The following is a 206104-nucleotide window of genomic DNA, read 5'->3' on the forward strand; positions in this document are numbered from 1 at the left end:
CCGCCCGCTGCTATTGGCTGTGTTCCTTGATGGCTCGGTCTAAAGTGTTTGGAATCTTTTTTTGGATTACCCATTCTATCGCCTCCTTCTCTTATCATGGATAAAAAAGAGGAAATTCATGAATGCCAGTTTTTGAAATAGTTATGAAAAAAGAGCCAGCACCTTGAATGGACCTTCATGGCACTGACTCTTTTTAAGCAAAGACTATTCAGCCTTTTGCATATGTTTTTTTTCAAGACGTTCTTCAAGTCTTTCCATTTGTTTAACGTCCATCAATATTTCCCTTTTATTTTCTTTAATTAATTCTTCAAATGTCCTTTTTCTTTTTTTCATGCTTTTCACCTACTTATTTTTAATATACAATTCAGCATTGCCAAATTAACGTAAAATTATGACTATATGGTTTCCATCCCTTTAATTGTCATAATTATCAGATTTTTAACCTGATAAAAATTCCATATCTCCGCTCTCTATACTTTAACCCTTTTTTCATAAACTTTAACTATTATTTTTTAAATTTTTTGATTTTTCTATTAAAATTTGACAACTTTGTTAACATACAATAAAAACGGAACCTCATAAGGTTCCGTCTTGTAATAAAAAACGTTCCTTTTTTTCAGAAATCGTCTGTCGCCTAGTAACATGCCGGGTTTTGGGCAGAAGTGTGTCGCAAATCACTTCAAACTTCATAAGATTACCCTACTGCATACTATTTATATTTCGTTCCATATCTTTTAATGTCATGGCCGAAATTACCTTATTCCTGATAATGCCTTTTTTGTCGATGAAGTAAGTTGTCGGTATGCTAAGAATTTTGTAGCGCTCATTCACTGGATTTTTTGCACTTTGACTATCCAGCGGTATGGTAAAAGTAATTCCATTATCCTCCACAAATGCTTGTACATCATTTTCAGGGTCAATATTGACTGCAAGTACGACGACATCATCACCCGCTTGTTGTGTGTATTTCTCCATATCCGGCATTTCCTTCTTGCAAGGCGGGCACCACGTTGCCCAAAAATTGAGCATTACCTTTTTGCCCTCATAATCCGATAATTCAACTTGTTTACCATCCAAAGTTTTCAGGGAGAAGTTCGGTGCTTTAGCTCCAATTTTCAATCCGCCCAAAGCATCTTTTTCGTCATTTCCCTTCGATTCATTATCCATCGCCTGCACGATCGCTACAGTAATAAGTGATAGTAAGGCCACCGAAGCAATAATTTTTTTAAGCATACTCGTCCTCCTAGTCCCATTACAATAAAAATATTAGTCCATTTCCAGAATTAGAACAACTTCCCTATTCCATCTTAACAATAAAAGGGTATGCGGAAAAGTGCAATTCCTATAAATCATATCATGATATCTCATTGTTTCATAAACCTGACACAAAAAAAGCGGTAAACCTATAATAGGTTTACCGCTTCCTAAAAGCTGAAATTAGCCTTTTAATTTATTACGTAATACCATTTGAAGGATACCACCGTGACGGTAGTAGTCGATTTCGATTTCGGAATCGAAACGAACAAGTACATCAAATTCTTTTACGTTTCCAGCTTCATCAGTAGCTGTAACTTTTACGATATCACGCGGTTTAACCGTTTCGTCGATTTTAACTGCGATGGCTTCTTTACCAGTCAATCCAAGCGTTTCAGCGTTTTCGCCTTCTTTGAATTGAAGTGGAAGAACACCCATTAATGCAAGGTTAGAACGGTGAATACGTTCAAAGCTTTCAGCGATGACTGTTTTGATGCCAAGAAGGTTAGTACCTTTCGCAGCCCAGTCACGAGAGCTTCCCATACCATAGTCTTTACCAGCGATTACTGCAAGACCTGTTCCATCAGCTTTGTATTTCATACAAGCATCATAGATAGCCATTACATCGCCTGTTGGCCAGTAAGTAGTGTAACCACCTTCTGTACCTGGAGCAACTTGGTTACGGATACGGATGTTTGCGAATGTTCCTCGCATCATCGCTTCATGGTTACCACGACGAGAACCGTAAGAGTTAAAGTCACGCGGTTTCACACCGTTTTCACGAAGATAGATACCAGCTGGTGTATCTTTACCGATTGCACCTGCAGGGGAAATGTGGTCAGTTGTTACTGAGTCACCGAATTTACCAACTACACGCAAGCCGGAAAGTGGGTTAACTGAACCCGGTTCTGGTGATAATCCTTCAAAGAATGGAGGATTTTGAATGTAAGTCGATTTAGAATCGAATGCATAAATCGCTTCGTTGCTTGTTTGGATTTCATTCCAACGTTTGTTATCGTTGAATACTGTTTCGTATTCTTTACGGAATAATTCCGGTGTAACTGTCGCTTTAACAGCAGCGTTAACTTCTTCTTGTGATGGCCAGATATCAGCAAGATATACATCGTTACCATCTTTGTCTTTACCAAGAGAATCATTGTTAAGATCGAAGTCCACAGTTCCAGCAAGGGCATAAGCTACAACCAAAGTAGGTGAAGCAAGATAGTTTGCTTTCACTAGTGGGTGAATACGACCTTCAAAGTTACGGTTACCAGAAAGTACTGAAGTTACTAGTAGATCAGCTTCAGCAACAGCTGCTTCGATTTCGTCAGCCAATGGACCTGAGTTACCGATACATGTTGTACAGCCGTAACCAACTACGTTGAATCCTAATTGATCAAGGTATGGTTGAAGGCCTGCATCACGAAGGTAACCAGTAACAACTTTAGAACCTGGTGCCAATGATGTTTTTACATAATCCGGAACAGTCAAGCCTTTTTCAACTGCTTTTTTAGCAATAAGACCCGCCCCAAGCATTACGTACGGGTTAGAAGTGTTCGTACAGCTCGTGATTGCTGCAATTGCAATCGCACCTGTTTTCATTACCGTTTCTTTGCCATCGGCAAATTTAACAGTTACTTCTTTATCCAATTCAGAATTATCCATGCCAAAACCTTGGTTGCCCATAGGTGCATTGATCGCGTCATGGAAAGATTTTTTCATTTGAGAAAGTGGAATCAAATCTTGCGGGCGTTTAGGGCCTGAAAGGTTTGGTTCAATTGCTGAAAGGTCGATTTCCACAACATCATTGTATGCTGGATCTTCGTTTTCAGGAGAGTAGAACAAACCATTTTCTTTGCAGTATGATTCAACCACTTTAATTTGTTTTTCATCACGGCCTGTTAAGCGCATGTAATCGATCGCTTCTGCATCAACAGGGAAGAAACCAACTGTAGCACCGTATTCAGGAGCCATGTTAGCGATTGTTGCACGGTCAGCAAGTGGAAGGTATCCTACTCCTGGGCCGTAGAACTCAACGAATTTACCAACTACGCCGTGTGCACGAAGAACTTGCGTTACTTTCAATGCAAGGTCAGTAGCTGTTGTACCTTTAGGAAGTTGGCCAGTCAGTTTAACACCAACGACTTTTGGAACTGGGAAGTAAGAAGGCTGTCCAAGCATGCCTGCTTCTGCTTCGATACCGCCGACACCCCAACCAAGAACACCAATACCGTTGATCATTGTAGTATGTGAATCTGTACCAAAAACAGAATCAGGGAATACTTCGAAGTCACCGTTTGGAGTTTCAACAGCATGAACCACGTTCGCAAGGTACTCTAGGTTAACTTGGTGAACGATACCAGTTGCCGGTGGAACTGCACGATAGTTGTTGAATGATTTTTGAGCCCAGCTAAGGAACTGGTAACGCTCTGCATTACGTTCGAATTCAAGATCCATATTGGCATCTAGGGAATCCATTGTACCTGCTTTATCAACTTGTACAGAGTGGTCAATTACAAGGTCAACCGGGATTTCCGGGTTGATTTTGTCAGGATCTCCACCAAGTGCCGCGAAAGCATTACGTAAAGAAGCTAAATCAACAACAACTGGAACACCAGTGAAATCTTGTAGGATTACACGTGAAGGCTTGAACGGAACATCTATATCTTGTTGCTCGCTTGTTCCCCATTTAGCAAGGTTCGCAACGTGTTCTTTTGTGATTACTCTTCCGTCTACTTGGCGAAGGACCGCTTCAAGTAATACTTTAATGGAATATGGAAGGCGTGATACTTGGCCATCCCCTGCTTTTTCAATAGCGTCTAGGCTGTAGTAGTTGTAGCGTTGCCCATCAATTTCAAAGGACTTACGCGCTTGGTATACGTCATTTTTCGTCATGAATATTACCCCCTATTAAACTGTCAGAACGTATTCTGCACATGAAAGTAAAACCTGGTTCACTGAAACCATGTTTACTATAAATATAAGTAAAAAAGTTAGTTTGTCGAATTTTCTCTCTCTTCTCCCACCCTAACTCTTCCTTCAACTTAATACTAATATAGAAATGAGTATAAGTAAATAACAAGAAAGTTATTGTTTTTGATAAGTTTCTCTTATCGAAAAAAATCCCCCACATATTAAAGTGCATTTAAGAAGCTGCATTTTCTTGAAAATACCCCAATTTGCGGCCTGATAAATTATTCCAGCAAAACATATTGACACTTCATACATAATCATTCGACATTATCGCATTCTATGGGTGGAGGTGTCGAAATGACAAAACAAAAGGCAAATCATGTTATACCAGGTATGAATGCAGCAAAAGCGCAAGGTAATGGGGCCGGATACAATGATGAACTGGGAAATGAACCGCCATTATCGGAAATGCAAAGGCAGAACAATAAAAAAAGAAAGAAAAACCAATGATTCCCATTATTTCTAGGCTTTAAATAGGATAGGCTTTTTGAAATGGCAGATGTCCTGCATTTTTCAAAAAGCCTATTCCTTTCTAAAATCGATTAACGCACAAGTAAAACGCGCAAAACTTACGAGTAAAGCGCTCATGACACCTGTAACTCAATAGTCCTCAGAATTGACCTCATTGACGATTGCCTGGATATCCTGTTCGAATTTTTTCAATTGTTCTTTCTGATGTTCGGAAGCGGTGACTAAAGCAGATTGTATTTGTTGATAGGCCTCGTTCACTTCCTGCTTCACATGTTTCAATTCCGTTCCGTAATTCGGTGCGTTTTTCTCAATGGATGAGTATACATCAAATACTTGTTGATAACTTTGCTGGGCTTCTTGAAAAGACCTTCGCTTATCTTGTTTATCCTGCATTTGGATTCAGCTCCTTAAATATGGTGTCCATCCATAGCATGTACGAGGTTTGCAAATATATGTATGTGAATAAAATTTCACGGACTGATTATCTTAAGAGATAGGAGGGATCGAACATGAACAAAAACGATGGTAAAGATATGCGAAAAAATGCTCCTAAAGGAAATAACCCAGGTCAACCAGCACCATTAAGCGGTTCTCATAAGGTGAAAAACAGGCAGCACTCCCGTCAGAAGCATAATAGCAGTCATGATATGTAAGCTGTTCAAATAATCGTTCCATAACAAAGCGGTGCCGCCCCAAAAAGGCAGACACCGCTTTCGTTTTTATATTGTTGAAGCAAATAAGTCACATTGGAAAATGTTCGATACCTTCCTATTATAAGGGCATCTTTTTTTTGGCGTTTAAACGCGAATTGCAAGTCGGTGCCATTCCACTTCAGCCAAAATAACGATGATATAACGTTTTTGCTTCTGCAATATCTTTTGTTCCATGAATCAACGCCCGCCCGTCTTTAAAAACGACCAACCGATGGGTTCCGATGGTAAATGAAAGTAAATAAGGATTCCTGTCGATCTTACCACCTTGTGCGATAAGATTATTTTCAAGTTCCACTAAGTCTCTTTCAACCTTCATTGCCGGCCGGATTTGGACAGAATCCCTTCCGCATAAAACGGCGGTCTTTGTTCGATTTGAATAAGAAAGGTGGGGATACGTTCGATTTGGCCCACATGACAAACAAGTATCCTTTTTTAATTTCGCTACATTTATAGATGAATGTTCATTTTTCCAAAGATCAAATGAAACGATTTTGTTTCTCAGCGATTCGTGATCTTCGACAAGGATTTTTAAAGCTTCCGCCATTTGATGGGCAACGACCGTTTGAACGGCAGGGCTGATGATTCCCGCCGTATCACAAGTCAGTCCTCCAATCGGTACCGTTTCCAGCAAACAATTCAAACACGGAGTCTCCTCTGGGATCACCGTGTAACTTATCCCATAACTCCCTACACAGGCACCGTAAATCCAGGGGATTTTATATTTTTGTGCAGTATCGTTAATAAGCATCCTTGTATCGAAATTATCAGTGGCATCCAATATCAAATCCACGCCTTCAATAAGCTTCGCCAATTCATCAACCGAAACATCCGCCACATGTGATTTTACGATTGCATCCGAATTTAGCGCATTCAGGCGATTCTTCGCTGCCACTGCTTTCGGTATTCTTTTTTGTGCATCCTCTTCACAATAAAGCTGTTGTCTTTGAAGGTTGCTCCACTCTACATAATCCCTGTCAACAATCGTGAGTTTCCCAATTCCGGCTCGTACAAGGCCTTCCGCAGATCCCGTACCGAGAGCACCCGCTCCAATCACCAAAACGTGTTTTTTGCGAATTTTCATTTGCCCTTCTTCCCCAATAGGACCAAAAAGTTCTTGACGTGAATAACGCTCATTCATCCAATGCTCAATCCTTCAACTGGGCTGCTTGCAATCGCGTAATCATTTTTTTCGATTCTTCCTGCTTCATACCCCAATCGCCCTGCCTCAATGGCAAGTTTCATTGCTCTCGCCATTTTGACTGGATCTTTCGCCCCGGAAACAGCAGTGTTAAGTAATACGCCATCCGCCCCTAATTCCATGGCGATTGCTGCATCAGAGGGTGTTCCGATCCCTGCATCAACAATTACCGGCACCTCTGATTGTTCCATGATGAACCGTAAGTTCAGTGGGTTTATAATGCCTTGACCAGAGCCAATTGGTGAAGCTCCGGGCATGATTGCATGGCACCCCACTTCTTCCAGGCGTTTAGCGAGCAAGACATCATCCGAAGTATAAGGTAATACGGTGAATCCCAGTTTCACTAATTCTTCAGCAGCTTTCAATGTTTCAATCGGGTCAGGCAGCAGTGTTTTTTGACAGCCAATGACTTCAACCTTAATCATGTCACACAAGCCAGATGCTTTTGCAAGCTGGGCAATGCGCACTGCTTCTTTGGCTGTTTTAGCTCCTGCCGTATTGGGAAGGAGTGTGTATTTCTTCAAATCAAGCTTTTCCAAAAAATTGGGCTGACTGGCTTCAAAAATGTTCATTCTCCGGACCGCGAACGTTAATATTTCCGTCTCCGAAACCTCCACAGATTGTTTTTGAACATCGAAATTCGGATATTTCCCAGTACCTAATAATAATCTTGAAGAAAATTCATATGAACCAATCTTTAACATTTCATCCGCCTCCTACAAAATGTACAATCTCTACCTTGTCTCCATTTGACAAAAGTGTTTCACTTAGACTTTCTTTTGCTAATATTTCATCATTCAATTCAACGATCACTACTTTTTGATGTAGATTAAAGTGTTGTAAAAGCCCTGTAACTGTTGATTCTTCAGCAGGAATCCGTATTTTTTCCCCGTTAATAATCAATTCCAATTCATCCACCTCCATCATGAAAAAAGGGGCTGTATCGAACGGTCCAATCGAAAAGGGGACCATTCGGGATTTGCCTTCCTTTCCAAAATATCCGCTATAAGTACACCTGTAATTGGAGAAAGCAAGATGCCATTCCTATAGTGCCCCGTTGCAATGAAAAGTCCTTTGCATGCCGGATGTTCACCAAAGTACGGTAAGCCGTCCCCAGTTTGGGGGCGTATACCTGCCCATGTCTTTTCCAATTCGGTTCCTTTAATCGCCGGAAGCAATTGTGTTGCTCTTTCTATTAACGTAGAAATCCCCTCAAGACTTACCTTTTGATCGAAAGTGTTCGCTTTAACCGTTGCCCCGACAATGATTCTTCCGCCAACTTTGGGCACAAGATAGCAGCCATGTGAGAAAATTGTCTTTTCAAGCAATGGACGATCGGTCAGGACGGAAAAGCACTCTCCCTTTACTGGATAACTGTCGAGTATGATCCCTGATTTTTCTAGGAGGAAAGCACTCCAAGCGCCACCTGCCACGATGACATTTTCACTTGAAAATCTACCTATGTCCGTGACAACTCCCGTTACACATCCGTTTTCCGTAACCAAATCGGAGACATGAACAAATTCCTTTATATCCACACCAAGGGCAGCTGCAGATTCAGTAAAAGCGAGCGACAGTCTCGTGGCTGAAACTTGTCCATCATTCGGAATGAACATGGCTCCTTTAATCTCATCCGATAAAAGCGGTTCCGTTTTCCTTATTTCGGCAGTCGATAGCCATTCAGCCTCAAATCCGGCATTTTGCTGGACTCTGATCATGTTCTTCAACTCGGCTACTTGATCACTCGATAGCGCCACCTTAAACATGCCCTTGTTCACTAATTCGATGTCTATTCCACTTATGTCTTTTAATTCTTCCGCCAGTGCAGGAAACATCGCCCTGCTTCGACTTGCCAATGTAAAAAGGGGATTATCAGGATCTAACTCGGATTGTGCTCCTAACATCCCAGCTGCAGCACTGGATGCTTTACTGGCAAGTCTGTCTTTTTCCAATAAAAGAACCTTTTTTCCTCGCTTGGCTAATTGAAAGGCAATGGATCCACCTATTACTCCTCCCCCAACAATGATTGCATCATATATGGAATTCATATTATGTCTCCTTTCCCAAAGACTTCGCATATTCTTTAACGGCTTCAATCGGATTTTCAGCTTCAAGCACACCTGACATGACCGCAATTCCGTGTGCCCCCGCATCCAGCACGTCTTGGCAATTGAAAGGAGTTATTCCTCCTATCGCAATTATCGGAAGATCGACATTTCTTGTGATTGCATGAAGCTCCTCAACTCCCCTAGGAGGAAGGCCAATTTTTGAAGCCGTTTCAAAAACATGTCCATAAATCGCGTAATCGGCCCCTTTGCTGAATGCGGCTTTCGCTTCATCCATGGAATGGATCGAACAGCCAACATTCATCCCTGGAAAAGCTCCTTTTACGACTTCTGCATCTAAACTATGAAAAGCCAATTGCACACCAAATACTTTGTGTACCCAGGCTACATCCACCCGGTCATTAATGATGATCTTAGAAAGCGGAATCTTATTATCATGTAATAGCCTCACTGCTCGATAGAGTTCCGAAGCACTCCTATGCTTTTCCCTTAGATAAAAGAAATCAACATGTTCCTGAATGTTTGAAGCGATTTCCACAAACTTTTCAATTGGCTGTTTCCCAGTGGAAATTATATGCAATTCATGTGCATTCATACTAGAACCCCCAACTAGTAAAGTTACAATCTCATAAAAATCAAATAGATACTAACGGGAATTGAATCGATAGGTAAAAGCCGGCCAACAGCAGGATGATAAAATACAGAATGAAACCATGGTCCATTTTTGAAAAACCAAATTCATAATAGTATGTTCGATCCCGAGTGTCTGTAAATCGCTTTGCCTCCATCGCCACCGCGATTCGGTGAGCACGTCTGATGCTTCCGGATAACAATGGGATGGAATAGGCTTTCATTTTAAAATAGACCGACCTTATCCCTTTTCCTCTTTCGAAACCGCGTACCTTCATCGCGTTTCGTATCGTTTGGAACTCCTCCATCATGATGGGAATCAGCCTTAATGCCGCCATGAAACTATAGGCATATTTCGGTTTAAGCTTAACTTGCTGCATTAACGAATAAAACAAGTTCACTGGTCTCGTCGTTAAGGAAAAAGTTAAACCAAGCGCCGCAAAGAATAAAGCTCGAAAGCCTACCAGTAATCCCCTCATGAAACTTTCTTCCGTAATCGATATGAGGCCCCACTCAAACCAAAGCGTCTCACCTTGCCCGAATAATATCATTGCAGAAGAGGTGGATATAAAAATGAAACAAAAGGGAATCGACAAAAGCAGGATGCGTTTTATCGAATGCCCGGTAAAAAACAAAAATAATATCAATACTCCAATGGTGATGTTCATCATATAATTCAGGTCATGAATGAATAACGCCACGATGCATAATACAATCAGTACACCAAGTTTAAGGCTTGGATTAATTCCATGGAGCCATGTTTCTGCGTTTGAAACATTCATCTACATGACACTCCTTTTAACTTTGGTCTCGACAAATCCGGCTTGCGCGATGTTTTTATCACTTATTACGTTTCCGCCCTTAACCGTCCAGATCCTGGTTGCAAAGTTTTTTGAAATATGTTCGTCATGAGTTACCATGATCACGGTTATTCCGCGCCTTCGATATTCCTCGAACCATTCCAATAATGCAAAGGTATTTTTCGAATCTTGGCCAAATGTCGGCTCATCCAGGAGAATTATTTTTTTGTCGATTACGATTGATGCTGCTACGCTTAAGCGACGCTTTTGACCCATTGATAATTGAAACGGATGTTTATCCCGATGTGCCTCAAGGCGGAACACTTTAAGCAATGAGCGGACTCTCTCATCTATTTCTTGTTGCGGCCTTTTATCAATACGCAATGAATAAGCAATCTCTTCATATACAGTATTTGCAACGAACTGAAACTCGGGATTTTGAAAGACAAACGTCATATGATCCGTTGGATTTTTCACCATTTTAATGGGGTTCCCCAATAATTCATACGTACCTTTCGTTTTTATGAACTGCATCAATGCATGCAAAAGTGTACTCTTGCCCGCGCCATTTTCTCCCCTGATCACAATCCATTCTCCTGAATGGACCTTCAGCTCTTCAACCTTGATTTTTTCCTCTTTATTCCGAAAACCGCTAAATCCTTGCACATCCAAAAGGGGTAAACAATCTGTAAATTGGTGTTCCCTAGTGGGTGCATACTTCTGTATATATTCATCCCAAACACCAGGGAACCAAATTCCATGTTCTCTCATTTCATTTTTATATAGGGAAAGAATGGTGTCTCTTGGACCATCAGCTATGATTTGACCGTCATCGTTTAAAAGCACGATTCGTTCGATGAATTCTAAAACATGGTCAATTTTATGTTCGACGATAATAACCGTTTTGTCTTTTCCGACTTCCTTCAACAAGTCCCAGATTTCTTTCGTTCCTTCCGGATCAAGCATGGCCGTCGGTTCATCTAAAAATAGCACTTCTGGTTCAAGGGCCAATACTGAAGCGATTGCCAGACGCTGTTTCATCCCGCCTGATAATGTTTCTATACTTGTATGCCCTAGGTTCAATCCTACATTACGGATTTGATTTTCAATTTTCTCTTTCATTTCTTCTTTAGGGACGGAAAGATTCTCAAGGACAAAGGCAATTTCCTCATCGGCAAATGGCATGCAAAACTGGCTATCAGGGTCTTGAAAAACATACCCCCATGAAGAAGGGCATTTCAATTTTTCCGCTTTCATCGGTACTTCGATGGAATTCGGAATCAATCCGCTTAACACTTGCAACAGAGTGGACTTACCACATCCTGATGGTCCCAACAATAGCACTTTTTCTCCTTGATCAAACGTTAATGATAGGTCCTTGAATATCAAAGATTCATCACCGGGATATTTCATTCTTAACTTTTCAACAGAAACGATTGGTTCCATGGCCCTCAACCTCTACTTTTGATCCAGTTCTGCATAATCTTTATTGGAAACCGGACGCACAAGATTTGTTACTCCTGTTGCTTCCAGGACTTTAACTAGATAATAAGCGGTCACACCTGCAAAGAATATGGAACCCACAAACCTCGTTATCATGAATAACGATAGATTCCAAGTTGAAAGCGCACCTATTTCCCCGTATGCAAAATCCATGATAACTGATGCCAGGCAGGAAGCTATCGCAGCTAAAACGGCCACCTGCATATTGAATTTTTTATATTTAAAAGTCATGAACACCAGTTCCGCGAACAAACCTTGGACCACCCCATATAACAGTACGGTCAGCCCCCATGGTGAACCAAGGAAGAACTCCCCGGAAGCTGCAGCTATCTCCGCCAAAAGTGCCACACCCGGTTTCCGTAAAATTAAGAAGGCGACGGGGCCAGCTATAAACCACATTCCATAAATAAGTTGATCCAGATGTAATCCTAACGGTTTAACGGAATAATAAATCGAACCCCAAAGGATATAAACGATTCCAAATGCTACCGCAATCACGATCGTGACCAATATGTCCGTTAATTTCAATCCTTTTTTCATTATTTCATTCTCCTTTTATACTTCTAATGTTTCCTTATGAACGGGCCATGTCTCTAAACGATAAGCCATTTCCCAAAATGAGTATTCATATTGGCTGCTGAGAATAAAATGCTCTTTCATTCTCGCCTTATCTTCTTCAGTTACTTTTTCAGCAATCTCATCCAGCCTCGCAATTTGTTCTTCCACCAAAGTGCGGAACCACTCTCCTCCGTAAGCCGCTATCCACTCTTGATAAATCGGCTCTTCGGGCATGCACTCTTGCAGCTTTTCACCTATCTCATAATACAGCCAGTAACACGGCAAGATAGCTGCAATAACATCTCCTAAATGTCCCGAATAAGCCGCACGATACATATGGGAAGTATAAGCATAGGCAGTCGGGGCAGGCTTGAAATTTTCCCGTTCTTCTTTTGTGATCCCTAATCTCTCGGAAAAATTCTCATGAAGCTTCAACTCCGCTTCATATGTTCCTTGTGCATGGCCGGCAAGCCTGCTTGTTGTATGTAAATCTGTAGCTTTGACTGCCCCTAAGGCTTGAACTCTAGCAAAATGAGATAAATAATAGGCATCTTGCATGACATAGAAACGGAAACACTCCAATGGCAATGTGCCATCTCCTATTCCTGCAACGAACGGATGATTAAAACTAGCTTCCCAAATGTGATCAACTTCCTTACGGATTTCCTCTGAAAACTTCATGTCCATTACCTCCAAATTGTATTTTTTCAATGAACGTTTCGGAAAAAACACTTATCACCCCTTTTTTTGCAAACAAAAAACCACTTTCTTAAACGTAAAGAAAGTGGTTGTACTTGAAATAATACAGAAATGTATAGTTCCAGACCCCACTTCCCTACGCTGGTATAAACCAGATCAGGTTCTAAGGGTCTTAAAGTCATACTTCAATCTCAGCTTTTGTGGGTAAAAAATCAACTTTTACCTATAAAGCACCCCTAGTGGTACAAATTGTATATTAAATTCATTTGCCTTTATATTAACACGATAAATCCAATTGTCAAACGTATTAGAAAAGTTTTCTTGATTTAGGGTTACTAAACTTTCAATCTTCCATATCCTCATTTCCCGTAGCCTTCAAAGAATTTGATCAAAGAGAGCTCAGTTAGTAGTTTACTCGTGAGTTTTACCGGTTTACTCGTGAATTCTGCTGTTTTACTCGTGAGTTTTACCGGTTTACTCGTGAATTTTGCCGGTTTACTCGTGAATTCAGCTGGTTTACTCGTGAATTCAGCTGTATCAGGTAAGAAGATAGGCTTGACTTCAAAGGCTATGCAGGAGGTTCTGGGAGTGGATGAACCGGATTATGGACATTTACTTGATACGATGAATATAGAAAATGACGGCTGCATTTCGAGTTTACGGTTAATCCAGCCAAAAGTGGAGGCAGAAGTAGCTTTCATATTAAGGAAAGATTTACATGTCCCCAATATTACGGTTGATGATGTAATCGAGGCCACTGATTATGTGGTTGCTTCGATCGAAGTGGTTGATAGCGAATAATTTATTTTTAATTGTGAACTATCAAAAGATCTCCCCGAAGAAATGACTTTCATTACCGCATTATCAAAATCAGTGTTAAACTATCCATGTTCATTCATATTTCCAGCTTAATTAATAACGGCCTTTTTTTGTTCTTGACTTGAATAGATGAAAGTGGTGAGGAAAGTTTCAATTTTGCGTTCCTTTAGAAAGTTCTACCAGTTAATTGTGGATATTCCTTTAAAAAAGAGTGTGGTTTTGAATTACCGCTACGAGGTAAAAGCTGTAATCGGAACAGGAAGCTACGGTATTGTTTATCGTTGCAATGATTTGAAAAAGAATGAAAATATAGTGATCAAACAGCTCCGGAAAAGTAAACGCCGCAGCAAAAAAGAGCTGAAACAGTTTGAAAATGAAATTTCCATATTACGAATGTTAAACCACAGAAATATCCCTAAATTTCACGAGAAATTTTCGCAGGATGGAAATGTTTATTTTGTGATGGATTTCATAGAAGGGAATAATTTAGAAGACCATATTTTCTCGAATCAATTAACGTTCAATGAGAAAGAGTCTCTATATTTTCTATATAAGCTGGTCGATTTAGTATGTTATCTACATGAGCATGACATTTTCCATCAAGATTTACGTATACCGAATATTTTACTTAAGAACCATCAGCCCATTTTGATAGACTTTGGTTTGTCCAAGATAATAAATTCGGACAACCTCGCTAAAGAATCCATTTTGCAGCTGAAAAGGCAGGATTTCTACGACTTGGGGGAAATACTTCTATATGTACTTTATACGACGTACGCTTCCAAAAGTAAAAAAGCACTTCCTTGGACAGAAGAGCTTTCTTTAGAAAAAGAAACTGTGCATATACTGAAAAGGTTATTAAGCATCCAAGAACCTTATTCAGATATTAAAGATATCTCAATGGACCTGCAGGCTGTATTGAAGTCAAAGAATTGGAATTAGCTGCTGCTGCCCCGCCCTTTTCTCTTGTAGCGGTCACTTCCACTCATGGGATACCTTTTGTACCCCCGGCTGCTGCTGCTGCTGCCTCGGCGATAATGCCCATGTCTTCGCTCACTGCTGCCTTGGGAAAGCTGTTTGATTTTTTTCATTATTTTCTTCAACATTTCTTTCACCTCTTTTATTTTGGTTTTAAAGCCTGTTATTCATTTAGCCTAACATAGTCACAGTATAAACCTTATTAATAAGTACTATAATTTTTTTTCATTTGTGTTACAGTCCATTACTGCTGCATGGATTCAGCTTTTTTCATTGTTGGTCATGGGAACGCCCTAATCCCTTCCATTTATGAAACGCCAAATGGCTCTTACAACATACGAGTAGAGACAAAGTCGATTTATTATCTTTTCCATTTCTGAGTTACATTCGGTATATATTATCTGTTTTTCGAATCAGTCAGTAAACAAAAAACCTGGCGCATATTTCATCGCCAGGTTTTTTTCTTCGTTCACCTTTTATTTTACAGCTTCTTTTAATTCCTTACCTGCTTTAAAAGCAGGTACTTTACTAGCTGCAATTTGTATTTCTTCGCCAGTTTGCGGGTTTCTTCCTGTACGGGCAGCACGGTCACGCACTTCAAATGTACCAAAACCAACTAGTTGGATTTTTTCATCTTTAGCAAGTGTAGCCGTGATTGTTTCAAACAATGCATCCACTACTTTTTTTGCTTCGTCTTTTGTCAGTTCAGCTTGTGCTGCAACACTGCTCACTAATTCTGTTTTATTCATATGAACACCTCATCCTTTTATTTTGCATAAAATATGTAGAGAAGACAACATAACATATCTTGTATGCCTCTGTCACTTATTATGGCTAAATAAAAGGAATTGCAGCTCAAAATTGATCTTTCTTGCAGATAAAAGGGACTTGATCAACATACTAGGCACGATCTGACTCTTGTTCAACTTTCTGCAGTTTCGAGCTGCAACCATTGATAGATAGTATCCATATCAATATTTTCTTCCAGATGGGAAGCCAAGAGGTTATACGCTTCCTCCCTGCGCTCCGAGTCGCTTTGAACGTTTTCCTTCACTTCATCCAACCCCTTGTTCCGTCGAATTTGGTTAACCAGTAATCTAGTGAACAAGCGATTATGGAATATTCCATGGAGATATGTTCCCATAACTTGGTTGTCATTGGAAATGGCCCCATCCTCTCTTCCATCCTTCAATAATAGAAAGGGCCTTACTTGTGACTTCAATGTCGTTCTGCCTAAATGTATTTCGAAACCGTTAAGATTCATTTGACTTTCCATTATCCCAGCAGAAAGGACACCTTCCATTTGTACCGTCTTCTTTTCTGCTTGAAAGACGGTTTCCACCGGAAGAAGCGAAAGCCCTTCTGCGTTCTCACCATCACCCTCGATAGCATCAGGATCGAAAAGTTCAGTCCCTAGCATTTGAAAACCGCCGCATATGCCGAAGATTTTCGTTCCTTGTTTCCGCCGTTCATCGATGGCCCGATCAAATCCCATACGTTTCAACCACTCTAAGTCTTCCATCGTGTTTTTTGTACCCGGCAAAATTAGCAGATCGGGATTACCTAACTCATGGACACTGCCAACAAGTCGGACACCTACTCCGGGTTCATCGAAAAAAGGATCCACATCTGTAAAATTGGAGATCCGCGGAAATCTCAGGACGGCTACATCGATCGGAAACTCAGCCTTTTTAGGTTTTTTAAAACGTAAGGAAGAGAGGGCAAGTGAATCTTCCGCTTCAATATTCACGTCTAGATAAGGCAGCACCCCGAGGACCGGAATCCCGGTTTCCTTTTCCACCCATTCAATGCCATCGTCCAACAATTCACGCATGCCACGAAATTTATTGATGATGATCCCCTTTACACTATCTCGTTCTTCTTGATCCAATAAGGCAAGTGTCCCGATAATGGACGCAAATACTCCACCACGATCAATATCGGCCACTAAAATGACAGCCGCATCCGTGAGTTTAGCCATTCGCATATTTGCAATATCCCGGTCCTTAAGGTTAATTTCAGCAGGACTTCCTGCCCCTTCGAGTACTATGATGTCATATTCATCTTGTAGTTTTTCCACCGATTTACGGATGATGGGCATGGCTTCCTGGACAAATTGGGACCGATAGCTTTTTGCATTCATATCAAGAAAATGTTTTCCGTGAACGATCACTTCCGAAACCATATCCTGCTTTGGTTTCAGTAAAATCGGATTCATATCAGTCGTTGCCGTTATCCGTGCCGCTTCCGCCTGCACTCCCTGAGCCCGTCCGATTTCACCGCCATCCAAGGTTACATAAGAATTCAATGCCATGTTTTGTGATTTGAAAGGGACGACACGTAATCCTTTATTGGAAAATACCCGGCAAAACGCCGTACAAATCAAACTTTTCCCTACATCGGATGACGTCCCTTGTATCATGATGGATCGTGCCTTCATTACGCTCACCCCCTAAAACTCTAACCCTTTTACAGCACCGATACCCTCGTCATAATAATGCTTGGTCGCCTCAATCGATGAAACCAAATCCGCCATTTCCATAAGCTCTGGCTTGGCGTCCCTGCCGGTAATGACTATATGCATATGGGCGGGACGATTTCGTATTGCATCGATGACTTCAGCCAATGGCAAGACATCATCAATCGGGAATTTGGAAATGGCTAAAGCATTGTTCAGCTCATCCAAAACAAGTAAATCAATGCCCGGATCAGCAAGGGCCAGTTTCGCCTTTTCCCAAGCTAACGCCAATGCATTGCGATGCTCTTCCGGGGTTTTGGTCCATGTGAAACCAATACCTAGCTGTTCCATTTTAACTCCTAATTTTCCCAATGCCAATGCTTCCCCATATGTACGCTCTGGAGATTTTATGAACTGAAGGTATTTGACATTCATTCCTCTGCCGATTGCCCTTAAAGTCACCCCTAATGAGGCAGTCGTCTTCCCTTTCCCGTTTCCCGTATAAATAAGCATTAATCCTCTGCGTGCCACTCACTCACCTACCCTCATAGCCAAACTGTTTTTTCTATGTATGAAGTCCTTTTAGTAGCAGGAACCGGTTGATCTCCTTTAGGGTATCCGACAAAAATGGTGCCGATCACTTTTTTGTTATCCGGTGAACCGATAAATTCGTGCAGGCGTTCATCCCTGACAAGACCCACTCCTCTAGTGCGCCACACGAATCCAAGACCTAGCTCTTTTGCGGCAAGCCACATCGAATGGACAGCGCAACAAGACGCGAATACATTGTCTTCGGATGAATCTGGATCATCCGGCAAAATATCAGAAGTCACGACAATGATGAGCGGTGTCGTCTTAACAACTTCCAGTGAACTTTCAATCAATTTTGGTTTGGTAGGGAAGCGCTCATGCAGATACCTTTCTGCCAATCTTTCATACCGGTGCTTCGCTTCTCCCTTGATTACATAAAAACTCCAAGGTTCACGCAATCGGTCGTTAGGGGCATAAGTAGCCGCTTCCAATAACTGCCTGATTTTTTGATCTTCCACTTCTTTTTCTTCGTAATTCCTTATCGCCCGGCGTTCCTTCAATTCTTGAATGATGGACATTCCAATTCATTCCCTTCCATATTGGACTTTGATTCAATCACTCTTTCAAACCATTGGATTTTTTCTCTTAATTGGACGACATCCCCTACTAGAAAGATTGACGGATTTTGAATTTCTTCTTTTACAGCCTTCGAAGAAATCGAACTCAAAGTACCGGTGATTGTCCTTTGTTTATCTGTCGTGCCCCATTCGATGACGGCCACTGGCGTTTTACCATCCCTGCCATGCTCCATCAATTTTTCACAGATGAACGGCATATTACCAATTCCCATATAAAAGGCAATGGTATCGATGCCTTGAGCCAACGCCTGCCAATTCAGGTTATCCTGCCCCTTGTAATCACGGCCATGGCCTGTCACAATGGCATAACTTGAGGCATGTTCACGGTGGGTTACCGGGATGCCCGCATAAGCCGGTGCTGCGATTCCTGCTGTGATTCCTGGGACGATATCATATTCAATCCCGTTAGCAGCCAGTATCTCCGCTTCCTCACCGCCACGCCCGAAGACAAATGGATCTCCACCCTTCAGACGGGTGACGTTTTTCCCCTGTAAGGCTTTCTCCACTAAAAGTTCATGTATTTCATTTTGAATGAGATGATGTTTCCCTGGTGATTTCCCGCAATACACCAGTTCTGCATCTTCTTTTGCATAGTTTAATAGTTCTGGATTGACAAGCCTGTCATATGCAATGACATCCGCCTTTTGAATACATTCCAGTCCATATACCGTAATCAATTTCGGATCTCCGGGACCCGCACCGACCAGATGAACTTTTCCCGGTTTCATGCTCGCGCCTCCTCTTAAGCTTCAAAAAATACCTTTTACTAGTTGATAGTTTCATGGGCAGATCTGTTTTTTTGTTTTAAGCAAGCATCGATCCAGTTCTTTGCAAGTGTTGGATTGGAAGCAAAATGAAAGTGGGTATACCCAGCAACAAGGTTGTCCAATACACACCCCTCTTGTTTCGAACCGAATCTGCCTTTGGCTTCATAAGCATGTGTAAGATCAGCATCCGCTTCAAATGTCGAGTAGTGGAATTCATGACCTTTTGCCTGCTCCATTTCGTTGATCAAAAAATTGCCTGGAGTTCCTGTTATTTCACGATACCCAAGTGCTGCAAGCTTTTTCTGCATTTTAATCCTGCCCGGTATCATTCCGGCCATCTGATGCGTTTCTCCGGAAGTCGTTTCAATCGATTTGCTCAAAAACATGAAACCGCCACATTCCGCAAGAGTCGGCATCCCCTTTTCTATGGTGCTTCTGATGGATTTGATAGCATCCACGTTACCGGAAAGTTCAGCTGCAAATTCCTCAGGAAACCCCCCTCCAAGGTATAAACCATCAGCATCCAATGGTACTTCATCCCCGTTTAATGGAGAAAAATACTTGATGTTCGCCCCATATGCTTCAAGCAGCTCAAGGTTTTCCTGATAATAAAAATTGAAGGCTGCATCTTTTGCGACGGCAATGCACACTTCACTTTCATTTTTGGGTTGAAAAATATTTGAGTTTCCACTGGTAACGGGATTTGTCTTGGACAAACGGTACAACTGATCGATATCAATCGTTTCCATGACCAATTGTGCAAGCTTATCGAAAAACGGATTTAGTTCCCCGCGTTCAATCGCAGGAATTAAACCTAAATGACGGCTTGGAATATCAATATCCAATTCCCGCTTCATATATCCCAGCACCGGTACATCGCATTCTTGCTCAATTGCTGATTTGACGATTTTGTAATGGCCTACACTTCCCACTTGATTGGCAATGACCCCAATGATGTTAGGACCCGTCGAAAAGTCCTGAAATCCCTTTACGATGGCAGCTGCACTCCGAGCCATGCTGGCACAATTGACTACCAACAGGACAGGGCTTTGCGTGATGATGCTGATTTCGGCCGTCGATCCTGTATTGGCTAACGGACTTTTGCCATCGAAGAAGCCCATGACCCCTTCGATGATCGATATATCAGCTCCGGTACCTGCTTTGTTAAGAATTTCCCGGACAGTGTCATGTTCGAACATCCAACTGTCAAGATTGCGTGAAAACCTTCCTGTAACTGCAGTATGATAAGTAGGATCAATATAGTCAGGACCACATTTGAACCCTTGAACGGTATAGCCTTTCTTCTGGAGGGCTGCCATGATTCCGATGGTCAATGTCGTTTTTCCGACCCCGCTTCCGGTACCCGCAATTACCAGTCTTCTATCATTCATATTTCTTCTCCCTCCTTAAAAAGGAATGACCCCAACTGAAATGGTTACGTTCCCCGATTTTTTCTTAACAAGCTCCAATTGTTCAGCATTGGTATAAATCCTCACAGCCGGTTCACTCACACCATATGCACCCGTGTATTTAAATACTGTATCCGATGGCGCCTCGATTTTGGCTTGATTAAGCTCTTCGGGTTCATAATGCACGAATTCCCAGCCATATTTTTCAACTACTTCAATCAAGCCGATTTCGTCTTTCTTTAAGGAAATTGTACAAATCGCTTTAACGCTTTTTATTGAAAATGATAATTCGGCTAGTGTTTCTGTAATCACCTGCTCAATTTCAGCAGCCGCCGTTCCCCTATTGCACCCGATACCGAGAGCGATGACCTTTGGACGATATACGATTCCATTTTCAAGGATCCTCTTTTCCGACTGCTTAAGCATGCGGTGAGTCACAACCAGAGCAGCTTGCGGCTTTGCTTGAAGCGCTTCTTCAATGGATGGGTATACGATAATTCGTTCAGGTAAAGCCGTATCATAATGCCACCAGTTCCGTTCACCTGATTCCTGTACAACGGCAACATGCTCTTCATTTACAACGGACGCACTTACTGGCGTCAATTTTTCTGCTGAATCCCAAATCCAGCCGAAGCGCTGGCCGAATAAGTCGACAGGAATCGTTTTTTGTACATCCGAAGCCGTCGTGATTATGGCTCTTGCGTCAAGCGCTGCAGCCACTTCCTTTGTCAGTTCATTTGCCCCTCCCAGATGCCCTGAAAGAACACTGATAACATTTTCCCCTTTATCATCAATGACTACGACACCTGGATCCGTTTTCTTATCCTTCAAAATTGGTGCAATCATCCTGACTACTGCCCCGAGAGAAATAATTAGTATGATTCCTTTATATTCATTGAACAAAGCTGGCAATAGCATACGGACACTGCCCGAAAAAAGCTGTATCTGTTTATGCTCTTCGTCCCCTTTTTCAAACTTGCTCATGTAATATAGATCGGAATTCGAAAAAACGGTATGTAATTTTCGTGCCAGCTCGACACCATGCTTTGTAATCGCTACGATCGCATAAGTATGGGACCGTTTAATGGGAGCAAGTTCCGCTTCTTTCAATTCAATGATCATGGTTTAACACCTTTTCTGAAACCGTGGGTAAAACTCGCATCATATAGTTTGGAACGGTATTCATCTTTATCATGGATGTCAGGGTCCAAAGCCCATCCAGCCAAAATCATCGCGTGCTTGCGGATACCGTTTTGACGCATGGCATCATCTAAGTTCACTAATGTGGTACGGACAATTTTTTGGTCCGGCCATGTTGCCCGTTGAATGACTGCGACCGGTGTTTCATCCTTCCAACCTGCTTCCTGAAGTTCTTTAACGATTTTTTTTGTCAAGGTCGCACTCAAGAAAAGGGCAATCGTACAATGATGACTAGCCAAATCACGTAATTTTTCAAATTCAGGAACAGGTGTTCGTCCTTCAGCCCTCGTTAATATGAGTGTCTGGGTTAAATCAGGGATAGTCAGTTCTGCTCCTATTGCTGCTGCTGAGGCGAATACCGAACTCACTCCAGGGATCACCTCATAACCAATACCCTCTTTCTTCAATAGGACAATTTGTTCCATGATTGCACCGTACATGGCAGGATCCCCTGTATGGATTCTGGCAACCATCTTTCCTTCTTTAACACGATCGACCATGATGCCAACAATTTCTTCCAAATGCATTCCAGCCGTTTTTAGCACCTCAGCATCGGGTTTTGCCTTAGCAATCAATTCTTCATTCACTAATGAATCCGTATATAAAATCACATCGGCCGTTTGGAGAATGTTCAATCCTTTTACAGTAATCAAATCCGGATCACCCGGGCCGGCCCCTACAATATATATCTTCATTTTCTCACCACCATCAATGTTAAGTATTCTAGTTCAAGTCCTTCCAATTCACTCACTTTCCAAATCACTTCTTCATCGGAAGTGACTTTGGTTACAACCGAGGCCTTTTCAAGTAAGTCCAAATCTTTTAAAACGGAAATCATTAAATCGATGACCTTTGCCACTTTGATGAACACCACGGCATCATGATCTTCGATCGCCTTCTTCATCGCTTCATAATCATCCCTTGCAGGAACTATCGCAACATGATCATCACCATCAGCCAAAGCGATGCCCAGCCTTGACGCTGATCCATTAAAGGAAGAAATGCCCGGGACCGTCTTGATTTCGACTTCAGGATGCAACTCCTGCATCAATTTCATCATATGTATGAACGTACTATATAAAAGCGGGTCGCCTTCCGTAACGAAAGCTACATCTTTTCCTTCATTTAATTTTTGCCAAACCTTTTCAACCGTTCCATTCCATTCCCGATCCAAGATGGCTTGATCTTTCGTCATCGGAAAAACAAGGCCCAGCATCTCCTTCTCTTCAGGACGAATGTAAACTTCAACAATGCGATGGGCGTAGCTTTTACTCCCTTTTCTTTTTTTTGGATACGCAATGACCGGAGATTCCTGAATCACGCGAAATGCCTTTACTGTAATTAGCTCTGGATCGCCCGGGCCCACGCCAAGGCCATATAATGTACCAAGATTACTCATTCATGTCTTCCTTTCGTTGTGCAGTAATGATATAAACCGGATTAAGAGGTACAAATCTGTTCATTCCCAATATTGGCTTACTTCTGGAGATTTGCGCATTCATGATGGAAGTGTGAAAACCAGCTTCAGCAAATGCCTCATTAGCCCGGTAAAGATTCTCGATCGTCGCAGCATTCAGAACGATCCTGCCGCCAACTTTAAGCCGTTTGCAGCAAGTATTGATCAGCTCTGCCATTTCGCCGCCGGTCCCGCCAATGAAGATTGCATCAGGATCCGGAAAAGTTTCCAATCCCTGCGGGGCTTTTCCATGAATCGCCGTTATATCGGTACGGAATTTACGTTGGTTTTGATAACAGTTTTCTAAATCAGGCTCATTTTTTTCAATTGCGAAGATTTGGCCTTCGGATGCAAGCTTGGCCGCTTCAATTGCCATTGAGCCCGTACACGTCCCAACATCCCAAACTATGCTGTTTTTCCTTAGCTTCAACGCATGCAGACTCAATACTCGAATTTCCTTTTTGGTTATGAGGCCTTTGTCCGGCTTACGCTGCGAAAATTCTTCATCCTCTATCCCCAAGGACCAGCTTGGACCTTCTGATTTTCTTTTCAAAATGACGACATTCAAGGGAGAGAATTCCCGCTCCGTCATTTCATCTAGTTCATACCAGCCAGATTCTTCGGCTTCTCCTTGAAGGTTTTCAGCCACAAATGCCCGGTATTCAGTCATTCCGAATGAAAGGAGATATTTAGCCAGTTGATTAGGACTATTTTCACTGTCTGTAAGTAAGGCTACTTTCGCTTTCCCATCAATTCTTTGGGCCAGCCCTTTCATGCTGCGGCCATGAATGCTGACGAGAAAGGCATCTTGCCAGCTTTCCCCCATTTTTGCGAAAGCAAGCTGAATCGAACTGAAATATGGGTAAACCTCCATGTTGATTTTGCTGGAAAGATAGCCTCCCATTCCATAAAACAGTGGGTCACCGGAAGCTAAGACAACCGTTGGACGAGTTTCATCCTGCAGTTGCTCCACGACCTTTTTCAAGCCGCCCTTTATGACAATCTTCTTGCCAGAATAGTTCGGAAAGAAGGATAAGATCCGTTCACCTCCGACCAGTACTTCACTTTCTTCTATCCATTGGGCATATTGAGGCAGTAAGCTTTCCTGACCGTTATCCCCTATCCCAATTAATTTAATCGATTGACTCAATTCCAACAGCCCTTCCCAGTAATTGTCCTTTCAACGAATAAATCGCCGTTTCCATTTCAATGCCGCCCTTCACCTGGTTAATGGCAGAGTGACAGCAGGATTCACATAGTTTATTAAAAAAGTCAAAGTTATTAATGGCTGACATCATATCCCCGACTTGTGACGCTGTGTTTGCATTCTTGATTTCAAGAACAAGATCATCTTCAGCTCCGACGCTTTGGGCTATTTCCGATAGAAAACCAAAGTCGACCGGGGCACTTTTTGAATGCACCATCATCACACCTTGGGCTACTTTGGAGAATTTTCCCATCATGCCGACCAGTGATACCTTTTTAATTCCCTGCCTCTTACACTGCTTAAGTGAGAAGCCCACAAAATCACCCATTTCAATAAAGGCTTCCTCAGGTAAGTCTGGAAGAAGGCCCATTGCATACTTTTCACTGCGCCCGCCAGTCGTTAAGACTAGATGCTCACACCCACTCGCTTTGGCGACACTGATAGCCTGGACGATACTTGCCATATAGGCGGAACTGGAAAAAGGGACGACAGTGCCCCTTGTTCCCAAAATGGAAATGCCTCCCACAATCCCCAAGCGGCCATTTAATGTCTTTTTCGCTATTTCTTCACCTGCGGGTACGGAGATGACGACTTTCACTCCTCTATTGATCTTAAATTCTTCCAATGTTTGCTGCACAGTGGTTAAAATCATTTTGCGCGGTACAGGATTAATAGCCGCTTCCCCTACAGGAACGGGAAGCCCGGGTTTGGTCACACGACCAACTCCGGTCCCTCCATCCAAGATAATCCCAGGTGCATCGGACCAGCTGACAGTAGAGATAATATGGGCCAGATGTGTGGCATCGGGATCATCTCCGGCATCTTTAACCGTTTCTGCACTAACCGCATTTTCCGATATTTCATATTTCTCAATAGTGAAAGTGGCATCTCGGCCGATGGGCAAGGAAATCGTTGCCTCCTCTAGTGCATCCCCCGTGATCAATGCAGTCAATGCCGCTTTGGTCACGGCTGTCGAACATGCTCCCGTCGTATATCCATGACGCATTTGTGAGGGGTCTTTTTTCACTTTCTTTTCCATGTTTTTTAACTATCAGCTAAAAGGGAAATCGCGTTCAATGCGGCAACAGTGACAGTACTTCCACCTTTTCGACCAATATTCGTAATGAATGGAACTTCTGTGATCTTAGCGAGTTCCTCTTTCGATTCTGCTGCAGAAACAAACCCAACAGGCATTCCAATGATTAAGTCCGGTTTTGCAATCCCTTCTTTAATAAGGCGAATGAGCTCAAGTAAAGCGGTAGGTGCATTGCCAATGGCATAAATGCCCCCTTCATTTTCCTTTACAGCTTTTTGCATCGAAATGATTGCCCTTGTCGTATTCAAACGTTTTGCTTCGACCATCACATCCGGATCTGAAATATAGCAATGAACGTCCCCGCCGTGTTTTTGAAATCTTTTTTTGCCTGTACCGCTCTCGATCATTTGCACATCAGCAATGACATGCCTTCCTTTGCGAATGGCTTCCACACCAGCTTGAATGGCATTTGGATGGATGATGACACTTCTTCCCAATTCAAAATCCGCTGAAGCATGAATGACCCTGCGGACGATCTTCCATTCATCTTCAGAAAAATCATGATTGCCCATTTCTTCAGCAATGATTGAAAAACTATAATCATATATTTTGTCAGGGTCTACCGTTAGCGGTTTAAAATCCGTTTTAAAATCCATCTTGCATTCCTCCTATTTTCCTTTTAATTGATTATTCAACTCGGCAATGACATGTTCAAAACTGGAATGAACATTCTGATAGTCGACATCCGGTCGAGATATCATGATCGTCTCTATTCCACATTCCAACGCGGCTTCCAATTTCTCATCAACCGCACCGACCTTGCCGCTTTCTTTCGTTATCATCAATGTGACCCCATACTGTTCATATAGAGCTTTATTTAATTCTTTGGAAAATGGCCCTTGAATCGCAACGATATTTTTTTGTTCAATGCCCAGCTGCGCACATTTTTCCATATTGTCCATGCGTGGCAGCATTCTCGCTATGACTCTGGTATTCTCGAGCCCCACCAATTCTTTTGCAAACACGGCTAGGGTTTTACTTCCGGTCGTGAGCATGATGACTCCCCGTTTTTCTGCGGCAAGCTTGGCAGCTTCCTCATAATCACGGACAACTATCAATTTATCATTCTGAAACCGTTGACTTTCACGCTCATAACGAATATAAGGAACATTTGCTATCTTTGCTCCGTTAAGGGCGTTTTTGGATGCTTCTTCGGCAAATGGGTGACTTGCATCGACTACAGCCTGAAAACCTTTTGCAGAGATCAAAGATGTCATATCTTCTGCAGATAATCGGCCAATCCGGGTGGATATCCCTGCATCCTGCAAACTCTTGGCAGCCGATTCGGTTACAACAGTTGCCAAAACCTTGTACCCCACATGCTGCATCTCAATCGCTAATTCCCTTGCATCACTTGTACCCGCCAAGAACAAAATCATTTTGATGTCCCCACCGCTTGCCCATCATGATCGTGGTGATGGTCGTGGTCGTGATTGTGATCATGGTGATGATCATGGTCGTGGTCGTGATTGTGATGATGGTGAGCATGTCCATGTACCTCGACATGTTTACGATAGTTTTCCAAATCACGCGCCCCGCTTGATTTGCCTTCACTGGCTTCAATTACTCGTTCTTGCAGAATGTTCTGTAAGGTTGGATGATATCCAAAGTACTTTGCCAATATGAATTCTCGATCATGATATTGCTCTTGATAGCCTTTCAGCATTTCCTCCATTCTTTCCATCAACACCCCAGTGAAGAGGAAATATGGCAGCATCACAATTTTTTTTGCCCCTAATCGGATGCATCGTTCAATACCTTCATCCACGTGTGGGTCCGTTACACCCATGAAGGCTGTTTCGACCCATTTAACGCTTAATTTTTCCCATAATAATCGTGAAATTTTATATATATCACTATTGGCATCAGCATCACTGCCACCTCGGCCAATTAGCAATATCGCTGTCTCAGAATGTTCAGAGGTCGTATCGAATCCCGCTTCCTCAAGACGGTCTGTCAGGATCGTCAATACATCATGGTGGACCCCGATCGTTTGGCCATATGTGAATTTCACTTCTGGATACTTGGTTTTCCCATCCTCTATTTCAGCTGGGATATGTAACTTCGAATGTCCTGCATGCAACAAAATGATCGGTATGACGATAACTTCAGTAGCCCCTCGTTTTACACAATTATCAATTCCTTTGGATATATTCGGTGCCGCAAATTCCAAGAAGCACGTTTCCACTAGGAAACGCCCGTCCATTGCCGGAATCATATTTTCAATAAAATGACGGACTTCTTCATTTCCCGAAGCCAACCGGCTTCCGTGTCCTACGAACAAAACTGCTTTCATTTACTTTCCCCCTCTTGATTAGTCTTCACAAGGCGCAGGCTCTATGTTTATTTTGGGAGCGATGTCCTGATAAGAAAAATTCTGTATCTTTTTCGAACGTTTGAAGTATTTAAAAAGCCGCTCATTTGGATGGGCATTTTGCTTATACTCGCCGACAATGTCCGTGATCAGTTCTACAAGCTGTTCCGGTTCAATGCCTTCCGCTACCGGCTGACCCGGATGGGCTGTTCTTCCAACCGGTTTAGCTCCAAGAAATAAGTCGAACTTCCCTTTTCGGAAGACAATCCCGATATCATCCATCACAGCACTATAACAAGCCATCCCACACCCATTAAAACCGATGTTCAGTTCCTTGGGCATGCTCATTCCGCCAAGCACCCGGTGTATTTCGTCCGCATAAGGAATGGATTCCGCTTTTTCACCATCACAGAAATCACAGGCTTTTAATGTCAGTACATCCCCAATCGGCGACAAAAGAAAGTTAGCTGATTGCAATTTCCCTGTAATGACTTCCGGATCCATTGTCGGGATCTTTAAGACGATTTTATGATTTGGTGTATATTCCATCGTTCCCTTTTCCCCGACAACTTCCGCAAGTGTCATCATTTGTTTGGGAGTGAATTGTTTATTCGCCACACCTGGACTAACGGCAAGTTCAAATACCGACTCCATTTTTTGCTGAACAATCGTCTGAATGGATTGCTTAACGGCTTGACCCTTGACTCTTGACAGAGCCTCCATTGCCATTTCAAAGGAAGCTGGCTTCTTTTCTGGTGCTTTTGTAAGTAATCCAACTCCTCCAGCGGACTCGGTTAAGGCTTCTTGATCTAATGCCCACGGTTCCGCTTCTTTTTGCAGTCGCTGATGCGGCTTCAATGTTTGCTTTTCCGAATTCAGCGTATATTTTCTCTGATAGCCTCTTGGTGTGATGATTTTGTCATCATATAAAAAGGTGGATGAATTACCGATAATGACGGTTGTCAACATTCCAATATCGTGATTCAACATATCCTGCAAATTGGTTATGACAATATCCTGCCTATCGCGATAAGCACTTTTCACCAACCCGACAGGTGTATCCGGCGAGCGGTAGCGAAGGAGAATCTTCTGTGTTTCAACAATTTGCCGGGTCCGCCTGCCGCTGCGCGGATTATAAAGTGCAATGACAAAGTCTGCCATTGCAGCTGCTTCAACCCTTTTAGCGATCAGTTCCCAAGGAGTTAAATGATCACTGAGGCTGATCGTACACGAATCGTGCATGACGGGCGCCCCAAGTAAAGACGCACATGAGTTGATTGCTGAGATGCCAGGAATGACTTCAATGCCCACTCCAGTTTCTTCTTTCCAGCCTTTTTCAATCAATACTTCATAAACCAACCCTGCCATTCCGTAAACTCCGGCATCCCCACTGGAAATCACCGCCACTTTCTTTCCCAGCTCCGCTTGTTTCACTGCTTCCTGTGCACGTGATACCTCTTCAGTCATCCCCGTACTAATGATCGTTTGATCTGTTAGCAGTCCCTGAATGAGTTCAACATAAGTTTTATAACCAATGATGTAGTCACTTTCTTGAAGGGCTTCGACGGCACGTTTGGTAATGTGTTCAAAATTCCCGGGCCCAAACCCCACGACGAATAATTTACCGTTTGTACTCATTAAGACATCTCCTTTTACGCTTTGTTCTTTGAAATACCCGTATGAGCAGGAAAATCCGGATTAGGGGTCATTTCCCCGTCATTGTACTGATAGATCATCTGTGGAACAAACTCACCCTCATCGATATTACTGACGATCTGCCGACCGAAATCAGGCGTTTCCACTCGATACCAGTTTCCTTGGGGATAGGCAATCACAACGCAGGCATCCTTACATCTTCCGTTACAGCGTGTCCTCGTTGTATGGATTTTCAGATCCAGCCCTTTTGAAGCAATTTCATCGCGAATCGCTTGGGTTACTTCTTCCCCGCCCTTTTTCATGCAGCTGCTCCCATTACAAATCAACAGATGCGTATTTGTACCCGTCAAGTTCCAAGTAGTCATCTTCTTCCTCCTGAGTTCAGGGAAAAGGCAAAATAAAAAACCTTAACATAAGAGTCAAGGTTTTAGAAAAACTATATGAATGAGGAGCCAAAGGCAAGCATGCCAAATCCTCCCAAAATCGTCATAGTCCTTCTACCTTTCCCTCCGAAAAGTATCATGCAATTTTAAAAGCAGGTTTCCTGGCTTACGCTTCATTTTACTTTGTCCCTTCCCGGCATAATGCCAGTGGCTATCGACAATTTCATCAGCGATTACAGTAGCGGGGGCTGCATCGGATTTTCACCGATTTCCCTATTATCCCTTGCTTATTCACACAAGGGCACTTTTAAAATGAAATATTTGGTTTTATTATACATTTCCAACTAACTTAATCTATCATATAACAACTTTGTCAAAATTCAATAGTTTATTCCGACTGTTTAGAAAAGTTTAAACGTGTAAAACCAGTTACAATCCTTTCCTCGCAACAAATTTCGGCCTCCAAAAAAAGATAGTGTAGCTGGAATTATTTCTTTATGGTACACTATACGAGAATTTTCTAAATAATTACATAAGTTTCATGGTGTTGAATTTCTCGGAATTCAGCTTAAAAGGGAAGCCGGTGAAAATCCGGAGCGGTCCCGCCACTGTAAAGGGAAGTTCCATTACGTTAACTTTAATCCACTGTCAAATGAGATGGGAAGGATGTAATGGGATGATGAACCAAAGCCAGGAGACCTGCCATGAAGCGTGAAACTGTTTCAGCCTACGAGGATGGGCGTGCGGATCAGGCAAAATGGCCCATGGTTGGTTCATGCTGCAAAATTCCTGTTCATTACGCACTTCTTTCCTTTGAGAGAAGTGCTTTTTAGTTTGGGCGCCGCTTTTCTTCTCAAGATTGATCAGAACAATTAAAAGTGTTGAAAGGAGAAAGAATGAAAAGAACCAATTGGAAAATTATTTATTTTGTCATTTTACTGCTTTTTGTCCCGAAACGGGCATTGGCCATGCATATCATGGAGGGCTTTTTACCCATAGAATGGGCTATATTCTGGTGGGCCGTGACGCTTCCATTTTTAATCTTGGGTTACCGGTCCATTAGGTCCAAAGTAAGGGAAAACCCAGAAACAAAAATGATACTTGGCCTATCGGGCGCATTTGTATTTATATTATCGGCCCTAAAGATTCCTTCCGTTACGGGAAGTTCTTCGCACCCTACCGGAGTTGGTTTAGGTTCCATACTATTCGGACCGTTGGCCATGAGTGTGGTCGGCTCCATCGTTCTGTTATTTCAAGCTGTTTTACTGGCACACGGAGGATTGACGACATTAGGGGCCAATGCATTCTCCATGGCCGTTTGCGGACCCTTCATTGCTTACTTTGTCTTCAAGGGCGCAACTAAATTGGGATGGTCTTTTTCACTTGCCGTATTCTTGGCAGCTGCTTTTGGGGATTTGGGCACCTATGTGGTAACTTCTGTTCAACTTGCTCTTGCTTTCCCTTCCGAGGTAGGAGGATTCATGGCCTCTTTCAGTAAATTTGCAGGAATTTTTGCCCTGACCCAAATTCCCTTGGCCATCAGTGAGGGGTTATTGACAGTCGTCGTAATGAATTTCTTGAAAAAATACAATCTAGGCGAATTGAAATTGCTACGAGTTTTATCTAAGGAGGCCCGTTAAAATGAAAAAAAGTTTACTGCTGCTTTTCCTGGTTGTCATTCTTGCAACCTTACCGTTAATCACCCAACAAGGAACGGAATTTGGCGGTGCCGACGGCGAAGCTGAGGAAGCCATCACTAAGATCCATCCGGAATACAAGCCATGGTTCAACAGTATTTGGGAGCCGCCAGGTGCAGAAACCGAAAGTTTATTATTTGCGCTTCAAGCTGCAATCGGAGCCGGTTTCATTGGATACTTCATTGGTGTGATGAGACAAAGGAATAAGCAAACCAAACAAGAATTGGCCGAAAAATCGAAGCATGTTACTCATTGATAAATATGCCTATTTCAATGGGCTGAAGGATGTACATCCGTTGGAAAAGATGGTTTTTGCACTCTCTCTTTTGCTGTTTTCGTTAACGGTAAGGGATATGGCCGTTTCGCTCATCACTTTTACGGTGATGAGCGCTTTAATCATTTTCGCGGCAAAAATCCCGCTTTCTTATTATCTTAAATTACTTCTATTACCGGGATTTTTTATACTATCAGGAACCATTACCATCCTTTTTTCTTTCACTAGTAAATTCACTTCGATTTCGAATACATGGTGGTCTTGGAAGATCGGGAATTGGCAAATATTCATCAGCGATGACAGCTTTGGTACGGTGGCAAATTTGATCACTGTCGTATTCTGCAGCATCAGCTGTTTATATTTCCTTACCTTAACTACACCCATTACCGTCATCCTATCCGTGCTGCGAAAACTTAAAGTGCCTTCGTTATTGGTCGATTTAATAGAATTGACCTATCGATTCATCTTTATTTTTTTAGATACGGCTTTGGCCATTCACCAATCACAAGCTTCACGGCTGGGGTATGGTTCGTTTAGGAAAGGCATTCGATCTCTCGGATTACTAATTTCATCATTATTTTTAGGAGTATTGCAGCGCTCTGGACAGTTGACGATGGCCATGAACGCAAGAGGCTATCAGGAGAACCTTTCCTATATCGAGGATACTTACACCTATTCCTCACGCAATTGGCTGATCGCGATTGTCATACTAGGAAGCTTAATCCTAATTAATGGATATTTGTAAATTGGAGGCAACCCAACAATGGACGAGCATATTTTTCATATAGAAGGCCTCACCCATCAATTCGCAGATGGAACCTTCGCTTTAAAAGGACTTTCGCTAACGATCCAACAAGGTAAAAAAATTGCATTATTAGGCAATAATGGTGCTGGCAAATCGACTTTATTCCTCCATTTAAATGGTCTATTACAACCTACTGCAGGAAAGATCAGATTTAAGGGCAAGAAAATGAAATATGACCGGAAAGCATTATTATCATTACGAAAGCAAGTCGGTATCGTTTTTCAAGATCCCGACTCTCAGCTCTTTTCCGCTAATGTACAACAGGATATATCGTTTGGACCAATGAATTTAGGATGGGATAGAAATGCAGTCCAGGAGAAAGTAAATTGGGCAATGGCTGAAACGGAAGTAACCGAACTAAAAGATAGACCTACCCATTTTTTGAGCCTTGGGCAAAAAAAACGGGTCGCCATCGCAGGGGTACTTGCCATGGAGCCCGATGTCTGGCTCCTTGACGAGCCTACCGCTGGATTGGATCCTTATTTCTCAAGACAGATCATGAATCTGCTGGACAGTATCCACCACCCTGACAAAACGATAATCCTCTCAACCCATGATGTTAATTTTGCTTACCAATGGGCTGACGAAATCGTGGTCATGAACGATGGTAAGGTCATATACCAAGGGGACCCTGTTTCCGTTTTCCATGATGAAGACGTTTTGCTGCAGGCACATCTGGAGAAACCGTGGGTTTTTGAAATGTTTCAAGCCCTTCTTCAATCAAGGAATCTTGCAGAAAGGGACCTTTTCCCAAGAACGAAGGAAGAATTGCTTCAAAACTTGGAAATAGAAAAAATTTATTAATTAAGATCCCCTAGCTTCCGTTTCATCTTTCCAGAAGCTAGGGGACCCGATATATCTTTAAAATATCAGCGATATTCCTTGTTCAAAAACAAAAACCTCAGTATTACTTTTCTTCCTTTTCTTTTGTAATCTCAATATCTCTTCCGTTTGCATCATCAATGACTGCCTTTATCTCGCCTTCCGCATAAGTATCCGAGACTTGTTCGTGGGTTCGAGCCAGTCCAGAAGATAAAGGATCTTCCCGTTTATAATCGCTGACATCATATATTCTCCCGGCAACTTCTGAAGATTCATTTTTTGATTGCTTCCTATCCATTTGTTTCACTCCTAGTTTTTAAATTATCATTGCAGTATTAAAGACATAAGGTATTTTGTGTAAAAAACGAAGCAATATTCAATAATGATGAAAAAAGGAGGGAAAAGACGAAAAAAGCTTACAAGTAAAATCCCCTTTCAAGGACTTACTTGTAAGCTTAATGAGAACTTAGGCTTCCTTTTTCCCATCCACATTATCGGATGGGTCACCCCAACATTCCACATTCTTCAAGCCTTTAATATTGTTCACATGGAAAACTGGATTTTTCCCACTTTTCTTTTGCTTTTGATAATCCGCCAGTGCAGCAAAAGCAATCTTTCCAAGTAATGCTATGGCGATCAGGTTGATAATGGCCATAAGGGCCATAAGCATGTCAGCCAGTCCCCAAACAAAATCCAGTGAGGCAAGCGAACCGAATATCACCATTCCTACGACTGCAACGCGATAGATGTTTAACCAAACCTTATTTTCATTGATGAAGCCGATGTTCGACTCTCCATAATAATAGTTACCGACAATGGAACTAAAGGCGAATAACAGGACGATAATGGCAAGGAAAATACCTGCCCAAGATCCCAATGCCGTTCCGAGGGCATTTTGGGTAAGGACGATACCGTCCGTTTCCTTCGATGTATAAAGACCGGAAAACAAAATGATGAAGGCTGTCGAGCTGCAAATGATGAGCGTATCGACAAAAACACCTAGAGACTGAATGAGTCCTTGTTTGACGGGATGACTGACATCAGCCGTCGCACCAGCATTTGGTGCACTACCCATCCCGGCTTCATTTGAAAATAGGCCGCGCTTGATTCCCTGCATCATGGCAGCTCCCAGTACTCCGCCAGCCACTTCTTTTATTCCATCGAATGCACTTTCAAAGATCAAAGCAAAAACGCCAGGTAACTCGGTAATGTTCATGATGATGATAATCAACGCCACTATCACATAGGCTCCTGCCATGATCGGAACGATGACTTCAGAGACTTTTGCAACCATTTTGATTCCGCCAAAAATGATGACAGCCGTGACCATAGCCAAGATGAGAGCCGTAACCCACTTTTCAATCCCAAACGATTCGTTGAATGCGCTCGTAATCGTATTGGCTTGTACCGAGTTGAAGGCCAGTCCAAATGTAAGCGAAATCAATACGGCGAAAGTGATGCCCATCCACCGGGCATTCAATGCCTTTTCCATATAATACGCAGGACCTCCGCGAAATGCATCCCCATCCTTGACCTTATAGATTTGAGCAAGTGTACTTTCTATGAATGCGGAAGCAGACCCGATCAGGGCTATTAACCACATCCAGAAGACGGCTCCAGGTCCGCCCGTCGTGATCGCGATGGCAACACCCGCAAGGTTACCCGTTCCTACCCGCGATGCCGTGCTTATGCAAAATGCCTGAAAGGATGTAACACCTTTTTTATCCGCAGCAGCCCCTTCTCCCAAAAGCCTGAACATTTCCCCTACCATTCTGAATTGGACAAACTTCGTGCGGACGGTAAAATAAAGACCCAATCCCACCAGCATGATGATCAATATGGAAGACCATAACACATCATTTGTCTCACTAATAAATTTTTCTAACATCTCCATTAAACCAAACCCCTCTACTTAACTCTAATTATTATTATAAAAACTTATACAACTATAATTTATTTCCCGGTTCATTGGGGAGATAAACAAATAAAACCCATAAAAAAAGGAAATCCCACACTGAATCTCCAATACAATAATATATTATATCCTAACACACAATTTTTTTCATTCATGAATTGGTGGAATCAATCGAAAAATATAATATTTCAGTATTATTTCCTTTTGATCATAATCTTTCTCCTCTCGTCATTTAACATTCACTGCTCCGTAAATTATACTCATATTCCAAAAAAGCCTCACACGTCCTGATACCAGGTTAACGTGCGAGGCTTATTTATTTTGCATTCATCTGCTCTATCTTATTTTTGCTATAAGTCTCAATTTTGCTAGATGGTTAGAATACCTTGTGAAAACATCTTTCTTAATTCTTTTTTATCTATTTTTCCAATCGGCGTTAATGGGAACTTATCAAGAAAATAGGCAATTTTAGGAACCATATATTTAGAGGTCCTTTGTTTGCAGAAATCAATTAATTCCTCACTAGTACAGCTCAATCCTTCATGCAATGCTATCACGACACACACTACTTCTCCCCAATCTGGATGGGGAACGCCAATGCATGCGCTTAATGCAACAGAAGGGTGCTGGTTCACCACTCGCTCCACTTCTGAAGAATATACGTTCATCCCGCCTGTAATGATCATATCTTTCTTCCTATCTACAATATACAGGTAACCGCTTTCATCCCATTTACCAATATCCCCCGTGTAGAACCAGCCATCACGGATGTATTCACGGGTAAGATCCGGTTTTTGATAATATCCAACCATCATGGCTGGGGACTTTACGATGATTTCTCCAAACTCGGTTGGTTTTACATCATTTCCATTCTCATCAATCAGTCGAACTTCGGTAAGAATGCACGGTTTTCCACAGCTTTTCAAAACTTCCGGATTATTATGATAAGCCCATACATGAGCGCTCTTCGATAGTCTTGAAATGACAATATTACATTCTGTCATGCCGTATTGCTGGCGCATGATAGGCCCGAATACTTCAAAAGCTTCTTTTAGGCGCTTCTGTGAAATAGGTGACGCACCGTAGAAGATATTGCGCATGGAGCTCATATCATATTCCATCTTCTTGGTTTGATCAAGAAGCCTGTATAACATGGTCGGTACCATGAATGTCGTCGTAATTTTGTGTTCCTTTATCGCCTGTATGAATGCTGCAGCGTCGAATGAGCCCATCACATAAACATGGACGCCCGAAACAAGGGATCTCCAGAGTAGTGAACCGGCTGAATGCACAATGGGCGTACTTAGCAATACCCGGTCCCGGTCGTCCAGCGGGTCTTCGATAGCTGCAGAAAGTATCGCGGCGCCGAGTCCCTTCTGGGAGTGCATGACGCCTTTGGGTGTACCCGTTGTCCCGCCTGTATAGGACAGAAGGGCAATGTCATCTTCTTCAGCTATTGGCAAGTCTAAATTATTTATTTCACCAGGCCATTTAAACAGTTCAAACTCCTCCGGATAATTACTATTAAAGCCAGGGAGCCCAATGACATGGACATCCTCCTTCTTCATTTCTTCCAAATACTCTAAGAAGGTGTCAAAGTGTGTCTGTGTAGCAATTATGACCACTTCTGGTTTTGCTTCCTTTAAAATGAATTGTATTTCTAGTTTTCCGAGTTTTTCACTTAATGGCACCAAGGTAGCCCCGCATTGCTGGACGGCCAGACCAAACATCACACTTTCCAAACTGTTTGGAATGATGGTCGCTATGCGGACGCCCCTTCCTGCACCTAAACGCAGTAAATAAGAAGTGATAAGTTCTGTTTTCTTCCATAACTCGTCGTAGGTTATCGTTTCTCCGTTTGGCAACAAGGTAATAGCCGGCAGGTCGCCGAATCGTTTCATTCCTTTATTCATCAGTGACTGAAATGTCAACTTATGCAGCATGAATTTTTTCCTCCCCCGAAAAAGTTTTCACCCTTTTAATAGTGCTTTGGCAATTGTATTTTTTTGAATCTCTGAGGTTCCGCTCAGAATCCGATACATCCGGGCACTCCTGTACATTTTTTCTACTGGATGCCCTTTTACCAAGCCTTTGGAGCCAAAGATTTGGATGGCCTTGTCAGCCACACGGCTATTGACCTCTGAAGCAAACAGCTTGGCCATGGACGTACCGGCCCGATCCTCTTTTCCTTGATCAATTTTATCAACCACATCATAAACCATGCATTTTGCTGCATAGATTTCCGTCGCCATATCTGCGAGCATATGCTGAATTGCCTGGAAGTCACCGATGGGCCGGCCATACTGGACTCGCGTTTTGGCATGTTCAATAGATAAATCGAGAAGGTGTTGAGCCATTCCGATAAAGCCGGCGGCATGGGAAGCGCGATTTGTATTTATTCTTTTCAATCCGAGCAGCAACCCTTTTCCTGGTTCCCCGATTATATTGGCGGCAGGCACCCGACATTGATTGAAATTCAATTCTGCATGTATCCGTTCTCCTGATAAGGGAACTTGAATGTCTCCTAGTTCAAACCCTGGATGTTGTGGTGTTTTTTTATCAACTAGGAAAGCAGTGATCCTTTCTTTTTCTCCTTTCCGGGATTCTTTCGCTATGACAATGGCGAAATCAGCATAGGGGGCCGCACTGATAAAATGTTTCTTTCCGCTTAATATATAATCATTTCCGTCTTTAACGGCTGTTGTTTCGATAGCGAATGCATCCGACCCGGCATTTGGTTCTGTAAGGGCAAAGCAGCAACTCACTTCTCCCGTCACAACGGGCATCACATATTTTTCTATTTGCTCCGGTGTAAAACTTTCCAACATCTGACCAATTCTTAGCGGCCCGCCAATCTCCCCTATAACCTGCCCCCATAAAACCGCTCCGGAACGTGCCAATTCTTCCTTGAACATGCATAATCCTTTTAAGCTTACTTCTTGTCCGCCATATTTTTCAGGGAGGTTAATTCCGTAAAAGCCCAATTCCCTGGATCTTTTCCTTGCCCATTTTATGGCTTCCATCGGAATATCCTCTTCAGCGTTCAAGCCATGCTCCTGTTCATATGGAAGCAATTCATTTTGGATGAAATCCTGCAACTTTGTTTGAAGCACCTCTAATTTCTCTTCCTGGGTCGTAACCATATGTTTCCCCTTTCGATTTTTATTTTCGTCTTACTTTTTAAATATTTGAAATGTTATAAAATCAATTTTAAATGTAAATAATATTTAAGTAAAATAAGGATATATGATATAAATATAAAAAATATTGATGTAAATAAAAAAATATTAGTTCCCTATCATCATAGGAAACTAATATTTAAGAGTGGTGTAGAATTCGAGACATTTTATAAACTCCCTGGCAGCTTTTGAAAAGTACTGCTTCTTAGAGCAAACGTAACCGAATTCCATTGTATTATTTTCCATCTCCACCAAAGGAATGGCCACAAGCTCCCCGCTTAGGAAATAGGGGTCGCTGTTAACTCCAATATCATAAGAAAAGGCAATCGCTAATCCCTCAGCGACGGTTTTTTTGATGATCTCTGTATTATTTGTGAAAAACAAAATATTCATCTCACCGTAATGATCAAAAAAACCTTTAATGAACGACTTCATTCTTGGTCCATTGTAAATGACCAAATTTTGGTCCATAAGCTCTCGTGGGGTTATGCTTTTACGGTTAACTAAAGGTGAGTTCTTACTGACCATCACAATCACTTTTGCTTCCATCAAAGGTTGGAATTCCAACTCAATTTCTTTTGGTTTAACCTTTGGGATATTCAATAGCCCGATGTCTATCTTACCATTCCGTACTTCTTCGGTTATCTCTTGTCCCCCTTTTTCTTCAATGACAATTTTCACCTTGGGATACTTCTTCTTAAATAAGGCCAAGGATTTAGGCAAAACCGTTAGAAATAAACCTTGTGTTGATGAAAGGCGCAACTCTTTTTCCATCGTATCTGAATGTATTTGGGCACTGTCTCTTATTTCTTCCAATTTGCTTAATACTTCAAGAGCTTTCTGGATGATTTCCTTTCCGTCTTCTGTAGGTATGGTTCCTAACCTTGACCTCTTGAAGATTTTTATACCTAATTCCTTCTCCAAACTCGTAATGGCCATACTGATTCCAGATTGAGAGATATGGAGGCTTTCTGAAGCCGTGGAAATCGAGTTAACCTCGGCTACCTTAATGATATATTCCAATTGTTCAATATTCATGGTTTATTCTCCTTCTAGCCTATTACTACTATCATACCTCGAACAGAAAGCCCTTTCAATTTTAGAGAAGTGGAATCAGAATACCCCAAGCTTTATCCTCAAAAGCAGAATCCAGTTTTATACAATGGTAGATGTTTTTTCGTATTCTTTAGCGGGTTGTGCCTGATTATTTTTAATAGATACGGCAACAATCGTTCCCAATAACGCTATTATCACCAAAAACAGGAAAGCGGCATTATAGGAGCCATTAAACAGACTGATAATCAAACCGAGGGCTAAAGGAGAAACAGCACCTGCAATTTGACCGGCGAAAGTTACGAGTCCGGAGGCAGAGCCCGTTAGTTCCTTTGGTGAGTATTTTATGATGATCGTATATAGAACGGTTCCAAAGAAAGACAGTGCTACGGAGTTGAGGGTGAGATATGTGATGATAAGTCCTATAGACGTGGCGTTAGACATTAAAAAAAGAAAAATTGCCGATAATAAAGCGCCTGCAGCGGCAAGATACTTCTCCCGGTTAGCCATATGTTTATCCAGAAGCCACCCGCTTACATTAAACATCAAGAAACCAAAAATATAAGGGATTGCCAATAAACCTCCGGCGGCTATTAAATCCACTCCTTTTTCTTTAACCAAATATATAGGCATCCAAGTGATCAGACCATAGTTGATAATATTTGATATAAACTTGAATGTTATGAGTTTCCAAATATTCTCGATTTTAAATAACAGTTTCAGAGCAACCTTTTTTTGTTTCGGTTTGTCTTTTTTAACCTCTTGATTTCCTTGAGGCTTGAGAATGAACCAAATTCCGAAAGAAGCCAATATCCCTAGAATTCCGGAAATGGTAAACATGCCCCGCCAACCGAATGCCACCACCATTGAAGCAGCAAGTGCAGTACCTAATATCCCGCCAATATTTTGGGCAGATAGGAAAAACGAATTTGCCCGGCCCCGTTCTTCTTCCGGGAAGTTATCTCTTATAGTGGACATACTGGCAGGATAGAAAGGCCCTTCACCTAACCCGAACAGAAAACGAATGAATAATAAAGACATGAATGACCAAGCAAACCCAGTCATTACAGTGAACAAGGACCAACTAAACAAAGAAACAGTAACCATGACCCTGGCGCCATACTTATCGGTCATCCATCCACCAAGCGGTTGCATGAGTGAGTAGCTAACAAAAAATATACTAATTAAAATACCTGTCTGGGACGTATTGAGATGAAACTCATCTGCAATAGGGATAATTCCGACATTTATGGCAACGCGATCAAAAAAACTTAAGATCATTCCAACAAATAAAAGGCCGCTAATCATTATTTTTCGTTTCTTACTTCCATATAACTGCATTCCCCATCACTCCATTTTTTCATATTTTCACAAAACCTCGGTCGCACAGGAAGCGCTTACAATCCCCTTCGAATTACAAAACTTGAAATTTTCTTTTGACGGTTATTGACTTTTGTTCTGTAACTATTAGGAGCGTTTTATAAAAAATTAAAAACGAAACAGGATGCCTTCAGGATTAATTAATACATTCAAACCCACGAGACTGCTAAGTAGACTCGTGGGTAACCGATCCATCCTTGTTTCAGAATATGAAGTGTTTGATTATCACGGAGTTACGATATTAACCTTAGGTTGGAATTGATCCAGCAAAGTCAGGAAATCTTCAAACTGTTTTATATCACCGGAAATGGCAACTTTACCGGCTGCTTCCATTTTGGATAAATCTTCACGTCCCAGAGCAATCTGATAGAAGGTTATTCTATCTAATGTTAATGCTGCATCAGGGTTGGACGCCATTTTCCCTTTTTTGAAGTTCAATACAGAATTATTCAAATCGATCGTGTAATTGGTTTTCGAATCTGTAAATGTCAAATTGAAAGTCATATTTTTATTTTCCGCTTTCATTCCGTTTAATTTAATGGACAAGAATTTCAGGAAATCATCCATTGGCATATTGAGCAGCGTATCGAGATTCATCATTCCGCCACTTCCCTTTGAGTCTGCCACACCATTCCTTAACTCGTCTGCGCCGGTAAGATAGAAATTACGCCACACAGAAGATTCAGCTGTGTATCCTAATTGCTCATAAGCTTTAGCCAGTAAATTTTTTGCTTCTGTATTTTTGGGGTTGGCCATGACGACATGCTTTAAGACTTGAGCCACCCAGCGATATTCCCCTCTTTGATAATCAAGTTTTGCCTGTTTAATGACCTTCTTTTCCCCACCCATATACTGTACATATTTAGCGCCCGATTCCTCTTGTGGTAATGGATCCAAGTCGGATGGATTACCGTTGAAATATCCTAAATAAAAGTTGTACACCGCCTTAACGTTATGTTTCAATGTTCCGTAATACCCCCGATTGGCCCAGACTTTATCCAACTTTTCAGGAAGCTTTAACTTTTCCGCGATTTCGTCAGGTGTGAGACCTAAATTAGCTAATCGTATAGTTTGGTCATGAATATATTTGTACAAATCACGCTGACTCTCCAATTGCTCCAAAACATCGTCCCTTCCCCATATGGGCCATGTATGGGCTGTAACCATAGCATCTATATCCTCGTTTCCAAACAGATCAACTGTTTCATCAAGTGCTTTCACCCATTTTAGGGTATCTCTGGTTTTAGCTCCCCTTAATGTATAAATATTATGTAACGTGTGTCCGGTGTTTTCCGCTACCACTAAAGTTTTGTAATCATTGATATAATAATGCATTTCAGATGGAGCTTCCGAATCCGGTGTCAATAAAAATTTAAATGTAATTCCGTCTATTTCCACCGTTTGAATATCATCCTTCACTTCCATTGTTGGAGGTAAATAGCTAAAAGTTCCGTTACTTAGTCCTGGGCCAATACCAGAAGTAACAAATCCCCTTTCACTTGCGGGCAAGAGATTTCCAAACATATAACCTGCACGGCGAGACATTATATTGCCTAAAAGAATGTTTTCACTTAGCGCTTCATCGTTAAAACCTGCCGGGACAATAATCGGCACTTTAGCTGGATTTTCAGCATATTGAGCAATGCCTTTCATACCACCAAAGTGATCCGCATGACTATGACTAATGACAATTGCACTTACTGGGGATTTATGCCGATGTTCAAAATAAAGCTCCATGGCTGCTTTGGCCGTTTCAATAGTAGAAAGTGTATCCAAAACTATTAATCCTGTTTTTCCTTCCACAATGGTAAGCACTGATAAATCCTGGCCCCGAACTTGATAAACGCCATCCACCACTTTAAATAAGCCTGTTATATTTTGTAACTGAGCCTGCCTCCACAAGCTTGGGTTTACAGTAAAGCTTGCCGGCTGATCTTCTTTGATGAATGAATATCGATTACTATCCCATACCACGTCACCTTTTGAATTTTTAATAGGATTCATATTCAAAGGCGCTATAAATCCTTTATGTGCATTCTTGAAATCTTCCTTGTCTGTAAAATTCAATTGTTCATAAAAAGCCTTATTTGCTGAGATTGTTGCATCTGTTGCCGGTATCGGCTTATCTGAAGCAGCATTTGTAACAGAAGAACCTGCCAGTAAAACAAAAACAATGGGAACGGTTACAATTCCTTTAATAAAAGATATTTTGGACATTTCATACCCCTTTCAAAGTAGATATCTTGTATCTATTCCGAATGTCGAAGTCGTTTTTTTGGATTTTTTTGAATAATATGAATTTATTTTATAATTAATTTGCCATTAAGTATATTTCCTATTTCTAATAGTAACTTCAATTTCATTTATATAAAGGCAATGTTAAATTCTAATATTGATATTTGACCATAAGAAAACCGCCTTGGTGAAAAGGCGGTTCAGACTGTAGACAAACTTGATGAAAATCGAGTTTGTCTACAGTTTTTTTTGGCTTGTACAAATTTGGACGTTGATTGGAACGTAGGGCACTCGCTTTCCGCGGGGGGTCCGGGAGCCTCCTCGGCGCACTTGCGCCTGTGGGGTCTCCCTTTAACTCGCTATTCCCGCAGGAGTCTCGTACCTTCCGTTCCAATCAACTATGTTTAAAATTTTAGATGGAACTCCTTTTGCCTACAGCCTTTTTTGTTTTAAAATAGAACTATTAAAACTTAAGGTGATGAGGATGCTTTCGAAACAAGATTCTATTCAGCGAGATCAACTTGAAATGATTACTTTAGATCAACTGGTGCCTGCGAATCATTTAGTTCGTAAAATTGAGGCTTCCATTCAAAGTCCTACATATCCGTTAATCATTCATTTTTCGACATTATATCTGGGGCATTTTTTAATGGCTTTTGAAGCGCGTCCACAATGGCTGCGATGATACTTGTTGCTAAAATACCCATTAGACATAATGATGTAGGACCCGCTGCATCATCACTACCTGTGACTTTAGCAAGCACCCTTAAGCTTACTATTCCTAAGAAAATGAGGAAAATGACTGTAAAAGCACTTTTCTTTATAATCTTCAAAGATTTAAGGGATAATTCAGAGAAAGCATTGTTCTTTTCGATGTAGGTTAATAGTTTATATGCTTGATACAACGCAACAGAAAACGCAATACAGAATCCGTATGCACATACTAAAAAGGGGATTAGGAAGTAAGCCGTATCTGGATGTACCCTTGCATCTCTAACGGCTATCTCAGGCAACCAGATACACAAAGCAAGCACTGCAATTCCAGCCAGAAAAATAATTACCTTTAAGAAAGTGGTTGAACCTCGTTTAACATGCATTTAAAACACCTCACCTATTTAATGACAACTTGATTTTAGCATATTATTTATCGTATAACAGTAAATTTATATTGTTTTTATTTATATTATTATTGTTATTGAAATATCTTTTTAATTTTAACAAAAATAAAAAGCACTTCTCATTACAAAGAAATGCTCTTACTTTAAAATGTTAAATTTACAACTTGTTCAACAAAACTGCCCGTTTAGATTTATGTGGTCTTCTGGTGCACTGAAGAGGCGTGTTTGTGAGATCGTTGAAGGTTTGATGGCAGGCTTTACAGCGGTAACGCTGCTGTTTCACCTTTCCAGCACATGTTTTAATAACGTATTTACCAAATCGCACAACAAAATGGCTATCGCAATGTGGACAGACAAGAATAGCTTTATGCTTTTGTACCTGGATTTCATCAATTGCACGAATAGGAGCCGACATCGGTTTCGTTCGAGACTGCAAGCAATATACAAGTTGCTGTTTCATTTAATGCATTGGCGAGCTTCTTTATTTCCTTTAACTCCACGCTATACCATCTCCGAACCATCATTATATCTTTTATTATGCCCATTAATCCCTTTGTTTGTCTAACCGAAGACTGAACAACAAAAGACAAAATGCCCCTCCCGATAGAGAAGAGCTTTTATAATCAATGCAGTATATTCAATTTACCATGACTTTTGCTTGCTGCCGGGGCTACGCCGTTAACCACGAAACTGAAAACGCTGCCAATTGTAAGTGTGAACAAAGGCAGCGTCCCATCCTTATTGAAGAAAATCAACAAATTTAGACACTCCTATTTTATTAAAACGCTTGTTTTTCCTGACTAGCCATAAATTTCTTGCCATATTTATTCTGTATATATCCACTTCCCGCAAAAAGCCTTGCTCCAATTCTCTGGCCACTGTCAACCTTGGCAAAATGCTGATTCCAAGTCCAGCTTCAACCGCACTTTTTATCGCTTGTGTACTGCCAATCTCCATGTAGCTTTCAATTTTTTCTAAAATCCCATGCTCCCTTAGCATATTTTCTACGATAAGCCGTGTTCCGGAAATGGATTCACGCCAAATCATCCTTTCATTTCCCAATTCCTCTAGCTGTATTTCTTTTCTGTCTTTCCATGGGTGGTCGGATGGACATACCAATATCAATTCGTCTTCAGCGAACTTGTCTACAATAAAATCGGTGTTTTCTACAAGTCCTTCCACCAAGGCCAAATCAATGACATCGTTTGAAAGATCCTCCAAAACCCGGGGCGTATTTTTTATCGTCAATGTCACTTTTATTTCTGGCTGTTGTTTTTTGAATCTCCCAAGCAAGCTAGGCAACAAATACTCGCCGATAGTCAAGGAAGCCCCTACTATGAGATTTGCATTGTATTTCCCCGTCGATTGCTGAATCACTTCTTTTGAATGGTTGAAGTCATTTACTATGGCTTTAGCAAAAGGGTATAACAGCTTTCCTGCTTCTGTAACTCTCAGCCTTCCTTCCTCACGGTCGAATAACAAAGTATTATAATAATTTTCCAGTTGATGGATCTGCCGTGTTACAGCGGGCTGAGATAAGAAACTTAACCTCGCTGCCTGGCTTATACTTCCTTCATCCACCACTAAACAAAACATTTTCAGATTTTCCAATTTCAAGGAAACGACCTCCATGTTTTTAGATAGTTTATTAAAATGATAGCATCTTTATGTAAATGGTGAAATGAAAATAGGGAAATAGATTCTAAGGCTATTCAATTATTGGCGGCATTCTTTATAAAACGGATGAATCTTCTGGGTATAACGTTTTGTTATACCCGATGATTTTGTTGCAATTTACCCAGCCCTTTTTCTTTGATATGTTAATGATAAGAATTAAACAAAGCATGCAAAGGAAGTGACCGATGTCAATGAAAGGACAATGGAAAACTCTATTCCAATTATTTTGGACCTTTTTTAAAATAGCACCTGTCACATTCGGAGGCGGGTTTGCGATGATCCCTTTAATCGAAAATGAAGTGGTGGAAAAGAGAAAGTGGATGAAAAGCGAAGAAGTTACGGATGTTTTTGCTTTATCTCAGTCCGTACCGGGAGCTGTCGCCATTAACTCCGCCACCTTTATCGGCCATCGAATTGCCGGAATGAAGGGGGCAATGGCAGCCATGATCGGTGTTTCATTACCTACCTTTTTAATTGTTCTGCTCCTGGGCATTGTGTATTTTTTCATTCAGGATAATCCGAAGATAGAATCTGCTTTCATATCGATCAGAGCTTCCATAGTAGCCATCATCGCCTATGCGGCTATCAAGATAGGAAAAACGGCAGTTGTAGACAAATCAACTTTCTGTATTTTAATAGCAGGAATTCCCGTCCTCTTATTTCTTCACCCTGTGATGGTTATAATAGCAGGAGCTCTAGCGGGTATTGTGACCATCTCCATTAAGAGAAAATTAGGTTACGATGTCAAGATGGACAAAAAAGATAGGAAAACAGAAGAAAATGATTTCGAACCTTTCATGGGTGCTGGCATATAGGTAAATCAAAAAAGGATCTAACTAATTTTTAAGAAAGCATGTGATGGAATGATGGAATTGTGGGAGTTGTTTAGCACCTTCTTTATTATCGGCTTTGTATCTTTCGGAGGCGGATACGCCATGATTCCCGTAATAGAATCGGAAGTCTCACAGCATGGATGGATGACAACGCAGGAATTCACCGATATAATCGCCATTTCCGGGATGTCCCCAGGACCTGTCACCGCCAATAGTGCCATTCTCGTTGGCTATTCGACTGCTGGGTTAGCAGGAGCCATATCATCTGCTCTAGGAATCTTGCTTCCTGCCATTATATTCGTAACCGTTATAGCCACATTTTTCAGCAAATTGAATCATTATCCAGTTGTTCAATCCATGTTTTATGGATTAAGACCGATTGTCACTAGTTTGATCATCTTTGCAGCGATCAGTTTAGCACTTTCCAATCATATGATAGCCGTGAACTTTTCATGGCATACGATAAGCTTACTACTCGTTTTTGGTTTATCGTTATTTGCCTTAATGAAATTACGCTGGCATCCAGCCTATGTAATTATTCTTTCTGGTTTAGTTGGTGTTGTCCTCTATTCATGACAGGTGTCGCACACAAAACCATCATTAATTTGGACAGGAATTAAGCAGAAAAATTGAAGAATGATTGATACTGTATAAGTGCGAGAAAGCTATATTAAGTTTATGTATTTACCAACAAAAAACACCCTGAATCCAATGATTCAGGGTGTTCAGACTGTAGACAAACTCAATGAAATTTAAGGGGTTTGTACAATTTGAACATTGATTTCCCCTCCAGGCACTCGCTTTCCGCGGGCGGTCCGCCCTCGGCGCGTTTACGCCTGCGGGGTCTCCCCTGGACTCGCTTTTCCCGCAGGAGTCTCGTACACCCGCTCCAATCAACTTTGTTTTAACTTTTAGTTCTTCGATCCATCATTTCCCGGCTGAAACCGTGGAAAACCAATCAGGATGGCAATGACGCCACAAAGTCCAATCAGGATTGGGTAATATGAATACGGCAAGATGCTTAACGGAGAAATCTTTGCTACCCCTGCTGCAACAAGCAGTTGTGCTCCATATGGGATCAACCCTTGGATACAACATGCAAAAATGTCAAGGACGCTCGCCGATTTCCGCGGATCAATCCCATACTTTTCAGCAATATTTTTGGCAAGTGGCCCGGCAATGATAATCGAAATCGTGTTATTTGCCGTTGAAAGGTTCGTTAAACCAACAAGCCCCGCAATGCTGAATTCCGCCCCTTTTTTCGATTTGCTATTTCGTGTCACTAGGTGGAGTAGATAATCGATGCCACCATTATGTTTGATTACGGCTACCATACCTGCAATTAAAATGGCAAGGAAGGAGATTTCATACATTCCTGCCATTCCTTCTCCGACTTTTTGAATGACACCCAACGGTTGATAACTACCATCAGTCAAGCCGATGATTCCGGCAAATACGATTCCGATGGAAAGGACCAAGAACACATTGACTCCTGCCAATGCAGTGACCAATACGCAAAGATACGGAAGAATCTTCACCCAATCATAAGACTGTTGGGAAATGTCAGCTTGTTCACCCATCGTTAAAATTCCTAGGATGGCACAAGTGATGATGGCTGCAGGTAAAACGATGAAAAAATTCACTTTAAACTTATCCTTCATTTTCGTTCCCTGAGTTCGGACTGCAGCAATTGTCGTATCTGAAATGAATGAAAGGTTATCCCCAAACATCGCACCACCAATAACGGCCGCCATTGAAAGGGCAAGCGAAATATCTGTTTGCTCACTAATCCCTACCCCGATAGGTGCCAGGGCAACAATCGTTCCCATGCTTGTCCCCATGGATAGTGAAATGAAACAAGCGATGATGAAAATTCCTATCATTAATAGATTTTGCGGGAAAAGCGCCAAGGCAAGATTCACAGTTGATTCAACCGCCCCCATGCCATTCGCAACTTTCGAAAAAGCGCCGGCCAAAAGGAAGATGATAACCATTAACATGATATTAGCGTCACCGGCACCTTTACAGAAGATATCAACTTTTTGATTGAATGTCTCTTTCCGATTCATCGCCAATGCAGCTGCCGATGCAATTGAAATCGCTACAATCACCGGAAATGAATAAAAATCTTTAGTGATGATTCCGGACCCAATAAATAAAATTAAAAATACGACAAATGGGATCAATGCCCATGGATTCCCTTTATTGTTTGCACTCATGATGTACACCTCTTTTTATTTTTCCCGCGACATGTGTCACAGCTCTTATTCTATTAACAGTTTTCGCAAATAACCCCAATTTGAACCTACCTGATTTTCCAGTCATGGAGCTGTAGCAAAAAACTGGCATAAAAAAGACCCCTTCTTTTTAACAACAAGAAGAGGTCTTTTAATTTATAAAAAACACCCTCCTTATCTTTCAGGCGAAAATCAGCCTGCTGGATTTGGCACAGCACTCCATTTAAGTCCGCTGCCGAGACATCTTCGGGCCAGTCCCTCCGTCTCTCTTGATAAGAAGATTACATTATATAATTATTTTAAAATTACGATGCCTTCCAGAAAAGTGCCACGCTGAAAACTTGCCTGAGTTCGTGACATCAAAAGTCGTTTTGAAAAGCAAATATAACAGTACAGCATTTTGTCTATTTTCGCAAGGGTTAATTTTAAAGTGTTTCACATGCACTCCTTACTGTTTATAAAGAGAACTAAGTTGATTGGAGCGGGTGTGCGAGACTTCTGCGGGAAAAGCGAGTTCCTGGAGACAACGTTCAAATTGTACAAACCAAAAAAAAATGCAGACAAACTCGATTTTCATCGAGTTGTCTACATTCTGAGAGGTCTAATTACCTCAGCAAATTTGTTGGATTAGGTTAGGTGAATTATTTTTAGTCGAGTTCACATCTGTCGATACTTCAAATGCTTCCATCTGTTCCGAATCGAATGACTTTAAATACTGTTGCAAATATGCAGTATCATTAATGGAAGGATTTAACCAATCTTTTTCATCTTCTGATTTTAGGATGACAGGCATGCGATCATGAATGCTGGTCATTAGCTCATTAGGCACAGTTGTTATAACGGAGCACGAATAGATGCTGATGCCTTCAGGAGATTTCCAGGATTCCCAGAGACCGGCCATTCCAAATGGAGCATGATTCTTCAGTTTTATACGCATCGGTATTTTTCTTTCTGGTGTCTTCTTCCATTCATAAAAAGAGTCAGCGATTATCAAGCATCTCTTCTTCTTATACGCATTCCTGAAGCTTGCTTTCTCAGCAATGGTTTCCGCTCTGGCATTGATCATTTTGTAGCCCGCTTTTTCGTCTTTTGCCCAGAAAGGAATGAGTCCCCACCGAAGATATCCAAGCCGATTCCTTACCCCGTCATTAATGACGGCGAGCACGGATTGGGAGGGAGCAATATTGTAGCTGAATTGGTATTCCTCATCAAATGACCCTTGAATATTAAACCGTTCTTTTATTTCTTCTATGTCAGTGAAAAGAGTGAAACGTCCACACATAATATCGCCACCGTATTAAGATTTATTACAGTGTATCAAATGGAATGGGCAGGCACAAATCAGCGTTCTAAAATCCTGATATCAGTAAATGGTTGATTAAATAATTCGCTGGAAATCAAAAGAGTGCCAAGGACTTCTCTTTCATCTTCAGCTTTAATGATTTCCGACAAAATTAAGGTACTGCCATTCCTGACCGTTACTTTATATTCATTCATGGAATCCCTCCTCAAAAGGCTAGATGGTTGTTATTATAAACCAAAAACCCACAAGTATCAGTATTGAACTTAGCAGAGGCATGGAAAATCCACATGCCTTTATACTTTAAATGGTTAGTTGAACGAAGCAATGCCAAGGACCATGAATCCTTGTGAAGGAGGCGCAAAAAACTGTCCATGAATGATTCATGGACAGTCTGGGCGCTTTAAAGGTTTTTCGCTTCAATACTCAAGATAACATTAAGGAAAGCCCCAACAGTCGATACGAAAAGAAACGCTCTTTCTGAAAAGATCGAATTGGAGTTGCCGCCATCCCATGTCCATTATTTAAAATGAAGCAAAACCTCATTTATTAAATGCCCCGCCAATGTAACGGTCTTATTATTTTCGTCCAATGAAGGGTTCACTTCGGAGATATCAAATGAGAGGATCTTTTCATTCGATACGATATGCCTAATAATGGCACGGACCAATTTTGGATCCAGTCCAAACGGCGATGGTGCACTTACCCCAGGTGCGTAGGCTGAATCAATAACATCCGTACATAATGTAAGCATGATATAGTCATTTTCCTTAGCGAATTCATTTATCCTCCGCTTCGTTTCATCCATTTCGTATAATGACAAATCTTCTTCCAATATGTAGTCGACCTTACTCCTCTCTGCAGTTTCAAAAAGTGCCTTCGTATTCCCCTGCTTCTGAATTCCGACACATAAATAGCCACAACTTTGATCTTCGTCCAAAATCTGCTTAAACATCGTGCCAGATGAAGTTTCTTTTTCATAAGGTCTCATATCAAAGTGAGCGTCAATATTAATAATCCCTAGTCTAGCTTTTGGTCCAATGGATTTCCTAATCCCAAGATAATGGCCATACAGGGTTTCGTGACCTCCCCCAAGTATGATAGGAATCGCTTTACTCTCCAAAATCCGGGCAACAGCTGATCCCAGTTGAGATTGGGCGGCTTCCATCTCTGTACTTTCACATATTACATCGCCAGCATCCACCAGCTCGGTTTGGGAAGGTAAATGACAAGGTAATTTTGCCAACGATTGCCTAATATGATCAGGACCCTCGGCAGCACCAACCCTGCCTTTATTCCTTCTGACGCCTTCATCACATTTAAAGCCAATCAGTCCAAAAGTTCGTGATGCATTGGAAGAGGTGGCTAATTCCGAAATGGGTGCCAAGCGCACTCTTTGGTGGTATCTGAAGCTGTCCAGGTCAGTTTGGGAATCAATTCTTCCATTCCAATATTTTAAAGTCGGGTGAGTATACATAATTTCTCCTTTATTTTAAAAATTCCGAAATATCTTTCTTAAAAATTATAAAGGAGATAATGTATAATTACCAATACAAAAATTTAATATTTCTATAGAAGCTATAGCCGCTTTCAGCGTACATTTATGATATTGACAGATATATCTGTTGGAGAATATCTTCCTCGTATCCGTTTGACATTGCTGCTCAAGCCAGTAGATTTAGCAAGAGAATATCGACTTTGCCTATAAATAAAATCCACAAAAGCCCAATTTCTCGGTGTTGTAAGCGAGAAATTGGGCTTTGGCATCATATAAAAGCGACCTTTAACAGAAGGCCCGACCTCAAGTTGATCTTATTAAACTTTAGTATCATTTAATTACTGCCCCCTTATATGACCTAGTGACAGGGGGCTTAGCTTTGCCAAAAACCGCAAAGCATCATGATTTCAATGATTCTCCTAATTCGAATGCTCTTCTTTATGATTGAAATGTAAAGAATTATAGTATTTCTATATAACCTTCTGTTCCATTTACTCGAATACGTTGCCCATCTTTTATCAGCTTGGTGGCATTTACCACACCGACAACGGCAGGTAAGCCATATTCTCGTGCGATGACTGCTCCATGGGTCATCAGCCCGCCAACTTCGGTGACGAGTCCTTTTATGGATACAAATAATGGTGTCCAGCTAGGATCGGTGAAGGTTGTAACCAGTATATCTCCATCTTCTAGATCTGCATCTTCCATGTTTAAGATGACGCGTGCTCTGCCCTCTATCATTCCGGAAGAAACCGGTAGACCTACAATAGCTTCGGCCATGAGATTGTCTCGTTTATACCCCCCTACAATGATTTCACCATCAGACGTGATAACACGTGGTGGAGTAAGTTTTTCATATAATCTGTACTCGTCTTTTCGTTTGCTGATCATCTGGTAATCTAGTTTATTTGTGCGTACGACTTCATGAAGTTCTTCAAAAGTGAGATAATATATATCTTCTTTTTCATGAATAACGTTGGCTTGTACGAGTTGTTCGGCTTCCTTGAGTAAAGCCTGCTTATAAACGAAGTAGCGGTTAACCATGCCGTATTTTGGATATTCCCGATAACCGATGAAATTCCGGATTAGACTGATCATTCGTTTTGTTTCTTTGGCTTTTTGTTCACCATCCGGTAATTGCTTCAATCGATCTAATATCTCTAGTTCTTTTTTCAAAGCTTCCTGTCGCCCTTGCTCAAATTTCAGATTGCTAGCATTAGGCTCAAAGTTTTTGATATTACTAAGTATCACGGGGACAAGTGCAGTTGGTTTTTCGCTCCAACGAGTTTTAGTAATATCGATTTCTCCAGCACATCGCATTCCGTATTTGCCGAGATAATCATAGATAGCATCCTGAGTTTCCTGACCACCATCAAACTTAACTAGTTCATCCATAAAATTATCATCTTTTACTTGTTGTAAATAATCAATTACTTTTGGATAAGGACGTATCACATCTGCAACATCCATTAGGGCCAGACCCATTTCTGAAGTTATATTGTTTGGTACAGATTGAGAAAGCGTGTCGGCTGCGTTTTTTTCACCTAACCACTTATTCATTTTTTCATTGATCCATAATGATGCATCTATAGCAGCCATAAACACAGCTGAACTTTGTGGGTCAAATAAAATCTTCTTTAATATCTGGATATCTTCCAGAATGAAATCAAATAACTCCGAACCTGATTTCGTTTGGATGTTTTGTTTTAATTCTTCTATCGATGTTTGACTACGTTTAATCAAATCAGAAACGATTGTCGGGTCGTTTTCAATTTGTGCCCTAGAATCCGCAGACGGCACACTTTTATTGCTTTTACCGGAACTCTGTTCTTGCTTATCATTTGGTACAGATTTTATGAAATCCCCTCGCTCTATTATGTTAATGAGTGCGTCTTTCATGAGCGGGTCGTGTTGTCCCATGGCCTCTACTAACATTTTTCTGCTTTCAGGTGAAGCCACCATATGTGTGACATCAACAAACAACCTTCCGCCAGCTATACGCATGGGTGCAGGAGTCGTTAACAGCCAAAAAGATAATCCCAATGGTTTCATGGCGTCAGTCATCATTTGTTGATGACCGACAGATACATAAACGTGATTCTCTTGATCATTCGCTTCTGGGATGGGGTATAAAGTAGTGATTGGACGGCTCTGGACAATATAAAATGTATCATCAACCAAACACCATTCGATATCTTGCGGACAGCCAAAATGCGCTTCAAGCCTTCTGCCGATCCTTTCAAGCCCCAACACTTGCTCATCTGACAGGGTCGATAAAACCTGCTGCCCCGGTTCAATTTCCTTTTCCATCGTTCCGCCTTCTTTTCGTGCATATATAGCCAACTTTTTGGCAGAAATCTTCTTCTCCACAATCCTACCTTCTTGCACTTTATAATTGTCCGCAGACACTAAGCCAGAGACAAGTGCCTCACCCAGCCCAAAGCTAGCATCGATCGAAAGCACCTTGCGGTTTGAGGAAACTGGATCAGCTGTAAATAGTATTCCGGAAGCCTGTGGAAAAATCATCCTTTGAATAACAACAGACAGATAAACCTTGCGATGGTCAAATCCGTTTTGCATTCGGTAAATCACAGCACGATCAGTAAATAGTGAAGCCCAGCACTTACTAATATGTTGTAAAATTGCATCTTTTCCTTTGATGTTTAGATAAGTATCCTGTTGACCTGCAAAGGAGGCAAATGGAAGATCTTCGGCTGTAGCGCTAGAACGAACAGCATATGCATGCTCGAAGCCAAAAGTTAAGAGACATCGGTCGATATCTTCTTCGATCCCCTTGTCGATCTCGATTCCCTCAATCAGATCACGAATCTTCCTGCTAATTTCACTTATTCTTTTTCGTTCGTCCACTTTTTGTACTGCAAGCTGATCGAGTAATTGATGAAGCTCATCATTTTCCCCAATGACTCTTTTAAATGCCTCAGTAGTAACACAAAATCCTTCTGGTACAAGAATTCCATCAATCCTCGAGCATTCGCCCAAATTCACCCCTTTGCCACCGACCACCATTTGTTTCGTTTTATCGATCTCCCGAAAATCCAGTACATATGGTTTCATTTATTCCCCTCCCATTGAATCATATGGCAAAAATTGTTCATGTGATCAACCAATCACGCTGTCCAGTCGTTCTTGGTCCAAGCGAAGTTCCATGTTCATACCAAACACTCCTTTTAAAAAAGGGATTGACTGAAAAGGATTTTATGTTGTATAATTATAATAGGGTATAATTTATACAAAATATAAAATTGGCGTATCTATATAAATCTATCACAGTTTCTCATATTTTTCAATGTATTTCCATGACCACAATTGTAGTAAATGCAAAGTCAGAAAACCCCATTTTACAAGGCAACTCACTCAAATGATATTCAATCATTTAGTGCAGCGTCAGAGGAAATACGGATTTACAACCTTAATAAACTCCAATAGTAAAAAGCCCGATTTCTTAGTATTAAGAAATCGGGCTTTTTTAGATACTCCATTAAAGCGTCCGAGCATTAATGATTATTTTTAAAATTTTAACCTTCCCAAATAATTGTACTTAAACGACTTTACAAAGAAGGATGTCTTCTGGATTTAGATTCAAGAATGGTTTTAATTGACAGTAAACATCCATGAAACACCAAATTTATCCTTCAATGAACCGTGAAGTTTTGCAAAGAATGTTTCATGAAGATCCATATGTATAGATCCCTCTTCTTTTAATATGTTCCATGCCTTTCTAGCTTGTTCCTCCGAGTTAAGCTCCACACTTACAACCACTTTGTCACTATCATTCAATTCACGGTTTGAATCAGAACCCATTATAATTCCATCTTCTGTTAATCTTAATTGTGAGTAAAGAACAAGGTCTTTATCACTCTCTTCAACAGGAAAGTCTGGGCTTGATGGGATTTCACTATATTTTTGCATAGCAATAAGTTCCCCGCCAAATGCCTCGATATACAGTTTGAAAGCCTCTTCACATTCTCTGTTAAACATTAAATATGGTTTAATCATTTTCATTCTCCTTTGAATCAAGATTGGATTCCTTAATAATAACCGGTACCAAGATTATTATCGTTACAAGCATACACGAACATTAGTTCTGTTTTCAAATAAAAACTTCTGATCGTTCTTTTATAATAAAACTTAAACCTATATCATTATGAACAAAGATAGCATTGTTATATTCTCGACGTACAGCATGGTAAACGCCGAGCATGGAGGTAAAACAATACTTACGGTGATTGGGGCACCTGTATCCCCAACCGAGGGGGAAATGAAAACTTACGAGGAGTCGCAGGAAATGGTTCAGGAGGGCTTTTCAGGAACCTTCGTTCAACTGGCTGACTACCTCTCTACTATTTCATATGACTAAAAAACAACCCCAGACCTCTCTTTACATAGAGAATTCCGGGGTTGTCAAATTTAGGTTCATTTAGTATTCAAGTTCCCGAGCAGACTTAGAAAGGCAATCAATTCGTGACACTGCCATCTTCGTCCGGATCTTCAATATCCGCCGGATCTTTTTCCAATAGTGCCTCTTTGTCTTTTTCGTTCCATTTTGTTTTATACCCTAATGATTTCGCTACTCCTAACACAGGTAGATACGATTTTTTATCTGGTTTAAATGTTTCTAAATCCCCTGTTTGGATTACACCCAAACCTAGTAGCAATTTATCTGATTGGATATAGGGTTTTTCATCAATCAGTTTCATTTGATCAGCTGTATAAGGATAAACGGCTCCATTCACTTTTAAGGTAAACGGTCCCTTTTTTTCTTCTTTTATTTCTTTCGGCTTTTTCGATTTATGGGAAACATCATACACACCTTGAACAGTTCCTTCTCTCGTATTATCGGCTCCTCCATACATTTTTCCCTTTTCATAATCATAAATAACTGCTTGCACATTTCCGATATGTTGCGGTTTTTCTTCATAAACATGGCCTTTAGCCATTAACTCAAGCCTTGTATTTTGTTCAATTCCCGGTTCCCATCTTACTGTCGGATAACCAGCAGAATAAATACGTGGCGCATATATGGCATCTTGAATGAGCATTTTATGATCAAGCACGTTCATGATCGTTTCAGATACCGATGCGATTATCGTCGCTCCTCCTGGTGAACCAATGGCCATGAAGGGATTTCCATCTTTTAATACGAAGGTCGGGGACATACTGCTTCTTGGTCTTTTTCCTGGTTCCACCTGGTTAACTCCACCCGGTGTGGCATCAAAATCCGTCATTTCATTATTTAGCATGAACCCATAATCCGGTACCATGATACCAGATCCGAATACTTGCTCGATTGTAGTCGTATAAGCAACCATATTTCCCCACTTATCCATTACAGAAAAGTGAGTCGTTTGTCCGATTGGGGTTTTCTCTTCTTTTACCATCTTCATTGCAGTGGGTTCTTTGCCCTCATACTTCCATGGATCACCTGCTTTGACATCAGCTGTTGATCTATTTGGATTGATGAGTTTTCTTCTTTCTTTAATATAATCTTCATCTAATAGTCCTTCTGTTGGTACATCATAAAAATCTTCATCCGCCATATAGGCAGCGCGATCGGCAAAAGCAAGATGCATGGCTTCCGTGAGATAATGAAGATACTCAGGTGAGTTGGCCCCCATCTTTTGCACATCGTATCCTTCCATAAGCTCCAGGATTTGCAGAACAGTCAAACTGCCTGAGCTTGGTGAAGCTGCCCCTACCACTTCAAAACCCCTATATTCCGATTTAATCGGCTCTCTTTCCTTCACTTCATAGTTTTCCAAATCCTCAGTTGTCATCGTTCCTTCACGCTTTTGAACTTCCTTGGTAAGTGCTTCCCCGATTTCACCTTTATAAAAAACGTCAGAACCTTGTTTTTTTATTAACTTAAGAGTCTTTGCCAGATCTGGCTGAACGAGGGTGTCTCCTTCTTCCAACGGCTTTCCGTCTGGTACAAAAACTTTTGCAGCCGATTGGTTATTTTTAAGCTTTGTTACATTTTCATCGATATATTGTGCTGTTGCCCAATTGACTTTTACCCCTTCTTCAGCTTGTTTAATGGCCGGGCCTATGACTTGTGATAATTTCAATGTTCCATATTTCTCAAGAGAAGTCTCCACCCCCATAAGAGTCCCAGGAACTGCAACCGCTTTCCCGGATGTATGCCGCTTACTAAAAGGAATAGGTTTTCCCTTTTCATCTAAAAAAAGTTTAGGCGTAACATTTTGAGGTGCCATTTCGCGATTTTCGATCATCGTTATTTTATTTTCCTTTTTATTATAAATCATGATAAAACCACCGCCGCCGATTCCAGACATCATTGGTTCAACCACATTTAACGATAATTGAATGGCTGCCGCTGCATCGACTGCATTTCCGCCTTGTTTTAGTATCTCTATACCCGCTTCAGCTGCTAACGGATGAGAAACTGATACGATTCCATTTGTAAAACCCTTTCCCATTGACCCATCCACTCCAGGAACACTTGCAAAAGCCGGTGTGATCATACAAAAGAAACTGAAAGTAACTAAAATAAAACTTTTTAAAAATTTCATGAATTAGTCTCCTTTCAAAATAAAACAAATTGGGTTTTATCATAAGGCAAGTGGATATACGAGCAGAATTCTCTTGTAGGAATATGCTGGTTGTCTCGATAAAAAACAGTAAGCACATTCCCATTTTCGTTGCATTCTCAATGATGCTTCACTTCAAAAAATCACCCCCCCGAATGGTTAAGCTCTACCCTTTACTTCCGGATTGATATTCGCAGGGTCAACTTTTCTCAATACTTTGGTTATTTTCCAAGATCTTGGAGCTGTCGTGATTGTCATTTTTCCAAAGATATTGTAAAGCCAGCAACACGATAAAAGCGGATATCCCAATGATGTCCGATACCGTTTCAGGGTAGATCAATAGTAAACCTACGATTACGGCGAGGACTCTTTCTAACCAGTTCATTCCCCTCATCCAGTAACCTATGACACCCGCCCCAATTGCAATCATACCTGCCATTGCAGTAAGTACTACCCACGCAACCTCCATCCATGTTGTATCGATCATTAGCATTTGCGGGGAGAGAACAAAAATATATGGAATGATGAATGCAGCGATGGCAAGTTTCGATGACTCAATCCCCGTTTTTATAGGCTCGCCTCCCGCTACCCCTGCCGCTGCAAATGCCGCTAAAGCCACTGGAGGAGTTATATCTGCTATAATGCCAAAATAGAAAACGAATAAATGTGCAGATAAATCGGGAACACCAAGCAAAATTATCGCAGGCGCTGCAATCGTCGAGGTTATTACATAATTGGCAGTCGTAGGTGAACCCATACCTAATATAAGTGCCGCTACCATAGTTAGCATCAGTGTTGGAATCAAATATCCACCAGATAAATCAATCAAGCCATTAGCCAGCTTAAGTCCTAGCCCAGTTTTCGTGACGATACCGACAATAATGCCCGCTGCTGCTGTTGCAGCGGCCACTGCAAGAGCTGTTCGGGCTCCATCCACCAATGCATAGATGATATCGATGAATTTCATGCGGACATCCTTGTTTATGAAACCTACAAGAACCGAGATGGCAATGGAATATAGCGCTGCATGTGTAACCGTGATATTCATCATGAGCAATAAAATAATGGCAAGGATCGGTATTAGTAAATAAAGCTTGCCGAACACTTCCTTTTTACTTGGCATCTCTTCTTGCGTTAACCCTCGCAGTCCAAGTCGTTTCGCTTCAAAGTGGGTCATGATCCAAATTCCTGAAAAATAAAGGATAGCTGGAATCGCAGCCGCCTTTGCTATATCCCAATACGTAATTCCATTCCCAATGAACTCAACCATTAAGAATGCCGCTGCCCCCATTACCGGAGGCATCAATTGCCCGCCTGTTGAAGCAGCCGCCTCCACTGCCCCGGCAAATTCCTTCTTATATCCAAGATTTTTCATCATAGGTATCGTAAATGCTCCTGATGTGACAACATTAGCCACAGAGCTTCCGCTAATCGTTCCTTGAAGAGCACTTGAAAAAATCGCAACCTTTGCAGGTCCCCCTATCCTTCTGCCGGCAATGGCGGTAGAGAGATCATTAAAGTATTGACCGACGCCTGTTCGCACCAGAAATGATCCAAACAGTAAAAATAGGAAGATGAATGTCGATGACACCGCTAACGGAGTACCCAAAATGCCCTCTGTCGAGAAGAACATCGTTTGCACCAGACGCTCCAGAGTCAAACCGCGATGAGCAAGGAATCCTGGCATATACTGTCCAAAAATCCCATAGAAAATGAATAATATAGCAATGACCATGATAGGAAGACCAACTGCACGCCTGGTTGCTTCCAAAACCAGCAGAATGGCCATAAAACCGACTGCAAAATCCAATACGCCTAAACGCCCTACATTCATGACGATACCTTCGAAAAATAAGGGCCAATATGCACCTACCCCAATACTAAGGATTGCTAATATGATATCGTACCAGGCAATTTGAAACTTTCCTTTTTCACGCTTCTTCCGGTTTGCTGGAAATAGTAAAAATATTAAGGAGAGTGCAAACCCTAAATGTATCGTCCGTTGGATTTGTGCTGTAAAAACACCAAATATGGCAGTATATAATTGGAATAGCGAAAAAGCTAGGAGTCCAAAAAACGCAATGTGGCCCAAGACACCAGTTAATTTCCTTGTCCCGGCTTCTGGATCATATTTTTCCAATAACTCCTGCTGCTCTGCTTCGGTTAAATATTTGATTTTTTCATTATCAGCCACTAATCTTCACTCCCTTCAACTGTTCCCACAATGAAATTCTTTCCGATGAAATCCTGACCCATGTCCCTGGTTTCATGAAGTCTGCCAATGTGTATGTTTTTTCATCATATATTAATCGATGATTGGCTTTAACTTGTCCCACCCGTAAGTCTATAAATGTGAAAGTGCGTTGCATATTTTTTATGAAGTAGGTACCGTCTTTTACTTCAAACACTTCCTCACCCTCTGCATTGGAAGGCATACCGACTGCAAAATCATCATAGGCAAGTTCGGTTTGTTCGATTTGCTTATCCGATAACCTATATGATTCCAAAACATCTGTGAGGTGGATGGAGTGTGTATATTTAATCTTGAATTCTTTTTCTTTTTTCAAAGGAAAGTATGCGACTAATTCCCCTTGGTCCTCGAAGGAAAAGGCTATTACATGCTTATAAGGAAAAAAGAGTAAAAAAGCGATGAGCAAAGGTATACCAAAAGCCATGAATTTCTTGAATATCATAGGTACCCCTTTCACAAGCAGTGTCCCATTTAGAAAAAAATGAAGCCGATAGGCCACATAAAGCGAGCTACCGACCCAATTGCATTACTTGGAAACACCTTTTTCTTTAAAGTATTTTGCCGCTCCAGGATGCACTTCCATATCCCCTAATCCTTCAAGTGCAGTTTCTGCTGTAAGGAACTTGCCTTTTGCATGTGTGATTTGATCTGTGTTTTCATATACAGCTTTAGTCATTTCATAAACTAAATCTTCATCAAGATCCTTAGTGACCACTAACATCGCTTTAACAGCAACTGTTTTCACCTCGGATTTGATTTTGTACGTACCACTAGGAATTGTATCTTCAGCATAGTATGGGTACTTTTTAACCAATGCTTGAATTTTGTCCTCTGCAATAGGCAGGACCATGATATCATTTTGGACGGACAGCGCCTCGACTGCACCAGTTGGCGTGCCTGCCGTAATGAAAGCTGCGTCAATATTGCCTGCTTGGATTCCTTCGGTCGACTCATCAAACGATAGATTTTGACCTTTAATATCTTTTTCAGACAAACCATGAATCTCCAGGATTTGCATGGCATTGATGTAAGCACCAGAACCCGGAGCACCTACCGATACCTTTTTACCCTTTAAATCCTCGATTGATTTAATTCCGCTTTTTGCTGTCGTTACAACTTGAACCGTTTCAGGATATAGAGAACTGATCGCTTGTATATTGTCTATGGGTTTCCCGTCAAACATTTCTTTTCCTTCCAGTGCGTATGCGGCGATATCCGTTTGCGAAAAGGCGATTTCAGCCTCTCCGACCCTTAACGTTTCCATGTTTTCGGCTGATGCGCCAGATGTCTGAGGTGTTATATTCGCTTTTGTTTTATCGGAAATGATTTTTCCAATTTGTCCTCCAAGCGGATAGTATGTACCTCCCGTTCCACCAGTCAACAGGCTCAAGTTTTGGTTACCGCCGCCTGAGGCACCTTCATTACTGTCTTTACAAGCCGTGATAATACCGGTGACCGTCAAAATCATGACCAATAAAAAGCACTTATGAAATTTTTTCATAAAAATCCCCCCTCATGTTTATTCATCATCTGCAAAAGATGATAATGTTATTATTCTACCGACCGACTCACTTTCCCTTTTTTTACAAAATTAGACACATCACCCATAAGAACTAGTAATACATTAATAAGTTTTATAGAAATTAAATCACCAAGCTTAAATATGTACAAAAACCTATAAAAAACAAGGGAAATCCGCTATTAAATAGTAATATTTTACCGTTTATTACCTATTCTTCCTTTCTTTAAGGATAATATTGACTCTTCCATTTTAGAAATATATTATTGTTATAAACTTATAAGTAGATGTTATAAAATTACAGCTTTTATTTGAGAGGGAATTTTCTTAACCTTGTATTTTCAAATCCAATTGAAGTGGGTGATTGTTTGAATTACCTATCCCTCCGCTATTTCATAGAGGTTTCTAACCATCTTAGTTTCAGTGAGGCTTCCAAAACCCTGCATATATCCCAGCCCGGACTTAGCCAACAGATTTTATCCCTCGAAAAACAATTAGGCTTTAAATTATTGAATCGAACGACAAGAAAAATTACATTGACGGAAGAAGGAGAATACATCTATAAAAAGCTTGCGCCTTCCTTTGAAGATATCGAGAAAACAGTGAATTACATAGTTGAAAACAAAACCATCCCCAAGCCTAAACTGAAGATTGCTACCGTACCCTCTGCAGCTAGTATATATATCCCAAAGTTATTGAAAAAGATTGTGGGGCAATATCCGGAAACAGAGTTTTACGTGCATGAAACAACATCTTCAAGAGCAGTAAAACTCGTAAACCAACAAAATTATCACATCGGTTTCATCCGAACGCCCATTCACAGTGACATCATCGCCAATGAAGGATTAAGCATGATTGAATTCATGAAGTTCCCTTTACAATTAGTCGTCTCCATGGATCATCCACTAGCCCAAAAAGAGGCCATACATTTATACGAAGCAAAAGACGAACCTTTTATCCATTATGATGCCGTTCAAGCGCATTCCCTTCAATTCCTTTTGGAAAAGGCTTGTCTGACGGCTGGATTTTCACCTAAAGAATTATGTAAAGGCTCTGAATTACTGACGATTGCCAATCTAATATCCAATAACTTAGGCGTAGCCCTCATGCCGGAAGATATGGTGAGTTTGTTGGGAAAAAGCCAAGTAAAAGCCTTGAACATCGATAACTTGGAATTAACCAGTTCGATATCGGCAGTATGGAAAAACACGGATGCCTCCATTCTGACTAAGCATATTTTGAAAACGTTAGAAAATGATGATGATTTTAACAATATGTAAGATTCTTGGTTGGGTAATTGCTGCGAAGCGAGGTAATTATAGTAAAATGCATGAAACTTATCGGCGTTAAAAAGCCCCATTTCTCTTATATGACACCGAGAAACGGGGCTAATAATATAGGATCATTTCACCTTTTAAACTTCTTAATGGCGATGGGGCGTTCCCCCTTATATAACTTATGAAAACCTTATCTAAGAACCCTTGTGCTTATTTGATCCGTATTTCCTGTAACTTTTATAAAGCTTAATATAATGAAAAATCGCTATAGGGGCGTTACTTAAACCAATCTAAAAAGTCGAATTCCTAACCGTGGAGGAATTCGACTTTTAATTTTAACAGTATCCATCACTTTTATCTCAGGGACCCAGCCTATGTAATTTAGTCTTCAGAAAAGTCTTGTTGTTAGAAAGAGGTCATCCAAATAATGAAGTACTATGCAGCGGCTGAACTTTCGCCAAAGGATCAATATAGGCTTTGGCATTATTAACTGCCGTAGGACCTTCACCGAATCCGGAAGCAATTAATTTAACCTTTCCATCATACGTACAAATATCCCCGGCTGCGTATATGCCTGAAATATTTGTTTCTTGCTTGGAATTAACGATAATTGCATTTTTATTGATGTTTAGACCCCATTCTTTAATCGCTCCCAGAGAAGAGACAAAGCCGTAATTAATAATTAAATCATCTACGTCAACCACTTCTTTTTGTTGAGTCTTAGTGTGTTCTAAAACTATTTGCGTAATGTGATCTGTTCCTACCAATTCGGAGGGAATATAAGGTGTTTTGACCTCAACAGAGGAATTCACTAACTTTTCTACACTATGCTCATGGGCACGGAATTTATCTCTTCTGTGTATCAATGTTACCTTTTCAGCAATCGGCTCTAACATAAGGGCCCAATCAACAGCAGAATCCCCACCGCCCAGAATCGCCACTTTTCTTCCTTTAAATCGATTCATATCATTCACGAAATAATGCAAATTCTTATCCTCGAACTGCGTTGAATCTTCCAATTCTAGTTTACGAGGCTGAAAGGCTCCATTTCCAGCAGTAATGATCACTGATTTAGAGAAATGAGTATCGAGGTTTGTAGTGATCTTAAATGTTCCGTCTGCTTGCTTTTCCATTTGTTCAACTGCTTCTTCAAGACAAATTGTTGGTTCGAATACTTTCATTTGTTCTATTAAATTTTCTATCAATTCCTGCGCCCTTACTTTTGGAAAACCAGCTATATCATAAATGAATTTTTCGGGATAAAGAGCCGAAAGCTGTCCACCCAGTTGAGGAAGACTTTCGAGGATTTTCACCTTCGCTTGCCTCATTCCGCCATAGAATGCAGTAAACAAGCCAACTGGGCCGCCGCCAATAATAGTTATGTCATAGACCTTCTTTTCTTCTGTCAATGCAATCACTCCTTGTTCTTCTAGGTTGGTTGTTCATACTGAACATGATTTACTGGTTGTAAGGGATAAACTTGTATGTTTCCACAAGTAATTCTTCCTTTTCCTTTGTTTCAGAAATGATGGATAAAAGCAATTGAATATCCACCCTTTCAAAGACAATCTGGATATGTCACCACATTAAAAATCTATAAAGCTACTGGTCACAAACGCACCTGAAATTATTATTCAAATTTATTAGGGTTACCATCAAAGGATGTTTGAGCCACTTTTATAGAATCTGTTGGACATCCTTCTGAAGCATCTATCATATCTTCCTCGAGTTCATCAGGTATAATCGCTGCCCCAACATTATTATCCAATATAACGAACGCAATCCCTTCTTCATCATAATCATAAATATCCGGAGCTGAAGCACCACAAGCTCCGCAAGCAATACACGTTTCTTTATCAACGATTGTGTAATTAGCCATTTTTCCTATTCATTCCTCTCTCTAATCTAGGCCTGGTTTTACTAAAGTATTTGTAGAAGCCTTTTCCTACTCAGTTCCTTTCAAAAATTCCAAAATGCTCGAATTAAACTTCCTTGGATTTTCCTGGTAACACAAATGACCGCCATCTGGAATAATCACTAGCCGGGAGTTTATTAGCTTTTCATGAATGGCTTCTGATTCCTTAATGGGAGTTACAGTATCCAACTCACCACAAATCACAAGAACAGGAACAGCTATATGAGATAACATACTCATTTGATTTAGATGATAAAGTGAATATGCTACCGAACGATATCCTGCGGGTCTTATCTGTGTCATAATCTCTTTGACTCGTGTATGGACATTTTCTGAAGCATGGGGAGATAGCAGTGCTTGTATCCTCTTTTCCGCTATCTCCTTAGTAGAAAGGTTTTCAATTGAAAATAATCGATTTTTCAATTTCGTCTCGTTCTCTTCTGGTGATAGAGCAGCAGCCCCCCTTGTCGAATCTGCTAATATGAGTTTATTAACCTTATTAGGGTACAGGCTACAGTACTCTATCGCAATTGCCGCTCCCATTGAATGGCCGAGAAGATGAATTTTTTCCAGCTTTAGCTGATCTAGCATGCCGTTCAGAATACGTGCGAACTCTTTAAAGTGTCTATATTCTTCTGCTGGATCTGAGCTTTTCCCATAACCCGGAGCATCCCATGCGATTACTGTATAATGCTCCTTTAATTCCTGGATTTGTTCCTTCCATGACTGTGAATTATTGCTCATACCATGTAATAATATTAGAGGTTCTCCATTACCTTCTATTTCATAATGAATGCTTAAATCTTCTACTTTTACGAATGGCATACGATCAGTCCCCTTAGTCTCTAACTCTTAAAGCCCCCAAACTTGATATAACTTTCTTAAATTAGAGAATGATTTACTATTTTTATATTTTGCTTGAAAACCCTATAAAGAAAGTGCTTCCTTTCCCGTCTTACAATTCAGCTAACGTATTCAAATCCTCTCCAGCTTAGCCAAGGCCCCGCACTGACAATCCGCCGTCGCTGGAAATGACTTCACCGGTGATTGCTCGTGATTCGTCAGAAGCTAACAGTACATATGCCGCAACGTGATCTTCCGGCATCTGGGCAAGTTGAAGAATATTCCGTTTTTTAATGCTGCTTGCTTTCGTATCATTATCGACGATTTTCACAAATGGACGCAGCGGTGGAATCACCGTGAGTGCTGTCAATGTACCCCCTGGGGCTACGGCATTTACCCGGATGGAAGGCGATAGTTCGAACGCAAGCTGGCGCATCAATCCAATTTGGGCGTGTTTGCTCGCTGTATACCAAACACCGCCGCCATCTGGATAAAAACTTGCACCGGACACGGTAAAAATAATATTGCCATTCGTTTTTTTCAGTTCTTCAAGAGCAGCTTTAGCTCCGAAAAAAGAGCCTTTTACGTTAATATTGAATAGAAAATCATACGCTTCGGAAAGCGCCTCGGGAGTCACATCGGCAAATTTGGCAAATCCATCGAACACGCCTGCATTCGCAACGAAGACATCTAACTTTCCGAATTGCTCAACAGTAGCTTGGACCGCTTGCTCATTGTCTTCGTATTTGCTTACATCTCCCTGATAAGTAAGGATGTTTTCACCAAATTCTCCTTTCATTTTCGCTAATGTCTCTTTAGAGCGGCCGATAATGCTCACTTTTGCTCCTTCTTGTATAAAACGGCGTGTGACAGCTTCTCCTATTCCAGAAGCTCCCCCTGTAATCAAAACGACTTTATCTTTTAAGGCCATGCCCATTGTCTCCACCCCTTCTGATATCTTTCAAACATAATGAACGGTTATCCAAAGATCGGTTACAGTTCAAATATACGGTCTTGTAGCGAGGACATAACCCCAATAAATGTTTTATATATAAAACTATGTTTTTTTATATAAACAATTCTAAAATGTAATCGCTTCATTGTCAATGTAAGCTGTAAAAAAAACTGAAACCATCGTTCGGGAATATGTGCCTTGTACTATATCAAGCTGTGTCATCCTTATTCCTGTGTACACGTCAATGAGTATTCAAGATTTATTGTGGTTCTCAGTAAGAATCTAGCGTCCCTTCTTACTGAGAGACCCTTTCTAAAAAACGTATGATATTACTTTTTTTGCTCTCTATAAAGTTACTTTGTTTCCTGTTGTATTACTTAGGTGATTTTCGGCAACTTCTTGTTTAATCATAAACAAGTACGCGACAAACCCCAGAGTGGCTGCTACTATCAGCATGGCAATGGAGGGACCAAAATCACCGCCAGACATATCGCGGCTCCACCCCATGATATAGCTTGAAAATCCACCCATAATATTCGTGAATCCCATTAAACCGGCCGCGCGTCCCGCTGTTTCAGGTGTTGAAAATTTGATGATGAAGAAATTGGTTAGATGAAACATTCCTCCCTGAGTTCCCATAGCGAGCCCCATTGAAACCCCGGCCATAATGGGACTAGGTGCTAGGACCGCGATTGTCAAAAATACAGCTGTTAGTATGAAAAGAATCGTCGCAAGCAAGCTCGGGCGTTTCGTTTTGTCCGCCAGAAATCCGCCAGCCAGGACAAATCCTAGCGCGAATAGCCATGATAATGAGGTAATCCCAGTCATTGCATCTCTTTCAAAGCCTTTGGCCTCCACGAGATAGGTAGGAAGCCAAATACTGATTCCAAAGAACAGAAAGGACGACATCAAATTGCCAAACCAGACAATCCAATAACGATAATCCTTTGCAAAGAATTGCTTCAACTGCACATCATGCGCTTCGTCCTTTTGGCGAATATAGGAGATTTCCTCTTTACTCATGCGTGGATGTTCTTCTGGCGTATTACGAGCTAAATACAGGAACATTGGAATATTTATAAACAAGTTAAAGGCGGCGAGAGCAAAGAACGCGGCCTGCCAATGAAATGTTGAAATAATGAGGATGAGCATAACGGTACCCACTGCCGGGCCAAGGTAGTTTCCAGTAATCCAGAATGACTGTGCCCTGCCAAGCTCTCTTTTATTAAACCAATTCGATATGAATTTACCCGATATCGGGATCATCATGCCTTCCCCGATTCCGAGGATGACCCTACTAATTAAAAACATTTCGTATGAAGTGGACAGTCCTCCCATGACCATTGTCGCAGTCCATACCAGTAAACCTAAAACCGCTGTTTTCCGCGCCCCTAACTTGTCGATAATAACACCCCAAAAAATGTTGGAACAGGAGTATGAAATCATGAATATAAAGGAGATCAAGCCAATTTTCGCATTTTTATCCGGGCCAGTCAGACCAAGATCACTTAAAAATCCCGGATCGGTTTGGATAACAGAGATACCTACTTTATCAATCTGACCGAAAAACCAGAAGAAAAAAATAGGAATCGCAATGTACAACCATCTTTTTTGACCTTGTAACATGTTATTTCCCCCTTATAATAGGCTCGTTTGAATGCGCTTTCATGAATTTCGATACAAAATGGCTATCATGCTATCAAACTTCACCAACTCCCCCTTTCAATAGATAGCAGCAACTTTTGTTTCATATAAAAAACATCGTTACCGATATTTAATGTTATATTGAATTTTCTTAATAGTCAATAATATTCCGAATAATATTTTTCAACAGAAAAAATAAGTTTTATATACAAAACTAAATAAGGTATAGTTTCGATGAAAACAACCCGTAACAATTCCTTACCCATCTATCACATAAAACCGGCTAACGTTTCTGCAAATCCTCGTACCTTAGGTAATGCAACTCCATAATTATTTGAAACATCATGATCTGCAGCAATAAAATGTCCATTATGTGACTGAAGCGCTTTTAAGTCTAGTTCCGTTCAAGTGAAGAGTTTTAACCGGGAATAGTTTGAAGATATTCTGTCCTTCACCCCAACTTATGCTGCAGCTTGAGGTGAATAAGGCATACAATTCGTGAACCGCCAACCAACGTTCCTTAGATAGGTAAACTCAAAATTGAAGAATGATTCTTCTTCCGCTCATTCGGTTGTCGTCTTCCTTTTATAACGATTCTTTATAAATATATAAAAATTAACTATTTTTATTATTTATCATTCAATGTTAGCATTTTGTTATAAGTTATTTGAAAGGATGATAGATGAATGACTATCCAATATTCTGAATTCGCAGTATTCGGGCTCGGTCCCATTGGAATTGAAATTCTACGCAGTGCTTATCAAACGAATCCTCAATCTATTATCGGTGTTGTCGATATTGACCCCGATAAGGTAGGGAAGGATATTGGCTTCCTGATCGATGAAAAGGAAACGAACAAGTGTGTAGTTCCCCATATCCAGGAAGTAAATACTGAAGCTGACCACCCTATCGCCCTACATGCAACCGGTTCCAATGCACAACAAGTATGGCCCCAAATCAAAGAGCTGCTAGATCACGGTTTTTCAGTGGTTTCCACCTGTGAACAGCTTTCCTTCCCTTGGCATCGCTACCCTTTACTTTCAAAGGAAATGGATGATTATGCTAAAGCAAAAGGACTTAGTGTCATCGGGACCGGAATCAATCCAGGGTATATCATGGATACTATGGCCATTTCTTTTACAACAGTATTGACCACTGTTAACCAAATTAAGGTCATCCGTAAAGTTGATGTTTCGAAAAGGCGCCTCCCTTTACAAAAAAAGGTCGGAATCGGGATGACCAGAGAAGAGTTTGAATTTTTGGCCCAACGGAATGAAATTGGGCATGTAGGTCTTGAGGAGTCTGTAAGGTTAATCGCTTATGGGCTGAATTGGAAACTTTCAAATGTTATCAATACCATTGAACCAACGATTGCAAGCGAAAATATGACCGTTCCGCTAACTACCTTGAAACGAGGGGATGTTATGGGGCTCCATCAAATTTCCACAGGCAAGACTGTGGACGGAAAGGAAATTTCCTTGGATTTAACGATGTCTGCAGGTATTAAACAGGAAGATGAAATCGTTATTGAGGGGAACGAAACCCAAAGGTTGATTGTTCCAAACGGCATTTTTGGAGATACTGCAACCGCAGCAATGATCATCAATACCGCTAAGCAAATTGATGCACTCCGTAAACCAGGTTTACTTACAATGGCTGACATCGGGGTGCCAAGAAATTTAAATCAATCACACTTTGTGCGTATTTAATGGCTGACTAACAATCTTGCGATAAAGTATTACGATATAGGAAAAGGTGAACCCCTAATAGTTCACCTTTCAGACTGTAGACAAACTCGATGAAAATCGAGTTTGTCTATTTTTATGGCCTTTACAATTTAGACGTTGATTGGAACGTAGGGCACTCGCTTTCCGCGGGCGGTCGGGGAGCCTCCTCGGCTTTCGCCTGCGGGGTCTCCCCTAGACGCGCTTTTCCCGCAGGAGTCTCGTACCTTCCGTTCCAATCAACTTTGTCTTACCTTTTAGATAGAACACTTTTGCCTGGAGTCATTTTTGTTTTAAAATTGAAGTATTAAAACTTGAGGTGATGAGGATGCTTTCTAAACATGATTCTATTCAGCGAGATCAACTTGAAATGATTACTTTAGATTAACTGGTGCCACCGAACCATTTGGTTCGTAAAATGGAGGCTGCCATTGACTTCACTTTCATTTATGACTTGGTGAAAGATATGTACTCAGAGGTAGGACGCCCAAGTATTGATCCAGTTATTTTAGTTAAACTGACTTTCATTCAATATACCTTCGGTATTCGTTCCACGCGGCCGCAGACCGTAACGGTTTTGTATTGGGAACGATTGTAACACCTGGAAATATACATGACAGTCAGATCTTAGAGCCACTAGTTGAACAAGTGATTGAGAAAGTTGGAAAACCTATATATGCAAAACGTAAAGAAACGATTGAGCGTGTATTCGCAGATGCAAAAGAAAAGCATGGTATGCTTTGGACTACTTTAAGGGGACTTAAAAAATTGTCGATGCAGGCGATGCTTACTTTCGCTGCCATTAATTTAAAGAAGATGGCCAATTGGACATGGCGAGGTCCAAAAATGGCCTAACATAGTGGGCTCGTAGAGCCCCAATCTCTTAACTTTAGGCGAAAATTCAAAGGGGATTTCAAAAGGGGTTCAGAATTTTTTAATTCCGAACCCCTTTTGTCTACAAACTGAAAGGTGAACCCCTAATGGTTCACCTTTTCGTTTTGGTTCAGCTGGGCATGCCAACATGACAAAAAACCACCATGAGCGGTGGCTATACTTCCTATATGTAGAATGCAGGAATCGACTATCTTAAATAAGTTATCTTATTTCAGAAAAATATATTCCGAAAATGAAATGATTTTTCTATTTTCATTAATGTGTTCGAGAACCAAGTTTCACGGAAATGGATTTGGCAGCTTTCGTTACTTTGTCAATCAATTCAGGCAAGCGATCTTCCTGAAATCTTGCTTCTATCCCAGCGACACTAATACCGGCTACTATTTCACCTTTACCATTGAGTATCGGTGCACTCACCGCTTTTGTATAATCCTCCAGTTCTGATGAAGTTATCGTGTACCCATTTGATCTCGCTTCATCCATTGCATGACGGAGTTTAGTTTTATCCGTAATCGTTCCCATGGCGATTGGTTTTAATTGGATGTTTTCCAAATAATTTTCACGCTCTTCTTCTGGCAAAAACGCTAGGATGATTCGAGAATCGCCAGCGTACAATGGCGAACGCCTTCCAATGGATGTATAAAGTCGAACAGGCTGCAGGGTGTCCACCTTTTCAATATACATCGCTTCATCCTTATCCCTTACAATTAAATTCACTGCTTCTTCAACATCATCCCTTAGGTCTTTCATGATTGGATAGGCGATTGACCTGATATCCAAACGCTCCCCTACCAGTTGACCAAACTGCAGGAATATCAATCCGAGTGAATAGCGGCCATCGCCGTCCTTTGCCAAAAACCCCATTTCCTCCAAAGATCCCACCATACGGTGTAACGACGTTTTCGGCAAATTGGAAAGTTCCATCATTTCATTAAAGGTCAGTTTTGGATGATTTATGAAAAGGGTTAGGATTTGCATGGATTTCACGACCGTTTTGTTATGTGCCTGCATACAATGTCTCCTTTCATGATACATGTTTTCCTTAACTATCATTCTATTATAAAACATGGAAGAAAGGATGTAATGAAAATAACCGTATTGATTGTTTTTCGAAATGCTCTGTCTGTATTCTCAATTGATTTACCGGCATTTTTTTAAATTTGATCGAATCATTTTATCATCCCGAAGCCCATGGAACGAGTAATAATGTGAAATGCTGAAGCGAGTAGCGGATTAAGTTACTTGATCATTTCGAAAATCCATCCACTACAAAGGCATTTTCAATATTACTTTTGTCCCTTTCCCTTCACGAGAATGAAGGATAAGGTTTCCGCCGCAAACTCTGGCTCTTTCCTCCATACTGAATAATCCTACTCCACGGTTAACTTTTTCTATATCAAAGCCCTTTCCTTTATCTTCTATTTCTACACGAACTTCTTCCTCTATTTCCTGAATCGTCACGGTTGCTTCTTCGGTATAGGCATATTTCCTAATATTTGTTAATGCCTCTTGAATAATACGGTAAATGGTAATTTCCTTGTTTGCATCCAGACGGCAATTCAAATAGCATTCAAAATGGACCTTGATATGATGATGCTCTAAAAATTGCCCTACTAAAGAACGAATGGCAGGGAACAGCCCAAGATCATCAAGTACCGAAGGCCTTAATTCCCAGGATAGATGCCGGAGTGATTCGATAATTTCGGTCGCTTCATCTTGCATTTGATCTAACAGGGGATGATCCATTTCTGTCTGCAGTCTGTTAATCGTTATGAGGTGGCTGTATAAGTTTTGTCCGATATCATCATGAAGCTCTCGGGAAATGCGTTTTCTTTCTTCCTCCTGCACATCAATGATTTTACCGGTCATTTTCTGAATTTCTTCTTCCGCAAGCTTACGCTGGGTCACTTCATAACGAATCGCTAAATATTGATAAGGTTTCTGGAACTCATCAAGAAATGGAACGATTGTCGTATCTACCCAATAATAAGTATTATCCTTGGTCTTATTTTTAATCTCGCCTTTCCATACTTCACCTGATGATATTGTTTTCCAAAGATTGTTGAAAAACTCTTTCGAATGAAATCCCGAGTTAATGATTCGATGATCCTGTCCGATCAGCTCTTCTTTTGAAAACTTTGAAATCCGGCAAAATTGATCATTGACATATTTAATCGTCCCTCTTTGATCGGTTATTGCTACAATCGAGGAAGCATCCAAAGCAAATTGGAAATCGGCCATTTTATTTACGAATTTCCCCAATTCCTCTAAAACTTGTTTATATTCGGTAATTTCCTTGCGAATTGCCAGGTATTTATATGGGTCCCCTTTTTCATTTAAGAAAGGGACAATTGTGGTATCGACCCAATAATGAGTTCCATCCTTCGCTTTATTCTTGATTTCACCCCGCCAAACTCTTCCTGATGAAATTGTCCGCCAAAGCTCTTGCATAAATTCCTTTGAATGATAACCTGAATTAATAATTCGGTGGTCCTTCCCGATAAGCTCTGTCGCTGAATATTTGGATACCTCACAAAATTTCTTATTAAAGTTTATTATCTTGCCCTTTACATCAGTGAATGCAACAATCGTTGATTCATCAAGTGCATAAATTAAATCAACCAGTTCATTGATCGGATAGGATTGCTGCTGGTTAATCCGTGATTGGTCTTTCACTTTATGGACTACAATTAAGTAATAAAGCTCTTTCGCAAGCTGAAAGGAGTTCACCCTGAAAAAAAGCGAAAAAGCATGACCATCCCGGTGGATCCCCAACTGGTGGATAATCTCCCCTCCCCCGCTGTGTTGCAGGTTTGCCCCTGGTATAAGATTCAGAAGCTTTTCCCCGTTCAATTCATGATGTTCATAACCAAAGTGGTCATATACCTGTTGATTCGCAAAAGAGATGACTCCAAATTCATTGACAAGGATTGTCGCATCGCTGGATCCAGGCGTAACCCCTTTTTCCATTTCCAAATGTTTATTCAAGTCCATACATAATCCTCCTTGTTGCCATGTTAAATTAAGCTGTTCAATTCCTTTTCCAGTTTTTTCGCTGCATCAAGGATCTTATGCTGGTCACTTTCAGAAATGGGCTGAACTGTCCGTTTACCTACTAATAATACCCCTTTGGGAACACCTTTAAATTGAATCGGAACCGCGAAGGCGCAACGGAGATTTTCCGCAAGCATGATGGGATAATCTAAAGCTTTGCCGTGGATATTATTGGGGAAACCCTCAATCTTCATCGGCGTCCCCGTTGATATGACCCTGCCTGCAATTCCTTTTCCATATCGAACAGTTATCCTTTTGTACTTATCATTTCTGTTGCCGGCGGCATAATGCCAGCTTATATCAGGACCTTTTCTGTTTTGTAAGGCAAGTCCTACAAAATCACCGTTCATTTCATCTAATACATATTCACACGCTTTTTTAAATGGTTGTTCCTCTTTCGATTTACTGTCCAAGTTAAATTCCATACCCTAATAACCCCTTTTTTAAAGCGAATGCAACAAGTTCATGCCTTGTTTTCATCTTGAGCTTTTCCATTAGGTTTCCTTTATGGCTTTCAACCGTTTTCACGCTTATGACAAGCTGTCCGGCAATTTCTTTATTGGAAAACCCTTTCGCAATCAACGTAAGCACCTCTTTTTCACGGTCAGACAACAGATTGATAGAATCAGCGGTTCCCTGCTTCACACTGCCTAAATATTCTTCCATTACCCTTTTTGTTGCAGATGGATGGAGGTAAGCATTTCCGTTTGATAAAGATCGGATGGCTACCAATAGTTCTTCATGGGGTGCACTTTTTAAAATACAGCCTGAAGCCCCGGCTTGAATGGTTCTGAACAAATATTCATCATCATCATGCATGGTAAGTATCAATATGGCTACCTCGGGCATGAGTTTCTTCAGTTCTGAAGTAGCCGATAAGCCATCTTTTCCATGTGGCATGCTTAAATCCATGACTACCACATTAGGCTGAAGCTCCAGTGCTCGTTGTATTCCTTCATTCCCCTCTGAAGCTTCCCCAATGACTTCCATATCTGGATGATTGTTTAGTAGCATCTTTAAGCCCATTCTTACAACGGCGTGATCATCGCAAAGCAAAATTTTTATCAAAGCAGCTCCCCCTAGCTTTGTTCGTGTTTGTATCGTTATATGAAACAACAAGGGGGATTGCACAATTCGCAAACCCCTTGTTTAGCATTTTAATATAATGGCAGAGAAATCTCTATAGAAGTCCCATGATCTACTTTTGAAAAAATGGTACAATTCCCGCCAATCAAATGCATTCTTTCACACATGGCAGCAAGCCCGCTTAGCTTATTCATGGCGGCTTCAACCTCAAATCCTTTCCCTGAATCTTTTATCATGATTAATAACATGCTTTTTTCCCATTTGAATAGTATACTTGCTTTTGTTGTATCAGCATACCTTGCTATATTCACCAATGCTTCTTGGCAGACCCTGAAAAGTGTAATGCTATCTCTATCAGAGATTTGCGATTCATTTCCCAGATTCTCCATCTCAACCTCAATACCATAGGTTGAGGTGTATATTTTCATGTAGCTTTTAATAGCTGAAATAAGCCCAAAAGTCGTAAGGGTAGGAGGATGCAATTCTACAGCCAAAAGCCTGATTTCTTGAATTGCCTTCTCCAATAGCTGTTTCATATCACCTGCATAAATTCTCATTGCAGGCTGTTCGATTGCCGTTTCAATGAGCTGCATTCCGGAAAAGAGACTGGAAAGGGACTGCCCCACACCTTCATGAAGCTCCATCGCAATTCTTTTAATCTCTTCTTCATGTGTTTGTATGATATAAGAACTGATGTTGTTTTTAAGTGGCTGAGTATTCATTCCCACCCTCCTTTTTCAATTGTCGCTGATTATTGGCCATTCAAAATGCGGCATGCTCCCCCAATTACACTTCCGGCAGAGTGGTGAGAAAGCTGACGTATATCTTTTTTCCCACCTGAAACCTAGCATTAGAACTTCTAGTTCTTGAAAACTCCAATTCAGCCTTCAAATCAATCATTTAATGCGCCAGTTCATTTTATGCTTTTTTCACTCTATGACTTGAAATGTCACTAAACATACCTGCATATTGAACGACATCCCCCGCATCATTCTTTATCGAACTAATGGTCAGCCATTGCAGATATTGCTGTCCATCCTTTCGGCTATTCCAGATTTCACCTTGCCAAAATCCATTTATCTCAATGGATTTCCACAAATCCTCATAAAAAGTTCGAGACTGTTTACCCGACTTAAGTATACTAGGGTTCTTACCAATTACTTCATTTTCCTGATAACCCGTAATACTGCAAAACGACGGGTTTACTGAAATGATCTTACCGGTGGTATCGGTAATTAGAATCCCTTCTATTGTATGATCGATCACTTCTTTGGCAAGCCCCATTTTGCCTTGGAAATACATCCAAACAACTAAAATCAAACTTGCAAGGGCAACTTCCGACAACGCCATGAACCCGATTGCATAATGTCCTGTGATATTGAATAACAAGGATAAAATTAATGGCGGAAAAAAACCTCCCAAACCGCCCATAGCGGAAACGATCCCATTCACAATACCAGCCTGCTTTTGGAAATACATCGGCACCAGTTTAAAAATAACACCATTTCCCATTCCGGCACATAGGGCAATACTCAAACAGCCAATAGTGTACCAGCCAATTGATGGAGCAAAGGATAGGATCATCGCTGAAACTGTATACACTCCAAAAACGAACATGAGCAAAATGAGGGAATGAAAACGATCTGCAAGCCATCCGCCAATTGGTCTCATAAGGGTAGCAAGAACAATAAAGCCTGCTGTCCTTAGACCAGCATCAACCTTATCCAATCCAAAGTTAGCTACAAGAAAATTTGGCAGATAGATAGTAAATGCAACAAAAGAACCGAATGTTATAAAGTAAAATAAACTTAGCAGCCATAGTTTTTCATTTTTGTAGACACTCTTCACTTGTTCTAAAAGCGGTGTTTTTACTTTCAGCTCTTTTTTATCCCCTAACAGAAAGTTACCTGCAATAAAGACCGCCAAGATCACAAGATAAAGCTGTACAGTTGTTGACCAACCAAAATTCTCAGCTACAACGGGTGCTGCAAATGCCGATACTGCCGTGCCCAGGTTTCCTGCACCGTAAATTCCATTTATAAAGCCATGACGTTCCTTTGGATAATACTTAGGTAAAGAGGTTACTCCAACAGAGAATACGGCTCCTCCAATACCAAGGAAAAGTCCTCCAATCAACAAATCGACAAGGGAATCGGCAATGCTGATATAATAAACAGGGAACAATAGTAACATAAAGCTAATCAGAAAAATTTTCCTGGCTCCGAACTGATTGGCGTAAAAGCCAAGGGGGATACGAAGTACAGATCCCAAAATGACAGGAACGGCTGTCACCAGGGCAAGCTGACTCTCCGGTATAGCAATATCTTCTTTAATAAAGGGCATCAGGGAAGAAATTAATACCCATACCATAAATCCGACTATTAAATTTAAAGTCTGTAATGGAAGCTGTATTTTCTTAATCATTCTGATCACTCTCTCTTCTAATTACATATTGTAAACCCGTGTTTGCGTCAAAAGCTGACCACTCATTTTTATTTCGAACCATATTGCATGTCAGGGGAACAGCGAAAAAATTCAGGTGATCAAAATAAATGCGTAGATGGGTCATGTCAGGACAAATCTCCACCTTATCTATCGTTTTAGTAACAAAAGGCGCTTTATCCTGCCCATCATCATCCAAGATTGCCACTCTGGCTTTTTCCGAGACTAATGATTGTAAACCGTCCAAATTAATGTGTCCCACATGTATTGCACCCTCTCTTTGCACTGTATACATTCATTTGAAAACCCTGCAAATAATCCCAGAATGTATCTTCTGCATGATTCTCGATAAATTCAATTGTTTCCACTACAGACTCCCAATTGCTCATTCCCTTTACTTCGGCAACTACAATATCGGCCCCATCTATTGACTTTTCATCTAAATACCAGTTAAGACGGACATCTTTAAAAAGGTCTGAAAGGAGCTTATCGATTTCAGCAGCAAAATTTCCAGTTGCTTCTTTTACAAAACAAAAATCAAAGTATGTTTCACTGTTCATTTGATTCACGCCTTTTCGTTTTTTTATAAGTAAATAACGCTAAGGGAAACACCACTATGTTTAATCCCCCAAATATTAATACATTTATATAATTTTCATAATAAAATTGGTGAACCATAAATTGGGTAAATACAATATTCATCATCAAGAAAGCACAAAGCAACGCGACACCGATGTACTTAAACTTCATAACGCTTCACCCTTACAGCGTATACTGCGCCATTTTCAACTTTCACTTGAATTTCAGGCAGGGGCCTCCTTGGAGGTCCGGCAGTTGGAGCACCTGTTTCAACATCAAATTTCCCATGATGGCAAGGACAGATCATTTCACCTTCTTCTTTCACCCAAAATACCGGGCAACGAAGATGTGTGCATGCATTTTGGTATGCTACGTATTTCGTTTCAGACAATCTGATCAAAATGGCATCATCATGATCCCCTGGAAATTTAAACTCCACTGCGTCACCAATTGGAAGTCCGCTTACATTAGTTATTTTTTTGTGAGGATACTCCTTTTCCCCAAGACCCATCAATTCTTTAGCCGCAATCGCTCCCCAAGGAAGGGATGAAATCGCGAATACTCCTGCAGCTCCCACTAGTGTTTTCATGAACCCTCGTCTGTCGAGCTTTCTTTCATTATCCCGTTCAATATTATGGGTGTAATTATCTTCATTAAAGGGGATTTTATTATTTTTATCCGACGGCATATAAATCCCTCCTAAAATAGCTTTTCAATTCCTTGTAAAATACCAGGCAAATTTACCTTAACGTTCGTTTCACTTTCAAGATAAGGCAGGCTACTCACCCATTTTCCATTATCTAGATTAAATTGTTTTTTTCTATTTCCAATTTCCTCATCGGTGAGCCACTGAAGTGTGTTGGATGGACAAACACTTGCACACATTGGCGGGATACCGTTTTTTGTCCGGTCAATACATAAATCGCATTTATACATTAAGTTTTGCTCTGTATCAAATTTTGGTATTCCATACGGACAAGCGATCGTACAGTTTTGGCAGCCAATACATTTTTCAACTAGAGCTGATAAGACGGCCCCTGTCTCATGTATTTGGATTGCCTGGGCAGGACAACTTCTTGCACAGGCCGGATTCACACAATGGAGGCACATAAGAGGCATCGTCTGCCGATTGACCAGAGGGTTTACATCATAAACGTAGTTCCTGTTCCGCTCTTCATGACCTCCGCATTGTGTACAAGCAGCAAGGCATGACCGGCATCCTATGCAGTTTTCAAGTTCTAAATAGAGCCTCTTTTTCATTTATTGCACCTTCTTTATTTCGACTTTTTCCATTTGAGCCGCACAGACCTTAAACTCCGGCATACGGGATATTGGGTCAAGCGCTGCAATCGTTAATAGGTTGATAGATTGCTCGTGCCCAAAGTGGTATGGAACAAATACAGTGTCCTTACGAATTGCCTCTGTAATTTTCACTTTATAGATTGCCTCGCCTCTCCGGGTGTACAGGCGGACCTTATCCTCATGGTCCATATTGTATTTTTTTGCTGTTTCCGGATGCACTTCGACGTATGGCTCCGGGCACATATCACGCAGAAACTGGATTCTTCTCGTCTGGTTTCCAGATAAGTAGTGGTAAACGACACGACCGGTTGTTAAACGAAGTGGATATTTTTCATCTGGCTCTTCAGCAGGGGGACGGTAAGGAAGCGCACAAATTTTCGCTTTCCCGTCTGCGTGATAGAATTTTTTATCCAGGAACATATGCGGCGTTCCCTTATCATTTTCATCCTTACAAGGCCAAAAAACTCCGTCCTGTTTGTCGATCTTATCCCATGTAGCACCATAATAATCGGCATTTCCACCTTTACTGGCCAGTCTGAATTCATCTGCCACATCTTTTGCCGTTTTCAAATGGGAAAAGTATTTTCCTCTTCCAAGACGTTCTGCAAGTTCTACTTGTATTTGCCAGTCGGGCTTAGATTCACCGATTGGTTCTTGTGCCTTATTTATCTTAATAATTCTTCCTTCAAGGTTAGTAACTGTTCCTTCATCTTCTGACCACGTTACAGATGGCAGGATCACATCCGCAAACTCGGCTGATTCAGAAAGATAGAAATCCGAACACACCATAAAATCAAGATTTTTCATCGAAGTTCTGACGAAATTCAGATTCGGCGCAGATACTGCAGGATTAGAACATAGCAGATACAGTCCGCGAATCGTTTTTTGTTCCATCAACTCAAACATTTCATATGCAGATACACCCGGCTGGGGCATTTCTTCAGGAGTGATATTCCATACTTTACAAACTTCTGCTACATGTTCAGGGTTTGTAATTTTACGGTATCCTGGCAATAAATCGGCTTTCTGGCCATGCTCCCGTCCCCCTTGCCCGTTTCCTTGACCGGTGAATGTCGCTACACCAGACTTTGGCCGTCCGATTTTACCTGTCACAAGCGCCAAGTTTGTATATCCAGATACATTGTCAACTCCCTTATGCTGCTGTTCGATTCCACGTGCGAACATGACAACGGCATTTGGTGATTTCCCATAAATTTCCGCTGCACGAATGATTTTTTTCGATGCCACACCTGTAAGCTCACTCGTATATTCCGGTGTAAATTCTTTTACAAGTTCTTTTGTTTCTTCAAACCCGTTCGTATGATTATTAATGAATTCTTCGTCTGCATAACCGTTTTGAATTAATAGATTTAAGATTCCATTAGCAAGGGCAAGATCCGTTCCCGGTTTCAAGTCAAGATGAACATCTGCTCTTCTCGCAATAGGAGTTTCACGGGGATCTGCCACGATAATGTACCCTCCTCTTTCTTGTACGTTCCAAACACGGAACATAGAAGTTGGATGGCATTCTGCTGTGTTGCTTCCTGCAATAAATAAGCAATCTGTTTCATGAATATCAGTCCAAGGTAATGTTGAACCTCTATCAACTCCAAAAGAACGAAGGAATCCCCCGGCTGCACTCGACATGCAAAATCGGCCATTATAATCAATGTAGCGAGTTCCAAGAGCCACACGTGCAAATTTCCCTGTTAAATAGCATTTTTCATTTGTCATTGATACCCCGCTGAAAACGGATAATGAATCTTTTCCATATTTAACTTGAAGTTCCCTGAACTTATTTGCGATTAAATCATACGCCTCATTCCAGCTTGCTTCACGGAAACCTTCCTTTGTTCCCTTTAATGAAGCATCATCACGAATAAGCGGTTTTAAAATACGATCATCATGATTCGTCTGCTGGTAAGCTGTAACCCCTTTTGGACACATTTTCCCTACGGTTACAGGCCAGTCATAACGGGGTTCAACCCCAATGATTTTATTCGTCGCTACATTTACCCTTAAATTCATTCCGCATTGCATTCCGCAATAAGCACAATGGGTTTTGACCAATGTTTCATTCGGGTGTACCACATTACTTTCTGCTTTAAAAAACTTATCCTTTTGCATCCTGGTTTGCCTCCTTAACTTTTACTTCATGGATGGGGAACCCGGAAAATTGGGCAATCCTGTATTTTCTTCGACAAGGAAGGCACATTTCAGCGAGATGGTGGCCTTCTTTCGCTTGGAATTCTATATCATTCCTGCCGAGTACCTCTATTACATCTTTTGATTGTTCTGTTGAAACAAACTCATTACCGCATACTTTGCATCCTTTCATGGATTGTTCCGCATAATGTTCTCTGTAATTTCTTGCAAATACACTCATTGGGCGGAAAGGTATGTGCGCAAGTTTTCCAAACGGAAGATAAATCAATGTAATGATGACTGACCATTGGTGAATCAGTGACATGGCCGGCTGTCCTGCACCATGCATAAAAATGTTCATGAACGTTAGTGCCAATCCTGTAACGCTGACCAATAACAGCATGAATAATGGAAGGAAGTCATACATGAATTGTTGCTCTGCCCTTGCCTGCATATTTTTCAAACGACGATAAATGGCCATGCATACTCCGGAAATGACCATCACTGCTGTTATGTTCAGTGCGTTATATGATAACTTCGCAATGAGCCCATCAGCTGGCACTGTCATTACTTGGATCCCCATTGCGATGATGTTGTAGTAACCGTTCTCGTCCATTGTGAAGTACATCCATCCAAATACTAGAGGAAAGGTCACGAAGCAGGAAAGAATGCAGCCCCAGCCCATAAGAACGTGCTGAGTCCATCGGTAAATTCCCCTGTTCCAGATGAAATTGTATGTTGCTAAATGTTCAACTGTTGTTTTGGGCGTTGATCTTCTTAAGAGAATTTTGATTCCTTTTTTTATAAAAACCTTTGTTGGCGGCCTTTCCCCCCAAGCGATAAATCTGTAAAAGAACCCCCCAATAAAAATAAACGTCCCCACCATATAGCCATAAAGGTTTAAATCCACGTGTGTAAACATTCTCGTACCTATAAACGATAAGAATACAAGTCCGCAAACTGCTAGAAACATAGACTTTGCAAAATGTGATGCAAAAGCATCATCAATCGATTTTCCTGTTTTTTGATTTACGGCGACTTTTGCCTGCATTATTATTCCTCCTCATTACAAACAATTACCATACCCTTATTGTAAGATCTTGTCTGATTGTTCGATATCGGGGAACTTCCCCATCCTTTTGGAAAAATCCCCTTAACTTTTGAAAATAAACAGAAATTCAGACGTCAGAATGGTGATTAGTCCGTATTTCCTTCACTCTAATTTCATAACTTCTTATTTGGGATTGGGGTAATAATGTAAATAAGTATGTATAAGGATGTTGGGTTTCAAGATTCTTTGGAGAAAAAATGCATGTCAACTTCTCCTCTCTTTCGAATTGCAAACCGGTTTTGGAAGACATTATTGGACATAGTGGAAGAAAGGGACCTTCTTTATCATGAACTTTGTTTAATGAAACAAAAAAGAAAGCACTCTTTAAGAGTACTTTCTCCAGTTTGCAGACAAAAGGTCAACGGTAATCCATATGTGTTTCAGCTTCTTCAATCGTTTTACACATAGAACGAATACCTAAGGTATAATGAATGAAAAATAACAGGATCAATAATTGGGCGTCCTACCTCTGAATGAATACATATCTTTCACCAAGTCTGAAAGTGAAGTCAAGGAAGCCTCCATTTTACCAACCAAATGGTTCGGTGGCACCAGTTGATCTAAAGTAATCATTTCAAGTTGATCTCGCTGAATAGAATCATGATTAGAAAGCATCCTCATCACCTCAAGTTTTAATAAACCTATTTTAAAACAAAAAAGACTCTAGGCAAAAGTGTTCTATCTAAAAGGTAAAACAAAATTGATTGGAGCGGGTGTTCGTGACTCCAGCGGGAAAAGCGTGTCCAGGGAGACCCCGCAGGCGAAAGCCGAGAAGGCTCCCGGACCGCCCGCGGAAAGCGAGCCTTACGTTCCAATCAACGTCAAATTGTACAAGCTATAAAAAAATGTAGACAAACTCGATTTTCATCGAGTTTGTCTACATTCTGAATAAAGCACCCTTTAAGAGTACTTTCTCATCTTTTGCGTTAATTGTAGAAGCATTATATATCCAGCCATTTTTTCAAGGCCAATGAAATTGAAACTTGCAATTCCTTCAATTGCCGTTCTTTTTGAAGGAACAGCCGTTCAGCCTCCTTTAAATTCACCCGTGAGAACTGAATCGATTCCCCTGGTTTAACCTGAGCGATAATTGGTAAATCCGCCGTAATCACCTGAGCTATCTTAGGATATCCGCCCGTTGTTTGGCTATCTGAAAGGAGGATGATCGGATTTCCATCTGGCGGAACCTGAACGGACCCATTTGTAACCGCTTCAGATAATAACTCTCCATTATCCTTTAATTTCAGTGCAGGGCCCGATATTCTATATCCCATGCGGTCGGATTGATTGGAAACTTTAAATAACCTCTCTACAAAACTATCTTTACTTGTATCTGTGAAATATTCATATTGGCTTCCATCGATGAAACGGATGAGAGGTTTTCCTCCTGGCATGAACTCCTTCTCATTGACAAACCACTTTGGGAAGGAAAATGAACCTTTGAACGTTCGATCATCAAGATTCTTCGAAGGTTCATTAAACTCCAAGACATCGCCAGCCTTTAATGCCCTCCCCATATAGCCGCCAATCCCAGCCCTTAGATATGTGCTTTTACTCTCCATAATTTCAGGAATAGCAAAGCCTCCCGCTACAGTTAAGTACGCCCTGCAACCTGATTTACACCCTTCAAATCGAAGAATCGATCCATTTTTCACAAGAATGGGCTTCCACATCGGTACCACCTTATTATCAAGTGTAGGTGATAAATTTCCACCTGTTATTGAAATCAGGCAATTTTTCTCTACTTTAATGGTCGGACCCATTAATGTAATTTCCAAGGCCGCTTCTCCTTCTTCATTGCCAACCAACATATTGGCAATTCGTAAAGAATGTGCATCCATCGCCCCGCTTACAATCACCCCATGTTGCTTGAATCCTTTTCTTCCAAGATCCTGTATACTGGTCAATAATCCCGGTTTGATTACGCGCAGGCTCACTGTATCCCCTCCTTAAGAATCATTTCTTTATATTCTTGATCCGTAATCGGGTGGAACTTCACAATGTCCCCTGCTTGTAATAGACTTGGAGGATTTACATTCGGTAAAAATAGTTTGGTTGGCGTTTGTCCGATCAATTGCCATCCACCAGGCGTTGATATGGGATATACTCCCGTTTGCATACCGGCGATCCCTACTGCCCCTGCCGGAATGGTCATTCGGGGAGAGGAACGCCTAGGTGTCGCGATGTTCTCCGAAAGTCCGCCAAGAAACGGGAAACCCGGTGCGAACCCGATCATATAAGCCAAATATTCACCGGTTGAATGAATATGAATGACTTCATCAGTAGTCAAATCATTATAGCGTGCAACATATTCCAAATCGGGTCCATATTCATACCCATAGCACACGGGGATGGTAACCGTTCGATGTATCAGTTTCTTATCTTCTTTTAAATCCTGTAATTTCATTTCCAAGATGGAACGGACCACTTCAAAGGGAGATATGGTTTCATTACCATTGCTTTTATTTTGTTCCTTATAAATAACCAGTGGATCATAAAAAACCGTCAAATTGGTATAAGCCGGTACACATTCTATAAACCCCGCAAAAGGTTCATCTTCCAGCAAATCCTTTAACAATTTTATTTTTTTGTGAACGCTGTATTCCATTCCATTCCCGAATGTTATCACGATTGCGGAATCGCCTAATGGAGAAAGTGTACATGCAGTTTTTTTCAAAAGCTTTTCCGGCATAGGAATCATCTCTTTCTGTCAGTTATAAAACTCCTAATTTTTCATCACGAATGTCCGTTATGAACATATATCCAGGTGCATGCGTGATCATGATCTCCGGTTTAGTTTCCATAGCAATGGATTGAGGTGTTACACCACATGCCCAAAATACTGGGACTTCCCCTTCACGAATCGTTACTGGATCACCAAAATCCGGATGCTGAATGCTGGAAACACCAATCGCTTCAGGGTCGCCAATATGGATTGGAGCGCCATGAACGGCCGGAAAACGCGATGTCACTTGAGCTGCCCTCACCACATCCTTTTGTGGAATCGGCCTCATGCTAGCCACCATTTTCCCATGAAAAATCCCTGCATCAATACAAGGGATATTGGTTTTATACATTGGTACATTGCATCCCTCTTCAATATGACGAATCGATATATCATTGTTTAAAAGGGCGTGTTCGAATGTAAAGCTGCACCCAATTAAAAATCCAACCATATCCTCTTCCCAGTAGTTTGAGATATCCGTTACTTCTTCCACTAATTCTCCATATTTATATACCCTATATTTCGGAATATCGGTGCGAATATCCCCAGACTTTGCTGCAAATGCGGGAATGGCTGAACCAATTTCCGTAACATCCAGCAATGGACAGGATTTAGGGTTACGCTGACAAAATAATAAGAAATCAAAAGCATGCTCTTTTTTTAAGATGGCTAAGTTCGCTTGTGCATAACCGTTAGCCATGCCAGCAGTCGGCTTTATCAATTCGTTGTTTCGAATCATTGAACGCAACTCAGCCGGGGTAGCTTGAGAAAGGTCGATCATTAGTATTCATCTCCTATTACGAAGTGGAAGAAAGTGACAAACCGGCACGCCATTTCCACCTATTTTTATTGGATTTTCATTCATTGATCATTAAAAAAGTGCTGGCAGTTGTTTCATTAATGTATATACGCCCATCAACGCCATGATGACAACCACGAATACACCGGAAATCGTTAACCATAAAGGATGCTTATAATCACCCACGATATTTTTCTTATATGCGGCAATTAACAATGTTCCAAGAGCAATTGGTAAGATGAGTCCATTAATGGCTCCAACTATAAGCAATACTTTAACCGGTTGGCCAATCAATAGAAAGCAAATGGTCGATACGGCTATAAAGCCAATGATTATCCAGTTTGCCTTCTTATTTATCTTTTCGCTGAAAGTTCTGATAAATGAAACCGAAGTATATGCCGCTCCAACAACAGACGTGATCGCTGCTGCCCACATGACAATACCGAAGATTTTATATCCTATATTACCCGCAGCGAGTTGAAAAACGGATGCTGCAGGGTTATCCGGATTAATTTGTAATCCTTTCGATACAACACCCAGTACTGCCAGAAATAAGGCAACGCGCATGACAGTCGTTATCAAGATCCCCATTACCGAGCTCTTCGTGACCTGAGGTAACGAGTCAACGCCCTTCACGCCTGCATCCAATAGACGATGGCCACCCGCAAAAGTGATGTAGCCGCCAACAGATCCGCCCACTAATGTTACGATGGCAATAATATCGATTTTATCAGGGGCAAAGGTCTTCACTACCGCTTCCCCTACAGGAGGAGAGGTTGTCCATGCAACGTAAATCATCAAACAAATCATGAAAAATCCAGCGATTTGCGTAAAACGGTCCATCGCTTTCCCTGCTTCTTTCACTACAAAAATCAGTACGGCGATGACTGCGCTTATTGCCGCCCCCGTAGTTGGGGATATTCCCGTCATCGCATTCAGACCTAATCCGGCTCCTGCGATATTTCCAATGTTAAATGCCAGCCCGCCCAGGACGATCAGTGCTGCCAGTACATAACCCAGCCCAGGAAGGACCATGTTTGCAATCTCTTGACCCCGTTTTTCGGATACAGCAATAATGCGCCATACATTTGTTTGGGCAAATATATCAAGAATGACCGAAATAAGGATAACGAAACCGAAACTTGCCGCAAGGCTTTGGGTATAAACGGTCGTTTGCATTAAAAAACCTGGTCCTATTGCCGATGTTGCCATTAGGAATGCTGCACCTAACAATAAAGTGCGGTTCGTTTTTGGCTTAGTCAAATTCTTTTTCTGTGCTGTTGTATTTTTGTTTGGCTCCAATGGAATCTGCCCCCTGATTGTTTAGTTTTTTTTCAAGAAAAAGACTTGACTTTTATTTCAGATAATTGCAAAGATTCCCTAACATGCCGTGCAAAGGATAAAGCATGTGCCCCGTCCCCGTGAATACAAATGGTATCTGCTTTTAAAGCCACATCTGAGCCTTGCTGGGACAGTACCTTCCCTTCCTTCACCATGCGAATGACTTGGGCAACGGCAACATCATCGTTTTCAATCAGTGCGTCCTTTTCCAATCGGGAAGTCAATGAACCATCATGTTGGTAGGTGCGATCGGCAAATACTTCACTCCCTGTTTGCAATCCGATAGCCTGTCCGGCGCGTATTAATTCACTGCCCGACAAACCAAATAAGATAAGCTCGGGATTCACTTTATATACCGCTTCGGCAATGGCCATGGATAACTCTTTGTTCTTTGCGGCCATATTGTACAAAGCCCCATGCGGTTTCACATGCTGCATACTTCCGCCTTCGGATTGCAGGAAGCCATTTAATGCCCCAATTTGGTAGACGACAATATCATAAGCTTCCTGTGGTGAAATATTCATATTGCGTCTGCCAAATCCTATTAAATCCTGTAAACCTGGGTGGGCTCCGATTTTGACTTCTTTCCCTAAAGCAAGCTGAACCGTTTTTCTCATGACTGTAGGATCACCAGCGTGGAATCCACAAGCTACATTGACAGATGTTACATAATCTAAAATCTCTTGATCATTCCCCATCCGGTAAGCGCCAAAACTTTCTCCTAAATCACAATTCAAATCAACCGTGTTCATACTACCCACTCCTTTAATAACGGAAATTTTAGTAAACCATAAAATGCAAGTACTTTTTCAATCATTCAAATGCGCATGTTCCGAAATTCGGAACACCAGTTTCATATTTCGGAATATTCTCATTCTAGCATATTTTAATTATTTCGACAATATTTTGTTAGAAAACCTAACATTACAGTTTGATAAAAAAAGCCGTTGTTTCCTTTGAAAGGAAGCAACGGCCATGATTACAGCTTTTAAGTTTGGAATCTATTAATTCAAAATCGGTTAATCGAAAACAATGAAATATCTTCCTTGGTCGTACCGGAGATAATCAAGTCACTCAAAATTTTCCCCATGACACTGCTGAATTTAAAACCGTGTCCAGAGAAACCTGCCGCTATAGCAATATGTGGATAATAAGGATGTTTATCCACTATAAAATGCTCATCAGGGGTCATGGTATAGATGCAAGTTTTCCCATATTTCATTTTTTGATCAGCAGGCATATATTGCCCTAAAAACCTCATCAAATCACCCTCATCCTCAGCCAATTCACCAAAACCCTCGATACAGCCATCAGGATTGATCCGCTGTCCTCCATCATGTCTCCCTATTTTCAATCCAGAACCATTTATACTAGGAAAGCCATAGTATGTACCAACTGAAGTATCAAAAGTAAAAGCCGGAAAATCATTATGATTATATAATTTTTCATTTGCATGAAACCAGGCAAATGTTTTTCTGATGGGTTCCAGCGGGAGATTCAAATCTAACATCGCCAATATTTTCGGTGCCCACGCCCCAACTGCAACCACTAAAGATTCCGAGTGGAATGTCTGTTCATCCGTTTTAACCGTGACCCCGTTACCATGGGCAACTACCTTCTTTACTTCACTGTTTACAATGATGTCGGCACCATGGGATTTCGCAAGTTGTTGATACGCGTTTATGCATTCTTCACTTTTCAACACGCCAGAAGTCGATTCATAGCACCCAATGTAGTCTTCCGGCAATGTTATTCCTGGCCACCTATCATGAATTTCATGGTAATCCAATATGTTCATAGGTAAACCATATTCCTTTGATCCTGCTTTCACTTGTTTAATGAAAGTGGAATTTTGGCTTCCAGCATTCAGGACCCCCGTCGGAAGAAATAATTGTTGACCCGAAATTCTTTCCAATTCCCCCCAAAGCTTTTGTGATTTAAGTGCCAAAGAAACATACTCCCTGCCTTCACCATAAGCATGCCTAATAATTCTTGTTTCCCCGTGATGGCTCCCCTTATTATGAGGAGGGGCAAAGGAATCCAATAATAATACTTTTTGTCCATTTTTTGATAGATAATAACCTGAAGACATTCCCATGGATCCAGCTCCAATTACAATTACATCATAATGCATCTTTCATCCCTCCTCCTTTAAATATGGTCCTTCATTTTAAAAAAAGGAAGCCATTTTACCTTATAATATAAAGTAAAACAGCTTCCACATGGTTTTAGAACTCTATTTCCCCGATCGCCATTTCAACGAGCTTCACTATTTCCCCTTCATGAATTTGCCTATAAATCGCTTCAATGTCAGGATGAAAAAAGCGATCTTCTTCAACCATCGGGACTTCGCTCCGAACTAAATGATATACATCCTCCGTAACCGGTGACGGTTTCAAAGGTAGATGAAAATCCATTGCTTGCGTTGCCGTCATCAGTTCAATGGCTAATATATATTCAAGTTTCTTTGAAATCCGATATGCTTTCCTCGAAGCAAAATAGGCAAAACTTATCACGTCTTCTTGATTTGCACATGTAGGGATATTATCTATTGTAGCTGGATGCGAAAGCACCCTGATTTCATTTAATAGCCCGGCAGCTGTATATTGCGGAATCATGTAGCCGCTATTCAAACCTGGATTAACCACTAAGAAATTAGGTAATTCACTAAGGTGATGGTTTACAAGGCGATCTATTCTGCGTTCTGTTATTTTTGCTAAGTTTGCTAACGCTATGGATATCGCATCCGCATAAATCCCAACAAATGAACCATCAAAATTCCCAGCCATCAGGCCAATTCCATCGTCCTCTTCAGGAAAAATCAGAGGATTGTCACTTACAGAGTTCATTTCATTCTCGATTGATACAGCAGCGTCTTTCAATACTCTTTTTATGGCTCCATGGACTTGTGGAATGCATCGTAAGCTAAGTGCATCTTGTAATCTATGTTCCTTGTATGTATCAATGATTTGGCTGCCTTCAAGAATCCTTGATACATTTCTGGCTGTCTTAGCCTGTTCCTCATGTTTTTTCAATGAGTGGGGACGAGGATCAAATGCTTTTATAGTACCCTTCAGCACTTCTAAGGACATGGCTCCCGTAATGTCAGCGGTTTTCGCCGCCTGAATGCTATTATATAAAGCCAGGACAGCCATCGCGGTGACGGAAGTAGTCCCGCTTGTAAGTGCCAATCCTTCTTTAGCACCTAACGTAACAGGTGCTAATCCCGCTTTCCTTAAAGCTTCCATGCCAGGTATGAGCTCATCTTCATACCATGCTTTCCCTTCACCTATCACCACTAAGGCCATGTGAGCTTCTGGGGAAAGATACCCCACTGACCCATCACCTGGAACAAATGGAATGATATCGTGATTTAATAGTGAAGCAATTAGATTTAATACCTGTAAACGAACTCCTGAATACCCTTGGCCTAAATTCACTAGTATCATCAACTGAATGGCCCTTACGACTTCTTTTTCAAGAGTTTCCCCAACAGAAACGGCATGTGAACGAACAATATTCCGTTGAAGGGTTTCTGCGTCCTTTGGAGAAATCACCTCGGTCATATTACTGCCAAAACCCGTAGTTACACCATAAATCAATCGATTTTCATCTAAAAACTTGTCTATTAAGCTACGTGATTTATTCACCCTATCACAATATGTTTGTGTAAAGGAAACCATCGCCCCATATCTTGCAACCGCAATTACTTCTTCGATTGAGATTTCACCATCACCTAATACAACCTCTTTAATATCCTTCGGTTGTAAACAATCGGCAGTTGTCATCCTTATACATCTCCTCTCCTATGACTTATCAAGAAGGAGAAAAAAGTTTTGGCCCTTCTCATTTATTTACTGGAAGTTATCTTAAGTTATTTTTTCATTTTTTGTAAAGGGAATTTCGGTTCCTTTCGGAGAATTCTCCGTTTCTAGCAATGGGTCACTTGCTTCATGTAATGAAAGATTCTTCGTTTCAGGTGCCCAGGCTATCGATACGATCAAGCCCACCAGCAGAATGGCTGCCATTCCTGCCATTGAGGCACTTAATCCGAATGAACTTAAAGAAACAGGCAGCAGAAATGTTCCAATCGCAGAACCAATCCGACTAATTGCCGTAACCATACCTATTCCCGAGCCACGGATTTCAGTTGGAAAAAGCTCTGCTGGGTATACTAGTGTAAGGTTCGATGCTGCTGACATGAAAAAAGTAAAGATCAAGAAGGCTACCAACATTAAGAATTGAGAACCATTGTGTAAGAAGCTGAGTGAAAACAATGAAACAGTAAGTATCGTGAAGGCCCCGATGGTAAATCCTCTACGAGAAAATTTTGCTAGCAGCCAAAGACCAATAATTGCCCCAACAAGCAAGAATAGATTTAACATGGTATCGGCAAAAAAGTTCTGTTCAAACCCCATTGTACTAAGGATGGAAGGCAGGAAAGTATAAATGGCAAAGTATGGAATAACAAGAGTCAATTTGAATATTCCACCAAAAGCCAACCGCTTACGAAGCCTTTTACTGAAAAGCCCACGAAACCCCAGAGTCTTTTGATTTTCTGTGCCGGTCTCCGTTTCTCCCATTTCAACGTTCGCTCCAAGGTGTTTTTTTACAATTTGGCGAGCTTCTTCGACACGCCCCATGCTGACAAGCCACCTTGGTGATTCAGGCGTTCCTATTCTTAAGATTAAAACCACAATTGCCGGAATGGCTGCGCTGACAAGCATCCAACGCCATGAGTCTGAACCAACCTGGCCCAAGTAATGACCAACAAAGTTTGATGCAACATATCCAAGCGTCCACACTACGTTTATAGACGCGAGGAGCGAGGAGCGATACTTTTTGGGAGAAAACTCGGCAAGCAAAGTCGTACCTACAGCGTAATCCCCTCCAAGTCCAAAACCAATAAGCAACCGTAAAATAAAAAGCTCTTCTGGGCTGCTAACAAAAAATTGTAAAATGGTAGCTACCGTGATGAGTAAAAAGTTTACGAGAAAGATTTTCTGTCGGCCTACACGGTCAGAAAGTCTTCCAAGTATTAAAGATCCCGCAAACAGACCGATTAAAGCAGAGCTGCCGATCAGCCCTGTCCACAATGAATTCATATTCATCTGAGGCCCGAATACTGTCAGGGCCATCGCAATGATCCCTAGAGAATAGCCATCACAAAAGCTGGAACCGAATGTGAGTCCTGCAATTCGAAAATGAAACCTATTAAACGGGGCATCGTCAATCGTGAATTTTTGTTCTTTCAAAGAATCTCCTCCATTTTTTGATTTATCAGATATATTGATTCAAAAAAAACACTAGAACTGTAACACGCCGTGAGTGGCGAAGAAATTGAATGGAACGATTAAGCTTAATACTATAAAAAAATTGAGCAAAGAATATTATGAAATATACTCTTTTTTTAAACTATATCAAATCATTCTACCTTTTAATTTCTATCTAATATATGAAAATATAGTTTAAGATTCAATCAATTGTTTATCATTGAAATAAATGACTTCACTAAGGATTTTACAACCTTCCATTACCTCAAATTTATCCCTTGCTTCCTTTTCTGTGCTAAACTCATACATTTTTATGCCATTTTTCGAATGGATAGTGATTATCCACATAAAATTCCCTCCACATGGAAGATTCATTTCCACGAATTCCTTAAAATACTTTCATTAAATCTCACTGTAAAGTGGTAAAGTGTTTAATGCTGAAAATGCGTAGGATGATAAATTTCATCCTACTTCAGCACCATTACATTTGTTAATACTTCCAAAAGCCCATTCCATCCCCTGAATTTTTCAGCGGATGGAATGGGTAGACATTGATTGAGAATACTGATTTTTAAAGGCTCGTAAGGCTTTTGGTATCAGTCTTCACTTTATCATTCACTACTTGCACACCATTTTTCCATACAGACTTAACATGATTGACCCCAAATAAATATTGCAACTCCTGATAGTTTTCAACATTCCATAAAACGACATCCGCTTGTTTTCCGACTTCAAGGGATCCGACCCTTTCTTGCCTGTTGATTGCACAAGCAGCATTGTATGTCGCCGCCGTAAGAGCTTCTGCAGGGGTAAGCCTCATCGAAATGCATGCCAGATTCATGACAAGCGGCATGGATGTCGTCGGTGAAGATCCAGGATTGCAATCGGTCGAAATGGCAACAGCCACACCTTCATCAACCATTCGTCGTCCAGGGGCCGCTTCTTCCCGTAAATACAAGGCGGTGGCTGGAAGCAAGCAAGCAATCGTACCTGACTTCGCCATGGCGGTAATCCCCTCATCGGAAGCTTTTAACAAATGCTCAGCTGAAATGGCTCCTATCTTCGCAGCTAATTCAGCTCCACCGTATGGCTCAATTTCATCAGCATGAATTTTAGGGATCAAGCCGTATTTTTTCCCCGCCTTTAAAATCCGCTCTGATTGTTCAGGGGTAAAAACCCCCTTTTCACAAAAGACATCATTGAATTCTGCAAGCTTTTCTTCAGAGACGATTGGAAGCATATCATTAATCAGATGATCGACAAATTCATCCTCGCGGCCTTTATAATCCTTTGGAACCGCATGGGCTCCCATAAAAGTAGGAACCAGATCAATCGGATGCTCTTCCTGTAGCTTCTTCATCACCCGCAATTGCTTTAATTCGGTTTCCAAATTCATTCCATAGCCGCTTTTACCTTCTACTGTAGTCACGCCATGGGCGAGAAACGAATCAAGTCGTCGCGTGGTTTGCTCCATCAATTCTTCTTCACTTGCTTCCCTTGTCATGCGGGTGGTAGCATGAATGCCCCCACCTGCGTTCATAATATCCATATATGTTGCGCCTTCAAGTCGCATTTCAAATTCACGTTCCCGACTCCCGCCATATACAACATGCGTATGTGGATCAACAAGCCCTGGTGTCACCAAATGGCCAGTTGCATCAAAGACTTCAGCTTCATGCATTCTATCAGCATAGAGTTTTTCCAATTCCTTGGTTGTCCCGACAGCTTGGATCAACCCTGATTCCATCCATATACTTCCATCCTCTATCAAACCAAGCTCCGACATTGCCTCTTTGGAACGCGGACCTTTCCTTTCAGAGGTAAGGGTAGCAAGTTGAGTGGCATGTTTTATCCAAATTGGCTTTGTCATTTTTTATCAATTCCTTTACCAAGCATCGGGATATTAATACCTCTTTCACGGGCTGTTTCCTCTGCAAGTTCATATCCTGCATCAACATGGCGCACAACGCCCATCCCAGGGTCCGTTGTCAGCACTCGCTCAATCCTGGCTGCTGCTTCTTCGGTTCCGTCTGCCACAATTACCACGCCAGCATGCATGGAGTATCCCATTCCTACGCCGCCACCATGATGTACGGATACCCAGGTTGCACCTCCCACTGCGTTCACCATTGCATTTAAGATCGGCCAGTCAGCCACTACATCCGATCCATCCTTCATGGCTTCCGTTTCACGATTCGGAGAAGCGACAGATCCTGAATCCAAATGGTCACGTCCAATCACGATTGGTGCCTTCAATTCACCGCTTGCAACCATATCATTAAGGATTTTACCAAAACGGGCGCGCTCCCCATAACCAAGCCAGCAAATACGGGAAGGAAGACCTTGGAACTGGATTTTGTCTTGAGCCATTCTAATCCAGTTACATAAATGCTCATTATCAGCGAATTCACGTAAAATGGCTTGGTCTGTTTTATAAATATCTTCTGGATCACCAGATAAAGCGACCCAACGGAATGGACCTTTACCCTCACAGAATTGTGGACGGATATAAGCTGGAACGAAGCCCGGGAAGTCAAAAGCATTCTCTACCCCTTCATCTTTCGCAACTTGACGGATATTGTTGCCATAATCAAACGTCACAGCTCCTTTTTCCATCATTTCAAGCATCGCCCTTACATGTTTGGCCATTGAAGCTTTAGAGAGTTTAATATACTCTTCTGGATTTGCATTCCGTAATTCTGCAGCCTCCACCATTGACAGGCCTGAAGGGGTATATCCATTTAGCGGATCATGGGCCGAAGTTTGATCCGTCAAGACATCAGGAATGAAGTTCCTTGCGATCATTTCCGGAAGAATATCTGAAGCATTCCCAATCAAACCAATCGATAATGCTTCCCCTGCAAGTTTAGCTTCATTCGCTAAACGAATGGCTTCATCCAATGAATCCGTTTTCACATCGGTATAACGAGTCTCAATCCTCCTGTCAATTCTTGTCTCATCTACATCGATCCCGATACAGACTCCACCGTTCATCGTAACTGCCAGCGGCTGTGCCCCTCCCATTCCGCCTAAACCTGCCGTTAGAGTGATGGTGCCTTTTAACGAGTTATTAAAATGTTGTTTTGCAAGCTCGGCAAAGGTCTCGTATGTACCTTGTACGATCCCTTGAGATCCGATATATATCCAGCTGCCTGCTGTCATCTGCCCATACATCATCAATCCCTTTTTATCAAGTTCATGGAATGTTTCCCAGTTCGCGTATGCAGGGACGATATTTGAATTTGCAAGCAGGACACGTGGTGCATCCGAATGCGTTTTAAAAATGGCCACCGGTTTCCCTGATTGGACAAGTAAAGTTTCATCTTCTTCAAGCTCTTTTAGTGATTTGACGATTGCATCAAAGCATTCCCAGTTACGAGCTGCTTTCCCAATCCCTCCGTATACCACCAAATCTTCTGGACGTTCAGCAACTTCAGGATCCAAATTATTCATAAGCATTCTAAGCACTGCTTCTTGTTGCCATCCTTTAGTATGCAATTCTGTTCCAGTATATCGGATAACCTTATTTGTAATCGTGTTCATTTTCATTTCCCCCTTGTTTTTGTTATATATTCATTCTATAAGAAAAATTCAGAATAATTAATTATAGTTTAATGATTATTTTATAATTTATTTTACTTTTTTGTAGTTAACTTTATTATTTTATGAATAATTTCAATAATTACATTGTTATGAAATAAATAAAAAAGGACGATTCATTTATTGAATCGCCCTTTTTCAGACTGTAGACACACTATAACTTTGATTTCCTCTCCAGGCACTCGCTTTCCGCGGGCGGTCCGCCCTCGGCGCCTTTGCGCCTGTGGGGTCTCCCCTGGACTCGCTTTTCCCGCAGGAGTCTCGTACCCTCCGTTCCAATCAACTTGTTTTAACATTTAGATATAACCCTTTTGCCTAAAGTCTTCATTGTTTTAATATAGCATTAATAAAACTTGAAGTGATGAGGATGCTTTCTTAACATGATTCTTTTTAATAAGGTCAACTGGAATTTTTTAATTCGAACCCCTTTTGTCTACAAACTGAAAGGACGATTCATTTATTGAATCGTCCTTTTTCAGACTGTAGACAAACTTTAACTTTGATTTCCTCTCCAGGCACTCCCTTTCCGCGGGCGGTCCGCCCTCGGCGCCTTTGCGCCTGCAGGGTCTCCCTGGACTCGCTTTTCCCGCAGGAGTCTCGAACACCCGCTCCAATCAACTTGTTTTAACATTTAGATATAACCCTTTTGCCTAAAGTCTTCATTGTTTTAATATAGCATTAATAAAACTTGAAGTGATGAGGATGCTTTCTTAACATGATTCTTTTTAATAAGGTCAACTGGAATTTTTTAATCCGAATCCCTTTTGTCTACAAACTGAAAGGACGATTCATTTATTGAATCGTCCTTTTTATAAGCCAGACCGATATGCTGATGGTGTACAACCTTCAAGCAATTTGAATTTGGCATTGAAATAAGTTTGATGTGAATAGCCGGCTAATTGTGAGATTTCCTCTAATGATAAATCCGTTTCCTTTAATAAACGTTTAGCTTCCCTAATTCGAACTTGATGCAGCGTATTTCGAAAAGACTCGCCGGATTCAGCCGCAAAACGACGGCTGAGTGTGCTTTTATTGATACGCAGAGTATCTGCACAACTCGCTAGATTCCACTGGGCGTCCCAATAGTTGGACTCGATCAGCTCCCTTGCTTTTTCGCTAAGTGTGCGTGCCCCTTCCTGTAATTGTCCATGATCCTGCAGAAGCATATGGGTGGTGAACGCATGCAGCTCTTTTACTATTTGATGGATGACAGGTTTATGTACAATTTGCTGAAATACATCATAGTATATTGCTTCCAGGGAAGCATTTTGCAAGTTGTATGATTTCATATGCCTACGAATTTGTGCGAGTACACTTGTAAGGCGGATACGAACGATTTCCGGGTCGGGGTATGGTCGATCAAAAGTAAGGAATTCACGCTCAATCCAGTTCCTGATGGCTTTCGCATCCCGCCTTTCGAGCATTTCTATCCAAAGTCTTTGTTCAAGAGGAGTGAGGAATGGGTCCATCTCTTGAGGCGAAGTCTGTTGACTTTCGGCTAAAATGATATCATATCCATCGAAAAAGATTTGTCTCGTAAATTCACGTGTTTGCTGATACATCCTTTTTAAAGACTCATCTGAAGTTGCCGCCTTTATTATGATGGCAAGGGGCTCATCCATTCTTTCTTTCCAATGGGCAAGGAAGGCCTGATACTCTTCCTTATATATCTCCATTTCCTTTGTTTCCTGGACACATAAAATAAAATCCGATAAAGCGAAGATTTGATTCTTCCCAGTAAAAGAATATCGTTGCAGTTCATCATAAACTAATGGAAGGGTCTTGTTATCAGGTGTCAAGAAAGCGACCATGGTTATTCGGCTTTCATGCTTCCGGTCAGTCAAGAAGAAATCTGGATACCCAATATCCAGAGCATTCTCATCATCCATGGTGTTTGACGAGATATGACTTGGACCATTTCTCAATTGAAAACGTAATTGTTGGATATGTTTTACCAAATCTGCCGAAGAAAAAGGACGGAATAAAACATCTTCAGCACGAAAACGTAAGGCTCGATAAGCGGTTTGAAAGATTCGCTCAGATGAAATCCCTAACCATCGAATTCCCCTTCGCTTTAACGAAACACCCATCGCTTCACTTTCATCCGTCCAAATATCCATATCCAAAATAACGAATTCAGGTTGCTGATTGCGTATGCCCTTTTCGAATTCTTCAATCGTTTTCCATAAGTTCAGTCTAACTCCCGTTAGGTGGGACTCCACGATCCAACGAATTCCTTGAGCCTCAATCTCATCTTTTGCCACCAAATGAATTTCCACATCATCACCTCATTTCTGCTGTTATTCCCCTAATGAATAATATGAAGTCAGCACATGAATAGAAAAGGGATCCCTGATCTTTTCGAAAGCACTTTCATCTCATATCCATTCTAATCCCGCCGAAATCTACAAACAAGTCTTATTAGGCAGAACCTGCGATTTAGATTAAGCTTTGACATGCTCAACTGGTATTTTCACTCCATATATATGTGTGCTTAAATAAAAAAAGAAACATCGTGGAAACGCTGTGATTTCCAATGATGTTTCTTTTTTAATCACTTTTAATCTTCCATACATTTAGAACCTCTATAATCGATTAATATTGACTTCAACTTCTTTACCTATGTTTTCATCTGAAGCATCCGACAATTTTAATGATAATAGGGTGATGACACCTATTATAAGTAATCCAGATAAAATAAACATTCCTTGAGTAAAGGCAACAGTTCCGAGAATCATCGGTCCTACAAAACCGCCTAAAGCCGCAAATGAATTAACTATGGCTATTCCAACTGGGGCAGTGGACTCAGTGAAGAAAAATGTCATATAGGCAAAGAAACATCCACTGAACCCGTATAACCCGAAAGATGTAATCGTTAACATAAGCACCATCATAAAAACACTATTTGAAAAGCCGCACCCGATAAATCCGACAACCGCTATCATAAGGCAAACTAGCAAATGTGTTTTATGTTCATTGGTCCGATCTGAATTCCAGCCTACAAACATAACTGCAGGTATACCGACTAACGATGGAATCATCGCTAACCAGCCTATTTCTAAATTAGTTGTTGCGTTTTCCGATAAAGATTTTATGATGGTTGGCATCCAGAATGACAATCCATAGATGGATGTGTATCCTGCAAAATAAAAAAGAGCCAACTTCCAGATTTTCGAATCTTTCAGCATATCAAGCTTCGTGACTTTATTTATTTTCGAGCTAACTTTTCTTTCCGCTCTCAATTCGCCTTCTAACCAATCACTTTCTTCCTTTGATAACCATTTAGCGTTAGACGGTCTATTAGTTAAATAGAAAACAACAACAATTCCTATAATAATGGCCGGAATGCCTTCAAGAATGAACATCCATCTCCACCCTGCCATACCGAACCAGGAAATATTGTCAAGAATCCATGTCGACACAGGCGCACCAATCAATCCGCCAATCGGTAGGGCTAAGAGCAAAACCGCTGTTGCCCGTCCTCTTTCGCGGGCCCTGAACCAATAAGTTAAATACAAAATTATACCTGGGAAAAAACCAGCTTCAGCAACACCTAATAAAAAACGGAGAATATATAAATGCATCGTTGTTTGGGCAAATCCTGTTAATATTACCACAAGCCCCCACGAAATCATTATACGGGCAATCCATATCCGAGCTCCCACTTTATGCATGATCATGTTGCTAGGGACTTCAAAAAAGAAATAGCCGATGAAGAAAATACCAGAAAGCAATCCAAAAACTTCAGCGGATAAAGCTAATTCTGCATTCATTTGTAAAGCAGCATAGCCTAAATTGACCCTGTCCAAGTAAGCAATGATATAAAGGAGCAAGATAAATGGAAGAATGCGTTTCATCGTCTTACTGATCGTTCGTTTCTCTATTTCACCACTGGAATGATTCAAGATTATTTCCTCCCTTTTCATGCTACTATTTCCCAAAAAAGTTTACCGTACAACTCTTTTCCAGCTTCCCGACACTCTGGTTCATTCCTAGCTCTCAATTTATCCTGAAAACCACCACCCTCTATTTACATATACTGAATCCAACAATATTATAAATACAATCCATATACTCAGGGCTAAAGAGGAATTAGGCTTTCTGTAAGACAGTAACCGATTGTATAGAAATCCTTGAAAAACCTCCTATTTAAACTCAATTAACCTTCTCCATACTTGACCCCGAAGATTTGTAAGCGCTTTCCAAATGCACGAAAACCATTTAAGATAGCGTTGTGATTATTCATGATCTACGTTAGATTAAATAGACCAGCAATCATTTAACTAGACTGTAGTCTGATATTAAACTATATAGGAATATTCTGTCAATTATCATTTGGAGGTTTTTTATGATTGAACCCAGAAAGAAACAACTTAGGGGAGAAAAGACTCGTGAAAAAATTTTACAAATATCTCTAAAGCTATTCAGCGAAAAAGGTTACGATAAAGTTACCGTTGACGAAATCGTGAAAAAAAGCGGCACATCAAAAGGGTCATTTTACCAACACTTTTCAGCGAAATCGGACATTTTTTTAGTGAGATTCATAGAAGTCGATGATTACTATCGCGAAGTCTTCCGTTCGTTCCCAGTCGATATGGTCGCTACCGAGAAATTGTTTATTTTCATTCGCAGATTGATGCGTTTTCTGGAAGTAGAAATGGGCAAAGATTTAATGAAAGTGATTTACAGTTCCGCTTTAGATTCGAAAGAAAATACTTACTTTTTAAATTCAAACCGCTCACTCTTCAAAATCATTCGTTCATTAATTGAAGAGGCGAAAGAACAAAACGACATTGGCACTGACCAATCAGTTAACGAAATTTCACAACTTATCATCCAAAGCCTGATGGGAATCATCTATCATTGGGGATTAAACAACTCAGAACAAAGCTTGGAATCACTATCCATACCGCTAACCAAAACAATCATTAATGGGCTTAAAACCAAGAACTAAAACATAAATCAAAAGATTCATTTCTAAAAATCTGACATTTAATTCAATATTAACCCGAATCTTACTGAATGGTCAGGGAAACTCCATTAATATAAAAGGTTCATACATTTTCTTTATTTCAATTAAGTGTCAAACAAAGTAAACGAGGAGTAGAATTCCAGCTATCATGAAACGATTTTTATTTATCACCCTATATGCACTATTATTTGGATTATCGCTGCAGGCTTTTAATTTCAAGCTTGACCACCCTATTGCCAAAGATATAAGCCGTCTGATGCCAGTTAAAATGAAAGTGATAAAGGCAGAAGATAGTGAAGAAGAAATCAAAAAGGTCGTTTTGGATGCCGAAAAAAACGATGATCCCATTTCCATTGCCGGAATGCAGCATAGCCAAGGAGGGCAGACATTATATCCAAACGGGATTCTGCTCGATATGAAGAACTATGATAAAATACTTGATTTGGATGTAAAAGAAAAACGCATTACGGTCCAAAGCGGTGCAACCTGGGCTGCTCTTCAGGAATACATCAACCCATATGGGCTTGCACTGAAGGTCAGTCAATCTCAAAACATTTTTACCATTGGCGGTTCTTTGAGCGTTAATGTCCATGGCCGGGATATCCGTCATCATGCCTTGATAGAAACCGTGGAATCTTTTAGATTGCTTGACGCAAAAGGACAAATCCTAACAGTGAGCCGCAAAGATAATCCGGAGCTCTTCCATACGGTTATTGGCGGGTATGGATTGTTTGGAGTCATACTCGATGTAACACTCCACCTTACCGATGACGAACTTTATAACATTAAAACTAAATCACTTCATTATGATGAATATACGTCGTACTTTAAAAGAGAAGTTCTTCAAAACAATGATGTTAAAATGCATCTTGCAAGAATATCTGTTGCTCCTGGCTCCTATTTGGATGAAATGTATGTAACGGATTATTATAGGGCAAATGACCAAACAAGGCTATCTGACTACAATACTCTCAAACGGGAAACGATCATTGCCTTGCCTAAATTCTTTCTTGGCCTCTCACGTTTTAATGACTGGGGTAAAAATAGGTTTTGGGAAACTCAAAAAGCCTACACGGCCAATATTGATGACAACTTGGTATCGAGGAATAATGTGATGCGGTCGGATTCAGCATTCATGGATTACAGCAACCCCACCAAAACTGAAGTGCTGCAAGAATACTTCGTTCCGATTGATCAATTTGCTGATTATATCGATGACTTAAGAAGAACCTTATCTGATGAGAAAGATTTTAATTTATTAAATATCACAATTCGTTATGTGGAACATAATGATGAATCACTCATGTCCTATGCCAAGGATGATATGTTCGCTTTAGTGATGCTCATCAATCAAGGGACAGATGACGAAAGCAAGGATAATACAGGAAGGGTCATCCGTAACATGATCGATGTGACGCTTGACCATAACGGCAGCTACTATCTGCCCTATTATGGGTATCCAACCAAGACACAATTATTTGAAGCGTATCCGCGTACTGAGGAATTCTTTCGATTAAAGAAGAAATATGATCCTGATAATCGCTTCATGAATCTTTTCTATGAGGAGTATCATCCATGAATTATAAACGTTTTGTTTTTTACCAAGGCACTGTTGGAATGGCTGCCAGCATGATTTTCCCCTTTTATATATTGCTAATCAAAAATGTAGGCACCAGTTATTCGCAATTCGGGTGGGCATATGGAATATTCTCATTGACTGCAGCGCTTAGCTATCCTTTAATCGGAAAATTTACTGACAAAACAGGTGACAAAGCCTTTCTCCTTATCTATTCATGGGGAATGGCACTTATCCTGCTTGCCTTTCCTCTCGCATATGAAATTTGGCATGTCTATCTCCTGCAAATCATTATGGGAGTACTTGGGGCAGTACAAAGAAACACTGAAAAAACGGTACTGGCAAGATATGTAACGAAGAAAACCGCGGGTGCGGAAATCGGGAAATACCATGTTTGGACATCCGTCGGTGCTGCAGTTGCGGTGATTGCAACTGGATATTTAGTCGACTTTTTAACGATCGGCAGCATCTTTTACATAGCCTCCCTTATGTTTGCCTGGAGTGGATTTATTATAATGAAGATGGAGAAAAATACATCACAATCTAATGCAGAAAAACTAAAAATATAAGCATATATTACTGGTTATAGCCAATAAATCAGTTACCTCTTTTAAAAGAAAAGCATCTGCATTAACCTCAGCAGATGCTTCTTTTACCATATATTCATTTGCTGATCAAAAAACTAAAAATGATTTTACAAAAAATATTAAACCTGCTGCCCATTTTTCAATTTGATAATTATTTTTTCGTCTAAAAAAACTAATGACATCATTATTATAGCCATTCCAATCAATTGATGAATGGACAACGCTTCATGTAAAAAGAAAAACCCTAAAATCATTCCGATGACTGGCACTATATAATTACTATATGAAGTAAATAATGCGCCTTCTTGCCGAATCAGCCTGTTAAATAATGCATAAACAACCCCTGCATGGAAAATGCCTAAAATCGCTAAGTAGATGGATTGAGATCGTGCTATATCCAATTTGAAAGATTGCTCAAACAAAAGGGACATGGGTATGAGCAATGCACTGGCAATCAGTAATACATTTCTCATATGAATGACGGAAGAACCCTCGTTTAATTTCTCCATGAAAATCAATGATAATCCAAAACTCATAGCAGCCAATATCATGAGGATGTTCCCTTGAATACTGTTAGAAAGGTCTTGGATTCCTTGTGTCGGCCAGGAAAGGAAGACAATACCTGCAAATCCGAATAGGATACTTGTAATCTGCGGCCTTGTGCTTTTTCTTTTGAAAAATGCTAATAAAAAAAGGATGGTAAAGATGGGAACCATTCCAATCAGCACCGCTGCGATGCTGCTAGGCACCGATTTCTGGCCTTGTGCAATAAAAACGAATGGGAGTACAACCTCGAAAAAAGCAATGATAATATACCATTTATAATAACCCCTGGGTACTTTTCGCTCTTCTTTTGATAAAAACAAACCAAAGAAGAGTAAACAGATACCGCCGATACATGCTTTGATGGCTGATAATGTAATAACCCCAACATTTTCTATGACTAATGCAATAAAGAAAAATTGAGATCCCCATATACCACTAATCAAGAGTAACAATACATATTTATTCATTACTTTACCTCCCTTTTCAGCAATGGGTCGGCAAAAGTCTTACTATTATGCTTGGATTGAATTCCACCAAAATAATTCGTGCCGATTACCCCAGCAAGAATGATCATTGCACCTATTACATGATAATAATGAACCGATTCATGTAAGAAAATCACCCCTGCCATTATCGTAATCAATGTCGCTAAATTACTAAAAACGCTCATTTTAGATGCTGGTAATATAGATAATGAATAGTTTGATAAAAAAGCAGTAAGCAAAGACGATAATACCCCAAGATATACGATTGAAATGAGGAATGCACTACTTGTGAAGGGTATTAAAAAGCTGCTGATGGAATGGTTAATTATATGGTTAATGACGGCCAAACTATTAAAGGTCACAAAACCAAAGAAAGTCATCACATAAGTTAACGTAAATAGTGAATATTGCTTTGTTACCTTCCTCGCTATCACATTATAAAGAGCGGCAGCAATCGAGGATAATAAGATCAGGATCGTTCCTTTCAAACTGTTAGCCGCATGTTGCAAGTCATTCATGACAAAGATAAAGATAACCCCCATAACAGATAAACAAAGAAAAAATTTCTGAGCTCTACCTGCGTATTCTTTCAAAAATAATGAAGCTGATATTAACGTAAAAATTGGTATGGTCGCTTGGATAATACCCGCTTCTGAAGATGAGGTATAAATGAGACCAAACACTTGAAAAATAAAGAATAAAATTGGATAAAGGAACACCAACGGAAGAATTTTCACAGTATCCTTTGCGCTCATTTTCACTGATGTCCTCCTTAATAGCTTAAAAATTATGGCGATCAACAAAGCCATCGTAAATCGATGTGCCAATGTATCTAGCGGACTAGCTTCCATTAATGATATTTTTGTAAAGATAAATGAAAATCCAATAATAATGGCATATAGTATCGCTGCAAAATAGGCTTTTTTATTTTCTGTCATATTGAGTAATCCTCCTTTTCAACACCCGGCCGGTTGTTAGTATCGTATTAAAAGTTCCAGTACGATACAATACAAATAAGGAGCATCTGTAACGGTACAGTTTTTAGGAGGTATTCATGCTAAAATACGTAGCTTTGTTTAATGAATTTGAATTTCTCATCCAGAATGGACGGCTCAAAGCGGGCTTTAAACTCCCGTCAATTCGTCAATTAAGCGATCAACATCAATGTAGTAAAAGTACAGTCTTGAAAGCCCTGCAAGAATTGGAAAAGAGGCATTTAATCTACGCCGTTCCTAAAAGCGGATATTATGTCGTACAAAAGGAATTTGATGGTAAAAGCGAACCCACAACGGACATCGACTTTGTTACCTCCGCTCCCGCTTGGCATCAATTTCCGTATCATGACTTTCAACATTGCATTAACAAAGCCATCGATACCTATCAGCAAGAATTGTTTATCTATGGCACTCCAAAAGGACTGCCCTCTTTAATTAAAGTGATACAAAAACAATTAGAGCAGTATCAGGTTTTCGCAAAAGAAGAACAGATTTTCATTACTTCTGGCGTGCAGCAAGCACTTTCCTTATTAACGTTAATCCCCTTTCCAAATGAACGTACTCATATACTTGTTGAGCAGCCTAGTTATCATCTATTTGTGGAGCAATTGAAAGCGTACAAGATTTCCGTGCTAGGAATCGAACGAACTGCAGAAGGTATTGATTTAGGGGAGTTAGAACGGATATTTAGTGATCAGGAAATTAAATTCTTTTATACGATGCCACGTTTTCATAATCCGTTAGGGACTTCTTACTCTAAAATGGAAAGAGTGGAGATACTAAAACTTGCAGTGAAGTATGGTGTCTATATTGTAGAAGATGATTATTTAGCAGATTTCGAAGAAAATATGAAGGTAGACCCTATTTTTTCCGAGGATACCCATAACATGGTCATTTATTTAAAAAGCTTCTCAAAAATAATGTTTCCAGGATTACGCATAGGTGTTGCCGTATTGCCTAAACCATTATCGGAGAGCTTCCAACTATATAAAAGAACGTCTGATATTGATAGTTCCATGATTTCACAAGCAGCATTGGAAATCTACATAAAAAGCGGTATGTTTAAACACCATAGAAACCAAGTGCGCCTTTCCTATTCATTGCGTGCAAACTTGCTATATGATGCTCTAGAAAAGCACTCTGCTTCAGGCTTTTATCGCCCATCATCCATATGTATGAACGCTCATATCGTACTGCCTCAACGTTTAAATAGTACTTACCTCATCAATAACTTACAGAATCAACATGTACTGGTAGAGACGATGGGTCAAAATTATATAGATGGCTTTCACCAGGAAAAAATATTAAAACTAAACGTGTCCAATACAAATATACAAAAACTCGAGCAAGGAATAGCTCTTATTTTCAATGAATTGAATAAAAAGGAGAATTATTACTTATAAAACTTTTACATAAGGTATAGTCACTTTCCACACACGGCAATAAACAAAAAATAGTGAAAATATTTTTTCTTATTGTAAAACTGAAAAAATATGGGCAAATGAGCTCAAACAAAAAAGAGCCAATTAGAATTGGCTCTCAACAAAGTTTCTCTTATCGGTCCTCTTTATTTATAAAATTTGATACGATCCTCAAGTGGTTTGAATTCTTTATCACCCGGTTGAGCTGTTGGATTTCCAAATGGCATTTGCGCAATCAATTTCCAATTGCTTGGAACATTCCATTCTTTTTTCACGTCATCATCAATTAGAGGATTATAATGCTGTAAAGTTGCTCCCAATCCTTCTGCTTCAAGTGCCGTCCAAACAACTAATTGATGCATGCCTGATGTTTGTTGTGACCAGATTGGGAAGTTATCGGCATACGTTGCAAATTGTTCTTGAAGTGATTTCACAACAGATTCATCTTCAAAGAATAATATTGACCCATATCCCGCTTTAAAGGAATCCATTTTTTGTTGAGTGCTAGAGAAATCCCCCTCACCAACCGCTTTCCTTAAAGCCTGCGTCGTAATATCCCATAATTTATCATGTGCCGATCCTGTTAAAACAACAAGGCGGGAGGATTGGGAATTAAAAGCCGATGGCGTGTGTTTTACCGCAAATTCAACTATTTCTTTAATTTTCTCATCCGTTACTTGGACTTCTTTATTGATTCCATAATATGAACGTCTCTCTTTAATGGCCGTGTAAAAATCTTTTGTCATGATTCATTCCTCCAGAACATTTTTTCTATTTCAAATGATTATTCCATTTTTTATTTCTACCTATTTTAGTATGGGCATAAACCAATATATCATTCGCAATTATTCTTTAATGAATTCCTTGGTGCTTCTTACTGTATCAATTGGACGGACCAACTTTTCGATTTGATCCCTTTTCGGTTCCAAGAACGGTGGTAAAGATAACTTTTCCCCAAGCGTTTCATACGGCTCATCCCCCATGAATCCAGGACCATCCGTGGCAAACTCGAATAAAATTTGCGGTGCCACTCGTACGTAAAGCGACTCAAAAAAGTGACGATCGACATAACCGGACGTATGAAATTGGAAGCTTTCCATTCGTTTGATCCATTCTTCCAGAACGGAACGGTCTTCAACACGGAAGGCTGTATGGTGAACAGTCCCAAAACCCTGCCGAGCCTGAGGAAGGGTCGAATTATGCTCGACGATCACTTGTGCACCATTGCCGCCTTCCCCTACTTCAAATAGGTGAAATGACCCTTCATTGTCTATTTCTTTGAATAATAGGACTTTTTCCATCATTTCTTTAAAGTAATCAAAGTTGGCGATACGAATGAAAATTGGTCCTAATCCTGTAATAGCGTGTTCCAGAGGAATCGGTCCTTTTTGCCAAGGAATCCCTGCTGCAACCCCTTCATTATTTTCATCTGAGATCAATTGATATTGCTGATCATCAAAATCCACAAATGAAATGATCTTTTTGCCAAACTGTTCTTGGATTCCTGTATTCCCTACTTCTAAACGGTCGAAGCGCTTGACCCAATACTCCAATGCCGCATCATTCGGTACACGGAAGGATGTTTTAGAGATCTCATTAGTACCATGCACTCCTTTAGGAATTCCGGGAAAATCGAAGAATGTCATGTCAGTACCCGCACCGCCAACATCGTCGGCAAAAAACAGGTGATAGGTTTGGATATCATCTTGGTTAACGGTTTTCTTGACTAAACGCATGCCTAATATATTTGTGAAAAATTCATAATTTTTTTCAGCACTACTTGTTATGGCCGTTACGTGGTGTATACCTTTTAAACCATTCATACATTATTCCTCCCATTAAAACGATTCAATTTTTGGATATTTAACATTTTCCTTAATCCCCTATATTTTTCCTTCAAAAAGAGTGGCTATTCATTATAGGGGTTTGATTAGGTATTCTCATTATCTTGAATTAATATATCTTTACTTAAAGATAATTTATCATGAATACCATTCACTGTCAACAACATTATCTCAAATTAATATATCTCAATATCGAAATAATTACAGGGCAAAAAAAAACACACAGTCAATTTCACTTAAAATATAGACCATTCTGTATATGGGTTACTGTCTAAAGCTATAACTAGCGGCAATGACAGTATTTTGTATTTCTATTATTACTAGTTCCGTACCAATAAGCTTAAGGTATAGCAACCGTTGTTTTAAGGCTGTCACTATTAATCATCCCCTAATTTTCGTAATATCCATTTGAATTCACATCTTTTCATTAATTAAGGGTTTATCGAGTATACATCTCGTTTAATCTGTTCTTCCTTTAAATGATCAAAGCGAACAAACCTAAAATCCCGATACCTCTTCTACCTTATTTGCATCAATGTGCCCCAGGTGGATAAGTGGGTAGATTGTCCAGCAGTTCCCTAAGAGAAAAGGGAACTTATTCGTTACCCATTTCTTTAAATAACTCTATCGCTTTCCTTTAATTCTTCTTTCCACTTTTAAACAACTTTATTATTCGTGAATACCACAAAACCCGAAATACAGACGCTCAAGTTTGAGTGACTGTATTTCGAGTAGTCCTCCCATTGTGTTTTTTTTATTTTTCTCTTTGTTCCGTTTTCCACCATAGGGAATCTTTTGGATTTTCAACAGCTTCTTGAAATTCAGATTTTGAAGCAACTGTTGGGTAAGATCCTTTTAGCGATTTTCCTGAAGTACTATTGAACAAGAATAATATCACTAAAAACCCGATAATATTCACGGCTGTTAGATAGAAACCAGGTGCTAGGTTATTCCCTGTTTGGTGAACTAACCATGTGGAAACTAAAGGGGTAGTTCCACCAAATATTGAAACCGAGACATTAAAGGTCACCGATAATGTTCGATATCGAATATCAGTATAGAACATGGTTGGTAACGATCCAGGCATTGTGCCTTCATAAATTGAAAGCAGAACACCTAGAATTAGAACACCTAACGAAATAAATACTAAAGCATTCAAGTTTATTAAATAAAAAGCAAGGGCAGATAATAGACTTAAACCGCCTAAACCGATTAAGAAAACGGTCTTATTTCCAATTTTATCACTGAGCTTTCCAAACATTAAAGTAAGGGGCACCATAATAATCATTAGAATCGTAATTAACAGGGTTCCTACTGTACTGGATAATCCAATAATTTCATCTAAGTAAGAAGGCATGTATGATAATAGCATATAGCTTGTAATATTAAAGAATGCAACAGCTACAAAACATACAAGAATATCCTTTTTGTGATTTTTTAAAATGGATAGAAAGCTTTCCTCTTGGGCTTCATCATCAGAAAGTTCATTTTCAAAAATCGGTGATTCTTCTAAACTTTTTCTTAAGTACAATCCAATAAGCCCTAAAGGTAAGCCGAGTAGAAACGGTATTCTCCAACCCCATGAGGCCATCTGTTCATCAGATAGGGTGATAAAGAGTGTACTGGCAAGTAATGAAGCTAATATATAACCAATTAGCGTACCAATTTCTAATCCACTTCCAAGCATATTGCGTTTATTGTCTGGAGAAGATTCTGCAATATAGACCATTGCACCAGCGTATTCGCCACCTGTTGAAAAACCCTGAATAATTCTAGCTATTAATAAGAGTATAGGTGCCCATATACCGATTTGATCATATGTAGGTAATAAACCGATTAGTAATGTTGAAAAAGCCATCAAAATAATCGTGGTTGTTAAAACGACTTTTCTTCCTAATTTATCTCCGATTTTACCAAATATGATACCCCCTACTGGGCGCATTAAAAAGGCAATAGCAAACGTTGCAAAGGTGAACACTAATTTTAGCTCATCATTCTCAACAGCACTAAAAAAATTTTGACTGATGATAACAGCCAAATAGGAATATAGGCCAAAATCAAACCACTCCATAGCATTTCCTACCCCTGTAGCAAACACGCTTTTCTTCGCTTTTTGAATATCTACAACGTTGATTTTTTTCTTGTTAAATTTCATTTTATCATGTCAACTCCATGGAATACATTTATGCAAGAATGAGAAGTAAAGTCAAACTGGAGGAAAATCGAATTTTGGGCGTTTTTCCAATGGTATCCCAAATAAAATATTGTCTTCTTATTAGAGGTTCTATAAATCGCCTCTCGATTTATTAAATTCAAGGTTATTGCCTTTTTCCATTTGTTTATCTGTTTGATCAGGGTTTTCATCGTGCTTGAATGATCGATTATCATCATCATTATTATTCGGATTCGTGTCCGTGTCATTTCGAACAGGACGATAATCTACTTCCTCTTGATCATTAAAGTCGTTATTACCGGCGTTACATGCTGACAAAAAACTTACCGAAAGTAATGCGGATAAAATAGTGATTTTCCATTTGCCTTTCATTTTATAAACCCCCTTATCTTAAGTTTTTGGTATTAAGTTTAATATGTACCTTAAACGATACCCTTAGTCTTAAATGGAGCCCATGCATGTTTGTTTTTTTAGCATCCTAAAATTAAAAAACTGCCCCCAATTATTGTGGGAACAGGTCATGTTATTTTTAGGTCAAAGGAAAAGCTGTCTTATACGAGGGAACCACCTTTTTTAAGGTACTTTACAATCCCTTCTGCTGCTCTATATGAAAAGGCACCTAAAGTACCAGTTGGGTTGAACGAACTGTTATGAGGAAATGCTGAAGAACCCGCAACAAATACATTTTCAGCGTCCCACATTTGCAGGTAAGTGTTAACTGCTGAATTTTTTGGATCAGCCCCCATGATGACGCCGCCTGTGTTATGCGTATTCGTATCTGTGTTTACGTTAAAATCTGCTTGTTCAGCAACCGTATCAATATGATCAGGACCCATTTTTTTAGCAATCGATCTTGTTACTTTCGCCATGTATTTTACTAACTCACGGTCTTGGGCAGTATAATCATATGTCATCCGTAATAAAGGCATACCGTATACATCTTTATAAGTAGGGTCCAGATCAAGGTAGTTTTGTATGTGTGGCATACTTGCACCCTGTGATTTGACTTGCAGGATGCTATTGGCATATTTGATTGATTGCTTTTTAAATTCCGCACCCCATGAAGGTGTTCCGATTGGTGAGTTATTATTAGCTATAGGTCTATTCCCATACTGGGTTGTACGAATTCCTGCTCCGTGAAGGAAGTTTACATCCGAATGGTCAAAATTATCACCTGTAAATTCTGCAATCTCAATGCCTAATGCACCTGCACCTCCATATATATTGAACTCACGGTCATTATAATAAAGGCTTGAATATCCTGAACTCACTTGGTAACAATAGTTTTTACCAATTACACCATTTCTGGTTTTTGGATCATAGGGTATTCCAAGATTCGAATTAAGTAAAAGTCTAACATTATTAAATACATAACTCGCTAAGACCACTACTTCTGCCGGTTGTTCGAATTCTTCACCCGTGAAGGTGTCTACATAAATAACACCTGTCGCTTTCGTACCATCATTTAAAATACGGGTGACGTTTGAGTATGTCCGCAGGTCAAGGTTACCAGTTTTTTTTGCAACAGGAATGACCGTAACAACTGGATCTGCTTTTGCACCATACTCACAACCGAAGTTTTCACAAAATGCACAATATTGACAGGCTGAACGTGAAATGCCATCAGGATTTTCGTAATTCTCTGATAGATTTGCAGATGGGATCATATATGGTTTGTAGCCAAGCTTCTTCGCTGCTTGTTCGAATTCCGCTAATACAGGTGTTTTTATCATCGGTCCTGTTGGATAAGGATTGGAGCGTTTTCCATATAACTTGACAGTTTCACCAGATATTCCTGCCATTTTTTCAAAAGTATCATAATATGGTTCGATTTGGTCATATGTTATGCCCCAGTCTTGAATCGGATAGTCTGATTTAATTTTATTTTTACCATACCTTTTTTCAGTTAGTGATTTAATTTCAAAATCATAAGGAAGAAAACGGTAGGTCTGTCCATTCCAGTGACTACCAGCTCCTCCAAGACCTTCACCTACGATAAAAGTTCCATAATTACGCATAGGGAGTGCTCTCATTTTTTGGTTATTACGATGAGTAATAGTTTCTTTTGATAAATCTTGCATTAACTCTTCACGATGTTGGAAACGCAGTTCGTCATGCACCATTAAATAATCACTCATATCCCGTTCTTTCCCGCGCTCTAATCCAACGACTTTGATTCCTGCTTTTGTTAATTCCGAGGCAATAATACCTCCAGCCCAGCCCATCCCGACAACAACGACGGGTACCTTAGGTAGTTTTTTTGCCATGTTTTTCATCCCTTTCTATCATGAATGTTTCATATGACTTTGAAGGCTATTTGGATCTAGCTTTAAAAATTCTTTACTTTGGATTTCTTTTGTATAACTCATTCGAGAACCAGGATACTTTCGCATCTGCCAGCCTAGCATTTCCTTATTTCCTCCGTACAACGGATCTGCATAAACACCTTCAATGGTCAAAGTTCTTAACAATTGGAAAAATGCCGATGAAGATGCACCAGAAAGCGAACTTGCTTTCCCTTTCTCGAATGCAGCTAACACTTCATCCTGTTCATTAGCGTCTAATTCTGTAAATTTCTTTTTATAGTTTTTGTTGCTATATGTATTCAATTCTTTTAAGCCTAGCCGGAACAAATCTTTTCGGTAAAGTTTATTCTGTTCACCTTGTGTTGGCCCTGGCTTATAATAGGGTCCAAGTTTATAATCCTTTTCATTTACGCCCCACCCACTGTTGAGTTGATGGTCAATATAAATCGCCGCATTTAATTCCATAGCACCTGGTCCAAGATCGTCCTTTGGAAAAATACGTTCTGCAGCTGCCGCTGTCGTCTGATATTCTTCTGGATAAAAAAACATCAGGGCTTCATTCGGATTATTAGCTTGAGTTTGACTCTTCTGTTCTGTTTTCACACCACTTTCCGAATTTCTATCAAACATGCTTCCAACTGCTCCACCTAAAATAAGCCCTCCAACAGCTAAACCGGAATTCTTTAAAAAGGTACGTCTCGTACTACCTTGTTTTTCGATTTGACTTTTCTCTTTGTCCGACAAAAAAAAACCTCCTATTTCATAATCAAGGTGTGAATTTTCTTATCACATTGATGCATCGCTTACTACCTTTTTCTTATATAAGCAATCTTGGATATGGTGACACTTAATTCGTTAAGAACCAGTAAAGGAATATGACGAGTATATCCGGTATGAAATCCGGAGGAGTAATCCTAATTGATACGACTACCAGAAAAAATAGGATACTCTCCACGCTTTTGCCAACCTTACTGGATTGAGAATTCCTAATCAGGTTAAAAACATCACTACCAATGGCATTTCAAATAGAAAACCAAACCGGTAAAACCAAGTTAATCATGAACCGAAAATAATTATCTGCTGTAAACATCATTTCAAACTGGCCCGCTGACATATTTGTTAAAAATTCCAGCACAATGGAAAATAACAGAAAGTATCCAAAAGAGATTCCGACAATAAACAAAATGAATAATCCTGAGATTAACGTTTGAGTCACTTTGCGTTCTTCTTTTGTCAGGGCAGGTGCTATAAATCCCCAAGTCTGATAGGCAACTGCAGGGATCGCAGCCGCAATGGCAAAAACACAGAAATAATCGTATACACCCATAAAATATCACTTGGTCCCAGGCTAGCTAAATCCCTCCCAAGATCTTTAATTATCCAACTATATAAGTCTTCAACATAAACTAACGCACCAACGAAATCATTCGTTGCCGAAGTTCATCAAGATGTTCAATGAGATGTGAATCTTTGTTTTCCAAGGTGGCCACCTCCAGTTATATGAAAAATGCCCACCTGCATACCACTATGGACTCTACTGTTTATCCAGCATCTTCTTTTCAGCAGTCGATAACTCATGTTTTTTCTCTTCCTGTTTATCTTCATCAGAAATTAATCCATTTGTTGCACCCTTGAACTCCGTTAATGTCCGCCCAAATGCTCGACCAATTTCAGGTAGTTTTTTCGGACCGAAAATTACAAGCGCAATGATAAGAATTACGACCAAGCCTGGAATCCCAATATTCTGAAACATCACGTCAATCCTCCATAAAAAACATCAGTTACATTTACTAAAAACCGTTTGTAACCTTTACAGTAAACGTTATTATTCACACTAAAGGATGTTTAAGTGCCTGTTTTATTCCTTTTACATATATTCACAAAACAGCTCAATTTTATACCTAGCTTATATTTAGACATGCCTGTTTTGTTTACAGTTCTATATTCAAATTCCTCATCTTTCTAAATAGTTCATATTAGTTTTTCAGTAATTCGACTATATGTTTATACTTTTATTAAATAACCATGCAGAAAGTTGGAAATGTTATAAAGGAATTTTGTAAAAGAATCTTACCTTTTATTAAAAATGTATTCATGCAAAAATAACTTTGGGGAAAGATATAAATTAATAATAATGCTTAAATACTTTGGAAGAGTAAAATAAGACCTTAGAGGTTTATGTATTTTCCACGGATTCTATTATTATGCAGAAGATATATTAGAAACGTTCTTTGTTCTTTTATCAAAAAGATTTTCACTCCACGCTACATTAAATACGGAGGTATTTATGAAAAAAATTTGGTTTACTTCTGGAGCCAGTATCGTTCTTGCTGGATGTTTAATATTTTTACTGTTTTTTTACAGAGGCCATCAACCCTCACCCTCCCCAAATTCAAATGGGGGAACACAGGATACTTCAGCTGGTAATCCTGAAGAAATTGTGAGTAATAGTTGTATATCTTGTCATGGGGAAAATTTACAAGGAGGAGCTGGTCCAGCTTTAAATAAAATTGGTACAAAATATTCACAAAATGATATAGAAGATATTATTAATAATGGTAAAAATGGTATGCCAGCAGGCGTTATTTCAAATGAAGAAGCTGCAATCGTGGCAGAGTGGTTATCACAGAAAAAGTGAAGAGGCAATTTTTCAACTATATCGATGGCCTTAATTAAACGTAAAATAAAACAGCCAAATCCAATCAAAATGGATCAGGCTGTTTTGTAATTTTCAGGAATAAATATATTTAAAAAAATGAGGACCAATTTAAAACAAGAGACCAAACAGCTGTGTTGAATAATAACCCTATAATAAAAAGAGACCATTGGTTTTTCTTTTGTTCCCAACAGGAAATCATGAGGGCAAGACCAATTGAAACACCAATAAAGGAAAGCCATGGAAATGAATCAGTGAACTTTGTGAGAAAAACCGCAAGGCAAGCTGTGAATAATAATGATACAAGGTACTCGGTGAATAATGATAATTCGCTTCTAATATGATCGCTCAATTTTTTCCTCCTTCGAAATAGATATTATCTTCATATAATACTTCATGATGAATTTTTTATACGAAATTGCCTGCGCCCGGAGATTTCTAAAAGATAATAGTCCCTTGCTAGTTTCAATGTTCACCCATCATTCAACATTTAAAAATACACAATATTCATTGCTAATATACTGAATTTTGCGTGATTATCGGCAATTACAATTCCATAATATGTACTTTCAAACACCATACCAATAGTTTATTATTGGATAATTGTCCAGGGATTCTTTTCAATAGTATATATTCATGTAGTGATAATCCAAAAAAAAATCTCTGGTTTTATATGCTCCCTCTAGCGTAATCAAACGGATTATTTTTTAACTATAGATGATTTATTCAGCGTAAAAAAAAGCCTGGCAACCTATTTTATAGTTGCTAGACTTAAGTTCATTTTTAAGATCAATCCAAATATAAACAACCATTTAAACGGATAAGAAGAGTTCGTTCCTCCATGCAGACCATTTAATAGGCAACCAGGTCCCGCAGCGCCTTTTCCACTTTTTCAGGATTCACCATGAATGATTTCTCTAATGATGGTGAATATGGCATGGCAGGAACATCCGGGCCAGCGAGTCTCATGATTGGGGCATCAAGATCGAAGAGGCAGTTTTCTGCAATGATCGCCGATACTTCACTAATGATGCTTCCTTCCTTATTATCCTCAGTAATCAATAGGACTTTTCCTGTTTTAGATGCAGCTTCCATTATGGCTTCTTGATCTAATGGATAAACGGTACGTAAATCAAGTATATGAACGGATACGCCATCACTGGCCAGCCTTTCAGCTGCCTGAAGCGCAAAATGAACACAAAGGCCATAAGTGATCACTGTGACGTCCTCGCCTTCACGTTTTACATCCGCTTTACCAATCGGTAAAACATAATCATCATCCGGCACTTCTTCTTTAATTAGGCGATAGGCTCTTTTATGTTCAAAGAAAAGGACCGGGTCATCATCGCGAATGGCAGCTTTCAATAATCCTTTCACGTCATAGGGTGTAGAGGGCATGACAATTTTAAGTCCCGGTTGATTCGCAAAAATGGCTTCAACGGATTGTGAATGGTATAACGCCCCATGTACACCTCCGCCGTATGGAGCTCTGATGACGATAGGACAATGCCAGTCATTATTGGAGCGATAACGGATTTTTGCAGCTTCCGAAATGATTTGGTTGATGGCTGGCATGATGAAATCAGCGAATTGCATTTCCGCAATCGGCCTCATTCCATACATGGCCGCGCCGATGCCGACTCCTGCGATTGCGGATTCAGCAAGCGGTGTATCAATGACACGCTGTTCACCGAATTGTTCGTATAACCCTGAAGTCGCTTTAAACACGCCGCCCTTTACCCCTACGTCCTCACCTAATACAAATACACGGGAATCACGTTCCATTTCTTCCCGCATCGCCATTATCACGGCATCTATATAAGATATCACTGCCATCTTCTTTCCTCCTTACCTTTCTGCGTAAACGTATTTTGAGAGAGTGTCTTCATTTGCAAATGGAGCATTTTCCGCATAATCCGTCGCTTCATTCACAACTTCCATTATTTCCTCGTTCAATTGTTTCTCCATTTGATCATCCATGATTCCCATTGCTTTTAAATAGGCACCAAAAGTAATGATTGAATCTATTTTTTTTGCCTCCGATACTTCATCAGGCGACCTGTATTGACTATCATCATCATCGCTTGAATGTGGTGTAAGCCTGTATGAAACCGTTTCGATTAAGCTTGGGCCCTCACCACGCCTTCCTCTCTCAGCAGCTTCTTTCACCACCCGGTATACTTCGATCGGATCATTTCCATCAACCGTCACCCCTGGCATGCCGTAACCAATGGCCCGGTCGGACACTTTCCCGCAAGCCAATTGCTTTTCAATAGGGACGGAAATGGCATACTGATTATTTTCGCACATCAAGATGACCGGAAGTTTATGTACACCTGCGAAATTCGCTCCTTCATGAAAATCACCTTGGTTTGATGAACCCTCACCGAATGTAACGAATGAAACAATATCTTTTCCTTCCATTTTTGCAGCGAGTGCAATCCCCACTGCATGTGGCACTTGAGTCGTAACTGGCGAAGATCCCGTCACGATTCGATTCTTCTTTTGCCCAAAATGCCCAGGCATTTGACGTCCGCCTGAATTTGGATCTTCTGCCTTGGCAAAACTGGATAACATTAAATCCCTGGCGGTCATCCCAAACGCGAGCACCACTCCTAGATCCCTATAATAAGGAAGGACATAATCATTTTCACGATTCAACGCAAATGCTGCACCCACTTGAGCTGCTTCTTGCCCTTGACAAGAAACGACAAATGGAATTTTTCCAGATCTGTTCAACAGCCACATCCGTTCATCCACTCTTCTTGCCAACAACATAATTCTATACATCTCAAGCACCTGCTCATCACTCAGACCTGCCTGTAGATGGCGGTTTTCAACCATATGTCATCATCCCTCCTAATAATTAAAACGGTTTTCTGTTAAAACCAGAATGTTCTCCTCACGCTGTCACCCAATATAAATATGGGTCTTTATATCACAAATTACTAACCTTTCTTATTAGCTGTTTGTTTGTCTCGCAAACTTATATCCTGTTATGTATCTAAGGAAGGGAAAGCTCTTTTATGTATGCATGCTTGCCATTTAACACCCTCAAATGCGTTATCATCTACTATTATTACCTGGTACTAACTCAATGCAATATTATCCTACCACTTTTCATCTCACATTTTCAAGTTAATTTCACTTTGTATCGTTGTTTTCACGAGAAAACCTTTCTTTAACAAAAATACAATGGGTTTAACAGTTTTGGCCTGACCTGACTTTAACTCATTTCCATATAAGCACCAAGAGATAAAAGCCTTGGTGTTGAAGTTATTTATTGGTTGACTAAGCGGAAGAATAGCTGTAAATTAAAATGATTCATAAAATTAAATGTTCGAAATGGAACAGTTCAATACAGAAAGAATGGTGATGTTGAGTGGAGAATGAAAAACAATTAATGGGTTCCGTACAACTATTGCGTTCATTTTGGAACGTACAGAAAAATATCATGCGGTTCGTTCAAAAGACAGCTGCAGAAAATGGATTAACAGTTCCTCAATATTCCATTTTGATGACCATTACCCTTTACAAAGAGACCTCCCAAAAAAATGTCGGGGAGAAAACATTTCTTCCAAAAAGCACCTTGAGCCAAGCGGTCGATGGTCTGGTTCGCGGAGGTTTGCTCCATCGTGAGCCTGTGGAGGGCAACCGGCGTGAGATTCAATTGTCAATCACCGAAAAGGGCGAGAATTTATTAAAAACGATTCATTTTCACGAAGGAAGCATTCACCAAGTCTTTCAAACGGCCATTGAAATGCTTACCGAAGAACAGTTTGAAGAGTTGCTAAAAACACATCTTCAAATTACAAACTTTTTAGAAGCACAAGCAACCGAACAGGGAGAGTGTACAAAATGATAAAAATACTGAAAAATTTATCCGTTTATAAGTGGATTATTTTAGCAGTTATCGGTCTGGTTTTTATTCAGTCCATGTCGGACCTCTTTTTGCCTACACTAATGGCTGATATTATTGACAAAGGCGTTGTTCGAGGAGACACTTCTTATATTTGGAAAATCGGCGGTTTTATGCTGTTGGTTTCCGCACTTGGCGCTTGTGCATCCATAATCGCAAGTTACTATTCGTCCAAAGCGGCAATGGGAATGGGACGCGATCTCCGCCTGAAGGTCTTTAATCACGTTGAAAAATTTTCGTTACAAGAATTTGATGAAGTCGGTACGGCGTCATTGATTACACGTACGACCAATGATATAACACAAGTCCAGCAAGTGGTTATCATGATGCTTCGTATGGTTATCAGTGCACCTATCATGTTAATCGGCGGAGTAATCATGGCTGTATCCATGGATGCAAAATTATCACTTGTCATTGTTGTCACAATGCCTTTTTTGATTGGGTCAATCTTGCTTATTCTATATAAAGGTGTGCCGCTCTTTCAAACGGTTCAAAAACGATTAGACCGGTTGAACCTTGTATTACGAGAAAATTTAACTGGCATTCGCGTCATTCGTGCCTTCAATCGTGAAACACAAGAGAAAGAACGTCTAAAGAAAGCGAATAAAGAATTAACGGATGTCTCAATCAGAGTCAATAAAATCATGGCCTTCATGATGCCTGTAATGATGCTTGTCATGAACTTGACGGTTGTTGGTATCATTTGGTTTGGTGGAGTCCGTATTGATAACGGCGGTATGCAGATCGGCGACTTAATGGCATTTATCCAATATGTTATGCAAATTATGTTCGCTCTCGTTATGGCTTCCATGATGTTCGTTATGGTTCCACGAGCTTCCGTGTCGGCAACAAGGATAAACGAAGTCCTTGACATGAAACCTTCATTCCTGGATGAGGGCACAGAAAAAGCAGATCGTGTACACGGTACCCTTGAATTTGAACATGTTACGTTCAGTTATCCAGGAGCAGAAGAACCTGCATTATCGGATATTAGTTTTTCTGCAAATCCTGGTGAAATAACCGCAATAATCGGTGGAACAGGTTCCGGGAAAACCACTCTTATCAATTTGATCCCTCGCTTCTATGATATTTCAAGCGGAACGATTCGCGTCAATGGTGTTGATATTCGTAAGTCATCACAAGATGAAGTCCGTTCAAAAATTGGCTTTGTACCACAAAAGGCCTCCCTCTTTACAGGTACTATCTCTGAAAACATTCGCTTTGGAAAACAAACAGCCACACAAGATGAAGTTGAGCATGCGGCTCGGATCGCACAAGCGGAGGATTTTATCAGCAATATGAAAGGCGGCTATGAGGCAGAAATCGATCAAGGCGGTTCAAACCTATCAGGAGGGCAAAAACAACGGCTTTCGATTGCAAGGGCACTCATTCGAAAACCGGATATTTATATATTCGATGATAGTTTTTCTGCACTGGACTACAAGACTGATGCCAACCTTCGCGCAGCCCTGAAAGATGAAACGAAAAATTCGACGGTACTACTCGTTGCACAGCGTGTCAGTACCGTCGTTGATGCTGACCGAATCATTGTGTTAGACGAAGGCCACATTGTAGGCATTGGAACACACCAAGAGTTGCTTAGCACAAACGACATTTACCGTGAAATTGCCTTATCACAGCTCACAGAGGAGGAAATTGCATGAGTAATCAAAAAAAACCTCAAGGCGGCGGTCAGGTCGGGCATGGCCCTGGTGGCGGTAACATGATGATGATGGGTCAAAAAGCAAAAGATTTTAAAGGAACACTAAAACGTCTATTGACCTATTTAAAACCGAGGCGCAACAGATTGATTTCCGTGTTCTTAGCTGCAATCATGAGTACGATTTTTATGATTGTAGGACCGAAGATCATGGGAAATGCAATTACAGAATTATTCGAAGGAGCTTACGGGAAATTCCAGGGAATACCAGGAGCAGCTATTAACTTTGATAAAATTGGCCAGATTCTTCTACTCCTTGCCGGACTTTATGCTTTAAGCAGCCTTTTCAGCTATGTACAACAATACATTATGTCAAGTGTTGCACAAGACACGGTATATGATCTTCGAGAAGATGTGAACAAAAAGCTCGAGAAACTTCCACTCAAATATTTTGAAGGACGTCCAAACGGTGAAACACTTAGCCGAATGACAAATGATATTGATACAATCGGGAGCACCCTTCAGCAAAGCTTAACGCAATTCATCACATCAATCGTAACGATTGTGGGGATTATCATCATGATGCTTTCGATAAGCCCATTATTGACATTAATCTCGATAATCAGCTTACCTTTGTCAATATTTGCAATCCGGCCTATTTTAAAAAGATCCCAAAAACATTTTGCCGATCAACAGCGTAAACTCGGACAATTAAATGGTCACATTGAAGAAATATATACCGGCCATCAAGTCGTTAAAGCATTCGGATATGAAAAAAAAGCGAGTGCCCAGTTTACTGAAGTTAATGAAGAATTGTATAAAGCGGGAAGCAAAGCCCAGTTTATATCGGGTATCATCATGCCGGTAATGTTCTTTATCGGAAATTTGAGCTATGTCCTCATCAGCGTTGTCGGCGGAATATTGGTAACGCAACGTTCGATTTCAATTGGTGACATTCAAGCATTCATCACATATTCAAAGCAGTTCACCCAGCCAATCACACAAACGGCTAACATCGCTAACATTATTCAGTCGACGGTTGCAGCCGCTGAGCGTGTTTTTGAACTACTTGATGAAGAAGAGGAAATGAAAGAACAAACCACAGTTAATATAAAAAGGGCAAATGGTGCTGTCTCTTTTGAACATGTGGACTTTGGATATGGGGAAGAAATGTTAATTGAAGATATGAACATCGATGTCTTGCCTGGACAGACGGTCGCAATTGTTGGACCGACTGGTGCTGGAAAAACGACCATGATAAATCTCTTGATGAGATTTTATGAACTCAATGGCGGAAAGATTACGATTGATGGTCTTGATACACGGAATATGTCACGTAATGATCTTCGAAAGAATTTTGGTATGGTACTTCAAGATACTTGGCTCTTTAATGGTACGATTAAAGAAAATATCGCTTATGGCAAAAATGGAGCAACTGATGAAGAAATTTTTGCAGCTGCCCGGACGGCACATGCCGACCATTTCATTCGGACACTGCCAGATGGTTATGAGACAATCTTAAACGAAGAAGCTTCGAACATCTCACAAGGCCAAAAGCAGCTTTTGACAATCGCCCGGGCTGTTCTAGCAGATCCGCCAATCATGATTTTGGATGAAGCGACGTCTAGTGTGGACACTCGGACAGAAGTCTTTATCCAAAAGGCCATGAACCGACTGATGGAAGGACGAACCAGCTTTGTCATTGCCCATCGTCTCTCAACGATTAAGGATGCAGATTTGATTCTTGTTATGGAACAAGGAAAAGTGATAGAGAAAGGAACGCATTCAGACCTTTTAAGGGAGAATGGTTTCTACGCAGAGCTATACAATAGTCAGTTCACTGAAAATGTGGCTGGATAATAAGAAAGAGGCTCGATTCCGAACCGGAATCGAGCCTCTTTCTTATTATGTATCAATTCCCCCTTTCATTTCCCTTTTTCACAAATTCCCAATCTACCTCAATATTTTTTCTGACTCTTTGAAGAAGATGAAGCATCGTTTCCGTTTCGTCCAAAGAAAATCCGGATAACGCAACCTTGTAAGTATACTCCCCTTCTTTTTTCAAAAAAGGATAGACCTTTTCACCTTTATCGGTTGCATATAGCTTTTTAATTTTTTTGTTTTCCTCATCATTTCTGCTAACTTTTCCTGAATGATACCTGGGTTTTCACATATTCGAACAAGATACAAATACTGCCCTTTTGTAAGGTCAAATTCTTTAAATTCGATATTACTTAAGATCCAATTCCCTTGCTATCATTCCAATTTCACAGAGTATTTCCTTCATTCAAAAAGCCCCTGACTTTTTGTTGTATTTACAACAAAAATAATTTCATTTATACTAAAATAGGAATATACATTTATTATGACTTGTCTTTTTATATAAATCTAGAAAAGGGATGAAGAACATTGGATTCAAAAAGAATAACTACTGAAAATGATTTAAAAATAGCCTTTCATATCAGAAAAGAAGTATTTGTCGAGGAACAAGGTTTCCCATTAGAATTTGAATTTGATGAATTTGATACACTTAATGCTTTATCTGAACACATATTAGTCTATTATAATGAAAAGCCAGTCGGAACTGGAAGATTAAGAGTTGTTGATGGGTTTGGTAAATTGGAGAGAATTTGCATCTTGGAGCCTTACCGTAAATTTGGTCTCGGGAAAATAATACTTAAAACGTTGGAAGAAATTGCAAAGGAACAAGGTATTAATCAGCTTAAATTACATGGGCAAACACAGGCAGAGGGCTTTTATAAAAAACTCGGCTATCGGACTTCATCCGATGTCTTTATGGAAGATGGCGGTCCACATCTATTAATGATAAAGGAACTGGTTAACGAATAAGTGTTAAATGTGAGTAAAACAAACATTAACAAACTGGAATGAATACACTATATTCAAAAACATTCATTTATCTATTCTTCTTGGTTTTGGCAATCACTTTCAGTGGACCAATAGGTATCGGAACTTTATTAACCGTCTGTTTAGGAGGCCCGATTCTTAATTACTTCATATTATTAATTGGCAGTTTATATAAAAAACCAGTCCATCCGTAAATAGATATCAACATAAAAACCATTCTTATAGAATGGTTTCAGACTGTAGACAAAATCGGTGAAAATCAATTTTTTTAGGGGATTGTATAATTTGAACGTTGATTTCCACTCCAGGCACTCGCTTTCCGCGGGCGGTCCGGGAGCCTCCTCGGCGCCTTTGCGCCTGCGGGGTCTCCCCTGGACGCGCTTTTCCCGCAGGAGTCTCGTACACCCGCTCCAATCAACTTTGTTTTACTTTTAGAAAGAACCCTTTTGTCTAACTGAACCATTATTTATGAAATGGTTTTTAATTTAAAAATTAAATCGCTTTGCACGTAACGATTCATTAGATTTTCATTAATCTCAGTTGAAAATAGAAATGATCAAACCAATAAATTTGGTTTCCGTCGCGATAATATCTCCAACATTGGGTAGCATTAAGAATAAGCACGAACAAAAAGACGAAGCCGTTTATAACATAAACGGCTTCGTCTTTTTATTACCGAACGGGTGCTTTTTCTTGAACGAGCGGGTGAAGGGCCTGGGTTTCATCAATATAAATAAAAGCATCATATCTATCTGACATTACAGAAGGTACATAGTTACCATATTGTTCATATTCTGGTCTGTATACAACCCCAATCGCCCGATGTCCAATCCTCCCTTGGAATAGCTGACGATTTTCATCAGTGAAAATTAGCAACTTATCATAAGCCCCCGAAAGGTGCATCGCCTCCTCCCAACTTCCCTTCATTGCCGGGGGTACTGTTTTAATTTCGAAATCCACGCCCCACTCCTCTGCTGCTATAACAGTTCCTCTGTAGGTTCCGAAACCTGTGATAAATACATCTTCAGTCGGGTTTTGCTCTCGAATGACCTGGCCGACATTAATCATCCCCGAATCTTTCATATCAGTAGCGCTGGCGTCACCAACATGGGTATTATGTTCCCATACAATCGCCTTGCCTTCAGAGCCGTAAAAATCCATAATTTCATTAAGTGCATCAACCATATGCATATCTCGAATATTCCATGATCTATCATCATGGACGACCATGGTCCTGTAATAATTTTCGGCATTGTATGCTACCAATGCATTCACTTGAAGATTCAAATTCAATTCTTCGTGATGAGGGTATTTTTCTTTTTTTCGTTGAATAGTCGTCAGTAATTTGGCTACTTCCTCTATACAGTCTTCCGAAAAAATACCTGCAGAAACTGCGTACTCCTCGTTATTCCGATTGAATGGCTCAAAACAAGTGAACGCCTGTCTGGCAGCTTCAAAGTCAGTTGAATCAATTTGTTTTAAGTAACGGATAACTTCATCCATGGATTCCCAAAGACTGTAGATATCTATCCCATAAAATCCAACTTTCGTTTGATTTTGTCCAGACTCATTGTATTCTTTCATCCATTCAATCAGGTCGATCATTTCCTCGTTTGCCCACATCCAGGTCGGCCAGCGGTCAAAACTTTTTAGCACATCCTTTGCGGATTTAGTCACTAGGTCATAGCCTTTAACATACCTATTTATTGCCTGGCATGCGGGCCAATCGCCTTCAACGGCTACAAAGGTGAACCTTTTTTCTTGAATCAGCTTTTTTGTTATTTCAACTCGTGCCGTGTAAAATTCGGATGTCCCATGTGATGCCTCACCCAGCAAAACAAATTTTGCATTATTAACTTGTTGAATGAGCTTATCCCAATCTGCTTCACTTGTAAGCATGACTGATTGTTCGACTATTGACTGAACAAGATTATGTTTCACCGTTTTTCCTCCTTGTTATCTTATGAACATTATCGTTTGTACTCGGCATTATAAGAATTGGAACCTGCGTGTACGGACAGTAAAGTATCAGCGTATCCCACTAGACGATTTATAAGTTCATCACAAATAGAGTAAACCAGCTGAAAATTTTCTTCCGCAAATAGAACAGGGTCATCCAGTATGACCGTTGTGTTAATGAACATATCTTTGTTTCCATATAGGTTGTAGTGAACTATAGCCTTTCCAGCAGCTCCCCCTGTACCTGGATCATTGAAGCCTGGTATGAATACGAACCATTCTTCCGCAGTAGCGGACCTGAAGTTTTTTGTGAAAGACATTCTCTCGGTTACCGTCATGATCTTTTTTAACTCTTTCGGATTCATATCCTTGATCTTGTTCATTCCATTGCCACCTTAAAACCATGTTAATTATCTTCCGTTATATATTTTCCTTAAGGTTCCCATCCTATAAATATTATTATGAAATAGTGACCTTTCCCGAAAAAAATAAGCCTGAACCCACCTCGGATATGATGCTTCAGCTGAACTCGGATACAGCAAAAAGTGATATCATGATTCATTCATCATGAAACTGCTGCATATAAAAAATATTTTTGGGGTATCAAAAGAGGGAAGATAAATTCCCGGATTGGGTTGGGTTGGACTGGTCTGGAGTGGAGGAGTTGCTCATGGAAAAGATGAATCGGGGAATTTTAACGGCGCTGTCGGCTATTGGCATTGCGCAAGGGTTGAAAATTTTAACGCATTATAAGCTGACGGGAAAGTGGGATTCGAAGCAGGCTTTCACAACGGGCGGCATGCCCAGTTCGCACTCTGCGGGAGTGGCCGCCCTGGCAGCGTATGTGGCAGCGAATAAAGGATGGCTGCATACGGAAACATCGCTTGCGACAGTGTTTGGCGTGATTGTGATGTATGATGCTCAGGGCATTCGCCGCCATACAGGCGAAATCGCTAAGCTCGTGAATGATCTTGAAGATAATATGGCCAAATTTTCCGGAGAGTTTCCGAGCTTTGAGTATGTTGAGCGTGAGAAGGAACTGAATGAACTGCTCGGACATCAGCCTGTGGAAGTGGGAGCAGGTGCGTTGCTGGGAGTTGCCCTTGGGCTTATTTCGGCTAAATTGGAGGATGGCAAGCCCTCAAAACCGAACGGCTGAAAACGGTGGGCAAGCCTTAATCCTTTAGCTCTTGAGGTAAGTACACAATTTGAATATAACAATAGGTTATTTTAAAACATGCCTATGTTATTAACATCGGCATACTCTCCAATAAAAATCGTATTATTGGATCCCGGTAGATTTGAAAATGACCTAAGCCTCTCTTCTTTTTAGAAAGGCTTAGATCACTTTATGTGGAATTCAATTCTTCCTGGACATTTTCATTGCGAATGAATACATATCCGATCTGAATAACCCTTTATAATATTCTACTAAGTTACCATCAGAATCAAAAATCATTCGTTCTGTAATCAGTAAGCACATCGTTTCGGCTATACCTAAATGTTCTGCATCTTCTTTTGTTGGAAAGCCGCAGGTTATGATTTGTTCCGCTTCACAAAAGTCAATGTTTAATTCACCTTCGAGTGCATCATACAATACGGTTGTACTTAAATCGAATTTCGTCAATTTTTTTCCTAGGTCCAAAGAATAATAATGCAATTCAATGGCTATTGGGACATCCCCCTGTAACCGCAGCCTTTTAATATGGTAAGATTCATCCTCAAACCCATTTGCATCAGCTATATTTTCAGGTGTCATTACACGGCCATGATCTAGTAGTTTAATCCCCATGCTTTTAGTGGTTTCCGTAAAACTTATCATCTTAAGCCATTCTTGCACAGGTTTAAGGGAGACGAACGTTCCCTTCCCATGTCTCTTTTCCAATATTCCCTCACGAACCAGGATGGAAACGGCTTCCCGTACAGTGCTCCTGCTGACAGAATACATATCCATCAGTTCCCTTTCACTCGGGATTTTGTCTTTATAATAACCTTCCAAAATCTGATTTTCCAATATGGTTTTCAATTGAGCATGTAAAGGGATTGGATTTTTAAAGTCTAGCTCCATAAAATTTCCTCCAAACAGAAAAAGACATCGTAATGTTCGTATCAGTTCTTATATTGTAAACCAAATAGTTATAATATTCAAACATGCCGGCATTCAATTTTTCCCTTAAATTAGGATTATGTTGAGTTTCCAGCGTTCATATACCGTTTTTCTTCGAGTGAATAAAAAAAACCTGAATAGCTCTATGTATTCAGGGCTTATCCTATATGCAACCTTCATCACATTTCAGGCATATATGAAAGCTTATATATTAAATGATAAAGTACGAAATTATGGAAAGCAGCAAAGAGGTAATGGTCATGGCTAAAAAGGGACGCATGGCTTTTGTTCGCAGTGCCTGCAGGCTAACATTCAGTCCAAGACCGATCATGGCCATAGTCAATATAAATGTGGTCGCTTTGGAAATGCCATCCATTACGAGAGGTGAAACCGTAATATAACTTCCAAACACATAACTTCCTATTAGGCTCATGATTATAAAACCAACGAGGAACCATGGAAAATCAATTTTGGCATCATGCCCCATTTTCCCGGATGATCGCTTCTTCATCCAATACATAAAAATGAAACATAAAGGGATGAGTAAAAAGACACGTCCCAATTTGGCGAGGAGTGCAATCGCTAGCGCATCTTCACCAGCCGGTGCTCCTGCCAAAGCAACATGGGCGATTTCATGAAGACTGATCCCAGACCAGATTCCATAATCCAAAGCAGATATTGGAAGGATCGGACGTAAAAGTGTATAAACAATGGAGAAAAGAGTTCCCATTAAAGCGATTATCCCGACGCCTATGGCTGTATCCTCTTCCTTCGCTTTCACGATTGGAGATATTGCCGCGATGGCTGCTGCACCGCATATCCCGGTTCCTACAGCAAGAAGAAGAGAAATGGATGCATCTGCCTTAATCCACTTTGCAATCAGGACCATCACGACTATGGCGAATGTTACTGTCCCTATGTCACGTACCAATAATGGCAGTCCCTGATTGAAAATCACATCGATATTTAATTTCAACCCGTATAAAATAATGGCAAAACGCAAAAGTTTTTTTGCGGAAAATTCGATTCCCGTCCGGAATTTCTCTGGATATCCCGCAATTTGACGATATATCACGGCAATGATGATCGAGCATGCAAGTGGACCGATTCGATTGAATCCCGAAATCTTCGACAGCCCCAAGCCTAAGAGGGCAATGAAAAAAGTGAAAGCAATACCGCTCAGCCACAAAAGCACCTTATTTTGAAGTGGGTTTTGCTGTGCCTGAGGTGCTTCTTCCAGTGGCTCATATTTTTCTAATTCCATACATTCCTTCCCCCTTTCCAGATAAACTAAATCATCCCATCCTTTCAATCGTTTGAAAAAAATCGGTTTCTTCTAGATTAGGAAGAGAATTCCCTTTGATAAAATACTCGGATTCCTTTAAAAAAGGCAAGCTTGGATTTTGATTCGTCCACAATTCAGGAACCGCTAAAGTCTGGGATCGATGTGACCTTAAGGCACGGATCTTTTTCTTTAAAGTCCCTGCTATATTGACTTCTGTGACACTGCCCGGCCCGTTTTCCTTTAACCATTCATCATAAAAGGCATGCCAAAGGACAAAGTACAAACTATGAACCTTAATAGCTGGAAATAATGGATCTGGATAAAAATCGGGATCACCGGAGTTTAAGAAAGCAAATGCGGCAGCACGGCCAATCGCACAATGGTCTGGATGCCCGCCGTATTTCTCATGGAATGTAATTAGCGCATCCGGCTGAACTTCACGAATCACCTTTACGATTCTCTCCGCCAATAAATCGAAGCTTTCAAATTCAATCGTTTTATCCCTTACCTTTAAAAATCGCAAATCACTGATTCCCAATTCTTCACAAGCTCTTTTAACTCCTCCATCCTTAGTTCTGGCAATGACTCCCTTGTTGTTACAATGGGATTTCCCATTCGTCTGCCCATTTCGCCTTTTGTCGCACATAGTAAAGTTATCTGAACACCTCGCTCAGACATTTTAGCAATGGTTCCCCCACACAGGAATGACTCATCATCGGGATGTGCCAGAACCACCAATAACCTTTTTTGTGATTGCATATTTCCTCCTGCTTTGGATTCCCCAGTTTTCCCACACTGTTAGATTCAATATGAAAAAATGGACATGGATGTCAAATCGGCTAGACATATCATGCCCATCTTCATTTTTTTCTTCTATATAGATAGTACCCTAAAGCTCATCATCTTTTTGATTAGCATAATTCACATAAAACGGATTTAACCGTTTCTATGACAAAGCGTAAATCTTCAACGGTCGAAGATAAAGGCGGTGCAATGATGAGTACATTACCATATCCAGGAACCGTATCACCATTACGTCCGATGATAAGGCCCTTTGCCTTGCAACCCCCGATTATTTTACCCATGAACTCTTCGGAAACAGGCGTTTTTGCCTTTTTATCTTCCACTAATTCAATGCCATATAAAAACCCAACTCCCCGAACCTCCCCTACTTTATCCAGGGCTGTCAATTCAAAGAGCGCGCTTAGTGTCGATTCACTAAGTTCAGATACTCGTTGAACGATGTTTTCATTTTCCAAGATTTCAATGTTCTTTAGCGCAACTGCGCAAGATGCAGGGTGGCCTCCATATGTTGACACATGCCTGAAATGATTTAAATTTCCGTTGTCTTTGAACTTCTCATAAATCCTGGAATTCACTGCCGTTGCCCCAAGTGGAAGATAACCGCTGGTCAAACCCTTTGCCATCGTAACAATATCCGGTTGAACCCCATCTGAGTGCATGAACCCAAACATTTTTCCGGTTCTTCCAAAACCTGAAACCACTTCATCCACAATTAATAGAACATCATGCTTCTTACAGATTTCCGAAACCCTCGTTAAGTATTCTTTTGAAGGAATAAGGACCCCGCCACCAGAGATGAATGGTTCAAGGATAACTCCCGCTACCGTTTCAGCTCCTTCAAAGTTAATGACCTGATCGATATATTCAGCTGCAAGCAAATCGGAGTTTTCAACGTTTTCCCCAAACGGGCTTCGATAACTGTACGGGGGTGGAACATGCAGGAAACCTGGAACCGCCGGATCATATTTCACTCTCCGATTAGCCTGTGCAGTTGCGCTTAGCGCGCCAAAAGTATTGCCATGATAAGCTCTATACCTTGAGATGAACTTGTATTTACCATGATTTCCATTTTGGGAATGATACTGCCTGGCTATTTTAAAAGCTGTCTCATTCGCCTCAGAGCCGCTGTTCGTAAAAAAAGTTGTATAAGGGCCCTTTAAATGTTCACTTATTTTTGCAGATAATTCGATTGCCGGCTTATGACTTAATGTTAAAGGGAAGTAAGATAAGTTAATCATTTGTTCATAGGCTGCCTGGGCAATCTCTTTTCGTCCGTGACCAAGGTTCAAGCACCATAATCCGGAGACACCATCTAAATATTTATCCCCTTTAGTATCAGTGAACCATGAGCCGGATCCTTCTGTAGCCATCATGGGAGCATCCTTCTCATTATAGCGATGCATCGCATGCCATAAATGGTCTTTATCCATTTGAACAAGGTCTTTCGTTTCAGTTTCCATCTTCACTTTTGAAACCCCCTTATTTTTCATCGAATGCAACTAAGTTAAGTTCCCATGCTGTTACAGACCCTTTAATACGAATTGGTGATGGTGCGATGACCCAAATCGTTCATCAGTCATCGCAGCTGTCCTATCACCTTTTTTTATTTATCCCAGTTTTTATGATCTAAATGAGAATATTTTTCTAATAATCTAGTAGGCATTTTTAATGCATCTTTTCTAAATGGCGGAGCCAATTGTGTTCCATCCACTTGTATATCAATGACAGTCGGTTTGTTTGATTTTATTGCTTTTTCAATGACAGCGCCTAACTCGTCTGCTTTTTCCACCCTAATGCCTACAGCCCCCATTGATCGGGCAACTTCTGCAAAATCAGGATTTTGGATATCCGCGCCTACAAAGCGGTTATTATAAAAATCGACCTGATTCTTTTTCTCTGCGCACCATGCATTATTATTGAAGACACATGCTATGACCGGTATGTTTTCTTCCACGGCCGTACTCACTTCATGTAAGCTCATGCCCCACGCACCATCTCCAACAATGGCTATAACGGGCGTATTCGGCTCAGCTAATTTGGCACCAAGTGCGGATGGGTAAGCAAATCCAGTATTCCCGAATGTAAGCGCAGCGATATGCCTGCGTCCCTGATTGAATTTCAAGTAAGCGTTTGCAGTTGAAGATACATTACCGATATCTGTAGTAACGATGGCATTTTCAGGCAACACTTTTGTCAATTCCAATAGGGCCCGACGCGGATTGATCGGGGTTCCATCGATCATCGCAAGATTCACCAATTCTTCTTCCCATTTTTGTTTTTCATTCGTAACTTCTACTATCCGCTCTTTTTCTTGTTTTAGGTTTGGTTTATTAGCCTTCAACCGTTTCAGTATTTCACGACTCGCTTCGCGGGCATCTCCGATGATCCCCACTTCCACAGGGTGCGTCCTCGCTATTTGTCTTGGGTTAATATCAATTTGGATGATTTGCGCATCTTTAGGGAAATAATCAATGTCATAGCATGGTAACGTTCCAAATACCGATAATCTTGTGCCTACCGCCAATATGACGTCCGCTTTCTTAAGTGTATTCATGGCAGCCTTTGAACCCATGTAACCGATTGGGCCGACTGACAATGGATGATCAGCAGGAAAAGCATCATTATGCATATATGAGACAGCTACCGGAGCCGTTAAATATTCTGCCATATTCTTGATTTCCTCAATGCCATCTGAATCAACCGTTCCCCTACCGGAAATGATTACCGGATACTGTGCCTCGGCTAAAATTTCTGCCGCTCTATCCAAGGATTCAGAAGACCCGCAGCCCCTTTCATCCACGCGATATTGATGTGGTTGAAGTATTTGATCTTCCACTTCACCATAGAAGTAATCACGAGGGATATCGAATAAAACCGGTCCCCTCTCGGCATAGGCAATCCGAAACGCTGTCCTTAGGCAATCAGCGACCCGGCCTGGGTGTGTCACTCTAACCGTTTCTTTCGTGATTGCCTTGAAGATGGAAACCTGATCGCATTCCTGAAAACCATCCCATCCAACTGTTGGTGTACCAGCTGAAGGTGATATGACCACCATTGGAGTATGAGCTTGATTGGCCGCTGCGACAGAGGTGACCATATTCGTCATTCCAGGTCCGTTTTGTCCGATGACAACTCCTGCAACACCAGAGACACGACAATAAGCATCTTCCATATGTGCTGCACTTTGTTCATGGCGGACACCAATGAAACGAATGCCTGCAGTTGGCAATAAATCAAGCATATCCATGAAAGCAGATCCCAAAATTCCCGAGATATGTTTAACTCCCTCGGCCACTAATGTCTCAACGATGGCTTCACTTGGTGTCATTTTTACTTTCGTACCTCTTAACATTTTTGTTTCGACCATAGCACATTCTCCTTAATTAAATTTATTTCTGATAACGACGTTGCGACGTCCGTACCAGTTATAAGATGTATAATACTACCAATAGGCGTAACAGTCAATAAATAAATTGAATATTTTGAATTAATTTGAAATATTTGTCCATCATAGTCACTAACTCATGTACTTGACTCTTTTTTAACCAATAAATATATCCTTTTTTTCAGTCAATCTGTAGTTGATTCTATCGATGATCTCCAATAAATCACCTATTTCATCAATTACGAAATCGGCACCAGCATTCAAAAAACGGTTTTCTGCATTTTTCATCCGTTTTTGCAGATCATATGGGTCCATTGCGTTGATTTCTGCTTCTGAAAGGCCGATCTCACTACCGCCCTTCAATACGGCAACAGTCCACATTCCCGCAGAAATGCCTTCTTTGATGTCACTGATCGTATCACCCACTTTAACGATTTTGCTGAGTGGATACACTTGGAGATTCATCGCCGTCTTAAAGCACATCCAAGGAGCAGGCCTACCTGTAGGCACATCGGTGGACGCAACGATGGAATCGGGTTGATAGCCCCATTTTTCCGCCTCTTCTTTAACAACATCAATCATTTCACGCGTATACCCCGTTGTCGAACCGATTTTTATTCCTTGCTGCCTTAAACGGCTGACTAATTCAATTACGCCGGGTATTGGCTTGGCGTTATCCTTTAGAACCTTAAAAAGCAAAGCCTCAAAGTCCTTATATAATGAATTTAAATCTCTTTCGTCCGGTTCTTTCCCGAATTTAGCACTCCATAAATTAGAGATTCGTTTCATTTTCAGGAGTTCCATAATATGATCCATTTTCAATAAACCCATAGGTTCCCTTGCTTCCTTAACGGTAATATCTATCCCCCTTATCCTGAATATCTCGACAAATGCTTGGACCGGTGCAAAACAACCATAATCCACCGTCGTTCCTGCCCAATCGAATATCACTGCTTGAACCTCTTTGCATTCATTTGCCCTTTCCATTGCTCCCCTCCTCATCTTACCTCCTCCAAAATCACTGCTAAACCAGGTAATAAAGAGAATTCAATTAACTTCTTCCAAAAATAACTGTAAATCTTCCTTTGTAGCTTTAGAGAGTCGTTTAATCTTTTCAAGGTCCTTTTCCGGATTCCCTGACTCCCCAATTAATGGGTAAAGGTTTTTCTCAATCCTTTCATACCAATCCGGGTATTCATCTTCCACTTGCTTTTCTATCGAATCCCAAACAGAACTCATTTCTTTTCCCATTTCTTGAATTCTCTCTGGATCCGCTTCCGCACTTAATTCTGTTTCCATTCCTTTAATGGATTGAATCACATCGCCGACACCTTTTTTAATGACCTCCGCATTTTGGGTTTCACCCGGATTTTCATTCATGACTGGGCTTTTTTCTTGTTGAGCCTCGTCCGGTTCAGCTGAATTGCCGCAGCCTGACAGCAATATGGCTCCAAGGACAACTCCACTGGTTATTACCCGTAAACCATTCAACATAACCCCTCCTTCATGATTTAAAAGACAGATGGCACCAAGCACTTATTGGCACAATTCTCTTTTTCTATTGGAATCATATTCTAGCTGATTAGTGAATTGAAGAATTTTGTCTGAGGAATTCCATAGAAGTAACCTTAAATTAAACCAATGGTGTAGAGCCAAAGCTATAACTTTTCAGAATTAGGGGAACCAGAGGCAATATTTAATTCATTCTCCAAATACTTCGCTTTTTTTCGCCGAATGAAAAAGAATGAACAAATAACGATCAAGCTAAATAGCATGGTAAAGATGAACTGCGGACGCTGCGAATCGATAAAAGCCATTAATATTAACACTGAAATCATGGAAATGATGGTTGCATAAGTCAAATACGGGAATAACCACATCTTGATCTTGAATATTCCAGGATTCTCTTTCTCCATTCTCTTCCTTAATCGGAGATGGGAAACCGCAATGGCCAGATAAACAAGAATTCCAACCCCGCCCGAGGAATTCACTAAAAAGAAAAAGATTTTATCAGGTGAAACATAACTGAAAATGGTGCTGATAAAGGCGAATATAGTAGAGCCGACTACAGCAAATATAGGGACACCGTTCTTGCTCACTTTAGAAAATAGCTTTGGGGCGTCACCCTTTTGTGCAAGTGAAAATAACATGCGTGAACTCGTATATAATCCCGAATTCAAACAAGATAGCAATGCAATGAGAATCACTATATTCATGATCAGGGCAGCAGAAGGGATACCCAGCATTTCAAGTACGGCGACAAATGGACTTTTCAGCAAAGAAGCCGAATTCCAAGGTAATAGCGTCACCAGTATGGCGATGGACCCGATATAGAAAATCAGGATTCTCCAAACCACACTATTCAATGCACTTCTAACTGATTTAACCGGATCACTGGTTTCACCCGCGGCAATCGCTGGAATCTCCACTCCAACAAATGCATGAAAAACGATTGCAACACCAACAAGCACAGAACTTAGACCATTTGGAATAAACCCGCCAAAGTTTAAAAGATTGGAAGTGCCAGGTGGTTTTATCGTTGGGATAAACCCTAATATCACGGCCACACCCAGGCACAAGAATAGTATGATACTGATTATTTTAATGATTGAAAACCAGTATTCGAACTCACCAAACGATTTCACGGAAAAAATATTCGTCATTTTCAATAGGATGATCAATGATAGACTTATGACCCAGACGGGAACGGAAGGGAGCCAGCTGTGAATGATTGCTGCTCCGGCCGTTGCTTCCAAAGCAATTACGATAACCCAAAAGAACCAATATAACCAACCTGTTGTAAAACCGGCCCATTCACCTATCCCTTCTCTTGCATAAACCGCAAAAGATCCAGTATTAGGATTCACTGTGGCCATTTCCCCAAGCATCCTCATGACTAAAACAACGATTAAGCCTGCCAAAACATATGATAATATCGCCCCGGGGCCCGTTTGACCAATAATGATACCGCTTCCTACGAATAAACCAGCGCCTATGACACCACTCAAAGATATCATCGTTAAATGTCTTTGTTTCAGACCTGGTTTCAGTTCTTCCTGTTGATGTTTCATACCCTCCACCAACTTTCAATAATTTGGGGAATCAACTAAGATAATCGCTACTTGAATGTAAAGCAGGCTTTTCAGCTGCCTGTCCTTTACACTTTCACAAAGATAAGTGGGAACTGGAAACATGGCATTTTCAAACAACACAGGGTATGACGCTATGAACTTAAGATTCAATATCACTAGTCCTCCTTCCTTAAGTCTATTTTGAAAAACGAAGCGAATCTAACATCACTACGTCATGATGTTAGTACCACTTTCTATGTGTATAATACACTCTGATTTTTTTAAAGTCAATTTAAAAATCAGAATATTTAGATAACAAAATGAACATTTTCATATAAAAAACGATGTCCATTAAGTCTGCAATTTTAGTTATTTTACTTCATTTACCTTTGGTGTTTCATCCAATACACTTTCCGTAGCTGACGTTACTGCCTTCTGCTTCCTATCCAGCATTTTCTTTAAAAGATATGAAAAAAGCAATGTAAAAGCAATTCCCTTAACAATCGATGCATACCCATAAACCAGAAGTCCCAATATCAGTACGATAAGATTAATAATCCTTATTGTCGCAGCAATATCTATTTTTTCATTTTTGTGATGTAATATTAAGGCGATCACGTCAAAGCCAACAGTGGAGGCATTTGCAGTTATACATAAATAATATCCTATCGCTATCAAAATCGAAGAAATGAAAATCACTAAAACGATATTCATATCAAAATGAATGTTCAATGAATAAAAAAAATTAAAAAAAACCATATAGCTAAGGGAACTTACGATCGACTTAAAAAAGTACTCTTTCCCTAGAAACACTAAACAAATGATTAACAGTATTCCTGTAACCAAATTGGCGAGCATGGCAATGTTATAGCCCAATAATGCATTCAATAATAATGCCGAGCTAGTTACCCCGCCATTGATGATTTCATTGGGAACGATTAAATAAGCATAGGCAAAGGTCATGGAAATGTTTCCTGCGATAATTTTCAATAAATCCTTCATACATTCTCACCATCCTGTTCGATATTTTGATAATGCTCCCCCCCTAAATATATATTTATACTTGAACGATAATAAGATTCGAACCTTTCACCTTTCGATATTTTGGAATGTTATTACAAAGAATGCATTTTTCTGTTCAAGTGATTACAATTATTCGCTAACCAGAATCCTCTCTCCTTCTAAATAAAAAAAATAAAATATCCCCCTTAAAACTTGAAGATGTTCATGGTCTATTACATAATCATTTAGACATTGCAGAGTTTCTATTCAACTTATGTAACTTGTGATTAGTTGACAAAAACTTTGATTTAAATAATTTAAATTCCATAGGGTTGGACAAATGTAAGGCTTTTACAGGTTAAAACTTCTTCCCCTTACATAATCATATTGGTTAGAAGGCAAATGCAAAAGCATACCCCCTAACCATTCCTAAAAAGTATTATCCCACAATAAAAAGCTGAGGGGGCCCCCTCAACTTTTTATTGTTCCATTAATTATTTCCCAAGAAATGTTACTTTCAATAGGTTGTGATTATCCTTTTCATGTCACGGATAATGCTGACTCATCTTTCATAAGCCTTTTACGATAAACCATATTGGACAGTTGTACACTCACTTCATAAAGCACAAGTAAAGGGACGATAACCAAAATGTCCGAAATTATATCTGGAGGCGTAATCAGGATCGAGATGATGACCAGGACGAAATAAGAAATCTTGCGAGACTTTTTTAACACTGCTGGATTGATGATGCCTAATCTGGTCAGGAACATGACCACTAGCGGCATCTCGAATAAAATGCCGAAAGGTAAGATCAAATTAATCATGAAACGAAAATACTTTTCCGCAGTGAACATCATCTCGAACTGCCCGGCCGATAGGGAAGTTAGGAAACCCAGCACTATTGGAAACAACACAAAATATCCAAATGAGATACCTGTGATGAATAGAATGAACAGTCCGGGTATGAAGCGAAATGTAACCCTTCTCTCTTCCGGTTTCAAAGCTGGAGCCACAAAGCGCCATAACTGATAGGCTGTAAGCGGAATCGTTGCAGCTATTGCGCAAACCCCAGCAATAATCATATATACCCATAGGACCTCACTCGGCCCGAGCACGGCAAGCTTTCCTTCCAAATCTTTAATAAGTAAATTATAAATATCCTGTACGAATATGAAGCTCATTATGAAAAAAGCCACAAAGCCTATCAGTGTTTTAATGATTCTGCTTCGGAGTTCCTCCATATGCTCAATAACGTGTAAATCCTTACTCTCCACTTTCACTCCCCCTTTTTAGACATATTATTTGCCATTTTGCAAATAGCGCTTCCCCTCTAACCCTTCTCATGAAAAGAAGCAGGCGAGTCTTTCCGCCCGCTCTATCTCATTTACTTCATCCCTCTTTTTTAACAGCTCTTAATGCAGCTTTATTCTCATTTTCTTCTTCTTTTTCTGTATCATTCACCAATCCTTTGGTTGCACTTTTGAATTCGGATAATGTCCGGCCAAATGCACGGCCTATTTCCGGCAGTTTGGACGGTCCAAAAATAATCAGTGCAATCACAAGGACAATCACCAAACCGGGTATTCCTATATTTGAAAGCATTCTTACTCACTCCTCTGTTCTTCTCATTTTTCTTCGCTACATTCCTGTCAAGCATCTTAAGGATTCCCTATCAATTAGTCACTTTCCCCTGACTTTTCATTCTTTGTTTTTCATGTGCGCGATTATGGGCACGTGTCCGATCCTCCTCGACTTCGTTCGTTTTTTGTGCACCTTCCATAACCGCTGCTGATGCAACCTTTCGCAGCCCTGTTTGATCCTTATCAAAAACAAAGGATGCTCTTGTCGATATATCCGCACCTGGTTCTGTCACGAATGGGACTACACGGTAATCCGCCTTCCATTGTTCTGGTGTTACTTTGCACCGGACATATCCCCTGTAATCATTAAAGAACTTTATATGCGGATTCTGACTTAGTATTTTATCCGTGTCCGCACGCTTATCCGCACCATTTCCGCCAGATGTGATCGAAGTGCCGACAAACTCCACACCGAAAATCTTTGAATTTGGATCATCGAAATCCGCCTTTAAATTGGCGGCCCAACTTGCATGTACATCACCAGTCAATACGACCAGATTTTCCAGATTGTTGCTTTTGATTACATCAATTAAGCGAACGCGTGCTGCCGGGTAACCATCCCAGGAATCCATGCTGAATTTTGGGGCGGTTGGTGTTCCATAATTCCGTTGTGCAAAGAAAATCTGCTGTGGCAGAACATTCCACTTCGTTTTTGATTTTGATAGATTGTCAGTTAGCCATTGTTCCTGCTCTGGACCTAGCAATGTCCGTTTCGGATCAAGTGACTCAGGCGTTTGCGGTGAACTTCCATCACCGTTTGCCTGATCATCCCGGTATTGACGTGAATCCAATACAAAGAAAGAGGCCAGGTCGCCATATGTGAAATTTCGGTATAACCTCATATCCGCTCCCTTAGGCAAAGATGATTTACGAAGGGGCATGTGCTCATAGTAAGCCTGATAAGCGGCGGCCCTTCTCTTGATGAAAGCTTCTACCGATTGTCCTTTTTCCGGGATGACATTTGCATAATTGTTTTCAACTTCATGATCATCCCAAGTCACGACCCATGGGAAAGCTGCATGTGCCGCTTTTAAATGGGTATCAGAGCGATATTGTGCGTATCTATTCCGATAATCTTCAAGTGTAATGATCTCTGGTCCACTATGTACACGGACATTACCTGTAGAAGAAACATATTCATTTGGTCCATATTCATATATATAATCGCCAAGGTGGAAGACAATATCCAGATCTTCCTTTGCCAAATGTTTATAGGCCGTATAATAACCATGCTCAAATTGCTGGCATGAAACAAACGCGAATGACAAGCTCGAAACACTTGAACCTATTGGCGGAAGTGTTTTCGTTTTCCCAGTCTGACTTACTTCCCCACCGCTTTTAAAACGGTAAAAATAGACTTTATCAGGTTTTAACCCGCTTACTTCCACATGTACGGAGTGGCCAAGTTCAGGCCTGGCTATTTCCTTACCTTGCTGGACAACCTTTCTGAAATTCTCATCCTTTGCCACTTCCCATTTAACCGAAATGGCTTCTTTTGGCATTCCTCCTCCATTCAACGGATCCGGTGCCAACCTTGTCCATAAAACGACACTGTCCGAGAGCGGATCTCCTGAAGCTACACCGAGAGTAAATGGATAATCACTGAATTTCGGGGCAGCATTCACTTCAATCCCGCCCATTGATTGGGCAAGAGCAAGACCTAATGAAAGTCCGGCAAGCTTACTCGCTCCCTGGATAAAATTTCGGCGGTCCATATTCTTACCTAATTCGCTCCAATTCTTAATTAAATCATCCATTGCTCTTTCATTATTCATTGATCTTTCCCTCCTATTATTTGAATCTGGTTCAAGTATAGAAAGCCATTTTTAAAGGTGTATGAAGATGTGTAAATCAATAAATCAATAAATTAGGAATTTTTAGGCAGGTCTTATGATACCCATTGAATACAAAAAGAGTTTTGATTCACTCATGCATTTACATAGCCCTACAAACTTTTACATATAACGACAGTCTTTCAGCCTAGTTCTCTTAACGAATCATTTATTTAATCGTTACAAATAACTTCCATGGGCTATTTTTACAATAAACCTTTAAAACTATAAAAGCTTAAAGAAGCCAGCGAAATAATGGAATAAAAGAAATATCGCCATCACTTGGTTGGATCCCACCGCAGTAAGGAAACCTTGATTCAAAGGAAGGTTTAGAAATCATCATGGTTTTCTGAAATCGGACTAATAATACTTCAGCAATAATTTTATAAGTGAATACTCACTTTTGGTTTAAAAACATCCTAATTTATGTAATAATAGTTTCATAACAAAAAAAGAAAGCACTTGAGGATTTTGCATTGGAGAGTATGGAAGCATTATTTGAAAAAATTGAGATATTGAGGAAAGAACTAATAACCACCGGATTGATTTACGGATTTACTGCCCCAAAAACATTACATAAAAGCCAGGAACTAGATGAACTGTTGAATTTACTTACAAATGAAAAAGAACCAAATGATTTAGAGTATGTCTAAAAAGCGGAATGAAGCCTGATTGATTTTTCTACTAATACTTCATGGAATCATCACTGTGTAGTTCATGCTTCTCTTACCTCTTATATTTTTCTTGGACTCGTGGTCTAATCTTTATGTAATATCCGCTAAATCATTAGCTAATTGTTAATATCATCACTCTTCCTAATTAAAAAGCATCCAAAATGAATGGATGCCTTTTTTAAATCAACGATTCTTTTACTCATATCATGGACAACCTAATATTTCCGCTGTGTTAATGATTCATTTCTATTTTAGTGACTGAAGGCCTTCCAATTCAGGGACAATATTGCTTATCTCCCTTCCAGTAACAACTGCAACGAGGTTCTTCGCCGCAAGCATGGCCATATCAAATCGTGTTTGATGAGTAGCTGAACCTATATGGGGCAGGGTTACCACGTTAGGCATGACCAAAAGCGGATTGTCATGCGAAACGGGTTCCTTTTCAAATACATCCAAACCGGCTGCAAGGATTTCCTTATTTCGCAGTGCTTCTATGAGGGCCTTTTCGTCCACCGTCTGACCACGTGATGTATTGATAAAGATCGCTGATTTTTTCATCAGTGCGAACTGCTCCCGTCCCATAAGATGCCTCGTCTCCGGTGTATAAGGGACCATTAATAGAACGAAATCTGATTCCCGTAAAAGGTGATCTAAAGAAGAATAGGTTGTACTGATCGTTTCCTCCTCTTCGGATTTCCTACGGCGATTATGATACAAAACTTCCATGTTAAAACCGAATTTGCCTCGTCTTGCAATAGATTCCCCAATCCTCCCCATACCGATGATGCCCAATGTTTTTCCATGAACATCAACGCCAAAGAGGGGTTCATCGCTTTTATTTCCCCACTTGCCATCCTTTACAAGCTTGTCCATTTCCGGAATACGACGGGCTGCTGAGAGCATTAAGGCTAAAGCTAAATCGGCCACGGTTTCATCGAGAACACCAGGTGTATTTGTACCGATTATGCTTCTCTTTTTCATTGCCTCCAGATCAAAGTTGTTGTAGCCTACCGAGATATTGCTGACAGCCTTTAGAAGTGGTGCATGGTCCAGAAGTTCATCATCTATTTTTTCTCCTGTGATGAGCAGTCCCTCCACATCAGAAATTTGCTTTAACAGTTGGCTTCTGGTAATGGGTTCAGGGCCGTTCCATTTTTCATACTGGCAATACTTCGAAATAAATGCCTCTACCTCGGCCGGCACTGGTCTTGCTATATACACTTTTGGCTTCAATTTATTTCCTCCTCGATAATACTATTCTTGAATAGGATGTTTTACAATAAACCAATAGCAGATTGCTGCGCATCCGGCGATTAAACCGCCAGATATAAAGGCGAGAGAGTAAGAACCAGTTGTATCCACTATCATGCCTGCCACAACAGGGGAAAAGGCTCCACCAAAATAACCGCCAAAATTCTGAATTGCTCCTACGGAAGCAACCATAGAAGGAGGGGCAATGTCGCCGGCGAGTGCCCATGCGCTGCCTGTAATGGCAGAAATAAAACAAAGAGCAAGGGTCAGTAAAAGTAAGGTAATAGCGAGCCCTTTAACAAGTGGAACTGCACACACAACAATAGCGGCCGAGATGGCACATATACTAATTAAGGCACGCTTTGCTTTAATAGGTGTAGTAATTCCCTTGTCGACCCATTTTTTAGTAAGATATCCTCCGAAAATATTGCCAAAGATTCCGCCAAGCCAAGGAATACCAGCATATATACCCATTTCTTTAAGTGAGACATGATGGACATCAAACAAATAAAGGGGAAGGAATACAAGGAAAATATTCCAGATCCAGATGGTACAGAAGAAGCCTAGAATCATCCCCCATACGCTTCGATATTTAAATAACGAACCCCATTTTATTTTTGATGATTGAATGCCTTGCTCCACTCCACCACCTTCCGACTTAATGTATTCAAATTCCTCCTTGGAAAGTTTTTGGCTTTTTTCAGGATTTTTATAAAAAATAACAAAACCGATCGCGAAAATGATGCCGATTACACCCGTAATATAAAACAACGCTCTCCACCCAAAAGTCACCATAATGAAAACGAGAAGTGGCGGTGCAATGGCAGGTCCCCATTTGGAGGAAGAATCCCAAATTCCAGTTGCCAGGCCGCGTTCCTTTTTTGGGAACCAATACGATGTAATCTTAGCCATCGTAGGAAAACACGGTGCTTCTCCCACTCCAAGTAAAATCCTTGCAGCAATAAATGAACCCATTTTATGAACGGCTCCCGTTAAAATGGTCGCACCACTCCACCAAATAAGCGCGATTGTATACACCTTTTTGGTCCCGAACCGATCGATCAGCCAGCCTGAAGGAAGCTGCATTAATGCATAACTCCAAGAAAAAAAGGTCCCCAATAACCCGATTTCGGTCACGCTTAGCCCGAGTTCCTTCATCATTTCGGGAGCTGCAATGGAGAGATTGGCACGATCTAGATAGTTGATTATTCCCCCAATCAATAACCAGATGACGACTGTCCAGCGAAATTTCCGGCCAAAATTTAATGGCTTTTCTTGCTTTGTTTCCATTCTTGCTTCCATACCTTATCCCCCCTTGTTATATAAAACGCCTAAATTGGCAGCGCTTCCAAAATAAGAAAAAGCCCAGTTCACTCTTGGAGAATATGTATATACAAGGAGGCTTTTGTTTTATAATATAAAACTTAGTTTTGGTTTTCTAACAAAAAAATAAAAAGATAATTCCTATTATTCTGTAAAGTATCGTATTATGAGGATGTGTGAATGTCAATCTTTATTCTTATTTTCAGGATTATATTCCTAGTAAACGTTATATGCCAAGTGGGGAAAATTGATAGACGTTTTTTTAAGTAGTAAAATCTTAACAGACTTTATCCCACAATCCATTTCATTTCCATCTCTAGCTTTGCTGCCGGGATGGTTGAGAGCCCATTCTATCTCTCAAAAATCTCGGGCAACGTTAAACGACGGTTAAGCTTTTATTATTTTTCTATAAGAAAAGCAAGCGCTCCTTATACATGTTGGCCGACCATAGACGTACCTGTTAAGGCAGCTGAAATCTACCAGATAAGTGGGATATTAATTGTTCGCTTGGCGCAACTGTATCCACTTTTCTATTTGACTTACTAAACCTTAATGAAAGCCGGGATGTTTAACGAAGATCCCATCCTTTCTCACTACATCTATATTTTTTGTCTCATCCTCAGCTCCTCACAGTGCATTGAGATACGCCAACTACTTCTCCTTGAGGATCTATTCATTGAATTTCATAAACTTTATTCCAACTTTGTTTTCTTCTTTTATTCTTTGTTTTCCGTTTATTCATTTAGATAATTATAAAATAATATATTATATTAGTTTTTTTTGATTGTAATTCCACTTATTGCTTTTAAATTAAACTATTGGTTCGTTCATTCAATAAGAAAAAGAGCCGTTGTAACAGCTCCTTGTCCCCTCTTTCCCCCTTTTGGACCGAATGATAGAGGAATGTTTCTCCTACTCTTTTTTGACTCTTTGCAAGCGTTTGGCCTTATATTGTTCAAAATCCCAATTCGACAAAAATTCTTTTGCAGAAGTATAGCCTGATTTATAGAGAAAGTTGATTTCTTCCTCATTCAGTTCAAAATCCGTTGCATTGATGCCGCCAATAGGAATTTGAATCGTGCGTTCAATCGTTTCTTCGTTCATATGTCGTAAATCATGGGCTTGGAGCATCGTTTTAAATATATTTTTGAAAAGGTGGATGGGCGTTGGGATAACCCCGCCTATGTTAACTTCATCTTTCACAAAATGGAATCCGAATGTTGGAAAACGAGGATTGTCGGTATCAAATATCCATATCGGGAAGTTACTAAGTAAACCACCATCTAAAATGTAGGATTTTTTCCGGTCTTTTGATTTCCAAATAACCGGACGGAAGAAAAATGGTAAGGAGGCACTCATCATAACAGCAGTTGAAACTTTTAAATCAGCAGGAGACATACCATAGCGGTCCAAATCATCTGGCAAAATAAGCATCTTTCCATTCGAAACATCAGAAGCAATGATCTTCAACTTTCCATCTGGAAGATCCGCGAATGTCTTTATCCCTTTTTCTGAAAGAAGTGAATCCACCCATGTCTCCAAATAATCGTTTTTGTAAATCCCAAGATGAACCATGAGTTCCAAAAAGAAGCCCAAAATGGGAATTCGATTCAGAATTGTCCTGCCTCGAATCTTTGAGTAATTGATTTCACTAAACTGTTTTCTAATTTCATGGCTTTTATAGCCACTAGCCAAAAGAGCAGCTATTATTGCTCCTGCTGATGTCCCAGCAAGTCTTTCCCATTCGACATTTTCCTCTTCCATTGCTTGAATTGCCCCAATAAAAGCAATTCCCCTGACCCCCCCACCTTCAAAAACAGCATCTGCTCTCATTTTTTTCCACCTCTCGATAAGAGTTACTACCATATTAACAACATTTGAAAATAAAGTGAATTTTCACACTCTTGGACTCTTTGATGGCAATCAAACGTAATAACAATAGTAGGATAGCATCTATTATCATGGTATGTAGAAAACGAAGCATTTGCATGGACAAATTATCAGATTAGGAAGCAGCTTTTGATAAAGGAGTTCTTTAAATGATGTCGAAAAGGATATATAACAATTAAAGGAGTGAAAAAATGGAAAATAATCGTGCCAAGAAAATGTATGATTACCACGTTTGGGCTAATCAGCAAGTGTTCCAAAAACTAAAACAATTACCGGAAGGAGTCTATGGAGACACGATAAAAAGTGTCTTTCCATCAGTCAAGGAAGTCCTTGTTCACCTTTACGCAACAGATATTACCTGGTTGGAGATAATGAAAGGAAGCACAGTTCAAGAAACTTTTAAGAAAGTTGAACAGCGTCGGAAAGAAGTGGACGGAATCACATTATATGAACTGGAATCCTCATATGATGAACTTGCAAAGGATTACGACAATTTCCTTACTTCGCAGCCTGATCTTGAACGGACGATTGTAACCGAACATCCGAAAATGGGGGCTTGTGAGTTTGTACTTGCCGACCTCATCCATCATGTAGTGAATCATGGGACCTATCATCGCGGTAATGTATCAGCGATGCTCCATCAACAAGGCGAAAATGGCACACCTACAGATTATGTTTTTTACTGTTTAAAATAAGCGGTTTGACAACCTATAAGAGTTGCAGTAACATTGCCGCTCAATTCCAGATGAAAGCCGATGATCCTCTTGCAAAGGAATCATCGGCTTTATTAGGATGATTAAAATTCATACGCCCGTAGAATGGTATATTCAGTAAATACAACTGCCTTCTATATATGCTACTGACTTTTAAAGTTTTATCCGTTGAAGGCGAAGTGCATTCAATACGACTGACACTGAACTGAAGGCCATGGCAGCACCCGCTAACCACGGGGCAAGAAGTCCGATGGCCGCAATTGGTATTCCGATTACATTATAGGCAAAAGCCCAGAATAGGTTTTGTTTGATGTTTTTCATCGTCTTCCTGCTCATGAGGATGGCATCTGCTATACTGTTCAAATCACCCCGGATCAAAGTGATATCGGCAGCTTCCATGGCTATGTCCGTCCCGGTTCCTATTGCCATTCCTATATCGGCTAGTGCCAGCGCGGGCGCATCATTTATCCCATCGCCGACCATTGCCACTGTTTTACCGGCGGCCTGCAGTTTTTTCACTTCTTCCGCTTTCCCTTCAGGTAGGACTTCTGCGATCACATGGTCAATGCCAACTTGATGTCCGATGGCATTTGCTGTTCTTTGATTATCCCCGGTTATCATGATGACCTGGATATCCATTGCTTTTAACCTTTTAATCGCCTTTAGCGAGCTTTCTTTTATCGTATCCGCAACAGCAATGAGTCCGGCATATTCACCTTCAATGCTAGCGAGCATTGCAGTCTTCCCTTGCTCTTCAAATTCTTCCATCGCTGTTAGCGCCTTAGTGATATCCACGTTATTTTGCTTCATCAATTTACGGGTTCCGATGAATATCACTTTTTGATCCGCCACAGCTCTAATCCCGTATCCAGGCATCGCTTCGAATTCCTCAACAGCTGCAAGTGAAATCTGTCTTGCTTGAATTCCTTGAACGATTGATTGTGCAAGAGGGTGTTCAGATTGTTTTTCAGCTGCACCGATTAATGATAAAAACTGTTCTTCCTCCATACCATTCTCAATGAGGACATCTGTCAACACAGGGGTACCATTCGTTACCGTTCCCGTTTTATCCAAGATGACCGTATCGATATGGTGGGTGGTTTCCAGATGTTGCCCGCCTTTAAATAAGATCCCGAATTCGGCAGCCCTTCCAGACCCTGCCATGATAGAGGTGGGAGTGGCCAGGCCTAAAGCACATGGGCAGGCTATGACTAGCACTGCAATCATCGCTTCAAAAGCAGGTGTGAATTCTCCCGGGTTAACCCAAATCATCCAAACCAGAAAAGTTAAAAGAGCGATTCCGACAACAATGGGAACGAAAACACCGGAAATTTGGTCAGCAAGCCGTTGAATCGGCGCTTTCGAACCTTGAGCATCTTCGACGACTTTAATGATTTGGGAAAGAGCTGTATCCCTTCCTATTTTAGTCGCTTTCATTTTGAGAAACCCATTCTTATTCAATGTTGAACCGATAACAGTATCCCCGTTTGTTTTATCGACCGGGATGCTCTCACCCGTTAACATGGATTCATCGACGGCAGAGTTCCCTTCGATTACCTTGCCATCGACAGGGATCTTTTCACCCGGCTTCACCAAAATCGTATCCCCTACGATGACTTCTTCAAGTGGTATTTCCCGTTCTTCCCCATTTCTTAGAACTAATGCCGTTTTGGCCTGAAGCCCCATCAATTTTTTGATGGCCTCAGAAGAACGTCCTTTTGCTTTTGCTTCAAACAGCTTCCCCAATAGAATGAGGGTGATAAGAATCGAACTTGTTTCGAAATAAAGTTGTGCCGTATTGTGATGGGAACCCATCGAGATGATCGCCTGATAAACACTGTAAAAATAGGCAGCGGATGTTCCCATCGCGACTAATACATCCATATTGGCACTTTTATTTCTCAAGGCTTTATAAGCTCCAACATAAAACTGCTTTCCAATCAAAAATTGAACGGGGGTTGCGAATGCCATCTGCACCCAAGGATTCATGAGGAAATCAGGCATATAGATAAACGAAGTAAAACTAAAATGGCTTACCATCGCCCATAACAATGGAAAAGATAAAATGACCGAAAAGATGAATGTATTCTTTTGTTTTTGTATTTCTTTTTGACGGAAATTCACGGATTCCACTTTATCTTCCTTGATGATCGCCCCATACCCCAGCTTCTCAACCCGTTGAATGATGTCAATTGGGGAAGCTTGGGAAGGATCATATTCGACGGTCGCATTTTCAAGCGCTAGATTGACATTAGCCATGCTCACCCCATCCATCTTATTTAACCCTTTTTCTATTCGGTTAGCACAGGCAGCACAGGTCATGCCAGTAATCGTAAATTCCTTTTTCTCTTTTACTACAGCATAGCCAAGATCTTGAATTTTCTTTTCAAAGTCCTGGTTGCTTACTATTTCCGAATCATATTTAATAACCGATTTCTCAAGTGCCAAATTAACGGTGGCTTCCTCAACGCCTTCCATTTTGTTTAACCCTTTTTCAATTCGGTTTGCACAGGCAGCGCAAGTCATTCCAGAAATCTGTAAACTTGTTTCTTTTATTTGGCTGCTCACTTCATCCCGCCTCCCTATACCACTATGGGGTATATTTCTTTGTAAAAAAGAAGTGCTTAACAGCACTCTCATAACTTACTCGACATCGTAGCCTTGATCATCGATTGTTTCTTTTATTTTCTCAAGTGATACTTTTTCCTTGTCAAACGCTACATCTACTTTTCCTGCATCCAAATGCACTTTTACGCTTTCAACACCTGCAAGTTTGGCTACATTCCCTTCAACTGCATTCACACAATGACCACAAGACATTCCACTAACATTCAATGTTACATTTTCCATTTTATCCACTGCTCCTTTATTTTTTCATTAATTTTTGTATCGTTACAAGCACTTCATCTATAACCTCTGTATCCCCTTCATTCAGGCGTTCCACCACACAATTCCTTAGATGGCCTTCCAATAAAATCTTGGCTACACTATTCATCGCGCTTTGTGTAGCTGCTATTTGGGTGATCACATCATCACAGTACGTATCTTTTTCAATAAGACCCTTTATACCGCGAATTTGACCTTCAATTCGATTTAACCGGGTCGTTAAATTCTTTTTTACTGCTTCTGAGTGATGACTCTTTCGGCCGTGGGAAGAGGTCGTACAGCATTCGTCTTCATTCACCGCATCTTGCCCATTCATCATTTCATCCATTCGCCCATCCCTCCTCAAAATTAAATATACCATACCCCACTACCCTATGCAAAGAGAAAGATTTATGTGCATCATTTATTACTATCCGTATTTTTATCATTTTCTATTCTTAAGCTCAGAGCCTGCTCCCCATCTGCCAAGTCTCGCAGGGGCTCGGCTAGCCAGTCATTTCTGCAGGAGTGTCGCAAATTTCTTCAATCTCTGTGTGGTTTCATCTTTTTTTAATGTAGATTTTGACATCTTCATTAATAAATGAAGCATATTCATTAATAAATGAAGCATATTCATCTGATCCACTAACAGATTTAGAAAATATGATTTTTATAACCATTATAAGGATAATCCATACCAAATCCACGAATGACATCATAAGTTCCTTTTCTCATAACAATGGTGTCAATTCTTTCGAGGAATGAATTGTAGCCAGAATCTCCTTCTACTTCTGTTGATCCTAACCACTCTAATATAACATCCTCATTAGCAATATAGCCATTAATCGAAGTCCAATGTATAATATAATGTTACGCTGTATTTACATTAACCAACTGATTCCCCGTCGGAACATGACCTTAATATTTCTTCATATAAACCATCTTGTTATGCCTTTAATACTTCCTCAGGTGAGAAACCAATGTAACAAGATTATCTTACTAAAATTGATTCTCCTTCTTTCACAAACCTGCGCTGTTAGTTGAAGAAGAAGGCTGTTTTCACATACTTTGTTGCTATTTACCAGGTAGTGAGTTGTGGTTGATTTCCCCTCCAGATGCTCGCTTTCCGCGGGGCGGGCGGTGAGCCTCCTCGGCGTAAACGCCTGTGGGGTCTCACCTGTCCCGCTGCTCCCGCAGGAGTCTCGCACTTCCGCTCCAATCAACCTTAAATAGTTTCGTTTTAAAAACAATAATCTTTACGAAAAGAGCCAAGAAGAAAAAGGAATTTCATTCGACTATCGTTAATGAATTATATCAACCCAAGAATGTACTTTTTTGGCAGTTCCTAAACGCTGAGCAGGATTTTTCCTATGTTTCAACAGACTTGCAGATGTTCTAATTGTTTTAAGGATTGTAGTAGCCAATTCGCATTTATATATATGATTTTCCATCTCTTTTGGATGTTACTACAGAACTTTCTAATACTGAAAATTCCGTCCAGTTTCCAGGTATAAGGATTATAGGTTATTTATTCTTACTCATAGAAACCCTCCGTCCATTCTCATTACACCTATTGAAACATAAAAAAACCCGGATAAGGGACATTTTTGATGTGTGTCCGTTATTCGGGGTATAGTTTATGTTTCTTCAGCGTTATTATTTTCTTTTAATTTAAGCTACCAATGTGATTATCACAGTTCTTTCGACATATTATTATTCCTTTTCTTTTTCACTAAAAGAATGATGCCAATGATAAAAGCAACTGCGCTGTATAACCAGGTATACATAAAGGCAAGACCCAGTCCGATATTTGCGTCCATATAATCGTTTTTCACATGATCTATGGCTAAATATAAAAGCGGAGCAGCTCCAATGATGAACAGGATGACCCAGAGAACATTCTTTTTCGGATTCTTGGTTGATAAAATAATAATGATGAAGGACAACAAGAGAAACGCTTCTGAAACTATCGTCAACGTTACCAAATTGCTCATAATAATTCACTCCTAATCGTGGTTGCATAAAGGGAATATATTTTATGTTCCCTTATATCTATGCTACTTTTCGTTCCTATATTATTAACTTAAAAAACCTGAACCCCTCCAACAGGAATGAAGGATCCAGGTTTCATGCTAATTTTTCTTGGATAATTGCAAGGCATTCTTGATGCTTTTCAGTGATTTTGAGCTACCATACATCAAGACTCCACCACGATAGATTTTTGCTCCGATTATTCCAAGTAAAACAATCGTTAAGATCAACACTCCTATGCTGATGGCGATTTCCCAGAATGGAACTTCAAGCATCCCTACGCGCAAGAACATGATCATCGGCGTGAAAAAGGGAATGAATGATGTGATCGTAATATAACTGGCTGACGGATTCCCCAGTCCAAACATCGCAATCATGAAGGCGATGACAACTAACATGGTCATCGGTGAAATCATTTGCTGGACATCTTCAATTTTGCTGACCACGGACCCAAGGCATGCCGCAAGAGTCGCGTACAGAAAATACCCAAGCAAAGCGAAGATTATAGCATAAATGATCGTTGAGATATCTGTGCTGCCGAAACCGAAAAATGAAAAGAATCCTTCATCCATACCTGTCAAGTTTTGTTTAATCGAGAAATAGCCCACCCCAAAAAATAAAATCATTTGAGTAAGACTAAGTAAAGCAACACCCATTATTTTGGCAAACATCTGAGTGACTGGCGGGACACTTGAAATCAGGATTTCCATGACTCGTGATGTTTTCTCAGTAGCCACTTCCATTGCAATCATCGTTGCATACATCAACACACCGAAGTAAATCACGAATAGGAGCACATACACGAGACCGCGTGCTTGATTGAGATCCTCTTCCGTTTTTGCATTTTTCTGAAGAGCAATCGTATCAAATGCTGGCGGCGTATTCAATTGAGCGATTTGCTGCTCTGTCAAATTCAATTCCTTCGCCGTTATTTGACCCTTCAATTGGGTAAGCGCTAATAGTAAATCATTACTTACCGCAGAATCTGAAATTTGATTCGCTTTGTAGGTTCCCTTGAAGCCGAGAGTTTTATCCTTTTGGATTAATAAATACCCAACGATTTCCTCCGCGCTGACCATTTCCTCCGCTTGCTTTTCATCCTGGACGGATATTATCGATAGGTCATCGTTCACACCTGCTACAGCATTTTTATAAGAATCAAATAAACCGCCTTCAGTCTGATCGATTACGGCAACCTTTTCCTGTTCATCACTGTCGAATTTATCAATAAGATTCGAAAGATTCGATAGAACGAGAATCAGTGCCATCATAATGATTGTAGAAATGATAAAGGATTTCGTCTTTAATTTTGATAGGTATGTATGGGAAAGGACAATCCAAAATTTATTCATAGACGGCACCTACTTTTTCAATGAAAATATCCGTCAGCGATGGTTCTTCCAATTCGAATTTCCGGACGAAACCTCTTGGAACAAGATCACGTAGCATGCTCTCAGCCACATCTTCACCAGTTACCTGAAGAATTTTCCCTTCCATCGTGTTCTTGACTTTTGTTACACCTGCATAATGATCCAAGAAAGATAGATCAAAATCCGCTTTAATTGAGACATTCTTTTTACCAAAAGAACGCTTGATTTCTTTTAACTTTCCAGCCACAACAGGTGAACCTTTATGCATGATACAAAGATGCTCACACATCTCCTCGACATGCTCCATGCGATGGCTCGAGAAAACGATCGTCGTACCGCTGTCCCTTAAGTCAATGACCGCTTTCTTCAGGATTTCCACGTTCACTGGATCCAGACCGCTGAAGGGTTCGTCAAGGATTAGCAATTCAGGTTTATGGATCATGGATGCGATCAGCTGGATTTTTTGTTGATTTCCCTTTGAAAGCTCTTCAACTCGCTTATCGATATACTCGGGCACCATAAAGCGGTCCAGCCAATACTCCAATTCTCTCAAAGCATCACGTTTGTTCATCCCTCTTAATCTAGCCAAATAAACAATTTGATCGCGCACCTTCAGTTTTGGATATAGTCCGCGTTCCTCAGGAAGATAGCCAATCATGGAACTGGTCGTATAATCGATTTTCTTCCCATCCCAGACAACTTCCCCTTCAGTAGGGTCAAGCAGGCCAAGTATCATCCGGAACGTGGTCGTTTTCCCCGCTCCATTCCCGCCTAAAAAGCCGAACATTTCTTTTTCGGGAATAGTTAAATCAAGCTTATTGACTGCTGTGAAATCCCCGAATTTTTTCGTAACTTCTTTAATGTGTAAAACCAATGCGCAACCTCCTATAATATGATTCTAATTATATGTTAACGGAAAGGTTTTCCATTTTCAACTATCACCAAGAACCAAATAACTCTTTTTCTCCTTCGATTATATGTAAATTAAATAAACAAATTCACTATCTAACTATTGAAAATAAATTAAATGTAAAATAATGGGTAAAAACAATAATTTTGCGTTATTGAGGTTGTTCTTGTTAAATTTTGGATTATACGGAAATCAAATTTTCCATCACTAAAAAAGGACTTTTACGCCTTTCTTTTGCATTGGTAAATTTGTGGACTTTTTTGGGTACAATATGAAATGAACTAGTAAACGTTATCTTAGTTTCGGGAGGAAGTTTATATGATTAATGAAAAAGTGGCTTTGATATTAGAAGATAAAATTAACGTTATTAAAAGTGATGAAACATCCATTTATTTAGTCGGCCCAATCAAATTACCCGTAAACTTAGAGGGCGAAACAATTATATTCCAATGGTATTGCTGGTTACGATGTGAGAATATGGCGGGTCACTTTTGTGGTGACGGCACTTATAATATAGATAAGATCATTGAAACTTTAGCCTCTTCCAACTTAGCGGAAATGCAGCAATCCAGCGTGTTACTGTATGGAGATTTTCAACATTCAGCTGATGCACTTATCCGGATGCATAGTATTTGTCATACTGGCGATATATTCGGAAGCAAACGCTGTGATTGTGGCTTCCAATTAAAGCAGGCTATGAAGATGATTGCAACTCAAGGATCCGGAGCTTTATTTTATTTAGCGAATCACGAAGGAAGGGGCATCGGATTATTTAGTAAAGCCATGGCTTATGTTCTGCAAGAAAAAGGATTGGATACGGTGGAAGCGAATTTGGAGCTTGGATTTGTGGATGACGCACGTAACTACGATGACGCCATTCGGGTGTTAAAAAAACTGCGCTCTAACCCAGTGACTCTTATCACCAACAATCCGAGAAAATTAGAAGCTCTCCAAAACTCAGGTGCCAATGTTGCAGGCAGAGTTCCGTTATGGGGAGACATTTCCGAGTTTAATGAAAAATATTTAAAAACTAAAGTCGTACGTTCCGGTCATATAAAAGATAGTAAAAATGAATGACTGATCATTTTTTATGAAATTGTTTTTACCCATGCATAGGTTTGAAATGGAATTTGATTTATAACATCACAGGTTACCGTAAAATGAAAACACATACGAGTATAAGGGAATAATAAAATTGCTCACGCTGGATAATAAGAAAATACATAAAAACAGGATGCAACGGAACGTTGCACCCTGCCTGAAAAAGGGGTTTGCTTCATTTCGAATCAGCATAAATTCTCTGCGATAAACACCTCATCTACATTAGAGTAAGAACTGGTATCTGACTAGAGTTTACCATCCAAAGCAATCATCCCCTATATCTTAAAAGTTTCATCAACTTTCAAAGCATAAATGACAATTATTGAATGAGTTTTCTGCTTTTACGTGCAAGAGAACCATCTCCTTGCTCGAATCGATTTTTAATGAAGCTATCAGTAGTTAAGTTAAACGTCTTTAACTAACACCTCATTTACTATATGATGCGAATCATACGTAATCAGTAGCCCCTTCTTCTTTATTTATAATGACCATCAGCGGTTAAAAAAATAACTGGTTGTTTATGGATATCAAAAATTCTTTCAAACGATTTCCAGCAAACAAAAAAGGGAATTTAATGGAATTTCAAACGAAAATCTTCGCAATCTCAATGGCATAACAAATGCTTTGTTCCCTAACGATCCTTTTTAGCACATTAATTAGTGGAATTAAGCTAAACTAAACAGATAAACTCTACACTAAATTCAACTCCCGTCAGTGGAAAAGGCGGGTGAGCAAAAATAAAAAAGGCGCCAGTCAATTAGTTTTCATCGACTTGTACACCCCCTTCCAGTATTTACTTTATCATTATTTAGAAAGGACAAAGCGAATAACCTCGCTTTGTCCCTCCTTCATAGTACTATGAAGAGTTGATTATTGCGCTTTCAAATCTGCACGATAATCGTCTATAATCGCTTGTATCTCCGGATCAGCCGGAACATTTGTGACGTCGTAGAGAAATCCATCGGATTCGACCAAAGTCATTTTGGCGTCAACGACTTCAAAAGTCAAATTAAGACGGCCCAAATAATGTTCTTGTTCTCCGCCAGCTTGAGTAATTGGCACCATCACCTCTCCGTTGAATTCATATTCGGGAGTTTCGATGACCTTGTGTGTATCTGCCCCAATTACCGCCGAAACTCCGGGAACCTGAGCCAGCTTGTGGTCTTCGGGATTTCCAGCATGCGAAAGGACAATGTTTACGTCTGACTTCTCACTCACTTCAGGAAGCAACGCATTCAACGCTTCAACCGGTTCGATGAAATCGAGGTCTGCAACATCATCCCAACCGCGAATTTCCGGCTTCATCGAAGTAAGGCCGATCATCCCGACTTTAACGCCTGAGAAAGCAAAACTCTTCCAAGGCTTGACATTCTGTATGTACTTTCCTGTTTCCCTATTAATGACATTTCCAGTAAGGATGGGGAAATTTACGTTGCGATGGTAATCCTTTAACTGTTCATAACGGCTGTCCGGTGTGCCCTCCCCGGCAGGGTATACGCGGAAGTCGTTGTTTCCGAGAGCCATTGCATCATAGTCCAAAGCTTTCAACAGGGACGTCTCCAACTCTCCTTGACCCGCTTGAAACTCGCCGCGCATGAAGACATCCCCGCCATCGACGAGAAGCACATTCTCCTCTTCATTGCGCACACTTTCAATGATGGTGGCATACTTCGCAACAGAATTGTGATGAACGGTTCCATCATCCAGCGTGACGATGTCATCCAAATGACCATGAAAGTCATTTGTCTGGAGAATGGTGAGTTCAAACCTCTCTCCCTCCTTGAGCTTTTCCTCCGCATCTGCCGTATCGGGAATTGCGGCAAAAGCGGCAGCCATCGCCAGCGAAAAGCAGCCCTTCAAATAAATCTTCCTTATTATATTCATACTATTTCCTCCATGTATTTACTCTATTAAATGATAGAAATAGTTATTTAGTTTCCAGTCTTTTCGATTTCTCAAGAGCTATTCGATTGTTTTTTTCTTCAAAGTTAGTTTTTTCTTCTTTTTCATTGCTGATCAAATCATTTGTCGATTTTTTAAATTCTTTAATGTGTTTCAAAAAGCCCTTTCAATTTCGGGTAATTTAGAAGGGCCAAAAATGATTAACGCTATGACTAGAATGAGAATTAAACCTGGGATGCCGATACTGGATAACAAAGGAGCACTTATAAAATTGGCATGCCATGACGCTCTAAAGCTGCTGCTTCTAATATAGACATGCCTTGTTCTTCTGCGAATGCAGTAAGTTTATCCGAAACAATAGGAGCAAGACTTGCTGGCGGCAAAGCCTGGTTCATAGCTCGTCTACGGGTAGAATTTCTGCGTGCAAATGGTCCCCAAATCGCAAAGGTGATACCTGGTGTTTGCATATTCACAAAGAAAGTATTTCCATCTGGAGAAAATGTAGGGCCAGCAAATTCAGAACCGTTCATCATATTCTCAGCGAAAGTATAAATATTTCCTTCAGGGGTTAATCCGACGATACGGTCATTGCCGCCACCATCTTCGGCGATCCAAAGATCTCCCCAAGGAGTGATCGTAATGTTATCCGGTGCTTCTAAATCATTTTTATCAGTAGACTCATAGAATAGTTCTAAGTTGTTTGTCGCTGGCGTGTAGCGATAAACACGGCCAAGGCGTGCTGAACCTGCACTTGTATCATCAAACCATAAAGTACCCTCAGAAAAATAAGCCCCTTCTAAGCGGCTAAACTGAATACAGCCTTTATCCTTAGCACCTTGCTGTGCAATTTCAGGATTTAATTTTTTCCAAACAATCCCGAATTTTTGTCCAGTATTAAATTGACTTGCAGCTGCAGCTGGCAATTCATCAATCGCTGCTGCTTCAAGGATACCTCCCTTTTGCAGAGAACCTAGCTTTTGACTTCGGTCATGTGGTGTAAAGCGGTACAAAAAGCTTGGACTTGCGTCTTCGGTTAAATACCAAATTCCTGTTGAAGGGTCAACATGCCCAGCTTCATGGGAGAAATAACCCATATCACGGATTGGTGTTCTTGACATTTCGTTTTCAGGATCAAGCGGATTTACTTCAAATACAAAGCCATGCCCCATATCTCGAGTTTCTTCCATTGTTAACCAGGTCCCCCAAGTCGTAGCTCCACCCGCACAGTTACGGATCGTACCTGAACTTGATACATACTGATCAATGACCTTGTTATTTTGTCCAACGATTATTGTGGTTGTGCCGCCGGCAGCACCAGCGCTCCAAGGTTTTTTCCCGTTTACAGGGTAATCTGAATTTGTCCCATTTTCATGGTTTCTTACAAGAATGGTTGTACCCTTTTCCCCTTTATAGGCAGCCATTCCATCGTGAGCAGATGGGACAAGGTCACCATTAGGCATGATATCACCAGTTTTTGAAAGCATTTTGTAATGAAATCCCCTTGGCAGATCGAGAACTCCATTTGGATCTTTTACTAGTGTGCCATAGCCACCAAATCCGCTTGTTGGATTGCTGGAATCCACTGCAAATCCTTTTGTAGCTCCCGCAAGAGAAAATACCCCAGTTGAACCAAGTGTTAATGCTAAAGTACTCATTCCGCCAACTTTTAAGAAATTACGTCTGTTTAAACCGCTATTGCCAGATTTCATCAACATTACCTCCAAAAAATCTTTTTTGAGGGGTGCTATATTCCTTATAGCAAACCCTACCCTCAAAATTAACAGACCATTTTAAATGCTCTGTTAAACTCATGTGATTTTATTCCTTCGTATGAAAGATAAACCAAAAGTCACGGTTAACACGAAAATAAAGGAGGTTATTACGGCATTTATAACATGTAAAGGGCGGAAATTGATGGTATTAGTCAAAAATGGAGAAAAAACTAAGGATTTTGTCATAAAAAGACCGATGCAGAATATTAAAGCTTATTAATCGTTTGTAAATATAAGAGATACACTATGACAAACTAGTTACTCCGATTAATTCCACCAAAATCTGCTGAATTTTTGGAAGAGGAAAGGCAAAGACTTGATATAGTGGAATCACGCTTGATATCTATTCGCACACAGTGAAGCATGCAGAAAAAAACAGCCGATGAGTTTGATGATTGTAGGACGGACAAAAATGCACATAACAGCCAAAAATAAAATCCATACGATTGTAAGACAAAGCGACAGTCTTGTGCAGTTCCTGTGCAGTATTTGAGTAATGTAAATAGCGTGACAACACCCCAAATATATATTCTCTTTTCCTATCGCTTAATGAAGCATTATCAGTAGAGTCATCACAGTCATATCAGATTACCCCTTTTATTTTGATGCAATCAGGATACCAAAATTGACTACACGGACTATTCAAAAACAATCAAGAGCTTTTACATAGCCAATTATTAAGTAAATGGTGTCGATTTATTTTTCGACATATTCTTTTCTTAAGAGGAATTAAGACTTGGATAATCGAATATAGGTATTTAAGTTTATTAGAAGGGGTGATTCAAGTGAGTATTAACATGGCTGAACACAGACTTGTCAAAGAAATAGCGATTTCAATCATCTCTACCCGTTTAGAAAAAAGCTTGGATGAAATAGAAAACTTATTTGGTGTTATTCTCGATACAGAACCGGCAGATGTATTGGCTACAAAAGCAAAACAATTAGCCTCTGCAACAACTGTAGAACAATGCATTGATATTTTTATATAGAAGATCGAAACATAAAAGGCATTACAAAAAAAGGTACTCACCATTGTTGTGAGTACCCTTTCGCCTAAAATTTCTGCTTTAAACATCAGTGCCCTTCCTTCCATACCGGTGTTTGTTGTATTTTTAATTTCACTATTAAATACAACTAAGGTTTTTCAAACACATAAAGCCAAAGGGTTAAAAACCCTTTGGCCAAAAGAGCAACTTAATAGTAAACGGCTCTTTTATCTATTGAATGTGCCTTCTATTGCGTGTCTATTTCTAAGTTCCAATAAACTCTCCAATTTTCTCTTCACTCTCTGCAACGCATTATCTATAGACTTGGCGTGAGTATTTAATTTATCAGAGATTTCTATATAAGTGAGGTCCTCTAAGTAATAAGCCAAAACCTTCTTTTCTAACGGACTTAGAACCTCAGATAATTTTAATTCCAAGTCATCAGCAGATTCTTTATCTATCAATATCGCAACGGGATCAGAAATAACGGTGTCTGTCATTACTTCCATAAGAGTATGATCCGGATTTTCTTCATATATAGGCATATCAAGCGAAATAGAAGAATTTAACGGAGTATGTTTTTGACGAGTAGCTGCCTTGATGGCTGTAATAATCTGCCTCGTGATACATAGTTCTGCAAACGCTTTAAAATAAGATTGTTTCTCGCCATTAAAATCCCTGATGGCTTTGAACAATCCTATCATCCCCTCTTGGATAATATCTTCTCTATCTGCCCCAATTAAGAAGTATCTGTTAGCCTTAATCTTTACAAAAGATTGATATTTTTTCATCAGTACTTCTAGTGCCTCCATATTTCCTTGCCGGACCTTTTCTATTAATACTCCATCTTCAAAATTAGCACATAGGAATGACGGTTTTTCTTCGATAGCTATACCCACAAAAATCCCTCCACCGGCTGCATTCAATTGAGCCTTGTTTTTTAAACGGACGCCCATTTTATATGCGGTAAATTACCATATTATTTAATATTAACCTATAACAATCACCGATGATATTAGATTATTTCGACAATTAAATACATTCCTTTACACTTTTTTTAGTTAGAAGGATCCGTTTACACCCTCTTTTTAGGCTGTTTTCCAAAACATTGTTGCCCTTAGGATAAAAAATTAAAAACTTAAATTTTATGGTAAAATACAAGGTGGTTCTTATTCAATAAACGGGCAGTTTAATGGAGTTGCATTTTAAACGTTTGTACTAGGAGTTGTTTCCTATTATACCATTTATAAACAATGAAGGATGAGGGATTTCATTCTTTTTTCAACTCTATTTTACTACTTCCTATGCAACTAACCTCCCTCTATAAACTTTGATGTATCAACGGTTTGCACCACTCGGTATATTAGGGAATTTATTTTTTTAATTTTCATGGGAGTCATTAAGAAAAGCGATTCTTATTAAAGAAACGCGCTCTTTTATTGAATATCACTATTTATCTTTTAATTATCTAATAAAAAGTATCTATGTAATAAAATGGAATTCAGTTGTTTGACTAAATATCACTAGGTAAGGTAGCCGAATTGTTGATAGTTCATCATACTTTAAGTTGATGGACTTATCAGCTTTACATATTTTCTTTTCGATATTTTTCAATTAAACTTTTAATTGCTTTCCAATTTTTATTCTTCTTTGATTGACTATTTTTTCACGCTGACTTTCAGCTTCAACCCAATCTATGCAGCATTAATATCTGCATAGAGTATCTTTTTTTATTAAGCCTCATTCATGATCATAGTAGCTCTTTCTGCCTTGTATGTAAGAATTGGCAAGGTCCAATGCTTTTTGGACGGCACCAATTCGGTTATAGAAGTGGAAGAGTTTTTTTTCGTAGTGTTCAATTAACATGGTGAAGCCCATATTTTTAAAAAAAGGAAGGGCTGTAGTCTCAATAAAATGATAGTAATCGTCTTCTTCATGATTAAGCTGATAAAGGTGTAATTCAAAAAAAATCCAGTTATACGATTTTGTCGATTTTGCTATTCTAAGGCCTTTATGTGCTAATTCCAATAAAATCTCGTTTGAAAATAGTTTTCCTTTATAACAAGTATTAATATAACCATCTAATGCAGTTAAATAATGAGGAACCTTTTCATCCATTAGTTTCATGGCTTCTTTGTATAGTTCGGATGCTTCTTTGTATTTTTTTCTTCTGTAAAGTTCAAATGCAAGATTATTAAGGAGCTTTGATTTACGGTCTATTTCATTAATGGTATCACAGGTACGTATTAATTGTTCGTAACGTTCTTTCGTCTCTTCAAAATCATGAAGCTCCTTTGCATTTAATTGTAATAACATGATCGTCTCTGTATCAATTATTCGGATCACATTTAACGTTTTTTGAAAATAGTCAAGAACTTTCTCTGCATAATAATACGATATTATATTAAAATGAATAAGGTGATAGGCTAGTGCCAAATGGTAATAATATTCAAATTGATTATATTGATTTTGATCAATCGATGTTAAAATTTGAATACAATCTCGATACTGTCCGTTGTGAAAGTAATACATACCTAGAACATGTTTTAACATATTGCGGTCTCGCGGAGAAAAAGATGATTCATTTTTTTGCAGGTTTTGAATAATTAATAATGCTGTTTCTAATTGATAATTAGATAAATAATACCTTGCAGAGAGTAATTGATAGAAAACTTGGAAATCTGGCAATTGAATCAGTGTTTCTTTTTCAATTTCTTTTTTTAAAATTTCTGATTCTTTGCTTTGTTGCATAACGAACGTGTTGTGCCATAACTTTAGTTTCTGTTGAAGATTATGATACCGCACAAATTCATCATCAAGACAGATATTCAATCTTTGGGATAATAAGTGGGTTATTTCCCCTGAGTATTCTGTTATCTCTCGTTCTATCTTACTAAGATGTGTAGCAGAACAAATTCCTTCACAAAGCTGCCCCTGAGTCAACCCCGCTTTTTCACGATAAAACTTGATAAGTTTCCCCTCAATCATAGCTTCACCTCTAGGTTGTAATTTTATCTAGTATATATAGAAAAAAATAAATATATAATCTATATATTCTAGTAAAATTAAGAAAAGCGCAAGACTACTTTAATACCTTCCCTCTATTTATTAGTTTTTTCAATATCCAATCTTGTTTTCCTTTTTACGAATTCCCAATCTACCTCAATATTTTATTCTGAAGAAAATCCAAATAACGCAACCTTATTGGAATACTCTCTTTCTTAATACTTTTAGAAAAATTTTATACTTTCTTTAAAAGTTAAAACACGATGAAGCTAAGCTTTCATCGTGTTTTTTAATATTTATGGCTGTATTCCCAACTCAACTAAAATTGTTTCTAATGTCTTACCTTTATACTTCTTCTTTGGTTTTGGAGCATTATCAACATGTTCATTTTGCTTGAGATAGTTTGTTTGAACATATTTCATATCTTTAGCATCAACTATTCCATCAAAGGTGATATCCGCTGCACGCTTCTTTGTTTTCCATGCATTTTGAATTTCAATCGCATCTAGAACATCAATGACATGGTCTTGGTTTACATCACCTGCTGTAATATCAAGGGCAGGTATCCAGCGATTTTGACCATATAACTCACCATTGTGCTCAAAACCAATACCAGAATTCAGTTTTTCTTTCGTGACAAAGTGGCCTGGCGCTTTCATTTCAATCGTGAAGGCATTTGTGCTTAACGGCAGCTTGTTGAATACATATTGTCCATCATCTTCTACCGTTGTTGTCGCATCGAACTCATTTCCTTCTGAATCAAAGATTTTCACTGTACCGCCAACCTTGCTCCAATCCCTTTTCTCTGTAACAGTACCATCTTCATTTTTAAATCCTTGCGGAGAGACATAACCTCTGGCCATTGAGAATTGCGGATTAACCTTCCAAATATAACCAGACTCTAACACACTGCTTGTCTGATTATTAGCATTCATTACGCTCACAGTCGGATTAATCGCTGCTCCAAGGGTATATTGATCATCCTGAACCTTTAACGTAACCTCAACGACTTTTGCATGGTCTAATGCTTTACTCTCTTCATTAAATTGGACAGTAACGACCTTGTCTTTAATCGTTAAAGAGGCTTTGTCCGAGAATTCACTGTGAAGCTTGGCATCAACTAACTCTACGCTATCTAAACCTCTGTCATAGCCTCCGTCACCATTAAAGTTCCATTCCGCCTTTGACACTGCGTTTAGGTTATCTAATGAAAGCGTTGCTTTTACAGTATCGCCTGTTTTCACCTCATACTTTTCACCAATAGCATATGCGACAGGTGTACCTTCTTTTACAAAGTAATATTGCTTTGTAGAAGGTTTGTTTCCTGCCATATCATATCCATTCATCCGAAATTGAAGTGCTGGGATGGATTCATCCAGGGCGATTTCTTCGACAAACTTTCCTTCTTTATCCATTGGAATTGGCGTAGAAGGGAAACCACCTTCACCCCAGTAATATACCATCGAGTTCGATGATTGATCGATATTTACGCCCAATTTCTTTAGTTCGTCAATGGTTGGATCTGTGATTTGAATGTCGAATGGATATGTTTCTTGACCTGGCTTATATTCAATAAATGGAGACTTTCCATCAAGTGAACTTTTGAAGCTCGGTGCATTGAGATCGATGAGCAAATGCTGCGTTTCAGTTGTAATCTTCCCGGAAGTACCTGTACCAATGAATTTCAATTTGTAATGTCCCGGTTTTTTTACATAACTTGCTTCTTCCGAAATGGGCTGTTTTGAGTTTCCTGTAAACTCATAATAAGCTCCATTAAATGCATATAATCCATAATCTACATTGTCATAAGCGTAATCTAAATTTATTGTTCCGACCAACCCGAGGTCCTTTCCTGTTTTGCCATCTTGAAGAACGACATCCATTTTTTCCATTGGTGCACGAAGGTTAAAATCAGCAACTACAAATGGAGTACGCATAGGATCCCATGCCACTTGGTTTAAATGACCTGGGGAAAAGGCAGGATTTAGTAACCCGACCTTATTAAACCCATCTTCCATTGTGCGGAAGCTGAAAGGAATCCGATATTGCTCTGATGAATTCGCATTGTTTGTTAATGTAATATATCCTTCGTAAATTCCATCCTTTGCTTTCTTAGGAATAAGCAAACGTGGTGTTACTTTTTTGAAGTCTTCACTTTTTACAGAGATTTTGCTTGGAATATCCAGCTCCACTCCATTTTCCTTCAAGCTGTTTGAACCATTCGATTCAGTTACAGATACACTGAAAGTTTTGTTTACTTTATCATGGTTTTCAATAGTGATTGATTTTTTCAGATTTAGTTTTTTATTTGCATAGTGAACATCAAAGCTGAGTCCGCCCGTCAATTCTTTTACCTTGATTAATTCCTCAGCACCTGGAACAAATGTTTTATCGTTAATTTTGAAGCTGGTTCCACTATACACAGCTTGGTATGGATCAACTCTTCCTGCTCCGACTTCAAATACACTGTAGTCTCCGTTGAGAGGATCTGCCGTATTCATTAGAACGGCTTTAATATCTTCCGGCTCTAATTCCGGATTCGCTTGAAGCATGAGTGCTGCAATCCCCGCTGTATGAGGAGTAGCCATAGATGTTCCAGAATATCTTGAATATGCATATTGATAGTTTTCTTGATGTTCAGCGTCCACCATATAAGAAGGGACTGTTGAAAGAACACTTACTCCCGGTGCCGTCACTTCTGGCTTCATATCGTATGTTTCTCTTGCCGGGCCTCTTGAGCTAAAGTCCGCTAAGTGGTCACCTTCTGTCTGTTTATCCGCGTATTTGGAGAAAGTAAAATTCGCTTCACCTGCTTGAATCTGTGCTTTAATGCTTTCTCCCGCTTCTTTTGTTAAAGAAAATGCAGGCACAAAGTCAACGGACTCTCCAAGATTGGCATTAATTTGCCCTTCCACATTGTTATAAAGAAGAACGGCGGCTGCTCCATTTTGTTTTGCATTGCTGACCTTTTCCGCTAAGGCGAATTCTCCGCGTTCCACAAGTGCAATTTTCCCTTTTACATCCTTGCCGGAATAATCAGAGCCATTTCCTAAACCGGCATTCACCACCTCATAGGATTTCCCTTCCCATTCCTTTAAATGGTCTGAATAGTGGCGTGCCAAACTAACAAGTTCGATCGAATCTTTATTTCCGATTTTCCCATTGAAAGTAGAAACCGCCATCGGTACATCACTCGCCCCGACTGTCAAAGCAAGTGCTGCTGAGCCAGGTGAACCTAATGTATAATCATCTGATCCTGCATTTCCAGCTGCAACAACTGCTGTTACATCATTAAGGACAGCATAGTTAATGGCAGTACTGGTTGGATCATAGGGATCATTGATGTCCGATCCGAGGGAAAGGTTGATAACATCCATGCCATCGTTTACAGCTTTTTCTATACCTTCAATGACCCCTTCAGATGATCCTGATCCATATGGTCCAAGAACACGATACGCATATAAATCCACATCAGGAGCCACACCTTTCACAGAAACCTCTGCATTCGTTCCTTGTCCAGCAATGGTACCTGCAACATGTGTTCCATGGGAAGTATAATAGGAAGAACCGGACCAGCCAAATTCTGGTTGCCCCGACGCTTGCCAATCCTTGTACGTTGCCTCCATTGGATCATTATCTTGATCAACTAAATCGTAACCGCCCTTATAGGCATCTTTCAAATCAGGGTGGTTGTAATCAATCCCTGTATCAAGAACCCCAACTTTAATTCCTTTTCCTGTAATACCTTCATTATGCAGCTGGTCAATTTTTAAATATGGAATACTTTCAACGGATGTACCAGGTGCTGATTTCTCTCCCATGGCGATCGGATCGACCTTAAATTCTACATTTTTATATACTGCTTTTACGACTTTGGATTGCAAGAGCTGCTCTACCTGATTAGCTGGCAGCTTCATAGCTACCCCGTTATAAACGGTCTTAAAGCTAGAAGTGATTCTATGACCTGTTTTCTTGCTTCTTAGATTAGTAGATGGAAGAATCGATTGAATGTCTTTATTAAACTGAGCATGTTCCTTTTCTACTTGATCATCCGCTTGTTTTTTTGAAAGCTTCTTTCCTTTTACATTCGCATCCAAGACTGCAACTTTTCCCGGCTTTGATTTGAACTGGACGATGACCGAGATTTCTTTATCCTTTTTTAACTCTTCCATTTTAAATCCTTGCAATCCGACATTATCTGTCATTTCAAGTTTATTTAACGCTTTTCGTTGTTCACTTGTCAACGAAGCCAAGACGTCTTCTGCCTTTATGTTCGCTGCATTTGCATAAGGAATGAAAGGCGTGTTTGCTGATGATAGCAGCAGGCCAGCTGACAGCGTAATCGCTGCTGTACGTTTAATGAATGAATGAATTTTCATATCTTCCCTACTTTCTTAGTTAAATAGAATTCCCCGAAAAAATACCCCTTTCTAAAAATTTAAAATATTCATACAATAATATTAATTGCCTTTCTATCGGATTGCTATTGGGTTAATTTTACAGAACTTTCTACCTACTTTCTCTTTTATATATTCTGAAAAATCATTATTTTTGTGAAAGTTAGTGAAAAAGACTTAAATTCATTTTTATAAATTGGGGTTTTCTTTAGTAAAATAAGAAAATATGAAATCCATTGAAAGAGTTGAGGGGGGAAGATCTATACTAAGTTGCAGCAAAAAGGTTTATTCACGAAAATATCCAATTAACTTCCAAGTGTTATTCTATTATCTGGCCCAATTGTTGAACAAAGATCAAACAGCACTGTTGTACTAATAGAATAGGTTCGTTTCCCAAAGATTTTTTCGAACAGAATACACGCTTTTACCATCTCTGATGCCTTATTCTTTTCTAAGTACCAGTAACGACCTGCCATTGAAGGATATTTTAATGCAAATTAGATGTCCCCGAACTTTTTACGGAGTTCTAACTCATTAGGATAGGTTGAAATTAACCCTTTTAATCTATCCCTTGCTTTCCCTAAATCATTTTTTTCTATGTCCTCTTCTATCTTCTTAATCGTATCACAGGGGTTTGAGCCTTTTTTTGTTTATAAAATTTATAACCAGTTTTATTTTATTTACTCAATTGGTGGAGGATAGAGAAGGGTTAAAACGTATTACAGGACAACTATTTGTAATAATTAATATTTCAAGAAACTGTGGATAAAGCCTTTTGATTATTCAGCTAACGATGAGGTTAAAAATAAGAGAAAGAAATTGACATCCTATTAGCTGGTTTAGCTGAAGGTCAGAGCTGTCTTTAAGGCAGCTTTTTCTTATGCTATTAACGGGGCGGGTTAGTTGAAAAATGTTAACAAAAAAAGAATAAATGGTGTTTGTCCCTAAATAGAAATATAATTTAATAGATATATGAAAAAGTAAGTATGAAAAGGTGGAGTTTCATTGGATATTTTATGGTGGGGGTTAACGATCGTCTTATTTGCTTTAAGTTTTGTAGGAATTATCTATCCTATTATTCCTTCGGTAGTTGCCATTTGGGGAGGATTTGCAGTTTATCAATTCCTGGTTAATCCTGATGAGTTATCGTTATGGTTCTGGATCAGTATGGTTGTGTTGAGCGGTGTATTAATCGCGGCAGACATTATCGCAAACAGTTATTTTGTTAAAAAGTATGGGGGGTCAAAAACATCCGAGACAATAGCAGCTATTGCCACGATTGTTGGTTCATTTGTATTCCCTCCTTTTGGAATAATTCTCGTACCATTTTTAGCAGTCCTCGTTTCGGAATTAATCATTCAAAAAGATATAATGAAGGCTACTAAAGTTGGGTTTGCAACTATCATCGGTTTTTTAGGCGGCAGTTTAGCTAAAATATTAATTCAATTATTGATGATTGTTTGGTTTATTTTAGCTGTAATCTTTTAATTATTTATAAACGGCCACAATAAGAAAAAGCTGACTTTCAACAGTCAGCTTTTTCTATTAACAGAAGTCCCATTGACTTATCGGTACAAGATAATAAGAAAAAAAGTGATGGAGGAAAAGGAACTATTAGTGTGGCCTATTGTGAACACTTCTTTAACGATAGAACTTTTCGCAACTGCTCCCTCCCGTGTCAAAACTCAAGATATGATCCCCGTCCAAGTTTTTACAGCCGTCGCTAAAATCAATAGAGCCAGTATGACTTGCAGCACTTTTACATTCATTTTTTTACCGGCCATTGCCCCAAGCGGAGATGCTATTAAGCTAGCTACAACCATGATCAACGCCGGATAGAAGTCAACTTGACCCGTTGATATTTTCCCTGCTGTTGCACCAATGGATGAAATGAATGTGATTGCCAATGAAGACGCAATCGTGACCCTTGTTGGAATTCTTAAAACGATAAGCATGATGGGAACTAATAGAAAGCCCCCTCCGGCACCGACTATCCCGGCGCCTAAACCAACGATTAATGCCAGGATGGCCGCAAGCCATTTATTAAAGGTAACTTGATCCACAGGAATATCATCTATCCCTTTCTTTGGAATGAACATCATAACAGCCGCTATCAACGCCAAGATGCCATAGACGATATTCACTCCGTTTTCCGACATCGTTTGTGATCCAAAACTTCCAACCACACTTCCGATCAACACACTGATCCCCATGTAAAGAATAAGCGTTTTATTTAAATGTCCGCTATTACGATAGCTCCATATACCTCCGATGGAGGCGAATAAGACTTGTACAGCACTTATGCCTGTCACATCATGGGCACTAAATGCCGCTAAACCGAAGATTGGGGGAATAAACAGCAGCATTGGATAATTTATTATCGAACCCCCGATGCCGAGCATCCCTGATACGTATGAACCTACAAAACCAATCAAAAAGATGGTAATGATAAAGGTTATATCCATTGCAAGTGCCTCCCTTAAAAGAAGGGAACCCTAATGGTCCCCTCCACTTTATCAGCCTTTTCTGATCCAAAATTTCAGTATATCATTTTCTTCTGCCGTTTCCACCAGTTCATGGCCACCGGATTTTGACCAAGCGGCTAAGTCGGCTTTAGCTCCTTTATCGGTTACGTGTATCTCCAGCACTTGCCCGGTTTGCAAATCATTCATGGCTTTTTTCGTTTTGACGATCGGCATTGGACATGCAAGTCCCTTAGCATCTAGCATTTTATCTGAATTCATATTTCATCTCTCCTATTTTCTTGTCTTTAATTTTTATCGGTATTAGCGAACCGCACAGCGATTTGGTCCAATTTCCATTTCGCGTTGTTTTTCATCATCGGGTTCGATTTTCCCCATATTGGTTTCGCGAATTTCTTGATAGGCGTTTGGCTGAGGCGGTAAATTACCTGTTACCAGCTCTCTGAATTCCGTTTCATCCGCTATGTTCAATCCGTGATTTTCAGCAAACAGCGCACCCAACTTTTTAGCGACGCTTCCATCTTCATTCAATTCATCAATGATCATGAAATGTGATGGCAATACAATTAACTCGACTGATAATTCTTTATAACGTGTATACAGTGTTTCTCTCAAGTCCCCTACCCAATCCTCAGCCAAACCAGCTAGGTCCGGTCTGCCAATGGAATCGATGAATAAGATATCCCCGCTTAGCAAGTATTTTTGATCCACCACAAATGAAGTCGATCCAATGGTATGTCCCGGGGAGTATAATGCTTGGATATCAATCGCTGTATGACCGATCGTTATCACGTTCCCACTTTCTAATGGCTGATATTCAAAAGTTACTTCTGCCGCATCTTTTGGGGGCAGCCAGTAAGCTGCATTTGTTACTTCTGCGATTCGTCTTCCACCTGAGATATGATCGGCATGTAAGTGCGTATCCAGAACATGTGTAATCTTCACCCCGATATCATCCGCGAAATCAAGATAGGCATCTATCATTCTTGTGGAATCAATAATGGCTGCTTCACCATTGGAAACGACCATGTAAGATAAACAGCCTTTACCAAGTCGAACAAATTGGTAAATTTCAGCGCCATTTGTCAATTCGCCTATCCTCACTGGTTCCAAGTGTTCACTCCATGCTTTCATGCCGCCCTTTAAATAAAAAACATCCAATCCAGCTTCTGATAACATTTCAGCTACCATGACGGATGAGCCTTCCTTTGCACATACTACCAGGATTTCTTTATTGGCCGGGATTTGATCGAGAATTTCTTCCACGCCATCCAGTAAATCAAAGTAAGGGATATTAAGGAATTCGAAATTCTGCCCTTCAATTTTCCAATCATTAAAGTCACTTTCATTTCGTACATCCAAAATAAATAAGTCGGTTTTATTGATTACTTTCTTTGAAACTTCAGCAGCTGTCATTTGCTTAAACGCCATTTTTTATACCCCCTACAGTATTGATAACTTCAAAAAAATTTTCCTTCATTAAAAGGATAATGTAACATCAGCATCTTTAGCGAACTCCAAAAATGTGACCGCTCCACCTACTTCGATACCATCAACGAAAGCTTCTTTTTCCATGCCCAATACGTCCATGGTCATTTGACATCCAATAAACTTGACGTCCATTTCCTGTGCCATAGTAACTAACTCAGGAATGGAAGGAACATTGGCCTTTTTGAACCCTTCGGCAAAATGATCCTTACCTTCAGGCAGAGGAAGGTGTCCGTTCGCTTCTTTATGAATTAAGTTCAAACCTTCGAAAGTAAAGAAAATGGCCACTTCTTGATCTGTTGCTGCCGCTGCTGTTGCGATGTTAAACACTTTATATGCATCAAATAAATCACCATTACTTGCGATTATGGCTACTTTGTTAGTCATGATCTATTCCTCCATTTTATAGTCACTTTCATTCATTCACAGATTTTTGGGAAGGACCGTTCCATAGGCTCATGCCGGGTACAACATTGAATACCTGTTCAAATCCAGCACCGGTCAGTTTTTGTGCAGCAAGATCACTCCGGCTGCCTGTACGGCAAATCACGAAAATCTCTGACTCTATATCCAGTTCACCCATACGTTGTTCCAATTCACCCATTGGAAGGGATCTTGCTCCTGGAATGTGATTAAAAGCATATTCTGCGGATTCTCGTACATCCAGGATGACCATATCTCTATTTTCTTCCATTACTTGCAGCAGTTCTTCATTGGAAATGATTTTTTCATGCTTCTTCACTTCTGTTTCTTCTCCGCTTGCTTTCCGAAGATAATGTTTTAGTGTCGTTCCTTCTTCAACCGTACCCAAGTATTGGTGACCTGAACTTTCCGCCCAGGCTTTCATATCGGCGGTTGACCCTTTATCAGTTGCTTGAACTTCCAGTACTTCCCCCGCTTCCAGGCCATTCATGGCTTTTTTCGTTTTTACGATTGGCATTGGACAGGCTAAACCTTTAGCATCCAAAACGGAATTTGTTTTTATCATTTTATTTCCTCCTTCTATTATAGGTATGGGGGTATATTCGAATTCAAAATTTTTCTGTAGGACCTTCCCATTCATTCATTCCACCCATCATGTTCAACACATTATATCCATGATCCTCAAGTAGCTGTGCTGCCCTTGAACTTCTGCCCCCTGACCTGCAGACCATGATATACTCTTTTGATTTATCCAAATCCTGCATTCTAAATTCCACCAGACCCAACGGGATGTTCACAGCATTTGGTATTTTCCCTGCTTTTACTTCATCCGCCTCCCGTACATCCATGATGTGGACTGGGGAGTTCCCCTTCAATAATGCGTTCACTTCATTCGGTAAAATTTCTTTCATCTTTATAAGAACCTCCTTTTATTCGCGCCAAGAACTCATGCCGCCTTTTACGTTGGTGACTTCTTTAAATCCAAGTTTTTTCAATGCTTTACTCGCATTGCTGCTCCTCATCCCGCTTTGGCAGATTACAACCACTTCTTTATCTTTTGACAGTTCCTGTGCCCTTTTGCCAAGTTCGTTTAAAGGAATGTTTTTAAAGTCCTTTATGTGATTGCCCCTATATTCATTAGGAGTACGGACATCAATCAATTGCTTATTTCCTTTATTATTCAACACAGCTTTTAGCTCAGCCGCATTTATATTTTTTATCCCCTTTACAGGGACAAAGCGCTGATATAAAAACCAAACGATGAAACCTAATATGATGAGATTAAATATAGTTCCCATGTGACCCCCCATTTATATAAATAAGTTTACATTTCCATCCTCTGCTTCAGCTAAATAAGCCGCTACACCTGCATACTCAATTCCATCCAATAACTCCTCTTGCTGCAAGCCTAATAAATCCATTGTCATCGTACAGGCTATAAGTTTGATTTCCTGTTCTTGGGCCAACTCAATTAAATTTGGGAGTGACATGGTGTTATGCTTTTTGATCACGTGTTTGATCATTTTAGGACCCATCCCTGCAAAGTTCATGTTGGATAACCCCATTTTATCAGAACCACGCGGCATCATTTTTGCAAACATTTTTTCAAGAAAACCTTTTTTTAATGAAATCGGCTCATCTTTCCTTAAAGCGTTCAATCCCCAGAATGTATGGAAGATGGTCACTTCATGATCGTAAGCCGCCGCCCCATTTGCAATGATATAAGCAGCCATTGCCTTATCATAATCACCACTAAATAAAATGATCGTCGTTTTTTTCTTTTCATTCATTATGCTTCCCCCTGATTGAAATTTAATTTTTATACTTTTATACCCGGTGGGGTATATATTATGTTAAAAAATATAGTTCGTCAACCCACTTCACTAAAATAAATGGTTATCTTTATTTGCTTGGTCCATGATTGATTGAAGTCAAACCTTCATTAACTTTGAAAATTTTTCCATTAACCTTCTTTATACCAAACCCTTTTAACCGAGCTGTATGCATCGTCAAGTACTTACATGCGGATTCCTTCGTTTCAAACAGATAAATGCCGCCTGCTTCCTTTGCCTCACTGTCTTCGGTCCAAATCTTCCAGATCAAGCCTTCTTCATCATTAATGCTTTTTGCTAAATCTGTAAATTCTTTTACCATTTCGTTGCCGAAAGGTCCCTCCATTTTAAAATCCACTTGTAAAATATAAGACATGAATAACACTCCTTTTTCTACAGGTCAGGTCAATTCTTTTACCTGCTTTTTATCAGTAAATTAACCGCTTCCTTGACTAGATGATCAGTGCCCTCTCCATTCTCGACGTTTTCCCGAACGCATTGCTCAAGATTGGCACTTACGATAACACCCATGGTCCTATCGATGGCACTTCGCGCAGCCGACAACTGAGTGACGATTTCCCTGCAATCTTTTCCCTGCTCCATCATTCCAAGCACACCCTTGATTTGTCCTTCAATTCGCTTCAAGCGATTAATGACACTTTTATCATACTCCATACTCCGCCCCCCCATCTATTTAAAATCGTTAATATCACAACTGATTACATCAATTCCATTTCCGATTAAGGAGCTCAGTCCCAAGATTACTTCTTCCGAAGCAATTATTGTGAATTTGTTCATTTTCTCGTGAGTTTGCACGTTTTACTCGTGAGTTCATAATATACCTATAGGGGTATAATGTCAAACCGTTTAATTCACACTTTAATAAACGCCACCTAATATTAAAACACATTATGGATTAAACTGTCCTCTTGGAGGGAGAGCATTACACCCAAATGATGATGAAGTGGCTGATATTTTCTACAACGGCCCTAAGAAGTCCCCGTTAGCAAAAATGTGAGCAAATCACTAATGTTGATCAAAACGCATCTAGTTAGACAAAATAAAAAGGCCCAAATCCCTGTTATTACAAGGATTTGAGCCTTAGGTAGCCATTTATCTTTGTTTTTTACTTGTATATCTAAAATATTGAAGAGTTTACCTGCTTTTTATTTGCAAATTCATAACCCAATATAGATTACTATAATAACAAACATAGAAAGCAAAAATTGGCGGGATTGAGTGCGGTTCAATACCGCCTTCACATTATTCAATTAACAGCTTAGTAAAAAGCTTTTGGGGCACACAGTTAAACGTCCTACTTCACTTTTACTATGAATGGGGACACTTCTACTGTTCCCCCATTCCATCAAGATTCTTTGACCCAAAGTTTTCGAGCAAAGCACGCGCTTCATCTGTTGACTCTGTGTTCATTAATTGAACTCTTAATTCACTTGCCCCTCGAAACCCACGGACATATATCTTAAAAAAGCGATGAAGAGCCTTGAACGAACGCAGCTCCAATTTTGAATATTTATCATGGAGATCCAGATGTAACCTTAAGAGATCAAGCAATTCCTTACTGCTATGATCTTTCGTCTCCTTTTCAAAGGCAAATGGATTATTGAAAATACCACGCCCAATCATAACCCCATCAATACCGTATTGATGAGCGAGCTTTAGGCCAGTATGACGGTCAGGAATATCCCCATTGATCGTCAAGAGCGTATCTGGTGCCACTTGGTCACGGAGTTTCTTAATCTCCGGGATTAGTTCCCAATGAGCATCTACTTTACTCATTTCATTTCTTGTACGCAAATGAATGGAAAGATTAACAATGTCCTGTTTCAGTATGTGTGTTAGCCAGTCGTGCCATTCGTCTACATCCGTGTAACCAAGCCTTGTCTTTACACTTACAGGCAATCCTCCAGCTTTTGCTGCTTGTATTAATTCTGCTGCAACTTCTGGACGACGGATAAGGCCACTTCCCTTCCCATTCTGTGTCACATTAGGTACAGGACAGCCCATATTGATATCCACACCCCGAAAGCCCAGTTCCGCCATACCTATGCTCATTTGCCGAAAGTATTCAGGCTTATCCCCCCATATATGAGCTACAATTGGTTGTTCGTCCTCTGTAAAAGTCAAACGCCCACGCACACTGCGGATGCCCTCTGGGTGACAATAACTCTCCGTGTTTGTAAACTCTGTAAAAAATACATCAGGTCTGGCTGCTTCACTCACTACATGGCGAAAAACTACATCCGTCACATCTTCCATTGGTGCCAGTATAAAAAAAGGTCGTGGTAGATCACGCCAAAAATTATCTATCATATTCAAATTCCAATCCTTTCATTATGGGTTACCAGGCTAACCCCTTATCCCAAAATTAAAAAGCAGAATGTCCCTGCTTCCTTTACACTTATACCATGCTTAAGCACTTTTTATCAAACTGCAGAAATGTTTTTTTTCACGAAACCCATCGACTTCCATATTCCCCCTCCTGGTTTAGAGCCGCAAATGCTCGAAATGGTTTTTAATACACGCAAGTACATAATTTCTAGGGGGCAAAGCCAACATATAAGGAAAGAAATTGAAATGGTCGAGGAGGGAATAATTTGAAGGCATCTGATTTGTTTGTAAGATGTTTAGAGAATGAAGGGGTACAATATATTTTTGGGATACCTGGTGAGGAAAATACGGATCTTATTGATTCTCTAATAAGCTCTGATATTGAATTTATCTTGGTTCATCATGAACAAGCTGCAGCTTTTATGGCAGACATCTATGGCCGGCTAACTGGAAAGCCAGGCGTCTGCTTGGGCACATTGGGACCGGGTGCAACCAATTTATTGACAGGGATAGGAAGTGCTTATCTGGATTATTCCCCTGTTGTCGCGATTACAGGTCAGGCGGGCCTTGATCGCATTCATAAAGAGTCGCATCAATATGTGGACATTATTGGCGTTTTCGAGGAAGTAACGAAATGGAATCAACAAATTAAGGTGCCGCATACGATTCCGGAAATTATCCGTAAAGCATTTAAAACGGCTGTCATTGAAAAGCCGGGAGCTGTTCATATAGAACTTCCGGAAGATGTGGCGATGATGGATACAGAAGGGGAACCTCTTCCGGTTACACCAATGCCTAGATCCCGCCCAGCCGAGGAAGAAATCAAAAAAGCCGTCGAATTAATAAATCGCGCTAAAAAGCCTATTATTCTAGCTGGTAATGGCGTGATCCGCGATGGAGCTTCTGAGGTTTTGCGGAAATTTGCAGAAGAGAAGCAAATTCCCGTTGTGAATTCGTTCATGGCTAAAGGAGTTTTACCTTCCGACCATCCATTGTCCCTTTTTACAGTAGGGATGCAAGCAAGGGATTATGTTCTATGCGGATTTGATTTGGCCGATCTTATTATCACCGTCGGGTATGATTTCGTCGAGTATTTGCCAAAGTATTGGAACGATGAGGCAATGAATCCGATTGTTCATATTGATGCTCGACCGGCCGAGATTGATGCCTATTACCCCGTTCAAGCAGAATTGGTCGGAAACGTTAGCGAGGCACTTGAAGCCTTGACGACTGATGTAGCAAAAAAAGAACTTTGGCCAGAAGTGAAAAGGTTAAGGTCCCAAATCATTGAAAAATTTCATTCTTCGGATGATGTATCAGGAAGCCCTATCATCCCTCAGCGAATCATTGCCGATTTGAAAAGGGCGGAAAAGGGTAATGCCATTGTCATTTCGGATGTGGGTGCCCATAAATTATGGATTGCCCGGATGTATCAGCCGGAAATCCCTAATCACACGATCATTTCTAATGGCTTTGCATCGATGGGAATTGCCATTCCCGGCGCGATTGCAGCCAAATTAGCAAAGCCTGATAAACCTGTCATTGCGGTTACAGGGGATGGTGGCTTCCTGATGAATGGAGTTGAATTGGCAACGGCAAAACGTCTAGGTCTTGCCTTCGTGATCGTCATTTTCCATGATTCAAAATACGGCCTAATTGAATGGAAGCAATTGAATAAATTTGATCGTACGAATGCCATTGAATTTACAGATCCAGACTTTTTAGGGTTCGCAAAAAGTTTTGGGGTTAAAGGAGTGAAAGTAACCCACTCCGATGAATTGCTACCTGCATTAGAAGAAGCGCTTTCGAGTCAGGAAATTGTCTTGATTGATGTGGATGTCGATTATTCGGAAAATGTAAAGCTCTCGAAAACACTAGGTGATTATATTTGTAAATTATAGAAGCAGATATTATTGGAGGGATTTCAGATGAAGAAAAAGTGGCAATTGTGGATCGGTGGTAAATGGCGGGAGGCTAAATCATATGAGCCATTATATAATCCCCATTCAAACGAAGAAATTGCACAAATCGGACAGGCTGAGCCAGCGGATGCCATTGAAGCGATTGTTGAGGCAAATGCTGCTTTTCAGAAATACCGATCCTACCCGGCTCATGCACGAGCAGAAATTTTATTTAAAGCTGCAGCAATCATGGAAGAACGCAGTGAAGAACTTGCAAGAATCATTTCTCTGGAGGCGGCGAAAACGATTCGAAATGCTCGTGAAGAAATGAATCGTACGGTTCAGACCTATCGTTTCGCTGCAGAAGCGTCCAAGAACAATTATGGAGAACAAATCCCGATGGATGCGGCAGTTGGTGGGGTAAACCGTTTTGGCTTCACGGTTCGCACCCCGATTGGCGTCGTCACCGCGATTACCCCATTTAACTTTCCCTTTAATCTGGTTGCCCATAAAGTTGGTCCAGCTATTGCCGCTGGAAATTCAATTGTGTTAAAACCTGCCGAACAAACCCCATTGAGTGCACTGGTTCTTGCCGATATTTTTAAAGAAGCCGGGTTGCCGGATGGAGTATTGAACATCATACCTGGCAAAGGCGATGTTTTAAGTGAAGCCTTGACGACCCATCCACATGTAAAAAAAGTGACTTTCACAGGCAGTGTTGAGGTCGGACACCTTATCCAGCAGCAGGCGGGATTCCGTAAGCTTACACTTGAACTCGGGTCCAATTCCCCTTTCATCATTGATGAAGGAGTCGACATCGATCAAATTATTCAAAGAAGTGTAATGGGTTCATTTACGAATAATGGGCAGGTGTGCATCTCGATTCAACGGATTTATGTCCATAAATCACTATACCAACAATTTTTAGATCGCTTCGTCAGTACCACAAAACAGCTTGTCATCGGTTCCCCTCTGGAGGAAAATACAAATATCACAGCGGTGATTTCAAAAAAATCATTGGAGCGGTTACAAAGTTGGATTGATGAGGCAGTACAGGAAGGAGCAAAAATTGAGTGCGGCGGTACAGTGGAAGGCAATGTACTTTTGCCGACCGTTTTAACCAATGTAAATCGTGACTCAAAAGTATTTCGTTTCGAAGTATTTGGTCCAATTGTCTGCATTTTCCCTTTCGATACGCTGGATGATGCCATCAATGATGCAAATGATTCGCGTTACGGATTGAACTCAGGAGTGATGACTCCGAGTATAGAACGAGCTTTTTATGCTGCGGAACGCTTGGAAACAGGTGGAGTCGTAATCAATGATATCCCAACTTACCGAATTGATAATATGCCTTATGGCGGCTGGAAGGATAGCGGTGTTGGCCGGGAAGGCGTCAAATATGCGATGCAAGAAATGATGGAGCAGAAGTTTATCAGCTTTAAAATAAGCGACCATTGAGGATTATTAACCCGTGGTAATGATGAGAGGGCGATATCTTAAGGATTTCGTCTTCTTGTTTTGTCGTACATTATTTTTTTAGTGTAGTTCTTATCGGACACAATCAGAAATTATTATTCTGCCACTTGCCGCATCGAACTTCAAGTCTGAAAGGGGTGAGTCGTCAATTGTTTCCAGAATGAGATAGAAGATTATTCTTAAAAAAATAAAAAGCCACCATTTACGGCAGCTAATTACTTCAATTCTTAATTATTTCAGCACCATAAGAGTTGTCGATTATACAGCGCCATGTACCCGTGGAATCCTTTTTAAAGACATATGTCGCTGTCCTTTCCATCGAGAATTCGGAATCGTCCTTTTGATTGGCACTTAGCTTGGCTTGTGCCACAACCAATGCCGTATCACCCGTTTCGATTATTGCCATCTTTTCTTGATTGACGATTAAACTATGATTAAAGTATTCAGCGATAGCAATGAATGCCCGGCGAATTTCCTCTTTCCCTCTTGCAACTGTTCCAGGTTTGACAACTAAAGTCGCATCCTCTGAATAGAACTCCATTAAATGATCGAAATCCTCATTATTTATTGCCCTGTCCGCATTTTTTATGACTTGTTCCAGCTCATGATTCTGCATATTCACCCTCCTATTCAGCTTCTCTTCATACTTCTTCATACTCTATGGTGTTCGACTGCGATGATGGGGTATCCTGCTCATATAGTGAATAAAGTAAAGAACAAAGTAAGAATGATATACAATGGTGCCATCCCTGCTCCCTACCTTCACCCTATTAACAAGAAGACTTCTTAAGAACAATGCCTGGCTCCATTTATCGAATAAAGGGTATATCAATTCTTAGGGCATCCCTTCCATACAAAATCAGATTTAAAGGTAAACAATATTCTAGTGTTTATTGGGGATGGATTAGATCACTGCTACTTACAGAAAACACTCAAAAATTCAGAGAAAAATAGCATGTCCTTGGAACATTAACTTTTGCTGAACGTTTTAGTATTTGCACATGGCTTAAAAAAGGGGTAAAATAACATCATTCAAATCGTAATGATTACGCTTTGTGCAATCATACAATATTTATATGAGAAAGGAGAAATCCAATTGGCAAATAAATCAAAGGTGGAAAAAGTGAAGCAACCCCTGATATTAGTTGAAAATTACGCTTGACCTGAAAAAGGAATTAAAAGCGAAAGGTAGACTCATCCCCTACTCGATTGCATAATCGTTTCTAGTTTACAGGAAGACCTTAAGGATATAAGAAAGATTAAGATGTTTAGAATCGCCTTTCGGGAGTTAATACAAAAAGGCTTACTTCTAGGCATCAAAACTCCAGTTGGTAAAAACATCCTTTCAGGATATAGCTCTACTGAAAATGCTTACTCGGCAATTTATTCGTATAGAAAGTTAAAAATGAGACAATAATTGATTTTAAATCGTAATTATTACGATTTATCGGAGGGGAAATTAAATATGGCCACATGGAATTTAAGTAATACGAAGCATCATGTTCTCATTTGTAACGGTAGCAGCTGTACTGAGTTCGGATCAGAGGAACTGACTCAAGCAATTCGTAAAGAAATCTCAGACCGACAGGTAGACGACACCATTCACACAACTCGCACACGTTGTAATGGAAGATGCCATGATAAGTGCGTTGTCATCGCCTATCCGAAAGGAACTTGGTATAAAGATTTAAAACCTGAGGATGCCTCCCCTTTCGTCGATTCACTCCTTGCTAATGAGGAATATACAGAAAAAGTAAGCCACTCATTCCTTGGGGATGGTTTTGTACGCGCAGAAGGAGTTGTTGCCGGGGTTACAAAAGACAAGGAAAAAGTAATTAGAGTATCTAAAATAAAATAAATGGGAGAAAAAATATGACTTTAATCGAAACAAAAAAAATACCGGTCACCATTCTGACTGGCTATTTAGGTGCAGGTAAAACAACGCTTTTAAATCGGATCCTTACAGAAAAGCATAATCAAAAGATTGCGGTTATTGTTAATGAGTATGGGGAAGTTGGAATAGACAACCAATTAGTAGTTGATGCTGATGAGGAGATCTTGGAGATGAACAATGGTTGCATCTGTTGTACGGTTCGCGGGGATTTAATTCGCATCCTACGAACTCTGGTTTTTTCAAGTGAACAGGGGCAGACAAAATTCAACCGTGTTTTGATTGAAACAACGGGTTTAGCTGATCCGGCGCCTGTTGCCCAGACCTTTTTTATGGATGAATTACTTTCCGATAAATTCGAAGTGGACAGTATTGTCACTGTCGTGGATAGCAAGCATGTTACAAAGCATTTGGATAGTCATGATGAGGCACAAGAGCAAATCGCTTTCGCTGATGTGATTATTCTAAATAAAACGGATTTAGTATCCGATGACGACCTGAATACGTTGGAGCGAAGACTTACCAACATGAATCCTGCAGCTAAGAGAATGCATGCTCAAAATTGCAATATAAATTTAAGAGATATTTTAGGAATCAATACGTTCGATGTGAATCGCAAGCTTGAAATTGACCCTCATTTCTTAGAAGATCATCACCATCACCATCATGATGATAAGGTATCATCGATTGCCTTTCGTGAAGAAAAGCCACTCGATTTCGATAAGATAAATGAATGGATGAGTTACCTTGTCCAAGAAAAAGGGGAAGATTTATTACGGTATAAAGGAATTCTTCATATACAAGGAATCCAACAACGAATAGTATTCCAGGGACTTCATATGTTATTTTCAGGAAGACCAGATCGGAAATGGAAAGACAGTGAAATAAGACTAAGTGAACTCGTTTTTATTGGAAAGGACTTAAATAAACATGAGTTAGAACAGCAATTTAAAAATTGCATAGCAAACTAACGGAAAGAACCCGATGTAGAGATTAACTGATAATTTTCAGTTAATCTCTATATTCACAATGAAAAGGGAACTTCCTTACCCCACTTGCTAATTGATCTATTGATAGAGTTTTGAATTAATCAATCAATGCTAAAAAGTTTTTTCCAAGTATATATTCCTTTTGATTATCAGGAATTTGAAGTGAATCAACCCAACTTTTCTTTGTCAAATAGTCATATTCATTAAATTTTTTCATTCCATATGGTCCGTCGCAGCCATAAAGAACTTTACGATATCCTAAAGATTCCACTGCCTTCTTTACAATAGATGGATTAAGATAATCACTTGAGGTATCAACAAATACATTAGGTTGATTCTTGACGTAGTTCCATAGTTTTTTCCAAAAAGGAAGACCGGCGTGAGCATAAATTAATTTAAGTTCAGGGTAATTTTCAGGTAAGTACTTATAGGAGTCTGGTTCTGAAGATAGATGAATAATCATAGGTATACCTCTTGTTTCACACATAGCTGCAACTGGATCAAGTGCCTTAATATTATATTCATGCATGAATGGATGGGCTTTCACTCCAATAAAACCAGGTTTATTAAGATATAATTCTACCTCTTCCACTGATACATGAGTCATAGGGTTAACTGCTACCCAGCCTAGAAACCGGTCTGGAAATCGATCAATTGCAGTAGCAACAATATCATTGTCCGGCTTGGTGAAAATCTTGTATGAATTTCCATAAAGTTTCAAATATCCATCCTTTACTAGACCATCATAAATTCCGAGCCCAATTTGAGGTACATTTAGAATTAGAAAACGGAATAAGTGTTGTAAACCTTGTTGAAAAATGCTATCCAATTCAAACATTGTTCCGTTCATGGGGGCAATTAGCGCTGTTTTGGTTACATCATTTTTATCCATACCCTCTATCATTTTTTCTAGAGTCAACATTGTTTCATCCACATGAAAATGGCAATCAATAATCATTTTAATCCTCCCCTTCGAATTACTATCTTAATTGTATGATCAAACCACTTAACAGTATCACCATCCATGCCCGAACTAACCTGCCTCTTTAGCACCTAAAGAAAAAGAGCTGCCCATGCAACTCCCTACTAATTGAAGAAAAAACCCTTAGATTAAGTCATGAAGTTGGTTTTTATCTTAAATGGTTTTGTGTAAAAATATTCTACTAATGCCTTAATCTCACGGCTTTCGGCTCGTTAGATTAAGGCAGTAGCTGTAAATGGTAGAGGAACCTACGGAATTCAAGCGAAGCATGAGTCATACAGGTAGTCGTTAGCGCATCATTTAATGCCCCAGCGATTCGTACATGTAAGGAAGCGGTTAAAACTCCTTTCTGTACAGTCTGTAGTGATACCACATGAAGAGCCTCCCCATTAAAAAATTCGGATGGTAACAATCGTTCAAGTCGGGTAAATTTAAAATAAGAAAATAATTATTCCATCATCTTCCTCATATTCTGTATCTCTATATTAATCTTCCGTATTTGCTTGTCAATTTCATCAATTTGAAGGTCAGTGACTCCTTGTTTTCTTTTTTCAAACAGTTCATCTCTTAATCTTTTTAAAAAAACCACTCTACCTAACAAGCCCATCTCATACCCACCTTTGTTTATAAATTTCTTTAACCAAAGAGGACTAGTATAATTTTTTACCTTTCTGGACCATTGCCTCACATATTTCCCCATTCATAGAAGGTATTTTTTAAATATAATTGGTAATGGAAAAAAAAGCAATTAGCATGTCAGGTTAAATAACATAGTTTCATTGACCATATTAATCAACTAGTATATTTTCTGGTTTAACTAGTACGATCAAGCCTTTTTAGTAACCAGAAAATCATATCGACGGTGGGATAATTCTTATTTTTAAATGCACTTTATCTCTAACTGAAAATGGAAATATCCTTACTTTTAATACTCGAAAATGGAAATTATATACCATCGCAGAAAGAACAAGATGATACCCCGAAATTTAAAAAAGCATTTTAATTCCTGCCTAATGCTTATAAAAAAATGAGCTGTTCGTAAATGTGTACTTTTACGAACAGTAGCAACAATGCTATACCTCCCATCTCGGAAATTCCTTTTCCGCATAATAAGGCAAGATATAAGGAATTGTAGAACAACCTCCAAAATAATTATCTTTCTTCCTATGTAAATATTGAATATTAAAAAGACTCATAACAATTTCCTATGAAGTATAATTTACCACCCATGGAGATCTGTCATGAGCTTTTAACATCTCTTTTTCACTGTAAAAATGGCATTTATTCATTATCCGATATTTCAATCCTTTTAACGTCGCCTACAATGAAGATGTATGATAAAGCTCCAATTAAGGCAACTACACCTACGAAAACAATGGCCCCATTGAATGAATTAGTTGCGCTCAAAATTATTCCAATGACGATAGGCGTAACAATTGCTGATAAGTTTCCTGCAAAATTAAATATCCCGCCCGCTAAGCCGACTAGCTCTTTTGGAGCCATATCTGAAACTAGAGTCCATGTTATGGCTGACATTCCTTGGGAAAAGAATGCGAACGACATAACCGCGATAACCAAAGCAATAGACGTTGTATAGTTGGCCAGTATAATTGTACAAGCACCCAACAATCCAAGGATAATGGGGGTTTTACGTGCAACACCAACGGACACTCCACGTTTTACCATTTTATCTGACCAAAAACCACCTACAAGCACACCAATCCCTGCAGCAATGTATGGAATAGAACCAATAAAGCCAGCTTTTAGCAAAGTAATCCCTTTTTCTTGAACAAGATAGCTTGGAAACCACGTGAGAAAGAAGTAAAGAGTTGATGCAACGGCAAACTGTCCAATATAGATTCCCCAGAATTGACGATGCTTAAAAAGATGCCGTGCCTTTGACCAATTAATTTTTTGACCTTGACCAGCGCTATCGGCTAGTCCACCTCCTTCACGTATATAATCCATTTCTTCCTTGTTAATATACTTACTGTCCTTCGGATCCTTGTAAAACTTGTACCAAACTAAAGCAAAAATCAATCCAATAATACCTGTCACGATAAAGATTGAATGCCAGCCGAAAGAGGACAATAGCCAAAATAGAAAAGGAGTTGCGATTGCTAACCCTACATATTCACCTGCTGTGTAAACACCAGTAGCTAGTGCGCGTTCACGTTGTGGAAACCAAGAGGCGACAACACGGCTGTTTGCAGGAAAGGCAGGTGATTCTGCAAATCCAAGGCCAAGGCGCAATCCGAATAAGGTCCCGAAGTTTTTGGCAAACCCTTGTAGAAGAGTAAAAAGTGAAAACAATAAAAGAGATATGCCATATACCACCCGAGGGCCAAAACGATCGGTTAGCCATCCTCCGGGAACTTGCATGAACGCGTATGTCCAACCAAAGGCAGAAAGAATTAGCCCTAACATAGCTGGATCTAACCCCAGATCATCTTGAATAGCAGAAGCGGCTACTGCCATGTTTGTACGGTCAAGATAGTTTATTGCAGTTCCAAAAAACAAAAGGGAAAGAATCATAAATCTAGCACGAGATGGTTTTCTATGTTTAATGGATATAGATACATTTTCATTTTCTACCTTCAATGGATTGCTCATAGTTAATCCTCCTTAAGATTTTCCTTTTTAAAAACCTGCAGTCTTCCCTTCTGCTGGATGATCCTATATACTCATTTTTGGGTCATAACGCTCTTAAACTAAATCTAATCAATTAATTGAGTAAGGATCTTATTATAATGGATCAAATTTACCGGTGATTTTATAATTAATTTATGGCGTTCAAATAAAACGCTTACATCCCTAGATAGGAAACAGTTTATTATTATTTTTTTTACAACCTTAAGCCTTGCTAATAAGGGCACCAAACATATATTTTAAATTTAATATATTCATCTTGGATTACAGAAGAGGCTACTGCCATGTTGAAGTTATTGCCAATAAGAAAGCTATTTATTGTTTTAATATTTAACCAAATTCACTATAACTTTACACATTTATCTTATTTCTCATTGGCCGATAATGCATGATAATTTAACTCAATTCCTTTTCACCACAATTTTGTTAAAAATAAAATCGAAAGCTGAGAATAACAACCCAACTGTGTTGCAGTTAGCCCTAATTCTTGCTGAAGAGTGGAACCTGCCACACCAGGTTCTCTCGGTCCATATAGTTGATAGCGTCGCACACAACCATTTTACAATTCCCCAGAGATTTGATTAAAACACAATTATAATGAAAAGCCACCAAATACGGCAGCTTTCACTAAACTTCAATTGTTCAATTATTTTAGCATCATAAGAGCTGTCAATTATGCAGCTCCCATGTACCGGTGGAATCCTTTTTAAATCCATTTGTCGCGGTTCTTTCCATAGAGAATTCGGAATCGTCCAAAATCATTTAAATAAAAGTTGAATTCCCACCATTTCTTCATCTAAAATACCCAAAAGAATCAATATGTCAGTTGTTGTTTCCATTGTTCCAATGAGGCAAGCAAGTTAGGCATTCCTTCCTGACCGAAATACTCGAGAGAAACAAAGCCAGTATAATTTCGCTTTCTCAATTCTTCGAGTAAGCGAAGATTGTCAACGTCCCCACTAAAAATGGGTGCTGGTTTGTTTTTATAACGCTCTTTATGATTGTAGTGATAATTTTTTAAATGTACATGGCTGACATGCGGGAAAATGGATTCCAATACCTCCTTCGGATTCAATTGATCAACGTATAAGTTAGCACCATCGAAAATCAGTTTTATCCGTGGATGGTCGATATCTTCTAAAAGCTTATGAATGGCTTCGAGGTTATCGGCAAAGGAGTCATAGTGAATTTCTATTGCTACATCCACTCCATAGAGATCTGCCATTTGCCCTAATTTATTTAATTCGGTAGCCGTTTCCGACCATTGCTCTGGTGAGGCATTCCTTGAAGCTATATGGCCTGCGAACGTCCGTATTAATGGGCAGTTTAATTGATGAGCCATATCTAACAATTTTCTTGCTTGATTGATTTCATTTTGATGTTCTTTTTGGTTCCAGAGTTTCGAAAAAGTCGTATATCCACTAATGGAAGGTATTTGTAGATCATTGGTTTCAAGTAATTTGGCCAATTTGTCCAGTGGTCCGTGCTTCTCCTGAAATCGTTCTATATGTTTATTCCATAATTCAAGTCCTTTAACATCCGCTTGCAACGGAAGGAGCCAATTTATTATTTCCTCTATGTCCCATTCTTTAAATCCTGTCGTGCATAAACTCAGTTTCAATGTAATTCCGCCTTTCTCCATTTAGTTTTTCATCGTGATTTCTATACGCTGGACTTTTCCGATAAGAAAGATATATGCAAAAGCGCCAATTAGGGCCACTACGGATATGAAGGTTAGCGCTGCTGCATAAGAATGTGTCGCACTTATGATTAAACCGACGATTAACGGAGATAATGCCCCGCCAATGTTAGCTACGAAATATAGTGAGGAGCCCGTTAGGCCTACCATTCCTTTCGGTGCAATATCAGCTAAAAGGGCACCGGTAACTGTTGATGCCATCCCCTGTCCAAAGAATGCTATCGCCATAAAGGTGATGACTATGTTTGGTGAATCCGTATAATTTCCCCCAAGAATCAAACAAGACAATAACAATCCGACTATAATGGGAAGTTTACGTGCCAATCCTGTTGATATACCGCGAGTCAGCATCCAATCGGAACATCGGCCGCCAATGAGAGTTCCTAATATGGCTACAATGTATGGGATACTCGCATAAATTCCAGTTTTTAACATAGTCATTCCCTTTTCATCAATCAAATAGGATGGAAACCAAGTCATAAAGAAAAACAAAGTGGTTTGAATGGAAAATTGCCCGATGAACATTCCCCAAATTTGACGGTGTTTAAGCAGTTGGCCTATTCGTTTCCAAGAGAAAGGATGCTTCTCTTCAGTTCCGATCATTCCTCCGCCTTCTTTGATATAATTTAGCTCTTCCTGAGAAATCCGCTTATGTTCCCTAGGGTTCCGATAGAATCCATACCAAACAAATCCAATAAGAATCCCAATAATTCCGGCGATATAAAACAGGTAATTCCAGCCAAAAGTTATGATAATCCAAGTAAAAACTGGAGTCAGGAAGGCTAACCCAATATATTGGGTACCCGTATAAATCCCTACAGCAGTGGCACGTTCTTTTTTAGGAAACCACTCGGATACACACCAAGCATTAGTAGGTATGGAGGGAGATTCAAAAGCACCCAGCCCTATGCGATATGTTATCAGTGACGATATATTTTTCGCGGTTCCTACCATGAATGTAAATACAGACCATAAAATCAGGGAAACCGTGTATACCTTCCTAGGACCGAATCTATCAAGAAAATAGCCGCTGAATAGCATCGAAAAGGTATAGCTCCAGCCAAAAACGGAAAATATGATCCCCATCAAAGCCGGATCAATATGTAAATCGGATTGAATATTCGGAGCTGCAAGCGAAATGATGGCACGGTCGATGTAATTAATACAAGTGACTAAAGCAATGAGAGATAAGATGAACCATCGAACAGTTCTCGGTTTTCCATTTTTTGATCTGTCCGTTACCAGTTCCGATGTGCGATCATCTATTATTGCCTTTAATTCTGAGCTCAATATTTTTCCCCCTAACCTAATGCCCAACACTAGTACATCGTTCTACTAATTCTATTGAAATTTCATAAATACTTGTATGTTTCCAATTACTTATCAATCTGAGTTTAATATTTTCAAGAGCTGCCCCTAGGAACATTGACAACAGATCCCCTTGTTGCAAAGTTAAACAACCAAGGGGATTGTATTCCGAATTGTGAATCATTTCTTTAAATAGTTACAGTCTTCTCTGATTCTACCTCTTCAGTGCCCTCCTTGACTACCCTGTCAAAAGATCCATGTTTTTCTTGGACCAGAATATAACCGACCGCTGCGATGATACTTGGCAGGGCAAATGTAGCAAAAGCCACCTTCGGATTCATGCCTGTTGATAGAAGAAAGGCAATTAAAGTAGGAGCGAGAATGGAGCCAATCCTGCCGATAGCTTGCGAATAGCCCATTCCCGTCGTACGGATTTCACGGGGGTAATATTCTGTGATATACGGATTGGCTAAGTTCATGGCACCAACAGTACATGCACCCCCCATAAAAATAAGTAAATATACTCCGATGGTATTAGTCGTAGCGCTCAATGCGACAAAGGTAACGGCCCCTAAAAAGAATAGTGTAACAAGTATTTTACGATGCCCAATTTTCCCCGTATAATAACCGCCGATTAAGGAACCTCCTATTTGACCAAGGCATAAAACCAGGTTAAATGAAAGGCTTGAGGTGATACTGAATCCTGAATCCTGCATCATTTTTGGAAGCCATGTATTTAATCCGTAAGCCATCATCAATGTACAGAACACAGCCATCCATATGGAAATCGTGCTGAATGCCCGTTTATTCGTGAATAGTTTTTTTACTGGAGATCCTTTCCCCCTCTGTTCAGCTTCACTAAGCCTGAAATCGTCAGTTTCTTTAAAATCCCCTTCTGGTTTGACCTTATTAAGGATTTCAACAACCTTACCAAATTCCTTTTTTGCTAGATAGTAGGAAAGGGATTCAGGAAACTGCTTCATGAATATTGGAAGTGTAAGTAATGGCAAAATCCCAATAAAGTATAATACACGCCAATCCGTATAAGGAATGATATACATTCCCACTAACGATGCCAGGATTCCGCCGATTGAATAGCCACAATACATCGCAGCTACAATGATGGCCCGATTTTGTTTTGGGGAATATTCAGTCATTAGCGATATAACATTCGGCATCAAAGCTCCCATGCCTATTGCCGCTATGAAACGCATGACGGTAAACCATGTGAGGTTGGGTGCAATCCCTGCCCCCAAGGTAAATACGCTGAACAAAATCATGCAGATGACGAGAACATTCTTCCGGCCATATTTATCTGAGATCGGTGCTAAAATCAATGCGCCCATCATCATGCCGAATAAGGAATAACTGCCGACTGTCCCAGCCTGCATCGAAGTTAAATCCCACTCTTCCATCATCCAAGGCAAACCCACACCGTACATCGCTATTTCATACCCATCAAAAGCGATGGCATAAAAACACCAAAGAAAAACAAGTAAATGAAAGCGGTTAAATTTACTGACAGCAATGATATCCGAAGCAATTACACTACGCATTTTCCGCCTCCCATCATTTTAAAAAATATCCGTTACGAATTTATTTTTCCGAGTTCCAAAATAGGAACTCGGAAAGTTTTCGAAAAATCAAATAATGCAGATTGGAATTGTTCAACAAACCATCTTTTTTATTTTTATTACCCACTTAGACACTTTCGTTTAAAAGATATATTTACTAAGGGAACTACCCTTTTTTTCGAGATTCTTTGCCTTCATATTCTTAGCGATGATTAGTTTTTCACGACAGCTTTATTGAAAACAGGTTTATCTTGTAATCTTAATTCAAAATCTAAATGAGCCGTATAATAATCATTTTTCAATCCTTTTTCTGCACCTGAATGTTTTTCTAACTTCGTAATTAAGCTTCCGCGAACACCTTGTGCAACATCGTTTTCTAAATATTCATCGCCTTCAAAATATATTTGCGTTACTAATCTATCGCCATTTTCCGGTTGGAACAAGAGATGTAAATGTGCTGGACGAAATGAATGATGATCAATCCACTTTAAGAATTGTCCGGAAGGTCCATCTGTTGGAATTGAATAATTACCCGGTACAACTGTTTTTATTTCAAAATTACCATTCGCATCCGTATAAAAAACACCACGTAAATTATCATTTGGAATACCTTCAGCGAAATAGGAGTATTCACCATTTGCATCAGCCTGCCACATATCGATTTTGGTATTTGCCAACGGATTTCCATTAACATCTTTAACAGATCCTGAAAAGTAAAGGACGTCACCTGGTTCATTTTCTCGTTTTGGCAGCATTCCGGGATTTTGAACGACTGGCGTATTTTCAATGTAATATGGTCCTAGAATAGTAGGTTCCGTTCCTTTTACGCTTTTATACATTTCCTGAAGTGCATGCGTTTCAAAGAAAACATCCATAAATAACGGAATTTCCCCTGCCCTGCCTAATTGATCCATCCAATCAACAAGAGCTTGATAGTCATTATGATCTATTTCATATTCACTAACTAATTCCTTGAATTTAACTACCAATCCATTATAAACGTCGATTACTTTTTGATTCTTCATAATACTTCCTCCAATTTTTTTAAAGTTTTTATATTTGTTGATTTTCAATGATGGTACTGATTCCTAATCCACCTGCTATACATAGTGTGACTAGCCCATATCTTTTTCCGGTTCTTTCTAACTCATGTATCAATTTGGTTGCTAAAATTGCACCAGTGGCACCAATTGGATGTCCCATGGCAATGGCACCGCCGTTAGGATTCACCTTATTCATATCAAGCTTCAATTCTTTGATAACTGCCAAAGCTTGTGCAGAAAAGGCCTCGTTCAGTTCTATTAAATCAATATCATCCAGTTTCAGCCCCGACATTTGAAGCGCTTTCAAGGTAGAGTTGACAGGCCCCAGCCCCATGAAGTTCGGAGATACGCCTGCTGCCGCTTGAGCGATCACTCTTGCTTTCGGCTTTTTACCATGCCTTTTTGCTGCTTCTTTCGACATTAGTATCAGAGCGGATGCACCATCATTTCTTCCACTGCTATTTCCAGCGGTCACCGTTCCATTTTTCTTGAAAACCGGTTTTAAATCAGCCAACTTTTCCAGACTGGTTTCTCTTGGGTGCTCATCCGCATTAAATTCCATTACCCCTTTTTTCGTTTTGATTTGATAGGGAACGATCTCTTTCGTGAATATTTCAGTAGAAATTGCCCGTCTTGCATTTTCTTGGCTCCTTAAAGCAAATTCATCTTGTTCAGTCCTTGAAATGGAATATTTTTCAGCGAGATTTTCTGCTGTCATTCCCATCGTTAACATTCCGTAATCTTCAATGGGCTGTGATCCTGGCTGGCTTTCCGTATTCGGATCCAATAACTGTCCATTCCCTGATTTCAATCCATAACGGATATTTCTCATATAGTATGGGGCCGTGCTCATTGATTCCGCTCCGCCTGCAATGATTACATCTCCTAATCCGCTTTGTATTTGTTGACTGGCAGAATTGATTGCCTGGATGCCGGATCCGCATTGTCTGTGTACGGTATAACCTGGTACTTCCACAGGAAATCCTGCCCGGAGTGATGCAACTCTTGCCAAATTCGACGCGTCTGAACTTTGTTTGGCTTGTCCCATGATCACTTCATCAATACTCTCTTTAGGAATATCCGCTCTCTTGATCACTTCATCAAGGACAGCAGCTGCCAGGAAATCGGCAGGAACATTTTCCAATGCTCCCCCTAATTTCCCTATAGCGGTGCGAACCGAGTCTATAATAACTACATTACTCAATTTTCTACCTCCTGCTATTTTTATTTCTTTCTTCTAAACTATCCTTATATCTCTGGTGAGCTATTTTCAGGGCAACAATCACCGACTGCTGCGATGGAGCTAAAAAGTCCGTTTTAATATTCTCTATTAAAGAATCAATATCTTTACTAAAATCAAAACCAACTATCATTCGCTTAAAAAAATCCTGGGCCAATGTTGTTAAAAACGTAAATTCTGCATTAATGATGATGTGACTTTCCTTGTGAATTTCCAATACCATCCCAGCGTATTTATAATTTTCATACATGCTCGTATTTTGCGGCGCCTTCGCATAGGCGGTGATTAATAATGTTGGCTGTCCCATATAAAACTACATCCTCTCAAGATTACTTGCATAAACTAGTGGGTTTTCCATAATCCCCTTTCCAGTTTATATTAATTAAAGACCTCTTGAAAAATGTTTTACTTTTTCCATATCTATCTCCATGCCAAATCCTGGACCATCCGGGATGATTATTTCATAATTCTCATATTTTATTTCGTTTAGCGTAATATTTTCTTTAAAAAGTAACGGACCAAATAATTCAGTACCGAATTCAAATTTGGGAATGGTTGAATAAAGTTGGGCACAAATGGCCGTGCCTAATGATGATTCAATCATCGTTCCCCCATACAAACCAAAACCTACACCTTCAGCAATTGCAGCCACTTTTTTCGTTTGGGTCATCCCGCCATGTTTACATATTTTCAAGGCGAACGAATTACCTGCTCTATGTTTAGCTATTTGGAATGAATCTTGTAAAGAATTCAATGACTCATCGGCCATGATCGGGACCTTAAAACGATCGGTCAATCTTGACATCCCTTCATTATCCCAAGCTGGCAGCGGCTGTTCGACCATGGAAACCCCGCCTTCCTGTAAAGCTTCAATGCAATACGTAGCCGTTGTTTCATCCCATGCCTGATTAACATCAACCGTAATGCGTGCTTGATCTCCCACGGCTTCAATAATTTTCAATACATGCTCCACATTCTTATATGGATTCCCTTTGCCAATTTTCAATTTAAAGATATTATGACGTTTTTGATGTAAGGATTCTTTCGCTTCTTCGATATCTTTATTCGTATCCCCACTTGCCAAAGTCCATGCCACCGGCAATGATTTATGAATTTGTCCACCGAATAATTCATAAGCAGGGATGTTTCTTCTTCTGGCTACCAAATCCACCATGGCTGATTCAACGACAGCCTTCGCAAAATTATTTCCTCTAACATTGAGTGAAACTTCATGCATGATTTTGTCATAATGGACGGGGTCTTTACCAATGATAAGCGGGGCGATATATGTGTCAATATTCACTTTTATCGCCTCTGGCGTCCCCTCACCATATGAAGCCCCGCCTATTGTCGCCACCTCTGCCCAACCTTCCGCGCCTTCTTCATCCATGACACGGGCAAGAATGATCGTTTGTTCCACGATCGTATGCATGGCAAGCTGATGAGGACGAATTGTGGGTAAATCAATAATGTATACTTCTACTGAACGTATTTTCATTTAATCCACCTTTTTAACATTTAATAGATAAAATCCGCTTCTGTTTTTGCTCTTACTTCTTCGATCGTTACACCGGGCATCAATTCAATCAATTTCAACTGTTTGTCAATAACTTCAAAGACAGCCAACTCGGTGATGATCATGTCAACGCTTCTAGTGGAAGTAATCGGGTAGGTGCATTTCTTTAAAACTTTACTTTTACCCTCCTTACTTGTATGTGTCATGGTCACGATCACTTTTTTGGCGCCAACCAACAGGTCCATCGCTCCTCCAACACCCATGATATTCTTGCCTGGTACCGCCCAATTTGCAATTTCACCGGTTTGACCTACCTGCAAAACACCTAAGATGGCAACATCAATGTGACCTCCACGGATCATTGCAAACGATTCTGCACTATTAAAGAATGATGCCCCAATCGATTGCCCTACTGGTAACTTGCCTGCATTGACTAAATTGGGATCGATTTCATCTTCCTCTACATCAGCAACTCCCAACAATCCATTTTCCGTATGGAAAAAAATATTTTCATCATCAATGTACTTTGCAACCAAGGTCGGAATCCCGATTCCAAGGTTCACTATACAAGGACCCGTCAATTCTTTTGCCGCGCGTCTTGCTATCATATTTTGCATGAATTCTTTGTCACCCATAATCCTTCACACCTTCCTTCGTCAGGATTTTCTTTGCCTTAATGATTCCATCGACGAATAGATGCGGTGTTACAATCTCCTCTGGCGAAAGTTCTCCAGGTTCAACTATCTCATCCACTTCTGCAATTACGACATCTGCGGCCGTTGCCATAGCCGGATTAAAGTTTCGAGCCGTTTTATAATAAACAAGATTACCAAGTGTATCTGCCTTCCATGCCCTGATTAAAGCTACATTTGCTCTTATGGCAGGTTCAAAAATATAAGTACCCCCATTTATTTCCCTTTCTTCTTTTCCTTTTGCTAAATCCGTCCCTACACCCGTTTTCGTATAGTAACCGCCTATGCCTGCACCGCCAGCACGAATGGATTCAGCTAATGTTCCCTGTGGTAATAGTTCTAACTCTATTTCGCCACGTTGGTAAAACTCCCCAATTTCACGATTGCTTGTAAAATAAGAACCGATCGCTTTTTTTATTTTCTTCTGGCTTAGGAGAACTCCCAGCCCTTTTCCTTTCTCGCCTAAATTGTTACTGATTACCGTCAAGCCTGCTACATCCTTTTTGGCCAAACCATCTATTAATGTAAGAGGGGCACCGATCAAGCCAAATCCACCTACCATTAATGCATGACCGTTCTTAACACAAGATAAAGCTGCTTCTATATCTTGATGTACTTTCGTCATGTTTTCCCCACCAATCTCACGTTACTTATTTTCAATCAATGAATCGCTTGCCTCAAACCAAGCAGGTATTCCAGCCGTCAATAAGCAAATGAGGCCCACTTCCGCTAATTGTTCTTCCGAAGCTCCATTTACCCTTGCCGCCTCCATCCATTCCCCAACCTGTTTCCCTTTTAATTCTGTAATGAATATTCCTGTCATAAGGATATGTTTTAGCCTTTTTGAAACAGCTGAGTCACTTAATATATAATCTTTAAGGGAGTTTTGGTCTTCCGATTTAACCAGTTTCAAAACATTCGATACGAATCCCGTTTCCTCATCACCTAATAACTCAATCATATACAACAGGATTTCTTCTGTTGTTTCTTTATGGCCACTTCCTTCAGGATATCGAATCCCTTTAAGTTCAAGGGCATATTCCAATGACTTTATCCCAGTTTTTATTGCCTTAGTTCCGTTATATAAGTATGAAACCATTAAGTATTCCACCAGTTCCGGTAATGTTGCTCCACCATCCATTGCCCCTTTTGTATGGTAAACCATACTCCGTTCATACAACCTTGCAGCATTCATGCCGACCAGTAATATATCTTTCTCCTTCTTCGTCAAGGCTCCCTCTTGCATGATGTTACTGCGCAAGTTGGTATAGTGATCAAGTGCATTAGGGCTATAAACGTGCATTTTTTGTACCCAGCCTGGTACCACATCATAAACTTCCTTGAAATACAATAATCCTTCGCTCATTCGTCTGCACCTCTTTAAATTAATTGAGAGTCAAGAATCGATAGTGCTCTAATAGGTGAAGCTGTTGCATTTTTTAGTTTTAAAGGAATCCCGAAGAAAAGAAAACGGGAATGCTTGGGTAATTTTTCGAGATTCACTAGATTTTCAACGATATATATATCATTGTTCAGTAATTTTTGATGAATTCCGCTTTCTGAATCCTGGTTCAAATCGGCATTGGGCAAATCCAACCCGACAATATGTATTTGCTTTTCAATAAACCATTGGGCCACACTATCATCTAAGGCCTGCGCTTCAAAAAAGCCTTCTTCCCCCCATGATTTCCCCCATGTCCTGATGAGGACGATATCGTTTTTTTCTACATACACCCCCTGCCTGCGTTCCGCCTCTTCAAGTAAAGCTTTCGTAACTGGTTCATGTGTCGCTTTTAACATGCTTACATCCAGTATGAGGGCATCACCAAACATATTCTCCAGATTGATGTTTTCAACCGACTCCCCGTTTTCAAAGTAATGTGAAGGCACATCGACATGTGTCCCACTATGATCAGAAAAAGAAATCAACTTGGAACGGCAGCCTTTAGGAAGTGAATCAGATTTCCCCTTTTGTTCAAGAGGTTCATTTTTAATGCCTATTGCAGGTAAATCATTATTTGTAACTAGACCATCGTAAAGTTCCAATGTTAAATCAATGATTTTCAACCATAAAACCCCCAAATTCATTAAGCGTTTACATTATCACGACAAAAATGGCTACCCTAAACATTACTATCAATAAATGACAGCAGATGTTTAAGGTAGCCAGTTGTTCACTAGTTGTTATTAAAAAAGGTTATTTCTTAATAGCTAATGAATAGGCAATAATTAAGTTTTTTATATATTCTTAATATTACACTATTTTCCGTTAATTTCAATATCTTTTTTTAAAATAACTGCAAAAAATCAAATTCGTTTTAAAAAAGATTTTATTCCTTCGTTAATCTCCACCCTTTTTTCAAAAACCATTGTATAGTGATTACATGTAGAAACGATCATTTCAATATCAGGCGTATATTTCTTCGTATCAGCATAGGCTTCTTCATAGAATAATGGAGGAAATCCCCCTATTTTCCCACTGGCATACACCAATAACGTTTTACAGGAAATTTGTCTACAAATCTCTTTAGGGACAAAAGAATAAAAACTATCAAAATCCCTAAGAATGCTGTCTTCTGATGATTTATTCTCCCAGTGACCATCCACTTCATGAACCTCATACTCCGCCACACTTTGCAGGTGATCCGTCCATTTGATACCCAAACGGCTATAGATTTCCTTAATTTCTGCAATATAGCTTTCTTGAGATTCATATTCTTTACTTAATCGGCCTAGAGAAGGTTGTACGATGTCCCTTTGTTGTTGAGAGCAATTGGCCGCACCATCCAATAATATCAGGGCCTTTACCGAGGTTAATTTGCTGGCTACAACGCTTGAGATGAAGGCTCCCATTGAATACCCGATCAAAATCGGGTTATTTATCTTTAACTCTTGAATTAACTCAATTACATCTTCTGCATGTTTGAATAGAGAAGTCTGCACATCTGCCCTTGAACTATTCCCCCTCCCTCTCAAGTCAATCGAAATGACTCTGTACTCGCCCTTTAACATTTCTGCATAATAATGCATTTGCTTATGATTACCCGTTAAACCATGTATGGCGATGATTGGCCCTTTCGTTCCAGGATAATCAGCAATTTGGATTCTGTGACCCCCCAATTCCTTTACATACATTTCCATAGCAACTCCTCCATTTCCATGTTTATTAACATTAACCATCCTGCTATTTAATAAAAAAAGCTATCTTAACTTCACTATCAAGATAACTTGATCGAGAAATTAAGATAGCCAGTCAGTTCATTAATTTTCATTAAAAAAGGGCATTTTTTAATGATTAATGAATAGGCAAGATATAAATACATGTAACGATTTTATTTTACATGAAGTTCTAATTATTTCAATCATAATTTGATTATTACGAATCCTTTAGTGTATTAAAGTCGGTAACTTGGAAATTTATTGAAGGAGGTCCTCTATGGTAGCGCTCCATCGTTCAACAACTTCTTTAGGATTTTTCAAGTCGATTTTAATTCCAGAGGTTATTTCAGCATATTTAGCCATATCCTCCCGTGCCTCTATTATTTTGGCGTGGAATCTTTCTCTTTTGTATTGCGCATCAGGCAGTTCTTTTAATCTCTCTAATGAAAGGCGAATATATTGTGCTTTACCTTTCCAAAACAAAACCAGCGTGGCTTTATGGGTACGAATGACATTGGCTGTAGTCGAAGTATCCGGCCATAGGCCAATCCTTAATTCCTTCCTGCTTATCGCTACGATCTCACCCACGCTAACCATAGCAGTATGCGGCCATCCTTCTTCACTTACCGTCAACAGCATCATGGTTTCATGCTGCTTGTCGACAAGATCTTTACCATTTAACAAGTTGAATACCTCTACTGGCATTTCCACCCCATTCATTTTTTCACCTTTTTCCTTAATTCACTAGCAATCTGTTATATTTTGGTGCGATATTTCATTCCGTCCCACCGTTTCGCACCGTGAGTATCGATTTCAAATTGATCTAACGCCCGATATGCAAGATGGTCAATGATATCGTTAACATTCTCAGGATGATTATAGAAGGCTGGCATCGGAGGGAATATAATGGTCCCCATTTTGGAAAGCGCCGTCATATTCTCCAAATGAATCGTATTCAGAGGTGTTTCTCTAGTCATTAGTAATAATTTTTTTCTTTCCTTCAACATGACATCAGCAGATCGCGTTAATAAATTATCCGCTAGTCCCATGCGAATGGAAGCTAGCGTTTTCATACTGCAAGGTGCTACAATCATGCCATCAACCCGGTAAGATCCACTTGATATTCTTGCGGCTTGATCTTTATAAGAATAGGAATGATCAGCTAGTCCCTCCACGTCTTTAACAGAATAAGATGTTTCATGTTGAATGGTGGCATGGGCCCACGGGGACATGATTAAATGGGTCTCCACTTCACTGCTTTTAAGCATCTGAAGAATCCTAATTCCAAAAATGGCTCCAGTCGCTCCTGTTATCCCAACAATGATTTTCATTAATTCCCCTCCTTACATTAGTCATTGAATCGAAACTTATGCATTGGAAAATCCAGGAACAAATCGACTTGGATCCACCTCTTTAAATTCAGACCTTTTAAATTCATCTTTTAAATGAAATGGTACTGTGCAGTCAAATATGGTTTTACAGGAAATCCCCTTTTCCTGAATGGTAGGGCTGTATGCGGGATCTTGTGTAGGATCTAACGGGTGACAGCGCACTCCAGGAATGAAAACCGTATCAACATCACCTTGGTAACGAGTATTTAACGCCCATAAAACATCATTGCTATCGAAGGGATCCACATCTTCATCCACGATGAATACATGCTTCAGTTCAGAAAAGGCGGAGAACGCCAATAGTGCAGCTTGTCTTTGGCGCCCTTCATCACTTGGCTGACTTTTCTTGAATTGAAGAACAGCCATGTATTTACCTCCTCCTGAAGTATGGGCATAAACATTCAATAATTTTCCTGGCATGGACTTTTCCACCATTTGCAGAATGCTTGCTTCAGTTGGAATGCCAGCCATATTCACATGCTCCTCACTTGGACCAATAACAGTTTGCATGATTGGATTGACTCGATGCGTTACGGCTTTCACTTTGATTAGTGGCAGATCCGCAACAGCTGATCCTGTATATCCAGGGAATTCCGGCATTGCTTTTCCAGTATTGGTGTTTTGATCTTCCCGAACACGCACTCCGGGAACCAATTCCCCCTCTATTACATATTCAGCATTCGCGATAGCTTTTTCATCAATCGTCAAGCATTGGACCAATTCTACCGCTTCTTTCCTGATCGCCCCTGCAACACTCAACTCATTAAAGCCAAGGGGAGTCGTTGGTGCTTCAAAACAAGCAGCAACTTCAATAGCAGGGTCAACACCGATACTAATGGAAATGGGTAACGGTTTTCCTGCTTTTTCAGCCTTTTCACGAAAAACTTCCAAATGACGTCCAGGAACAAAATACATGGACATCTCATCTTTACTTTGTAAACATAATCGGTGTATCGTTATATCAGATTCACCGGTTTCTGAATCGGAGGCATAGCACATGCCTATCGTGATATACGGGCCTGCATCTTCCTCTGTATTCGTAGGCGCAGGTATTAATTTCCGGATATCGAAATCGGGATCTTCTGCATAGTGAACCACTTCCTGAGCCTTCGCTTTATCATTTGAAATGGTGATTGGATCAATTGGATTTTTTACAGCTTCATTTAAAAGGAATCCCAGTCGCTCCGGTTTTGTATCCAGCATGAGACCGACTCTTTCCCGGCTGGCTAAAAGTCCGATCACCACGCTTGAATCTTCATGTCCCAATACATGATTGAAAACCATGGCAGGTCCGATTTTTGTTGGACGCATGACTGTTCCGCCAGCACCGACATGACGATAAACCCCAGATAATTCAGCATGAGGATTGACTGGTTCATCCGTTTCAATCAATTGTCCTGGAATGGATTTCAGGAGTTCCAACGCAGAACGTAAATCTCTCACTTTGTTCATTTTTTCAGACATAAAAATCCCCCTATCACTTCATGATCTGTATCCTATGTATCATTCAAATTCAAATAACCTATATGGTATCGGTTACAAATGATATTCTAAAGTGTATTTCTACTATACAGTCAATGGATATTTGAAAATTCAAGTAATTTTCTCTACAGGGATTTGCAGCTGACAAAAATCAACACTACTATCATTCTCGTAAAAGGTCGTATCCAATAAGCAAGCATCTACGACGTCCCCTACAATTCTATACTGATTTTCACTGATCCATTGAACCAATTCATTTAAAAACTCAATGTTATATGGCATTCCATATTTATATACACATGCATATTGCCCAGCAGGCAACGTCATCATGTTATCCATATCAGGATCTATAAAAGGTAATGCAGTATATATTCCCGCACCCTCGAAAACATCATCCATTCCAAGTTTATCCTTTAAAATAACCGTGCCAAATCCCTCAGACGGAAGCATCTCATGTTTACTTAATACATTCCAAGCTTTCATAAGCGTTAAATGTAATTCTTCACGGCACAAATCATTTTCAAATGGTATAAATAAGACATGCCTTTCAGGAAATTCTTCGATAATAGGTTTATCCAATTCACTTTTAATATTTTTGGCTTCTGAATATTTCATTAATCTCTGTTGAATGAATGTACGGGTATTCATCAAGGCATTTATTTCTTTATCAATGAATTCTTGATGAAATTCCAAAAGTGACATGGCAGTCGTTAAATTCCGATTTCCTATATGGTCCTTAATATCATTTAGTTTGATGCCAATCGACTTCAAAAAGCAAATTTCCCTTAGAAACGGAATCTGAACGGCACTATAATATCGATAACCATGTTCATCTATATGTACCGGTTTAAATAAACCGATCTTATCGTAATAAATGAGTGTTTGCCTTGAGATACTGTGAATGGAAGCCATTTCACTGATTGATAAGTAATTGCCCATATGAGTTCCCCCTCCGCAAAGCCTTTTTATAAAGTCCCTCTACTTCTTATTATTACTTCTACAGCCATGATTTAATTTATTAATCTTTTGATTTCCCTCCTTCCATTCGGCAGCTATAACCGATTGCAGAGGATCCTCCACTAACTTTACCATTTTTCCATTTAAAATGAATGGAATTTCAACGGCCCTTTCTATCGAAATGGAGCATATCAACATCTTCATTAGTAGGCAATATGTAAGTGACTGCAATGGATACAGAAGGAAAATACCAAAAGGTTTATTTTCTTACCAGCAATGTGGAGTGAACAGCTAATCACCTTTACAAATGATTAAAAAGAGCTTTATCAATCTATCCACTGAAAAAAGAGCACCTCTTGGGCGCTCTTTTTCCATAAATTTTTTTACATGATTCACAAACATATCTTTTTTGCTTTTCGTTCAACACTATATTGTATATCCTCAATTTAAGCATTAACCGCTGTTATGAGTTTAATATAATTAGCAGTAAATCGAACCCATAAAACTATTACTCGTCTCTTTCATGACCTGGAACCACAATCACTTCTATAACATGTTTATTTAAGATTTCCTGCATGTTTTTTGGTACTTCTTTGTCTGTAATCACTATATCAACGGAGTTTAAGTCACATACCTTTTGAAAAAAAGTTTTATTAAACTTCGTTGAATCTGCAATCACAATGACCTGGTCAGAACGCTTAATCATTTCGTGAACGAGGAGACCTTCTTCCTCGATGGATGTAGACAGTCCTTCAGCAGATATTCCGCAAGTAGTGGCTTATTCACTTAAAAGTTCTATTTAAAAATATTCAATCTCATCTATAAACTTTTCCTTATCTTCAAATTCAAACACCCTTGCTATTAATTCAAATTAGATGACTTACTCCATTGAAAAGTTTTTTATAATTTTCTCAAATGAAAAGCGGCTCGCAATTGCCATACCGTTTTGTTAATTATCATTCGTCTTGTTTGTTCAACTAAACCAGCTAATAGGATGTCAATATCTTTCTCTAAAATTTTCATTTCCCTTATGATATACTATTTTTGGCCACGCCAAATAACCCTTCAAAACCCTTTTGGAAGGATTTTCCTCTGCTTCACAAAACCGGTTAATTAGGCTAAATCTAGGAACGTTTCTTTCCTCTTTAATAGAGCGTAAATCCAATGAAGCAACTTATTCATACAGGCAACATTGACACTTTGGCAGGTTTTCATTCTGATTTTTTCTTATCATATGAAGCTTTAAGCTTTTTGTTCCTTGAACTTCTTATGCCGCATAGTACGGCAAGATAAGAGAATGACGTAGTCTGCTCGAACCCCTTTTGGTAATACGATTAATGGTTGCCGTAAACATACCTGATGAGTGAACACTTGGATCTACTTCAGCGAAGGCAACCAGTTTTTTCGGATGATTAAACCGATCGATGACACCAATTTCAGAGATAATCATGGCTGCGATTTTTTCTCCGATACCGGGAATCGGTTGGATGATCTTATATTCTTCCATTTCATTTGCCAGGGCCACTATACGATTTTCCAAATCAGAAAGGTGTGCCTGGTAATGAAAAAGCAACTCAATATACATACGATGATTGATTACGTGACTTTCATACACGTTTTTGAAATGGATTTCGAGATGCGGAGTCCATTATTTTTTTTGCTTTTTTCCCATGCCCATTGACCGGATCGGCTAGAACAAAACTCTATAACACTCTCGGCTAGTTCACTTCTCCGGCCTTTGAAGTAGGATATTCCTTTAACATCTATTAAGAAACCTTCGAATATAGACCCCTAAAAACCTTCCGATATTCAGGAAATACATGATCTAAAATGGTGTGAAACTGAAGTTTAGCTTCCACATACATATTCGTTACGATATCCTATTGTCTGGACAAATTCCGAAGGTCTAATAGCTGAATTCCTCTAATTTTATGAGGTTCAAAACCCTACACAACTGGTACGCATTGATTGCGTACGTTTTTACCTTCCGTAAACTGGACTTCTTTGCCTGATAAGAAATAATCGGATTTTAGTAGGATATATAGAATCCCTTGTTCCTCAAGTATTGAATAACGGGAGAATGGTAATGCCCTGTAGATTCTAAAATGACCATAGGCATCTGCCCTGCCACCTCTTCGATTTCTTTTAGAAATCCAATAAAATGATCTAATTCCTCTCTAGTATGCTTTATTGAAAAGCTCTTTCCAAACGGTTTAGATTGATCTAAAAATGCCTGTACTTGGCTCTCTTCTGTTGCCACATCCAGACCAACAACTGGATTCATTGTTTTTTCCTCCTCTACTTACTAACCAGTACCCCTAAGTCCCCCATGTAGTGTCATAGCTTCGCTTGTTATACGAGATCTACGTCCCAACCAGCCTCAAACATGTTTCTACAAGTAGAGGGCGGACAGTTTAGTTCACGGGATCAAGTCCCACGCACCCGTACGTCCTACCCTGGCTACTGATATAATAAATTCTATTTAAAAAAGGTCAACCAGTAATTTTTACTGGTCGACCTTATAATACGAACGCACCCGTTAATCCTATAAGAAAATTAATTCTTATAGAATCGCGCCCGATTGCGGAAGATTGATAAATAGTAGATAATAATCAAAAAAATGCTCTAAAATGTTATGGATTATTTGCTTCAGATAAAAAGTCCATCTCTTCCCAACTATAATTTTGAAGTTTTTGCACCAGAACCATAAAAAACATTATCGAGGTTATGTTGAGGATGAACTTCCATTCATTTACGTTAATTTCTAAAAAGAGAATTCCGATTCCAATTCTTAGTCATTATACTCAGTCTTGCAACATTATGCGACTTCATTTCTCACTTCATTAAATTGACCTTCCCACTTAGAGATAACAATTGCCGCAAGTGAATTACCAATAACGTTTACCACTGTACGTCCCATATCAAGAATACGGTCGATACCGGCAATAAATGCTAGACCTTCAATAGGAATACCGACAGTTCCCAATGTCGCTAAAAGAACTACGAAAGATACACCTGGTACACCCGCAATCCCTTTGGATGTGATCATTAACACTAGCATTAGCGTAATTTGCTCATACATGCTTAAATCGATTCCGTACATTTGAGCGATGAAGATAGCTGCTAACGCTTGGTATAATGTAGAACCATCAAGGTTAAAGGAGTATCCAGTCGGAATAACAAATGTAGCAATATGTTTCGGACATCCCGCTTTCTCCATTTTTTCCATGATCTTCGGAAGAACCGCTTCTGAACTTGCTGTAGAGAAAGCAAGAATCAATTCTTCTTTTAGAAGTTTAATCAAAGTAAAGATATTGAATCCTACAAATTTTGCAATAAGACCCAGAATGACAATTACAAAGAAGATCATTGTTCCGTAAACAGAAAGCGCTAACTTTCCTAACGGAATTAAAGATTCCAATCCGAACTTGGAGATAGTCACAC

185 protein-coding genes, 11 pseudogenes and 4 riboswitches (1 of these 200 only partly in view) are annotated in these 206104 nt (G+C 39.9%); of the genes and pseudogenes, 35 read left to right on the forward strand and 161 right to left on the reverse strand.

Going from position 1 to position 206104, the window contains the following annotated elements; translation table 11 throughout:
• The 4 genes from ACFX4H_RS16690 to acnA form a co-directional block, all read right to left on the reverse strand.
• A protein-coding gene (locus ACFX4H_RS16690) for an acid-soluble spore protein N (RefSeq protein WP_048678620.1) crosses the window boundary here: on the reverse strand, positions 1-74 show its 5' portion. 70 nt of this gene lie to the left of the window's left edge; 74 of the gene's 144 nt are visible here — the first part of the coding sequence; it begins with the start codon at positions 72-74; the stop codon falls past the left edge of the window.
• Positions 75-204: 130 nt separating this feature from the next.
• The gene (locus tag ACFX4H_RS16695; protein WP_377435887.1) at positions 205-333 is read right to left on the reverse strand and encodes an FbpB family small basic protein; all 129 of its coding nucleotides are present in this window, start codon (positions 331-333) and stop codon (positions 205-207) included.
• 366 nt (positions 334-699) lie between these two features.
• Positions 700-1233, reverse strand: coding sequence for a redoxin domain-containing protein (locus tag ACFX4H_RS16700; RefSeq protein ID WP_053534825.1), 534 nt, complete (start codon positions 1231-1233; stop codon positions 700-702).
• Between the two features lie 204 nt (positions 1234-1437).
• Positions 1438-4149, reverse strand: coding sequence for an aconitate hydratase AcnA (acnA, locus tag ACFX4H_RS16705; protein WP_048678624.1), 2712 nt, complete (start codon positions 4147-4149; stop codon positions 1438-1440).
• A gap of 375 nt (positions 4150-4524) precedes the next feature.
• On the opposite strand from acnA, the gene sspO reads away from it, so the two are divergent.
• Entirely contained in the window at positions 4525-4677 is a 153-nt protein-coding gene (gene sspO, locus ACFX4H_RS16710; protein WP_034312428.1) for a small acid-soluble spore protein O, read from the forward strand.
• A gap of 150 nt (positions 4678-4827) precedes the next feature.
• On the opposite strand, the gene ACFX4H_RS16715 is transcribed toward sspO, so the two are convergent.
• Positions 4828-5091 (reverse strand): hypothetical protein, encoded by a 264-nt coding sequence (locus ACFX4H_RS16715; RefSeq protein WP_034312430.1) that lies wholly within the window; start codon positions 5089-5091, stop codon positions 4828-4830.
• 116 nt (positions 5092-5207) lie between these two features.
• Between ACFX4H_RS16715 and ACFX4H_RS16720 the strand changes: the two genes are divergently transcribed.
• On the forward strand, positions 5208-5351 hold the full coding sequence (locus ACFX4H_RS16720) for a small acid-soluble spore protein P (RefSeq protein ID WP_063576391.1): 144 nt from the start codon (positions 5208-5210) through the stop codon (positions 5349-5351).
• A gap of 178 nt (positions 5352-5529) precedes the next feature.
• On the opposite strand, the gene ACFX4H_RS16725 is transcribed toward ACFX4H_RS16720, so the two are convergent.
• From ACFX4H_RS16725 to tenA, 9 genes are read right to left on the reverse strand one after another with little or no spacing between them, the layout of a single operon-like run.
• Positions 5530-6549 (reverse strand): thiazole biosynthesis adenylyltransferase ThiF, encoded by a 1020-nt coding sequence (locus tag ACFX4H_RS16725; RefSeq protein WP_377435888.1) that lies wholly within the window; start codon positions 6547-6549, stop codon positions 5530-5532.
• A complete protein-coding gene (locus ACFX4H_RS16730; protein WP_034312435.1) occupies positions 6546-7313 on the reverse strand; it encodes a thiazole synthase in 768 nt (255 codons plus the stop codon). The genes ACFX4H_RS16725 and ACFX4H_RS16730 overlap by 4 nt, the downstream gene beginning before the upstream one ends.
• Before the next feature lies 1 nt (position 7314).
• Positions 7315-7518 (reverse strand): sulfur carrier protein ThiS, encoded by a 204-nt coding sequence (gene thiS, locus ACFX4H_RS16735; protein ID WP_034312438.1) that lies wholly within the window; start codon positions 7516-7518, stop codon positions 7315-7317.
• Positions 7519-7532: 14 nt separating this feature from the next.
• Positions 7533-8657: a glycine oxidase ThiO gene (gene thiO, locus ACFX4H_RS16740; protein ID WP_328137466.1), complete on the reverse strand. Its 1125-nt coding sequence runs from the start codon at positions 8655-8657 to the stop codon at positions 7533-7535.
• A gap of 1 nt (position 8658) precedes the next feature.
• A complete protein-coding gene (gene tenI / locus ACFX4H_RS16745; protein ID WP_034312441.1) occupies positions 8659-9270 on the reverse strand; it encodes a thiazole tautomerase TenI in 612 nt (203 codons plus the stop codon).
• Between the two features lie 40 nt (positions 9271-9310).
• Positions 9311-10087 (reverse strand): energy-coupling factor transporter transmembrane component T family protein, encoded by a 777-nt coding sequence (locus ACFX4H_RS16750; protein WP_057275908.1) that lies wholly within the window; start codon positions 10085-10087, stop codon positions 9311-9313.
• Complete coding sequence (locus tag ACFX4H_RS16755) at positions 10088-11551, reverse strand: ABC transporter ATP-binding protein (RefSeq protein WP_283867714.1); 1464 nt, start codon at positions 11549-11551, stop codon at positions 10088-10090.
• Positions 11552-11563: 12 nt separating this feature from the next.
• Positions 11564-12148: an ECF transporter S component gene (locus ACFX4H_RS16760; RefSeq protein WP_063591305.1), complete on the reverse strand. Its 585-nt coding sequence runs from the start codon at positions 12146-12148 to the stop codon at positions 11564-11566.
• A gap of 15 nt (positions 12149-12163) precedes the next feature.
• Entirely contained in the window at positions 12164-12847 is a 684-nt protein-coding gene (tenA, locus tag ACFX4H_RS16765) for a thiaminase II (RefSeq protein ID WP_063592583.1), read from the reverse strand.
• 134 nt (positions 12848-12981) lie between these two features.
• Positions 12982-13113, reverse strand: a riboswitch (TPP riboswitch).
• 286 nt (positions 13114-13399) lie between these two features.
• Here tenA and ACFX4H_RS16770 point away from each other — a divergent pair.
• Together ACFX4H_RS16770 and ACFX4H_RS16775 are read left to right on the forward strand one after the other, a co-directional pair.
• Positions 13400-13660, forward strand: a pseudogene (locus tag ACFX4H_RS16770) (2-keto-4-pentenoate hydratase); the annotation flags it as partial.
• A 237-nt stretch (positions 13661-13897) separates the two neighbouring features.
• A complete protein-coding gene (locus ACFX4H_RS16775; protein ID WP_241636426.1) occupies positions 13898-14626 on the forward strand; it encodes a protein kinase domain-containing protein in 729 nt (242 codons plus the stop codon).
• On the opposite strand, the gene ACFX4H_RS16780 is transcribed toward ACFX4H_RS16775, so the two are convergent.
• The 17 genes from ACFX4H_RS16780 to ACFX4H_RS16860 all read right to left on the reverse strand — a co-directional run bounded on the left by ACFX4H_RS16780 (position 14623) and on the right by ACFX4H_RS16860 (position 29759).
• Entirely contained in the window at positions 14623-14790 is a 168-nt protein-coding gene (locus ACFX4H_RS16780; protein ID WP_153246085.1) for a hypothetical protein, read from the reverse strand. The two genes, ACFX4H_RS16775 and ACFX4H_RS16780, sit on opposite strands and share 4 nt — an antisense overlap.
• Before the next feature lie 348 nt (positions 14791-15138).
• Positions 15139-15411 carry an HU family DNA-binding protein gene (locus ACFX4H_RS16785; RefSeq protein ID WP_034312477.1) on the reverse strand — a complete coding sequence of 91 codons (273 nt, stop codon included), beginning with the start codon at positions 15409-15411 and terminating at the stop codon, positions 15139-15141.
• Between the two features lie 173 nt (positions 15412-15584).
• Positions 15585-17102, reverse strand: a complete 1518-nt coding sequence (locus tag ACFX4H_RS16790; RefSeq protein WP_377435889.1) for a cobyric acid synthase — start codon at positions 17100-17102, stop codon at positions 15585-15587.
• A 12-nt stretch (positions 17103-17114) separates the two neighbouring features.
• Positions 17115-17651: a cob(I)yrinic acid a,c-diamide adenosyltransferase gene (locus ACFX4H_RS16795; RefSeq protein WP_063576399.1), complete on the reverse strand. Its 537-nt coding sequence runs from the start codon at positions 17649-17651 to the stop codon at positions 17115-17117.
• A 14-nt stretch (positions 17652-17665) separates the two neighbouring features.
• Positions 17666-18229: a nitroreductase family protein gene (locus tag ACFX4H_RS16800; protein WP_053534813.1), complete on the reverse strand. Its 564-nt coding sequence runs from the start codon at positions 18227-18229 to the stop codon at positions 17666-17668.
• Positions 18208-19017, reverse strand: coding sequence for a uroporphyrinogen-III C-methyltransferase (gene cobA / locus ACFX4H_RS16805; protein ID WP_377435890.1), 810 nt, complete (start codon positions 19015-19017; stop codon positions 18208-18210). Before cobA ends, ACFX4H_RS16800 begins: the two co-directional genes overlap by 22 nt.
• Positions 19018-19055: 38 nt before the next feature.
• Positions 19056-20447 (reverse strand): cobyrinic acid a,c-diamide synthase CobB, encoded by a 1392-nt coding sequence (locus tag ACFX4H_RS16810; protein ID WP_241635801.1) that lies wholly within the window; start codon positions 20445-20447, stop codon positions 19056-19058.
• Positions 20448-20462: 15 nt separating this feature from the next.
• Positions 20463-21587 (reverse strand): cobalt-precorrin 5A hydrolase, encoded by a 1125-nt coding sequence (locus tag ACFX4H_RS16815; protein WP_328137459.1) that lies wholly within the window; start codon positions 21585-21587, stop codon positions 20463-20465.
• Positions 21584-22360: a precorrin-4 C(11)-methyltransferase gene (cobM, locus tag ACFX4H_RS16820; RefSeq protein WP_048678465.1), complete on the reverse strand. Its 777-nt coding sequence runs from the start codon at positions 22358-22360 to the stop codon at positions 21584-21586. The genes ACFX4H_RS16815 and cobM overlap by 4 nt, the downstream gene beginning before the upstream one ends.
• On the reverse strand, positions 22357-23064 hold the full coding sequence (gene cobI / locus ACFX4H_RS16825) for a precorrin-2 C(20)-methyltransferase (RefSeq protein ID WP_057275921.1): 708 nt from the start codon (positions 23062-23064) through the stop codon (positions 22357-22359). Before cobI ends, cobM begins: the two co-directional genes overlap by 4 nt.
• Positions 23057-24271, reverse strand: a complete 1215-nt coding sequence (cbiE, locus tag ACFX4H_RS16830; protein WP_377435946.1) for a precorrin-6y C5,15-methyltransferase (decarboxylating) subunit CbiE — start codon at positions 24269-24271, stop codon at positions 23057-23059. The genes cobI and cbiE overlap by 8 nt, the downstream gene beginning before the upstream one ends.
• Positions 24255-25367 carry a cobalt-precorrin-5B (C(1))-methyltransferase gene (locus tag ACFX4H_RS16835; protein WP_054396212.1) on the reverse strand — a complete coding sequence of 371 codons (1113 nt, stop codon included), beginning with the start codon at positions 25365-25367 and terminating at the stop codon, positions 24255-24257. The genes cbiE and ACFX4H_RS16835 overlap by 17 nt, the downstream gene beginning before the upstream one ends.
• Positions 25368-25372: 5 nt before the next feature.
• Complete coding sequence (locus tag ACFX4H_RS16840) at positions 25373-26020, reverse strand: precorrin-8X methylmutase (RefSeq protein WP_034312499.1); 648 nt, start codon at positions 26018-26020, stop codon at positions 25373-25375.
• 12 nt (positions 26021-26032) lie between these two features.
• Positions 26033-26803 (reverse strand): precorrin-6A reductase, encoded by a 771-nt coding sequence (gene cobK, locus ACFX4H_RS16845; protein WP_377435891.1) that lies wholly within the window; start codon positions 26801-26803, stop codon positions 26033-26035.
• The gene (locus ACFX4H_RS16850) at positions 26800-27720 is read right to left on the reverse strand and encodes a sirohydrochlorin chelatase (protein ID WP_377435892.1); all 921 of its coding nucleotides are present in this window, start codon (positions 27718-27720) and stop codon (positions 26800-26802) included. The genes cobK and ACFX4H_RS16850 overlap by 4 nt, the downstream gene beginning before the upstream one ends.
• An 18-nt stretch (positions 27721-27738) precedes the next feature.
• Entirely contained in the window at positions 27739-29376 is a 1638-nt protein-coding gene (gene cobJ / locus ACFX4H_RS16855) for a precorrin-3B C(17)-methyltransferase (protein ID WP_377435893.1), read from the reverse strand.
• A 14-nt stretch (positions 29377-29390) separates the two neighbouring features.
• Positions 29391-29759 carry a (2Fe-2S) ferredoxin domain-containing protein gene (locus ACFX4H_RS16860; protein WP_283867707.1) on the reverse strand — a complete coding sequence of 123 codons (369 nt, stop codon included), beginning with the start codon at positions 29757-29759 and terminating at the stop codon, positions 29391-29393.
• A gap of 152 nt (positions 29760-29911) precedes the next feature.
• A riboswitch (cobalamin riboswitch) is annotated at positions 29912-30101 on the reverse strand.
• A gap of 201 nt (positions 30102-30302) precedes the next feature.
• A riboswitch (cobalamin riboswitch) is annotated at positions 30303-30498 on the forward strand.
• Here ACFX4H_RS16860 and ACFX4H_RS16865 point away from each other — a divergent pair.
• The 5 genes from ACFX4H_RS16865 to ACFX4H_RS16885 all read left to right on the forward strand — a co-directional run bounded on the left by ACFX4H_RS16865 (position 30482) and on the right by ACFX4H_RS16885 (position 33357).
• Positions 30482-30610, forward strand: coding sequence for a hypothetical protein (locus ACFX4H_RS16865; protein WP_264641018.1), 129 nt, complete (start codon positions 30482-30484; stop codon positions 30608-30610). Its footprint overlaps the riboswitch before it by 17 nt.
• Before the next feature lie 63 nt (positions 30611-30673).
• On the forward strand, positions 30674-31417 hold the full coding sequence (locus tag ACFX4H_RS16870) for an energy-coupling factor ABC transporter permease (protein ID WP_034312513.1): 744 nt from the start codon (positions 30674-30676) through the stop codon (positions 31415-31417).
• A 1-nt stretch (position 31418) separates the two neighbouring features.
• Positions 31419-31730, forward strand: a complete 312-nt coding sequence (locus ACFX4H_RS16875) for an energy-coupling factor ABC transporter substrate-binding protein (RefSeq protein WP_034312516.1) — start codon at positions 31419-31421, stop codon at positions 31728-31730.
• Complete coding sequence (cbiQ, locus tag ACFX4H_RS16880) at positions 31717-32493, forward strand: cobalt ECF transporter T component CbiQ (protein WP_283249050.1); 777 nt, start codon at positions 31717-31719, stop codon at positions 32491-32493. Before ACFX4H_RS16875 ends, cbiQ begins: the two co-directional genes overlap by 14 nt.
• Before the next feature lie 18 nt (positions 32494-32511).
• Entirely contained in the window at positions 32512-33357 is an 846-nt protein-coding gene (locus ACFX4H_RS16885; RefSeq protein WP_241635789.1) for an energy-coupling factor ABC transporter ATP-binding protein, read from the forward strand.
• Positions 33358-33460: 103 nt separating this feature from the next.
• On the opposite strand, the gene ACFX4H_RS16890 is transcribed toward ACFX4H_RS16885, so the two are convergent.
• The 10 genes and pseudogenes from ACFX4H_RS16890 to ACFX4H_RS16940 all read right to left on the reverse strand — a co-directional run bounded on the left by ACFX4H_RS16890 (position 33461) and on the right by ACFX4H_RS16940 (position 45872).
• A complete protein-coding gene (locus ACFX4H_RS16890) occupies positions 33461-33673 on the reverse strand; it encodes a YozQ family protein (RefSeq protein WP_377435894.1) in 213 nt (70 codons plus the stop codon).
• A 168-nt stretch (positions 33674-33841) separates the two neighbouring features.
• Positions 33842-35269, reverse strand: coding sequence for an alanine/glycine:cation symporter family protein (locus ACFX4H_RS16895; RefSeq protein ID WP_377435895.1), 1428 nt, complete (start codon positions 35267-35269; stop codon positions 33842-33844).
• A gap of 389 nt (positions 35270-35658) precedes the next feature.
• Entirely contained in the window at positions 35659-37233 is a 1575-nt protein-coding gene (locus tag ACFX4H_RS16900) for a class I adenylate-forming enzyme family protein (RefSeq protein WP_377435896.1), read from the reverse strand.
• Positions 37234-37260: 27 nt separating this feature from the next.
• Positions 37261-38433, reverse strand: a complete 1173-nt coding sequence (locus tag ACFX4H_RS16905) for an acyl-CoA dehydrogenase family protein (protein WP_034312532.1) — start codon at positions 38431-38433, stop codon at positions 37261-37263.
• Positions 38434-38601: 168 nt separating this feature from the next.
• Complete coding sequence (locus ACFX4H_RS16910) at positions 38602-39507, reverse strand: LysR family transcriptional regulator (protein ID WP_249598597.1); 906 nt, start codon at positions 39505-39507, stop codon at positions 38602-38604.
• 117 nt (positions 39508-39624) lie between these two features.
• Complete coding sequence (locus ACFX4H_RS16915) at positions 39625-40863, reverse strand: MFS transporter (protein WP_377435897.1); 1239 nt, start codon at positions 40861-40863, stop codon at positions 39625-39627.
• A gap of 264 nt (positions 40864-41127) precedes the next feature.
• Complete coding sequence (locus tag ACFX4H_RS16920) at positions 41128-43119, reverse strand: alkyl/aryl-sulfatase (protein ID WP_377435898.1); 1992 nt, start codon at positions 43117-43119, stop codon at positions 41128-41130.
• Positions 43120-43748: 629 nt separating this feature from the next.
• On the reverse strand, positions 43749-44234 hold the full coding sequence (locus ACFX4H_RS16930; RefSeq protein WP_377435899.1) for a DUF2975 domain-containing protein: 486 nt from the start codon (positions 44232-44234) through the stop codon (positions 43749-43751).
• A 214-nt stretch (positions 44235-44448) separates the two neighbouring features.
• Positions 44449-44755: pseudogene (locus tag ACFX4H_RS16935) on the reverse strand (transposase); the annotation flags it as partial.
• A gap of 238 nt (positions 44756-44993) precedes the next feature.
• Positions 44994-45872: a LysR family transcriptional regulator gene (locus ACFX4H_RS16940; RefSeq protein ID WP_034312547.1), complete on the reverse strand. Its 879-nt coding sequence runs from the start codon at positions 45870-45872 to the stop codon at positions 44994-44996.
• A 245-nt stretch (positions 45873-46117) separates the two neighbouring features.
• Between ACFX4H_RS16940 and ACFX4H_RS16945 the strand changes: the two genes are divergently transcribed.
• Complete coding sequence (locus ACFX4H_RS16945) at positions 46118-46747, forward strand: chromate transporter (RefSeq protein WP_241635769.1); 630 nt, start codon at positions 46118-46120, stop codon at positions 46745-46747.
• A gap of 48 nt (positions 46748-46795) precedes the next feature.
• Positions 46796-47341, forward strand: coding sequence for a chromate transporter (locus ACFX4H_RS16950; protein ID WP_226990396.1), 546 nt, complete (start codon positions 46796-46798; stop codon positions 47339-47341).
• 335 nt (positions 47342-47676) lie between these two features.
• Here ACFX4H_RS16950 and ACFX4H_RS16955 read toward each other — a convergent pair whose 3' ends face one another.
• The 10 genes from ACFX4H_RS16955 to ACFX4H_RS17000 form a co-directional block, all read right to left on the reverse strand.
• Positions 47677-48984, reverse strand: a complete 1308-nt coding sequence (locus tag ACFX4H_RS16955) for a Na+/H+ antiporter NhaC family protein (RefSeq protein WP_134781393.1) — start codon at positions 48982-48984, stop codon at positions 47677-47679.
• Positions 48985-49173: 189 nt separating this feature from the next.
• Positions 49174-49281: riboswitch (SAM riboswitch) on the reverse strand.
• A 331-nt stretch (positions 49282-49612) separates the two neighbouring features.
• The gene (locus ACFX4H_RS16960; protein WP_377435900.1) at positions 49613-50284 is read right to left on the reverse strand and encodes an SOS response-associated peptidase; all 672 of its coding nucleotides are present in this window, start codon (positions 50282-50284) and stop codon (positions 49613-49615) included.
• Positions 50285-50343: 59 nt separating this feature from the next.
• Positions 50344-50499 (reverse strand): hypothetical protein, encoded by a 156-nt coding sequence (locus tag ACFX4H_RS16965; RefSeq protein ID WP_153246094.1) that lies wholly within the window; start codon positions 50497-50499, stop codon positions 50344-50346.
• Between the two features lie 323 nt (positions 50500-50822).
• Positions 50823-51779, reverse strand: coding sequence for a formimidoylglutamase (hutG, locus tag ACFX4H_RS16970; RefSeq protein WP_377435901.1), 957 nt, complete (start codon positions 51777-51779; stop codon positions 50823-50825).
• A 480-nt stretch (positions 51780-52259) separates the two neighbouring features.
• Entirely contained in the window at positions 52260-54875 is a 2616-nt protein-coding gene (gene ppsA, locus ACFX4H_RS16975) for a phosphoenolpyruvate synthase (protein WP_377435902.1), read from the reverse strand.
• Between the two features lie 537 nt (positions 54876-55412).
• Positions 55413-55817, reverse strand: a complete 405-nt coding sequence (locus ACFX4H_RS16980) for a VOC family protein (protein WP_258833632.1) — start codon at positions 55815-55817, stop codon at positions 55413-55415.
• Between the two features lie 458 nt (positions 55818-56275).
• The gene (gene ggt, locus ACFX4H_RS16985) at positions 56276-58351 is read right to left on the reverse strand and encodes a gamma-glutamyltransferase (protein ID WP_063591331.1); all 2076 of its coding nucleotides are present in this window, start codon (positions 58349-58351) and stop codon (positions 56276-56278) included.
• Positions 58352-58568: 217 nt separating this feature from the next.
• The gene (locus ACFX4H_RS16990) at positions 58569-60563 is read right to left on the reverse strand and encodes a TRAP transporter permease (protein ID WP_249598604.1); all 1995 of its coding nucleotides are present in this window, start codon (positions 60561-60563) and stop codon (positions 58569-58571) included.
• Positions 60556-61062, reverse strand: coding sequence for a DUF1850 domain-containing protein (locus ACFX4H_RS16995; protein ID WP_034312574.1), 507 nt, complete (start codon positions 61060-61062; stop codon positions 60556-60558). Before ACFX4H_RS16995 ends, ACFX4H_RS16990 begins: the two co-directional genes overlap by 8 nt.
• Positions 61063-61146: 84 nt before the next feature.
• On the reverse strand, positions 61147-62121 hold the full coding sequence (locus ACFX4H_RS17000; protein WP_377435903.1) for a TAXI family TRAP transporter solute-binding subunit: 975 nt from the start codon (positions 62119-62121) through the stop codon (positions 61147-61149).
• 386 nt (positions 62122-62507) lie between these two features.
• On the opposite strand from ACFX4H_RS17000, the gene ACFX4H_RS17005 reads away from it, so the two are divergent.
• Entirely contained in the window at positions 62508-63419 is a 912-nt protein-coding gene (locus ACFX4H_RS17005; RefSeq protein ID WP_063591334.1) for a LysR family transcriptional regulator, read from the forward strand.
• Positions 63420-63832: 413 nt separating this feature from the next.
• On the opposite strand, the gene ACFX4H_RS17010 is transcribed toward ACFX4H_RS17005, so the two are convergent.
• The 5 genes from ACFX4H_RS17010 to ACFX4H_RS17030 form a co-directional block, all read right to left on the reverse strand.
• Positions 63833-64825, reverse strand: a complete 993-nt coding sequence (locus tag ACFX4H_RS17010) for an NAD(P)/FAD-dependent oxidoreductase (protein WP_034312587.1) — start codon at positions 64823-64825, stop codon at positions 63833-63835.
• 221 nt (positions 64826-65046) lie between these two features.
• Entirely contained in the window at positions 65047-65295 is a 249-nt protein-coding gene (locus tag ACFX4H_RS17015) for a ferredoxin (protein WP_034312590.1), read from the reverse strand.
• 66 nt (positions 65296-65361) lie between these two features.
• On the reverse strand, positions 65362-66156 hold the full coding sequence (locus tag ACFX4H_RS17020; protein WP_241635747.1) for an alpha/beta fold hydrolase: 795 nt from the start codon (positions 66154-66156) through the stop codon (positions 65362-65364).
• Between the two features lie 166 nt (positions 66157-66322).
• Positions 66323-67111, reverse strand: coding sequence for an SDR family NAD(P)-dependent oxidoreductase (locus ACFX4H_RS17025; RefSeq protein WP_244889683.1), 789 nt, complete (start codon positions 67109-67111; stop codon positions 66323-66325).
• 363 nt (positions 67112-67474) lie between these two features.
• Positions 67475-68755: an MFS transporter gene (locus ACFX4H_RS17030; protein ID WP_323602990.1), complete on the reverse strand. Its 1281-nt coding sequence runs from the start codon at positions 68753-68755 to the stop codon at positions 67475-67477.
• A 704-nt stretch (positions 68756-69459) separates the two neighbouring features.
• Here ACFX4H_RS17030 and ACFX4H_RS17035 point away from each other — a divergent pair.
• The 3 genes and pseudogenes from ACFX4H_RS17035 to ACFX4H_RS26855 form a co-directional block, all read left to right on the forward strand.
• Positions 69460-70482 (forward strand): NAD(P)H-dependent amine dehydrogenase family protein, encoded by a 1023-nt coding sequence (locus ACFX4H_RS17035; protein ID WP_328137440.1) that lies wholly within the window; start codon positions 69460-69462, stop codon positions 70480-70482.
• Positions 70483-70885: 403 nt separating this feature from the next.
• A pseudogene (locus tag ACFX4H_RS26850) lies at positions 70886-71068 on the forward strand (transposase); the annotation flags it as partial.
• Between the two features lie 95 nt (positions 71069-71163).
• A pseudogene (locus ACFX4H_RS26855) lies at positions 71164-71352 on the forward strand (transposase); the annotation flags it as partial.
• A gap of 294 nt (positions 71353-71646) precedes the next feature.
• Here the strand turns inward: ACFX4H_RS26855 and ACFX4H_RS17045 are convergent.
• From ACFX4H_RS17045 to ACFX4H_RS17165, 25 genes are all read right to left on the reverse strand, one after another.
• On the reverse strand, positions 71647-72402 hold the full coding sequence (locus ACFX4H_RS17045) for an IclR family transcriptional regulator (RefSeq protein ID WP_377435904.1): 756 nt from the start codon (positions 72400-72402) through the stop codon (positions 71647-71649).
• Positions 72403-72657: 255 nt separating this feature from the next.
• Entirely contained in the window at positions 72658-74385 is a 1728-nt protein-coding gene (locus ACFX4H_RS17050; RefSeq protein ID WP_377435905.1) for a sensor histidine kinase, read from the reverse strand.
• A gap of 23 nt (positions 74386-74408) precedes the next feature.
• The gene (locus ACFX4H_RS17055; RefSeq protein ID WP_034312603.1) at positions 74409-74870 is read right to left on the reverse strand and encodes a GAF domain-containing protein; all 462 of its coding nucleotides are present in this window, start codon (positions 74868-74870) and stop codon (positions 74409-74411) included.
• Positions 74860-75513 (reverse strand): response regulator transcription factor, encoded by a 654-nt coding sequence (locus ACFX4H_RS17060; protein WP_034312606.1) that lies wholly within the window; start codon positions 75511-75513, stop codon positions 74860-74862. The genes ACFX4H_RS17055 and ACFX4H_RS17060 overlap by 11 nt, the downstream gene beginning before the upstream one ends.
• 89 nt (positions 75514-75602) lie before the next feature.
• Positions 75603-76253, reverse strand: a complete 651-nt coding sequence (locus ACFX4H_RS17065) for a sensor histidine kinase (protein ID WP_377435906.1) — start codon at positions 76251-76253, stop codon at positions 75603-75605.
• A gap of 196 nt (positions 76254-76449) precedes the next feature.
• Positions 76450-77955, reverse strand: a complete 1506-nt coding sequence (locus ACFX4H_RS17070) for a nitrate/nitrite transporter (protein WP_098864609.1) — start codon at positions 77953-77955, stop codon at positions 76450-76452.
• On the reverse strand, positions 77948-78235 hold the full coding sequence (locus ACFX4H_RS17075; protein ID WP_098187641.1) for a hypothetical protein: 288 nt from the start codon (positions 78233-78235) through the stop codon (positions 77948-77950). The genes ACFX4H_RS17070 and ACFX4H_RS17075 overlap by 8 nt, the downstream gene beginning before the upstream one ends.
• Positions 78222-78533 (reverse strand): hypothetical protein, encoded by a 312-nt coding sequence (locus tag ACFX4H_RS17080; protein ID WP_367407840.1) that lies wholly within the window; start codon positions 78531-78533, stop codon positions 78222-78224. Before ACFX4H_RS17080 ends, ACFX4H_RS17075 begins: the two co-directional genes overlap by 14 nt.
• A 179-nt stretch (positions 78534-78712) precedes the next feature.
• Positions 78713-79240 carry a Rieske (2Fe-2S) protein gene (locus ACFX4H_RS17085; RefSeq protein WP_034312622.1) on the reverse strand — a complete coding sequence of 176 codons (528 nt, stop codon included), beginning with the start codon at positions 79238-79240 and terminating at the stop codon, positions 78713-78715.
• Positions 79241-79251: 11 nt separating this feature from the next.
• Positions 79252-79812 (reverse strand): 4Fe-4S dicluster domain-containing protein, encoded by a 561-nt coding sequence (locus ACFX4H_RS17090; protein ID WP_034312626.1) that lies wholly within the window; start codon positions 79810-79812, stop codon positions 79252-79254.
• Positions 79813-81981 (reverse strand): molybdopterin oxidoreductase family protein, encoded by a 2169-nt coding sequence (locus ACFX4H_RS17095; protein ID WP_377435907.1) that lies wholly within the window; start codon positions 81979-81981, stop codon positions 79813-79815. It abuts the gene before it with no gap.
• A complete protein-coding gene (locus ACFX4H_RS17100; protein ID WP_052137434.1) occupies positions 81968-83050 on the reverse strand; it encodes a hypothetical protein in 1083 nt (360 codons plus the stop codon). The genes ACFX4H_RS17095 and ACFX4H_RS17100 overlap by 14 nt, the downstream gene beginning before the upstream one ends.
• Before the next feature lie 1001 nt (positions 83051-84051).
• On the reverse strand, positions 84052-85047 hold the full coding sequence (locus ACFX4H_RS17105) for a 5-oxoprolinase subunit C family protein (protein ID WP_312019050.1): 996 nt from the start codon (positions 85045-85047) through the stop codon (positions 84052-84054).
• Positions 85044-85802: a 5-oxoprolinase subunit PxpB gene (pxpB, locus tag ACFX4H_RS17110; RefSeq protein ID WP_268589844.1), complete on the reverse strand. Its 759-nt coding sequence runs from the start codon at positions 85800-85802 to the stop codon at positions 85044-85046. Before pxpB ends, ACFX4H_RS17105 begins: the two co-directional genes overlap by 4 nt.
• Before the next feature lie 22 nt (positions 85803-85824).
• A complete protein-coding gene (locus tag ACFX4H_RS17115) occupies positions 85825-86616 on the reverse strand; it encodes a putative hydro-lyase (protein ID WP_377435908.1) in 792 nt (263 codons plus the stop codon).
• A gap of 90 nt (positions 86617-86706) precedes the next feature.
• The gene (locus ACFX4H_RS17120) at positions 86707-87846 is read right to left on the reverse strand and encodes an NRAMP family divalent metal transporter (RefSeq protein ID WP_377435947.1); all 1140 of its coding nucleotides are present in this window, start codon (positions 87844-87846) and stop codon (positions 86707-86709) included.
• A gap of 122 nt (positions 87847-87968) precedes the next feature.
• Positions 87969-88727 (reverse strand): 5-oxoprolinase subunit PxpA, encoded by a 759-nt coding sequence (gene pxpA / locus ACFX4H_RS17125; RefSeq protein WP_241635725.1) that lies wholly within the window; start codon positions 88725-88727, stop codon positions 87969-87971.
• A 257-nt stretch (positions 88728-88984) separates the two neighbouring features.
• Complete coding sequence (gene solA / locus ACFX4H_RS17130) at positions 88985-90109, reverse strand: N-methyl-L-tryptophan oxidase (RefSeq protein WP_377435909.1); 1125 nt, start codon at positions 90107-90109, stop codon at positions 88985-88987.
• 94 nt (positions 90110-90203) lie between these two features.
• Positions 90204-91763 (reverse strand): histidine ammonia-lyase, encoded by a 1560-nt coding sequence (gene hutH / locus ACFX4H_RS17135; protein WP_249598765.1) that lies wholly within the window; start codon positions 91761-91763, stop codon positions 90204-90206.
• 81 nt (positions 91764-91844) lie between these two features.
• Positions 91845-93230 carry an MFS transporter gene (locus tag ACFX4H_RS17140; protein ID WP_377435910.1) on the reverse strand — a complete coding sequence of 462 codons (1386 nt, stop codon included), beginning with the start codon at positions 93228-93230 and terminating at the stop codon, positions 91845-91847.
• A 213-nt stretch (positions 93231-93443) separates the two neighbouring features.
• On the reverse strand, positions 93444-93596 hold the full coding sequence (locus ACFX4H_RS17145; protein WP_249598766.1) for a hypothetical protein: 153 nt from the start codon (positions 93594-93596) through the stop codon (positions 93444-93446).
• Positions 93597-93819: 223 nt separating this feature from the next.
• Positions 93820-95118 (reverse strand): imidazolonepropionase, encoded by a 1299-nt coding sequence (gene hutI, locus ACFX4H_RS17150; protein ID WP_052137435.1) that lies wholly within the window; start codon positions 95116-95118, stop codon positions 93820-93822.
• Entirely contained in the window at positions 95115-96791 is a 1677-nt protein-coding gene (gene hutU, locus ACFX4H_RS17155) for a urocanate hydratase (protein ID WP_377435911.1), read from the reverse strand. The genes hutI and hutU overlap by 4 nt, the downstream gene beginning before the upstream one ends.
• Before the next feature lie 866 nt (positions 96792-97657).
• Positions 97658-99127, reverse strand: coding sequence for a helix-turn-helix transcriptional regulator (locus ACFX4H_RS17160; RefSeq protein ID WP_034312654.1), 1470 nt, complete (start codon positions 99125-99127; stop codon positions 97658-97660).
• A gap of 306 nt (positions 99128-99433) precedes the next feature.
• Positions 99434-100753 carry an MFS transporter gene (locus ACFX4H_RS17165; RefSeq protein WP_377435912.1) on the reverse strand — a complete coding sequence of 440 codons (1320 nt, stop codon included), beginning with the start codon at positions 100751-100753 and terminating at the stop codon, positions 99434-99436.
• 443 nt (positions 100754-101196) lie between these two features.
• Between ACFX4H_RS17165 and ACFX4H_RS17170 the strand changes: the two genes are divergently transcribed.
• The 3 genes from ACFX4H_RS17170 to ACFX4H_RS17180 all read left to right on the forward strand — a co-directional run bounded on the left by ACFX4H_RS17170 (position 101197) and on the right by ACFX4H_RS17180 (position 103965).
• Positions 101197-101802 (forward strand): TetR/AcrR family transcriptional regulator, encoded by a 606-nt coding sequence (locus ACFX4H_RS17170; protein ID WP_377435913.1) that lies wholly within the window; start codon positions 101197-101199, stop codon positions 101800-101802.
• Between the two features lie 166 nt (positions 101803-101968).
• A complete protein-coding gene (locus ACFX4H_RS17175; protein ID WP_377435914.1) occupies positions 101969-103399 on the forward strand; it encodes an FAD-binding protein in 1431 nt (476 codons plus the stop codon).
• Entirely contained in the window at positions 103396-103965 is a 570-nt protein-coding gene (locus ACFX4H_RS17180) for an MFS transporter (protein ID WP_377435915.1), read from the forward strand. The genes ACFX4H_RS17175 and ACFX4H_RS17180 overlap by 4 nt, the downstream gene beginning before the upstream one ends.
• Positions 103966-104102: 137 nt before the next feature.
• Here ACFX4H_RS17180 and ACFX4H_RS17185 read toward each other — a convergent pair whose 3' ends face one another.
• Positions 104103-104996, reverse strand: a complete 894-nt coding sequence (locus ACFX4H_RS17185) for a DMT family transporter (RefSeq protein WP_057275978.1) — start codon at positions 104994-104996, stop codon at positions 104103-104105.
• On the reverse strand, positions 104996-105952 hold the full coding sequence (locus ACFX4H_RS17190) for a DMT family transporter (RefSeq protein ID WP_377435916.1): 957 nt from the start codon (positions 105950-105952) through the stop codon (positions 104996-104998). Before ACFX4H_RS17190 ends, ACFX4H_RS17185 begins: the two co-directional genes overlap by 1 nt.
• 116 nt (positions 105953-106068) lie before the next feature.
• Between ACFX4H_RS17190 and ACFX4H_RS17195 the strand changes: the two genes are divergently transcribed.
• Positions 106069-107412: an aminotransferase-like domain-containing protein gene (locus ACFX4H_RS17195; RefSeq protein ID WP_377435917.1), complete on the forward strand. Its 1344-nt coding sequence runs from the start codon at positions 106069-106071 to the stop codon at positions 107410-107412.
• Between the two features lie 164 nt (positions 107413-107576).
• Here the strand turns inward: ACFX4H_RS17195 and ACFX4H_RS17200 are convergent, their stop codons facing one another.
• From ACFX4H_RS17200 to ACFX4H_RS17235, 8 genes and pseudogenes are all read right to left on the reverse strand, one after another.
• Positions 107577-108176 carry a nitroreductase family protein gene (locus tag ACFX4H_RS17200; protein WP_249598775.1) on the reverse strand — a complete coding sequence of 200 codons (600 nt, stop codon included), beginning with the start codon at positions 108174-108176 and terminating at the stop codon, positions 107577-107579.
• A 99-nt stretch (positions 108177-108275) separates the two neighbouring features.
• Positions 108276-109253 (reverse strand): ring-cleaving dioxygenase, encoded by a 978-nt coding sequence (locus ACFX4H_RS17205; RefSeq protein WP_249598776.1) that lies wholly within the window; start codon positions 109251-109253, stop codon positions 108276-108278.
• Positions 109254-110028: 775 nt separating this feature from the next.
• A complete protein-coding gene (locus ACFX4H_RS17210; protein ID WP_034312672.1) occupies positions 110029-111429 on the reverse strand; it encodes an MFS transporter in 1401 nt (466 codons plus the stop codon).
• A gap of 129 nt (positions 111430-111558) precedes the next feature.
• Positions 111559-111819 carry a hypothetical protein gene (locus ACFX4H_RS17215; RefSeq protein WP_054396325.1) on the reverse strand — a complete coding sequence of 87 codons (261 nt, stop codon included), beginning with the start codon at positions 111817-111819 and terminating at the stop codon, positions 111559-111561.
• A 179-nt stretch (positions 111820-111998) separates the two neighbouring features.
• Entirely contained in the window at positions 111999-113714 is a 1716-nt protein-coding gene (locus ACFX4H_RS17220) for a GMC family oxidoreductase (RefSeq protein WP_095390227.1), read from the reverse strand.
• A gap of 18 nt (positions 113715-113732) precedes the next feature.
• Positions 113733-114497, reverse strand: a complete 765-nt coding sequence (locus tag ACFX4H_RS17225) for a gluconate 2-dehydrogenase subunit 3 family protein (protein WP_241635693.1) — start codon at positions 114495-114497, stop codon at positions 113733-113735.
• 62 nt (positions 114498-114559) lie between these two features.
• A pseudogene (tatC, locus tag ACFX4H_RS17230) lies at positions 114560-115234 on the reverse strand (twin-arginine translocase subunit TatC).
• A gap of 53 nt (positions 115235-115287) precedes the next feature.
• The gene (locus tag ACFX4H_RS17235) at positions 115288-115506 is read right to left on the reverse strand and encodes a twin-arginine translocase TatA/TatE family subunit (protein WP_034312681.1); all 219 of its coding nucleotides are present in this window, start codon (positions 115504-115506) and stop codon (positions 115288-115290) included.
• Between the two features lie 534 nt (positions 115507-116040).
• On the opposite strand from ACFX4H_RS17235, the gene ACFX4H_RS17240 reads away from it, so the two are divergent.
• A complete protein-coding gene (locus ACFX4H_RS17240; RefSeq protein WP_034312682.1) occupies positions 116041-116391 on the forward strand; it encodes a c-type cytochrome in 351 nt (116 codons plus the stop codon).
• Between the two features lie 109 nt (positions 116392-116500).
• Here ACFX4H_RS17240 and ACFX4H_RS17245 read toward each other — a convergent pair whose 3' ends face one another.
• From ACFX4H_RS17245 to ACFX4H_RS17255, 3 genes are all read right to left on the reverse strand, one after another.
• Positions 116501-116761, reverse strand: a complete 261-nt coding sequence (locus tag ACFX4H_RS17245; RefSeq protein ID WP_249598780.1) for a hypothetical protein — start codon at positions 116759-116761, stop codon at positions 116501-116503.
• A gap of 500 nt (positions 116762-117261) precedes the next feature.
• Positions 117262-118245, reverse strand: a complete 984-nt coding sequence (locus ACFX4H_RS17250; RefSeq protein WP_377435918.1) for an alpha-ketoacid dehydrogenase subunit beta — start codon at positions 118243-118245, stop codon at positions 117262-117264.
• A 12-nt stretch (positions 118246-118257) separates the two neighbouring features.
• Complete coding sequence (locus ACFX4H_RS17255; protein WP_249598782.1) at positions 118258-119253, reverse strand: thiamine pyrophosphate-dependent dehydrogenase E1 component subunit alpha; 996 nt, start codon at positions 119251-119253, stop codon at positions 118258-118260.
• Positions 119254-119791: 538 nt separating this feature from the next.
• Here ACFX4H_RS17255 and ACFX4H_RS17260 point away from each other — a divergent pair.
• The 3 genes from ACFX4H_RS17260 to ACFX4H_RS17270 are packed head-to-tail and all read left to right on the forward strand — an operon-like array spanning position 119792 to position 123848.
• The gene (locus tag ACFX4H_RS17260; protein WP_323603363.1) at positions 119792-120271 is read left to right on the forward strand and encodes a MarR family winged helix-turn-helix transcriptional regulator; all 480 of its coding nucleotides are present in this window, start codon (positions 119792-119794) and stop codon (positions 120269-120271) included.
• The gene (locus tag ACFX4H_RS17265; RefSeq protein WP_328137595.1) at positions 120268-121992 is read left to right on the forward strand and encodes an ABC transporter ATP-binding protein; all 1725 of its coding nucleotides are present in this window, start codon (positions 120268-120270) and stop codon (positions 121990-121992) included. Before ACFX4H_RS17260 ends, ACFX4H_RS17265 begins: the two co-directional genes overlap by 4 nt.
• A complete protein-coding gene (locus tag ACFX4H_RS17270; protein ID WP_098185435.1) occupies positions 121989-123848 on the forward strand; it encodes an ABC transporter ATP-binding protein in 1860 nt (619 codons plus the stop codon). The genes ACFX4H_RS17265 and ACFX4H_RS17270 overlap by 4 nt, the downstream gene beginning before the upstream one ends.
• 52 nt (positions 123849-123900) lie before the next feature.
• On the opposite strand, the pseudogene ACFX4H_RS17275 reads toward ACFX4H_RS17270, so the two are convergent.
• Positions 123901-124275: pseudogene (locus ACFX4H_RS17275) on the reverse strand (MarR family winged helix-turn-helix transcriptional regulator).
• A gap of 122 nt (positions 124276-124397) precedes the next feature.
• Here ACFX4H_RS17275 and ACFX4H_RS17280 point away from each other — a divergent pair.
• Together ACFX4H_RS17280 and ACFX4H_RS17285 are read left to right on the forward strand one after the other, a co-directional pair.
• Complete coding sequence (locus ACFX4H_RS17280) at positions 124398-124838, forward strand: GNAT family N-acetyltransferase (protein WP_377435919.1); 441 nt, start codon at positions 124398-124400, stop codon at positions 124836-124838.
• Positions 124839-124879: 41 nt separating this feature from the next.
• Positions 124880-125050, forward strand: a pseudogene (locus tag ACFX4H_RS17285) (YitT family protein); the annotation flags it as partial.
• 478 nt (positions 125051-125528) lie between these two features.
• Here the strand turns inward: ACFX4H_RS17285 and ACFX4H_RS17290 are convergent.
• Positions 125529-126797: an erythromycin esterase family protein gene (locus ACFX4H_RS17290; RefSeq protein ID WP_377435920.1), complete on the reverse strand. Its 1269-nt coding sequence runs from the start codon at positions 126795-126797 to the stop codon at positions 125529-125531.
• A 29-nt stretch (positions 126798-126826) separates the two neighbouring features.
• Positions 126827-127180, reverse strand: coding sequence for a hypothetical protein (locus tag ACFX4H_RS17295; protein ID WP_283867919.1), 354 nt, complete (start codon positions 127178-127180; stop codon positions 126827-126829).
• Between the two features lie 305 nt (positions 127181-127485).
• On the opposite strand from ACFX4H_RS17295, the gene ACFX4H_RS17300 reads away from it, so the two are divergent.
• Positions 127486-127974, forward strand: coding sequence for a divergent PAP2 family protein (locus ACFX4H_RS17300; RefSeq protein WP_034312708.1), 489 nt, complete (start codon positions 127486-127488; stop codon positions 127972-127974).
• A 201-nt stretch (positions 127975-128175) separates the two neighbouring features.
• Here the strand turns inward: ACFX4H_RS17300 and ACFX4H_RS17305 are convergent, their stop codons facing one another.
• From ACFX4H_RS17305 to ACFX4H_RS17365, 13 genes and pseudogenes are all read right to left on the reverse strand, one after another.
• Positions 128176-128883 carry a GntR family transcriptional regulator gene (locus ACFX4H_RS17305; RefSeq protein ID WP_034312712.1) on the reverse strand — a complete coding sequence of 236 codons (708 nt, stop codon included), beginning with the start codon at positions 128881-128883 and terminating at the stop codon, positions 128176-128178.
• 250 nt (positions 128884-129133) lie between these two features.
• Positions 129134-130186, reverse strand: a complete 1053-nt coding sequence (locus ACFX4H_RS17310; protein ID WP_377435921.1) for a YeiH family protein — start codon at positions 130184-130186, stop codon at positions 129134-129136.
• A 31-nt stretch (positions 130187-130217) separates the two neighbouring features.
• A pseudogene (locus ACFX4H_RS17315) lies at positions 130218-130966 on the reverse strand (PIG-L family deacetylase).
• A 152-nt stretch (positions 130967-131118) separates the two neighbouring features.
• Positions 131119-132471 (reverse strand): aminotransferase, encoded by a 1353-nt coding sequence (locus ACFX4H_RS17320; RefSeq protein WP_377435948.1) that lies wholly within the window; start codon positions 132469-132471, stop codon positions 131119-131121.
• A gap of 143 nt (positions 132472-132614) precedes the next feature.
• On the reverse strand, positions 132615-134378 hold the full coding sequence (xsc, locus tag ACFX4H_RS17325; RefSeq protein WP_054396365.1) for a sulfoacetaldehyde acetyltransferase: 1764 nt from the start codon (positions 134376-134378) through the stop codon (positions 132615-132617).
• Positions 134379-134552: 174 nt separating this feature from the next.
• On the reverse strand, positions 134553-135383 hold the full coding sequence (gene phnX / locus ACFX4H_RS17330) for a phosphonoacetaldehyde hydrolase (RefSeq protein ID WP_249598787.1): 831 nt from the start codon (positions 135381-135383) through the stop codon (positions 134553-134555).
• A gap of 60 nt (positions 135384-135443) precedes the next feature.
• Entirely contained in the window at positions 135444-135890 is a 447-nt protein-coding gene (locus ACFX4H_RS17335) for a hypothetical protein (protein ID WP_063591375.1), read from the reverse strand.
• Positions 135891-136054: 164 nt separating this feature from the next.
• Positions 136055-137467, reverse strand: a complete 1413-nt coding sequence (locus ACFX4H_RS17340) for an amino acid permease (RefSeq protein ID WP_034312733.1) — start codon at positions 137465-137467, stop codon at positions 136055-136057.
• 15 nt (positions 137468-137482) lie between these two features.
• On the reverse strand, positions 137483-137638 hold the full coding sequence (locus tag ACFX4H_RS17345; protein WP_377435922.1) for a hypothetical protein: 156 nt from the start codon (positions 137636-137638) through the stop codon (positions 137483-137485).
• A gap of 198 nt (positions 137639-137836) precedes the next feature.
• A complete protein-coding gene (locus ACFX4H_RS17350; RefSeq protein ID WP_241635672.1) occupies positions 137837-138469 on the reverse strand; it encodes a YitT family protein in 633 nt (210 codons plus the stop codon).
• Between the two features lie 540 nt (positions 138470-139009).
• A complete protein-coding gene (tatC, locus tag ACFX4H_RS17355; protein ID WP_377307356.1) occupies positions 139010-139711 on the reverse strand; it encodes a twin-arginine translocase subunit TatC in 702 nt (233 codons plus the stop codon).
• Positions 139712-139859: 148 nt separating this feature from the next.
• Entirely contained in the window at positions 139860-140072 is a 213-nt protein-coding gene (locus ACFX4H_RS17360) for a twin-arginine translocase TatA/TatE family subunit (RefSeq protein ID WP_034312740.1), read from the reverse strand.
• 70 nt (positions 140073-140142) lie between these two features.
• On the reverse strand, positions 140143-141885 hold the full coding sequence (locus ACFX4H_RS17365; RefSeq protein ID WP_377435923.1) for an alkaline phosphatase D family protein: 1743 nt from the start codon (positions 141883-141885) through the stop codon (positions 140143-140145).
• A 542-nt stretch (positions 141886-142427) separates the two neighbouring features.
• Here ACFX4H_RS17365 and ACFX4H_RS17370 point away from each other — a divergent pair.
• Positions 142428-142595: an aspartyl-phosphate phosphatase Spo0E family protein gene (locus ACFX4H_RS17370; RefSeq protein ID WP_082352106.1), complete on the forward strand. Its 168-nt coding sequence runs from the start codon at positions 142428-142430 to the stop codon at positions 142593-142595.
• Between the two features lie 267 nt (positions 142596-142862).
• Here ACFX4H_RS17370 and ACFX4H_RS17375 read toward each other — a convergent pair whose 3' ends face one another.
• The 3 genes from ACFX4H_RS17375 to ACFX4H_RS17385 form a co-directional block, all read right to left on the reverse strand.
• The gene (locus ACFX4H_RS17375; protein WP_377435924.1) at positions 142863-143849 is read right to left on the reverse strand and encodes a 2-hydroxyacid dehydrogenase; all 987 of its coding nucleotides are present in this window, start codon (positions 143847-143849) and stop codon (positions 142863-142865) included.
• Between the two features lie 21 nt (positions 143850-143870).
• On the reverse strand, positions 143871-145169 hold the full coding sequence (locus ACFX4H_RS17380) for an MFS transporter (protein WP_377435925.1): 1299 nt from the start codon (positions 145167-145169) through the stop codon (positions 143871-143873).
• A 933-nt stretch (positions 145170-146102) separates the two neighbouring features.
• A complete protein-coding gene (locus ACFX4H_RS17385; protein ID WP_034312754.1) occupies positions 146103-147023 on the reverse strand; it encodes a patatin-like phospholipase family protein in 921 nt (306 codons plus the stop codon).
• 248 nt (positions 147024-147271) lie between these two features.
• Here ACFX4H_RS17385 and ACFX4H_RS17390 point away from each other — a divergent pair, with 248 nt between their 5' ends.
• Positions 147272-147775 carry a DinB family protein gene (locus tag ACFX4H_RS17390; protein ID WP_063576555.1) on the forward strand — a complete coding sequence of 168 codons (504 nt, stop codon included), beginning with the start codon at positions 147272-147274 and terminating at the stop codon, positions 147773-147775.
• Between the two features lie 171 nt (positions 147776-147946).
• Here the strand turns inward: ACFX4H_RS17390 and ACFX4H_RS17395 are convergent, their stop codons facing one another.
• The 6 genes from ACFX4H_RS17395 to ACFX4H_RS17420 form a co-directional block, all read right to left on the reverse strand.
• Positions 147947-150361 (reverse strand): heavy metal translocating P-type ATPase, encoded by a 2415-nt coding sequence (locus tag ACFX4H_RS17395; protein ID WP_377435926.1) that lies wholly within the window; start codon positions 150359-150361, stop codon positions 147947-147949.
• 75 nt (positions 150362-150436) lie between these two features.
• Positions 150437-150643, reverse strand: coding sequence for a copper chaperone CopZ (gene copZ, locus ACFX4H_RS17400; RefSeq protein WP_057276009.1), 207 nt, complete (start codon positions 150641-150643; stop codon positions 150437-150439).
• A 16-nt stretch (positions 150644-150659) separates the two neighbouring features.
• Positions 150660-150998 carry a metal-sensitive transcriptional regulator gene (locus tag ACFX4H_RS17405; RefSeq protein ID WP_377435949.1) on the reverse strand — a complete coding sequence of 113 codons (339 nt, stop codon included), beginning with the start codon at positions 150996-150998 and terminating at the stop codon, positions 150660-150662.
• Between the two features lie 1351 nt (positions 150999-152349).
• The gene (locus ACFX4H_RS17410) at positions 152350-152652 is read right to left on the reverse strand and encodes a hypothetical protein (RefSeq protein ID WP_052137438.1); all 303 of its coding nucleotides are present in this window, start codon (positions 152650-152652) and stop codon (positions 152350-152352) included.
• Positions 152653-152790: 138 nt separating this feature from the next.
• A complete protein-coding gene (locus tag ACFX4H_RS17415; protein ID WP_328138831.1) occupies positions 152791-154041 on the reverse strand; it encodes an ABC transporter permease in 1251 nt (416 codons plus the stop codon).
• Positions 154034-154933 (reverse strand): ABC transporter ATP-binding protein, encoded by a 900-nt coding sequence (locus ACFX4H_RS17420; protein ID WP_283867656.1) that lies wholly within the window; start codon positions 154931-154933, stop codon positions 154034-154036. The genes ACFX4H_RS17415 and ACFX4H_RS17420 overlap by 8 nt, the downstream gene beginning before the upstream one ends.
• A gap of 354 nt (positions 154934-155287) precedes the next feature.
• Here ACFX4H_RS17420 and ACFX4H_RS17425 point away from each other — a divergent pair, with 354 nt between their 5' ends.
• A complete protein-coding gene (locus ACFX4H_RS17425; RefSeq protein ID WP_063591403.1) occupies positions 155288-156046 on the forward strand; it encodes a GTP cyclohydrolase II in 759 nt (252 codons plus the stop codon).
• 894 nt (positions 156047-156940) lie between these two features.
• Here ACFX4H_RS17425 and ACFX4H_RS17430 read toward each other — a convergent pair.
• The 3 genes and pseudogenes from ACFX4H_RS17430 to ACFX4H_RS17440 form a co-directional block, all read right to left on the reverse strand.
• Positions 156941-157954: a bifunctional metallophosphatase/5'-nucleotidase gene (locus ACFX4H_RS17430; RefSeq protein WP_377435927.1), complete on the reverse strand. Its 1014-nt coding sequence runs from the start codon at positions 157952-157954 to the stop codon at positions 156941-156943.
• 43 nt (positions 157955-157997) lie between these two features.
• Positions 157998-158227, reverse strand: a pseudogene (tatA, locus tag ACFX4H_RS17435) (twin-arginine translocase TatA/TatE family subunit).
• Positions 158228-158235: 8 nt separating this feature from the next.
• On the reverse strand, positions 158236-159681 hold the full coding sequence (locus ACFX4H_RS17440) for an alkaline phosphatase PhoX (RefSeq protein WP_377435928.1): 1446 nt from the start codon (positions 159679-159681) through the stop codon (positions 158236-158238).
• Between the two features lie 848 nt (positions 159682-160529).
• On the opposite strand from ACFX4H_RS17440, the gene ACFX4H_RS17445 reads away from it, so the two are divergent.
• The gene (locus ACFX4H_RS17445) at positions 160530-160733 is read left to right on the forward strand and encodes a hypothetical protein (RefSeq protein ID WP_034312777.1); all 204 of its coding nucleotides are present in this window, start codon (positions 160530-160532) and stop codon (positions 160731-160733) included.
• 224 nt (positions 160734-160957) lie between these two features.
• On the opposite strand, the gene sigH is transcribed toward ACFX4H_RS17445, so the two are convergent.
• From sigH to ACFX4H_RS17465, 4 genes and pseudogenes are all read right to left on the reverse strand, one after another.
• Positions 160958-161686, reverse strand: coding sequence for an RNA polymerase sporulation sigma factor SigH (gene sigH / locus ACFX4H_RS17450; protein ID WP_245405438.1), 729 nt, complete (start codon positions 161684-161686; stop codon positions 160958-160960).
• 784 nt (positions 161687-162470) lie between these two features.
• On the reverse strand, positions 162471-163718 hold the full coding sequence (locus ACFX4H_RS17455) for a helix-turn-helix domain-containing protein (RefSeq protein ID WP_377435929.1): 1248 nt from the start codon (positions 163716-163718) through the stop codon (positions 162471-162473).
• A 314-nt stretch (positions 163719-164032) separates the two neighbouring features.
• Positions 164033-168115 (reverse strand): S8 family serine peptidase, encoded by a 4083-nt coding sequence (locus tag ACFX4H_RS17460; protein ID WP_377435930.1) that lies wholly within the window; start codon positions 168113-168115, stop codon positions 164033-164035.
• A 374-nt stretch (positions 168116-168489) separates the two neighbouring features.
• Positions 168490-168753: pseudogene (locus ACFX4H_RS17465) on the reverse strand (DUF6584 family protein); the annotation flags it as partial.
• A 385-nt stretch (positions 168754-169138) separates the two neighbouring features.
• Between ACFX4H_RS17465 and ACFX4H_RS17470 the strand changes: the two are divergent.
• Positions 169139-169621 (forward strand): DUF456 domain-containing protein, encoded by a 483-nt coding sequence (locus ACFX4H_RS17470; protein ID WP_253510239.1) that lies wholly within the window; start codon positions 169139-169141, stop codon positions 169619-169621.
• A gap of 197 nt (positions 169622-169818) precedes the next feature.
• Here the strand turns inward: ACFX4H_RS17470 and ACFX4H_RS17475 are convergent, their stop codons facing one another.
• The 11 genes from ACFX4H_RS17475 to ACFX4H_RS17530 all read right to left on the reverse strand — a co-directional run bounded on the left by ACFX4H_RS17475 (position 169819) and on the right by ACFX4H_RS17530 (position 176690).
• Positions 169819-170598, reverse strand: a complete 780-nt coding sequence (locus ACFX4H_RS17475; protein WP_063591428.1) for a sulfite exporter TauE/SafE family protein — start codon at positions 170596-170598, stop codon at positions 169819-169821.
• A 51-nt stretch (positions 170599-170649) separates the two neighbouring features.
• Positions 170650-170877, reverse strand: a complete 228-nt coding sequence (locus tag ACFX4H_RS17480) for a sulfurtransferase TusA family protein (RefSeq protein ID WP_328138839.1) — start codon at positions 170875-170877, stop codon at positions 170650-170652.
• 42 nt (positions 170878-170919) lie between these two features.
• Complete coding sequence (locus tag ACFX4H_RS17485) at positions 170920-172047, reverse strand: MBL fold metallo-hydrolase (RefSeq protein WP_377435931.1); 1128 nt, start codon at positions 172045-172047, stop codon at positions 170920-170922.
• 48 nt (positions 172048-172095) lie between these two features.
• Complete coding sequence (locus tag ACFX4H_RS17490) at positions 172096-172491, reverse strand: DsrE/DsrF/DrsH-like family protein (RefSeq protein ID WP_377435932.1); 396 nt, start codon at positions 172489-172491, stop codon at positions 172096-172098.
• A gap of 28 nt (positions 172492-172519) precedes the next feature.
• The gene (locus ACFX4H_RS17495; RefSeq protein ID WP_377435933.1) at positions 172520-173092 is read right to left on the reverse strand and encodes a sulfurtransferase TusA family protein; all 573 of its coding nucleotides are present in this window, start codon (positions 173090-173092) and stop codon (positions 172520-172522) included.
• Positions 173093-173135: 43 nt separating this feature from the next.
• Positions 173136-173438, reverse strand: a complete 303-nt coding sequence (locus ACFX4H_RS17500) for a rhodanese-like domain-containing protein (RefSeq protein WP_377435934.1) — start codon at positions 173436-173438, stop codon at positions 173136-173138.
• Positions 173439-173456: 18 nt separating this feature from the next.
• Complete coding sequence (locus tag ACFX4H_RS17505; RefSeq protein ID WP_241635635.1) at positions 173457-173825, reverse strand: rhodanese-like domain-containing protein; 369 nt, start codon at positions 173823-173825, stop codon at positions 173457-173459.
• Between the two features lie 12 nt (positions 173826-173837).
• Positions 173838-174317, reverse strand: a complete 480-nt coding sequence (locus ACFX4H_RS17510) for a DsrE/DsrF/DrsH-like family protein (protein ID WP_245405437.1) — start codon at positions 174315-174317, stop codon at positions 173838-173840.
• Between the two features lie 112 nt (positions 174318-174429).
• Positions 174430-174735: a monooxygenase gene (locus tag ACFX4H_RS17515; protein ID WP_377435935.1), complete on the reverse strand. Its 306-nt coding sequence runs from the start codon at positions 174733-174735 to the stop codon at positions 174430-174432.
• A gap of 38 nt (positions 174736-174773) precedes the next feature.
• Positions 174774-175034 (reverse strand): metal-sensitive transcriptional regulator, encoded by a 261-nt coding sequence (locus ACFX4H_RS17520; protein ID WP_034312817.1) that lies wholly within the window; start codon positions 175032-175034, stop codon positions 174774-174776.
• A 672-nt stretch (positions 175035-175706) separates the two neighbouring features.
• A complete protein-coding gene (locus ACFX4H_RS17530) occupies positions 175707-176690 on the reverse strand; it encodes a tRNA dihydrouridine synthase (protein WP_377435950.1) in 984 nt (327 codons plus the stop codon).
• 284 nt (positions 176691-176974) lie between these two features.
• On the opposite strand from ACFX4H_RS17530, the gene ACFX4H_RS17535 reads away from it, so the two are divergent.
• Together ACFX4H_RS17535 and ACFX4H_RS17540 are read left to right on the forward strand one after the other, a co-directional pair.
• Complete coding sequence (locus ACFX4H_RS17535; protein WP_249599144.1) at positions 176975-178609, forward strand: acetolactate synthase large subunit; 1635 nt, start codon at positions 176975-176977, stop codon at positions 178607-178609.
• 27 nt (positions 178610-178636) lie between these two features.
• Entirely contained in the window at positions 178637-180070 is a 1434-nt protein-coding gene (locus tag ACFX4H_RS17540) for an aldehyde dehydrogenase family protein (protein WP_048687700.1), read from the forward strand.
• 238 nt (positions 180071-180308) lie between these two features.
• Here the strand turns inward: ACFX4H_RS17540 and ACFX4H_RS17545 are convergent, their stop codons facing one another.
• Positions 180309-180704 (reverse strand): YybH family protein, encoded by a 396-nt coding sequence (locus ACFX4H_RS17545; RefSeq protein ID WP_034312829.1) that lies wholly within the window; start codon positions 180702-180704, stop codon positions 180309-180311.
• Positions 180705-181553: 849 nt separating this feature from the next.
• Here ACFX4H_RS17545 and ACFX4H_RS17550 point away from each other — a divergent pair.
• Entirely contained in the window at positions 181554-181946 is a 393-nt protein-coding gene (locus ACFX4H_RS17550) for a (2Fe-2S) ferredoxin domain-containing protein (protein WP_249599141.1), read from the forward strand.
• A 14-nt stretch (positions 181947-181960) separates the two neighbouring features.
• Positions 181961-182950, forward strand: a complete 990-nt coding sequence (locus ACFX4H_RS17555) for a CobW family GTP-binding protein (protein WP_377435936.1) — start codon at positions 181961-181963, stop codon at positions 182948-182950.
• A gap of 115 nt (positions 182951-183065) precedes the next feature.
• On the opposite strand, the gene ACFX4H_RS17560 is transcribed toward ACFX4H_RS17555, so the two are convergent.
• The 23 genes and pseudogenes from ACFX4H_RS17560 to ACFX4H_RS17670 form a co-directional block, all read right to left on the reverse strand.
• A complete protein-coding gene (locus ACFX4H_RS17560) occupies positions 183066-183926 on the reverse strand; it encodes an amidohydrolase family protein (RefSeq protein ID WP_249599139.1) in 861 nt (286 codons plus the stop codon).
• Between the two features lie 241 nt (positions 183927-184167).
• Complete coding sequence (locus ACFX4H_RS17565; RefSeq protein WP_377435937.1) at positions 184168-184323, reverse strand: hypothetical protein; 156 nt, start codon at positions 184321-184323, stop codon at positions 184168-184170.
• 75 nt (positions 184324-184398) lie between these two features.
• Positions 184399-184557 (reverse strand): hypothetical protein, encoded by a 159-nt coding sequence (locus ACFX4H_RS17570; RefSeq protein WP_156319545.1) that lies wholly within the window; start codon positions 184555-184557, stop codon positions 184399-184401.
• 674 nt (positions 184558-185231) lie between these two features.
• On the reverse strand, positions 185232-186551 hold the full coding sequence (locus ACFX4H_RS17575) for an MFS transporter (protein WP_328110049.1): 1320 nt from the start codon (positions 186549-186551) through the stop codon (positions 185232-185234).
• An 862-nt stretch (positions 186552-187413) separates the two neighbouring features.
• Entirely contained in the window at positions 187414-188220 is an 807-nt protein-coding gene (locus ACFX4H_RS17580) for a sugar phosphate isomerase/epimerase family protein (RefSeq protein ID WP_249599138.1), read from the reverse strand.
• Positions 188221-188241: 21 nt separating this feature from the next.
• Complete coding sequence (locus tag ACFX4H_RS17585) at positions 188242-189588, reverse strand: MFS transporter (RefSeq protein WP_249599137.1); 1347 nt, start codon at positions 189586-189588, stop codon at positions 188242-188244.
• 206 nt (positions 189589-189794) lie between these two features.
• Entirely contained in the window at positions 189795-191162 is a 1368-nt protein-coding gene (locus ACFX4H_RS17590) for an MFS transporter (RefSeq protein WP_249599136.1), read from the reverse strand.
• A 230-nt stretch (positions 191163-191392) separates the two neighbouring features.
• The gene (locus ACFX4H_RS17595) at positions 191393-192205 is read right to left on the reverse strand and encodes a dioxygenase family protein (protein WP_377435938.1); all 813 of its coding nucleotides are present in this window, start codon (positions 192203-192205) and stop codon (positions 191393-191395) included.
• A gap of 28 nt (positions 192206-192233) precedes the next feature.
• The gene (locus ACFX4H_RS17600; protein ID WP_377435939.1) at positions 192234-193427 is read right to left on the reverse strand and encodes a thiolase family protein; all 1194 of its coding nucleotides are present in this window, start codon (positions 193425-193427) and stop codon (positions 192234-192236) included.
• 4 nt (positions 193428-193431) lie between these two features.
• Positions 193432-193770, reverse strand: a complete 339-nt coding sequence (locus tag ACFX4H_RS17605; protein WP_048687694.1) for a DUF3870 domain-containing protein — start codon at positions 193768-193770, stop codon at positions 193432-193434.
• A 75-nt stretch (positions 193771-193845) separates the two neighbouring features.
• Positions 193846-194961 carry a muconate cycloisomerase family protein gene (locus tag ACFX4H_RS17610; protein ID WP_057277159.1) on the reverse strand — a complete coding sequence of 372 codons (1116 nt, stop codon included), beginning with the start codon at positions 194959-194961 and terminating at the stop codon, positions 193846-193848.
• Positions 194962-194981: 20 nt separating this feature from the next.
• Complete coding sequence (locus ACFX4H_RS17615; RefSeq protein WP_241635607.1) at positions 194982-195614, reverse strand: 3-oxoacid CoA-transferase subunit B; 633 nt, start codon at positions 195612-195614, stop codon at positions 194982-194984.
• Positions 195607-196296 (reverse strand): CoA transferase subunit A, encoded by a 690-nt coding sequence (locus ACFX4H_RS17620; protein ID WP_283867636.1) that lies wholly within the window; start codon positions 196294-196296, stop codon positions 195607-195609. Before ACFX4H_RS17620 ends, ACFX4H_RS17615 begins: the two co-directional genes overlap by 8 nt.
• Before the next feature lie 21 nt (positions 196297-196317).
• Complete coding sequence (locus tag ACFX4H_RS17625; protein ID WP_241635604.1) at positions 196318-197037, reverse strand: carboxymuconolactone decarboxylase family protein; 720 nt, start codon at positions 197035-197037, stop codon at positions 196318-196320.
• Between the two features lie 14 nt (positions 197038-197051).
• Positions 197052-197738, reverse strand: a complete 687-nt coding sequence (locus tag ACFX4H_RS17630) for a cyclase family protein (RefSeq protein WP_377435940.1) — start codon at positions 197736-197738, stop codon at positions 197052-197054.
• Between the two features lie 240 nt (positions 197739-197978).
• On the reverse strand, positions 197979-198812 hold the full coding sequence (locus ACFX4H_RS17635) for an alpha/beta fold hydrolase (RefSeq protein ID WP_249599131.1): 834 nt from the start codon (positions 198810-198812) through the stop codon (positions 197979-197981).
• Positions 198813-199088: 276 nt separating this feature from the next.
• On the reverse strand, positions 199089-199550 hold the full coding sequence (locus ACFX4H_RS17640; protein WP_053534654.1) for a pyridoxamine 5'-phosphate oxidase family protein: 462 nt from the start codon (positions 199548-199550) through the stop codon (positions 199089-199091).
• Positions 199551-199585: 35 nt separating this feature from the next.
• Positions 199586-200161, reverse strand: a complete 576-nt coding sequence (locus ACFX4H_RS17645; protein WP_127776796.1) for a non-oxidative hydroxyarylic acid decarboxylases subunit B — start codon at positions 200159-200161, stop codon at positions 199586-199588.
• Between the two features lie 36 nt (positions 200162-200197).
• Positions 200198-201685, reverse strand: coding sequence for a UbiD family decarboxylase (locus ACFX4H_RS17650; RefSeq protein WP_127776797.1), 1488 nt, complete (start codon positions 201683-201685; stop codon positions 200198-200200).
• A gap of 129 nt (positions 201686-201814) precedes the next feature.
• Positions 201815-202642 carry a MerR family transcriptional regulator gene (locus tag ACFX4H_RS17655; protein WP_134781289.1) on the reverse strand — a complete coding sequence of 276 codons (828 nt, stop codon included), beginning with the start codon at positions 202640-202642 and terminating at the stop codon, positions 201815-201817.
• A 526-nt stretch (positions 202643-203168) separates the two neighbouring features.
• Positions 203169-203423, reverse strand: a complete 255-nt coding sequence (locus tag ACFX4H_RS17660; protein WP_312019054.1) for a DeoR/GlpR family DNA-binding transcription regulator — start codon at positions 203421-203423, stop codon at positions 203169-203171.
• Positions 203424-203773: 350 nt separating this feature from the next.
• A pseudogene (locus ACFX4H_RS17665) lies at positions 203774-204944 on the reverse strand (IS110 family RNA-guided transposase).
• A gap of 534 nt (positions 204945-205478) precedes the next feature.
• Positions 205479-206104: cation:dicarboxylate symporter family transporter (locus ACFX4H_RS17670; protein ID WP_377435941.1), on the reverse strand; the 626-nt coding region annotated here is incomplete at its 5' end.

It is taken from the genome of Peribacillus sp. YIM B13477, assembly GCF_042787955.1.
In the GTDB taxonomy this organism is placed as follows: domain Bacteria; phylum Bacillota; class Bacilli; order Bacillales; family DSM-1321; genus Peribacillus; species Peribacillus frigoritolerans.

What these genes read in the sequence shown, in the direction of transcription:
- ACFX4H_RS16695 (WP_377435887.1), bottom strand. Translation starts at nt 333, where the DNA reads ATGAAAAAAAGAAAAAGGACATTTGAAGAATTAATTAAAGAAAATAAA.
- ACFX4H_RS16700 (WP_053534825.1), bottom strand. Translation starts at nt 1,233, where the DNA reads ATGCTTAAAAAAATTATTGCTTCGGTGGCCTTACTATCACTTATTACT.
- acnA (WP_048678624.1), bottom strand. Translation starts at nt 4,149, where the DNA reads ATGACGAAAAATGACGTATACCAAGCGCGTAAGTCCTTTGAAATTGAT.
- sspO (WP_034312428.1), top strand. Translation starts at nt 4,525, where the DNA reads ATGACAAAACAAAAGGCAAATCATGTTATACCAGGTATGAATGCAGCA.
- ACFX4H_RS16715 (WP_034312430.1), bottom strand. Translation starts at nt 5,091, where the DNA reads ATGCAGGATAAACAAGATAAGCGAAGGTCTTTTCAAGAAGCCCAGCAA.
- ACFX4H_RS16720 (WP_063576391.1), top strand. Translation starts at nt 5,208, where the DNA reads ATGAACAAAAACGATGGTAAAGATATGCGAAAAAATGCTCCTAAAGGA.
- ACFX4H_RS16725 (WP_377435888.1), bottom strand. Translation starts at nt 6,549, where the DNA reads ATGAATGAGCGTTATTCACGTCAAGAACTTTTTGGTCCTATTGGGGAA.
- ACFX4H_RS16730 (WP_034312435.1), bottom strand. Translation starts at nt 7,313, where the DNA reads ATGTTAAAGATTGGTTCATATGAATTTTCTTCAAGATTATTATTAGGT.
- thiO (WP_328137466.1), bottom strand. Translation starts at nt 8,657, where the DNA reads ATGAATTCCATATATGATGCAATCATTGTTGGGGGAGGAGTAATAGGT.
- tenI (WP_034312441.1), bottom strand. Translation starts at nt 9,270, where the DNA reads ATGAATGCACATGAATTGCATATAATTTCCACTGGGAAACAGCCAATT.
- ACFX4H_RS16750 (WP_057275908.1), bottom strand. Translation starts at nt 10,087, where the DNA reads ATGAATGTTTCAAACGCAGAAACATGGCTCCATGGAATTAATCCAAGC.
- ACFX4H_RS16755 (WP_283867714.1), bottom strand. Translation starts at nt 11,551, where the DNA reads ATGGAACCAATCGTTTCTGTTGAAAAGTTAAGAATGAAATATCCCGGT.
- ACFX4H_RS16760 (WP_063591305.1), bottom strand. Translation starts at nt 12,148, where the DNA reads ATGAAAAAAGGATTGAAATTAACGGACATATTGGTCACGATCGTGATT.
- tenA (WP_063592583.1), bottom strand. Translation starts at nt 12,847, where the DNA reads ATGAAGTTTTCAGAGGAAATCCGTAAGGAAGTTGATCACATTTGGGAA.
- ACFX4H_RS16780 (WP_153246085.1), bottom strand. Translation starts at nt 14,790, where the DNA reads ATGTTGAAGAAAATAATGAAAAAAATCAAACAGCTTTCCCAAGGCAGC.
- ACFX4H_RS16785 (WP_034312477.1), bottom strand. Translation starts at nt 15,411, where the DNA reads ATGAATAAAACAGAATTAGTGAGCAGTGTTGCAGCACAAGCTGAACTG.
- ACFX4H_RS16790 (WP_377435889.1), bottom strand. Translation starts at nt 17,102, where the DNA reads ATGAAGGCACGATCCATCATGATACAAGGGACGTCATCCGATGTAGGG.
- ACFX4H_RS16800 (WP_053534813.1), bottom strand. Translation starts at nt 18,229, where the DNA reads ATGTCCATCATTCAAGAATTGAAGGAACGCCGGGCGATAAGGAATTAC.
- cobA (WP_377435890.1), bottom strand. Translation starts at nt 19,017, where the DNA reads ATGAAACCGGGAAAAGTTCATCTGGTCGGTGCGGGTCCCGGAGATCCG.
- ACFX4H_RS16810 (WP_241635801.1), bottom strand. Translation starts at nt 20,447, where the DNA reads ATGAATGATAGAAGACTGGTAATTGCGGGTACCGGAAGCGGGGTCGGA.
- ACFX4H_RS16815 (WP_328137459.1), bottom strand. Translation starts at nt 21,587, where the DNA reads ATGATCATTGAATTGAAAGAAGCGGAACTTGCTCCCATTAAACGGTCC.
- cobM (WP_048678465.1), bottom strand. Translation starts at nt 22,360, where the DNA reads ATGAAGATATATATTGTAGGGGCCGGCCCGGGTGATCCGGATTTGATT.
- cobI (WP_057275921.1), bottom strand. Translation starts at nt 23,064, where the DNA reads ATGAGTAATCTTGGTACATTATATGGCCTTGGCGTGGGCCCGGGCGAT.
- ACFX4H_RS16835 (WP_054396212.1), bottom strand. Translation starts at nt 25,367, where the DNA reads ATGGAAAAGAAAGTGAAAAAAGACCCCTCACAAATGCGTCATGGATAT.
- ACFX4H_RS16840 (WP_034312499.1), bottom strand. Translation starts at nt 26,020, where the DNA reads ATGGATTTTAAAACGGATTTTAAACCGCTAACGGTAGACCCTGACAAA.
- cobK (WP_377435891.1), bottom strand. Translation starts at nt 26,803, where the DNA reads ATGATTTTGTTCTTGGCGGGTACAAGTGATGCAAGGGAATTAGCGATT.
- ACFX4H_RS16850 (WP_377435892.1), bottom strand. Translation starts at nt 27,720, where the DNA reads ATGAAAGCAGTTTTGTTCGTAGGACACGGAAGCCGGTTGGCTTCGGGA.
- cobJ (WP_377435893.1), bottom strand. Translation starts at nt 29,376, where the DNA reads ATGAGTACAAACGGTAAATTATTCGTCGTGGGGTTTGGGCCCGGGAAT.
- ACFX4H_RS16860 (WP_283867707.1), bottom strand. Translation starts at nt 29,759, where the DNA reads ATGACTACTTGGAACTTGACGGGTACAAATACGCATCTGTTGATTTGT.
- ACFX4H_RS16865 (WP_264641018.1), top strand. Translation starts at nt 30,482, where the DNA reads ATGAAGCGTGAAACTGTTTCAGCCTACGAGGATGGGCGTGCGGATCAG.
- ACFX4H_RS16870 (WP_034312513.1), top strand. Translation starts at nt 30,674, where the DNA reads ATGAAAAGAACCAATTGGAAAATTATTTATTTTGTCATTTTACTGCTT.
- ACFX4H_RS16875 (WP_034312516.1), top strand. Translation starts at nt 31,419, where the DNA reads ATGAAAAAAAGTTTACTGCTGCTTTTCCTGGTTGTCATTCTTGCAACC.
- cbiQ (WP_283249050.1), top strand. Translation starts at nt 31,717, where the DNA reads ATGTTACTCATTGATAAATATGCCTATTTCAATGGGCTGAAGGATGTA.
- ACFX4H_RS16885 (WP_241635789.1), top strand. Translation starts at nt 32,512, where the DNA reads ATGGACGAGCATATTTTTCATATAGAAGGCCTCACCCATCAATTCGCA.
- ACFX4H_RS16890 (WP_377435894.1), bottom strand. Translation starts at nt 33,673, where the DNA reads ATGGATAGGAAGCAATCAAAAAATGAATCTTCAGAAGTTGCCGGGAGA.
- ACFX4H_RS16895 (WP_377435895.1), bottom strand. Translation starts at nt 35,269, where the DNA reads ATGGAGATGTTAGAAAAATTTATTAGTGAGACAAATGATGTGTTATGG.
- ACFX4H_RS16900 (WP_377435896.1), bottom strand. Translation starts at nt 37,233, where the DNA reads ATGCTGCATAAGTTGACATTTCAGTCACTGATGAATAAAGGAATGAAA.
- ACFX4H_RS16905 (WP_034312532.1), bottom strand. Translation starts at nt 38,433, where the DNA reads ATGGTTACGACCCAGGAAGAGAAATTAGAGGTGCTTCAAACAAAGTTG.
- ACFX4H_RS16910 (WP_249598597.1), bottom strand. Translation starts at nt 39,507, where the DNA reads ATGAATATTGAACAATTGGAATATATCATTAAGGTAGCCGAGGTTAAC.
- ACFX4H_RS16915 (WP_377435897.1), bottom strand. Translation starts at nt 40,863, where the DNA reads ATGCAGTTATATGGAAGTAAGAAACGAAAAATAATGATTAGCGGCCTT.
- ACFX4H_RS16920 (WP_377435898.1), bottom strand. Translation starts at nt 43,119, where the DNA reads ATGTCCAAAATATCTTTTATTAAAGGAATTGTAACCGTTCCCATTGTT.
- ACFX4H_RS16930 (WP_377435899.1), bottom strand. Translation starts at nt 44,234, where the DNA reads ATGCATGTTAAACGAGGTTCAACCACTTTCTTAAAGGTAATTATTTTT.
- ACFX4H_RS16945 (WP_241635769.1), top strand. Translation starts at nt 46,118, where the DNA reads ATGTCAATGAAAGGACAATGGAAAACTCTATTCCAATTATTTTGGACC.
- ACFX4H_RS16950 (WP_226990396.1), top strand. Translation starts at nt 46,796, where the DNA reads ATGATGGAATTGTGGGAGTTGTTTAGCACCTTCTTTATTATCGGCTTT.
- ACFX4H_RS16955 (WP_134781393.1), bottom strand. Translation starts at nt 48,984, where the DNA reads ATGAGTGCAAACAATAAAGGGAATCCATGGGCATTGATCCCATTTGTC.
- ACFX4H_RS16960 (WP_377435900.1), bottom strand. Translation starts at nt 50,284, where the DNA reads ATGTGTGGACGTTTCACTCTTTTCACTGACATAGAAGAAATAAAAGAA.
- ACFX4H_RS16965 (WP_153246094.1), bottom strand. Translation starts at nt 50,499, where the DNA reads ATGAATGAATATAAAGTAACGGTCAGGAATGGCAGTACCTTAATTTTG.
- hutG (WP_377435901.1), bottom strand. Translation starts at nt 51,779, where the DNA reads ATGTATACTCACCCGACTTTAAAATATTGGAATGGAAGAATTGATTCC.
- ppsA (WP_377435902.1), bottom strand. Translation starts at nt 54,875, where the DNA reads ATGAAACCATATGTACTGGATTTTCGGGAGATCGATAAAACGAAACAA.
- ACFX4H_RS16980 (WP_258833632.1), bottom strand. Translation starts at nt 55,817, where the DNA reads ATGATTAAACCATATTTAATGTTTAACAGAGAATGTGAAGAGGCTTTC.
- ggt (WP_063591331.1), bottom strand. Translation starts at nt 58,351, where the DNA reads ATGAAATTTTTAAAAAGTTTTATTTTAGTTACTTTCAGTTTCTTTTGT.
- ACFX4H_RS16995 (WP_034312574.1), bottom strand. Translation starts at nt 61,062, where the DNA reads ATGATATTCAAGAAATTCATGGCTTTTGGTATACCTTTGCTCATCGCT.
- ACFX4H_RS17000 (WP_377435903.1), bottom strand. Translation starts at nt 62,121, where the DNA reads ATGAAAAAATTTCATAAGTGCTTTTTATTGGTCATGATTTTGACGGTC.
- ACFX4H_RS17015 (WP_034312590.1), bottom strand. Translation starts at nt 65,295, where the DNA reads ATGGCTAATTACACAATCGTTGATAAAGAAACGTGTATTGCTTGCGGA.
- ACFX4H_RS17020 (WP_241635747.1), bottom strand. Translation starts at nt 66,156, where the DNA reads ATGCCATTCGTAAAAGTAGAAGATTTAAGCATTCATTATGAAATAGAA.
- ACFX4H_RS17025 (WP_244889683.1), bottom strand. Translation starts at nt 67,111, where the DNA reads ATGGGCATGGCCTTAAAAGATAAAGTCGTTTTGATTACAGGGGGAGCT.
- ACFX4H_RS17030 (WP_323602990.1), bottom strand. Translation starts at nt 68,755, where the DNA reads ATGTTACAAGGTCAAAAAAGATGGTTGTACATTGCGATTCCTATTTTT.
- ACFX4H_RS17035 (WP_328137440.1), top strand. Translation starts at nt 69,460, where the DNA reads ATGACTATCCAATATTCTGAATTCGCAGTATTCGGGCTCGGTCCCATT.
- ACFX4H_RS17045 (WP_377435904.1), bottom strand. Translation starts at nt 72,402, where the DNA reads ATGCAGGCACATAACAAAACGGTCGTGAAATCCATGCAAATCCTAACC.
- ACFX4H_RS17050 (WP_377435905.1), bottom strand. Translation starts at nt 74,385, where the DNA reads ATGGACTTGAATAAACATTTGGAAATGGAAAAAGGGGTTACGCCTGGA.
- ACFX4H_RS17055 (WP_034312603.1), bottom strand. Translation starts at nt 74,870, where the DNA reads ATGGAATTTAACTTGGACAGTAAATCGAAAGAGGAACAACCATTTAAA.
- ACFX4H_RS17065 (WP_377435906.1), bottom strand. Translation starts at nt 76,253, where the DNA reads ATGAATACTCAGCCACTTAAAAACAACATCAGTTCTTATATCATACAA.
- ACFX4H_RS17070 (WP_098864609.1), bottom strand. Translation starts at nt 77,955, where the DNA reads ATGATTAAGAAAATACAGCTTCCATTACAGACTTTAAATTTAATAGTC.
- ACFX4H_RS17080 (WP_367407840.1), bottom strand. Translation starts at nt 78,533, where the DNA reads ATGAACAGTGAAACATACTTTGATTTTTGTTTTGTAAAAGAAGCAACT.
- ACFX4H_RS17085 (WP_034312622.1), bottom strand. Translation starts at nt 79,240, where the DNA reads ATGCCGTCGGATAAAAATAATAAAATCCCCTTTAATGAAGATAATTAC.
- ACFX4H_RS17090 (WP_034312626.1), bottom strand. Translation starts at nt 79,812, where the DNA reads ATGAAAAAGAGGCTCTATTTAGAACTTGAAAACTGCATAGGATGCCGG.
- ACFX4H_RS17095 (WP_377435907.1), bottom strand. Translation starts at nt 81,981, where the DNA reads ATGCAAAAGGATAAGTTTTTTAAAGCAGAAAGTAATGTGGTACACCCG.
- ACFX4H_RS17100 (WP_052137434.1), bottom strand. Translation starts at nt 83,050, where the DNA reads ATGCAGGCAAAAGTCGCCGTAAATCAAAAAACAGGAAAATCGATTGAT.
- pxpB (WP_268589844.1), bottom strand. Translation starts at nt 85,802, where the DNA reads ATGCCGGAAAAGCTTTTGAAAAAAACTGCATGTACACTTTCTCCATTA.
- ACFX4H_RS17115 (WP_377435908.1), bottom strand. Translation starts at nt 86,616, where the DNA reads ATGATCGACCTTTCTCAAGCTACCCCGGCTGAGTTGCGTTCAATGATT.
- ACFX4H_RS17120 (WP_377435947.1), bottom strand. Translation starts at nt 87,846, where the DNA reads ATGGCAACATCGGCAATAGGACCAGGTTTTTTAATGCAAACGACCGTT.
- pxpA (WP_241635725.1), bottom strand. Translation starts at nt 88,727, where the DNA reads ATGAACACGGTTGATTTGAATTGTGATTTAGGAGAAAGTTTTGGCGCT.
- solA (WP_377435909.1), bottom strand. Translation starts at nt 90,109, where the DNA reads ATGCATTATGATGTAATTGTAATTGGAGCTGGATCCATGGGAATGTCT.
- hutH (WP_249598765.1), bottom strand. Translation starts at nt 91,763, where the DNA reads ATGACAACTGCCGATTGTTTACAACCGAAGGATATTAAAGAGGTTGTA.
- ACFX4H_RS17145 (WP_249598766.1), bottom strand. Translation starts at nt 93,596, where the DNA reads ATGTGGATAATCACTATCCATTCGAAAAATGGCATAAAAATGTATGAG.
- hutI (WP_052137435.1), bottom strand. Translation starts at nt 95,118, where the DNA reads ATGACAAAGCCAATTTGGATAAAACATGCCACTCAACTTGCTACCCTT.
- hutU (WP_377435911.1), bottom strand. Translation starts at nt 96,791, where the DNA reads ATGAACACGATTACAAATAAGGTTATCCGATATACTGGAACAGAATTG.
- ACFX4H_RS17170 (WP_377435913.1), top strand. Translation starts at nt 101,197, where the DNA reads ATGATTGAACCCAGAAAGAAACAACTTAGGGGAGAAAAGACTCGTGAA.
- ACFX4H_RS17175 (WP_377435914.1), top strand. Translation starts at nt 101,969, where the DNA reads ATGAAACGATTTTTATTTATCACCCTATATGCACTATTATTTGGATTA.
- ACFX4H_RS17180 (WP_377435915.1), top strand. Translation starts at nt 103,396, where the DNA reads ATGAATTATAAACGTTTTGTTTTTTACCAAGGCACTGTTGGAATGGCT.
- ACFX4H_RS17185 (WP_057275978.1), bottom strand. Translation starts at nt 104,996, where the DNA reads ATGAATAAATATGTATTGTTACTCTTGATTAGTGGTATATGGGGATCT.
- ACFX4H_RS17190 (WP_377435916.1), bottom strand. Translation starts at nt 105,952, where the DNA reads ATGACAGAAAATAAAAAAGCCTATTTTGCAGCGATACTATATGCCATT.
- ACFX4H_RS17195 (WP_377435917.1), top strand. Translation starts at nt 106,069, where the DNA reads ATGCTAAAATACGTAGCTTTGTTTAATGAATTTGAATTTCTCATCCAG.
- ACFX4H_RS17200 (WP_249598775.1), bottom strand. Translation starts at nt 108,176, where the DNA reads ATGACAAAAGATTTTTACACGGCCATTAAAGAGAGACGTTCATATTAT.
- ACFX4H_RS17205 (WP_249598776.1), bottom strand. Translation starts at nt 109,253, where the DNA reads ATGAATGGTTTAAAAGGTATACACCACGTAACGGCCATAACAAGTAGT.
- ACFX4H_RS17210 (WP_034312672.1), bottom strand. Translation starts at nt 111,429, where the DNA reads ATGAAATTTAACAAGAAAAAAATCAACGTTGTAGATATTCAAAAAGCG.
- ACFX4H_RS17215 (WP_054396325.1), bottom strand. Translation starts at nt 111,819, where the DNA reads ATGAAAGGCAAATGGAAAATCACTATTTTATCCGCATTACTTTCGGTA.
- ACFX4H_RS17220 (WP_095390227.1), bottom strand. Translation starts at nt 113,714, where the DNA reads ATGGCAAAAAAACTACCTAAGGTACCCGTCGTTGTTGTCGGGATGGGC.
- ACFX4H_RS17235 (WP_034312681.1), bottom strand. Translation starts at nt 115,506, where the DNA reads ATGTTTCAGAATATTGGGATTCCAGGCTTGGTCGTAATTCTTATCATT.
- ACFX4H_RS17240 (WP_034312682.1), top strand. Translation starts at nt 116,041, where the DNA reads ATGAAAAAAATTTGGTTTACTTCTGGAGCCAGTATCGTTCTTGCTGGA.
- ACFX4H_RS17250 (WP_377435918.1), bottom strand. Translation starts at nt 118,245, where the DNA reads ATGGCAGTGATATCTTATATAGATGCCGTGATAATGGCGATGCGGGAA.
- ACFX4H_RS17255 (WP_249598782.1), bottom strand. Translation starts at nt 119,253, where the DNA reads ATGGTTGAAAACCGCCATCTACAGGCAGGTCTGAGTGATGAGCAGGTG.
- ACFX4H_RS17265 (WP_328137595.1), top strand. Translation starts at nt 120,268, where the DNA reads ATGATAAAAATACTGAAAAATTTATCCGTTTATAAGTGGATTATTTTA.
- ACFX4H_RS17270 (WP_098185435.1), top strand. Translation starts at nt 121,989, where the DNA reads ATGAGTAATCAAAAAAAACCTCAAGGCGGCGGTCAGGTCGGGCATGGC.
- ACFX4H_RS17295 (WP_283867919.1), bottom strand. Translation starts at nt 127,180, where the DNA reads ATGAATCCGAAAGAGTTAAAAAAGATCATGACGGTAACCGAGAGAATG.
- ACFX4H_RS17300 (WP_034312708.1), top strand. Translation starts at nt 127,486, where the DNA reads ATGGAAAAGATGAATCGGGGAATTTTAACGGCGCTGTCGGCTATTGGC.
- ACFX4H_RS17305 (WP_034312712.1), bottom strand. Translation starts at nt 128,883, where the DNA reads ATGGAGCTAGACTTTAAAAATCCAATCCCTTTACATGCTCAATTGAAA.
- ACFX4H_RS17310 (WP_377435921.1), bottom strand. Translation starts at nt 130,186, where the DNA reads ATGGAATTAGAAAAATATGAGCCACTGGAAGAAGCACCTCAGGCACAG.
- ACFX4H_RS17320 (WP_377435948.1), bottom strand. Translation starts at nt 132,471, where the DNA reads ATGGAAACTGAAACGAAAGACCTTGTTCAAATGGATAAAGACCATTTA.
- xsc (WP_054396365.1), bottom strand. Translation starts at nt 134,378, where the DNA reads ATGGTCGAAACAAAAATGTTAAGAGGTACGAAAGTAAAAATGACACCA.
- phnX (WP_249598787.1), bottom strand. Translation starts at nt 135,383, where the DNA reads ATGGAAAGGGCAAATGAATGCAAAGAGGTTCAAGCAGTGATATTCGAT.
- ACFX4H_RS17335 (WP_063591375.1), bottom strand. Translation starts at nt 135,890, where the DNA reads ATGTTGAATGGTTTACGGGTAATAACCAGTGGAGTTGTCCTTGGAGCC.
- ACFX4H_RS17340 (WP_034312733.1), bottom strand. Translation starts at nt 137,467, where the DNA reads ATGAAACATCAACAGGAAGAACTGAAACCAGGTCTGAAACAAAGACAT.
- ACFX4H_RS17350 (WP_241635672.1), bottom strand. Translation starts at nt 138,469, where the DNA reads ATGAAGGATTTATTGAAAATTATCGCAGGAAACATTTCCATGACCTTT.
- tatC (WP_377307356.1), bottom strand. Translation starts at nt 139,711, where the DNA reads ATGGAGGAACTCCGAAGCAGAATCATTAAAACACTGATAGGCTTTGTG.
- ACFX4H_RS17360 (WP_034312740.1), bottom strand. Translation starts at nt 140,072, where the DNA reads ATGCTTTCAAATATAGGAATACCCGGTTTGGTGATTGTCCTTGTGATT.
- ACFX4H_RS17365 (WP_377435923.1), bottom strand. Translation starts at nt 141,885, where the DNA reads ATGAATAATGAAAGAGCAATGGATGATTTAATTAAGAATTGGAGCGAA.
- ACFX4H_RS17370 (WP_082352106.1), top strand. Translation starts at nt 142,428, where the DNA reads ATGGAAGCATTATTTGAAAAAATTGAGATATTGAGGAAAGAACTAATA.
- ACFX4H_RS17380 (WP_377435925.1), bottom strand. Translation starts at nt 145,169, where the DNA reads ATGGAAGCAAGAATGGAAACAAAGCAAGAAAAGCCATTAAATTTTGGC.
- ACFX4H_RS17385 (WP_034312754.1), bottom strand. Translation starts at nt 147,023, where the DNA reads ATGAGAGCAGATGCTGTTTTTGAAGGTGGGGGGGTCAGGGGAATTGCT.
- ACFX4H_RS17390 (WP_063576555.1), top strand. Translation starts at nt 147,272, where the DNA reads ATGGAAAATAATCGTGCCAAGAAAATGTATGATTACCACGTTTGGGCT.
- copZ (WP_057276009.1), bottom strand. Translation starts at nt 150,643, where the DNA reads ATGGAAAATGTAACATTGAATGTTAGTGGAATGTCTTGTGGTCATTGT.
- ACFX4H_RS17405 (WP_377435949.1), bottom strand. Translation starts at nt 150,998, where the DNA reads ATGATGAATGGGCAAGATGCGGTGAATGAAGACGAATGCTGTACGACC.
- ACFX4H_RS17410 (WP_052137438.1), bottom strand. Translation starts at nt 152,652, where the DNA reads ATGAGCAATTTGGTAACGTTGACGATAGTTTCAGAAGCGTTTCTCTTG.
- ACFX4H_RS17415 (WP_328138831.1), bottom strand. Translation starts at nt 154,041, where the DNA reads ATGAATAAATTTTGGATTGTCCTTTCCCATACATACCTATCAAAATTA.
- ACFX4H_RS17425 (WP_063591403.1), top strand. Translation starts at nt 155,288, where the DNA reads ATGATTAATGAAAAAGTGGCTTTGATATTAGAAGATAAAATTAACGTT.
- ACFX4H_RS17430 (WP_377435927.1), bottom strand. Translation starts at nt 157,954, where the DNA reads ATGAATATAATAAGGAAGATTTATTTGAAGGGCTGCTTTTCGCTGGCG.
- ACFX4H_RS17440 (WP_377435928.1), bottom strand. Translation starts at nt 159,681, where the DNA reads ATGAAATCTGGCAATAGCGGTTTAAACAGACGTAATTTCTTAAAAGTT.
- sigH (WP_245405438.1), bottom strand. Translation starts at nt 161,686, where the DNA reads ATGGGCGTCCGTTTAAAAAACAAGGCTCAATTGAATGCAGCCGGTGGA.
- ACFX4H_RS17455 (WP_377435929.1), bottom strand. Translation starts at nt 163,718, where the DNA reads ATGATTGAGGGGAAACTTATCAAGTTTTATCGTGAAAAAGCGGGGTTG.
- ACFX4H_RS17460 (WP_377435930.1), bottom strand. Translation starts at nt 168,115, where the DNA reads ATGAAAATTCATTCATTCATTAAACGTACAGCAGCGATTACGCTGTCA.
- ACFX4H_RS17475 (WP_063591428.1), bottom strand. Translation starts at nt 170,598, where the DNA reads ATGGATATAACCTTTATCATTACCATCTTTTTGATTGGTTTTGTAGGT.
- ACFX4H_RS17480 (WP_328138839.1), bottom strand. Translation starts at nt 170,877, where the DNA reads ATGAATTCAGATAAAATGCTAGATGCTAAGGGACTTGCATGTCCAATG.
- ACFX4H_RS17485 (WP_377435931.1), bottom strand. Translation starts at nt 172,047, where the DNA reads ATGGCGTTTAAGCAAATGACAGCTGCTGAAGTTTCAAAGAAAGTAATC.
- ACFX4H_RS17490 (WP_377435932.1), bottom strand. Translation starts at nt 172,491, where the DNA reads ATGACTAACAAAGTAGCCATAATCGCAAGTAATGGTGATTTATTTGAT.
- ACFX4H_RS17495 (WP_377435933.1), bottom strand. Translation starts at nt 173,092, where the DNA reads ATGATAAAAACAAATTCCGTTTTGGATGCTAAAGGTTTAGCCTGTCCA.
- ACFX4H_RS17500 (WP_377435934.1), bottom strand. Translation starts at nt 173,438, where the DNA reads ATGAAAGAAATTTTACCGAATGAAGTGAACGCATTATTGAAGGGGAAC.
- ACFX4H_RS17505 (WP_241635635.1), bottom strand. Translation starts at nt 173,825, where the DNA reads ATGGGAACTATATTTAATCTCATCATATTAGGTTTCATCGTTTGGTTT.
- ACFX4H_RS17510 (WP_245405437.1), bottom strand. Translation starts at nt 174,317, where the DNA reads ATGAATGAAAAGAAAAAAACGACGATCATTTTATTTAGTGGTGATTAT.
- ACFX4H_RS17515 (WP_377435935.1), bottom strand. Translation starts at nt 174,735, where the DNA reads ATGTCTTATATTTTACAAGTGGATTTTAAAATGGAGGGACCTTTCGGC.
- ACFX4H_RS17520 (WP_034312817.1), bottom strand. Translation starts at nt 175,034, where the DNA reads ATGGAGTATGATAAAAGTGTCATTAATCGCTTGAAGCGAATTGAAGGA.
- ACFX4H_RS17530 (WP_377435950.1), bottom strand. Translation starts at nt 176,690, where the DNA reads ATGATAGATAATTTTTGGCGTGATCTACCACGACCTTTTTTTATACTG.
- ACFX4H_RS17540 (WP_048687700.1), top strand. Translation starts at nt 178,637, where the DNA reads ATGAAGAAAAAGTGGCAATTGTGGATCGGTGGTAAATGGCGGGAGGCT.
- ACFX4H_RS17545 (WP_034312829.1), bottom strand. Translation starts at nt 180,704, where the DNA reads ATGCAGAATCATGAGCTGGAACAAGTCATAAAAAATGCGGACAGGGCA.
- ACFX4H_RS17550 (WP_249599141.1), top strand. Translation starts at nt 181,554, where the DNA reads ATGGCCACATGGAATTTAAGTAATACGAAGCATCATGTTCTCATTTGT.
- ACFX4H_RS17555 (WP_377435936.1), top strand. Translation starts at nt 181,961, where the DNA reads ATGACTTTAATCGAAACAAAAAAAATACCGGTCACCATTCTGACTGGC.
- ACFX4H_RS17560 (WP_249599139.1), bottom strand. Translation starts at nt 183,926, where the DNA reads ATGATTATTGATTGCCATTTTCATGTGGATGAAACAATGTTGACTCTA.
- ACFX4H_RS17570 (WP_156319545.1), bottom strand. Translation starts at nt 184,557, where the DNA reads ATGGGCTTGTTAGGTAGAGTGGTTTTTTTAAAAAGATTAAGAGATGAA.
- ACFX4H_RS17590 (WP_249599136.1), bottom strand. Translation starts at nt 191,162, where the DNA reads ATGCGTAGTGTAATTGCTTCGGATATCATTGCTGTCAGTAAATTTAAC.
- ACFX4H_RS17595 (WP_377435938.1), bottom strand. Translation starts at nt 192,205, where the DNA reads ATGAAGAATCAAAAAGTAATCGACGTTTATAATGGATTGGTAGTTAAA.
- ACFX4H_RS17605 (WP_048687694.1), bottom strand. Translation starts at nt 193,770, where the DNA reads ATGGGACAGCCAACATTATTAATCACCGCCTATGCGAAGGCGCCGCAA.
- ACFX4H_RS17610 (WP_057277159.1), bottom strand. Translation starts at nt 194,961, where the DNA reads ATGAAAATACGTTCAGTAGAAGTATACATTATTGATTTACCCACAATT.
- ACFX4H_RS17615 (WP_241635607.1), bottom strand. Translation starts at nt 195,614, where the DNA reads ATGGGTGACAAAGAATTCATGCAAAATATGATAGCAAGACGCGCGGCA.
- ACFX4H_RS17620 (WP_283867636.1), bottom strand. Translation starts at nt 196,296, where the DNA reads ATGACGAAAGTACATCAAGATATAGAAGCAGCTTTATCTTGTGTTAAG.
- ACFX4H_RS17625 (WP_241635604.1), bottom strand. Translation starts at nt 197,037, where the DNA reads ATGAGCGAAGGATTATTGTATTTCAAGGAAGTTTATGATGTGGTACCA.
- ACFX4H_RS17635 (WP_249599131.1), bottom strand. Translation starts at nt 198,812, where the DNA reads ATGGAAATGTATGTAAAGGAATTGGGGGGTCACAGAATCCAAATTGCT.
- ACFX4H_RS17640 (WP_053534654.1), bottom strand. Translation starts at nt 199,550, where the DNA reads ATGAATGGGGTGGAAATGCCAGTAGAGGTATTCAACTTGTTAAATGGT.
- ACFX4H_RS17645 (WP_127776796.1), bottom strand. Translation starts at nt 200,161, where the DNA reads ATGAAAATCATTGTTGGGATAACAGGAGCGACTGGAGCCATTTTTGGA.
- ACFX4H_RS17650 (WP_127776797.1), bottom strand. Translation starts at nt 201,685, where the DNA reads ATGTCTGAAAAAATGAACAAAGTGAGAGATTTACGTTCTGCGTTGGAA.
- ACFX4H_RS17655 (WP_134781289.1), bottom strand. Translation starts at nt 202,642, where the DNA reads ATGGGCAATTACTTATCAATCAGTGAAATGGCTTCCATTCACAGTATC.